The following is a 230,686-nucleotide window of genomic DNA, read 5'->3' as shown; positions in this document are numbered from 1 at the left end:
TTTTAAGTCACTTTTGGTAATACATTATATTAGGGTCTATTTGAAAAAATCAAATAGACCCTAATGATTATATCTTACATGACGATGTGAATTAACGCTGTGACTGAACGTTACGGCTTACTTCGCTTCTTCACCCGCTAAGAAGAACCAAGTATCTAATACTGAGTCAGGGTTCAATGACACTGAGTCGATACCCTGTTCCATGAGCCAGTAAGCAAGATCTGGGTGATCTGATGGACCTTGACCACAAATACCAATGTATTTGCCAGCTTTATTACAAGCTTCAATCGCCATAGACAATAGTTTCTTAACCGCAGGATCACGCTCATCAAATAGATGTGAGACGATACCTGAGTCACGGTCTAGACCAAGTGTTAACTGCGTCAAATCGTTAGAGCCGATTGAGAAACCATCGAAGTGCTCTAGGAACTCATCTGCTAATAAGGCGTTGGTTGGTAGCTCACACATCATGATGACGCGCAGACCATTTTCACCACGTTTTAGACCATTTTTTTCAAGTAACTCGATGACTTCTTTGGCTTCGCCAACGGTACGGACGAATGGAATCATAATCTCAACGTGAGTCAGACCCATCTCATCACGGACGCGTTTCAATGCTTTACACTCAAGCTCGAAGCAGTCACGGAAGTTGTCAGAAACGTAGCGGCTCGCACCACGGAAACCAAGCATTGGGTTTTCTTCTGATGGCTCGTATAATTTACCGCCAAGCAAGTTAGCATATTCGTTTGATTTAAAATCAGACATACGCACGATAACTGGCTGATCCATAAAGGCTACGGCTAGGGTTGAGATACCTTCGACCAATTTATCAATATAGAAATCAACTGGTGACGCATAACCGGCGATACGCTCATTGATAGCTTGGGCGATTTCACGTGGCAAGCTGTTCATGTTTAGCAGCGCTTTTGGATGCACGCCAATCATACGGTTGATGATGAACTCTAAACGCGCAAGACCAATACCTTCGTTCGGCATTTGGGTAAATGAGAAGGCGCGATCTGGGTTACCAACGTTCATCATTACCTTGAATGCAAGCTCTGGCATAGATTCAACAGAGTTGGTCTGTACTTCAAAGTCAATCTGACCTTCATAAATAAAGCCAGTATCACCTTCAGCACAAGAAACGGTGACGTCTTGACCATCAACCAATAATTCAGTGGCATTACCACAACCAACGATTGCTGGTACGCCAAGCTCACGCGCGATAATAGCAGCGTGACAAGTACGACCACCACGGTTGGTGACGATAGCAGAAGCACGCTTCATAACTGGTTCCCAATCCGGATCCGTCATGTCTGATACTAATACGTCGCCGTCTTGTACTTTATCCATCTCGTTTAAGTTGCTAACGATACGTACTTTACCAGCGCCGATACGTTGACCGATTGAACGACCTTCGCATAGGATTTTAGCATCGCCAGTATTGATGATATAACGTTCCATGACATTGCTGTCTTGGCGGCTCTTAACGGTTTCTGGACGTGCCTGAACGATAAAGATTTCACCGCTGTCGCCGTCTTTTGCCCACTCGATATCCATCGCTTGACCGTAATGCTTTTCGATGGTCATCGCTTGTTTGGCAAGTGAATTCAGCTCTTCAGTCGATAAAGAGAACTGCATGCGGTCTTGTTTTTCAACATCGACGGTTTTTACTGATTTAGTGGTGCTGCCTTCATCACCATAAATCATTTTCTTATGCTTGCTACCTAGGTTGCGACGGATAATCGCAGGTTTACCGTTAGCAAGTAATTTTTTTGATACGTAGAATTCATCTGGGTTAACCGCGCCTTGCACGACCATTTCACCTAGACCGTAGCTTGAGGTGATAAAGACCACTTGATCAAAACCACTTTCGGTATCTAGGGTGAACATAACGCCTGCAGCGCCAGTTTCTGAACGAACCATGCGCTGTACAGCAGCAGATAGGGCAACGCCTTCGTGCTCAAAACCTTTATGCACACGATAAGAGATAGCGCGGTCGTTATATAAAGAGGCAAATACTTCTTTAATCGCAATGAGGACGTTATCAATGCCGCGAATGTTCAAGAAAGTTTCTTGTTGACCGGCAAATGACGCATCTGGCAAATCTTCAGCAGTAGCAGAAGAACGTACCGCAACAGCGATGTCTTCGCCGCCACTCATGGTTTCAAACGATTGACGCACTTCTTGCTCAAGGTCGCTTGGCAGCTCTTGCTCAATAATCCACGTACGGATTTTTTTACCCGTTTCAGCAAGCTTGTTGACATCATTAACGTCAAGTGTTTTAAGCTCGCTGTTGATTTTGTCGAGTAAGCCTGTTTCTGTCAAAAAACGATTGAACGCATTTGAAGTGGTCGCAAAGCCACCTGGAACGCTGACACCCAAATCAGATAGATGGCTGATCATCTCGCCAAGCGAGGCATTCTTGCCGCCAACCATATCAATGTCATCTTTTCCTAGCTGATCAAGATTGATTACAAGTGCTGTAGATTGCGCTGCCATGATAACTCCAGAAAATAAGGTTATTTAGTAAAGATTATAACGGTCGATTATACCCCTATATTTGGATAATTTCGATACCTAGAACCAAAAAATTCGTCAAAAAGATACAAATTGTGGGGATTGCTACATATTTGCGCGGCAAGAAAGTAATATTTGGCTGCTAGAATATAGTGAAAATGGGAATGTGAGAGGTTTCATGAATGTATTCACAATAGCTAATGTTGGATAAAACTTCCAAAATTTGCTTAAAGCACTTTTAAAATTTGCTTCTATATATAGGTGACTAATAGGTGACTATTGAATTATTGATAACTGGTTTGATTATTGATTTAAAAGTAAGGTTTGTTTTTATGCTAACTTTTATACAAATGCTTCTAAGTGTACGCCTGTAACATTGATTTCTATTAGATGGCTATTATGCGTATAATATAGCGCATAGATATGTTCTGGACGCGACTATGCTCTTTAGCAGCGAATTCACAGCCAATGATTATTAAAGAGCATGGCAAATAAAGAGCATGGCAAATTTGCTATAAGAAGTTTTTATTATAAGTTGTTATAAACGGCTATTAAGAGTCGATTGAAGTTTTTTCAGCGCTATGCAAAAGCGATTATTGAGGTTTTAACGTTTTAACAAAGGTGTTCACGTTATGTTTGTAAACAATCCGCCCGAACCAGCCAATCCGACTATTCAAAACAAACAAGCATTAGAAGTAGATAACGCCCAAAATATAAGAACCGCCTTTTTTATCTCTGATGGTACGGCGATTACCGCCGAAACCCTTGGACGCGCTATTTTAAGTCAGTTTGCCTCAGTGCCTTTTGAAACCCGAGTACTGCCTTATGTCGATAGCTTAGAGCGTGCCGAAGATGCCGTCGAACAAATCAATACTGCTTATCAACGCGATGGTTTATTGCCATTGGTATTTGATACGATTGTCAGTCCTGATATTCGCGAGAAAATCAATTCAGCGCATAGCTGTAATTTGGATATGTACGAAGGTCTCATCGGTCGGGTAGCAGAAGAGACGGGTGTTGAACCAGATGGACATTCAGGCCATGCCCATGATGATGTCGACTCTGAGACGTATAAAGAACGTATCGATGCCGTGCATTTTGCTTTAGACAATGATGATGGCGCGCGCACTCGCCATTATCATGCGGCAGATATTATCCTTATTGGTGTTTCGCGTTCTGGAAAAACGCCGACTTCATTGTATTTGGCGCTACAATTTGGTATTCGAGCGGCAAATTATCCCTTAACCGAAGAAGATTTAAACGACAATAAGCTGCCTAAAGCCCTACGTGAGCATAAGCATAAGCTGTTTGGCTTATTAATCGACACCGATCGCTTAGTGAAAATTCGCCAAGAACGCCGCGCTGGCAGTCGTTATGCTAGTTACCAGCAATGCCAGCAAGAGCAGCGCGCTATACAGGGAATTTATATCTCGCAAGGTATTCCAAGCCTTGATGTATCAGAGATGTCTGTTGAAGAGATTGCCACGCGTATCTTACAGATGACCGGTCTTAAGCGCCGGATTGGTTAAAGAAATTAATCAACAGCGTATAACGAATAACGACTATGGCGATAACGTAACTGTCGCCAATATTGCAAAATATCCTATCACAACGTATGGTAGGCCAACTTTAGCGCCATGACCCTGACGGCATTTAAACCGGCTGACACTCATGGACTGAAAAAATAGATTCATAAATTAATAAAGAGGATACGATGGGAAGCAAACCTATAAGCGACGCGACCAACGATACTGGTAAAGACACTCAAACCGAAGTGTCTAATAAAGAGAGCGGCCGCGCGCCAAACCCTGAGCATACTGAGGGTAAAAACAAAAAAGCAAGAATTGAGCAAACCCATGAGCAAGTCACTGAAGATATCATGCATCATCCTGACTTGGTCAATCCGCTAGATGACACCCGTATTGATATTAAAACCCCTTTTACCAAAGACTCGCAGCGTATCAAAGGCGATAAGCATAAGTATGAGTATGACGTTGTCGTCCTAGGTGCCGGTCCTGCTGGTGAAGCAGCTGCCATGAAGCTGACGAAGTCGGGTAAAAAAGTAGCGGTTATTGACCCACGCGAACAGGTCGGCGGCAACTCTACCCATGTCGGTACCATTCCAAGTAAAGCATTGCGTCAATCAGTCTTTAACTTGATTAACTTTCGCCGTGATCCTATGTTCACCAAAGCGATGGAATACCAGCAAGTACCGCTCAATAAAGTGCTAACCAATGCTCGTAAAGTTATCCGTAATCAGGTAAGTACCCATACGCGCTTTTATGAGCGTAATCGTATTGAGGTGATTCACGGTTGGGCAAGTTTTATTGATGCGCATACTTTAAGCGTCGAAAAAGACGATGGTATCTTTGAAACCGTCACCTTTAATAAAGCCATTATTACCGTTGGTAGTCGCCCTTATCGTCCTGATATTTTAGATTTTAACCATCCACGTGTGTTTGACTCTGATAAAATCTTGCAAATGGATTATGTGGTCAAAAAAATTATCATTTATGGTGCAGGGGTGATTGGTTGTGAGTACGCTTCTATTTTCACCGGTCTTGGCTATAAAGTTGACCTAATCAATAACCAAGATCAGCTGCTTAATTATTTAGACAGTGAGATTAGTGATGCCATTGCCCATGACTTTAGACAGTTTGGCGTATTGATTCGTAGCAATGAAGAGATTGACCATTTAGAGACGCATGATGATTATGTGGTCTTACATCTAAAAAGCGGCAAGCGCATTAAATCGGATGCCATTCTTTGGTCAAATGGGCGCTCAGGTAACACTGAAGGCTTGAACTTAGAAGCCATCGGGCTTGAAGCCAATAGCCGTGGTCAGCTAAAAGTTGATGATACCTATTGTACTGGTGTCGAAAATATCTATGCTGCCGGTGACGTTATCGGTTGGCCATCATTGGCGTCTGCTGCCTATGACCAAGGACGCTGTGCGGCGGCCTTTATGGTTGGCGATAGTGATGCAGAGCCAGTATCAAGCGTACCAACAGGTATCTATACCATCCCTGAAATCTCTTGTATTGGTAAGACAGAGCAAGAGCTGACCGATGAAAAAGTCCCTTATGAAGTCGGGCAGGCGTTCTTTAAACATTTGGCACGCGCGCAAATCATTGGTGAACGCTCAGGTGTGTTAAAGATTTTGTTCCATCGTGATACGCTTGAGATTTTAGGCATTCATTGTTACGGCAATCACGCGTCAGAGATTATTCATATTGGTCAAGCAGTGATGAAGTGTAACGCCACTTTAGAGTATTTTGTAAATACCACCTTTAACTATCCAACGATGGCAGAAGCCTATCGTGTGGCAGCCCTTAACGGTTTGAATCGTGTTTTCTAACGCTTATTTTTTAATGCGTAAACCGTAAAGTAAGAGATATAAAAAAGCGCCTGCTTAATGAGTAGGCGCTTTTTTTATGGCATTTTTTCTAGCAGAACAAAGGCTACTAAAATTTTTTTACATTAATAGCCAGTTTTACTTTGTGGGGTACGCCAACGAAAGAGCAGCAGTAATATAATGTAAAATGCCCACAATCCTGCCAACGCATAAAATCCCGTTGCGACTTGCGCCACGCTGGCACCCATCTGATTGAGTTGGACAGAGGTGTTAATCGCAGGCGTCGTCGGTATTAACCAGCGGATGATTTGTAAAAACTCTGGTAATTGATGGGCAGGCCATGGATAACCACTGACAAAAAACATAGGTAGCGAGCTGAAAATTAGAATTTGCATACTGCGCTCACGCTGGCGGAACCACAGTCCAAACACGCAGCCAAGCGTGGCCACAGTCGGACAAAACAGCAGTAAAAATAACAAGCTGCCGAGCATGTTTTGTCCGCGTGGATAATGATGCAGCTCAAAGGTCCAACCATAATAGAAGCAGCCGATGATAAAGCTGAACATACTGAGCGCTGCAATACGGCCGAGCCAGCCGCGAATACTGGTGGCATGACGACGTTGTTCATACCAAGTACCAATCAACATCGCTGTAGACATCAACAGGGTTTGCTGCAAAATAAGAATCGCTACTGCTGGCACCACGTAAGCACCGTAACCTTCGGTTTGGTTATATAAAGGAATAATTTTTAGGGGCACTGCTTGGGTGCTTGCCGCTGCGGTTGCAGAATATGCCCCTTGCGCCACGCTTTTTTTAATCTCAACCCCTGCCGATACGGTACTAACGGCCTGCAAAAATCCCATTTGGACATTTTTATTTAGTAAGAAATAGCCACCATTGCCCAGTACGCTGACACTTGTCGCTTTTCCAGACAATACTTGCTGCTCAAGACCGCTTGGAATAATCATATAACCGGCGATGTCATCCGACCAGATGGCCTCGATGGCATCTTGCTCATTTAAAAAACGCTTGGTATCTAGCTGCGGGCTGGCGCTGGCATAACGGACGATGGTTTTGGATAGGTTGCTATTATCTTTATCGATAATACCAACCGGCACATGGTTGACCACCTCTGTCGAATACGGCCAAGGATAAAAGAAGCCATAAATAATCGGCGCAATCAGTAATAGTAACAGGACACCCTTATCAGAAAAAACGTCTTTAATCGTTTGCACAAAACTGTGCAAAAAACTTTGTGATGAATAGTCTTTTGAATCTGATGGCGTATTAGATAGCTTGTCTTTTGGTAAGGTAGAGTCCTTTGCTGATACAGGCTCTTTTTTTAACATAGACATTAGCGTGCTCCCCAGCGTTCAGGATGGGCGAGCGCGCGTTTGCTCAATAATGCGGCTAAGAACATAGCAATAACGGTTGCTAGTGTCAGTCCATAAACTATCGGTAATGAGATGGCAACGGGTGCTTGCATCTGTAATTGGGCAATATGCAGCTTAAGATAATGGGTAAGTGGTAGCGCATCCGACCAATGCTTGGCGCTGTCACTGATGGCGATATAAGGAAAGGTAACCCCTGCAAACGCATAAGAAGGTGCTGAAATAAAACCGGTCGACGATAAGCCCATACGTAATGAAAATGAGGTTAGGGTAAATATGGCGCCAAGCCAGAATGACAACATCATCAGCAAGACAAGACCGACATAAGTAGCCATGATAGAGCTAATAGCAACCGCTTGCTGCGGAGTAGCAAGCCATAACGCTAGAATTGACCATAGGCTATAAGCCAGCGTTGGCCAAAAATACTTACCCAGTAAACCAGAGAGCAAGACTGAAATACTGGCTTTTCTAGGCTTATTATCTATAACAGAAGTTTTATTGTCTGCAGCAGAGGTTGAAGCAGCTATGGTTTTGTCGTTTTTAATGTCGTTTTTAGTATTGGCTTCAATGCTGGTTAAGTCAGGATGACCGCTTTCAATAAAGTCATACCAACGACCGATTTGCTTATCGCGTAGCTCGCGTCCAATGGTCGTAGCACCGATGACCATAGCTAAGATATGCAGCAGCGCTGGGATAACGGTTGATGCTAAAAACTGCTGATAATCCGTTGCGGCATTAAATAAGCTAATACGTTGAATACCAATGGGCGAGTAAGCAATCGCCGCTTGTGATGGGGCCATACCTTGTTTCACCAAACGCTGTATCTCAACGCCTGCCGATAGCGTACCAATCACTGATTGGACACTGGTTTGGATAATGCCAGAGTGAGTACCGTATTGAGCGTTTACTTGCAGCACGATGGGAGCAGGTTTACTCGATGAGATATTGCGCGAGAAATCCTCGGGAATAATGACCACCGCATAAATATCACGTTGCAGGAGCGCTGCTTCTACCGCTGCCGGTGAATGATACAGCTGTCTGACCGTCAGGTTCGGATTGGCTTCCAAATAACGCACGGCAGTATTGGCAATAGGACCGCGGTCTTTATCCATCACCCCAATAGGTAAATCGGTGATTTGTATTTGTGAGAAAATCCACCAAATTAACAGCACGGTTGCAAGCGGTATCCAAAGCACCATGCTCAAATCCCATGGATTTTTGGCTAAAAAACGTCGCTCGTAGGCCGCACTGCGTATAAAAGCGCCAATTAGCCCCTTTTGTCCACTTAGCCCCTTTTGTCCACTTAGCCTCTTTTGCTTAGTCAAGCGCATGGCTTACTCTTGAGTCTGATTAGCAAGGGCTGGATTGATACTGACAATCACGCTCATACCCGAGCGAATACGTCGATCAGGTGCCGATGGTCGCGCTTTAACCTCAAAAGTACGCACATCAAAACCATCGTTATTGTTGGTCGGACGCCAAGTGGCAAAATCAGATAATGTTGAGGTGGCATAAACGGTAAACTGTTTGGTATAAGGCTTTTCGGGCGATGATAAAGCAGGAATCGTACCCATAAAACGCTGACCAATCGCAAATTGATTTAAATAGGTTTCAGTGACGTTGAGTACCACCCATTGATCGTCGGTATTGACCAAGGTAAGGATCGGCACACCTTGACCAATGACTTCGCCAGCATTGACGATGACATTATCCACGATACCGGCAATCGGGCTTCTTAGATTGGCTTCTTCTTTTGCGACTAGTGCTTCTTCTAATTGCGCATCGACTTGGGCAACTTGTGCCGTTGCGGCAGATTTATCTTCACTGCGTGCGCCTTCCATTGCTAAGTCATACTGCAAGCGCGCCGCTTCTGTTTGATCTTGGGTAGCCAAATATTGGGCGTAGGCTTCATCACGTTTTTGCCGCGCCATCAGCCCTTCTTCATAAAGGCGATTGACGCGCTGATAGGTATTTTCTGCCAAATCAGACGCCGCTTTATTGGCTTGCCAAGCGGCTTTTGCTTGCGCAATCTCTTGTGGACGGGCGCCATTTTCTGCTTTATCAAGCTGACTTTGGGCCATTTGTTTGCCAGCACGAGCTTGATTAATCTTAGCGTTAATCTCAGGTGAGTCCATCTCAATCAATTGCTGACCGACCGTCACGGCATCGCCTTCTGTGACCATGATTTGTGCAATACGTCCTGGTACTTTTGCGGCGATGGACGTTTGCTGCATTTGCATCTGCCCTTGTAAGGTGATGACTTCAGGCTCATTGTGTTGATTGCTTTTATACAAACCATAAGCAATTGCCCCTAAAACAAGCAGCACAAGGAGTACCAAAATCGCCTTTTTAATCACGGCAGATTTATCCGCTTTTGCAGGCTCGCGTTTATAAGGCGGCACCGCTTGCTCTTGGTCCATATCAGCGCTATCGACGCTATCGACGCTATCGACGCTATCGATGCTATCAGCGCTATCGACGAAAGCTTCAGTCGGTTTAGTGCCATTAATAGCATCGACGGGCGTTTGCTCATGATGACTGCTGTTTGATTCAGCGGTTTGGTCTGAAGCATTTAATTTGCGTGAGTCGCCTGATTCGTTATTAGATTCAGTCATGACAGTGAGATTCCTAAAGCGATAAAGTCGGTAATAAGCAGAATAGGTCTGGCGTTATTTAGTCTTGGCATTTAATCTTATTATTTAATATGTCTTACTGGGTAGGCTATTTGTCATATAAGGTTGGTAGTCGAATATCAGCAGCGTTTAAGTAAGCATTGAAAGCGAGAGGCGTACCGCAGCTTTGCATTAGAGCGGCAAGAGACTGTACATAAGTATTCGCCGCTTGCGCCTGTTCCGTACGCGCTTTGAGGTATTGTGTCTGTGCTTGTACTACATCGATAGGCGTATTTAAGCCTTCTTGCAGCCCAAGGCGACGCAAGCGTAATACCTCTGCTGCCAAATCTACATTACTTTGTAGTGCCTGATAGCGAGATTGGGCATTATTGACATCGTGCCAGTTTTTTTCGACCAACAATAATAGATTGTCACTAACCTCAATCTCAGACAAATCCGCTTGGCGTATTTTGGCATTGCTAGAGGCTAGAGAAGCGGTTTTATCGAGCCCACCCCAAAGCTTCCAACTTGCTGAAATACCAGCGACCCAACTTGGGTCTTTTTCGAGTTGTCCATAGCCATAAAGCATAACCGTAGGTTTGTAGCCGGTATCTGACAGCGCGTGTAGCTGCTGAGCTTGGGCTCGTTTAGCGGCGACTTTTTGCAGACCTGGATGATTGCTCAGTGCCAAATCTTGAAAATAATTGACATCAGGTAAAGGACGACTAGAAACAAATAGGGGCGTGGTCGGCTTGATACGATAATCGGTACGCAAGAGACGCTGTAGCGCCATCATCGCTAGACGCGCATCATTGTTGGCATTGACCGATTCGCTTTTTGCATCGGCAAGCGCCGATTGGGCTTCTAAGCGATCGACACGTGAGATAAAGCCTTCTTCAAAAAGGCGCTGTGCCATATGATCAACTTGCTGCACCGTATCATAAGCATCTTCGCGTAAATAGGCAGCAATAATCGCCAATTGTGCCTTAAAATAACGCTCAATTAAGGTGTTATAAAGCTCGTTGGTATCCAGTATGCTATCTGCGACAGCTTCTTGAGTACGAGCAGTAGAAGCGCCTGTTAATGCTGCTGTGCGTCCAGCGGTATAAATGGGCCATACCACACCCAAACCTGCTCCCGTCGTTGAACCTGAACGTTTTAAATCGTAATTATCTGGGATACGGTCACCGACCAATTCACCAAAATCCGGCAGATTTTCTATATCTATGGGCGGGTCGATGCTATCAACGCTACTATTTACATCGTTGATAATGCCGGTTTTAATCGACGATAAGTCCACATCGGCATCCAAGTTATAAGCATTGGCTGAGACGCGCGCAAATACTAACGGATGGTCGATGGTTTTTAGCGCATCCGTTTCGTATTCACTGGCAGCAATCGCGGCTTGATTGGCAGCAATTTTTGGTGAAACTTGCAATAAAATATTTTGCGCTTGCTCAAGACTTAGCAGGCTAGACACTTCTAAGGGATAGCTATTATCAATGCTTTTATGGGTGATGGGGTCGATAAGGGTGCTTAAGCCAGTATTGGGCTCAGCTTTAGCTGTCTGTTTTTCTGTCGTCGCTGCCTTGTTTTGTAGACTGCTTTCTTGAGTGACACTTTGATTATCTGCATCAATAATTTGCGTCACTACCACTGGCGCTACTTCATTTTGTGACGTGATAATATCATCGTTAGCGTTTGCGGAGTGAGACGCGGCTAAGCTCATGAGCATAACCGTCATCACAGCAGTAGACAGAGTCGATAAAGCAAATTTCATAAGTCACGTAAGCCATTAATTAGAATGCAAAGTGTTTAGAACGTAAAGTCTTTAGAAGGTAGCCAAACTGGGCAATATTATAGACTATTAATAGAAAGCAAAAATTGGTTATTCATAACAAAGCGTACACTGTAGTGCCACAATGGTGACGGGTCAATGCTCACTATTCGCTTATTTTACATTGAATATGCGCTGTTTTTATGTTAAGTGTCTCATTGTAAGGTAAATAATAGCATTATTTATGGGTTAGTGATAAAAAGTCATTGAGGATAAAAGCTCGTTGAAATAACAATCTAAACCATGCACTAACTTTTAGTAGTACATGCAATAGCTTTAATTAATAAAGGCATGGCTATAAAGCTAGATAAAAATCAGCAGATAAAAAACAACACTATCTAAAATAGGATGTGAGTAATGGCAGGATATATTTTAGCGCTAGATCAAGGTACAACATCGAGCCGCGCGATTTTGTACGATGACCATGCCCGTCCGATTAAAATGGTACAGCAGCCGACAACTTTAAAGACGCCGCAAGCAGGTTTTGTCGAGCAAGATGCCCAGCAGATTTGGCAGACACAGATTAGCTGTGCCCATGATGTGATTAATCAGGCCGGGCTGCTTGCGACCGATGTTACCAGTATTGCGATTACCAATCAGCGTGAGTCTATCGTGATGTGGGATAAGCAAACGGGCAAACCTTTAGCGCCTGCCATTATTTGGCAAGATCGCCGCACCGCAAGCTATTGTAAAACGCTTGCTGCAGAAAGCGCGAGCGGTAAGACTGATGATAAGCATGTTGATATGGCAAGCGAGATACAACGTATCACAGGCTTACGCTTAGACCCATATTTTAGCGCCAGTAAAATCGCGTGGTTGTTAGAAAACGACCCTAAATTAAGAGTACGCGCCAATAAAGGGGAGATTGCTGTCGGTACCATAGACAGCTGGCTTATCTATAAATTAACCGGCGGCGAACACGTCATCGATGTGACCAATGCCTGTCGTACTTTATTATATGATATCCATAAACTGGCATGGTCAGAGGAGCTATGTACCTGTTTTGCCATACCCATGAATATATTGCCCAAGGTGCTGGCATCTGATGGAGATTTTGGTAAAACAAAAAAAGGGTTGTTTGCCAAACAAATTCCTATTCAGGCGGTATTGGGCGACCAACAGGCGGCGCTATTTGGGCAAGGCTGCCTTGATGCAGGCATGGCAAAAAATACCTATGGCACGGGCTGTTTTATGCTGATGAATATCGGTCAGACGCCAAAACTGAGTGAGCATAAGTTACTGACGACCATCGCTTGGCAACGTAAATCAACGCCAATGCGTCCAGACAATTTATCATTTGATCAAATCGTTCAGTCTGGCAGGCGTATGCTACAACCGCCCAAAAAGGAAGTCACTTATGCCTTGGAGGGCAGTGTTTTTATGGCCGGTGCTATCGTGCAATGGTTGCGTGATAATCTCGGTATGATTCAACAAAGCAGTGAGGTTGAGAGTTTAGCGCGGCGAGTAGATAGCAGTGAAGAGGTGGTCTTATTGCCCGCATTTACAGGTCTTGGCGCTCCTTACTGGCGCTCCGATATCAGTGCCAGTATCACTGGTATGAGCCGCGGTACGACCAAAGCCCATATCGCGCGCGCGGCATTGGAAGCGGTGGCATATCAGACTTATGATGTACTCATCGCTATGCAAAAAGACAGTCCTCATCCATTGACTGAGCTCAGAGTCGATGGCGGCGCGGCTAATAATGACTTACTTATGCAGTTTCAAGCTGACTTATTAGGGGTGCCGGTACTGCGGCCCAAAGACACAGAAATCACAGCCAAAGGTGCGGCTTTATTAGCGGGATTGAAAACGGGTCTATACGATGAAGCAACGATGCAAGCATCATGGCAAGTCGACCGGATTTTTGAGCCTGAAATGTCCGCCGATATTCGGCAGCAGCATCTTAATAAATGGCAACAAGCCGTCGATAGAGCGTTAAAAGTCATGTAATTGTCTAATATTGAGATATTTAAGCGCTGTAACCACTCAGTTAAAGATTACTTAAAGCGCTCCGCTGACATACAAATCCATGCAAATTGGCGATAAAGATACAGGCTGTAACGCAAGGCAATCGTAATTTGGACACAAATTACATAACCTGTCTATTTGTTGGTATCCATAAATTCCTATACTTTAGATGAATTAAATCATAGCGCTAGTCACTCTTATTTAATTTCTATTAATCTATAACTATTAATTCATAACTATGTCATTAATAGGCGTTAAATTAATAGCTTAGATTTACAGCTGAAAAATGAGCGATTAGTACATTAGCAATGAATAACTCTAATATATAACAAATAATTTAAGGATAATATTATGAATAACGATGGACGCATTACAGACCCTAATAACCGTGTAATCGCTGATGACTATCTTGAAGTCGGTGATAGAGAGCGCATCGTTGATGACAATGCACGTCGATTAAATGACAATGATGTTGATATCAATGGTAATAGAGTTGTTAGACATGAAAATGACAATATCATTGATGATCACGACGCCATTGATCGTAATGCCGTGAAGCACATGTCAAAAGAGAGCAGAGAAGATCTGAATGCTGATCCAATCACAGGTGAGCCAGGCTCACACCCACTAGGCACAGGTATTGGTGGTATTGGCGGCGCAGCAGCAGGTGCGGCTATTGGAACAATGGCAGGTCCATTAGGAACCTTAATCGGCGGCGCTATTGGTGCTATCGTTGGTGGCGGTGCTGGTCATGCAGCCGCAGAAGCCATTGACCCAACTCGTGAAGAAGCCTACTGGCGTGCTCAACATGCCAATGCGGATTATTACCGCGAAGGTCATGAGTTTGATCGTGATTTACATCCAGCGTATGCTGTTGGTTACGCCAATCGCGCCCGCTATCCAGCCGATGCCCGTTTTGAAGATCATGAATCAGACTTAGAGCGTTCATGGCATGAAGTGAAGGGTGAATCGCGTCTAGAGTGGGAAGAGGCTCGTCGTGCAACACGTGATGCATGGAACCGTGTGTCTTAATAGCCGTTATATTTTTAAGCTATGATGATTAAAGTAATGATCGATAAGATTCCTTTGTTAAGCTTCATCATTAAGATAAACTAATCGTTTATTTGATATAAGTAAATAAACAATACAAAAGCTTACTCTCTCATTACTAGAATTAGTCTGATTGTAGACTTTACTCTGCTATCAGACAAAATAAGCGAGTTTTATGCTACTTTAAAGCCTCCAAAGATTTCTTTGGAGGCTTTTTTAGTGTATATTATTAAGTGTGAATATACTTAATATTGTTATGTATAAATATATTTAATGATAAGAGATAATTATCAAAAATAATAATAATAGGTAATTTATGATTCATAATGCAGAAGGTAATGATCCAAAGCAGTTTTATATAGCAACTGCCAATTTACTGAATTTTGCCAATCCTAATCGAATTTATTACGAAAATGCGCCCGCTTATACCAATAAAGAATACGAACATAAGCTGCGCGGCATTACCGACTTATTAGCAAAAGCCCATGCTGATATTATCGCTGTACAAGAAGTATGGGATAGTCAGGCGCTTGAAGCGTTGGCGGTATCGTTGGGTTTTAAGCCTGAGCATGTGGTGATTCCACTAGCAAGTAATGACAGCGCAAGCCCTTATACTCAAGGCAAAGGTGCGCAGAATACACCCGCAGTTGGTATTATCACGCGCTTTGAGCAGTTAGAGAGCACGTTGCTACAAGCCGTAGAGCCAAAAGCGGTCATCGATATTCCTGATATAGGACCTTATGAGCGTTTTAATCGTCCGCCACTTATATTACGAGTGAATGCTTATGGGCAGCCGATAACGATTATTACCGCCCACCTTAAAAGCAAACGTGCTTTTTTCTTACGTGATGAAAATGGCAATCTGTTAGAGGATATGAACGATCCGAATATTCGTGTTCGTGCCAAACTGCGTAGTTTATGTATGCGCGCAGCAGAAGCCGCCTCTATTCGTATGTCTATCATTGAGCGCTTACATCATACGCGCGAGCCGCTGATTTTATTGGGTGATATGAATGATGTCACCGGTAGCGTGACCACCCAATTGATGACCGAAACCGGCGAAGTCAACTATGATAAAAGTATGCGTGATGTAGCATTGTTTGATGCCGCTCGTATCCAAGCCCGTTATGGTTGGATGAAAGATGTTGCTTATACCCATATTTATCAGGGTATGCCAGAAGTTATTGATCAGTTATTTGTTTCTGAAGAGTTTTTACCTGATAGTAAGTTTTCGCTTGCTCAGGTTGAACGAGTTGACTATTTTAATGACCACTTAAAGTGGGATTATGCCGATAGAGTCATCGATCATGGTATTATACGAGCGAAAATAAAACTTCATAATTAACCCCGTTTTTTGGTTAATTGGTGAATTATTTTTTAACCTATTCATGTCCCTTGCTTGACTGTGTACAAGCGTTTATCATGCCTCTTCGTTGAGTATAGTAGCGGTGCTATTGGTCCAAATGAACGGTTAATAGAATGTCCTTCGATTTAGGACAGATGCTATCCGATGAAGACTATATTTATAAAGATGGGGCGTAACATTAAGAGATTTATAATGAGTGAAAACAAAGACGACAAAATTGAAGATGTACTGGTAGATTCGGAGCTGGCAAAAAAGCTGGTGCCTAATAAATTTAAATTCACCAGTCAGCAAGGCCGCGCACGCCGTCAAAAGCTATTGATGGGCGCGAAAAAATTAAGTGAAACTCAAGCGATTAATGATATTACCTTGGCTGCTGTCTGCGAAGAAGCGGGTATTCCAAGAGCTTCTGCATATCATTTCTTTCCAAATATCGAAGCGATATTCTTAGCATTGCGTTTTTTAAATGCCATCGACATCTTAGAAGTGCTGACCACTGTCGAAACGGTTGATTATGATAGATGGCAAGCGTATTTGACCGCGCTGATTGAGCGCTGTGTAAAAATATTTGATGAAGACCAAACCAAAGCCAAATTGATTTATGACACCAATACTCCTGATTTTGAAGGGGATAGTTTTGGTGAGCATATGGACAATCAAGTGGTACAATTGGTATATAAACGCCTATCAGAGCGTTATGAAGTACCAAAATTTGAAGATATTCAAGATGTGTTATTGATTACCTTTAGTATTATTAACGCCATCTTTACTGTCTCTTATCGCCGTCATCAGAGCATTACTGATAAGTATTTACAAGAAGCCAATACCGCTTCTATCGCTTATCTGCGCTGCTATTTGCCAGAAAAATTACCGCGTAAAAATCGTTAATTTTTATTGCGCTAGAGTTTGAGCCAAATCCAAACGTAAAAAAGCCGACATCATGTCGGCTTTTTTTTGCGCGTTTTAATAAACGTTTATCAAACATTGATTGAAATTTTATTGTGTGGTCAAAGGTTATTTAATACAAGCATAAGTCACTACAAGCATAAAATACCTACTTTTTATCAATCGCTGTTAGCACTTGACCATTACAACTGTCATCGCTTGAATCTAAAGGCGCATATTCTTCATAATAACGCACGATAAGCGCTTCTAAAGCAACGTTGGTTTTTGAGTCATGGGCGTTAACGAAAGCTTCGCGTGCTTGCTCAAGCCAGCGATCTGCCATCCGAAAATGACTGTTTGATGATTTTTCGCCACGTTTACAGTGGTCGGTAGCTGCCCATATTAATGCCACTTCACTAAAGGCCATTTCGCGCGGCGCATTCACGATACCGCCACTATCTTTAAGGGCATTTAAAGTTGCCCATAAATCAGGTCGCATCAGCGTAGAGGTCGATGGGATATCTTCGATAAGTTCAAGCGCTTCAACTTTATTATTTTTTAACGCCTGCAAGATGGTTTCTGCAGCTTGGGCGGCTTGCACCGCAGCATCTGAACGACTATTCATACTGTCTTTATGAGTGGCGTAGTTCAGCCAAGCTTGGGCTTTGTAAGCAAAGTATTGTTGACGGGCGCTCATGTCTTTTTGCTGATAAGTTTGTAATTCGTTCAGCATGCATTTCATGGCGCGCTGTTGTACGCTTTGGGCTTTATCATCAGCTGTCTGGGCTTGAGATTCAGTATTATTGCTGCTAAGGCAATAGTCGGCGGTCTTTAGCGTAGCGTCTTTTGGCGTAAGACTTGTAGTCGATACACAGGATACGGTAGACAGAAGCAATACAGCGGATAGCGTAGCATATAGTGGTTTTTTATAGGGAGCTGCTTGAAGGGCAGAATGAGGCATAAGATAAACCTGAAAGTAAGGTAGTAAGTATGAAAAGTTTGTATGTAAATAGGCAGGTTAATTTATCATTCAATAAAAAACCATCGCCCAGTCAATACAAAAATGCCGTAAGCGTGGCTTACGACAACTAGGATAAATGATAACAAAGCTAAATTATAGCGTAGAACGGGCGGTGAGCGGCTTATTTTTGCGTGAATCTTCGCGTTTGAATAAGTCTTCATCGAATTTGAAGCGTAATCTAAAGTAAGCACCTTCTATCGTCGTATCGTCATAGGCAATATCTTCATCTTCAAAGCCTATAAAGTTATAGCCAAGTGACAACCAAAGGTTGGTCATCGGGCTATAGCCAACTTCAGCGCCAACCAAGTAAGATAAATCGTCTGCTTGCTTATTCCAATACGTACCTGCTTGTAAACCAATATCCCAGCGCTCGCTGATATCATACAATCCACGCGCATAAACAGCATGTGCGGTATTGTCGCTGGCAATTCCTTGGGCGTCATATTCTGTGTATTTACCAGCATAATGCCCTGATAGCGTCAATGGGCGTGTTGGATGATAGTTACCGCTCCATGACCATACAATGGCATCTTTTTGATACGGATCGTTGCCTGTTGCATTGTCGTCTAAGCGATACTCAAGCTTGGCAAGCATATCGAGCTGATTGCTATCGTAATCACGGTAAGCGGCGCCTAGCTGAAAGCGATTGATAGTACGATGACCATCATCGTAATCTACTTGTGAATAGATGTCTTTGGCTAATAAGGTAATCTTATCACTATAACGATAAGCAACGCCTGCGCTAGCGAGCAACGTATCACTGGTATCGCCCCAGCGTTTTTCTAAGCGCCCTGAGGCTTTATAGTTTTCGTTGGCAAGATATTCAACGCCAACACCAGCAGCAGTCGCGGTACTGTCTTTTTCACCTTCTAGAGATTCGACACGCTCAAACAAAGTGTTAAGTGTTAAGCCTTGTTGCACATACCATTTATTCTTTAGACCAATAGCCGCTTCAGCTTCGCGGGCGCTAATCGCATCACGCATGCGGTATTCGCTATAGACTTTGCCGTCTTTCATATAAGTGGCATCAAAGCCGATAACAGTACGTTGGCGCTCTTCAGAATCGTCTAAACCGTAGCTACCTGACAAGCTATTGATTAAATCATGACGGGCGTATAAACGACCTAGGCTACCAAGCGCCGTTTCGCCACCGATAGAAGTGGCATTGCGCGAGCTGTGCTCGATATCTTGCTCGTATTCGGCAAAGACCAATGAATTATTGAGCTTTGGCAAACGCGAGGTGAGACGGGCGCGGGCAGTGGTGCCTTCGATGTCTTTTTCAGCACTACTTACGCCATTAAGCGCTGATTGGTTAATGATGTCGTCATTAAAGATAGTGTCGTTAGTAATATCTAAGACATCGGTTGCCGCTTGAGTATTGCGTGAGGCGGCAGTGGCCTCTTGCTTATAGTAACGTACGCCAATCTCGCCAACGATATTTTCACTTAAACGCTGTTCAATACTGGCTTGTAGGCCTTGGCGACTGGCCTCAGTGGTATGGTCTTCTGTACGCACACCTTCCAATTTAAGCGCGGTTTTTTTCTCATTTAAAGTATGAGTGACTTCGATGCCAGATTCAGTGCGGCCAGCGGTTTGCGGCGAAGCACCGGTAACGAAGCCTTCATCGGTATCATTATAATAGGCTTTGGCACGCGTGTTTTTCTTATCGTCATAGTCAAGCTCGATGCGCAGTGCATCGCCTTCAGTATCTTTACCGTCTAGCTCTTTGGCATTAATCTGATCGCTTGGCTGCGAGTTTGGATTTTCTGCTTTATTTTTGGCATATTCTGCGACCAGCTTTAGCTTATCGTTAAATTTGACGACCGTATTGACGCTGGCAAGCTCTTCTTTATTCAGCGGGTCATCACTATTAATATAGCTACCACCGATGGCGATTTTATCGGTCACTTGCTGCTTGGCAGCGATACCGCCAACCCAATATTTCTCGCCGCCTTCATCGACCTCGACCGTCACGCGCAAGTAGATAGGATTGCCATCGATATCTTGGCTGGCAATCGGTGACTTTAGATATAAGCTGCGACTAATAGGATCGATTTCATAATCAGCAAAACGCGTCAAGGTCTCACGGCGCACGATACGCCCTGGGTTATTGGCGTCACGGGTGATGACTTCGATGGTTTCTGAATTTTCTAATATCGCGTCGAAATCATTGGCAAGTAGGTAGGGACCTGAAATTCCAAGACCACGAGTTTCGTTAACGCGCTGTGAAGTACTGGTTTCAGCGGCAAACGCGGTGATGCGAGTGTTACTATCTTCAAACTGCGCTTTTAAACCCGTTAAAGTACGGTTGTATTGACCAAGTTTGATACCTTCGTCATTATCGATTTGGGTTTTTAAATCGCCATACATTGCAAATGAGCGACCTTTATCGACGCGTACATAAAGCTTGCTCGTCGATTGGGCGTCGAAACCTTTAGCAGAAGAATCGCCATAGACAGGATAGTATTCACCCGGCTCGATATCACGGAACAGGCGTTCGCCTTTTTTATCGCTGTCATAAGCTAGTGTCAGTAGATAATCGCCGCGTACCTTACCTTTTAAGAACATCGCCGCGCGACCCGTTGCTGAATAGTCATCATTGCCAGCGATTTCACGCAGCTCTTGCTCAAAGGTACCTTGGGCATCAGTAATATTACTGCCATCGAAGTTTTTAAGCGAGATAGCACCTTCGACGATGCCGACAGCGATAAGAGGGCGCAACTGAGCAGTGAACTGTAGCGGAATCACTTGTTTGCTGCTGCCAGTGTTAATGACTAGCTCACCTTTACCCGGTACATTTGGGGCGGTGATAGGTATCAGTAGCTCGCCGCCAGAGACGGTGACTTGCGTACCAGCTTGATCTTTACTGCTATCGCTAAGATTGATACGACCGATATTGGTGTCAATTGTAATCGGCGTTGAGGCGATATAAGGGCGACCGTCACTATCTTTTAGGCTAATCACTACTTGATATTCGCTGATGCCGTCTGCAGCGACCAATTGTTTTTGCGTTCGATAGTCAATGGCTTGCAAGCTATCTGGCGTCAAAACCTTAATAGTTTGCTCAGAGATGACTTTACCATTAATATCAGTCGCGACACCACGTAAAGTGTTAGTGCCACGTTGTAAATCGACAGCATAATAATCAAACGCCGTCACCTTTTGCTTTTCTTGCTCAGCGGTTTTACCGATTTGCTCGGCTGATACCGCTTTGCCATTGGCATATAGGGTGAAGTTAGAACCTAGCGGCGCTTGTACTTGTACCATTTGCTTGTAGGTGCTGAGCTGCTGACCTTCGCTAAGATTAATAAAGGCAACATCATTACTAGAAACCTCTTTTAAGTACTCTTCAAGCTCTTTTTCTAGCGGAGGAGCAATAGTCGTCACTGTCATATCGACACGATTGGCAGCTGGCTTGACCATTTCGTTAACGATGGCGGAGTCGCACTGGATGCCGGCATCTAGGACATCGTTAGATTTACAGCCGCTTGCATCGACGTTGTCTTTATTGTCGCGGTTATAATCAGGCTCTAACACCAGCTCGGTTTTTACCGCTTGTTCTAAACTATCATTTTTAGCGCTGACAGATTTGCTGCGCGCGACCAGCTCTGCGTTTAGGCGCTCAGTGCTATCGCCCATCCCGCCAACGATAGCAAAGTCAGCACGATGCAGCTCGCCATATTTTAAATCAACGAAACGGCTGCTTGCATCTCCCGCATTGCGGTTGCTTTGAGTAACCATTTCGGTGGCGTTAGGAATGGTGGTGCGGTCAACTTTTAGAACATGAGTTTTTGCACTGACGCCATAGAAGTTATACTTGCCTTCAGGATCGGTGACGACGAAGTTGCCATTTTCCATATAGATGCGCACGCCTGCAACGCCAAGCTCGCCATCTTCTTTTTGTTGAATGCCGTCACGGTTGATATCATGGTAAACCTTACCGATGATGATGCCGTCAGTGTTCATGACACCGCGCTCAACCTCAATCTTCCATTGGGCTTCTCGTGATACTAGGCTTTGACCTTGCTCAGTAGTAGCAACGGCGGTCGCACGGTTGATGCCGTCACCGCCTAATGCCGATGAGCCAATAAGGACGCGATAAGTAATTTTCTTGGCTTTATCTTTACCAACTTCAACGTTACCTAAACTCAAAACTTGGTATTTACCGTCTGTTTTAAACTCATTGGTTTGTGATTGATTGATATCGACAGTAGTAGTCGAAGTGATACGGACACTACCTTTAACATAGTCAAACCCACGCGGGAATGCGTCTTTTAACTGCACATCATAAGCAGTTGACTTACCATTGTTTTCTACTTTAATAGTGTAATCGACATAATCACCAAATTCAGCAGTCTTGACATTACCTTCTTTGGTGACGACTAAACTTGCGCTGTCATCAATGATAGCAATTTGCGTGGCCAAATTATCGATACGAACAGTAAGATCAGCATCGCTTGGCAGATGCTCAGCACCAGTGCCGACAGAAGGCGCTATACAAGCGTCGAGGCTGGCGGTCAAAGTATCATTTTTTAAAGTTTGAACGATTTTGTCATTGAGAGCATTGGCATTATTTTGCGTCGGTGCTGAAAGCTGATATTTGCCAGTGCTATTACCGGTTTCAATCCCTTTTAATGAGTACTTATCACCAGTCAATAAAGAGGTAATCGTGACCCAAACTTGATCAGGTTTATCTAACTGAACATTACATTGCGCGTAGCTGGCGTTGATGTAAATGCTGTCATCGATTTGCGAAGTGGTTTTATTATCATCAAACTTAGGAGTGGTAAAGTTAATCTCAGGCTCAACGATAATCAGTTTATCAGTGGCATTAACCATTGCTACTGATGGGTCTTCTAAGACCACTGCACCGATTTTGATATCAGCAGTATCGCCACTCTTACCATTGGAATCTGACAATGCTTGTACGATAAGTTGGATGCTTTCGCTATGTCCAAGTTTAATTTGGGCACGTAAATTATGAAAGATAATCTCGCTGTCAGCTGCATCAATAATGCCGTTTTTATTGAGATCTTGATAGACTTTGATGTTAGAGAGGGTTGGCGCGACATTAAGTGTCAGCTCAACCGTTTGATTGCTATAGCTGGTATTACTTAGGACGTTAACCCAGTTTACCAAGGCGTTTGGCATGACAGTAAGTAAAGGCTGCTGGCTTAAGCTGATGCCGTATTCAGGTAGGGCTGAGGCTTTGACTTGGACTTGGTTTGAGGTGCTAGAGATAGCGACGTCAGACTGGCTACTGACGTTATAGGTCGCGTTTGCAATGTTATTGATAATTTGTAGATTCGGGTTTGCTGCTGAATTTGAATCAGTCGCTGCAAACGCCATATTCGATTGCATAAGCAACATCGCTAATGACAGCGCAGAGATCTTTGCTGTACATAATGCGGTACGATTAGACGGTGTCATTGTAGATAGAGTCATGTGTCGCTTATCCAATAAAACATCAAGGAGGAAGGAATAAAACACTCTAGCTTGGCTAATTAAAATGGGTTAGTTCAAGCTAGAGGGTTTATCTACAAACAGCAATAGCTGCTTGTAAATATTAAAATAATAAATAATTCAATGATTTATATTAAGGCTGAGATTGTGCTAGCTGTTTAGGATCGTTTTTGATCTTGACTCTAAATTGAAGGGTTGCAGTACTTTGAGGTGATAAAGTAGTGATTGTTGTATTGATATTAGTACCATCATCGTTTGCTTGTGTAGTGATGTTGGTTGCTGCAACTCCAGGTGTAGTAGCAGATCCTGGTGCATAGTCTGCTGCAGCGTTAAACTGAGACTTAGCATCAGAAATAGTCAAACCTGTGATATCAAAGCCTAATGCGGTAGTAGATGTGTTGGTAGCATCAATCTTATAGATAACGCATTGGTTTGGCTCAGCATCGATACTGGTCTTCACAAATGTACCGTCAGCAGTACCATCACATTTAGCATCAAGTGCTTGCATCTTAACTAGCGTTAAGCCTTTGATGGTTGTTGTATTAGTAGCAGTGGTTGGATCTGAAGGATCGTTACCGGCAGGAGTTATAGTTACTACGTTTTTGTCTTCCGTATCAAGCAACGCTTTTTTGGTTGAATTATCAGATTTGACGTCATAGATAATATCTATAGTGCTACCTGAGGGAATAATCACTGAATTAGGAAGACGGTATTCGTCTGCTGTTGCAGTAGGTTCTAAATATCCTGTTGTATTACCTTGTTTATAGCTAGGGCGATTGTTAGCAGTTGCATCAGTTATTATACCAAGTGGAATTTTGCCATTAGGGTCAGTAATTTTAATGGTAATAGGACGTTTGTCGCCGCCCTCAGCTGCATCACCTGTATTTGTGATGGTGTTAGTAAATGTAACCGTACCGTCTACAGCAATCTCTTTAGAAGTGCCATTACCATTGACGCCATTAGATATCGTTAAACCACGTTTATTGACTTCTAGAGCCGCAGCTGAGTCGCCACCTGCCGTACCAGGTTTAGGATTATTGATGTACTCTATATCGTCATTAGTAGGATAGTAAGTACTCGTGTTTTCCTCTGTATCATCTTTATTAGTACTATCAATGATAGTGATACCACTATCTAAAGTATTTTCAACACGAGTATGATTGATCACACCATTAACAGGCGCTTTGTTACGGTCTTGTTTGACATCAAAGGTGATCGTTACACTAGCCCCAACAGCTAGATTAATACCTGAGTATACAAAACCTTGATTAATACCTGTCGTTGTTTCTACAACAGAAGCACCACTAGTGGCATCCGTTGATTTTACAGAACCTGCTACTAATATTAGACCAGCAGGTAAGGTGTCACGCACAATAATGTTAGTTGCATCAGCAGCGTAGTCTGCACCACTATCATTAGTGACTTTGATACTATAAGTGGCTGTATCATTTAAGTCATTAAGGTTAAGCGTATCAGTTATCGACTTTACGATACTAAAAACAGGCAGAACTGTACTTGAGGTATCTGTATTGGTTAATGTCTTATTAACGCCTGTTGGTGTATTCGTTGATAGAGCCGTACTCGTAGCGGTCAAATTGAGTTTTTGAGTATCTCCCCCTTTGTTACCTTTCGTCTTAGCATTGATAGTGAATACAACATACTGACCAGCTGTCAGTGGAAAAGTAATGTTATTGAAATCCGATACAGAAACTTTAGTTCCAGATGTTCCTGAACCAGTAGCCGCAGTCCCACCAGCTTCAAATAACTGGTATGAAGCTGTAGAAGCATCAAGGTCGTAATCAGCCTGATCACCAGAGCCATTAGTGATATTGCTTAGATTAACCGTGTATTGATCAGTACGGTTACCAGTATTTTCTAATCTATGTGCAAACGCTACCACCCCTTCAGGAGTTACGTTGCCACCAGGATTTACATCATTAGCATTACCAGTATTTTGCGCCAAAAGTGAGAATGAAACTTGCTCTGAGATATTAACAACAACAGGATTTGATTTGACAGGAGTTTGAGGCACACTATTAACAGAATAAGTAGCTTCAGCTACGTTAGTAATAGTAGGAGAGGTTGTTGCAGTACCACTTTTAGCAGCATTAGCGCTAGTTGAGACGCCCATTACCGCGGCGACGCCGACAGCAAGTAAGCTATAGTTAAAAGTGTTTGATTTCATGTATTGCTCCAAAAGTGATGATAAAAACTATGTGTAAGGTTGAAAAGAAAGCAAGGTTAAAATAGCTTGATTAATTAACAGTGGTATTTAGAGCAACAGCTGCTGACTTCTGTGCTGGTAACAGCTTGATATTCCAGCGCAGGGTACGATATTCAGAAAAAGGGATTTTTACCATTTTGCCATCGACTTTACGCATTAGTGGCATATCAGCGTAGTTTTTACCATCGATACTGGCTTGCGCGGTTGAAGGAATGGCTTCACCAGTGAAGGTCATGTTCGCAGGGATAGGCAGTACAACCGCCAAGTCTTGAATGTCTTTATTAATCGTATTGCTATAGGTGGCTTTATACTGAATAACCGTACCAGCTGGCGCATTGCGGACTGGCAGATAAGTAGTTTTACCTTCAGCGTTCTTGATGACTTTGTTGGCAGTTAAATCCATCTTTAAGGCGTCATCGGCATTGGCCGTACCTAATAAGAATACCGATGCTAAGCTAGCTAATAAGGTGTTGCGTAAAAAATTAGAACCTTTCATATGAAATCCTTTATTAAATCATCACTATCAGAGATGTTTTTACTTGTTATGACTACAAACTGGATAGTTCTTGGGCTTTCGATAAGCTGAAAAATATCGACTGTGCGCTTAGAATGGATTTTTACAAATTACTTACATACTGTCACTATAAAAGCGACAAAAGGTCGTTTGAAGTAGCTGAACGGCAAAAGCCCTATCTGGAAAGATAGGGCTTTTGTTGGTAATAATTAAGTTTTGAATATTATAGATAATGCAAGAGGTAATCGATATTAAGGATCTATAGTTGTTCCGTATTTGGTATTGAAATAGAAAACCTTATTATCTCTAGCAGGTAATACAAGTGGTTTAGTAATGACGAGACCGTTTTCACCTATAGGCACACTATTTGAGGCATAATCGGAAATGTTAGTAGCAGAAACTGGACTAGCTAATAATGAGGTAACTAAAGCTTCACTACCTTTTACCTGCAATTTGTCTTGCATAATAAAATCGCTAATGCTGAGATTGGAGCGATTGGTAGCAGTAATTTTATAAGCAATGCATTGTCCAGGATTAATATTACTGATGTTTTCAGTACTAAAACCTAATTTAGGATCCTTATTGCCTAAAATATTAAGATCAGGAGCTGTATAGTTGATAGTGGTCGGGCAACTATTAATATATTGATATTTCTTTAATACTAACGCTGCATTAGCATCGATGACTCTTCCGAAGTTGTTATTAGGGTAATCAAAATTGGTTGGCACAAAGCCTACATTTTTAATTTCACTAGAGGTCCGGATAGGATAGGTATCGCCTGTGCGACTCTCTAGTAAACAAAGATTGGTATTGTTTCCTAATGTTGTTTTAGGAATACTAATCTGATATTCACCGGGAGGAGCGTTATCTCTAATGACCGATTGAGTAGTGTAAGTAGTAGAATTATTCGCGCAATTAACTAGCTTGACAGTGCTACCATTAATACCAGTTTCTGCATTAGGTGCAGAAGGATTAAAGATACCATTAAAGTAGTTGGAGTTGTTTGCATAAGGACTGGTACTGGTAGTGATATCAGCATTTGTGGCGTTGGCTCGAGTACCAGTTATACCGCCATTATCATCAAATACAGTACCTGAAAATATGTATTGAGGAACATAGCAGTAATTGTCTACTCGAAAATCAATCTCTTGGTTAGTTGATGTACGAAGATACCCTGTATTGGAGTAACGAATTTTAACAGAACTAACTGGCTGAGAAAATTGTACAGATCCCTGACACTGGGTACCAAGATCTTTAGCTGGACAATTAGGGTCGCTGACTGTTCTAGTTAACAAGCCTTGTAAAGAGTCGCTGAATGTAATATTTGAGCCAGTTACAGGTTGAAAGGTGCCAGCTATAGTAGTCCCAGCCTGGTTTACCCCTGTAATTTGTACGAAGTCATCAAAAGTATTACCGCTACTATTTGAATAATCAATGTCAAAGGCACTTAAAGCAACGTTAGTTAAATATATTGGTTGCGCTGTTATGCTATTGCGAAAGTCAAGATTGACGTCTGTAAAAGCTGTCGTATTAGGGAAGGTTCTTCTAATATTAATGGCTCTAACCCCTCCAGATTCAATGACACCAAAATTACTCAATGTAGTACTAGAGCTTGACTCTGTCGTGCTCATCTTTATTTGCAATGGAATGCTTCCTGATGCGTTTCCACCAATAGTCACATAGTTGTCTGTATTAACTGCTGATACTAAACTATTATAATCGGTATTAAGGAGACTACCTTGTGACGCTCCCGTGATACCTCGGCAAGTAGCTCCAGGATTAGCCGTAAGAGCCAGCGCTCTATTGCTAACAAACAGCAAAGCCATAATGATTAATAAAGCTAGCATCCGCCATGCATACTCACTCAATGATTGTGAGCCTATTGAATTTGAGACGCGTTGAATACGATGCATATTGCTATTCCTATAAGCTGAAGCTAGCTTTAACCTATTACTTAAAAATTGATTGTATTACTAGTTAAAAAAATGTAGGTATTACGTAACTTAATATATTAGGGAAAAATTTTGTAAAAATCCCAAAAAACGGACGAATGGCAGTTTTAGTATGACCAAACACATTAAAATGCTAAATTTAAATAATGGCTCCGTAAAATGAAACTACTAAACAATGTTCTAAAATATCGTAAAAAGAATAATCACTATTTATTTCAGAAATACTTGTCATATTGGCATTTCTCCATAGCTATAAACAAACCCTTAATAAGTACCTATAATAGAGTGTCATTATCATTTGATAGTGAGAATCGCGTAGCGGATATCGTTTAATTTTACAACGATGTTTATTTGCTCCTATGCTAATCTACAGTGATACGATTTATTTAGAATTCTCTGTCATCACCACAAAATACAATGCAATGCTTAGATGCAGCAAGGACGTTATAAGGAAAGCATCAAGTAAAGTGATTGCTCATTAAAATACGTAACACACTCTGATTTAATAACACCCTGTCATTGCGCAGGGCTGACTGATAAAAAGGATTAAGAAAGATGAATTATTATAAGGATGCTGATAGCACCGAAACCCAAGAATGGCTGGAAGCCTTTGAGTCCGTTATCAAACATGCCGATAAGGATCGGGCGCAGTTTTTATTAAAAGCGTTATATAACATGGCGGTACAAGAAGGACTGCCATTTAACCGTCTCGATACAGCTTATATCAATACCATCGCGGTTGAAGATGAGCCAATGTATCCAGGCGACTTGACGATTGAGCGTAAAATTCGGGCTTTGATTCGCTACAATGCGTTGGCAATGGTTATGCGCGCTAATAAGAACGATGATGATTTAGGCGGTCACTTAGCGACTTTTGCCTCAAGTGCAACGCTTTATGAAACCGGCTTTAATCATTTCTTCCGTGCGGCGAGCGACCATTTCGGCGGTGACATGATTTATTATCAAGGTCACTCAGCGCCCGGTATTTATGCGCGCTCTTATTTAGAGGGTCGTCTGACCGAAGAACAGCTAGAAAACTTCCGCCGTGAAGTGGGCGGCAAGGGTCTTTCAAGCTATCCGCATCCGTACTTAATGCCAGATTATTGGCAGTTCCCAACCGTGTCGATGGGCTTGGGTCCGATTATGTCCATTTATCATGCGCACGTGCATCGCTATATGGAAAACCGCGGTTTATTAGAAAAAGAAGATCGCAAGATTTGGACGTTCTTGGGTGATGGTGAAACCGATGAGCCAGAAAGCTTGGGGGCGATTTCGCTTGCTGGTCGTGAAAAACTGGACAATTTAATTTGGGTCGTTAACTGCAACTTACAGCGGCTTGATGGCCCAGTGCGTGGTAACGGCAAGATTATTCAAGAGCTTGAATCCGTGTTTCGCGGGGCTGGCTGGCGCGTGATTAAGGTGATTTGGGGCGGTAACTGGGATACCTTGCTTGATAAAGATGTAACAGGCGTGCTCAAACATCGTATGGAAGAAGCGGTTGATGGTGAGTACCAGCTATATGAAGCCCGTACCCCTGAGTTTACGCGTAAAGAGTTCTTTGGCAAATATCCTGAGCTAGAGGAGATGGCAAACGAGCTGTCTGACCATGATATCTCGCGCCTAAACCGCGGCGGTCATGATCCGATGAAGGTTTATGCTGCCTTTAGTGAAGCCATGAAAACCAAAGGTCAACCAACCGTTGTCCTGGTAAAAACTGTTAAAGGCTATGGCTTGTCGACCCAAGCACAAGCGGTAAATAAATCGCATCAAATCAAAAAACTCGACCATGAAGCTTTGATGTATTTCCGTGACCGCTTTGATTTGCCATTTACCGATGACGAATTACAGACGCTACCGTTTTATCGTCCAAAAGAAGATTCACTTGAGATGAAGTACCTAAAAGGTCGCCGTGAAGCCTTAGGTGGTCATCTGCCCAATCGCCGTAGTGGTCATATTCCATTAAATATTCCAGATTTGTCTATTTTTGATCGCGTGCTTAAAGGCAGTAATGGTAAAGAGCAGTCGACTACCATGGTGTTTGTACGCCTGCTATCAGCCATGCTAAAAAATAAAGACATTCAAGACCGCGTTGTGCCTATCGTTCCTGATGAAGCACGCACCTTTGGTCTAGAAGGTATGTTCCGTCAATTGGGTATTTACTCGGCTTCTGGGCAAAAATATACGCCAGAAGATAGTGAAGCATTAATGGGTTATAAAGAAGCCATCGATGGTCACATGTTAGAGGAAGGGATTAACGAAGCGGGCGCGATGAGTACTTGGATTGCATTGGCAACCAGTTATTCTGTCAACGCGTTACCGATGATTCCGATGTATATTTACTACTCGATGTTTGGTTTCCAACGTATTGGTGACCTTGCATGGGCGGCAGGTGACTGTCAGGCGCAAGGCTTCTTACTTGGCGCAACAGCGGGTCGTACTACGCTCAATGGCGAAGGCTTGCAGCATCAAGACGGTCATTCACAAATTCTATTTAACGTCGTACCTAACTGTGTGACTTATGATCCTTGCTTTGGTTATGAGCTGGCAGTGATTATGCATGATGGTCTGCGCCGCATGTATGGAGAGGGCGAGCGCGTTTATTATTACTTAACTTTGATGAATGAAAACTACGAACAACCTGCCATGCCAGAAGGCGTGGAAGAAGGCATTAAGCGTGGTATGTACTTATTAGAAGACAATGGTTCAAGCCAAGTTCAGCTGCTCGGTTCTGGTGTTATTTTACGCGAAGTTCAAAAAGCGGCGAAAATATTACAAGACGAGTTTAACATCAGCTCCAATGTCTGGAGCGTGACCAGCTTTAACGAGCTGACTCGTGATGGTATGGCTTGTGATGATTATAACCGCCTGCATCCGATGGAAGAAGAAATAGTACCTTGGGTTACTGAACAGTTGGCTCCGCACGAAGGTATCGTAGTTGCTGCTACAGATTATATGCGTAATTACTCAGAACAAATCCGCGCATGGTTACCGGATAATCGCCCTTATACGACTTTAGGCACCGACGGTTATGGTCGCTCGGATACCCGTGAGAATCTACGTAGCTTCTTCCATGTTGATGCCGCGCACATCGTGGTCGCCACGCTTAAACGCTTAGCTGATGAAGGTGAAGTTGAGATGCGTTTGGTAAAAGATGCGATTTCAAGCTTTGGTATCGAAGCGGATCAACCGCCTGCATGGCAACAACAGCCACATTATGATCATTTCCCAGACGCGCCAGCCCCTGACAATGTAAATCCGAGCCCTGTACCAGAGTTTGTCGATGAAGATGATGATGAAATAAGTAGCGAAGGTCGCGCAGAAGACCCAGCTGACGCCGCCTTACTCAATGATGATGACGTCAAAGAATAGCCAAAAGACAAGGCAATCATAATACAAGGAGAATTACGGATGGACATTAAAGCCCCCGATTTGGGTGTCGATAGCGCCGAAGTCAGTGAGATTATGGTCGAAGTTGGCGACGTTATTGCAAAAGACGACAATATTATTTTATTAGAATCTGATAAAGCGTCAGTAGAAGTACCAAGCTCGGCTGCTGGTAAAGTAACTAAAATAAGCGTGGCAGTCGGCGACCAAGTGAGCGAAGGTATGGTGCTTATTGAGCTTGAAAGCGAAGCCGATGCTAAAGACGATAAGCAAAGCATTGATACAGAAAACAAAACAGAATCTGTCGCTGACAAAAAAAATGAGCCGCAGGATAATCAGCAAGAAGAGAAGCAAAGTGATACTAACGCAGCTGAGTCAAACGCTTCTAAACCTGCCAAACAAGCAAGCGAGCAAGCAGGCGAACAAGTAGGAAAAGCAACCACTCATGCCTTGCCAGACTTAGGAGTCGATGCAGCGCAAGTGTCTGAGATTATGGTCAGTGTCGGTGATATCGTTACTGCTGATCAATCTATTTTGCTGATTGAATCTGATAAAGCGTCGGTTGAAGTGCCGGCGCCAGAAGCGGGTAAGGTCGAAAAAATATTGGTGCAAGCGGGCGATATGGTCGCCAATGGTCAAGACTTTATTGTCATTATTGGTGAGGGTTCAGATAGCGCCAGTCATAATGTTAGTGAGTCTAAGGCTGATACTTCTGAGTCGCAAGCATCAAAATCTGCTGAATCAACTAACAAAACGGAATCAGCTGAGCAGTCTGACAAGTCGAAACCAACAGACGAGCCTAAACAAGCCGCTAAGTCTACGACTAATACTAACGCTAAAAATGCTACAAATGCCAAGCTGACTGAAGCACAAGTCAACGAAAAAATGGTCGATATCTATGCCGGTCCTGCCGTGCGTAAGCTTGCGCGTCAGCTAGGGGTTGATATCTCTCAAGTGGCGGGTTCAGCGCTCAATGAGCGTATCTTAAAAGAAGATTTATTCGCCCATGTAAAAGACAGCTTGAGCAAGCAAAAAACTGCGCCTTCTAGTGGTAATGGGGTCAGCTCAAGCCTGCCAAGCTTACCTGATATGAGTAATACTGAGATATGGGGTGAGACCGAAGTACAGGATTTAAGCCGCCTACAAAAAGTGTCAATACCGCAGCTTAATTATAATACCTTGTTGCCGCAAGTGACGCAGTTTGACTTGTCTGACATCACAGAAACTGAAAAGTTACGTGGTGAGCTTAAAGGCGCTATGAAAGCGGAAGGTATCGGTTTCACTATTTTAGCCTTTGTTGTCAAAGCGACCGCTTATGCGCTAACCCAGCATCCGCGTTTTAATAGTCATTTGAGTGATGACAATACTCAAGTTATTTTACGTAAAAGCGTCAATATGGGTATTGCGGTAGCGACTGATGACGGCCTCATTGTACCTGTTATCAAAAATGTGCAAGATAAAGGGCTTAAGCAGATTGCTATTGAAATTGGTGAGCTTGCGGTTAAAGCGCGTGATAAGAAGCTTACGACTAAAGACCTGCAAGGCGCAAGCTTTACGATATCTAGTCAAGGTAACTTAGGTGGTACCGCATTTACGCCACTGGTAAATTGGCCACAAGTCGGTATCTTAGGGGTATCAGAAGCCAGTATGCAGCCTCGTTGGAATGCTAGTAAACAAACTTTTGAGCCGCGTCTAATGCTGCCGTTATCGCTATCTTACGATCATCGCGTGATTAATGGCGCTGATGCCGCGGTATTTACCCGTTATATTGCAAGCTTATTGGCGGATCCACGCCGTATTTTGCTATAAACTTATTTCTCAATGAAACACAAAGAAGCCAGCTATTTAAGCTGGCTTCTTTTATTTATGGTGTTCAGTTTATAGCAATGGGCTATATTAGAACTGTTTTACAAAAGCTACGCCATATACCCAAGGGCTGATATCAATTTCACCAATATCAGTACCGTTTAACGTAGCATCAGTTTTGATGTCCATATAACGGGCATCGATACGGAAAGACTCAGTAGGCGCGAATGGAATATCAAGACCGATATGACCAGCAACACCAACGCTATCGTCAAGTTTTAGCTCAGTACCTGCAACATTCGCTTTCTCTTTAAAGAAAGTAGTGTAGTTCACACCAACACCAACAAAAGGTTTCACGTTCATAGGCAGGTTGTAGCCGTCGAAGTGGTATTGTAGAGAAAGAGTAGGTGGTAAATGTTGAGTTCTACCTGTGATTTCATTACCATTCACGTCGGTTAGGGTAAAGTCATGATGAAAAGGAATGGCAGCCAGTAGCTCAACACCAACGTTATTGGCGATAAAGTACTCACCACTGATAGTTGGACGTACATCGCCATCAACATCTACAGCGTAATTTGTATTGCCTATAGTGACGTTACCGTTGTCACTTTTTGGATCAACATAGTGAGCACCAGCAGCCACAGACCAAGTACCAGCAGGTACAGCGAAAGCAGTGGTCATAGTAAGTGCAGTTGCAGCAGCTAAAACTAGGGATTGTAGTTTCATCGTTTGATTCCTCAACATAATAGATGATTATTGGTCAGTCTCTAATGAGGGATGACAGTAGTGACTGATTACACAATGTTATGGTTAACTTGTAACATTATCTCTCTATTATAATACAAAAACCCTAATAAGAGTAAGGTTTTAAATAGAAAGTGGTAATGTTCATATCTTAAGTTACCCATCTACTTGAATAAATAGACTAAATTAGGAATAAATTTATAATTACGCTTGTTATTTTAATTCGAAATTTTCAGCGGTTTTTGCTGCTATTTATCAAAGGGGACGGTCAGACATTATGCTCGGTTATTGTAGTAATTCTCCGCTTCGTTGTGAAAACGCCCGTTCCATCAAGCTCTTAAACCAAATAGATTCTTGTTGTCCTAAATGTGGTTTGTTCTTATTACCGGCGCAAAACTTAAGCAACCAATTACGGGCTGATGAGCAGTTTTTGCGCTTCGTTTTCTTGGCGATTGCCGTGATATTGTTGGCAGTGACCTACATTTATTACCTAAATTTTGTATAATCATCATTACTGATGCATAAACTAAATATGCCCATCAAATTTGTTGGTCTGAATTTAGGTATAAGCGCTTTTTAAAAGACTGTTTATTAATATAAGACCGGTGTTACATCGCACCGTATATAGGGACGCCATGCTACTCCAATCTATACGGCGCTTGCGTCTTTTCGTCTATAACATTCTACAAAACGATGAGCATGATACGCTCTTTAGTCGCTGTGTTGACTACTTTCTCATTTTTTTAATCATGGCGAATGTCACGGCGGTCATCGCTGAGTCTGTAGATAACTGGTACTATCCGTATCAAGAGTCTTTTACTTGGTTTGAAAATTTATCGATTATCATATTTTCTATCGAGTATTTGCTCAGATTATGGAGTGTCGCTGAAGCGAAGCCTGACAATACCACTTGGCGTCAGCGCTGGGAGTGGCTAAAAAGTCCGTCGGCATTGATTGATATTATTGCGATTGCGCCCGCATTCTTGAATTTCTTTGTCAGTATCGATTTGCGTTTCTTACGTATTTTGCGTTTATTTCGCATTCTTAAGCTCACTCGTTATTTTGCCTCATTACGTATTTTATTGGTGGTTATCAGTAAGGAGAAGGGCTCATTTCAAGCGGTTATTTTTATCTTAATCATTATGATTGTCACGGCATCAAGTGGGATTTATTTGGTCGAAAACCACGCGCAGCCAGAGGAGTTTGAATCGATACCCAAAGCCATGTGGTGGGCTGTTGTTACTCTGACGACGGTTGGCTACGGTGATGTAACGCCTATCACCAATGTTGGTAAAATATTGGGGGCGATTATCACCATATTGGGCGTCGGTCTAGCTGCATTACCGGCCGGTATTTTGGCGACGGGCTTGGCAAATGAGCTCAGTCAGCGCCGTGAAGAGCTTGAGCAAGATTTCCGCGGGCAATTGGTCGATAGCGATTTTGATTTGGTACAGAATCAGATGATGATTGAGAAAATCCGCCGCGAGCTTGGATTGGATAAGGAGCAGGCACAAGAGATTGTGCTGCAAGTATTGCGTGAGCAAGAGCTAGAACGCCGTGAAAAGGAAGTGCGGCAAAAGAATTTTTGCCCGCATTGCGGAGAGCCGTTAGAGTAAAGCTGGCATTTAAGCATTTTTCTTAAAGATGATTCTTAAAGGTTGTTCTTAAGAGCAGTTCTTAAAGGCAGTTCTTAAAGGAAGCTCTTAAATCAAAAGTTTTTAGTGTAAAAAAGGGTGAGACGTTATTAAATAGCGTCTCACCCTTTTTATTTATAGATAAGGTAAAAACCAATCTTAGCTTTCTATATTAACGTTAAATACCTTGCGGAACGGGCAGGGCACGCGCCAATTCATGCGCCACTTCTTGTGCCGCTGTCGATAAATCTGTCGCTGGCAGTGGTAGAGTTTGTAAAGTCAGATGCCAATCGTCCACCTCTCGGCGCAAGTGTGTCACCCAAAGCGTAATGCAGTCACGCGGCAGCTGCTTTAAATTAACTTCAAAAGAGCGATTACCTTCATCATCGCTTAAATGAATCTCCCCTTTTTTGACTCTGCTAAAAGGCTGCCCATGATAAGAGTTAGCAATCAAAGCAATATGCGTGATGTGAGCGGGAATTTTATCCAAATAAAGCCGGATTTGCTCTTGGTCAAGGGGCGCAAGATACATGGCTTGCTCACCACGGTCTTTGCCATTGAGGCTATCGCCTTGATGTTTGACCGATTCGGCTTTATCACGTAACTGCTTAAACCAAACAATATCGCTGATGGTACAGTTATCGTCATACAGCACGCAGGCCAAATCGATATCAATCGCGCCTTCATTTTTTTTGAAGCGCTTCTTTAAATTTTTAAATAAGCCTTTTTGCTCAATCTTAGTAAATTCATAATTCAGCGCAAAAAATAACGTCCCCGTATCTAAACCCAGCCCTCTTAAACTGTCTGAAAGTAGTGGTGATGGGATAGTGGTCGACATAATATTCCTTTTGGGTTTTTAAATTTAAAATGGTTATTTTTAATAGTATAAGCGTCAGTGCATTTGAGTATGACTATTAGATTTTTATCATCATTAATAATGAGCTGTTTTTCTTTATTGTCGCTATTCATTATTTATTGGCTTGTCTAATACGGCTTGATACAGTAGCGCGGGTTTGGCGTCTAATAAACCGCTACCAAAACCACGTAACCACCAAACCAGCTGCGAGGTTAGGTTAACGGTCGCTTGTATGGTAAGGGTTTCATCACTATTGATGGTCACATTTTGGTCGTCACTAAGCTTACTTTCCGTTAAGCTTTTGCCCGCTTGTTTGGTAAATTGTAGCTCAACCGCAGTATGTTTGCCATGATCAGGTAACTGGCTAAATAGAGGATGGCTAAAGCCCATGCCGCCTGCATCTAAATAGGTATCCAGTTGGAAATTGTCTGGGGTTTTAGCCGCGCTTTCTAGTATCTCAACGCTGGTAAAGCGATGCAAAGCAAAGGTACGAATAATCACTTCTGGATCATCAGTGCGCGTTGCCAATAGGTAAATAATTACCCCACGCTGGACGATAGCAATAGGGTTTAAGGTATATTCGCTAGCTTGTGATTTATCACTGCGGGTATAGCTGGCTTGTATTTGTAATTGATAAAATAACGCATGATAAATGTTGTCTTTACTGTCCAAATCAATGTGCGGCGCAATTAAGGGCTGAGTCGCAGGCTCGATACGCACTCTGTCAATCCATGAATGCGTGACTTTACTGTTTTTGAGTTGCCTGCGTGCCAAGTCAAACCAAGGAAATAGCTCATCTAAAATAACCGGCGGTAGTAGCTGACTTAGATTGGCTTCGACCATATTAAAGGCAACCGCTTGTGATAAGTTCATATGCGGTAAGCTTTGCAGCGGCGCATCATCTTTCCAGCGCCAACCTTGTGGATTGGCATTGTTTTTTTCGATAGGAAAGCGTTTGGCAAGGGCGTTTAAATCGCGTTGCACCGTACGCAAACTGATATCAAAGCCTGCCAATATAAGCTGCTCGTAAACATGGGTTGTCCCTACCCAGCGATTGCGCTGTAACTGCGATAACACTTGCCATTGTCGCGCTGTCGTCGCTGCCCCATGACGATTATCTGCTGCTTCCTCAGACGCTTTATTATCTGCAGTAACTTCTTCATTTTGCTCAGCAACTTCTTTAGTCACTAGTGCAGTTGCTGATTTATCAACAACTGCTTGAGCTTGAATACTATCGGCGTCAGTAGAATGTGCAGTCATTAAAGATAACCTTTATTCAGTCACGGGTTTGGTTGCTAGCTGTTTATTAGCATTTTATTAATTAACATAGAGCATCATAAAAAGCCAATCATCGCAGAAAAGCATGACAACGTCTAGCGATGCACTTCTGTATTTGCCTCTATATTTGCATCTGGGTTTACGTCTGGGCTTGTATCTATGTCACCTTTCTCTTTCTTGGCTTTTTTTTGCTTATCTTGTTTTTTCTGACGTTTGGCTTGGCGCTTTTTCTTGGCTTTCTTTTTCGACTTTTTATCATCGACTTCGTCATCAGTATTCTGATTCTCATCCCAAAGCATCAAACGGCTTAATACTTTGCCAAATAAGGTCTCTTTACGGTAGCGACCTTTTTTATTCATGGTATCGACAGGTAAGCCGGTCATTAAAGTCAAAGCTTCACTTAATGTATGTACGCCATAAATATGAAATTGCCCTGCTTGAACGGCGGCAATGATGTCGTCACGTAGCATTAATTGTTTGACGTTGGCCATTGGGATAACCACGCCTTGTTGTCCCGTCAGCTCTTGCTCGCGGCAAGCGTCAAAGAAACCAGCGATTTTAGAATTGATACCGCCAACTGCTTGGACTTCGCCTAACTGATTCATCGAGCCGGTAATCGCAAAAGATTGATTGATAGGAACGTTTGCTAGGGCGGAGAGTAGCGCACAGCCTTCACTGACCGTCGCACTATCACCATCGATATGGGCGTAACTTTGCTCAAAAGCGAGTGAGGCGCTAAAGTTGAGCGCATGATGCTGACTAAATAAGGCACGTAAATAGCTGGTCATAATCAGCATGCCTTTGGCGTGTAAGCTGCCGCCCAAATCCACATCGCGCTCGATATCGAGGATTTCGCCCGCGCCAATATTTGGCTGAATGACTGCGGTCAGACGAGCGGGCATACCAAACTCGCTATCGGCGTAACTGACGACAGTGAGCGCATTTACTTGTCCGACAGCATCGCCTTGGGTCTGAATAAGCTGCTGGCCATTTTTTAGCTCATCCCAATAAAGGTCGCGCAAGTATCCTGAGCGCTCGTCCATATCGTCAATAGCGTGGGTGACGTGAATGGCGCTAACGATGTTTTTACCGCTCAAACGTGCATGGCGGTTAGATTCATGTAAGAGCTTAATTAATAAATCACTATGCAAACTTAAGCGGTCTTGGTCTTCTGCTTGTAAGCTTAAATGCTCGAGTAAAGCGGCTTGGGCGCTACTATCAAAAGGATAAAGGTTGGCATAATCAATGATGTCTGCCATTTTTGCTACCAATGCCAATTCGTGCTCAGGGCTGCGAGTTACATCGTCGTGAAAATCGGCACGTACTTTAAATACTGCATCAAACTCAGGCTCCAGCTCTAGTAGTTCGTAATATAAATCTGCTTCGCCAAGCAAGATGACTTTGATATCAAGGTCAATGGGTGCGGGCGCGAGCGATAAGCTGCCTGTTAAGGTCAGCATCTGCTCAAGGCTTGAGAGTTTGATTTTTCGAGATTGCAAGGCGCGCTTAAGACCTTGCCACGCGTAAGGATGCTCAAGCAAGTGACTGGCTTCTAACAATAGATAGCCGCCATTGGCACGGTGCAAGGCGCCTGCTCGAATCATACTGACATCGGTGGTCACTGTGCCCAATTGGGTGATTTGCTCGACATGACCCAATAGGTTTAAATGCGTCGGTAAGTCTTCAAAGATGACCGGTGCGCCACTATCGGGCGCGTGACTGACAATGACGTTGACTGCATAGCGGCTTGGCGTTGTGGCAAGCACTGCCGTCACAAACTCCTCGTCATCGCCATTGACGATACGCTCGACATGCGTAACCATATCGGCAAATACGGTTTTTAGATACTCGACAACCAATGGATGATCAGCAAACTGCTCATAAATAGGCGCAAATAAAGGCTGCAGCGCTCGGCGTGCAATATTGCGATGCAGCGCTTCAATGGCATCATTGGCTTCGTCTTCTAATTGCTCTAAAGCGATGGTCAGCTGACTTAAGCGTTTTTGCATATGGTTTTTTTGTGCAAAATTATTCAGCTCAGCTTCGTACTCGCTCTTGCCGTAGTCGTGGTTAGCATCTTTGCTCACGCTATCATCAGCACTAGAAATACTGGAACTAGAAATATTGTCATTAGAAATATTGTCATTAGAAATATTGTCATTAGAAATATTGTCATTAGGAATATTGTCATTAGGAATATTGTCATTAGGAATACTGGCTCTTTGACCTTCCTCTTTTATTGACTTATTTTTCTGGCTATTAGAGATTTTGTCATCTTTAACTTCACTATTGCTCTCTTCTTTTGGTAGCTGGCTAGGATGTACAAATACCGCTTTATTGTCAAATGCGCGAAACGTTAGTGCTAAATCGTATTGTTTGCCTTCGGTATTTAGGTCGTCGTAAGCCTGACTTTCTTTTTGATGGGTATCATTTTTGATGGCTTCGATTTTGCTTTGATATTGGTCGCTACGAAAGCGTTGGCTAAGTCTTTTTTTGGCTTGCTGCCATAATTGATTGACCTGCTGTTGTAGTATTGTCGCCTGCCCAGAAGGTAGACGTAGTGCTTGCGGTGTACGTGGATCGGCAAAATTATACACATAAACCCAATCGTCGGGCGTTGGTGCGTCAGCGGCAATTCGTTGCAATAAACGACTTATAACGGTGCGTTTACCTAAACCATTTTCGCCCGCGGCAAATACGTGATAGCCGCTGGCATGAATATCCAGTGCTGTATGCAACGCTTTAAGGGCGCGCTGTTGTCCAAAGCCGACATCTAAATCGGGGGCAGTGCGGGTATCGCTCGGTAGCTCATTCGTATCAGTATAACGCTTAAGCTGCTCGGCACCGATAAGGCAGCGCTCATTAACATCGATAAATACCGGATGAGGCGTGTTAGGCACATCTACTGTGCTATCTGGCTGAGCTTTTTCTGACGGCTTTTTGCGTGCCAGCTCTTTGTTGGGTAGCTTTGTTTTAGATGGCCTTTTTTTAGGCAGATTCGTTGCTAATGGTTTTGTCTCTGCTGTTTTATTGACAGGGCTTACCATAGGATGGGTATCTTTTGGGTCTTGATTCATAGGTGTGTTTTGCGGTTCGGTCATAGTTATATAGTAAGTCGTTTTAAGAGGGCGGAATGGTTATTGAGCTTTTGTTGTTTGAGCGCTAAGTGTAAGAATGCGCTTCTAACAATCAATCATTTTTAATAATGAATCTTTTTAATAATGTATCAGGACATCTTACAAGATATAGGCGCGTTTTAGATAAGACATTAGGCGCAGTTTTGTATCATAGATAGATGGGTATTTTTACTACTTAGGTTGAGGCAATATTCATTTTGCTACGTTAAATTGCTGACGGTCCAAGAAGATAAGCCTTCAATATAGGCGTAGATAGTATAAGATGGCGTACATTGGCGCAATCTGCAACTATTCAATGGGCAGCCTGCATGATAAAATAGACGGTTCACATGTCAAAACTGGATAACCCGTATGTCAGATTCTACTAAAACCTCTTCATCATCTGCTAGCACGGGTAAAATTCATATTGACCCGACAGGTTTTGTAAAGCTTAGCGCGCAATTGCCAACACTTGCAAATATCTTAGCGCAATCAATAGATGAGCTGGGTCTTGCATTAAGCGCGACGCAGCAGCGCACGTTATTATTGTATTTAGACCAGCTTTTATTATGGAATAAAGCGTATAATCTGACCGCTATTACCGATCCAATCGAAGCACTTATTAAACATATCATCGATTGTTTGGCTATTATAACGCATTTACCGTCAGGGTCGCTGCTAGATATTGGTACGGGAGCGGGCTTGCCAGCGGTGATTATCGCTATCTGTCAGCCTGAGCGCCAATGTACCGCCCTTGATAGCAATCAGAAAAAAATTCGTTTTATTAAGCAAATCAGTAGCGAGCTTGGTTTGAGTAACATGCACCCAATCGCCTCGCGTATTGAAGCGCATGAAGCCAGCTATGAGGTGGTAACGTCGAGAGCTTTTGCCAGTCTGATTGATTTTGTCGAAGTGGCTCAGCCACGCTTGGCCGATAATGGTTATTTATGCGCGATGAAGGGTAAAGCCCCGAGCGATGAAGAGCTACAAGCGCTAAATGACGCTTGGCAGATAAAGACAATTCCGTTAAATGTGCCGCGTTTACAAGATAGTCGTCATTTAATTGAATTATCTTATAAAAATGTCTAAGCTATGAGCACGCAACGCACCATAAGGCAACAATTGTTCTATAGTAATGAGTAAGTGGCCTGCTCATTTATACGCAGGTGTTTAAACACCCTTATAGGTAAGCGTCAGGTATTTGAGTAATATAATAAGTAAAAGCAGCAAAAATGCTTCAGTAAAAATCAGTAACAGATCCTAATTAAATTGAGTGAGTGTATGGAAATCATAGCAATTGCGAATCAAAAAGGCGGCGTGGGTAAAACCACGACGGCAGTGAATTTGACCGCCAGCTTAGCGGCCAAGCGCAAGCACGTACTGCTGATTGACTTAGACCCACAGGGTAATGCCACCAGTGGCACGGGCGTGGATAAGAACCAATTAGAGCTGACCATCGCTGACGTACTGCTCGATGGTGTATCGCTGTCTGAGGCGATTGTGAATAGTCCAGCTGGCTTTGATGTCATCGGTGCCAATCGTGATTTGGCGGGTATGGACATCACCTTAATGAGCAAGACCAACAGCCATGAGTTGTTTAAAACGGCGATGGCGCAGTTGGTCAACGATCAAATCGCGGCCGAAAAACCTGCTTATGATTATGTGATTATCGATTGTGCACCGAGCTTAAACTTGCTGACGATTAATGCCTTGGTTGCCACCGACAGCGTTATTATTCCGATGCAGTGTGAATATTATGCGCTAGAAGGCTTGGCGGACTTGTCACAGACAATTGAGCGTCTCACTGAACTTAACCCTAAGCTCTATATTCGCGGCGTGGTCAGAACCTTGTTTGATGCGCGTAATACTTTAGCGCGTGATGTGTCTGCTGAATTAGAGGCGCACTTTGGCGAGATTATGTATAAAACTCATATTCCAAGAAATATTCGTCTAGCAGAAGCGCCGGCACACGGTTTACCAGTTATCGCGTACGAGAGATGGTCAAAAGGTGCGCGCGCGTATCAAAAGCTGGCCGCTGAAGTGATGAAGCAAAGTGAATAATCATAAGTTACTAGTCATAAGCTGCTAGTCATCAATTAGCTTGTTTAGTGTAAACATTAAAAACAGCAAATTATATTTATCAGTAAGCCGGCAGTAGTAAGCATTGGGCTTTTTATTTTAGCGTTAGAGGATAGGTAATCATGGCAAAGAAAAGAGGGTTGGCTGCCAATAGAGGCTTAGATGCCTTATTAGGGTCAATCAAAAAAGAAAAACAAATTGCCGCCTCTGCCTTACAAGATGATACGGTGGTGCGCGAGCCTACTGTGTCAGCTGCAATGCTAGAAACTGACATATCAGAAGCTAAAAAACAAGAGCAGGATGCCCGCGTGGCAGGCAAAGCTGCTGATACGAAAGTGACTAAAAAGCCTTCTGCCTCACCAGTGACAGAGCAATCTACTGACAGTCAAAATCGTAAAGCGCGGATGATTAAGAAAAGCCCTGCTAATAAAACCCGTACCAATGCGATAGACAATAGCGCCTCTGAAGACCAGATAAGCTTGGTGCAAATCGATGTCACGCGTCTGCAAGCAGGTAAGTATCAACCGCGCCGTGATATGAGTGAAACGGCGCTGGCAGAATTGGCTTCTTCTATTGAACAACATGGCGTCATGCAACCGATTGTTATTCGTCCATTATTGGCGAATGAAGACAAGAGCGAGGCCTTGGTTACGCATGAAATTATCGCCGGTGAGCGCCGCTGGCGTGCGGCAAAAATGGCGGGTAAATCGGTTATACCAGCGATTGAGCGCGCGTTATCCGATGAGCTGGCAATTGCGCTGGCCTTGATTGAAAATATCCAGCGTGAAGACTTATCGGTGATTGAGCAGGCGGCTGCCCTGCAGCGTTTCCATACAGAGTTTGGTATGAGTCATGCCATGATTGCCGAAGTCGTTGGGAAGGCACGTACCACGGTTTCAAACTTGCTACGTCTCAATCAGCTCCATGATACGGTCAAAGACCATTTGGCAAACAGTGCTTTAGATATGGGGCATGCCCGTACATTGTTAGCATTATCATCAGAACAGCAGCCTATCATTGCGCAAAAAATTATCGATGCTGGTATGACGGTGCGCGAAGCTGAAAAGTTAGTCAAATCCATTTTACAACCAGCGCCAAAAGCCAGTCGTCCTGAGCAAGTACAGTCTCGCGATGTTGAGCGCTTAACCCAGCGTTTAACCGATATGTTAGGCGCGGAAGTAAAGCTCAAACACAAAAAAGACGGGCAGGGTAGTGTTGAGATATTCTTCCATAGCCAAGATCAGTTAGCGGCCTTAATTAAGCATATAGAAGCGCAAGCTTAAGGTTTTTAATAAGCTTGAGCTAATTATACAAATATATAATCATCTTTTAATAATTAATAAAAACATAGAAGAGAGTCCGTATGTGGGAGCTGGTAAAAGCAGGTGGTTGGCTGATGACACCTATCGTGGTGTGCTCAATATTGGCATTGGTTATTATTATCGAGCGTAGTCATACTTTACAATTTAATAAGATTGCGCCCAATAGATTGCGCGAACAGCTGATAACCCGCCTACGTGAAAACGGTGATATTGGTCGTACGCAGTTGATGAATGTCAAAGAAAAAACCCCTTTGGGTGATATTCTAGCGACCGGTCTGCTTTACCGCCAGTACGGCTTAGACTCGATGACGATGCATATGGAAAACCGCGCAAGTGTGCAGGTGCATCAGCTAGAGAAAAATATCAATATGCTTGGCACCATTGGGGCGATTGCGCCATTGCTTGGTTTGTTGGGTACGGTATTAGGTATTATCTCATCGTTTTTGGCGATTACGGATGGCGCGATGCAAGACCCAACGATGTTGGCGGCTGGCGTGTCACAGGCTTTGATTACCACTGCTGCTGGTATGATTGTGGCTATTCCAGCTTTGGTTGCTTATCGTTATTTTCAGCGCCGTATTATCGATATCAATGCGCAGTTTGAAACGCAAGCGGGACTGATGATTCAAGAGTTATATGACTATCAATTGTTAGATAATATCAACAGTTCCGCTATGTCTCAGTTGACGACTCATGCAGCAGTAGATGATAAATCGAGTCATGTAAGTAATGAGCTTTCGATTGACACCTCAGATTTAAATCATACGGCGGCAGCGACTTAATTCTATTGTTTATATTATGGTAATTAATGATAAAAATAATAGTATGAAGCACTGCTTATTAAATATATACCTTTAAGCACATTAAAGAGACTGACATGCGCTTTAGAAAACCGACCGTTGAGCCGCTTGAAATCAATCTCACGCCAATGATTGATTGCTTATTATTTTTAATTGTATTTTTACTTTTGGCGACCTCGTTTAATCATTTCAGTCGTTTAAATATCATTCTTCCCGAAGCTGAAGGTGTGGCGCTGACAGAAGAGAAAAACAGTATTGAAGTTGCCGTGCAAGAAGATGGCAGTTATCTAGTTAACGGAATTACCCTTGCCAGTAGCAACGAGGCTGAATTGACCAGCATGCTACAGCAAGAGGCGGGAAGTAATCGTGATATGCTATTTGTGATTGCTGCCGATGCGAATGCCACGCATCAATCTGTAGTACGAGTCATGGATATCGCTGGTAAATTGGGTTTTTTAAATTTAAATATCAGTACGGTTGTACCACTTGGTCAGCCTTTACCGCAATCATCTCCACAATAATTTTTATGATATTTGATAAGGTGGTAAAGCGTGTTAAGCATTACCACTATTATTCTAAAAGCATTTAATGCTTTATCTTATAACCAAGCGCTACTGCTGCATCCGTGTCATTTATTCCTTCTTTATACCTAAATCGAGGCTTTTATGAGCCAAGCTAATCAACCTGACTCTAAAAAAAATTCTGCTAAAAAGCTATCAGCCGCGCCTTCAAATACGCCTAAGCATAAGACTTTATTGCGTCTACTAAGCTACCTTAAACCGTATTGGTGGGCGCTAATATTAGTCATAATAGGCTTTGCAATTAATGCGGCAACAGAGATTTGGATTGCCAAATTGCTGCAATATATCACTGATGCCATCAATCAAAACGATCGAAGTAAGCAAGCTTGGTTTCCAGCCCTGATTATTATGTTGTTCTTTGTCCGTGGTGTGGGAAGCTTCTTGGGTAATTATTACTCAGCATTAGTATCGCGTAATCTTGTGTATGAGATACGAGTAGAGGTGTTTAATAAGCTACTGCGTTTGCCAAGCTCATTTTATTTGGCTAATTCTTCTGGTACTATTTCTTCCAAACTCATTTTTGACGTAGAGCAGGTGACCGCAGCCAGTACAGATTCTATGAAGACCTTGGTGCGTGATGGTTTGACAGTTGTAGCCTTGATAGGTTTTTTACTTTATACCAACTGGCGCTTAACCCTAATCCTATTTTTGGTGCTACCACCAATCTTATGGTTGGTTAATTTTGCCTCTAAACGCTATATGAAACTCTCCAAAGGTATTCAAGAAACCATGGGCGGTGTCAGTCATATAACAAATGAGGTCGTTGGTGGCTATCACGTGGTTAAAAACTATGGTGGTCAAGCTTATGAGTCACAACGGTTTGATGAGGTATCAAAAAAGAATCTGCGTCAAGGTATGAAAATAGTTGTTACTAATAGTATCAATACCCCTGCCGTACAGCTATTAATGGCAATGGCAATGGCTGTCGTTGTATGGCTCGCGCTACGACCATCGGTGATAGATAGCATCACGGCAGGTGAGTTTATCTCATACATTGCAGCGGCAGGTTTGTTAAGTAAGCCCGTGCGCTCACTCACTGACGTTAATCAAAAGCTACAACGCGGTCTTGCCGCGGGTGAGTCTATATTCGAATTGCTGGATGAGCCTGAAGAAAACGATACGGGTATCCTTGAACCTTTATTAACAGGCAGTATTCAGCTAAGTGAAGTTAGCTTGGTATACCCGGATTCAACTGTAGCACTACGTGACTTTAATTTGGACGTGCATGCAGGTGAAACAGTGGCATTGGTGGGACGTAGTGGCGCTGGTAAATCTTCTTTAGTCAACTTGCTTACCCGTACCTTAAATACTTCTTCTGGGCAAATTACCCTTGATGGTATGCCGATTGAAGATATAAAGCTTGAGAGCTTACGAGCACAGATTGCCATGGTCAATCAACAAGTGGTGCTGTTTAATACCACAGTGTTTAATAATATTGCCTATGGCAGTCTGGCGGATAAAACCCAAGCTGAGGTTGAGCAAGCAGCAAAAGAAGCTTTCGCCCACGACTTTATTATGAAAATGCCAAATGGTTATCAAAGTGAAGTTGGTGCTGAAGGTTTGCAGCTGTCTGGTGGTCAACGCCAGCGTATCTCTATTGCTCGAGCATTACTAAAAGATGCGCCGATTTTGATTTTAGATGAAGCCACCAGTGCTTTAGATAATGAGTCAGAATACTACATTCAAAAAGCGCTAGATAATATTATGAAAGACCGCACGACGCTAGTGATCGCGCATCGTTTAACGACGATTGAGTCCGCTGACCGTATTGCTGTACTAGATCGTGGTCAGATTGTTGAGCTAGGTACGCATGCTGAGCTGATGCAATTGCAGGGTCATTATGCGCAAATGTATGCGCGTGACTTTGAGTAAATGTACTGAATAAATTTGCTGTATAAATAGGATAAGTAACAAATCATCATGAGTATTGAAACCACAATGACGCGTGCATGGCAACGTCAGGCCGCTTGGCTCTGGCTACTGTTGCCTGTTAGCGGGTTGTATGGATTCATTACGATGCTACGTCGGCAGGCTTATAAAACAGGTCTGCTTTCAAGTTATCGTGCGCCTATTCCAGTAATGGTTATCGGTAATATTACGGTAGGTGGCAGCGGTAAGACACCGTTAATTATTGAATTAGTCACTCATCTACAAAAGCAAGGCCTAAAGGTAGGCGTTATCAGCCGTGGTTATGGCGGTGATAGTAGCCAGATGCCAGCTTTGGTACATGCTGATAGTTTGCCAAGCATCGTAGGTGATGAGCCCTCTTTAATTGTTAATACGACAGGCGCTGCTATGGCAGTATGCCCCAATCGTAAACAAGCGATTACGACCTTGTTAAACGCTTATCCCGATTTACAATTGATTATTGCCGATGACGGCTTGCAGCACTATGCGCTGCAACGCGATATCGAATGGATAGTGGTTGATGCGTCACGCGGCTTTGGTAATCAGCAGCTGCTACCAACCGGTTTTTTACGTGAGCCTATGTCGCGCTTACAAGGCGCAAATGTGATATATCATGAAAAAGCAGAAATGATAGGGATTGATAATAATAAAGCTCAAGCTAAGCGTTTAACGATGCATCTACAAGCTGATAAATTACAGCTTTTATGGTCTTCTGCTGCTGAGATAGATGGCTCAAATGTCACAGAAGAAAAAATACCTATGCTACCTATGCCACCCACGTCAAACAGTCGGGTACATGCGGTAAGCGGTATCGGCTATCCACAGCGTTTTTTTGATACTTTACTATCGCTCGGTTTCGATGTCATTGGCCATGCTTATCCGGATCATTATGATTTTAGCTTAGATGAGCTTTTACAGTATAGCGAGCAGCCTATTATTGTCACCAGTAAAGACGCGGTTAAAATCAGGGCGCTGCTATTGGATGCGATTAGTCGCCAACCACTTAGCAAAGAGTATCAAGAGCTTGTGAGTCGCCTATGGGTATTGCCAGTGACTGCGGTGTTATCGGACAGTTGTTATGAGAGCTTACAGCAGCAATTAAAAGCTTTAAATATTGATATCAATAATGGCTAAAAGTCTAAAAGCTTAGATAATTTTTATAGGAATAAATCATGTCGTCAGCAACTAAAACAATGCCAGCCAAAACGCATATTGTTATTCCTGCGCGCTTTAAAAGCACCCGCTTACCTGGCAAGCCATTATTAACTATCCATGGCAAGCCAATGATACTGTGGGTAGCTGAAAAGGCACAGTTGGCTGATTTTGCTGATGATATGTGTATTGCCACGGATGACGAAGCAATTGCCAAAGTTTGTAGAAAAGCAGGCTTTGATGTGGTGATGACGAGTAGCGCGCACGCGTCAGGAACTGACCGCTTGGCTGAGGTCGCTTTTATTAAAGGCTGGGCTGAGCATGATATCGTGGTCAATATGCAAGGTGATGAGCCTTTAGTACCGCCGTTATTATTAGAGCAAGTTAAAGCACTGTTGGTACAAGATGCCGAGAGTGTGATGGCGACTTTATGCGAACCTATCGAAGACTACGAGACGTTTATGCGTCCATCGGTCGTTAAAGTCGTCAGTCAGGCGTCTAACGGTTTACAGCGAGCATTATATTTTAGCCGTGCGCCGATTCCGTGTGACCGTGATGCAGTATTGGCAAAGGACAGCGCTACACAGCACCAAGCGCCAAAAAATGCTTATCGCCACTTAGGGTTATACGCCTACCGCGTCAGCTTGTTACAGCAGTTTGTACACTGGCCGCAAACGCCACTCGAAACACTGGAAAGCTTAGAGCAGTTACGCGTATTAGAAAATGGTGGCCATATTGCTATTGCCCCAGCCGCCTGTCATCTGCCAGCAGGCGTCGATACCCAAGAAGATTTGGACCGTCTAAATGCCATGAGTTTAGTGGATTTTCAAAACTGCTAATGTAGATAATTAATAATAGCCTAGGGCGTGTCCTTATTTTAAAAATGGTGATAAAAATGAGATAAATTGTAGCCAAACAAGGAAAATAGTGCAGTTAATATCGGGATATTACCCAGCTATTTGACGAAGTTTGGCAAAATTTAGCCATTTTTAGACCATTTAGATGTCCATCGATTGAATTGAGGACACGCCCTAAGTAGTAAACCAATATTTTTGATTAAAAATAATTGGTTTATTCGGTCTTTAAAGGTTTTAAGTGTATTAGCAGATTGATCATATTAAAGGTGTTCAGCGTGTTAAAGGTAGTGAACGCATTAAAAGCATTGAGCGATGACCATAAGTGAGATAACTGAAATGACCAGCACAGTGCCTTTGAGCGATAGTATGTATTTTGCACCGTTACTACCGTGGCAAAATGAGTTATGGTCGCAGCTGACAAAGCGGGTGTTAATGCCGCAGCAATCCTTACCGCATGCACTTTTAGCGGCTGGGATGCAAGGGATGGGTAAGCGTGCTTTTGTCTGGCGCTTGGTGGCATGGTTATTATGCCGCGAGCGCAATAGCCATCCGCTCGGCGCTTGCGGCGTCTGCGAGAGCTGTCAATGGCTTAGATCAGGGACGCATCCAAGCTTACAAGTCTTGCCAATGATTAGTATGCCAGTCAGTGCCGATAATGCTCATGCTAAAGAAGCAGCAACTAGCACTGCAAAAGACAAAAAATCTGCCAAAGCTGCTAGTAATGCCGCGTTAAAAATAAAGGTCGATGATATTCGTGCTCTACAGCCGTTTATTTATCAAGGCGGGCAGGGCATGCGGATTTGTGTGCTAGATTATGCAGAGCAAATGACCATTGCTGCGGCTAATGCGCTGCTTAAAACCTTGGAAGAGCCACAAGCGCAAGTGCATTTATTCTTAATCAGTGATACTCCTGCGCAGTTACTGCCAACCATAAAAAGCCGCGTTCAGCAGCTGGCATTGCAAACGATTGATCCTGCTGTTTCAGTCGATTATGTCACTCATGCTTTAGGCAGTACGGTCAACCGTGAGGCGGTCGGCACGGCAGCCATTGAGCAGCTGATACAATTGGCAAATGGTGCGCCTTTAGCAGCGGTTGCCCTTGCACAAGCGCCTTGGTATAGCAAGCGCGCGTTATGGCTGACAACGTGGCAAGCGTTACGTAGCGGTAAACGCAGTAGCATTGCGGCAAGCGATTATTGGCAAACCCAGCTGAGTATAAGCGAGTTTATTCAACTGTCGGAGCTAATGCTGGTCGATATGCGCCGCGTATGTTTAGGTCTCGATGCGCTGCAAAAGGACATCGATTTATCCGCCTCTTTAAGCAATTATAAACCTGCTGAAAGTAGCTTTGAGGCGTTTATAAACAGTCTACAACAAACAAAAATCGCCCTGCAACAAAATGTGCAAGAAAAATTCGCTTATGATAAGCTGATGCAAGAATTGGCGTATTTATAAATTAAATTAAAATAAAGTAAACCTCACTCATAAAGGAAGCTAACTATGGCAATGCCAGGACGTGGCGGGATTTTAACCTGTCATATTGAAGATATGGAAACGTTATACGCAAGCTATTTATCCTTTGTGACCAATGGCGCGTTGTTTGTGCCGTCTGATAGAATACAAAAACTGGGCGATGAGGTGTTTATTGCCGTGACTTTGCCCAATTCTAGCGAACGCTTGCCTATGAACGGCAAAGTGGTTTGGATTAATTCTAAAAGCCAAAGTGGCCGTCCAGCAGGCTTTGCGGTGCAGATAGGTACAGATATCGCTGGGCTAAGAATTAAAAATGAGGTTGAGCGTTTATTGGCCGGTAAGATTGATAGTTTACAGTCGACTTATACCATGTAGTGTTTCTACAGATCAGCAATCGTATTCGCTATGATTATTATAAATACTAGCGAAATAATATAAAAAAAGCAGCCTTATAAATGTATAAGGCTGCTTTTTCATGCGTCATATTTTATTAAATAATACGTGCATAAATTTGTTTATTTAATAACGCGGTGGCACATACATATCATCAGGAATCGGTTCGCGGTAGTATTCGTCATCGCGCTTGCGTTCAGGCAGCTCGACCTCATCACGCGGTACTTCTTGATAAGGGATTTGCTCTAGTAAATGGGCAATACAGTTTAGCCGTGCGCGTTTTTTATTATTGCCTTCGACCACCCACCACGGCGCTTCAGGAATATGCGTGCGCTCAAACATGGTCTCCTTGGCCTTGGTATAATCCTCCCAGCGGCGACGTGATTGTAAATCCATCGCCGACAGTTTCCACTGTTTAAGAGGGTCATGAATCCGGCTCATAAAACGTGAATGTTGCTCGTCATCGGTAATCGAAAACCAATACTTGACCAAGCGAATACCTGAACGTACCAGCATGCGCTCAAATTCAGGTACCGATTGGAAAAACTCTTCGTACTGGGCATCGGTACAAAATCCCATGACGCGCTCGACGCCCACACGGTTATACCAGCTACGATCAAATAAGACAATTTCGCCAGCAGCAGGCAGATGCGCCACATAGCGCTGGAAATACCACTGCGATTGCTCACGTTCTGTTGGAGCCGGTAGGGCAGCCACTCGGCAAACACGTGGGTTTAAGCGCTGAGTAATACGCTTAATAGCGCCGCCTTTACCAGCAGAATCACGCCCTTCAAATATCACGACGATACGCTCACCATATTCAACCACCCAATCTTGCAGCTTAATAAGCTCTCGTTGCAGCCGCAATAACTCTTGAAAATAGGTACGGCGATCAAGCTTTTCTTGCTCACTCATCTCGCGCCCATCAAAACGAAAGTCGCGCACGTAATCGTCTATCTCATTTTCAAGCTCTTCATCATAGCTATCTATTAAGTCTTGATGCATTTTTCGGCGCAGCTCATCGCCAAACACCTCTTTATCCATTCGGGTAATGAAGCTGCCTTGTTCAAGCGCTGATAGCTCGCGCCGCTTGGCCGTGGTTAAGGTTTGCTGATCAATCGACGAGGGATCCTTGCTCATAGTAAGCTCCTAATACCTATTTTTATGACTGCCTTTTATGATGACAGCTATTTATATGACAACCTTTTATATGAATGCCTTTTATATAACTACTTTAACATATCTAGCGCAGCAGCTATGAGTGAGCAGTGTTTGCTTGTTGCATTCGCTTTATAACACTTTCATTTAGACAAAAAAACACCCTCTAATCATTGGATTAAAGGGTGTTTTAAAAGCTTAATGTTATTGACTGTCTAAGGATATCTTAGAGTAATTATTTCTCTAAGATGCAAGTTACACCTTGGCCACCAGCGGCGCAGATAGAGATAAGCGCGCGACCTGAACCTTTTTGATCCAGTAATTTAGCAGCAGTAGCTAGGATACGACCACCGGTTGCAGCAAATGGGTGACCGGCGGCAAGTGATGAACCATTGACGTTTAGCTTACTACGATCGATAGAACCTAATGGCGCATCAAGACCTAGACGCTCTGCACAGAACTTCTCATCTTCCCAAGCAGCAAGGGTTGATAGCACTTGTGAGGCAAACGCTTCATGAATCTCATAAAAGTCAAAATCTTGCAAGGTCAGACCAGCACGCTCAAGCATACGCGGTACTGCATAAGCTGGCGCCATCAGTAAGCCTTCTTTATCGCCAGACTTACCGATGAAGTCAACAGCAGCGGTTTCTTGATAAACGATATAAGCCAATGGCTTAAGACCATTTGCTGCCGCCCACTCATCAGTACCTAATAGTACACAAGAAGCACCATCCGTTAGCGGTGTAGAGTTAGCCGCTGTCATGGTTGGGTTGGCATTCTTTTTGCCAAATACAGGCTTTAATTTAGCTAGCTTCTCTAAGGTAGTATCTGGACGCAAGTTGTTGTCGCGCGTCAGACCTTTATACGGGGTAATTAGGTCATCAAAGAAACCTTCATCATAAGCGCGCGCTAAGTTTTGATGGCTAGTAAAGGCAAGCTCATCTTGTGCTTCACGGCTGATGTTCCACTCAAGTGTGGTAATCGCTTGATGGTCGCCCATTGATAAACCAGTACGTGGCTCGCCATTTTGCGGGGTATCAAGTAAGTCTTTTGGATTTAGACCCATTAGCGCTTTTAGACGTTGTTTGTTGTCTTTAGCAGCGCCCAATTTAATTAACACTTTACGTAAGCCATCGCCAACTGCGATAGGCGCGTCAGAAGTCGTATCAACACCGCCAGTAATGGCCGAATCGATAATACCAAGGGCGATTTTATTGGCAGAAGCAAACGTTGCTTGTAAGCCAGTACCACAAGCTTGTGAGATATCATAGGTTGGGGTATGTGGGTTCAATGCCGTGCTTAGTGTCGCTTCACGCGTTAAGTTGATATCGCGGCTCAGTTTCATGACTGCACCAGCAACCACTTCACCGACTTTTTTGTCTTGTAAATTAAAACGCTCAACCAAACCATCTAACGCTGCTGTTAGCATGTCAGTGTTGCTGACATCTGCATAAGTACCGTTTGAGCGAGCAAAAGGAATACGGTTGCCGCCTAAGATAGCCACGCGATGTTGACCTGAGCTAAGCTTGGTTGGGCTGGCTTTTTTAGCAGCAGTAGTGGTTTTGTTAGCGCTAGTCGTATCCGCTTCTTTGGCTTTGTTGTCATCTTTAGCAGCGCTGTCTTTTTTAGAGCTGGCTGTTTTTGTATCAGTAGCTTTAGTGTCGTTGCCTTTAGTATCCGCTTTCTTCGACTCAGTCGCTTTTGAATTAGCAGCTGACTCTTTCGCAGCTGATTCGGTATTTTTTGTATCGCTGGCTTTTACAACGGTGCTTTCAACAACAGGGCTATCAGGGTGATTATTTTTATTACTCATAATATTATCCTTAAAAAGTATGGGTAGAAGAAAAAAGGGAAGAACGTATTAATGAAAAAAAGCAGTAAAGAAGTGCTTAATAAAAAGTCTTAAAACGTTAAAAAAATCGTATACAGATACTATTACTGAATGATTGCTATCTAATGACAGCGATTATATTACATAACAATGGTTAAAATGCAGTGGCTTATCATAAGGCGTTTTTTACGGCCTTACTGTATGCCTTTGGCAAATGATGTGACACTATGTTTAAGCTATCGCAAGGGTTAATAACGCTTCACGTCAGTTAACAACAGCCATTTCGACTGGCTAGTGTTGATTATTTGCATTGCATAACAGAGCTTTTGATAATATATTGTTATCTATAAATGCGTTTGCCATAACTTATACGTTAGATTTTAGCATAAGTTTGGTGTTTTTGACCCGAGAAAAAGTGGCCATCTTGTATACTGGCTTGTCTACAGATTGTTATAGACATTAGTGGCTTTTGGACTTGTTTCGCATGGAAGTGTATAGTTGAGGCAGTTTTAAGCCCATTTACTAAATGCTAATAATTTTTATCAATGATAGTGCTGGTGAGTCTTTATAATAGGCGCATTGCATTTTTGTTTACTATTATTTACCCGTTAATTTTTATCTTACTCGTTAATTATAGGATTATATTATGTCAGATCGTTATGGTGATTTTGTTCAGTCTTCTATTGGTAAAAAAGTAGCAAAAAACTTAGGCTTGCCTATGCCAGTAGAGCTTGATCGTTTTGATAGTGGCCAGCCTGCGGTACGTGGTAGCGTATTGGTTGGTCGTGCTAATGGTGATAATACCGCCATCAGTGAGTCAGTAGCCCGTATTTTGTCAGAGCTGCATGCTGACGTGTTTGTAAATAGTAGTGATAATGTGAAAGACGCGCTGTCTGATGCCGGCGTTAAAGCCAAGGCCAATACGGGCAGCGATGATAAATTTAAAGTCCTATTATTTGATGCCAGTAATATCAGTAATGCTGATGAGCTAAAGCAAGTATATGAATTCTTTCATGCTGTTGCGCGCCGCGTCGAAAAGTCAGGTCGCGTTATTATTATTGGTCGTCCACCAGAAGACCTCACCGATATCGAAGCGGCATTGGCACAGCGCGCGCTTGAAGGTTTTGTGAAGTCGGTCGGTAAAGAGTTTAAGCGTGGTATCACAGCCCAGCTTATTTATGTTGCCGAAGGCGCTGAGCAAAACTTAGATTCAACATTACGCTTTTTCACCTCAGCACGTTCAGCCTATGTTTCAGGACAAGTGGTACGTGTCAGAAACGGCGCTAACGTTGACGTTGACTGGGCACAGCCTTTGGGCGGCAAAACCATGCTGGTTACGGGCGCAAGTCGCGGTATTGGTGAAGCCATTGCTCGTGTTTTAGCGCGCGAAGGCGCTCACGTTATTTGTCTTGATGTACCACAGCAACAAGCTGACTTACAAAAGGTCGCGAGCGAAATCAGTGGTTCAGTCCTAACAGTCGACATCACCAGTGAAGATGCGGGCAAAGAAATCGCTGAAGCCGCGCAAAAACGTGGCGGTCTAGATTCAGTGATTCATAATGCTGGTATCACGCGTGATAAAACGCTTGCCAACATGGATGAGCAAAAATGGGATATGGTCATCAATATCAACTTGGGCAGTATTGCCAAGCTAAACCGCTATTTGCTTGATAATGATGTGCTAAAAGAAAATGCGCGTATTGTTTGCGTCTCATCAATCTCAGGTATCGCCGGTAACTTAGGTCAAAGTAACTATGCGACTTCTAAAGCAGGCGTTATTGGTTTGGTCAATGCCACTGCTAAACAGTTAGAAGACAATGCGAAAGGTATGACGATTAACGCTGTTGCCCCAGGATTTATCGAGACGCAAATGACAGAAGCGATTCCATTTGCCATTCGTGAAGCGGGTCGCCGTATGAACTCAATGAGCCAAGGCGGCTTGCCAGTAGACGTAGCTGAGACCATTGCATGGTTTGCTTCACCAGCTTCTGGCGGTCTAAATGGCAACATCGTACGTGTGTGTGGTCAAAGCTTATTAGGTGCTTAGTAAATATAATGCAGGCAAAATTTTGCTTAATAACATAGATGATTAATCTCAATTAAGCTTGCACTAAGTATATGATATCCAGTAAGGTTTTAGATTTACCTCACATATGCTTACGAAAAAATTGCTGATAAATTGTAATAAAGCTGCCCTAGGGTGGCTTTTTTATGATAAAAACACAGTAATAATAACTTGCCCGGTTTGTTAGATGGTTTTTTACGTTGGCGGCGGGTTATTACTATAATGATAAATAGCTGGATTGGGTAAAGGGAGTGACCCTCTTTGTTGGGCGAAATTACCTTTTAATCAAAACCTATATTAATCAAAATAAGTGTCAATATTACTTAAAGCAAGTATTAATCAAAGTAAATATTAATCAAAGTAAGTATCAGTCAAAGCACTTACTAATAAACGAATGCATCGCATTTTACATCTAGCCAGAAAATTTGCTCAAGCCCCACTTAGGATTTATTATGTCAGACAAACATTATGATGCGTTGCCAAAAGCGCATACCACTTATGCTAATATCGTCAAAAGTTTATTGCCTATCGGTAATAGCGGTAAAATCAGTCGCGACCAATTGCCACAAGCGACCTATTATGTAGATGACTTGCACATCGATCAAAGCAATCTTGATGACTATCGTAAGATTTGTGGTTTCGCTGATAATGGCAAAGTGCCTGTGACGTATTTTTCGGTTTTATCACAGACGTTGCAGATGAATATGATGGTCAAAGAGCCGTTTCCATTTGCCATGCTAGGTTTGGTACACGTGGATAATAGCGTCACTCAGTATCGTCCTATCGGTGAGCGTGAAACGGTTGCCATGGCGGTAAAATTTGATAACTTGCGCGACCATGCCCAAGGTCAGCAGTTTGATTTTGTCACCACGGTGAAATCAAACGATGAAGTCATTTGGGAAGGGACCTCTACTTATTTATCACGCGGCAAAAAATCAAGCAGCAAAGATAAAAAAAGCACGCCGCGTCCAGTAACCGTGAAGCCAGCAGTCAATGAAGACGGTGTGCACAGCATCTTTGAAGTACCAGAAGATATCGGTCGTCGTTATGCGTTTGTTTCAGGTGACTTTAACCTTATCCATCTGCACCCGCTATCAGCACGCGCGTTTGGTTTCCCAAAAGCCATTGCTCATGGTATGTGGTCAAAGGCCAAATGTTTGGCTTTAATGGATGAGCTGCCAGATGCTTGTACGGTTGAAGTGTCATTTAAACTGCCTATCTTTTTGCCAGCTGAAGTAGAGCTGATTGCGGAACCAGTCGCACAGCTTAAAAATGCAGAAGATAGCTGTGAGTTTGGCTTATATAGCGCTAAGAATGACAAGCCGCATCTTGCAGGTGTGATTAAATTGCAAGCTGACAACCAGTAAAATAGGCCATATTTCTAACATTCATATTTCACGAACACCTCACTAATTATGACTTTACATGAAAATGCAATAAGCGCAGCTGAGCCTGATAGTTCAGCTGTGATAGACCAAAGCGCTGCTAATGAGCAAAGCGCTGCCAACGTGCAAAGCGATACTAACGAACAAAATGCTGCAAGCGTTATAGATAACGGTATCAATTTAGCAAGTATCTTTGAGCCTTATTTTCGTCCAGAGGCAAATACCATTGTCTGCGGTGCGCTCGATGAAGCAAAAGTAGCCGCTTTGGCGGCCGCTGGCGTTGAGTTGGTGATTAACTTGCAACCTGATGATGAGCTAAGTTTTGATGAACGAGCGGCGGTCGAGGGTGCTGGTATGGCTTATGAGCAGCTACCTATAAGCGGTGCGAATGATTTAAAACAGCTAAAGATATTGGCGTTTGATAACATCCTACGTCAGCATCATGGCAAAAAAACCGTTATGCATTGTGGCTCTGGCAATCGTGCTGGCGCAGCAATTGCGCTGCGTGCTGGCTGGCTACGTGGGCGTAAAATGGATACGGCGATGGAACGTGGGCGTAGTCATGGTTTGACGAAGCTTGCAGAAGAGGTTCATAATCGTTTATTAGTGCCGCGCTAAGCTATCGTCAATTCCATTTATACTGATTAGCAGGGCTCAATAAAAAGGCGACCAATAGGTTGCCTTTTTATTGAGTAGATTTTATCAGCAGGTAGTTTTTAAGTGTAAGAACGGTTTTTTATAACTCAGATTAAAAATAAAGCGAGTAAATAATGATAAAAAATAATGCGCAAGCAAATAATAATAACGTCCATGAACCAAGCGCCCCGAATGAAGCGATTAAATCAACTGTCGCCATTAACCTTGATCTTCAGCAACGATTACAACAACTGCTAACGGACTTACAGCTTGATGATGCGCCAGCCGGTGGGGCATTAGTCGTTTATCAGGCGGGACAATGCATCGCTCAAGCAAGTGTGGGCATGGCACGCGCGGATTTGTCATGGAGTCCTGATACGTTATCGCTTAATTTTTCGACGGGTAAGGGTATTTTGGCGACATTAGTTCACGTATTGGTATCACAGCAATTACTTGATTATGACCGACCGATTGCCGATTATTGGCCAGCTTTTGCGGCGCAGGGCAAAGAGCAGATTACGCTGCGTCGCGTGATGTCGCATCAGGGCAATTTATTTTCCATTCAAAGTATCGATGTCGATAATGAAACCGTGCTTGATTGGAATATGATGCTAGAGAAAGTTGCCGCCATGCCGATAACTGCTCCCGAACAGAGTGAGTTATATGATAGCGCTTATAGCGCGCTGGTTTATGGCTGGGTGTTAGGCGGCGTGATAGAAGCCGTTACTGATATGCCATTAGCTGACGCATTGCGCCATTATTTAACCGAACCTCTTGGGATTGCAGATAGCTGTTATTTTGGCGTACCAGAAAATAAGGTGAACGACGTTGCGCATCTAGTTAAGTATTTTGAGACAGTAGAGCAGGTAGCAGAGCAAAAAGACGATTTAGGAACAAACCAAGAAAGCAGTCAACAAAGCGGGCAAGCGCGTCCTCGCCGTAGCAAGCCAGTGTTAAGGGCGGACTCTGCCAATACTTTGCATACTTACACCAGTCTACCAAGCTATGCTTGTTGGCAAAAAAGAGCGCTAACCAATCAAGCAAGCGCAAGTGATGGTAAAAATGGAAGTATAAACGAAAGTACAACGGTAGATGAGCTACCCAGTCTAGATACGGCAAAAATTAATCGTTTATACTTTAATAATAGCCAGCTTAATTTAAAAAATTATAAATCCGCTCTTATGTTAGCCAATAAGCAACCTATTGATTATTATGATAAACGCACATTACAGGCTGTTATCCCTGCTGCCAATGGCGTGGCCTCAGCGCAAGCATTAGCGACTATTTATGCCATGCTAGCCAATGGCGGTACATGGCAGGGGCAGACACTCATTGATGAGCAAACCTTTCAGCAGCTATCAACCCCGCAAGTTACCGGCATGGATGCAGTGATGCCTGCAAAAATGAACTGGCGTTTGGGCTATCATCGCCGTTTTAGTCTTTGTGACAGCGAAGCGAGTAATGATAGAGCGCAAGGCTTTGGTCATATGGGTTATAACGGCTCGGTTGCTTGGTGTGACCCTACGCGCCAACTGTCATTGGCCTTTATCCATAATTTTGATGTAACGATGCTTAATGATGTCCGTCAGTTTGCGCTAACGGAAGCAGTATTGGCTTGGGTGGATGCTGACAGATAAGGTTAATTAGCATCATGGGCAATTGATACTAGTGTGACTTATTGGGCGTCATTTTAAGCAGCCTTGTCGCACTTAAACCATGGATAAAGATAGAAGTTAAAATCACAATGGAGCACACTATCCAAAGTTTAAGGGCATCTTCATTATTAAAGAATCCTTGATTGAGGGCATAAGATAAATAATATAAAGTTCCAATACCGCGAATACCGAGGGCAGAAATAGCGTATTTTTCGGTACGCGGAAGGTTTAATCCTGATAAAGCGATAAAGCCGCCAATAGGACGAATCAGCAATAAAAAGGTAAAGCTGACAATATAGACGCGCCACGTCAGCTCAACCCCCGCTTGTAAGCCTTGACCTAAGAACATGCCAAAGATAACAAGCACTAAAGACATCAGCAAACCTTCTGATTGCTCAGCAAAATCGTGCAATTTGTGATGATAGCTGTGTTCACGCTCTGAGCGCCGAAAGGCAAAGGCTGCAACAAATACGGCAATAAACCCATAGCTATGCACGTATTCTGCCAGTCCATAGGCAAGCAATGTGATGGCAATCACCACATACCCTTGTGAAATAGTGGTGTTGTGGCTGTATTTTGAAAACACCAGCTTTGCCAAAACTTTACCAACCACAATGCCAACTATCAGGCCTGCGCCAATTTTCCACAGCACATCATGGGTGAACCAAGACCACAGCATCTCACCCGTGAACTGCTGCCCTCCGCTATAAGCTTCCGCTATCTTAATCGCGAGATAGACAAAAGGAAATGCGAGACCATCATTTAACCCCGCTTCTGAGGTTAGAGTAAAGCGCGGTGCGTCTTCGCCGCCGGTGTTAGGCGGGCCAACTTGAATGCTAGAGGCTAGTACGGGGTCGGTCGGGGCCAGTACAGCGCCGAGCAAGATGGCAGCGCCCAGCGTCAAACCAAAAGCATAATAGCCTAAGACGGCCATTGCAAAAATACCAATCGGCATGGTGATAAGCAGTAAGCGCACAGTCGGTCGCCATAAGTGCCACGATAGCTCAGTATCAATCTTAATACCCGCACCGACCAGCGAGACCAATACCACAATCTCGGTCAGTTTTTCGATAATAAGACCATTATCAATCGGGTTTAAAAAAGATAAACTCGTCCACCAATAACCCATCAGTAAACCAAAGCTCACCTGTAACATGGGTAATGAGATGGGCGTGCGTTTAAAAATAATAGGAAACAGCGCCCCAAATAAAAAGGCAATGCCGCAGACCAATAAGAATAAATTATAATTTTCAATCATAAGTTTGCTGCACGCTGTTTTATAGGATTTGGAGATGCGATATTAGATGGTGTTTATTAGATGATGCTTATTAGCTCTTAATAATGAGGCTAAACGCTTTTTAATACCGCAAAAAAACGTTATCAGAATGGTGGCTACGTTGTTTTTTGGTGAAAAAAAAGCCTGCATAGCGCAGGCTTTGGATAATTCTATAAGAGTATTGCTTTAAGAGTATTTCTTTAAGACTGTAGTTTTAAAAACTTATAAGCAAAGTTTTTTGCTTAACGCTCAACTTGGCTCACATCACGGACGGCACCGGTATCGGCACTGGTCGTCATAGCCGCATAAGCACGTAGGGCAGGAGAGACGTGACGCTCGCGACTCACAGGCTTCCATGCATCGCGCCCGCGTGCTTCCATGGCTTCGCGGCGAGCTGCCAACTCTTCATCACTGACCTGCATATTGATAGTACGGTTTGGGATGTCGATATGAATGGTATCGCCTTCTTCTACCAGGCCAATCGCGCCACCTTCAGCAGCTTCAGGGCTGGCATGACCAATTGATAAACCTGAAGTACCACCAGAGAAACGACCGTCAGTTAACAGCGCACACTCTTTACCTAGACCTTTAGACTTAAGATAAGTCGTTGGATACAGCATCTCTTGCATACCAGGGCCACCTTTTGGACCCTCATAGCGGATGATGACCACATCGCCGGCTACGATTTGATCAGCAAGCACGGCTGCTACGGCATCGTCTTGCGATTCAAAAATGCGTGCGCGTCCGGTAAAGACTAAGATACTTTCATCAACGCCAGCGGTTTTGACCACGCAGCCACGTTCAGCGATGTTGCCGTATAGTACTGCTAAGCCGCCATCGGTTGAATAGGCATGCTGAGCACTACGAATACAGCCTGACTCGCGGTTGACGTCGAGGTTCGGCCATTCTTTTGACTGTGAGAAGGCCTCAGTGGTACGGATGCCACCAGGAGCAGCGATGTAACGTGCACGCGCCTCAAGATTGTCAGGGTTCATGATGTCCCATTTATCGATGGCTTCTTTCATCGTGGTGCTATGAATGGTTGGCAAGTCAGTATGGAGCAAGCCCGCACGGTCAAGCTCGGCCAACAGCGCAAATACACCACCAGCACGGTGCACATCTTCCATATGGTATTTTTGCGATGCAGGAGCAACTTTTGCTAGGCAAGGCACACCGCGACTTAAACGATCGATATCATGCATTTTAAAATCGACTTCCGCTTCATTGGCGGCAGCTAGCAGATGCAAAATAGTATTGGTTGAGCCGCCCATGGCGATATCTAGAGTCATCGCGTTTTCAAAGGCGGCTTTGGTGGCGATAGAGCGTGGCAATACAGAATCATCATCTTGCTCATAGCGGCGCTTGGCCAATGACACAATCGTGCGCCCAGCTTCTAAAAATAACTCGCGGCGCAGCGAATGAGTGGCTAATAGAGAGCCATTACCTGGTAATGCCAAACCTAAAGCTTCGGTCAAGCAGTTCATAGAGTTGGCAGTAAACATGCCAGAGCACGAACCACAAGTCGGACACGCTGAGCTTTCAATGGCTAAGACGTCTTCATCACTGATGCTATCATCAGCGGCATCCATCATTGCATCGACTAAATCAAGCTTACGAATCGCATTGCCTTTACTGTCAGTGGTATGGACGTCGCTACCGCCATCGTTGTTATGGCTGTGAGCTACGGTGCTGGCAATCACTTTACCCGCTTCCATCGGGCCGCCTGAAATAAACACCACTGGAATATTAAGGCGCATAGCCGCCATTAGCATACCAGGGGTGATTTTGTCACAGTTAGAAATACAAACTAGGGCATCGGCGCAATGCGCATTGACCATATATTCAACCGAATCGGCAATCAAGTCACGACTTGGTAGTGAATACAGCATACCGCTATGACCCATGGCAATACCATCATCGACTGCAATAGTATTAAACTCTTTTGCCACGCCGCCCGCTTTTTCAATCTCACGCGCAACCATTTGCCCCAAGTCTTTTAGATGCACATGACCGGGTACAAACTGCGTAAAGGAGTTGGCAATTGCAATAATAGGTTTGCCAAAGTCGCCATCAGTCATGCCGGTTGCGCGCCATAGGGCACGAGCACCTGCCATATTACGACCGCCAGTAGAAGTTTTTGAGCGATAATCCATGTGATATTCCTTACAAATGAGCGAGATTTATTAACGTGTGCAGCATCCGCTGTCATACTGATAGTGTGCTTTTTATGCAGTGTGAGTACTAGTGAATAATACTAAGTCATTACCATACCATTAGATATGAGTAACTGAAAACAATTAACCCCGAATCATAAAGACTTAAGGGTCAATATTTAGGCAAGACGCTCTAAAATAGCGCTCTCAAACCAAGGCAGCTCGACTTTATCAGCTTCTAGTTTGGCGATGACCACCAAGGCGTGAGTCGCTGGCAAGAATTGATAGTCGGAGCTGGCATCAATAGTCAGTATCTGTTTATCGCCTTCAGCTTGTTCATCGATACTGATTAACGTCTGTTTGGTATTTTTATATAGGACATCAATACGACCAAAAAACTGCCACTCTTTAAAGGCAGCAGTAAGCGCATCCGCTTCATCTTTGGTATAAATTTGCTGGGTGTCTTTACCGGTATTGGTCCAATGCAAACGTACCGCCAATTGCAGGGCTTCACTAAACACCACCAATGAGCCAATTATTTTGACATGCCAAGGGCTGGTTATCAGCGCTTTATCAATACCGATAAGTTTCGCAGCCTCATTCGCCGTCATCGGAGTATTAAATTGTGCAAGCAATGACGGTGTTAGCGGATAGGTTTGTTTAATACTGTCATCTAAACTGTCGTAATGATATAAAAAGGGCAGCGGCATATCCTGTGTAATGGTTTTTTTGCTGATTTTGCAATTATGGATACGCCAGCTGATAGCTTTATCGGTCAATGCTTCAGCTAAGATAATGGCATTTGGCTCAAGGATTTGCGTACGAGTTTGCGCCTCAACCTCATTCTCAATGTCAACTTGTTCTGTCGCATCTGCTATAGAGCTAGACGGCAGCGTTGTATCATAGGTTTCTGAATAATAGGGTTGTGAATAAGTGGCGTCATTATCCGACGGCTCATCTGATGGCTTATCTAATGATTGGGTTGGCAAGGCAGTCAAATCCATAAACGTAGGGTGATTAAAATAGAGGATTAATATAACATTTAAAGCGCATCACTCGTCAACAAATTAATCGTGATACCTGCAAATCCTCAAGCCCTTGTACTCAGCCCATATTTCGTCCACTATATTTGCTGAGATATTTACCCTTTAATACTGATCAACAAGTACTGATAACCAATTACTAATAACCAATTACTAATAACCAACTAAGGAATAAAATAATGAGTCAAGACAACCAAACCAAATACGACGATAACAACATCTTTGCCAAAATGCTTAACGGTGATATTCCTTATCATAAGGTTTTCGAGGACGATAAAACCCTCGCCTTTATGGATATTATGCCGCAAGCAAAAGGTCATGTATTGGTGATTCCTAAGCAAAAAGCCGTTGATTTAGTCGACCTTGAGCCAGAATATGCCGCAGCAGTACTAATGACCGCCAAAAAAGTCATGCAAGCGCAGCGCCAAGTATTCGAGCGTGAAGGTATTATTCAAATGCAGCTCAATGGCGCACAAGCAGGGCAAACTGTTTTTCATTATCACGTGCACCTGATTCCATCGAGCATTCATGAGCTAGGTCGCCATGCTGTAACGCAAGCAGATCATGGCGAACTTGCTGAAATGGCAAAACAATTAGCAGAGGTTATTAATGCTTAAGCTGTAGAGCTGAGATTTATTACTTAGACATTGCGTTAGAAAAATTTTTTTATAAGTGTTAATAGAAAAGTATGGATAAAAAGGCAGCTAACAAGTTGCCTTTTTTATTTTTAGGTAATAGTGGTGTAACAAATGTTAAATTGATGTTACATATTTGGCATGATTCTGGGGTTTGGGTGTTCAATGTGGTAAAAATTGGTTCATATTTTACGTAGGTATTTTTACATTTTGAATGCTTTGAAAACTTTTTGATATTTTTCTCACCGTTACGAGACTCCATTTATGAAGCCTAAATCATCCAGTTCCACCATTTTGCTGCCGGTATTTGTGCCAGCGGCCGTCATTATGTTGCTGTTAGTTATAGGCACATCCCTTAATCCTGAAGCCGCTGGCGAGTTGTTTGGTACAGTATTAAATTATATTACCGAAACCTTTGGCTGGTTTTATATGTTGGCGGTGGCGATTTTTTTGATGTTTATCATCGTATTGGCATTTTCGCCTTACGGTAGTATCAAGCTAGGCCCTGATCATGCCGAGGCTGAGTATGGTTTTCTTGAGTGGTTCGCCATGCTATTTTCGGCGGGCTACGGTATTGCATTACTCTTCTTTGGCGTGGCAGAGCCGGTCTTGCATTTTGCCAGTCCGCCATTATCAGAACCGCAGACCATTGCCGCCGCAAAGGAAGCCATGCAGATTGCCTACTTTCACTGGGGCTTTCATATTTGGTCTATTTATGGGGTCGTTGGTTTGTCGCTCGCGTACTTCTCTTTTAGGCATGGTTTACCCTTATCGATGCGCTCAACCTTATATCCATTAATCGGTGACAAGATTTATGGTCCTATCGGGCATACGGTTGATGTGTTTGCCATTTTGGGTACGATGTTTGGTATTGCCACCAGTTTGGGTCTGTCGGTCTCGCAGATTAATGCCGGTTTAAATTATTTATTGCCGGATTTGATTCCTGTCAATATTACCGTTCAAGTGATTACGATTGCGCTGGTTACCGCGGCGGCATTGGTTTCGGTGCTGGCGGGTATGGATAAAGGGGTTAAACGCTTATCTATCTTAAATATGGTATTGGCAACGGCGTTAATGCTGTTTGTCTTTGTCGTTGGTCCGACTGTCTTTATTCTCAATGCCTTTATGGAAAATACCGGTAGCTATTTGGGCAATATCGTTGAGCGCACCTTTAGTTTACAAGCGTATCAGCTGAGTGATTGGATTAGTAACTGGACATTGTTTATCTTTGCATGGACGATTGCATGGGCACCCTTTGTAGGCTTATTTATCGCGAAGATTAGCCGTGGTCGTACCATTCGTGAGTTTGTCTTTGGCGTGATGTTAGTACCAACATTTTTCACTTTCTTTTGGTTTGCGGTGTTCGGTGACACGGCACTACATATGATTATGTTCGACGGTTATACCTCATTAATCAGCGAAGTACAAAACGACCAAGCCATTGCCTTGTTTAAACTATTAGAAAATCTACCTTTTACTGAATTTGTCTCTTCATTGACCGTTTTATTGATTATTACCTTTTTTGTGACATCATCGGATTCTGGGTCGTTGGTGATTGATTCGCTCGCAGCGGGTGGCCGTAGCGATACGCCATGGTGGCAGCGCTCCTTTTGGGTGGTCACTGAGGGCGCGGTCGCTGCAGTACTGCTGATTGCAGGGGGCTTAACGGCCTTACAAACCGCCGCCATCGTCAGTGCATTGCCTTTTGCAGTGATTATCTTAATTGCCATATTTGGCATGTGGCGTGCGCTACGTATCGAAGGTCATCGTAATCAAAGCTTGGCCAATGACAATCATTTGCCGCCGCATCTGCTCAAACTAGACGCATGGCGCGACCGTATTGATTATATGACGCAGCAGCCAACGCGTGAAAAAGTACTGAATTATATTAAAGGTACAGTTGTCTCGTCGATGAATGAAGTCTCAGAAAAATTTGCTGAAACAGGCTGGTTGCCTGATGTAAATTATGATGAGGTTAATGATCGCGTGGTGCTTGAGTTACGAGGCGGCGATAACGTTGAATTTTGGTACGAAGTGCGTCTATCGGAGCATGAAGCGCCTGATTATTATACGGAAGCGATGGCGAATAAATTACCGCAAGAGCATCATTATCGTGCGGAGGTCTACTTGCGCCGTGGTGGTCAAACCTACGATTTGTATGGCTATCAACCAGAGTCAGTGATTAATGACATTATTGATCAGTTCGAGAAATACTTGCACTTTATCAATGAATCGCCAGATATTTTACCGTGGCGTATGCAAGAGCACGATGATGATATTACCTTAGAGCAGGGCAGTGTCTTTGATAAATAGGCATTTTGTCCCTTGACGTGCGCTGAGCAAATGATTGTCTGAATGACTTGCAATATGCGTACGAACCCTTAGAATAACGGCTTGTTTTCACCATGAATCAAGCCGTTTTTTATGCCTATAAATAATCCAGTGTCTAGTCACTCATCAGCACAAACTGCTAATGACCATCCTTTATTGCAGCCATTGGTCATTGGCGGCTTGACGATTGAAAATCGCCTGATGGTCGCACCGATGGCTGGCGTGACCGACAATCCCTTTCGACGCTTGTGTAAATCCTTTGGGGCAGGGCATGCGGTCAGTGAGATGATTATCGCTGATACCGCACTTTATGCACGCAAAAAATCGCTCTATCGTGCCAATTTTGATAACGAAATAGCGCCTATTTCTGCGCAAATAGCCGGCGCAGAACCGGATAAATTGGCAGAAGCGGCACGTTATCAGATTGATAATGGCGCACAGATTATTGATATCAATATGGGCTGTCCTGCCAAAAAAGTGTGCCGTAGGTTGGCGGGTTCTGCACTTTTGCAAGATGAAGATTTGGTCGCGCGCTTGCTAGATGCGGCGGTAAATAGCGTCAATGCGCCCGTCACGTTAAAGACCCGCTTGGGCTATGAGAATGGGCGTGAGAATATTTTGCGTGTGGCGAAGCGCGCAGAGCAAGCAGGTATTGCGGCGATTGCCATTCATGGGCGCACTCGCGAGGATATGTACACTGGCGAGGCGCGTTATGAGCTGATCCGTGAGGTTAAAGAAAGCATCAGTATTCCCGTGATTGCCAATGGTGATATCGATAGCGCGCAAAAAGCGCAGCGTGTCTATGAGCTGACCGGTTGTGATGCGGTGATGATAGGGCGTGCCGCGCAAGGGCAGCCTTGGATATTTCGTGATATCGAGCATTTTTTGCGCTCAGGAGAGGTGCTTGCGGCACCTAGTGTGAGCGAGATAAAGGAGATTGTCCTAGCGCATTTGCAAGAACTATATGGGTTTTATGGCGAATATTCAGGCTGCCGTATTGCCCGCAAGCACATCGCTTGGTATACCACCGGCATTCCCAATTCCAATGCTTTTCGCCAAGCGATGTATGGCGAGGAGAGTACCGCTGGGCAGTTTCGCGTGGTCGAAGCCTTTTTGCATGCTCACGAATAGCAAGAAAAAACGGTCAGTTTAAGCAATCCACTTGATAATAAATACCCAGCTGCTAATATTCATGATATTAAATACATTTTACGGCTTCTTTATTAACTTTAATCCAATTATATTTGTTATGCTTTAGGCGAACATTAACGGAAATATCATTTACGAAAAGGATCTTTTATGGCCAATCCCTCAAAAAAAGCAATCAGCAAAGCAGTCAAAGATAAGCATATTATTATCACAGGAGCATCAAGTGGCATTGGTGAGCGTACAGCCTATCTGCTCAGTGAGTGCGGTGCTCATGTTATTTTGTTGGCACGTACTGAAGACAAACTGAAAGCCGTTAAAGAGAGTATCGAGGAGCTTGGTGGCAAGGCCAGTTATTACCCTTGTGATTTGACCAATATGGATGATATTGAAAAAGTTAGCGAGCAAATTTTGGCAGATTTCGGTCATGTAGATGTCTTGGTCAATAACGCTGGTCGCTCAATTCGCCGCTCGGTGCACGAGTCTATAGATCGCTTCCATGATTTTGAGCGTACCATGGATATCAATTACTTTGGCGCCGTTAAAATAGTTCTTGGGTTTTTGCCGACCATGATTGAGCGCCAGACCGGTCAAATTGTTAATATCTCATCGATTGGTGTGCTGGCGAATAGTCCGCGTTTTGCCGCTTATGTCGCCTCAAAATCGGCATTAGATGCCTTTAGCCGCTGCTTGGCTGCTGAAGTGAAGGGCGATAATGTCACCATTACCAATATCTTTATGCCATTGGTACGTACGCCGATGATTGAGCCAACTAAGTTATACCGCTACATGCCTGCGCTTATGCCTGATGAAGCGGCGATGATGGTTGCCAAAGCGATTGTCCATAAACCAAACAGTATCGCCAGTAACATGGGTAAATTTGCCTCAGCGACTTATTCATTAGCACCAGCAATTAACGTTGGTATTCAATCGATGGGTTATCGTATTTTCCCAAGCACCCGCGCTGGATTGACGACTGATAAAAAACCAAACCTTGCTCAGCGTGCCTTTGCTAGAATTCTACCGGGTGAGCATCACTAAGATAATATGTCTGATGAATTTAAAAAAAGAGATGCCACGGTATCTCTTTTTTAATGCCTTAAAATTATTTTTAATTATATAAATGGGTAAGGCTGTGGATTTTTTATTTGACATAATCACCGTTATGGGAATATGTTCGGTGCGCTATACAGGTAGCGAAGCATTGGCTATATAATTAGCATTCTTTTGTCTATCATCCTAAATTGTACGAAATTAATTGACCACAGACTTTGATCATAGGAAAGAAAATGTCGTTCTTTTATCCTAAAGATGTAGATTTTATGGAGATGTTTGGATGCGAGAGTCATATAGATAAGGATGGTTTGCTAGAATCCACATTCATTGATACACAAAATAAAAAAATGGTTTTTTCTATCAGTGATATGCAGAACTCAATATCTGCTTATGTATATCAAGATGAAGCAGTAATATTTAAGATATATGAAGAAGGAGCGATGAGGGTCATGATATATGAAAATCAGATCATTATAGAATATCTGAATTATCAGGATTTATACGCTAAAAGACTTACTATTATTGATGTGTATCCAATATTTAAAATTGACCACTGTACTCTGATAGACAAGGATATGAGCCAACTAAACTAAATGCCTTACAGGTATTTTTATATTAAGATATACCTACACCGAACCAATCAGCCCTTCACTGGTTCGGTACCCTAGTGAAGACTTGAATCTTCGGCTGTGGGGTAATGGTATCAACGTTTTAACTCGCTGAAATAGTCACAGTGTACTTCATGGTGTACCTACCATACATATTCTATTCGTGATCGGTGCGCTATACAGGCTTCGAACTATCTGATTAAAACATCCTATGTTAGTTTTTTCAGCATGGTTCAGTAAATTGCTAATAGAGGTAACCTATGCATTATCCTGATTTAAAAAGCTATCACATGTATGATGATATTTACCCAAATATGCTTAATATTGGTTGGTTAGATAAGTCATATGATTTTCCAAAAGGAAAAGTTAGTCGGATTTTAGTGGAAAAACTTAGGTATTTAACGTTGCTCGCAAAAGAACAAGATATGTTTAGATACACACATCCAAGCGGCATTGTTATTCATAGTGGATTAGTTAGAGGGCCGATATTTAAATGTCCGTATTGTGAAGAAAAAATTGGTCTATTTGAAGATAGTGACCAATCTGATAATCCAAAGGGCGTTCAGTTAGGAATAAATACTATGGAAATACCAGATGTTAATGGAGATATTATATATATATTTCCTACTTTGCTTTATCACTATATTACTGAGCATTATTATCAGCCACCTCAACAGTTTTTAGAGGCGCTAGTATCGTTTGATTTAACTAAGCCCTTTAACTGTAATGACCTAGAAGAAAAAATATACGAAAGTATCAAAAAATAATTTGATAAAATAGGTATACCCCAACGGAACCACCTATTTCACCCTTCAAACCTATTAACAGACTACTTAAAACAGACTGGTATAATGGAACTACTTATAACAGACTAGCCAAAAATTCGCCACATTATCCAAAATAACCCTGCCATCACCGCAGCAATGACCAATAGCCGCTTTGCCCAATAAGGAATAAGCGGTTTTTTATAGCCCAAGTCATTGAGCTGGCTGTCAACGCCGTCTTGTAGACTTTGGAAGCCTTGCTCTGTGGGCGTGGTTTTAACGCGAGTCTTTGTCAGACGCTCTGTCTCTTCTTCAACTTGTTCTCTATCAAAGCTAAAGGCTTGGCTTGGGATGCCTTGTTTGTTGGCGATAGTCGTGAGGGTTTGCTGCTGCTTGTTCTTTAGCGCAAGCTCATAAGTATCTATCCGAGATTTGGCGGCATCCATACTGATATTTTCATCAGCGGCCAAGGTTTTAATCGCCTGCACCAAATTGCCTTTTTCGACCATCATCATAACGGCTTTTGGCAGTTTTTTATTGGCGGGCGTTGAGCCTGAATCAGAGTCAAACATGAAAGTCCTTATTTGGGTGTGATACTAGGTAGGTGAGGGTATTATAACCATTTTATCGGCGCAAAATTCAAGCAAAAAAATACCGCAACCATTATCATGTCTGCGGTATTTTCATGGCGCTTATTGTATTTCAATAAAAATTGCAATAAACGCTTCTTTTAAATTATCTAGGACAATTTATAGGTCTTTCCAACGTTGGATAGATTCTTTGATGACTTCTTTAGCTTCTGCGACGTCACCCCAAGATTCGACCACCGTTGTACCGGCTTTTTTAAGGTCTTTATAGTGGCTAAAATGAAACTGTAATTGGTTGATCAGCTGCTTTGGTAAGTCTTCTAGGCTGTTGTAAGCATTGCCTGTATCACGGTCATCAGCCGGTACGACGACGATTTTGTCATCAACTTCGCCATCATCAACGAATTTCATCACGCCGATTACTTTCGCTTTTAAGAAAATACCAGTAGGCAAAGGCTGTTCTGTGATGATAAGCGCATCTAACTCATCGCCATCTTCATCAAGGGTTTGCGGAATAAAACCATAGTTACAAGGTTTAGCAAAAATCTGTGGATCAACACGGTCAAGCTCAAATACCGCCAATTCGCGATTCCACTCAATTTTATGGCTGCTACCAGTTGGGATTTCTACGACCACATTAATGATGCCGCCATCGACGTCGCCTGCGTCCAAAATTTTATTAAAATCTGCCATAAATTGCTCCAAGGTGCTTTTGTTATGAATGCTTCAATGATAAAGGGTTAAATGTTGGCGCGCTAAGGTTATTGCTGCGCCCAATTTGTGCGCCTGCGATTATAACAAGTTTGACTCAAATTTTCTCACAATGCTTAAGTCTAAGCGTGCACGATATTATGCAAAAAAGGATTATGCAAAAAACAGTATTTAATTTAAAAAAACTGTGTAAGCAAGACTGTATAAAAAAGACTTGGAAAATTACTTTGGGGCGAGGGCACGTAATTGGATATGTCCAGCATGACGTTTGGCAATATTATCGATAAGCTTTTGAGTCACTTGCTCATAGCTTAAACAGTTTGCAATTGCTTGCATAGATTGTTCAGCGGTCTGCACTGCCGTTTGCTCATCCATTGCAACGAAGTCAGCCAGTCGTAACATTTGCATGCCCGCATAGCCGCATGGATTAATCGCATTAAAAGCCGATAAATCACAATCTAAATTAATCGCGACCCCATGATAGCTAAAACCATGCTTGATTTTAAAGCCAAGTGAGGCGATTTTACCGAGCATAATGGCGTCATCGGCGGGTGCGTTAGACAGAGATTGAGCGTTCTCGTTGGTGGCAGTATTTAGATGGCTATATAAATAAACACCGGGTGCATCACGGCGCGCATGGGCGCTGATATTGACACTGGTATTGCCACTGGTATTGAGACTATTAGACGCGTGGCTTTTTAGGCAGTCATTGACCACATCTTCAATCGCTTGCTCGGCGTGCGATACCATGTTGCGCACACTCCAGCCTAAACTTTCCAAATCAAACAACCAATAGATAACCAACTGTCCATGCCCGTGCCATGTCACCTGACCGCCGCGGTCGGTCTTGATGATCGGCGTATTGGTACGTTGTAATATATGCTCTTCTTTACCGGCTTGTCCAAGCGTATAGACATCATTGTGATCGACAATCCATAGCTCGTCAGGGGTGCGTAGACCTTGCTCTTTTTTGAGCGCAATACGCGCCAACGTACGCGATAGCATGGCATCAAGGGTAGGAACATAATCAGCAGCTGAGAGCGATTTGCTAACTAGCATTTCATTGAGGGATTGCACGGTATTTTGCATAAGAATGACTGTCTTATATCTTGATGTTTTAGAAGGATGTTTTTAGAGTCTAGTTGCCTAGAGTGATAGTCAATACTAAATATAAGCAATAGATTTATACACAGATGCTGCTTGGATTAATCTTCCTTGCTGTGCCGATGCAGACAGAGGCTGCGAAAGATTAATCCCAACAGCATGATCGCATTTGTAGATTGGATAAACTCTATTACTAAGGTTCAGTGTAGCAGTTTTAGCAATTGTGCCCAACTCTATATTTGCGTCAGCTGCGCTATTCGCTTACTCCATTTAGCGGCAGTAAAAATACTGATAAATAGCAGCAATATAGACCTTAAATGACACGTACTTCATACAGACCCACTAGTCAATCAAAGGTGCTGTTCATTCACTGGTCGATGCGCTACATTAAACGGCGTTGACTAAAATAGTGTCGAATAGCATTGAAAGGAATCTCATCTGCCTTCATTATTGAAAACGGTTCATCAACAGCCATCAGTTGAAGGTGAGTATATAAGTGCCATATAAGATATAGGCGGCGTATATTGCGCCTGATCATGTATTCAGAGTCTTAAAATATATTATAGCGTGCCGACTCTAACGCCTATGACAAGGAAGATAAATGACCGATAATAATCAGAACACGCTTTTCCAAAGCGAGCCGACGCCAACCAACCAAGCTCAAGCTTCAAACCATGCCAATGATGCAAACGAATCCCTAAGCATCATTAAGACCGTCGCTGATATGCAGGCGCAATTTTTACGCCTACAAAATTTGAGCCGCACGCAGCCCATCAATGATTGGGCCACGCGTGAAAATCAACTCGACAATCTAGAGGTGATGCTAAGCGACAATCAAGAGCTACTTGCCAAAGCGATTAGCGCTGATTTTGGCTATCGTAGTGAGTCAGAAACCCAGTTCGCTGAGCTGTTTCCGAGCTTTACCGGTATCAGCCATGCCAGAAAACATGGTAAAAAATGGATGAAACCGCAGCGTGTATCGATTTCAGCGCTTTATATGCCGGCTCATAATGAGATTCAGCCGCAGCCGCTTGGCGTGGTTGGTATCATGGTGCCTTGGAATTACCCGCTGTTTTTGGCAGTCGGACCTATGATTGATGCACTGGCGGCGGGTAATCGCATTATGATTAAAATGAGCGAGGCCGCACCGCAATTTGCCCAAACGTTCGCTGAAACTATTTCACGTTATTTTTCACCGGATATGGTTTCTGTGGTCATCGGCGAAGTTGAGATTGCTCAAGCCTTTAGCCAACTGCCCTTTGATCATTTATTATATACCGGCTCAACCGCGGTCGGCAAAAAAATCATGGCTGCTGCTGCACCAAATTTAACGCCGGTCACCCTTGAGCTTGGTGGTAAGTCGCCTGTCGTCGTTTTGGAAGGTGCTAACTTAGAAAACGCCGTCAATCGCGTGATGATGGGCAAAACGCTTAATGCCGGTCAGACCTGTATTGCGCCTGATTATGTGCTCATTCCGCGTCGATATCATGAAGAGTTTATCCGTCTGGCAAAAGAGTGGATGGAAAAACACTATCCCAATATTGCAGACAATCCTGACTATTCGCACATCATTAATGGTGCGCAGTTTAAACGTGTACAAGGCTATCTAGATGGCTTGGCGGGCGATGAGATTCATCCGCTGACTGATACGGATGCTGATATTGACAGCCGCCTAATGCCGCCCGTGATTGTCAGTGAGCCTGCGCCTGATAGTGATGTCATGCAAAACGAGATTTTTGCCCCGATTTTACCCTTGATGCACTATGACAGCCTTGATGATGCCATTCGTTTTATCAATGAGCGCCCACGCCCGTTGGCACTATACGTCTTTGGTGATAACAATAGCGAGATAGATCAGGTGCGTAATAATACGGTATCGGGTGGCCTGTGTATTAATGAAGTCATTATGCATGTGGCGCAACATGATTTGCCGTTTGGCGGTGTTGGACACTCAGGTACGGGCGCTTATCACGGTAAAGCCGGCTTTGAGCGTCTTAGTCATATGAAGCCTGTGTTTGTACAATCGAAGTTGAATGGTCTTAATATTTTACTACCGCCATACGGTGGCTTGTTTAAAAAAGCCATGGCGCTGTTTTTGAAATAGCCAATAATAAAATAGCCAATGATAAAACAGTTTTTGGTTAAGCAAGCAACACGATAAAAAATAGCATCTATTCAGGTAGGTGCTATTTTTTTGCCTAAAATTTAGTCATTAATAACCAATAGTTAAAAACCAACAATTAAAATTAATGAGCATTTGTCATCCTATCTATAAGTCGCTACACTTTGTAGTAAGCCTAAACGATTATAGTATCAATTTTAGATTAACAAGCAATAGCTAATTTAAGCATTAATAAATAAGCTAGTCAAAGGCAACATACTCTTGGTTCAAGATGTCAGTACTACTAACTTTAGCGTTAATACTGATAATAAAAACAATAAATAGGATATCCCATGCGCCAATGGATTGCGTTAAGTTTACTGTGTATGAGTGCCTTGTTGCTGCCGGTATCGGCGTCAGCAGCTTGTGATGCACCTATCAAATTTGGCGCACTGACATGGGAGAGCGGTCAGTTTATCTCTGGGGTGCTTAAGTACATCGCTGAAGATGGCTATGATTGTACAATTGAAGAAGTGCCGGGCGCCGGTCCTGCGCTTGAAACCGCATTATCACAAAATGACATCCAAGTGATTGGGGAGCAGTGGGTTGGGCGCTCGCCAATCATGGAGCAAGCCATCGCACAAAATAAAGTCGCGGTCATTGGCGATACGCTGAAGGGCGGTGCTACCCAAGGTTGGTATGTACCCAAATATGTCCTAGACGAAAACCCAGGTCTACGCAGCTACCAAGATTTGCCTAAGTACGCTGAGCTATTTAAAGACCCTGAAGACCCAAGAAAATCGCGTTTTATGAATTGTCCGTCTGGTTGGACGTGTGAGATATTTAATAGCCGTTTGCTTAAAAATACCGGTTTAGACAGTATTTTTAACAACGCCCATCCCGGAACCGGTGCTGCGCTTGATGCCGAGATTGCCTCTGCTTTTGAACAGCATAAACCGCTATTATTCTACTACTGGCAGCCTACTGGCTTGATGGCAAAATACGACTTTGCGCCATTAGCATTTCCTGCCCATGACGACGCTTGCTGGCAAGACTTGCTACTTGCTGATGGCACAGCGGACTGTGTTTCTGGATTTCCAGTATCGCCTTTAGGTATCGCGGTATCGACACCGTTTATCGAGTCCAATCCTGAGCTGGCTGCTGTCTTCGAAAAGGTTCAGTTTAGCTCCGATGAGCTTAACGGTGCTATCTTAGAGATGAGTGAAAGTAAACGTAGTGGCGATGAGCAAGCCTTAACGTTTTTGCGTGAGAATCCACACATTTGGCAACATTGGCTATCTGATAAAGCCGCCACAAGACTTGCTGCAAAGTTAGGTATTAGCCTAACAGGCGCGGCTGTTGTGAATACTGGTGACAGTGATAACGAGGCATCCAGTGCTAACAAATTTGGCCTATCATCAAACTTCCCTTCGTGGTCACTTGAGACCCCGCTTAATAATACCTTAGCAAACGTTGTCCAAAACTACGGTGACGTCTTTCGTACTATCAGTACGGTGGCGCTAACCTATCTCTTGCTACCCATTGAGCGGCTACTAACGGTTATTCCGCCTTGGCTAATTATTGCACTTGTGACGGTATTGGCGTGGTTTGGCGTGCGCAAAATTTGGTTTGCGCTAGCGTGCGGGGCAGGATTGTTTCTCATTGGTGCCTTTGGACTATGGGGCGCCTTGATTGATACCTTTGCGCTGCTTATCGTATCGGTGTTGGTTACGGTAGTAATTGGTATTCCTATTGGCATTGCCATGTCAGGCAGTAAAATCCTGCGTAAGATTGTGACCCCGATACTAGATGTCATGCAGACCATGCCAAGCTTTGTTTATCTTATTCCAGTGCTCATGCTGTTTGGTATTGGTAAAGTACCAGCGCTATTTGCCACCATTATTTATGCCTTGCCGCCACTGATTCGTTTGACGACTTTGGGCATTACCCAAGTCAATCATGAGATGGTCGAAGCAGGGCGCTCGTTCGGTAGTACGCATCTGCAGCTACTTATTTGGATTAAATTACCCCAAGCGCTCCCCAGTATCATGGCGGGTATTAATCAGGCGGTAATGATGTCACTTTCTATGGTGGTATTGGCTTCTATGATTGGTGCCCCCGGTCTTGGCGAAGATGTTTTGCAATCTATCCAAACGCTTAATATCGGTCAGGGCTTGCAAGCTGGTACAGCGATTGTCATCGTTGCGATTATCATTGACCGTATTACGCAAGCATTCGGTCAAGGTAAGCGCGCACGGCAAAAAACCATCGACGCTGGCAGACGTCCGATTGGTTAGCACTGTGCTCCATATTAGAAGTGAATATCACAAGCATTAAAAGTGACCATCACAAAACAACGCAAATAAAAAATACAAATAGTGAGAGCAACGATGAACCATATCCAGCTAGAGAACATCAGTAAGATTTATAATGCCAATAGCTCGCAAGCACAGTCTGCATTGGCATTATTGGCTGAAGGTATGGATAGCATTGCGGTCAAGGAGCAAACGGGCTACTCGGTCGGGCTATATGATATTAATTTGGATATTAAGGCGGGCGAGCTGCATTGTATTATGGGGCTATCAGGCTCAGGAAAATCAACCTTGATACGCCATATCAATCGCTTGATTGATCCAACAAGTGGCAAAATATGGGTTGATACCAGTATCAATGCAAAAAATAAGGGCAACGCGCAAAGCCCGATAGCAGAGGAAGGTTCGTCCCAAACCACTGCCAATACCAACTCGGCTATTAATATTTTAGAGCTTAATGATAAGGAGCTACAACATTATCGGCAGCAAACGGTCAGCATGGTATTTCAGCACTTTGGCTTAGTGCCACATATGACGGTGATGCAAAACGTCGCTTACGGTCTGCGTGTGCGTAAAATGAGTGTGAGCGAGCGTCATGAAGTTGCTCGGCATTGGCTTCATGAAGTCGGGCTGCCCAACCTAGAGCACAGCTATCCTGATGAATTGTCTGGTGGTATGCAGCAGCGTGTCGGGCTGGCACGCGCGCTGGCAACGGATAATCCAATTTTGCTGATGGACGAAGCATTTTCCGCACTTGACCCCCTTATTCGTGCGCAATTGCAAGACCAATTACTTGAGCTACAAGCACGGCTCAATAAGACCATTGTATTCATCACCCATGATATCGATGAAGCTGTCAAAGTCGGTCAGCGTATTAGTATTTTAAATGGTGGGCGCTTAGTGCAAACGGGTACACCAAATGATTTGCGCCAAAATCCAGCCGATGATTATGTCGCACAGTTTATGAGGGCTAAAAGTTAATTCAGTCAAATGCTATATTTGTTTAATAATTAATTTTTTAAATTAACTGCTGCAAAAAGATGACTTTAATAGCAGATTTTTAAGTGTTGAATAATCAGATAAGATATTGATTTATTTGTAGATATTGATTTTTCTTTCATTTAGCCTCATATAGAAGTGACTAAGCAAACGTAACTAAGCAAAAGTCACTAAGCAAAAGTCACTAAGCAAAAGTAACTAAACAAAAAGTGACTAGGCCTCATTATTGCTGCCACTACTCCCATATCTCTAATTTCTATATCAACAACCTTACTACGTTGTTAAAAAAGTGTAGTGAGCTGTCATTAACTCTTAAAGGAAACTCCATTATAGGTTTATACTATTAAGATAATCTAATGTAGATAAGTGTCTTATGCTTATCTTAAATTTTAGCCATCTTTACCTAACCGCCTTTATCTCATAACCTTTATATTTATTCTGTCTTGCTTTTATAACGCTATTAACGCATTTCGTCTAAGCATATCTACCTCAATAGACAGCATAACAAGACTATAAAAAACCATTCAATCTAAGCATCTGCTCGCAAGACTTCGTAAAAAGGATCCACCATGCTACCTGATAAACAAGATAATAAGTCGCAGAAAAAAATCCGTTATCATGAGCGCAGCAATGCTAGTGATTTAGCGACCTCTTCACCGCGTGTAGCAGCGCGTTGGCTAAAAAATGTCAGCGCTTTTGGGGTGATGACCGTATTAAGTGCAGGGATATTGGTGGCTTGTGGGCAAATGAGTAACGCAGAAAACAATGCTAAGAGCAATGCCAGTAGTAGCGCCAATACAGGTAGCCAAAACAGTGGCGTGAAAAGCTCACGTGATATGTTACCGTCTGACATGCTTGGGCAAATGCAGGCGTTGCCGCAATTGACAAAGGGTTTAGGCGATACAGGCGCGGCCGTTATTGATCCTAATAAACCTACCTTAATTAAATTTTGGGCAAGTTGGTGCCCGTTATGTTTAGGGACGCTTGCAGAAACCGAGGAATGGCGTACCGATCCTAAATTTGCTGATTTAAATGTCGTCACCGTTGCCAGTCCTGGTCATCTCAATGAAAAAGCCGATGGCGAGTTTAGTACTTGGTATGCGGGCGTGCAAGCCGACTATCCGAAGCTGCCAGTATTGTCTGACGCTTCAGGTGAGCTGATTAATAAGCTTGGCGTACAAGTGTATCCTAGCTGGGCGATACTCGATAAAAGCGGCAATTTGGTGCACTTGGTAAAAGGTAATATATCAGCAGAGCAAGCCTATGCCCTCGCTGAAAACGCTGATAATGATTTTGCCGAACTAAAAGCCGGTAATGCCAAACCGGCAAACGCCCAAGCATTAGATAACAATAGTAAAATTGAAACCATTAAGCAAAAAGATGGCGTCTACTATAACGATAAAGGTAAGGCGATTAATACGCGCTCAATTTATCTAGCAGGTGGCTGTTTCTGGGGCGTGGAAGCTTATATGGAGCGCGTCGAAGGTGTCGTCGATGCGGTATCAGGCTACGCCAATGGCGAGACGGCTAATCCAAGCTATGAGCAAGTGATTCGTGGCTCAGGTCATGCCGAAGCTGTAAAAGTAACCTATGATGCGGATAAAACCGATCTCGATACTATCTTAAAATACTACTTACGCGTGATAGATCCAACCAGTCTTAATAAGCAAGGTAATGATCGCGGCGTTCAGTACCGTTCTGGCGTTTATTACACCGATAAAGCAGATAAAGCGGTGATTGATGCTGCTCTCAAACGTGTGCAAAGCCAGTATAAACAAAAAGTTGTAGTAGAAAACGCACCGCTGGATAATTTTTACTTGGCTGAGATGTATCATCAAGATTATTTGGCAAAAAATCCTAATGGTTATTGTCATGTCGATTTAAGCCTCGCCGATGATAAACCAGAAGGCACTGCGCGTACCAAGCTTGCGCCTGCAAATACGGTCGCTGAAACCTTAGATCCTAAACGCTATGCGGGCTTTGATAAAGGTGCGCTGAAGAATACCCTAACCAAAGCACAATACAATATCACGCAAGATGCCGGTACTGAGCGCGCCTTTAGTCATGAATACGACAATTTATTTGCGCCGGGTATTTATGTCGATGTCGTAAGCGGTGAGCCGCTATTTTTATCAACCGACAAGTACCAGTCTGGCTGCGGTTGGCCAAGCTTCACCAAACCAATTGATAAGCAAGTCATTACCCAACACGACGATACCGCCTTTAATATGGTGCGTACCGAGATTCGCTCACGGGTAGCAGACTCGCATTTGGGTCATGTATTCCCTGATGGACCAAAAGACCGTGGCGGCCTGCGTTATTGTATCAATGGCGGGGCGCTACAGTTTGTCCCCGTCGATGTGATGCCGCAGTCAGGCTATGCGCCCTTGGTTAAATTGGTAAAGCCTGCAAAACCTTAATGATTAACCTTGATAATTAAACTCATGAAGAGACGTTAAGTATAAGCTTAACGTCTTTTTTATGGCTGATGTTTCAAATTTATAGGCTATAGCCACATGATGAATACGTTTATTATCGTTGTATTTTTGCTGTTATAACCGTTGAATTATGAAAAATGAGACAAACTTCGTTATACTCAAAATCTTAACGTTTTCTATTATTAGCACCTTGATAGTTATTGATACCTATTTCGTCGCTCGCTTTGTTTGGCGGCTTTTCATTTTTGTATTTAAGGCTGTAACATGACCGTTACTCATACTTCTAAAACTTTTGAACCCATTATTACTTCTTTACTCGATAACGACTTATATAAATTTACCATGCTGCAAGCCATGCTGCATCAGTTTCCGCAGACCCATGGTGTTTATCGTTTCCGCTGCCGCAATAATCAAGACACGGTTTATCCTTTAGCTGATATCAAAGAAGATTTAGAGCAACAGCTAGACAGCTTATGTGAATTGCGATTTTTAGAAGATGAGCTGGAATATTTACGTAAGTTGCGCTTTATGCGCTCAGACTTCGTGGATTATTTGGAATTATTTAAGCTAAAACGGCGTTTTATCACGGTCAGTATCGATGACAAAAATCGTTTATGTATCGATATTGAAGGGCCGATGATTCAGGCGATGTTCTTTGAGGTGTTTGTCTTAGCGATAGTCAATGAGCTGTATTTTAGGGCGTTATCAAATGCCAGCGTCATTGAAGAAGGGCAGCGTCGGCTTGATGAAAAAGTGGCTTTGTTGCATCGTTATGCAGAAGAACAAGCAAATTACAGCCGTGATAAACCGACACCGCCGTTTATCGTCGCTGATTTTGGGACTCGTAGACGTTTTAGTAAAGTATGGCAAGCGCATGTGGTTGAGACTTTACATAAAGCAGAGCCAAAAATTGTCAGCGGAACTTCCAATGTTTATTTGGCAAAAAAACTTGGAATGACGCCGATAGGAACGATGGCACATGAGTTTATGCAGGCATTTCAGGCATTGGATGTGCGTTTGCGTGATTCACAAAAAGCCGCGCTTGAAGCATGGGTACATGAATATCGTGGTGATTTGGGTATTGCGCTGACCGATGTCGTTGGTATGGATGCGTTTTTACGCGACTTTGATTTGTATTTTGCCAAGCTTTTCGATGGTTTGCGTCATGATAGTGGCGACCCGTATATCTGGGGTGACAAGGCGATTGCTCATTATAAGAAATTAAAGATAGATCCAAGAACCAAAATTTTAACCTTTAGTGATGGCTTGGATTTAAATAAAGCTTGGGATTTACATCAGTACTTTAAAGGTCAAATAAGAACCAGCTTTGGCATTGGCACCAATTTGACCAATGATATGGGCATCACTCCAATAAACATCGTCCTGAAATTGGTTGAATGCAATGGACAGCCAGTTGCTAAGCTGTCGGACAGCCCAGGCAAGACCATGATCAATAACGATACGTATCTTGCCTATTTGCGCCAAGTATTTGAAGTCGATGAGCCAGAGTAGAATTGGCTTAACTTAAATGTCGCTATTCTCTGTGGTATCTTCTTCAGCGAAGGCGGCATCTAATGCTTGCTGTACCGCATTGATACGGGTTTCGCAAACGCGATAAGCGGCAATTGACTCTTCAACCGTCGTCATTAGATTATCGATATCTGGCTCATCTTGTTGCTGTAATTCAGCGGCATTGGTTTTTAAAATATCGTAAGCCGCCTTAAAAGTTTTTGGGGCGGCTTTTTTGCGTTTGCGAGTAGGGGTTGTCATAAGGTTTCCTAATATTCACATTAGTTTAAGAAAAAAATATAGAAAGAAAAGTAGATAAAAAGTTGTTAAATATTTTAGTTGCAGGAGCCTACTGCTGGTATAAATTTTCCTTGCTTGCTGTGTGACTTCGTCACTGTTCGAGGCTACGCAAAATTTATCCCAGCAGCTCTGTATTTTTATGGCAAATAGACTATAACTAATTGGTCTCTACATCAATAATTTGTGCTTTTGCCTTACCATCTTTTAAGACGATATGTACCGTTTGCTCAGCATAAAGCTGCGTACTGCTGGTTAGTATTTTTTTATCTTTTGCATCAGTCAGCATGGTATAGCCTTGTTTAAGCACGCGAGAAGGACGATGCAAGAGTACAATATCCCGCAGATGCTCGCTATCACGTCGTGCTTGTAGCAACTGCTGCTGCGCACTGTGCATAATCGTTTTTTTATTGATTTGACTGTGCGTAGCGGCGCTTGCTAACTGCTGATAAGCGGAGACTTGAGTTTGTGCGTGCAAATCGCTGGTTAGTCTAGCAGCTTGCTTCACCTGCCGCTGAGCGCTTTGCTGAATACTACGCCAAGCATAATCACTGTCTTTTTGCAGGGCGGTCAATTGACCAATCGTTTGCGATTGTATTTGGCTCAACTGGCGTGTCGTCTGTTGCTCAGCGCTATTTAATTGCTGCTTGGCAGCTTGTTTGATTTGCGCTTGGTATTGCAGCGTTTGCGTGACGAGCTGGGCTAAATGCGCCATGATAGCGGCAATCACTTTTGATGGCGTATCGAAGCTGGTATGCGCCACTTCATCCAAGATAACTTTGTCACGCTCGTGACCGATACCGACCCAGACAGGGATAGGCTGCTCGGCAACAAGCGCGGCCAGCTCATAATCGTTGAGATAGGCTAAATCACCAACGGCACCGCCACCACGGATAATGACTAACAAATCGGGTAGGCGCTGATAAGTATCATAAAATTGCTGCTGGGCGCTGACGATAGCTTGACGGATTTCACTTGGTGCATGATTGCCCTGAAAGGTAGCGTGATGATAATGGAAATGACAGGCACCTGTGCGAGCTAAGCGGTCAGCGTCCGCTTGAAAGTCGCCCAATCCGGCGGCTTTTTCAGGGGCAATGACCAGCACATGCTCAATATCAAATGGAATAGGTAATTGCTGATTGAGGTTTAATAAGCCTTCGCCAGTCAAGCGGTCGACCATCTCGGCATATTGCCGTGCCAAGTCGCCTAACGTATAGCTTGGGTCGATATCTTCAATGGTGAGTGAAAAGCCATATTGCGCATGGAAGCCTGCCGATACTTTGAGTAATACGGTCAAATCACGGTCAAGCGGCATGCCTGTGGCGCGCTCAAACTTTGCTAAGACGCGTGCGGCTTTAAAGCGCCAAAGGTTACCACGGCAGCTGGCAATGACTTTACCGTCGTCATCTTTTTCTGCCAGCTCAAAGTAATAATGCCCACCTTTACTTGATAAATTACGAATTTCAGCTTTGACCCATACGCGGTGATTAAAGGTTTGTTTGATAACCATATCGACCGCCGATAGATAGTCGCTCAGCCGTAAGACCGTATCTTCTAAACTGACTTCGAGACTGTTTTCTTGCTCAGCCAGTTCGGCCTCCAAGGTCGCTAAATCTTTGGCAGGCGCTAAAACCTTAGCTTGTTTCGTATGTGACAGGTTGGGTTTGCGCATAATGATAGACCAAAGGTAAGAAGGTTTAAAAACGGGCTGCTTATATAGTAGAGTCTCTTTTATAGTAGAGTCACTTTAAAATCAATAATATAGTGCGACTGGGATGAATTTTTCGCAGCCTCTGTGATAGCAGTAAGCAAGGAAAATTTATACCAGTCGCAAGTAGCCACTAGTTATAGACTGATTTGAGTGTATGGGACATTAGTTAGGGTAGTTTACCCCAAAAGTGCCGCTACAAAAAGTAAAGCCAATAAGCCGCGATGAATATACTATCTATCTCGCAAACTTATTGGCTAAAAGCTAATAGCTTTGTTAAATAATAGCTGTCTTATTGGCAACGAAAGTTAATCATATACTCATAATCATCTTTACGTGACAAGTCTGGTGAACCCGTACCAAATATCGAACCGATGACCGCACCCGCTTGCCCAATCATACGGCCCGTTTGCTCATTTAAAATACCATTATATTTTACTTTGTCATCAACGATAATTACCTGCTTGTTTCGGCAGGTTTTTTGCGCGCTGTCTATCGCATTTTGCTGGGCTTTTACTTTGGTATCGGCAATGCCAGTGGTTTCATAAATAGAGTTGGCGCGTTGGATAACCGGCGAAGAAGGCGTACTTTGGCAAGCGCTTAACGCTAACGCCGCTGCTAATGTTGCCGTTAAAGTCAAGGTTTTATTAAAAGTATTCATAACTGTTTCCTAAAAGGCTGTTAGTTAAACATAAAAAATAAACAGTATGAATCTAACCTATCGTACTCTTGAGTGTCTAGGCTGTTATTGTGTTTGATATTGCAGGTATATGTCATATTGGCAATGAGACAGTAGAGATTTTTCTGAAATCAGCAGTTATTCAAGGTGATTGTTCCTTACCGTCACTCCAAAATGAGACAAACAGCACCAGTACACAGCAAATCACTTGAAATATAAACCATATCTAGGATAATTGGACTATTCATTCTTAATTAGTAAGTAATTCTATGCAACTGATTCCTGCTCCTGCTGGCGTGCTCGAAGTTGACGCACTTTGGCAACAAGACAATCCTAACGATCCCAATACCGATACGGTGGCGCTGCTTTGCCATCCTAATCCGTTATTCGATGGTACGATGAATAATAAGGTAGTCACGACCATGTATCGATTTGCTCGTGATAATGGCATGCATGTGGTACGTTTTAACTTTCGCGGTGTCGGGCAGTCAACTGGCGAGCACGATTATGCGGAAGGGGAAGTAGTAGACGCAATGACCGTGCTACAATGGATTGCAGAGCAAACCAACGCACGTAAATTGTGGTTGGGTGGTTTTTCCTTTGGCGGTTACGTGACGGCACGTGTTGCTGAGCAAGTCATGGTGTCGCCGCATATTTGGGGACTGAGTGATTTTGAGATAGAAAAAGTTGCCCTTATCGCGCCATCCGTTGAAAAAAATGACAACAGTGACATTACCTTACCCGTTGATAAAACTTTTGAGATATACGGGAATGAAGATAATGTTATTGCGCCGGCTAGTATGCAAGAGTTTGCTGAACGCTTAGGGCTAGCGGTTAGTGTCATTGATGGCGCTGGGCACTTTTTCCACGGGCGTTTATCTGAGCTTAAAGGCTTGTTAGAAGAACATAGCTTTGGTAGTAAATAGCTGATTGTTTAGATATTACCATCCGATGTTGTGTAGCTAATTAGCGATAGAATCTCCGCTTTAATATGGTTAAGCAAATAACATCCACCATTTTTATATTTATTTTGTCTAATGATGAGTCGTATTATGAGTTTATCTCCCTTGCAACGTTATGAGCAGGCCATTAGCACTGATGAGTTTACTCGAGATGAGCAGCAATATCAGGCGATGAGCTATTTAGATGAGCTTTATCATCAGCTCAATAGTAGCGTCGAACAAAAAAAAGGCTTTTTTAGCTTTTTAAAAGCAAAGCCCGTCGCGCCCAAAGGTTTGTATATGTGGGGCGGGGTAGGACGTGGTAAAACATGGATGATGGATATGTTTTACGACTCTTTAACCATTGAGCGTAAGATGCGCCAGCATTTTCATCACTTTATGCAGCGCGTCCATCAAGAGCTAAATAATCTGCAAGGTCAGAGCGATCCGTTGGAAAAAGTCGCGGATATCATTTATGCAGAAGCAGTGATTATCTGCTTTGATGAGTTCTTTGTCTCCAACGTCTCCGACGCCATGATTTTGGGTGATTTGTTCACCATGTTATTTAATCGTGGCGTAACTTTGGTCGCCACATCAAACATTGAGCCGTCTGGTCTCTATAAAGATGGTCTGCACCGTGACCGCTTTATGCCGGCTATCGCCGAAGTTGAGCGCCATACGACGGTAATGAATATTGACTCTGGCATTGATTATCGCCTGCGTGTCTTGCAGCAGGCGGAGCTATATGAGTCGCCTTTGACTAAAGCCAATCACCATTGGCTTGCTAACCGTTTCGCCAGCTTATCTAATAATCAAAAAATCAGCAATGAGCCTATTACTATCAATGGTCGTGAAATTAGAATTAATGCGCGCACCGAAGATATTTTATTCTGTGACTTCCGTCATTTATGTATGGAGCCACGTTCAGCGTCTGATTTTATTGAAATTGCCAAAGAGTTTAGCACCGTCTTAATCAATGCCGTACCCGCTTTAGATGATAATTTGCGTGATCCGACCCGCCGTTTTATTTATCTGGTTGATGAATTTTATGATCGCCGCGTAAAATTACTGGTTCGGGCAGAGCAGTCTATTCTTGAGCTGTATCAAGGAGAGAAGTTAGCGTTTGAGATTGAGCGTACACGTTCACGCCTGCTTGAGATGCAGTCAGAAGATTACTTAAGAATGGAGCATCGAGTCGAAGATACGGATGCAGCATAATAAAGAATAAGGATACATTATGAGTAATTCAGCAGACAGCTTAGAAGAGAATAACGATAATAGCGGCGAGCAATCAAGTAAAAGCGCGCCGCAAAATAATACCGAAAGCCCTATAGTGACAAATGCACAAGTGACCGATGAGCAGCTGATTAATTGGATTAAGTCGAGACGCAGCATCGGCAACCTGAGTATTCCGGCACCGACAGAAAGTCAGATTAAAGCGGCTATCGATTGTGCGGTTACCGCGCCTGATCACAAAAAACTGCAACCATGGCGCTTTATTGTTACCCAAGGTAATGCGCGTCATGACTTGGGTCGTGCCTTTTTAGCAGCCGCTGAAGCACAAGCGGCACAAGAGGGTGAGGCGCTGTCTGAGAAATCTCGCCAAAAAACCTATAATATGCCGCTACGTGCGCCGGTGATTATTACGGTCGTCACCCAGATGCAAGTGCATAAAAAAGTACCACCTTTTGAGCAAATGCTAAGCACTGGCGCCGCAGTGCAAAACCTTATTTTGGCGCTAAAAGCCCAAGGGTTTAGTACGGTTTGGCGCACAGGCTTGTTATGTAATGAGCCTGCCGTTAAAGAATATTTTGGCGTTGGCGCAGATGATTATGTCACGGCTTTTGTTTATACTGGCAGCAGTCCTTGTGATGTGCCCACGCGCAAGCCCATTGATATTGAGCCCTTGCTACGCTTTGAGTCATAAAGGCAATAGCGTAGTAGGATTACAGAGATATCATGGCAGGGCAGATGCGGCGCTAAAGTCACTCATTAAAGAGAATAATGAGTAAATTAATCAGGTTGTTCGATTAAAATAGCGATTTTATATCAATAATTGTTGAAACATGCCGTTAGTCTCCCTGTATACTCAGCATCAAATCTACTCATAATTCAGTCAGTCAACACGGATAAAAGAATATGACCAGCGCTAATGATAAAAATAAAGACAAAAGTATAGATAGCAGTCAGGCAGAGAATAAAGCCGCTGAAAAACAAAACAGTTTGCTGTCAGGTATCATTGAGCGTGCTACCAAATCAGGGCTTGGACGTAAGAAGCTCAATCCTAGCGCGGTTGAATCTGCCGTGGCAAAAAACATGGCAGAAATCCATAACAATCCAACCAAGTTGCGTTTGGCATTTTTAGGTGGTGGTAGTTTTGGTACGGCAATGGCAAACTTGGCCGCCCGTAATGGCTGTGATACCACGCTTTGGGTACGCAATAAGCGTACGGTTAAAGCAATGGCAAAGACGCAGACCAATAAAAAATATCTGCCCGGTTATAAGCTTGATGATCGCCTCAAATACAGCCACGATTTACAAGCGGCGGTCAAAGATACCGATATTATTTTTATAGCTGTTCCAGGCCTTGCATTTCGAGAAACCCTTAAAAGTATCGCTCCCTTTATTAGCGGGCAATCTATCGTTTCTTTGACCAAAGGTATGGAGAAAGATACCTTCGCTTTAATGAGTGATATTATTAAAGATGAGCTACCAGAAGTAAACTTTGGCGTAATGTCAGGGCCAAACCTTGCCATCGAAATCATGAAAAACATGCCGTCTGCTACGGTGATTGCCAGTGACTCTGAGCCATTGCGTCATGCGGTACAAGCAGCGCTACACAGTGCGTTTTTTAGAGTGTTTGCCAGTGATGATGTTCGCGGTGTCGAACTTGGTGGCGCGCTCAAAAACATTTATGCCATTGCAATGGGAATGGCGGCAGCTTATGAAGTCGGTGAAAACACCAAAGCCATGATACTGACCCGTGGCTTAGCAGAAATGAGCCGTTTTGGCGTGCATGCTGGTGCCAATCCGCTGACCTTTTTAGGTCTGTCCGGCGTCGGCGACTTATATGCTACTTGCAGCTCAGAGCTGAGTCGCAACTACCGTATTGGTAATATGCTCGGTCGCGGTATGACCATCGATGCGGCGGTCAAAAAACTGGGTCAAACCGCTGAAGGCGTCAATACTATTCAGCAGGTACATGAGAAAGCCACCAAAGAAGGCATTTATATGCCGATTACCCATGCCTTGCATGCAGTCATTTATGAAGATAAAGCCGCACTTGGCGTTGCTTTACATCTTATGGAAGCGGGCTTCCGTAGCGATGTTGAGTTTGTCATGGAGCATGACCATAGCAATGCTTCATTAACGGCGCAAATGCAAACGGCAAGCAGCAATGCTAAAAATGCTAAAAATGCTAAAAATAAAAAAGTAGATGGCGATAATAAATAAAACGCTTAGCAAAATGTCGCTTCAGCATAATAATTAAATAGCATTAGTATCAAAATAGTCAGGTAAAAGTAACAAACAAGGTGGTTAAGATTATGAAAATTATCTTAGTACGTCATGGTCAAGCAGAAGATGAAACGCGCCCAGATAGTGCGCGTCAGTTGACTGATTTTGGTCAGCAGCAAGCTGCGCAAACGGCAGAGTATATTACCACTCATTATCAGCCTGACTGTTTTGTCGTGAGTCCTTATAAGAGAGCGCAGCAGACGTTGGCGGCATTACAGTTACGCGCCCCTAACGTGCCCTCACAAATACAAGAAAATATCACGCCGTCTGACGATGCCCGTCAGGCGCTCATCGATATTGGTAATATTGAAGCAGAGTGTCTGGTGGTCGTCTGTCATATGTCTATCGTTGCTCATATCGCAGGGCTGCTAACGGGTGATTATCCTGAGTCGTTCTCTTTAGCAGAAGCACGCGTGTTTGAGATGGATTTTGTGATGACAGGTATGGCAACCGAGATTGATCGCTTTGTTCCCGAACAACCTTATTAATATCAATAATATAGTCAGCTCCATATAAAGAAGACACAGTGAGACTGGAATGAATTTTTTGTAGCCTCTGTTGGCGTAGGCACAGCAAGCTAGAAAAATTTGTACCAGTTTCACCTTGTCAGATAACGTATCCATGTTATTTAGTATCGACTATACAAACGCTCGTAAAACTATCTAGATTTTTGCTAGACCGCAGCTTTAACGAATAACCATTTTAATAAACAGTAGCTTTAAATGGCAGCTTCAATAAGCAATGGCTTTAAACAACAGCTTTGATAATTAAGGACACATTTGGTGTTACATGTTTGGTTACGAGCGCAGCACAGTCCACTAGCGGTCTGGCATGAAGACATAAAGCAATGGCAATTGATTGACGGTTGGCAACAGCTGCATGATATTTATGGTAGCTATAAAACCAATAGCCAAAAATCTGTTTGTCTGTATTTTCCATCAAGCCATGTCTTACAAGTGGATTCGGAGCTAAATACTGCTCAGCTCAAACAATTAGGTATGAGCGGTAAGCAGTATTTATTTGAAGAAACTTCTCTAACGCCGGTTGAGCAGTTAGCCATTCGGCAAATGACTGAAAATACCAGCCATCATCTCTATGCTTTGGCTCAAAGCGATATCGAATCATGGCAGCAAAGCGCCAAGCTCGCTGGCATGAACATCGTAGCGTTACTGCCTGACTTTTTATTACTGCCAACGCCAGAAGAGGGCGCAGGGCAGCAAATCATATTATACCAAGACCAACAAACCATGCTGCTGCGCCAATCCTTACATCAAGGCATGGCAGTAAGTTACTTGCCTTTAATCTTTGAGCGTTTTCCGTATTTAAGCGAAGTGCTGCTATTGCCAGCCATCGATGACATCTTTGATGACTCTAGTGCCGTTTTTCATCAAGCTTCTAATAACGGTCTTGCTGAAAATCTTGCTAATGAGCCAGCGTTTGACGATGGTATTAATTTAACGAAATCTGCATCCACAGCCAGCGCCTCTACTCAGACAGCGGCAATGATTGCCGAGCATCAATTACTATTAACCACGCTTCCCGTTACTCCTAAACCGCTTGAAAATCCTGAACGTCATGCGCTGAACTTTTTTATTAAATCAACCGATTCGCAATTATCACCGTATCTACGGGTGGCGATGATGGTCGCGCTAACGGCATTGGTATTGCAGATGGCGACCGATGGGGTGCAGTGGTATCAATATAAGGCGGCGACAGCGGCGACCAAAACCGAGATTGCGAGCCAGTATCAGTCTTGGTTTCCAAATGAGCCACTTAGTACGCGCACAAAGCTACAAGTGCAATTGCAACCAAAACTGCGTAGTGACAGCCAAGCGCCTAACGCTCACATAGCGGTATTATCACGTATATCGCCGTTGATTAAACAGTCGTCATTACGCGCGCAGGCGTTAGTCATGCAGCCAACTGCGCTTAGCTTTACGCTGATTGCGCCCGACCGCGGCAGTCTTGATCAATTTACCAATACGCTTGTCGCCCAAGGCTTAAACGCCAAATTAGAACAAGTGAATGGTAATGAGCAAGGGCAGTTTAGTGGTCAAGTGACCGTTGATGTGGTAGCAAACAATAGCAGCGTCAGCAATAAAGGGTAACCATGAAAAGATTACAGCGCCTCGCCAAACGCAGCACTACTGCTACTAACCCTCGCCCTCGAAGTGGTGCTTTATCAGTGCGCATGAGTAGTTACCAAAGCATTCTAGCGACACGTTGGCAGGCATTGTCTGCGCGCGACCAATTAGCTCTGTTGTTATTGTCAGCGTTTTTGCTATTATTTGTCGGTGGCTATGGCGGCTATAGTGTTCATCAAGCTGCAAACGCTAGCAAAAATGATTATCAAGAGCAGGTCGCCGATTATTTTTGGTTACGTGCCCAAGCTGGTAACATTGACAGCAATGCGTTAAATGCGGCTAGTAGTGCAGATGGCGTAGATACCATGCCGCCGGCTAGCAGTATCAATGCGCTGCTAAAAAATTCAGGTATTGCCGATGCGCAGGTCATTGCTGCTGGCGATGCGGTGCAATTAAGCTTTAATCATCCAAGCCAAGCGGTGGTGAGCGGCGCACTGGGTAAGCTTGAGCAGCAAGGTTGGCAATTTACCCAACTGTCGATGCAGCAAGATTTGGTCACTAAAGCGATTCAGGTACAGGCGACCGTAACTTCTTAAGAGGTATGCCTAACAACTTTTACACCTAACAAGTTGATGTTTAAGCACCTTTATATTTTAAAATATGCTGCATTGAAACCTTGCTCAATTGCCACAATAATATAGCTATTAGCCACAGAAGATAACGAGTGACCGTATGATAAATAATCCCAATAATACGATGAGTGATAATAAGCGCCGTTCTTTGATTACCTATAATCACATCACGTATTTGCTCTATGTGCTCAGCTATTTTACCGCCGGACTGCTGTGGATTGTGCCTATCTTTATGAATTATGCCAAACGCCGTGACGCTGATAATACCTGGCTTGCCACGCATTTTGATTGGCAGATTAAGACGTTTTGGTATAGCATCGTCTTTTTTGTCATTGGTGTGCTTATTATCACATTTGCCCTAGGTGGTTTTGGCGTAAGTATGTTTGCTGACAGTAATAATATTGCCATCGGCTCGATATTATTGGCCAGTTTAGGCTTTATTATTATGGGCTTTACTTTTATTTGGCATTTATACCGTATTGTACGCGGTTGGATTGCGCTTACTGATGGCCGCCCAGTTCCGTAAGCTAAAAGCATGCATATCAATAAGCAGCAAATACGAATAAACAATGCATTCAAAAAAATGCTTTTTGATATCCACTCATTACTAAACTAAGTGAGTCCGTTTGCAATATCAACGATTGTTTATTCGCATGATTTAGCGCAATTTGTCCTATGAAACTTTGGTCTTATTTCAGTTAAGCTGATATAATCGCAGCGCTTGACCTCATTCGTTTTTCTTATTTATCATTTCTTTTCAAGCAGGGTCTGTCATTACTATGTCTTACGCCTTACTTCGCCCTTTTTTGTTTAATATGGACCCCGAGCACGCGCATGAGATGACCTTATCTTTATTAGATAAAGCTCATAAAGCGCGTGTATTGGGCTTAGTATATGGTCAGTCAATGCAGCCAACCGACTGTATGGGTTTGCAGTTTGCCAATCCCGTTGGGCTTGCTGCCGGATTGGACAAAAACGGCGACTATATCGATGCGCTAGCAGAGTTGGGTTTTGGTTTTATCGAAGTGGGTACTGTCACGCCAAAGCCGCAAGTCGGCAATGACAAACCAAGACTATTTAGAATCAAGCAAGCCGATGCCATCATTAATCGTATGGGCTTTAATAATCAAGGCGTTGATTACCTGATTGAAAACGTCAAACGCTGCAAATACAAAGGCAATATCGGTATTAATATCGGAAAAAATGCGGCAACACCGGTTGAAAATGCGGCTGATGATTATGTCTATTGCTTAGAGCGTGTTTATCCGCATGCTTCTTATATCACCGTGAATATCTCCTCTCCGAATACCAAAAATTTGCGCGACCTACAAAGCGGTGAAGCGTTAACCCAATTATTAGACACCATTAAAAACCGTCACAATCAGCTGGCAACCGAATATGGTTTTTATGTGCCCTTGGTGTTAAAGGTCGCTCCTGATTTAGAGCCGTTACAAGTCGATTATATCTCCCAGCAGCTGCTGGATTTTGAGATTGATGGTTTGATTGCTACCAATACCACTTTAAGCCGCGTAGGCGTCGAAGATTTGCCCGATGGCGACCAAGCAGGCGGCTTATCCGGTCGTCCGGTCAGCCACATTAGTACGCAAATTTTACAACAATTCTCCGATCAGCTGGATGGTAAGGTAGCGTTGATTGGCGTTGGCGGTATCGATAGCGGCGCCAAAGCCGTCAAGAAAATCGAGGCGGGTGCAGATTTGGTGCAGCTTTATTCAGGGCTTATTTATAAAGGGCCTGGGCTGGTACAGTCTTGCATTCAATCTATCGGTGGCTATTACGATGCCATGGAAGCTTAATCCTTTTAAAGATTGTTAAAACTGCAAGCTTTTCAACTTTACTGAAATACCCGATATAAGATGCAAATGAGGCGATAAACATGAGTGGTTTAGACATTGTGATTGCTGTGGTTGTTCTGATTGGCTTATGGCGTGGTTTTCAGGTAGGTCTGATTAAGACAGCTGTCGGTTTGGTCGGTTGGTTTATTGCACTTATTGCTGCCACTCGATTGGCGGGTTCCGTCGCGCCGCAATTATCAGGTATGGTAGAAAATCCTGTTTTGCAAATGGCGATGGCTTTTTTAGTGATTGTGATTGCCATCTTAGCCATCATGCACCTAGTTGCATTCGTATTCTCCGGAGTACTCAAAACCTTACGTCTTGGTATCCTTGATAAAGTGGCGGGCGGGGTACTTGGGGCGGCAAAAAACGTCCTTATGGTCTTAGTGGTTCTTAGCGTCAGCGCGCCATTATTGGTGCAAATGCCGCAATGGGAAACCTCGGTGCTCGCGCCTGAATTACTGCCTTATGCCCCCATGGGTAAAGAGCTGGTCTCAGATATGTTTGGCTTGGCGTGGGATCAGGTCAATCAGTCCTAAGCATCATCAGTGCTCATAAAAAGCTATTCAATCAGCTTTAATATTCGTAAAATACACCTCTATCAATCATCAACAACTTGTCTAATGGATAATAGGCCTTATTGATTATCTATAAGATTTTTAGTCAGAAAAATCGTCAGCTTGGCGGTAAATGGCAGGCAATGTGTTCCATAACTTTGTCAGCAGTTATGCCGTTATTGTGTTATCAATGTGTGGTACAAAATAGGATACAACTATGTGTGGAGTCGTTGGGGTCGCAGCTCATGAGCCAGTCAATCAAATTCTTTATGATGCCTTAACCATGTTGCAGCATCGCGGGCAAGATGCGGCAGGTATTGTGACTTTACAGGACGGGCGTCTTTATTTACGTAAAGAAAATGGCATGGTACGTGACGTATTTATGAATCGTCATATGCTAAAGCTGGTGGGTAAGTTTGGTATCGGTCACGTCCGTTACCCGACCGCTGGCACCTCAAGTAGTGCCGAAGCACAGCCTTTTTATGTCAACTCGCCTTATGGGATCACGCTTGCGCACAATGGTAACTTGACCAATGCTGAAAGTCTGGCTAAGTCTCTATATCAAGAAGATCGTCGCCATTTAAATACCGACTCAGATTCTGAAGTGTTGCTAAATGTCCTTGCGCATGAGATGCAAAATTTGGATAAAACCAATCCGACGCCTGCTGATATCTTTGAAGCAGTCACCGCGGTTTATGGACGCATTGAAGGCGCTTATGGCGTGGTCGCCCTGATTACTGGCCATGGTTTGCTAGCATTCCGTGATCCAAACGGTATTCGTCCGCTGATTTACGGTAAGCGTATGGCAGCCAATGGCGGCACAGAATATATGGTCGCCTCAGAGTCAGTAGCGTTGACGGGTTCGGGCTTTAGTATTGTTCGTGATGTTAAGCCTGGCGAAGCTATCTTTATCGATTTAGATCATCAAATACATACTTATCAGTGCGTTGAGCAAAAAGAATACACGCCTTGTATCTTTGAATATGTGTATTTTGCCCGTCCAGATTCTATTATGGACAATATCTCTGTTTATAAATCACGCCTACGTATGGGTGAAAAACTGGCCGATAAAATCCTTGCTGAATGGGGCGAAGATCATGATATCGATGTGGTCATTCCTATCCCTGATACCTCGCGTACCTCAGCGATGGAGCTGGCGCTAAAGATGAATGTGAAATACCGTGAAGGGTTTATGAAAAATCGCTATATCGGTCGCACCTTTATCATGCCAGGTCAGCAGCAACGTAAAAAATCAGTGCGTCAAAAGCTAAGTGCGGTACCGCTTGAGTTTAAAGGTAAAAATGTCCTTTTGGTTGATGATTCAATCGTACGCGGTACGACCTGTCACGAAATTATCCAAATGGCACGTGATGCCGGTGCCCGTAAAGTATTCTTTGCCAGTGCTGCGCCGCCGGTTAAATATCCAAACGTCTATGGTATCGATATGCCAGTGCGTAGCGAGCTGATTGCCTCAGGTCATAGCGTTGAAGAAGTACGCGAGATTATCGGTGCTGACCGCTTGATTTTCCAAGATTTGGACGATTTGATTGAAGCCGTTAAAGATACCAAGCATAGCAAGGTCGAAGGCTTTGATTGTGCGGTGTTCAACGGTTGCTACATTACCGGACAAATTAACGAAGCTTATCTTGAACATCTACAAGAGCAGCGTAATGACACGGCTAAGACTGGCAAAAAAGGTATACAAATCGTTGCTGATACCCCAGTCGATATGATGGGCGTAGAAGAGCTATAAAAGACTAAATATCTTAAAATAATGGCAAAATAAAAAGGCTGCAATCATTGAGATTGCAGCCTTTTTTACGGGCAAAAATAAATGTAGTCAGTGTGAAATAAAATTGATGAATTAACAGCCACATGCGACTGGTATAAATTTTCCTCGCTTGCTGTTATCACAGAGGCTACGAAAAATTATCCCAGTCGCGCTGTATCTTTTTTAAAATTAATCTACTATATACAATAAACCTTTAATCAGCCTAAAAAATGCGTAAATAGCCATAAAAAGCCATTAATTGCAGCGATACCGACGATCATACTGATCAGTAACTGACGGCTAAGATGATAAACGACTAATACTGATAATAACGCACCAATTTGTGCCATTAATAAATGTACTTCAGCGCTATTTAAACTCGCATTGCCTGACAAACCTTGATAAGAAAGACTGGTTAAGATTAGCAATACCATCACAGACAGCGGCAAGCTTTCATTTAAGCGATGTAGCCACGGCGTATCCAGTAGCTTTTTGGGTATTAAGGCGGGCAGGGCGCGAGTAATAAACGTCACTGCGGCCATCGCGAACGTTGCAAAAATTAGGTAACTACTGCTCATTGCTGCCTCCTTGCACACTGCGCTGCACCCAAACTCCACGGGCTAAAATCATAAGCATACAAATTGTAATCGCTACTAGTAATAACCAGTTGCTAGTAAAAAACGAGGCAATCACTAAGGCAATGACGGCAATACCAATGGGGAAATAGCGTTTGATACTTTGGAATTGCTCATAAGCTAAAATCGCAAATAAACAGACCAAGGCAAAATCCAAATGCGGTATTAAATCGCTTAGGGCGCTGCCAATCATCACGCCAATCGCACCAGCTAATACCCACCAGCTTTGATTAAACAGACTAATAGGCAGTATCAATGATTGGCGCGACTCATTTGGCAAACTGGTCATCACTGAAAACGTTTCGTCTGTTAAGGCAAATAAACAATAAGTCTTGGCTATTTTGTTTTTTGGTAGATACTGTAATAACGGCATACCATAAAAAACATGGCGCAAGTTAATAGCAGCAATATTGGTTGCGATATTGCCAATCGGTAATCCAGCACTCAGCATCGGCAGACAAGCATATTGCGCCGCGCCTGCATATAAGACCACACTTAGCATGATAGTAGCCCACACCGGCACACCAGCCACTTGTGCGAGCACACCAAAGGCAATCCCTGCTGGCAGATAACCCATGGCGACTGGCAAGCTTTTTTTAAAGCCTTCCGCCCAATCGTAATGGTAGGCTTGATTTTGATTTATCTCATTTGATTGAGTATTCACGTGACATCCTAATTTTTTCTTACTTTAATTTGTCGTTTATGGTCTTTTTTCTTGTTTTTTAAATTCATCATACAAGCATCATTTTAGCTAAATGCTCTTAATGATCAGGCTTCAGGCTGCAATTTTTCATAACTACCTGTCTGATGGGCACGATATAAAAACCCACCGAGTATAATCAATCTTAATAATAATAAGCACCAAACGCTCAGCCAGATGCCGGTCATATCCCATTGTTGATACAGTAGCCAACTTAATGGGAAAAAGATAACCGCCAATATCAGTGCGGCATTACGAATGACACTACCTGCCGTTAAACCAAAAAATATCCCATCTAACCAATAAGCGCCAACGCCTACAAGGGGGAGAAGTACGGCATAAAGGTGATAGTCATAAGCAAGCGCAAACACCGGCTCGATATTGGTCATCAATTGTAAATAAGTCGGCATGGCAAGCCACCATATCGCACTTAGCATAATGGCAAGCCCATAGCTAACCACGCCTGTGCGCTTAACGATAATACGAAACCGTGGCCAGTCACGTCGTCCCGCAGCTTGTCCGCTTAAGGTTTCTGCAGATACCGCCACGCCATCAAGGGCAAAGGCTGAGATACTCAATACCTGCAATAAGATGGCGTTGGCAGCCAGTATGACATCGCCGCTTTGGGCAGACAGGCGGGTAATCCAAGCAAAGCTTACTGTTAAAATTAACGTACGGATGAAAATGTCTTTATTTAATGAAAATAGCCTAAGCATTTTATCTTTGGTAAAGTGTTCTTTATTGGCGGTCAATAACGCTCGCCAAGAGATTTGTAGATGTCGACGGCTGAGCCATAATGCCAAAACTACGCCAAGCCAAAAGGCAATTGTCGTACCTAACGCCACCCCAACCAAGCCCATTTGCATCACATAAACAAAAAACAAGGTCAGTATGATATTAAGGATAGCGATAAAGCCTTGCTGATAAAGCATGTAGCGGGTCTTACCTTGACCAGCAAACCAGCCGATAAAGGCAAAGTTCATCAGCTCAGCGATGACACCCCAAAAACGTACATCTAAATAAGTCTTTGCCGCGCTGCCGCTGTCAGGATTGGCGGAAAGCGCCTGCAGTCCAAAATCAATTAACCAAGGTTTTGCGATAAGTAAAACCGCGCCAATCATAAAGGCCAATAATAAAGCCCGTTGCAAAATCGACAACAGCGGTGATGGTGTTCGGTTAGATGGGTTTAATGGCGCATTGTTATTGCTAGAGGCATCTTTATTAGCCAGTTGACCCAATGCTTGTGCCGACAGTCCAGATGACGCATATTGCAAAAAGTTAAAGCTGACCAGTATTAAAGACAGCAGCTGTATGGCTAAGCCCATCCCAGCGAGCTTCGCAGTGTCATTCATATTACCGACAATCGCTGTATCAATGACGCTTTGTAGCGGCATCGCAAGGTTGGCCAATAATACTGGCAAGGCGATGGCGATAATGCGCCCATAGCGAGTATCGATAGGCGGCATAGTACTTGGCGGTAAGGTAGATGACATAACACAGTCGCTTAGATAGGCAGATTAAGAATACTCGTAGGTAGTAATAAGGATAAAAATTTATAGCAGCATTAAACGCTTTACGATTGATTTTATTTTGACCATCATACATAGACAAAAGCACCTAGGGTGTAGGTGCTTTTGTCAGGATAACGCTTATCAGCTTAATAACTTAGCAGCTTAATAATTAAAGGGTCTAATTATTGCCTTTGAGGTAAGCATTAATCTTGCTCATACATTTTTGGATCATTAAAGGTCACGATTTCTTCTTCAAACTCAGGTTTTACTTTTACAATAAAGTCTTCACGTGATAGACCCATTCTTAAAGGAATAGAGCTTGCAATATAAGTAGATGAATACGTTCCTGCCAGTAAACCGATAAATAGGGCGACTGAGAACCAGTATAAACCCTCTCCGCCTAAGAATAGCATTGCAAGGACTACTAACAGAACCGTTGAGATGGTCATAATGGTACGGCGTAGGGTCTCTGTCAATGACAAATCAACCGTTTGACGCGGCGTGATACCACGGACACGGCGAAAGTTCTCACGGATACGGTCATAAACGACGATCGTATCGTTTATTGAATAACCAATCAAGGCCAAAATAGCCGCCAAGACCGTTAAGTCAAACGGGAAGCCAAATAATGCAAAAATCCCGATGGTCACGATAGCATCGTGGAATAGCGACAGTACCGCACCAAGCGCCAGCTTAAACTGGAAACGTAAGGCAACATAGCCCAGCATACAGGCCAGTGCCAACACCAATGCCATGACTGAGCTTAGATAGATGTCGTTACCTACTTGGCTACCGATAATATTAACATTACTGATTTCAACATTATTATTAGGCAGTGCCAACGCTTTACTCAGACTGGCATTAAGTCCGTCGACGTTGTCAGACTGTGGTGGTAGACGTACTAAAAGCTCCTGACGCGTCCCTAAATACTGCACGACGGCATCATCAAAACCATTATCAGCCAAGGCTTTAACCACTTCGACTTGTTCGGCAGGCTGCTCATAACGTACATCTGCTGAAACCCCGCCGGTGAAATCAAGACCTAGATTTAGACCATTGACGGCAATGGCGATAATACTGCCAATCACCATTAGCAGCGATAGAAGTGCCATCGGCTTTTCTAACTTCATAAATGGGATGATACGTTGATCGCCAATGGCTTTGATGCCACCTTCAGCTTCTGCTGCTGCATTATCTTCAGCATCACCTATGTCTAAATTATTTAGATTAGGATCCATTGCTTGCGTGGCCAATGCATGGCTGTCTTGACTCGCATCTTTACCACCGCGACGGGTTTTATTTTTACTCAAGCTCGTCTTAGAAGTCTTATTGCTTTGGGTATTACTGCCTTTACCATCACGGCGCGGTTTCTTACGGCGGCGCGTACTAGCTTCGCTATTTGAGCCATTCGGTTCGGGGTTATTCTGTTGTTCTAAAGGGTTGTTATTATCGATGGCCATAGTTTTCTCCTAACCGATGCTCAGACGTTTGATAGATTTACGCTTACCGTAAGCAAGTTGTACCAGCGCACGGGTTACCAAAATCGCGGTAAATAGTGAGCTGACAATACCAATCGCGAGGGTAACCGCAAAGCCTTTAATCGGACCCGTACCAATCGCAAATAAGATAAACGCGACCAATAACGTGGTGATGTTGGCATCGAAAATACTACTAAAGGCACGATCAAAACCTGCCACGATAGCGGATTTTGGTCTGACCCCGTTTGCCAGCTCTTCACGTATACGCTCAAAAATCAGCACGTTGGCATCGACCGCCATACCGATGGTTAAGACGATACCAGCAATACCGGGTAGGGTCAGTGATGAGCCTAAAATTGACATAATGGCAATAATGATAATGACGTTAATCGCTAGGGCAATATTAGCAATCACCCCAAATAAGCGATAGAAAATAATCATAAAGGCGAAGACCAGTAGATAACCCACTTGGGTAGAGAATAGGCCTTTATCGATATTTTCTTGGCCTAATGATGGACCAATGGTGCGTTCTTCAACGAAATACATCGGGGCTGCCAATGCGCCTGAACGTAACAATAGCGCAAGCTCTGCGGCTTCAGCACTGCTATCAAGCCCAGTAATACGGAAAGAAGAACCCAGTACCGCTTGGATATTTGCACGGTTGATAACTTTAGTCTCAGCATACGGCGTACGTACTTCGACGGTTTCACCAGTTGCTGGATTTTCTTCATAAGTAATGCGTTGTTTATTTTCAATAAACAGCACCGCCATTTGTTTGCCGACAGCCGTACGCGTGGCGTTTTGCATCAGCTTACCACCAGCACTATCTAGGGTAATGCTTACTTCAGGCGAGCCGCTTTCATCAATACCTGTCTGCGCGTTCGTAACCTTGTCACCGGTGACAATCGCTTGACGCTCTAGCAATACTGGTGGACCATCAAGCGTTTCAAATGGAAATGCTTCGGTACCAGCAGGCGGAATACCGCCCATATAATTTTCAGCGCCTTCAGCGACCATACGGAACTCAAGGTTTGCCGTACGACCAAGGACACGTTTTGCTTCTGCAGTATCTTGTACACCCGGTAGCTCAACCACGATACGGCTAGCGCCTTGTGATTGTACCAAGGCCTCAGTAACCCCAAGCTCAGCAATACGATTGCGTAGGGTGGTCAAGTTTTGATTGACCGCGTAGCTATTGATTTCGTCTAAGGTTGCATCGTTATAAGCTAAAATCAGGGCAGGGCCTTGCTCATCAATAGAAGACTGTAAGGAGAATGTGTTACCCATTGAGCCTTGCAGGATATTTTGCGCACGGTTACGGGTATCAGTATCAGAAAAATGCAGCACCACGCCACGCTTTTCTGTTTTGATACCTTTAACTGCAATACGTTCAGCACGTAGGTCACGGCGCATATCACGACTGGCGCTGGTTAAGCGTTGTTCGAGCGCCTTGTCCATATCCACTTCTAGCACGAAACGCACACCACCGCGCAAATCAAGCCCGAGTTTCATGGGTCTTGCGCCGATATCACGTAGCCACTCAGGAGTAGTCTGTGCCAAGTTCAGCGCGACCACATAGTCCTCGCCTAGATTTTGACGCAGCACTTCCTGAGCTTTTAGCTGATCGACTGGATTGTCGAGACGCACCAGCGCACTATTGCCTTCAAAGGTACCATCATGATTGTTCAAGCCTGCTTCTTCGAGCAAGCTTTGAGACTGAGTCAAGATACCTTCAGACAGCTGCGTACCTGCTGCTGCACTGGTAATCTGTACGGCAGGTTCATCAGGATATAGGTTAGGAGCCGCATATAGACCGGCAATGATGAGCACGACGGTGATGAGTAAGTATTTCCAAGCGGGATATTGCATAATCACTTCTTTAAGTTGATAAACTACTGGCGACGCAGGCCACAAGTTAGCAGATGGGAAGTTAGCGATAACAAGGGTGAGTGACTAAAGGGAGAGCTACTATATTGTTTTAGTAGTCGTACTGAATCATGCACCACTGTGATCATCCGCGATGATAGTAAAGCAAAAAACGGTAAAGCGTAAAGCAGTAAAGCGAAAAATGACCGTAAATAATGTACGGTCATTTTAAAGTCATTACAACTATTAATTGATAATAGCCATCAATTAGTCACAACCAATGTTCAATAATTCATGTTTAACAATCATCAAATACATCGATAATGCTTAAACGCTTTCGATAGTACCAGCGGGCAATACTGAAATAACAGAAGCACGTTGTACTTTAACGTCAGTGTTGTTGTTTAAGCTCACAACCGCATAATCGCCTTCTAGTGCTTTGATACGACCCATAAGGCCGCCAGCAAAGATGATTTCGCTACCAACAGTCAATGAATTGACCATAGCGCGGTGCTCTTTGGTGCGTTTAGACTGTGGACGAATCACCAAAAAGTAAAAAATGGCAAAAAATGCCACTGGCAATAAGATTTGACCAAATAGTGACGCAGCTCCGGCAGTTTCTGGCGCAGCATGGGCAGCTTGAATAAAAAAGCTCATAATTTCTCTCAGTAAGTCATAGATAACAATAAATTTACAGGCATAGTAACAAAAAATCCCAGACTTGGTAACTGTTAATCATAGGCTAGGCGTGTTTTTGTTACCCATTTAACATACTAACCGCCAATATTTAGCCTAACAATCATTTTGCTATTCTAAATGATAGAATGATTGGAGTTAAAGGGTAGAGTGCTCTGACGCTCAGCAAGCAGTAAAAGCCGACTATTAAGTAGATATATCAATTGGCATAGTGTCACAATAGTCAAAAAATAGCTTTATTCAATACATTATATCTTTGATATAAATAGTTATTGACTATGGAATGCCATTATTGCCGCTACGATTAAACGAGGGTTTATATCGCTATAAATGGGGGTATAATAGGCTGTCTTGAGCATGACTTTGGTCGTTAAATAGATAAAAATTAGACGCTATCGGCTATTATTTTCTATCTGCTGCCGTCAGCTCATGATATATTGTGACTTCCTTTTACTTCTTTGTTTAGGTTACCTAACTTGTTCACCTCTTTTATATCTGTACCTCGTTTATACCGTCCGCGCGCCTGTCGTAAAGACGCATCCGCTGAACCTCCCCCGACGATGGGTGGCTATACTCGCTTTAGTAAAAATTACTTCGGTATGATGCGCCTTAATATGTGGCGTTTTGTTATAAAACGGCTTGCTACGTTATCTGCATTGATAACGCTATTCCTCACTCTATTACTGCCGCAATCGGTGCTGGCTGCTGATGCCTTAGCAGACCCAAGCCCGACCAGCGTTCTACTGCTTATCTTATTTGTGGTAGTAGCGATTGGTATCTCATTTATTTGTTCGTTGGCAGAGTCTGCATTACTTAGTATGACGCCGTCATATATCGCCGATGTTCAAGAGACTAACCCCAAAAAAGCCAACATGCTAAGACGCTTAAAGATTGATAATATCGATCAGTCATTAGCGGCTATCTTAACCTTAAACACGGTTGCACATACCTTAGGTTCTATTGGCGCTGGTGCACAGGCGACGATTGTTTTTGGTAGCGCTTGGTTTGGACTGTTTTCTGCCATTATGACCTTGGCAATTTTATTTTTATCTGAGATTATTCCAAAAACGTTAGGCACAGTCTATTGGCGTCAATTAAGTGGCATGGTGGCTTATTTTGTACGCGGTATTATTTTACTGCTATACCCATTAATCTGGATATCAGAAAAACTGACCAAACTATTGGTACGAGGCAAAGAGCCTGTAACCTTTAGTCGCCGAGAGTTTGCGGCGCTCGCCAGTATCGGCGAAGAGTCAGGACAAATCGACCCATTAGAGTCGCGTATCATTCGTAACTTATTGGCATTTGGTGCCATTAAAGTTGAAGATATTATGACCCCGCGTTCGGTGATGCTGGCGTTTGAAGAAAATAAAACCGTTGCTGAATTATTGGTTGACCGTCCAAAACTCACTTTTTCGCGCCTGCCGATTTATGATGGTGATTTAGACAATATCACCGGTTTTGTCTTAAAAACCGACATGTTATTGGCCAAGGTTAATCATGCGGTACATAAACCCTTGACGCAGTTCAAACGTGATATTACCTTTGTATTTTCAAAGATGAAATTGTTTGATTTATTAGAGCTGATGCTAAAAAACCGTATTCATATCGCCATTACCGTTGGTGAGTATGGCGAGGTCAAAGGCTTAGTGACATTAGAAGATGTGTTTGAGACCTTGTTGGGTCTTGAGATTGTCGATGAAATAGACCGCGTCGAAGACATGCAAGCGTTGGCTCGGCAGATGATGGACAGACGTGTTGAGCGCTTGGGTATGAAGCTGAGTGATGATGAGCAGTATGAAGACATTCATACCGAGAATAAGCATTAGAACTATAGCTATTAGAAACACCGCTATTAGAAATGTAGCTATTAAAAACAGACATTAAAAACAGGTTAGATAAAGCTGCCTAAGTTATGAATCATTTAGGCAGTTCTTATAATAGATAGTTTCTATAAAGAGTAATATATTTGATAATGCATGATATCTAGTAATGCTACTTAGTCATAGCATTTAAGTTAAGCGGTCATTTTTTACTCTAGGCTGTCAATTTTGATGATATTCGCAATAATTACACAGGGTGTCACATGGCTGTGAGAATTTAGTGATAGGCTGAAATTATCATAACAGAAGGCTGCTAAAAGTCTTAGATTAAACCAGATGTAAAATACTTAACTGATAAAAGCACGACTTGTTTCAATTTATATGATAACTGTTTATCTACGAGAGCAGCACTTTATAATTAAATGATACATCACCGTTAAGCGTCATTTTATGATGGCATGATGAAAATCATACCTGACCATGACGATATAGACGATAATAGTATCACTAAGGAATATCATGAAAAGATTATGGGGAAAAGGGCTGTTGGCTCTATTGATGAAAAGCGCTAGCGTGACTGCGATAGTGGCGGCTGCCAGTACCATGACTATCAGCGCGCAAGCGGCAACCATGACCGAAGCTTTGGTACAAAATTATGCGACGGCCATGAAGTCAGCAGCCAATAGCCAAAGTCTTAATCAGGTCGCGCGCCTCGTATCTGACGATGCGCTGATTTCTATGTCAAGAAAAGGTAAGTCTACCAGTCTTGACAAAGATGCTTATCTAAAATTACTGCAAAACAGTTGGAGTAATACCTCAAATTATCGCTACGATATCAATGTGGATAATATTGTCATTACCGGTGAGCAAGCAAAAGCCAATGTCACTACCAATGAAAGTTGGGTAAAAGATGGGCAAAAGGTCTCATTTGTTACGACATCGAGAGTAACGCTTACTTTATCGACTGGTAATGCGGTGCTTTTACGCGCTGTGTCACAAGTGGCGATTAATTAATCATTACTACTTTATTAGTAAGTAATGTCATTAGTCATCAATGAGCCATCGCTAGCAGAGTTAGTTAGTAAATCGTATAAATAATATCGCTATTCAGCCATTGAAAGATAGAGTGGATTAAATTCTACTCATTATCTTTCATAATAGGCTGGTCTTTGTTTGATATTGCGTACTATACTGTCGATTAACTTTATTTTATCACTTATTGTTGTTAGGAAACTTCCACTATCATGTCTACTGTGTCATCAAAATCTCGCTCATTTATCGCTTTACCACTGACGCTTGCGGTGTCGACTTTACTTATCAGCGCTTGTAGTAATACGTCGGCGGTGAAAAAGACGGGTGCGACCGGCAGCTCAGCTGTGGTTACTAAGCGTCCTGTCGCTCAAGTTACTAAGCCAAGTACGGGCGCTGATTATTCAACGGCGTTCTTGGATGCTGAAAGCCTAGATGAGCTGGCTGATTTATTAGAAGCCACCGACATGACTATGGTTGAAGGTAATAAACTTGCCATTCAACAATATGGTGATTTATGGAATCGCTTGCGGGCAGGCTACCGTATGAATGGTGGTCAACCTGTTTATAATCAGCGTATTGAAGCGCAAAAAGGTTGGTTTACCAGTCGTCAAGACTATCTCAACCGTTTGACCGCGCGTGCCAGTCGCTACCTTTACCATACCGTTCGAGAAGCCGAGCGTCGTAATATTCCAACCGAACTTGCGTTATTGCCTGTCATTGAGAGCTCCTACGATCCAAGTGGTACCAGTAGTGCGGCGGCAGCAGGTTTATGGCAGTTTATCCCGAGTACAGGGCGTATCTATGGTCTAAATCAAAGTAGCACTTATGATGGTCGCCGTGATGTGATTGAATCAACACGTGCCGCTTATGACTTTTTGACCGCACTGCATAACCAGTTCGGTAGTTGGGAGCTGGCACTAGCCGCTTATAACGCCGGTCCTGGTCGTGTGCAAAAAGCCATCGATGCCAATGCTGCTCGTGGCTTGCCGACCGATTACTGGTCACTAAGACTGCCAACAGAGACCATGAACTATGTACCGCGCTTTTTAGCAGTTGCTGAAATCGTCGCCAAGCCTGAGCAATATGGTGTTTATCTGCCTGCTATTGCTAACCGTCAGCATTTCCGTAGTGTGCCAGTAAATTATGGCGTCAGCTTAGCTGAAGTCGCACAGGTGACCGGTGTCAGTTATGACGAGCTAGAAAGACTGAATACCGCGCTGACTTCAGCTCGTATTGATTCATCTGGTCCACAGCGTATCATTATTCCTAATGATGTCAGCTTGACGACAGATGCGAAGCTGAGCGCCTTGAGAGGGAATGGCAGTAGTAATGTGATTGCTTCTAGTAACACTAGCAGCAGTAGCACGCCAAGCTATTCAGGCTCTACTTCTACCACGCCGAGCTATAACAATAAACCTTATACTAGCGGTGGATCATTACCTTCTACCGGTAGCGCCCTTGCTGATTATGCGGCAAGCGCTAGTGTGCCGCAGCAAACCACCAGCTATATTCCGCCGACGGTTTCACCGACGAGCAGCTCTGTTTATAGCAGCAATACCTCATTCCGTACTGAGCCACCGCTGACTTCTGCAGAAACCAAAAAGATTAACGCTGAGCTAAAAAGCAGTAATAGCTTACCGACCACATCGGCACAAATCACGCAAAACAATACTATCATTCAAGAGCCACCACTAAGCAAAGAAGAGCGCGATTTCATTGCCAGTCAGATTCGCATCAGTACGCCTGAAACCAAAGTCATTAATGCCGATGGTAATATCAATTTATCAGCCGTACAGACGCAGCAGTCAGTGTTAGAGGCCAGTGGTCAAGAAAAGAAATTAAGTTTCCCAAAAACCTCGGTTAGTAAGCCAAAACCACAAGGCACGCGTAGCACTTATACGGTAAAACGTGGCGATACCTTGGCAAATATCGCCAGTCGTGCGGGCGTCAGCTGGCGTGATATCGCTGAATGGAACCAAATAGATGCTAGCGCCAATCTGCTAGCGGGCAGCACGTTATACTTATATAACGCCAAATCTATCGAGCCATTGAGCAATGCCAGTACTACAGCGGCAAGCCAGCCTGAAAGCTATGTGGTACAAGGTGGTGATACGCTTATCGGTACGGCCAATCGCTTTGGTTTATCGGTGACTCAGCTGGCTACTTATAATAATTTGAGCAGTAGAGCGGACTTGCTACGCGGTCAAAAACTATGGCTGGTTCCTGGTAAAGTGACCGCGCCTGCAACCACGCCTGCTGCACCATCGACCAAACCTAGTAAATCGAGCACGGCAACCAAGAATTATAAAGTCAAACCCGGTGATGGTCTGATTGCTTTATCACGCCAGTTTAATGTGCCGACCACCACCTTGGCGACGTTAAATAATATGGGCACGACCGATTCACTATACGTTGGTCAAACCTTAAAAGTACCAGCCAATGTAGACTTTACGCCTGCGGCTGCTACGTCTAACAACACGTCGAATAGCACAAGCAGCAATACGACTGCCAGCACGTCAAGCTCAGTGGCAACGACCAATTATAAAGTCAAATCAGGTGATACTTTAATTGGTATTGCAAATAGCGTTGGCATTAGTCCTGAAGAATTGGCAGCTGTGAATAGCAACTTTGATGCTAAAGCTCGCTTGCAACGTGGTCAAACGATTAAAGTACCGGTCACTAAAGATTTGGTAGATCGTCAGCTCAATGACAAAGCAGTCAGTTATAAAGTCAAATCGGGCGATACCTTGACGGGCGTCGCGCAGCGTTACAATATCGGCTTGGGTGATTTGGCAGCCGCCAATAATTTGAAAACCAATTCTAATTTAATCCTTGGTCGTACGATTACCATTCCTGCCAATGGCACAGTAAGCGCTCCTAGTACAGCTAATAGTAATACTAGTAGCACTAGTAACAAGAGCACCAGCAGCGCCGGTGCAGAAACCACAAGCAGTAGCGGTAAAAAACTTGGTAATACTGAGAGCTACAAAGTTAAATCGGGCGATGGTCTTATTGCCTTAGCGCGTCAGTTTGGCATCTCAGTAGAAGACCTAGCAGCGACAAACGATTTGGCGACCAATGCCCAGTTACAACGTGGTCAAACGATTAAAGTACCAAAAGCGACGGTAAGCTATACCGTTGGCTCAGGCGATAGCTTGATTGGATTGGCACGTAAATATGGTGTCTCAACCAAAGAGCTTGCGGATATGAATAATATCGCTGTAGATACCATGCTACAACGCGGTCAACGTTTAACCGTACCGAATCGCTAATGTAGAATGTAGCCGTATTTAATAAATTTTAAGCATTAAAAAAAGCTGCTCTTTTATAAGAGCAGCTTTTTTATTGACAAAGTTTTTTATTAACAAGACTCTATACGTATTATATTTAAAAGCTTTTACTAACAGTCTTTTCAAAAGAAAAGTTATTAAACCGTTTGAGTTTTAATGGTCTCAAGATAACTTCTAATATTACTCACATAATGCATCGCTTGACCATAACGGCTATTTGAGGCTCTATTCTCAGATAAGTAGGCATATATATTTGCCCAGCTTTTATCATCGATTCCTTGCGCCCTTAATTTACGCTGGATACTTTTTACCGCATTAGGACCCATGTTGTAACCTGCTAGGGCAAACCAGATGCGGTCGGTCTTTGGTACATCGGCGAAGTCCTCTTTGACTTGTTCCAAATAACGCGCGCCGCCACCGATACTTTGATAAGGGTCAACGCGGTCAGAGACGCCCATCGCTTTGGCCGTATTATTGGTCAGCATCATAATACCGCGTACGCCTGTTGGAGACACAGCATTGGCATTTAGATGCGACTCTTGATAACCCATAGCGACGAGCAGCTCCCAATCATGGTTGTAATTGCGCGCTTGCTCTTGAAACGAAGACTGATAGTCGGGCAGTTTCTCGGTCAAGGTTTTCTTAAAATGGTCTTGGCTATAAGCGTCTTTTAATAAATTCTGATTATAAAACGCGGCCAGTTTCTGAGTATGCTCAAGCTTCATGCTATCACATAAAAAATAGCTGGCTTTTTGTGATAACGGGTCATTGGCTGAATTAAACGTCCAACTGACTTTAGGATGTAGACCATTTTTGGTCAAGCTGGCGTCATAGCCGCAGCTGACATTGACTGAAGATAAGCTCAATTGGCTTTTTAGTTGGGTGCTGGCAGTGGTCAATGCCATATCGGCATCGCCTGATTTTAACGCTCTTAATGCCGCTTCTTCACTGGCATAAGCTTTTAAATCGATCTTTACCCCAAGCTCGTCAGCATAACTACGCACCAAGTCGTAGCCGAAACCGTGCTGAAAGCCATCAGTCGCAAAGTAGGTGCTATCACCTGGCACGGCAGCAATGGTCAGAGTGTTCTCCAGCATGACATGGTCATAAGCTGGTATGGGTGCGCCCATCGTCATCAGACTCTCAGCAGGTAGAGAGAGCATGGCGATGCTAGATACTTGTGCCAACTTCTTAGTTTTAGAGAAATTAGTTTTGGCAAAACGAGCGACTTTAATAGGTGCAACGACTGGAACGATGTTACTTTTGGTGTGCAGTAGGCGCTTAGATGGACGCAGTAAGTATGAGATACGGCGTTTGGCCCCTTGCGCAGATACTTTCACACGATAAGTAATACGCTGCATGGATGTCTCCTAGTTTTAGCCATCCTGCATACCATAAAAACGCCTCGTCAATTCATGCTGCTTATATATGCTTATCAAAAGCGTATTGCTATATAAGCGGCATAAACTGGCGTTGCATTTTAGATAATATCGCTCTTATCAATAAAATAAGGAACAATGTCATCTTGTTTACATATAGTGGGGCTAACATGCATTATATAAGCGTTAGCACTCAAGTCTCTTAATCAGCTAGCCAATACCCAATGCCGTCTTTGTTTAAACTTTTTTAAAATAGAAATCATCTTAAACACTATTCTAAAAAAAGACGCTCTAAAAAAAAGACGCTCTAAAAAAAAGACGCACAACACCGCGAAGGGTATAAATCGGATGATTCCTTCATCGATGTTAGGGTTGCTACTGAATAAAAGACCCGTTATTCAACTATCGTAAACATAGGTAAGGTCATGAATAAGTTATTGAGACAAAAACGTCGGATAAGTGCGGTACAGCTGCACTTAATCGTTGCAACGCTCATATTACTAACCAGCTACTCTTTAAATAGTTTGTAGTAGGGTAAATGGTGAATAATATGGACTGTCCAGCGATAAAAACAAGCAAACATTCTATCTAACTACTCATTAACAATAAGTAGCAGATAAACTTTGCTTAAGCAGTATCGCGACGCTAAAAACAGGGCAGAGTATTTGATTAGAAAGCTATTTAATTAGAAAGCCAATTAATTAGAAAACTAATTAATCAAAGAAACTAATTAAAAACTAACCATACAAAAATAATATTTGATTGCTCACTGCCAAAAACCTAATGAGTTAAAAATAGGCTTTTAGACGATAAACACTGTTTTAGCACCATAACCGGAAGCTATAAAAATGGGAAGTCTCATGACAAGACGTTCTTTCTTCAGGTACTAATATGCGGATATTCATCATATTATTCAAGTAGGGTTAATAAATTAGCGATAAAACTTAACAATAGCGCTATAAACGGTAAAAAAAGACCTCGTTTTTACTAATCTGCTGACAATAAACGTCATAAAAAGCGATTGCGATAGGGAATAAAGCGCCTGCATGGCGCTTAAAATGTGAAAAATGAGCATTTAAACAGCGCTGAAACAGCGTTAGAACCACGAAAATTATCATAAATACGATAAATTGGCTGAATGATTAGGCTGGATTATCGATATCTATGAAAGTCACCGGTAAGCCAAATTGCTCAGCAACCAGTTCACCCAATGCTTGAATGCCGCCACGCTCTGTTGCATGATGGCCACAAGCAAAATAATCAATACCAAGCTCACGGGCAATATGTGTGGTGCGCTCTGATATCTCACCTGAGATAAACGCATCGCAGCCCATCAGGGTCGCTTGTTCAATCATATCTTGCGCGCCGCCGGTGCAGATACCCACCCGTTCGATAAGCCTGTCATTTTGCCCATCAGATTGATTGGTATCTGAAGTTTGATAATGAGCAGAGATATGTAAGGGCAGGCGTCCTAGCGCGTCGGTAATCTGGGTGATTAGACTTTGAGCACTTTGCGGTGTGCAAGTGGCGATATTACCAACCGGATGTGATTCGGTAGGATAAAGCGCGCCAATGATGCTCATATCAAGTAGCTCAGCCAGTTTGGCATTGTTACCAATGCGAGGATGGGCGTCAAGCGGCAGATGATAGCCAATCAAAGAGATGCCATGTTGCATCAGTTTGCGGATACGCTGACCTTTCATACCTGTGATGGGCGCAGGCTCGCCTTTCCAAAAATAACCATGATGCACCAAAATGGCATCGGCATTATCAGCAATCGCGGCGTCAATCAACGCCTCACAAGCAGTGACACCCGTAACGATGCGCTGGATAGGTCGACCGCCATCTACCTGTAAACCATTGGGAGCATAGTCTTTAAAGGCTGGCGCCGATAGGTATTCGTCACAAAATTCTGTTAAAGCTTGCACGCTAATCACCGTATCTGATATCTGGGTTGAAGATTCGCTTGCGGATGGGTTCAAGGTATTGTGCGCGGTCATGGAGTTTCCTTATAATTGTCGCAGTTCTGCACTATATTGGTTTTATCATTGGTTTTATAACGGCTTTGATTTTTACTGCTTAAATGGTTTAAGTGTTTATAGTAAATAATCAAAATACCAATTTATAAATTATGTATGTTATAAATAATCTGGGTTTCTATCATCGCCATTTTAGCATGGCACTGTAAAAGAGTAGACAAGGCGAATAACTGAAACGGTACACGATGCGTTACTATTTGCGCGTGTTGCCAGTTATAATTTGCATACCTGAGCCTATATGATTCATAGCGCGTATCCTATCTGGTTTTGCGCCCAATCACAGCGGACTGCTCAGAAATATTTTGGCTTATTCATCATTTACTGTTTTGTAAAAGCTATTTTTACAAAGCTATTGTTACTTTTACAAAAACATCGTTACAAATACTGTTTCTAAAATAATATAGAGGTTTTTATATGTCGTCATCTCGGAACGCCAATGACAAGGCTGGTCTGGTAAAATGGTTACCTTGGATTTTGTTACTTGTAGTCACTGTAGCATTTATCTGGTTGTTTGCGAGTATGAAGGCGGCATCAGAGCAGGCTTGGGAGCCACCTAGAACCACGCCTGCTGAGCAGCAAGCCTCAGCGCCTGTGGCAGATACGCCAGCGCCGATTTCCTCTTATCATAATGCGGTTGCCCGTGCCTCGCAGTCTGTGGTGAACATTTATACCACCCAAACGATGGCTGAGCATCCTTATATGAATGATCCAGTGTTGCGCCGCTTCTTTGAGTTTCATGGTGGCCCATCACAAGAGCAGGGCAATACCAACTTAGGCTCTGGCGTAATTGTGTCAGAAGATGGCTATATCGTCACCAACGCCCATGTCATCGAAAAAGCCGATGAGATTACCGTCGCCTTTAATGACGGGCGTAAGAGCCGCGCGCAAATCATTGGTACTGATCCTGACAGTGACTTGGCGGTGATTAAAGTTGATATGACGGGTCTGACGCCACTTGGTTTCCGTGAAGATCCTATTCGCGTGGGCGATTTAGCGCTAGCGATTGGCAATCCGTTTGGCGTTGGTCAAACGGTCACCCAAGGGATTATCTCAGCAACAGGTCGTACGGGGCTTGGGGTTAATAAGTTTGAAGACTTTATCCAAACCGATGCCGCTATCAACCCGGGTAACTCAGGTGGCGCGCTGGTGGATGCGCACGGTGAATTGGTCGGCATCAATACGGTGATTTTCTCGCGTTCTGGTGGCTCGATGGGTATCGGCTTTGCCATTCCTACGGCTATCGTTGAGCAAGTGATGAATGCACTGATTAAAGATGGTAAGGTCAGCCGTGGTTGGTTAGGGATTGAGATACAGTCACAATTACGCGACCCAACCCAGCTAGAAACCTCGACTGGGGTAGAAGTGCTAAACGTCGTTCCTAAGAGCCCTGCTGCTAAAAGTGGTCTACGCGTTGGTGATATCGTCCTGACGATTGACGGCGTTGAGATGACGGATGCCAATACTTTGATTCAGTATGTTGCTCGTAAAGCACCGAATACCACGCTCAACGCGCAAATCTTACGCCGCGGTAAAAATGCCCAAGTGAAGATATTACTAGAGGAACGTCCGGCGCAAGAGCCCATGGCGAGCCCTGTCGTGATTCATGATGAAACGCTTGGCGGTATGGAAGATCCAAGTCTACAAGGTGATAGAGCAGAAGTACCTATGATGTCAGAAGCTGAACGTGACCGTATGCGTGAAGAGTTGCTACAGTTATTTGAAAGAGATGGCGCACCTTTATAGTGCTATGCTTTATAACGTCATGCTCTATACGTAAAGTTTAATCAAAACAGTTTTAGAGTGTTATAAATAATAAAAAAGCGCGTTATCTTAAAGATAACGCGCTTTTTTTATCGGGCTTTTTAAATAACAGCTTTCTTTAAATAATGGCTTTTATTGATGACAGCTTCTATTAATAGCAGCTTATATTAACAACGGCTGCTATTTTGCAAAAGACTCATCATTGATATAAATCACCCCTTGTACCCGACAGCAGCAGGGCAGGATTTCATCTTTTTCAATCATGGCAAGTGGCTCAAACGGATAATCAATAACGTGTGAGCTGGCGATGCGCTTGATGCGGCAACTGCCACAATAACCTTCCTTACATTGATAATTGATATCATGTCCGGTGCGTAGCAATCCATCGAGCAGACTTTCGTCATCATGCAAGTAGAATTGCTTCTTACTCGTCATTACCCAAGTCATAATTCAACCTTCTCTTAATTTTCCCATCGTATTGACAGTCAATGTGATGGTTCTTTTAAATGATAAAATCTTGCTAAAATAACATTGGCCTAACCTTAAAATAGTAAGGTTAAGCCATTACAATCACGCGATTAACTTTTAACTCTATTTAAGCTAAAAGCTTTTAAAGTTCAAAATCATCAAAATCGCTGTCTGATAAATCTGAGTCAATTTGACCGACCAAGTACGAGCTGATTTCAGTTTCTTGCGGCGCCACTTGGACATTATCAGAAGACAACCACGTATTAATCCACGGAATCGGATTTGATTTAGAGTTCGGGAATGCCACTGGCAAGCCAACCGCTTCCATACGTAAGTTGGTGATAAATTCGATATATTGGCAAAGAATGTCTTTATTGAGCCCAATCATTGAGCCGTCTTTAAACAGATAACCTGCCCATTCTTTTTCTTGCTCAGCCGCTTTGGTAAAGATATCGATGCTTTCTTGATAGCACTCATAGGCAATATCGACCATCTCTGGGTCATCTCTGCCATTACGCATCAAGTTTAGGATATGCTGTGTACCGGTTAAATGTAGCGCCTCATCACGGGCGATTAATTTAATAATCTTGGCATTGCCTTCCATCAGCTTACGCTCAGCAAAGGCGAACGAGCAGGCAAACGACACATAAAAGCGAATGGCTTCTAAGACGTTAACCGCCATCAAGCATAAATACAGCTGTTTTTTCAGCGATTTTAAGCTAACGGTCACTTCTTTGCCATTGACGGTATGCGTGCCTGCGCCATACATATTGTAGAGCTGTGAGTTATAGTACAAGTCATCGTAGTACTTGGCGATGTCAGCCGCGCGCCCTAAAATATGCTCGTTTTGCATGATGTCATCAAAGACAATACCCGGATCATTGACGATATTACGAATGATATGAGTATAGCTGCGCGAGTGAATGGTCTCAGAAAACGTCCACGTCTCAATCCACGTTTCAAGCTCAGGAATAGACACCAGTGGCAATAGCACCACGTTTGGGCTACGACCTTGGATAGAGTCGAGTAGGGTCTGATACTTTAGGTTACTGATAAAGATATGCTGCTCATGTGACGACAGATTGCCATAGTCGATACGGTCGCGTGACACATCGACTTCTTCTGGACGCCAAAAGAACGACAGCTGCTTTTCAATCAACTGCTCAAAGATAGGATGCTTTTGTTGGTCATAACGCGCCACGTTGACCGGCTGACCAAAGAACATCGGCTCTTTTAGCGCATTGTTTGGCGTTTGAGAAAAAATCGAGTAAGTCATAGTTCCACCTTTATAAGTGATACAGTTGTGAATCAAAAGTTTTAAAATGCCGCCTGAAAAATACTTTCAAAAGGGCGTTATAAGTTCTCTAAAGATATTTGCGTTGGTTCTTGTCCATCATTCATATACGCTTTAAAAATCTCGCTAAGCTCACTATCATCCAATCCTTCCAGCTCATCGATAGCGCTCTTACGCAGTGTACTTAAATCTACCTCTGCGGCTTTCTGTGCTTCTTTTTTTAGCGGCTTTTTTACTGGTTTTTTTGCTTGTTTTGGCGCGTCCATCTTTGGCATTGCGCTGCTATTTAATTGCTGACGAACTTCCTCGATATCGACTTCTACTTGCACGATATGCGAGCCACCATCATTTAGTTCGGAAAATACATTAGGGATAAATAAACCACCGTCTTTGATGATTGCGGTATATTGCACGTCTATGACCTCCGTCATTTCTATTCTTTGTATGTTTCGATTATAGCGGTAAAGCCAAAGTATTTTACTTAATAAGCCAGCCATTATTATTCGCAATATTTTCGATTAAATCGAAATCCTGATCATGAAAATCCTGACCGATATCTATCTTGATTTCATTAATCAATCCTTTAACCTGTTGCCAATTCAAATAGCCGATAAAGTCTTCATGCTTACTATTGTTTATGTCGAATGACTCTTTAAATAGCATCGGCGGATGGTAACGTTTGCAATCATTTGGCGAGTCATGAATGACTTTCATAAATATACAATAACTTCTGTCGTCATCTGCGGTGAATCTTAATTCAAGCGAGCCACCATCACGGTAAATTATTGCACTAGCGGAGCTTTTATAGCTAACTGATAAAGGTAGCTGCATTTATATTCAACCTATTTAAACTCTTGAATCTCATTGGTGCGCTGGGCGCACCCTACAACTAGGTTTTTAACCCAGCCTACAACAACCGATACTTTCTAAAAGTAGGTTGGCGTCGAGGAACTACACTCAACAAATTATTAAATAGAAGTAGTTGGGTGTCGAAGGCTCCACCCAATCTACGCCTACTGCAAAAGCTTTATTTCTTATTTCTATTACCATCTACACTATCGAAAACAGAAACATGAATATCGATATTACGCTTATAATCTTCCATACAAGGTGTCAACGTCTGCGTTATATATTCACTTGAAGTATCATTAGACTGACTGGTTGCAGAGGTTTGAATATATTCATGAGCTATATCCATACCTGGTGGAGTTGTAGATTGTTCTGACATAATGTTAACCTATTATTTTTAATATGATTAGGATTAGCAAGGAAGTAAACAATAGGCTGATAAAACACCTTATTTTATTGGAAACTTTCCTGATGTGATTTTGTTTGTTAATAACAGTCTGATTCATGGAGTTTATTGATGCTTGGTATACAGTAATCAATACTCCCTTATACTTGTTTGCATCTAATTCAACAGTATTTCTTAATAGTTCTTCAATATTGTTAATTTTTTTAGATTCTACTAATTCAAAGCAGTCTAGGAGATATTTAAAGATTAATATCCCAAGAATCAAACTAAGTAGAGAAGTTGCTACGAATAACAATGTCAAAAGAAAACCAATAATCGAATTTAAGTGATCAAATACTAAGCTATCAGCAGCAGAGCTAGAAAGAACTACAAACAATCCTGTAGCTACTATCGAAATAACTAAAATGTATTTATTAGCTTTCTCATCGACGTTCCTTATCCTTTGAATACATTGAAGATACTCTTCTTTTAAAATAGAAATGCTTATATCGTATTTAGCTTCCCATTCACAATCATCGGTATTGCTATTCATTTTTTTACGATTGACTAAACGGTTCAAACTATTTTGGATCATTTTAAGTACCTGTCAGGCTTGACTTACTATGTAAACAGTAACGGAGTTATTAATAGAACCAAATGACTTTTCATGCCCTAAAATCTATATCTCATGAATTTCTCTCGCGAAACTAAATCTTACATGCACCGCCAGCACAATCATCTTCCATATCCGCTTGGGCATCGTTCGCACCATCACGGGTGTTATGGTAATACAAAGTTTTCACGCCAAGCTTATACGCCGTCAACAAGTCTTTTAGCAATACCTTCATCGGTACACGCTGACCATCAAAGCGCGTTGGGTCATAGTTGGTATTGGCAGAGATACTTTGATCGACGAACTTCTGCATGATAGCGACCAGCTTTAGGTAACCGTCATTGTTCGGCATTTGCCATAGTAGCTCGTACTGATCTTTTAGCTTGTCAATTTCAGGCACGACTTGCTTTAAGATGCCATCTTTTGACGCTTTGATAGAGACCAGACCGCGTGGTGGCTCGATACCGTTGGTGGCGTTGGCAATCTGACTAGAGGTCTCAGACGGCATCAAGGCGGTTAGGGTAGAGTTGCGCAGACCATGAGTGGTAATCTCAGTGCGTAGCGTTTCCCAATCGAGATGTAGCGGCTCTTGGCAGATTTGATCCAAGTCTTTTTTATAGGTATCAACCGGCAAGATACCTTGCGAGTAAGTCGTCTCGTTAAAGGCAGGGCATGCACCTTGCTCTTTTGCCAATTTGTTCGACGCTTTCAAGAGATAGTACTGTAGCGCTTCAAAGGTTTGATGCGTTAGACCAAGCGCGCTGCCGTCTGAATAGCGTACGCCATTTTTCGCCAGATAATACGCATAGTTAATCACGCCAACACCTAAGGTACGGCGACGCATACTGCCATTTTCAGCCGCTTTGACTGGATAGTCTTGATAGTCGAGCAGGGCATCAAGCGCACGGACGATTAATTCTGCTGGCTCTTCGATATCGCTAACGTTTTCAACTTTACCTAAGTTGACCGCTGATAGCGTACAAAGGGCAATCTCACCGGTTTCATCGTTGATGTTATCAAGTGGCTTGGTCGGTAGGGCGATTTCCATACACAGGTTTGACTGGCGAATCGGCGCAACTGTCGCATCAAATGGGCTATGCGTGTTGCAATGGTCAACGTTTTGGATATAGATACGACCGGTGCTGGCGCGCTCTTGCATCATCAGACTAAACAGCTCAGTGGCTGGAATTTGACGGCTACGAATGCTAGGGTCGTTCTCGTATTTGGTATATAGCTCTTCAAACTTGTCTTGGTCTTCAAAGAACGCATCATATAAGCCCGGGGTGTCGCTTGGTGAAAATAGCGAGATATCTTGACCTTTAATCAAACGGGTATACATGGTTTTGTTTAGCTGCACGCCGTAGTCCATGTGACGGACACGGTTGTCTTCAACGCCGCGGTTGTTTTTCAGTACCAATAGCGACTCAACTTCTAAATGCCATAATGGGTAAAATAACGTCGCTGCACCGCCACGCACGCCGCCTTGTGAGCAGCATTTAACCGCAGTTTGGAATAATTTATAAAAAGGAATACAGCCAGTATGCTGCGCTTCGCCGCCACGGATAGGGCTACCAAGGGCGCGGATACGACCAGCGTTGATGCCGATACCGGCACGCTGCGACACATAGCGTACGATGGCGCTGGTGGTGGCGTTGATAGAATCTAGGCTATCACCACATTCGATCAATACACACGAGCTAAACTGGCGCGATGGCGTACGTACGCCAGACATGATAGGTGTCGGTAGAGAGATTTTGAATTGTGAGGTTGCATCATAAAAGCGTTTAACGTAGTCGAGACGCTCTGACTTTTCATAGCTGGCAAACAAACACATACCAACCAGCATATATAAGAACTGTGGGCTCTCATAAACCGTTTTGCTGACGCGATCTTGCACGAGGTATTTACCCGCCATTTGCTCAACAGCAGCATAAGCAAGATTCATATCGCGCCAGTGGTCAAGATATTCTTCTAATTCATCAAATTCCGCACGGCTATAGTCAGCTAGGATATGCTGATCGTATTTACCGGCATCAGTCAGCTTTTTAACATGGTCATAAAGATGCGGCGGGGTAAATTTATTATAAGCAATCTTACGCAGATGGAAGATGGCCAAACGCGCGGCTAAATACTGATAGTCAGGCGTGGTTTCAGAGATAAGGTCAGCGGCAGACTTGATGATGGTCTCATGAATATCACGAGTTTTGATGCCTTCATAAAACTGAATGTGCGACTTTAGCTCAACTTGTGATACCGACACATTATCTAAATCATGAGCAGCCCACTCGATAACCTTGTGAATCTTATCTAAATCAATAGGCTCTAAACGTCCATCACGTTTGGTTACTTGGATTTTATCGATATGTGTCATGCTGACCTCGTAAGTTGATTGCTTGGCAATTAATTTATAATGATGCTTATAGTGTTACTTATAGTAATGCGGCGCGGTTAATACCGGCGGGTATTCTTTATCACGCTATCTTTATTACGCTATAACATCCTGTCACGGCAGAGTGTTTTTTTAGGCAAAACGATGCCGTTGCTCATAGTGAGGGTTTAAATCACTGAGCACTACATATAGCGTATTTGTTAGTAGGTGGACACAATATAGCGGGAAAATTTTGAAAATGCTATATTGATTTTAGCGGCAAACTATGTTGATGAGAGGGTAAAGCGTGTCCGAATTTTGGCAAAGGACGATGGGATAAGGGTTAGACGCCAATAAGAAAAATAATAAAAGTTTTGTAAAAAATGGCGCGAATTTACTTTTTATTGTCGGCTAAATTAACACGCGCAAATCTGCTGAATGGCGCGCATATTTCGGCTGGTGATTGTACCCCAGCCAATAGAAAATCGCCACCCATATGAGTGACGATTCGGACGAAAAACGGACTGGTTTTTCTTAAATTGATAAAACTATGATTAGACGACCATGCGTACCGTTTTTGCATTATCGAGTGATGCATAAAGCGTGTTTACTTGCTCAACGGTGGTCAAGTATAAATTGGCACGCACCGAATGGAAGCGTCCTGTTTTTGACGGTTTAACTTCCATAGACGCCAAATCAAACTCTGGAAACTGGCTACCAAGGATAAGCTTCACTTCATTGAGTAAGCTATCATGCTCGCCTTCATGACCGATGATGCTCAGTGGGTAGTTCATTGGGAACTGCCACAGCTCAGGATTTTGTACGTCGGTTTTTTTGCCTTTTAAGATACCGTCATTGGCGACCAGCTCAGTGACTTTGACCTCTCTTTTAGGCGTTTGATTTGGGTTAGTGGTGTCTTTTGGATCATCAGTCATGATGTTGTCCTTATCTTTGTGAAAATATGAGCTTATGGGTTATGCCGATAAGCGCTTTATGCACCATTTATAAGGACGCTCATCATATTATTCAAGTGTCACCAAACGTTAAGCGGTATTAAAATCGTTATTTTTTATAACCACATACCGCCACATAATCGCCGCGATCATAGCCTTCGATGACCTCTTGTACCTTGTCATTGGCATACATAGGATGGGTCAATAAAGTTTGCGCATATTCAAAGTCGACAAAACCATTGGCTTGCATTAACTCGATTTTCTCATCAGAGGTACGCCAGTTTGCTGACTTCACCAGCTCAATAGGATAAGGGTCAGCAGGGGAGATGTGTTCGAGTAGTGGATGCTCCCACGTATCTACCGCGCTGGCTAAATTGTATAAGCTGGCAAAACCGCTTTCTTTTGGCACATCAATCAGGATAAGCTTGCCGCCAGACTTTAGGGCATCAAAGGCCTTTTTAATACAGACATCCAAATCGCTGATATAGCTGACGCTGCCATTAAACATGATGATATCAAATTTATTAGGCGCAATCTCGCAGGTTTCGGCAGGGCTGATATCTACTTGCAAGCCGCGCTTTTCAGCGACTTCAGCCATATCTTTCGAAGGCTCGATACCATGCGTGATATGAATGCCGTAATCTTTGGCCAATAGTGATTCGAAAAGACCGCTACCACAGCCGATAGACAATATCTCGCTATCTTTATCTAAGAAATGAGCGACCAGTTTTAGCTCACTGGTCAGTAAGTTTTGGTTGTCAAAAAACCAGCTGTCGTACGCGCTTGCGTGTTCATCGAATGCTGCCATGGTGTTTCTCCTTGTTGATCGTTATTATTGGTCATTGTTTTTGATTTTAGAGGGCTTTTTTAGAATCAAGCTAGATTGAGTATAAGTTAAGACAAATCTAACGCCTGCTGCCAAAAATTAACTTCCATACGTGCGGCGGTGTTAAATAACCGCTGAAACTTGTCTGCTTGAGCAGGGCTGGCATCGACTAGCAGCGTATTAATTTGCGCTTCGTTCTGCGCGGTAATCGATAGAAACTCATCACTGGAAAACACATCAATCCATGGTTGATAAGGGTTGTTATCGATAAAACCCTCATCTTTGATACATCTGCCAATTTCTCCATAGCCCATTAAGCAAGGCGCAATAGCGGCATACAGTTCGGCCAGCGAGCCTGACATTGCAGCGTCTAATATATAGCGACTATAGGCGATGGTGACGGCAGATTCAGGGGCGTTTTCTACTTGTTCAAGTGGTATATTCCACTGACGGCAGAAATCCAAATACATAGCGATTTCCATATCGAGCATGGCATTGATACCTGCTTGACCGACGCGCATTTGTGCCAGCGTGTCACTCTTATATACGCTCAGCGCCATCACGCGGGTATAGTGAATTAAGTATAAATAGTCTTGCACAAGGTAGTGGCGAAAGCTGTCAGGGGCAAGCGTGCCAGCGGTCAGCTGCTTGACGAAATCATGCTGAATGTAATCATCCCATGTGGGACAATTGTGACGTAGCGTTTGGTAATCCATAGTTTTCACTTACTTTTATAAAACGCAAGCAAGCAAATGGCAGGAAACGAGAAGTGATAAGGCACAAAAAATTTGCCAGTCTAGGTTTAATAGATTGGCAAAATATGAAGTAAATGTGACTTATATATCGACACGCTTGTTTCCTACGTCAGTGCTAACTGCATCAGGTTCGCGGGTAACTCTCAGCCATGATTTTGATTGTAGTTAAAGCGTCAAAATCAAAGCACCCCGACAAGGTTTATTTTTTAATAATAAATATAAAATTTAAATGGTTTTGAGCTGCTGTTATTTAAGAAGTTGAGCCCTATGATAGGCGAACTCAGCCATCATTAGCAAGTGATGTCCAAACAACCATCAATAAAGGTAACTTAGATTTAAAAAGTTATTTTTTATCGAGCTGTTCAATAGCAGTGTGATAAAGCATCAGCATGGCTTTAAAACGGCGCTCATATAAGCCTTCTGCATATAGCAGCTCTACACTTAAGCTATCGATTACGCCTAGATAAGCATCGGTATACAGCTCTAGCTGCTCAGAGTCGAGCTGATAAGGCTGTAGAGCCAGCTGTATGTGCTCAGTCAACACCTTTATATAGACATTAAAAGTCGCCGCGCTGGTATCGGTCAAATGCACAGGTGCGGCATAGGCCATGCGAATTAAAAACCGTAAGGTAATCGCGCTTTCATAACGCGCTTCAAAAGCATGGCAATACGCTTCACCGGGAGTAGGAAATTCACTAGTCGTCGCAAAGCATGACTTAATAAACGCACATTCTGACTCGAGAGCATCTTGCAGTAATTCTAAAAATATCGCTTCTTTACTGGCAAAGTGCGTATAGAGAGAGGCTTTGCGGATGCCCACAGCCTTGGCAATATCACTGAGTGATGCGCCCTCATAGCCGTGCATAAAGAAAGGCTCAAACGCGGCATCAATGATACGTTGCTTAGCACTTGAACGTGGTTTATGGCTTTGCATAGGCCTCCTCTAATGATGGTGTGGCGACAGTGCTATAAGGTTTTAAGCTTCTAGAACCGAGATAGACCAATGCCAAAATAATCGGTCCCATGGCACCTAGCAAGATTAACCAGTATAAGGTGTTTATTTCGACCAATTGTCCCGCGATGGGCGTGGCAGTAGATGAGAGTAACATAGGAATGGCGCCCAATAAAGCCGCGCTTGAACCCAAAGCGCTGCGCTGCGAGTCCATTGCAATTGCCATCAACGTCGCTTCTAATACGCCAAGACCAAATAATCCCAAGGCAATGCCAGTGACAATACCGACCAAACCCATCGATAGCAGATAAGCGATGATGCAAACGGCACTACCCAGCATCATGACACCGGCACCGATTAAGGCCAAATGTGACGCCGATATTTTTTTGACCAAATAAGCGGTGGAAGATGCACCTAAAATTAGACTGATACTGGTCAAGCCAAAGACAAAACCAAATTGCTCTAGGCTAAGACCATAGTCTGTTTGATAGACATAAGCAGAACCACCGATGTAGGCAAACAAAAAGAAATACACCGCAGATAGCGCAAATAGATTAAAGACAAAGGTTTTGTTCTTTAATATGCCGACATAAATGCCTGTAATATTTTTTATATTTAATTGAATGCGCTTGTCTTTTGGCAAGGTTTCTTTGATATTCAACAGCGTATTAATCAGCACGATGATACCTAACGCCGCCAAAATAAACATGACGCCGCGCCAACCATAATGCGCACCGACGATACCGCCGATTGCTGGCGCGACGATTGGACCTAATGCCACAATGGTATTTAATAAAGCATAAATTTGTGCCGCTTTTGGTCCATCGACGAGATCGCGTACCATGCTCATCACCACCACGATAGCCATAGAGGCGCCAAGACCTTGCAAGATACGAGCAAAGATTAGGCTTTCAATACTTTGTGCCCACATCGCCCACACGGAAGCGCCAATATATGCCAGCAAGCCTGCAAATAATGGTGCTATTCGTCCTATGGCATCAGATACGGGACCAAATACCAGCTGTCCTAAACCCATAAAGATAAGAAAGACGGTCAACGTGATTTGCGTGGTGGCGTAGGAGGTATTGAGGTCTGTTGCCATATTCGGCATTGAGGCCAAATACATATCAATCGCTGCAGGGCCAAGCGCCACAATGATGGCAAGAGAGATGACGGTTTTGATACTGATGTGGTTTACATGGGTTTGTTTATTCATAAGAGTGCACTATTAACTATTTATCTATTTAATTTTTTAACTACCGAACGGTAGGTAGTTATACTCGATATTTTAAATAAAGGCAATATTTTTATGAATTAATTGCTTATCTCATGCTATAGCGGCTCTATATTTAATAAGTAAAAGCTAATAGCCATTAAATAACAGCCATTAAATAACAGGCACAAAAAAGCTGAGATATACTCAGCTTTTTTGGTTTGCCATTAGGCGTAATAAGATGTGCTTAGCACATACTCTTTAAATTAGTCATTTTCAAGGAATGAGCGTAAGTGCTCAGAACGTGAAGGATGACGCAATTTACGTAATGCTTTTGCCTCAATCTGACGGATACGCTCACGTGTTACATCAAACTGCTTACCAACTTCTTCTAAGGTATGGTCAGTTGGCATATCGATACCGAAACGCATTTTTAGGACACGTGCTTCACGCTCAGTCAGATTACCTAAGACGTCACGCGTCGCTTCACGCAGGCCAGCTGCGGTCGCATCATCGACAGGGCTTGAAATCGTACCATCTTCGATAAAGTCGCCTAGGTGCGAGTCTTCATCATCACCGATTGGCGTCTCCATAGAGATAGGCTCTTTGGCAATTTTTAGCACTTTACGGACTTTAACTTCGTCCATCTCTAAGCGTTCGCCTAATTCCTCAGGTGTCGGCTCGCGGCCCATTTCTTGTAGCAATTGACGTGAGACACGGTTTATCTTGTTAATGGTCTCAATCATATGCACAGGAATACGAATCGTGCGCGCTTGGTCAGCGATAGAGCGGGTGATTGCCTGACGAATCCACCATGTAGCATAGGTTGAGAATTTATAACCACGGCGGTATTCAAATTTATCAACTGCTTTCATCAGACCGATATTACCTTCTTGGATTAAGTCCAAGAACTGTAGACCACGGTTGGTATATTTTTTAGCGATAGAAATTACCAGACGCAAGTTAGCTTCGACCATCTCTTTTTTGGCACGGCGCGCTTTTGCTTCGCCAACGGCCATACGACGGGCGACGTCTTTCATGTCGTGGATTTTCATATCGAGCTGCTGCTCGTAATCACGAATTTTACGTTGTAGTAAAATCACATCGTCAGCGACTTTTTCTAGCGTACCCGCAAAAGCAGGCTTGCCTTTGATGCGCTCAATGAGCCAATCAACGTTGGTTTCATTGCTAGGGAAAGTTTTACGGAATTCATCACGCGGCATACGACCACGGCGAATCACCAAACGCATGATTTGACGCTCTTGCTTACGCACATCATCATAGACGTCATGCATGATAGCCATCACTTGGTCTGACAAGCGATTGTTAAGCTTTAACATCATAAAGCGTTCGGCAAGTAGGGCATAAGCAGCATCTGCTTCTACGCTACCACGGCCATAATCAAGCAAGGCTTGTTTGGCTTTAATAAATAAGTGTTCGATCTCTTCTAGACGTAAGCGTACTTCTTCTGGATCGATACCGCCGGTTTCTTCTTCGGCTTCTTCTTCAACTTCGACTTCATCGTCCTCATCATCATCGTCAAGCGCAGCTTTGGCATTGGCCTTTGGTTTGATAACTGGCGGATTCTCTTTTTCTTCTTTAATACGCTCACGCTCTTCTTTCGCCGCTTCTTTTGCTTCTTGGGCCGCGATTTTGTCTTCTTCGGTTTCAGGGTCTAAAAAACCTGTGATGACGTCAGACAATTTTTTCTCGCCATCTTGGACTTTTTGGTACTCGTCAAGGACGAACTGTACCGTACCCGGCCAATAAGACATCGCATGCTGCACGTCACGAATACCTTCTTCGATACGCTTAGCAATGGCAATCTCGCCTTCACGGGTTAAAAGGTCAACCGTACCCATTTCACGCATATACATACGTACAGGGTCAGTGGTACGACCAGGCTCAGTCTCGACCGAAGCCAAAACCGCCGCTGCCTCATCGGCTGCCATGTCATCATCGCTTGAATCATCGTTCATCAAGATGTCATCGGCGTCGGGCGCAGATTCAAAAATTTTAATGCCAACGTCCGTTAGCATTTGCACGATATCTTCAATCTGATCACTTTCAGTAATAGAGTCGGGCAGTTGGTCATTCACCTCAGCATAGGTCAAATACCCTTGCTCTTTACCCATTTGGATTAAGGTGGCCAGTTGAGATGTGGACTTAGAAACTGACTTATCGTTCATAAATACTCGCTTGCTTGTATCGGACATTTTTATATTGTGACTCGCTATCGCTTACGGGGTGCGTTGATATAATCAATCGATTCATCAAAATATGGCGTAAAGGTTGTCAATAATAACAAAAATGAGTGGATATGAATAAAGGCTCAAAATACTACAATTACAATACTAAAAAACCGCTAAAAATTGGTCATGCGCAAAATACTTCAAAATCATATTACCTAAAAATACAGTTGCCTAAAAATACGGTTATCTGAAAAATACTATTAATTAAAAAACAACGCTAAAAAATACTATGAGCTAAAAAATGGTCATTCAAAAATACAGCGATTTAAAATTTATGTTTTAAAAAGCGCTTTGAAAACGCATACCCAGAGCTGTGCTTTTAGCTAAAATTGTGCTCAATGATGCGGGTTTATCGTCATCTATTAAGTCGGGCTATAAATAGTTAGCGACACAGTTTAACACAGACCAGCGTAATCAAGCACGAGCTAGTGATGCTCGCTGCTATTTATCTAGCATTTATCTGGTATTTATTAATGATATTCCCCATTATTTTTCACCCATTGGTTTTTTATCAGTAGCCTGATTGAGGGCGGTATATGCAACTGGGCATAATCATTAATAGTGGGGGCAACCGCGATGCTTTTAAAGGGTCGCTGTCCATAAATAAAATCTAGGACGTATCCCAGCCTAGACGTTAAGATTTCACCGTTGCCATTTGTGCCGATTGCTCTGCTTGCTGCGCGCGTAACCAGTCGTTTAATAATTGTGACTGCTTACGGACAATCGCCAGTTTTATATTGTCGGGGTTCTTAACCAAATCTTGGATTTTTTTCTTCATATGACGTTCAATCAACTGGCTGACCAACTCTTCAACCAAACCATCAAGGCTTAAGATATTGCGCGTGGTAAGCGCTTTATAAAATCCGCCCCAATCGCGGCTAAGCGTCTCTTGGGTGCTGGGTTTGACATTGGATAAGATAAAGTGCGCCGCTGCATTGGCGTCTTTAGGTAAATAATTAAGACAGCGCTTAATGGTGCTGACGATATCGAGCAGGGCGTTATCTTGCAGGTCTTCCCATGCCAGTGGACGCAATATATCGGCAGAGGCTTTTTGTTTAATATGCGCCGGCAGCTGCAAATCATTAATACCTGCCTGCTGCCAAATGGCTTCGATAGGGTCATCACTTAAGGCGCGCGGCTGGAATAAAAAACACAGCTGCAATTGCTGACTGATGGTCATATCGCCATCAAAATCTAGCAGCGCGTCTTTGGCCTCTTTGTTTTGACTACGTTTACCGCCCAGCTTTTGATAAATGTCATTATTCAGCAAATAACGAAAGCTACTGCCTTTAGGTAGGGCGGTGGTCAACGCGCGCACTTGCGACATAAGCTTGGCTTTACCTTCTGCCAAGGTTAAGTCATAGCGCTCACTTAAGTAAGCAAAAATATATTGCGATAGCGGCATGGCCGTGGCGATTTGCTCGCGCATCGCATCTGCGCCCTGACTTTTTATAAAAGTATCAGGGTCATGATTGTTAGGTAAGGTTAAAAACCGCAGCTCTTTATCATCGCCAAGCACAGGCAGCGCGACTTCAAGCGTGCGCCAAGCGGCCTTTTGTCCCGCGCTATCACCATCGAAGCTCAATGTCAGGGTAGGGTTTAATGTCAACAGCCGTGATATTTGGCTCTCATTAATCGCCGTACCCATAGAAGCTACCGCACCATAAATACCAGCTTGATAAAGGGCAATGACATCCATATAGCCTTCGACTACCAGCCAGTTATCAGCACGTTGTTGGCGAGATTCATAGTAGCCGTATAGTACGTGCTGCTTATGAAAGACAGGCGAGTCGGACGAGTTGATATATTTGGGCTTTACCTCGTCATCAAGCGCGCGACCGCCAAAACCAATGGTCCGACCTTGATTATCGCGAATCGGGAAAATAACCCGATCACGAAGTAGGTCATAGTCGCGCCCTGATTCTGATTTGCGCACTAAGCCCAAGGCTTTAAGCCCTTCAATGTCCTGCGGGAATTGATGTTCAAGATGCTGCCAACCAAAGGGCGCATAGCCGAGACCAAAAGTTTCAAAGATGTCTTCGGTGATGCCACGCGATAAAAAGTAATGCTTGGCATGCGGATGGATAGTGAGATTATGCTGATAAAACTGCTGGATTTGCTCTAATAATTCATAAAGGTTGCCGTCTTTATCAGAGACGCTATTATCATCGTAGAGAGCAGTAGTATCAGCATCACCGGTTAACCATGCAGGTGGATAACTACTATTGTCTTGATAGTTGGTGTCACCTTGATAGCTAGCATCATAGCCATCGGTTGCATAAGGGACAGAGTCATAAGCAGCTAATGGTGGGTAATCATCATAGCTATTACTATTGTTGTCATGAATACTCTGATCGCGATAGCTATTTTGGCTTTGTTCCTGACTATTAGAAACAGAAAGTATAGAAGGTGCATTAATGATTTGTGTTGGGCTTTTAGCGCTGACAGTTGAACTAGCTATTGGCGGTGGTGTAATAGATTTAGGAGAAATTCGCTGATAGCTGACGTTTTGTTGTTCTTCTTTTGGTACTTCGATGCCCGTTTGTTTGGACAGCTCATTAACCGCTTCGATAAAGGTAAGGTTTTCATAATCACGCAAAAAACTGATGGCGTTACCACCGACACTACAGCCGAAGCAGTGATAGATGTTCTTTTGCGGATTGACATAAAAAGACGGCGACTTTTCGCCATGAAACGGACAGCAGCCCTTGTACTCACTACCGGCACGTTTAAGCGTGGTATGACGCCCAATGATACTGATTAAGTCAGCTTGGCTATTTAATTGCTCAAGAATATGGTTAGGAATGCTCATACAAAAAACAGTTTACCATAGGTCAATTATATTAAGCATCGACAATCAGCTAGAAATAAAGACTGAAAGTAGATAAAAAGTATAAGAAGTAAAAACAGAAAAATAAGGCCAACAGAATGTTGACCTTATTTGTGATGATAGGCGCTAAGCGTCTAAAATAGACGAGGGTAGTATCAGTTTACTCCGCAGGTATCGTCGTACGGCGTACAGGATTGGTGTTTTGCGGATCGACATTGGCTTCTCTGGCGGCATCGCCGGTGCTCGATTGGCTCGTCACGCGTTCAGCTGACGCTTCAGGTAGACCTAGACCCATATTAATGCCAGTAGTACGTTTTGGAGACATATTTAACGGTGCGTTAGCATTAGTGCTCGCGTTGGCAGCTGCCGCATTGTTGCTCGGCAATCTTAATTGGCTGGCATTACGGATAACTTGAGTTTTGGTGGCACCATTGTAATCGCCTGTCGCAACTGAGGTGTCTTTGTTAAAGCGATTCAATTGCCCAAAGGTCAATTTATTCAACAAAGTGCGCTCGCGTTTGGTATTCAATTTAACGCGTCCATCAGCGCTTAGCATGTTTGGATAGTTAATCTGCAACAGGGTTTTATATTCTTTAGCCAAGTCATTAAGACCGAGTTTTTCATGGCTATAAGCCAGTACCGCAATAGCGTCAGGTACTGATTCGCTTAATGGATAGTATTGGAACACCCACTTGGCACGGTTTACAGCCGCGACATAGGCTTCGCGCTCGATATACCAATTCGCCGCGCTCATCTCGCTTTCGGCAAACTGATTATAGATAAAAGTCATACGCTGAGCGGCATCTGGCGCATAAGGGCTGTTAGGATATTTATTGATAAGCTCTTGGAAATTGGCAAAGGCAATACGAAAATACGCGGTATCACGCTCAGCTTGATTAAGCTTAAACAGTTTTAAACCCTCTGACGAGCCTTGCATATTGGCCACGCCGCGTACGTAGTAAGCATAGCTGACTTGCGGATTAGACGGGTACAAATTAATAAATTGCTCAGCGCTGGCAGCAGCGGTCTCAAACTTGCCACTTTCATATTGAGCGTACATCATATCGAGCAATGCTTGTTCGGCGTATTGTCCGGTTGGGTAAAAGGTGCGCAGATTGGTCAAATCTTCAACAGCTTGCGTATAGCGACCTTTATCAATCTGGGCGATGGCGTCATTATAGTAACGCTGCTCTGACTTCTCAGCAGTTTCAACCGCATCCACGTCTTTACCGCCGGTTAGGTTTTTAAACGTTTGACAACCCACCAAGTTGATACTTAGGGCAAGTAGGGTGATTGAGGACAGTTTGATAAACGTATTGCCAACAGCTTGCATACTTCTTCTCCGACACAAGACGCGTAATAGCAGCGACGCTATTAGGCTAAATAATAAAAGGATAATAATGAAAAAACGATGCTTGCGGCATCCGTTAACTGTCTATTAATGAGTAGGCGCTATAAATAAGCGCACTCATTAGCAACAGAGTTTTTATCGAATGCAGTTTTGCTCGTATGAATAAAATATATTTATTTTAAAAATTCAGTGCCATAGCATACAGCAAAACATGGCTTACTTTATAGAATAACCTTTGCTTCGTCTATTTTTTCGTTATCTATTTTGTAGTTAAACGGCGAATGCTTTATGTCTGGTTACGCTAATGCTTTATGTATGGTGGCCATGGTGACATTGTCCCGTAGTGTAGCATGAGCCGCTGTCACGAGCGATAATGAATATGGCTGACAGGGACAAATATACAGTAAATTACAGCCATGTTATATTTTAGAGAGTTAATCTAGCGAGTAACGCCCAATATATGACGGCTGAGAACCTGTCGCATGGTCATGATAAAATCATAGATAACGCGCAGCTTCTGTAGGGCTTAGGCGTTCAGCATGTTACACTATGACGATGTGACTTTTGCTTTTTTTGCCCGCACTTATTTTTGCCGGTCAGCAAGCGTTAGTCTGCTCTCTTATGAGGTCAGCTTACAAAACAATGTAAGCGACTTTACCATGTATGAATCCGCTATGAATAATGATGCTATGACGACCAATTTACCTAAGAATCAACCGCTAGATGCTAATATATCAACATCAACATCAGAAACGCTATCTGCGCAAGAGTTATCCGCGCAACAGTTAGCCATGAAAACTTCACCAACGAAAGGTTCACCCGTGCAAAAATCGACGATGCCAAATGAGTTATTAGAGGATAATGAGCTGCTTGCTGACCATGAAAGTGCGCCTGATGAGCAGATGCAAGAGCTGTCCGATGATGATGAGCTAGATGAATTGGTGGATGGCGAGCTACTTGATGAAGACGATGAGGACGGCGATGATGCAGCGTCAGTCGCTGGCCAAGCCGTCCCTGTCATCGTTGATGTCACACATACGGTAGTAGAAGAGGAGGCGGGTTTACGTATTGATAAATTGGCGTCAAAAGTATTTACCGATTTTTCGCGTGCCCAGCTACAAGGCTGGATCACTGACGGCAGCTTACTTTATAACGGTAGTGTGCAAAAACCAAAAATCCGTGTCAAAGCCGGTGATATCTTACATTTATCGACGACCCTGCAGCAGCATAGCGAAGATCAACCAGAAAATATCGACATCGAGGTGGTTTATGAAGACGACGATGTTTTAGTAATTAATAAACCTGTTGGTATGGTTGTCCATCCTGGCGCTGGCAATCAAACCGGCACCTTGGTCAATGCGCTACTGTATCACTACCCGCAGCAGCACCATTTGCCGCGTGCCGGATTGGTACACCGTATTGATAAAGATACCTCAGGGCTATTGCTTATTGGTAAAACCAAGCCTGCACAAATGGCATTGATGGAGCAGCTCAAAGACAAGTCCGTCTATCGTCATTATCAATGTGTGGTAGCAGGAGATGCAGCAAGTTTACTGCGTCATCGTCGTATTGACGCGCCCATTGGTCGCCATCGCAATCAGCGTACCAAAATGACCGTGATGACGGCAGGACGCGAAGCCGTTACCCATTTATTAACCGTGACGCCGCTTAACGATAACTACTGTCTGCTAGACGTCAGTCTGGAAACAGGACGTACGCACCAAATTCGCGTGCATCTTAGCCATATTACGTATCCGATAGTCGGTGACCGTGTCTACGGTGGTCGTCGTCAATTGCGTGCTGGTTTAACAGAAGCGCAGCGTCAAGCGATTAATAATTTCCCGCGCCAAGCATTGCACGCTTATACCTTGGGTTTCGTTCACCCAACGACTGGCGAAGATATCGAAGTCACCACACCCATCCCTGAAGATATGCAGCAATTGATGGCAGTCTTAAGCGATGGCTATGACGAAGAATAATCATTCATGACTTCATGATGTTTATTTAAAAAGTATAAATTAGCGCTAATGCCTTCATAACGATAACGATAACGATAATGAGAAGTGTGGTAAATCGACCATGACTAGCACAATAAACAAGCTTCCTATTACCTTGCTCGCTCAGCTTGATGAAGTAGCTGTTTTCCAAACGGCTGCTTTTATCAGTGACGATAATGCTGACGCTATTGCTGCGAATTTAAAAAGCCAGGCAAGTTATGGGGCGCTAAATTTAGGCTTGCATGTTAATGACAATGCAAAGACGGTCTTAAACAATCGCATGCATTTGCTGAGCGCTATCAATGAGCAATTGGCAGCAACACAGCGCCAACCTATTGATAGCTTACACTGGCTCAATCAGGTTCATGGTAAGCAGATTTATGATATCGATGCGACTGCGCCGGCTATGCGTCCGCTCGACGCCGATGCCATGGTCAGCTGCCAAGCGAACTTAGGGCTTGCGGTGATGACCGCCGATTGTGTGCCGATAGTCTTATACCAACCGGCAACGGGGCAGATAGCCGCCATACATGCAGGCTGGCAAGGGCTGGCATGCGGTGTTATTAAAACGACGGTTGAACGCTTTAGCAGCTCTGAACCAATCATGGCGTGGATTGGGGTTTGTATCAGTCAAGAAAATTATGAAGTCGGCAGGCAAGTACGAGATAAGCTGTTAACAGGTTGTATCGAAAATCAAACCTTAGCAGCGCAGCATCTAGAGAGCTTTGAAGAACGTTACGTCTTAGCTTCTGAAGCGGATAAAATTAAGCTGAACTTACCACAATTGGCGGCTGACCAATTAAATGCAGCAGGTATTAAAGTTAGCAATGAGTCCGCTATACCTTGTAGTTATGCTGACCCGCATTATTATTCTTATCGGCGTCAAACGCATCTTCAGCAGCCTGCGACAGGACGTATGGCATTGGTCATTGTTCGCAGCCTTGCTGTTTCTTGATGCAAACAATTGGCCATAGTTTTTAAGTAATGAAGCGTATTATATTGATGGTGCAATAAAAAATAGCAGGCTTATCATTAGCCTGCTATTTTTTTGTTTTATTAAGACGACATTTGATGAATTAGCATACAGAATCATTCGATTTTGGCACAGATAATCCGAATAAAGGACGCAGATATAAGGCTAAAAAAGTCCCTGCCATCGCCATGATGCCCCATATATAACCATGAGCACTAAAAGAGGCGATACCGCCGAAGTAAGCACCGATGTTACAGCCGAATGCCAAACGTGCACCATAGCCCATCATTAATCCGCCAATCACCGAAGCGGCGAAATTCCCCAAAGTAATCTGAGTGAATTTGAATAAACCACCCGCTGCTGAGGCAATAAAAGCGCCAATGATAATGCCGATATTCATGACCGTGGTTGAATCAGCGAAAATAGACGCATTTAATGCAGCGGCATTCGCCCCTTGCCAATAGCCCCAGTTGGCAACATCAACACCAAAACTGCTGGCGATTTTAGAGCCCCACAATGAAAATGCAGAAGTAATGCCCCATGGTTGACCACGCGTGAGCAAGGTTAAAGCATTTAATATCGCTAAGACAATGGCGGCTGCGAATAACGGCCAAGAACCTCGAAAAATACGTCTCCAACCTGATTCAGTTGGAACGGGAGCCATCTTTGGAGCCTTGGTCTTTTTCTCAACAACGAGCGTAACCCACGCAATCAAAGCAAACAGTACCAAAGACAACACCCAAGCACCGCTATAACCAAGACCAGTAGAGGTGGCTAAAGAAAAAGGAGCAAAGGACGGCATCTCTTCTGTCCAAAACGGCAGATGATAAGCACCTATGGTCGCGCCAATGACGAAGAAAATAAAGGTGATAAACATCACCGAACGTCCGCCACCTACTGCGTAAAGCGTACCAGAAGCACAGCCGCCGCCAAGCTGCATGCCAATACCGAATACAAAAGCGCCGACCAGTAAACTGACACCGACTGGCGACACATAACCTGCGACCGAGCCGCCAAAAATCGTCGTTCCATAAGCAAGAATGGGCGCAAACAACGTAACCGCAACGGCCAACATCAACATATGAGAGCGCATGGCTTGCCCATTACCAACCGACATCAGACGTCTAAAGGCAGAAGTAAAACCAAAGCGGGCATGAAATAGGGTATAGCCGAGCAATAAGCCGATAGCAAAAAGCAGCGGCTGGGCGGTAGTCTGGGTAATAGACAGATAGACCAACAGAATAAAACCAACAATAACGCCAGCTATTATCAATGGTTTTTGTGGCTTATTTAAAGCCAGCGTCTCTTTAGCAATAGGCTCTCGTGTATCGTTCACGGGCTGAACGCTCGTCGTTATAGTCGTCAAGGGAATCACATCCTTCTCTGATATAATATTTCAGAGTTCATTGTTCATGGTTTGTATCATTGGTTATGATAAGGTATTTGGAATATCCAACAGATTTTTCTAGGTATGATTGAATAAGGGCTATATGATAGACCCGTTTTAAAGAATCACTACAAGAAGAGCGGGAATTAACATATTCATATATGGAATAAGTAGATGGAGATCAACGGATAGCAGTGCTTAAATATATTTTAGCCGATATCTTTTTTTTCCTGTATTTTGCTATGCTTCTTTCTATATAGTCATTTCAATAACTATATCATCCATTTAATTTCGCCTTTAAGCTCAGCGTCTAAAAATAGCGCGGCATAGTGAAGGTTGAATTTATCAAAGCTTGCCTCATATCAATGAATTAATGCGTCCGCTGTCCTATATAATAGCTAGCTGCTACATAACAGTAGCCACCTAAAGTATTTATAATAAAAATTATTTAACATTTGCAGCATCACTACTATTCACCCAATCCATTATTAGAGTTCGTATGACTACATCTATCACGCCTTCCTCAGCTTCCACGGACAATCCGCCTAACGTATCGATGGCTGTCATCTACCATAGTAACTACGGACATACTAGGCGTGTTGCCGAAGCCATAGTGATGGGCGCGCGCCAGCAATTGCCAGAAGCACAAGCCAAAGCGGTCGATGTTCATGATGTCGATTGGGAGTTTTTGGATCAGGCGGATTTACTGGTTTTTGGTAGTGCCGTATATATGGGCAGCGTGACGGCAGGCTTTAAGACCTTTATGGATGAGACATCCAAGCGTTGGTATCATCGTAAATGGGAAGGTAAGTGGGCCGCAGGCTTTGCCAATTCAGGCGGTCTGAGCGGCGATAAGCTTGCCGTCTTGCAGCAGATTTGTCTTTATACCATGCAGCACGGGATGAATTGGATAGGTCTGCCGCTTATGCCAACCGGTCATGAAGCGCATGATTTAAATCGTCTTTCAAGTTTTTTGGGTTTGATGACTCAGTCGCTAGATGGTCCACCTGAAGAAACCCCAGGGAAGGGCGATATTGATACAGCTATCTGGTTTGGTGACCATTTGGCGAAGACCATTATCAAGCATCAGCCTAAACAGCAGATGGAAGCCGCTAAAAACTAGCCTAAGCAGTCACTCAGGCGCTATCAGTATTTTGAATACTTTATGAAGCGCAAAATAAAAAAGCAGATATCAAATCGATATCTGCTTTTTTTATTGAGCGTTATTTTGTGTTGCTACCTTTTTAACCACAATGGTTCTAGTAACATCATTATCAGTGATAAAGGGATTATCAACAGTATTCTTAGCAGGAATAATCATAACTGATGCGGTGGTAGGGGTAGAGATTTTTTTATTCGGCACAGTGGTCAATGGCCGGTCTTTAACAGCGAAAGTTTTCGCAGGGAGATTTTTGACAGGAATTGGGCTTTCGACAAATTGGAAAGATTGGCAACCTGTCAGAGGTATCGTCGCTACAAGCAGACATATAAAGGCAAATGATTTCATAAGGACATCTCGGGCGCTAGTTGGCGATTTTAAAATGGTTAACGACGTTAAAATAATGCGCGACTTTAGCATGGCGCTTATCATAAACAAAACAATGGGGAATACAATGGAGAATACAAAAGGCTATTTATTATTAAGGTTGAGATAATGTGTAAGCTAGAGAGAACCGTAGATATCAGGACAGAGAAAGGCGATTGACTCTAAGCGCTATGTATCTATTATGTACACTTATAATTGATAATGATAAGCAATAAAGCCGAAATTTAGTAGATAAATTGTTTCATATATTCGTTTTTACGGATAAAATTAAGATTTATTAGGCTTTAGTGATTGTTTTCTAAAGGATTTATCTAATTATTGATAATTATAATATAAAAATACATATTAATTTATATGAAGGTAGCAGCGCTAAAGCGTTTCTTTAAGTTTTGTAAAAAAATGCAGCCAATCCGTTACTATTCAAGTAATAGTCGTGAAATAGTCTTACATTAGTGAGGTGAGTAGACATTCTTTAGCAACTATCTTTATTAAGTTGCTTTTATCACCCTCTTTTATGAAGCATTTACTGGACGATTTGCTACCTCATTTAATGGATTATGCATTGGGCATTATAAGTCATCAGTTATAAAAACTTGCCCAATATCGAATGTCTTATTCCAACAATAATTACAACACCCTAGGTGCCAGCTATATGAGGATATTATGAAGCCACTTTCTGTGATGTTATCGATGCTTGTCATTGGTATTACCTCCAGCGCCGCAATGGCTGAAGGTGCTAACCTTCCTAATGCCAACTTACCCAATGCCAGCTTGCCTAATGTAAGCCCTGCCAATAGCGAGCTTGTCAACCGCGGTGCATATATTGCCCGTGCTGCTGACTGTATGGCATGCCATGGTGAGGATTACACTGGCGGCACAGCGATTGAAACTCCGATGGGAGAGATTTATTCAACCAATATTACGCCCTCTAAACGTTACGGTATCGGCGATTATACCGAAGCGGATTTAAAGAACGCTTTGCAAAAAGGCCGTGCACCAAACCACATGCTGTATCCTGCCATGCCATATCCTTCTTATAGCGGCATGAAGGAAGAAGATATCAGCGCATTGTTTGCTTATTTGCAAACCGTACCGGCCGTCGATGAAGCCCCGAAGCACAAAACCAATTTACCGTTTCCTTTTAACATTCGCAGCTTAATGCTTGGCTGGAATTTCCTCAACGTACCGTCTACCGAAAAGCGCGACGGACTGAACGAGACCCAAAAACGCGGTGAATATCTGGTCAACAATCTAGAGCATTGCGGTACTTGTCATACCCCGCGTAATAGCACCATGGGTTTCGATAAAAAAATGTATCTATCAGGTGCTCAGCTTGGGCATTGGCATGCGCCAAATATCACGCCCGATGAATCGAGCGGTATCGGTAGTTGGAGTGAGCAAGATATTATCACCTATCTACGTACCGGTGAGCTAGACCAACGCGCTTATGCGGGTGGCCCTATGGGTGAAGCAGTCGCGCATAGTACCCGTTATCTAAAAAATGAAGATTTGAGTGCTATTGCCTCTTATCTAAAAGCGATACCAGCCATTCAAACAGAAGATAAGGTCTCTGCTGTTGATGTGTCACGCTTGCCAACGCCCGTCAATGAATCTATCACTCATGATCTACTTGCGCAAAAAGATTATTTAGCCCAAGCAAAAACAGAGGTGAGTAATGGTAGCAATTCGCCAGAATCGCTATATCTAGCAGCATGTGGTAGCTGTCATGGTGTCGATGGTTACGGTCAGCCTGATGCGCGTTATGCGCCTATCGTGGGACTCAGCAGTATTCGCCGCGAAAAGCCTGATGCCCTCGTTAATATGATATTGCATGGGGTAGAGGGAGCAACTGATACGTCGCCTATCATGCCTGGGTTCTCAGAAGAGCTGAATAGTGAACAGATTGCTGGCATTGCCAACTATGTACGTGTCAATTTTGGTGGGCTTGCTAACAGTGAGGTCGGTGCTGCTGATGTCGATCGCATCGCTAACACAGGGGTGGATAAACCTTTCTTAATCAAGTACGCAGGTTTATTGGCAATCCTCGGTATTCTCGTTGCTATTGCGGTCATTATATTTATTATACGAGCCATTTTAGGTTCTAAGCGCCGCCGTTAATTCGAATTTCGCTATTTGTAATGACTTTAAAGGCCATGGTTTTGATTTAACTACGTTCAATTGACGTCATGAAAATAGCAAAGAACTCAATCAAACAGCGGACTAGTAAGCTTATAAATGCGTTTTAGGTAGTTATTATAAGACAGCTATTATCAAACAGTTATTATAAGACAGGGATTAACGGCAATACGGTAGCGCAGGGCAGCTTGGCAAATAAACGCAGAATTAAGCCAAGCTGATAAATAGCATAAATACTGATAAATAAAGATAGGTGTTTATCAATAAAACCAGTGTCTAAGAATCAGTGTCTAAGCACCCGTGTTTACCGTCATGCACGAACGTCTACTTTAAGGATATTATTATGAAAGACATGCTTCAATCACCAACGCGGCGCCAACTGCTCTCGATGATTGGTAAAACAGCGGGCGCAACCGCGATGTATCAGGCAATGACGACGTTAGGATTTGCCTCAGAATCGAGCTTTAAGGAAACCATGGACCTTAAGGGTGCACCGCCGGGCGCTAGTATCGTCATTCTTGGCGCCGGTCTAGGCGGCCTGACCGCGGCTTACGAGCTACGTAAAGCGGGCTATGATGTCAAGGTGCTCGAGTTCCAAAACCGTGGTGGCGGTCGTAGTTGGACGCTCAATAGCGGTGATAAATATACCGAGCTTGGCGGCGAAGAAGTCACCTGCGATTTTGAAGAAGGTAACTATTTTAATGGTGGACCATGGCGTCTGCCAAGCCATCACTATGCCGTTTTTCATTATTGCAAACAGTTCGGCGTTGAGATGCAGCCTTTTATTCAGACCAATGACCGCGCTTATCTGCATCGTAGTACCCATTTTAATGGTGTGCCGCAGCGTTTGGGTGATGTAAAAAACGACATCCAAGGGCATGTATCAGAACTATTATCAAAAGCGGTCAATGTTGGCGGTCTTGATCGTTCGGTTAATAAAGAAGATAAAGAAAAGCTCCTAGAAGGCTTAAAAGGTTGGGGGGTACTCGATAAAGACTATCGCTACCGTGCCAGCAATGCGAACAGTAAGCATCGCGGTTATAGTGTTTTTCCGGGTGGCGGCCTGATGCCCGATGAAACCCCATCAAAGCCTTTGCCTATCAGTGAGATATTAGATTCAGGCATGTGGGCAGATATTTATGGCAACCATATGACCTATGCGCATCAGCCAACCATGTTTCAGCCTGTTGGCGGTATGGGTAAAATCGGTGATGCGTTCACCCGCGAATGCCGCGATATGATTGAGTTTAATGCCAAAGTGACCAAGATTCATCAAGATGAAAGTGGCGTTACCGTTGATTATGTCGACAGTAATAGTCCAAATGGCGCGACCAAAACCATTCGTGCTGATTGGTGTGTGTGTAATATTCCATTAACGGTACTGACCCAAATTGATATCAACGTCTCAAAACCGATGAAAGAGGCGATGGCAGCTGTGCCTTACGAGACTTCTTATAAAGTGGGCTTAGAGTTTAATCGCCGCTTTTGGGAAGAGGATGAGTGGATCTATGGCGGCTTGACCTATACCGATATGCCGATAGCGCAGATTGCTTATCCTTCAGAAAATATGTTCAAAGACGGTACTGGGGTATTGCTAGGCGCTTATGGTTATGGCCCAACTTCTTATAAATTTAATACCTTAACCCCGCAAGAGCGTATCAATGTCGCGCTGGCTTACGGTAAGTATATCCATCCTCAGTATCCAAAAGAGTTCCGCGCCGGTACATCAGTAGTATGGCACCGTATCCCGTGGACACTTGGTTGTTATGGTATTTGGAATGAGTCGACTCGTCGTCAGCATTATGACACCTTGTGTAGTATTGATAATCGTATTGTACTCACGGGCGAGCATTGCTCACACATTCCGGCATGGCAAGAAGGCGCTATTTTATCTGGTATGGATGCCGCCAAGCGCCTACATAAAAAAGCAAAAATGCTGGGTTAATATGAATAACTATAAAAATTCAGAGGCTATCATGGACAATGCAATCGTGAATAAGGCAGTCGTGAAGAAAAAAGTCATGAAAAACATGACCCCCAAACTGCTGACTGTGATGCTGCTAAGTGTGATGAGCAGTGCAGCGCTTTTAGGCTGTAGTCAACAGTCAGATGATGAAGTGACCATTTCTACGGTACAAGATCAAGACTCCTTGACAACCAATGACTATCAAGCAAGTCGTAATACGGGGGCGTGGGGCGGCGTATATATGAGCCGTGAGGAGCTTGCTGCCCCTGCCATCAACATCGTCGATAACAGCTCACTTCCTACTATGGATAGCGATCCAAGTATTGCCGAATGGGAAGCCAAGTTTGAAGGCACGAATGCTTTTGTGACGACAGATGGTAAAAAGCTATATCACGACTCTTGTGCCGCTTGTCATATGCATAAAGGCGAGGGTGCTTATGGCGCAGGTTATTATCCGCCACTGGCTGATAACAGTAAGATGCAATCGAAGTATTACATCATTGATATCTTGATTAATGGCTTTCGTGGCATGCCATCCTTCCATAAGATGATGAATGATGAGCAGATGGCGGCGGTCACTCAGTATGTGGTCAGTGATTTAAATGGTTATACTGATACAGTTACCGCTGAAGATGTGGCGCAGCTAAGACACGCAGTTCCACCAGCTAGCGATCCTAGTGATGAGTAATGCAATGAGTTAATGTTTTAGTGCTTATTTTTAGTATAGTCAGTTCAAAATAAAAGCGTGACGTTATAGCTGTGTGCGACTGGTATAAATTTTCCTTGCTTGCTGTTATCACAGAGGCTACGAAAAATTCATCCCAGTCGCACTGTATCGATTTTAAAGTAATTTTACTGTATCACTGATTATTACTATAAAAATCGCTCTATTATTCCAAGCCAAAAAAAGCGCCTAATAAATTATTAGGCGCTTTTTTATATTTAAAGATTTGATTTCTAGGATTTTCTTAACTGGTAAAATGACAAGTTAATAAATTCATAAGCTATTTAGGGCTCGCTGACCAAACTGGCGAGCGGATAGTACCTTGACCAGATTTACCAAATGATTCGCCACCATTCAATGATTTGATGGTCAGTACGCCTTTACCACCTTGCTTTGAGGCGTAAACCACGCGTTTACCATTGGGCGAAAAGCTTGGAGCTTCGTCGATACCAGTATTGCCCAAGTTGGCAGTGACCGCGCCGCCACTGTTCATGATGGCAGCTGAGCGACCACTTAAAAAGGCAATTTGTGAACCATCACTACTAAACTGCGGGCTGGTCGCATAACCACTGCTTGATACTTGAGTCGTACGTCCTGAACCAAATTCATAACGATAGATGCGCGGTTTGTTAAACCCTGCACGGTCACTGACGAAGACAAAAGATTTGCCATCAGGGGCATAGTTCGGCTGCACTTCACTACTTGGCCAATTGGTGATACGTCGAGGCGTACCGCCGCTAGCGCTCATCTCATAAATATCAGCACTGCCTTCAAAGCTGCTAGAAAACAGTATTTTGCTGCCATCTGGTGAGAATGAAGGGCTAAGATTGCTACCAGGGAAGGGCGTTAATGGTGTCGCACCGCCGCCGCTCACGCTTTGTACATAGATAATAGGATAAGACTTATCGCGCTGCACTGAATAAGCGATGCGATTGCCATCGGGTGACCATGTAGGCGAGAAGATAGAGCCTGCCACCTCGGTAATGGTTTTGGCATTTTCGCCATCAGCATCCATTACTTTTAGGCGCGATATTTTCTCTTTGCCAGTGCCAATCTCTTCGATATAGGCAATGCGCCCTGAGAAGTCGCCGGGAATACCAGTGATAAGCTCATATACTTTATCAGCGATAACATGACCTGCGTAACGCATGCTTTCTTTATTATTATCAGCGGTGAGGCTTTGCTTACCTTCTATCACGCGCCCAGATTTTATATCGATGACTTCATAATCGGTGACGACTTTACCGCGATTACTGCGCGTGCTACCAACGACAAGATAAGGGATACCCATGCTTTGCCATACAGGTAGTGTGCCTGCTAATTCGCTACTACTGCGCGGCTGCTGCGGTAGGTTTTGACTGGTGACTTTTAGCTCTGTTTTGCTCAAATCATTTAAGACAATAGACGATAAGGTCGTGTCACCAGCAAAGGGCACAAAAGCCACTTGGTTTTGCTGCACCGGAATCTCATAATCCAACTCTAGAACGACGGGTGCTGCAAAGACGCTAGGAGCAAGCAATAAGCTTGAGGTGCTGGCAAGTAAAGAGAGGCATAGTTTTTTATGGATGCGCATGACCAAATCGAACTCCTAGGTTGGGATAATGTTTTTTAAAGGCGGTAAACTGACGATAACGATAATATCGCCGTATATATAGGTTGCGTTAGCTAAAGTTAGCAATAATATCGTCTTAGGGCAACTGATTAATTGCTGCCCTTAAACTGTATGGTAAAGGTAGGGTATTTAGGATCATCGGCGTCAATTGGTAAGCTGCCGGTATTCAACACCGCCTGCTTAGCGGCTTCATTGACCGCGCTATCAGGTCCTGAGGGAGAGACGTTAACCACATTACCACTGGCATTGACAGTGATGGTTAAGGTTGCACGCTGAGTCGAGCCTTTTGCTGCCGTCGGTGGATTATAGTTGCGTTTGATGAGGTTGATAATTTCACTGTTACTGGCACCGCGGCTGCCACTGGATGCCGAGCGGCTACTGCCTTTTGCGGTACTTGAAGTCGTGGCGTCACCAGATAGCATCGACTGTCCATCATCTCCTAAGCTAAGCGTTTGACCTGCGCTACCAGAACCACCGGTATTGATTTCTATATTTCTATCATTGGCCGTAGGGCGTTTAATCTTAGGCGGATTATTTTGCTTATTGCGAAAATCTCCGAGCCTTTTTTGCTCTTCAATAAGCTGTTGTTTCTTATCTTGTTCAATTTGCTCATGCTCTTCTAACACAGATTCATCTAACTGCGCTGCCCACTCCGCCATATTACGCTCATACTCTTGCGTTTGCTCAAGTAGGCGTTGATGCTGCTCTTCACTCATTAGCATAGGGCGACTAGCAGAATCATCAGAACGGGTAAAAACAGGCACGCGCTGCGAATTGGGCTGCGTTGGGCTGTCGTAGCTGACGCTGCCATCAGTACTGTTTTCTGGCGTATTACTGGATGAGCCGCTTGCACCGCTGTCGGCTTGCATGGCGTTGGCCGCTGCAGCGCGATTGGCAAGTATCTGTCCTTGCATCTCAGCCAATTGTTCAGGGGATATCATGACGGTTTCAATAGTGCCCGCGGTCTCGACTTCCATATTCTGGTAGCTATAAATTAGGATGCCAATCACAAGGCCATGTGTCAGTAAACTGAGCAACGTAGGCAAGGTTAGCCCGTTACCTTCAGGTTCGGTCGGCACATAAACGGTTGGCGCATTACGCATGGCACTGATACTCAAGGATATGGTACTCAAAAACAGGGTACTTAAACATAGGGTACTTAAACATAGGGCACTCAAAAACAGAGCATTCAAGAACGTGAGACTGAAAAAAGAGCTTCATTAAATTATCTACTTTATTATAACCAACTGAGCTAAAAGTGGGCGGTCTTATAATGAGGGCGCGGGCAAAGGCGCGCCTGTCAATAGCCCTACCTTTTGGATGCCTGCTTGTTGTAAGGTTGCCATCAGGGTCATGATAGCGCCATACTGATTGTTTTGATCGGCATTGATCATCACTTGTAAAGGCTGTGCACCCACTTCGCTACTTTGATTTTGCAGATTGGATAATGTATCAATCAGCTCCGGCTCGCTAATCGGCAAGTCGATATTGTTCTCATAACTGATAAAAATCTCGCCACTGCCCGTTAACGACACAATCACGGGTAGCTGACTTTGGCTCATGGTATTGGTTTGCTCTTTTGGCAAATCAACGTCGACGCCCGTAATCAGCATCGGTGCTGTGACCATAAAGATAACAAGTAGCACTAGCATGACGTCGATATAAGGAACAACGTTCATCTCCGCATTGAGCGCTTTTTTCTCACGGCGATAGGGACTTTGTTTCATAGACCGGTTACCTGACTGCTTTTTACCTGACTGCTTTGATTAACTTGACTGACTTGCGTACTAGGCTGCGGATTTTCGATACTGGTTTCGCGTTGTAGCATCCCCGTCATCTCATCACAGAATAAAGCACGTGAGTCATATAGGCGGCTTGATTTGGCGGTAAAATGGTTATAAGCCAATACCGCAGGAATAGCGGCAAACAAACCCATGGCAGTGGCAATCAAGGCTTCAGCGATACCGGGCGCAACAGTGGCTAGGGTCGCTTGTTCGCTTTGCGACAGTCCCAAAAAGGCATTCATGATGCCCCAAACGGTGCCAAATAAACCGACATAAGGTGCTACCGAACCAATACTTGCCAGCGTCGTCAATCCTGATTCTAATAATTGCTGCTGGCGACCCAAGCCAACGCGAAGCTTACGTTCAACGCCATCGATGATGTCATCTTTAGGCTGGCGCTTTTTATGCATTCTTAAATATTCAGAAAACCCAACATAAAAAATCTGCTCAAGTCCTTGGCGCTCAGGCGAACCTTGCACGCCTTGATAAAGCTTCGCCAAATCTTCTCCTGACCAAAACCAAGTTTCAAACTGCTGGTCGAAATTTTTGGCCGTACCCAAACGGGCACTCATACGAAAAATAATCACCCAACTAAGCAACGAGGCTAATAATAACAATGCCATCACAATCTGTACCAATAGACTGGCTTGGGTGATGAGGTCGACAATATTTAATGATTCAGGCATGGGTTAGGCTCATGGGTAATTAATAATAACGGCTTTGATTTTAATGGCTAAATGCTTATAGCGGCTAGGGGCGGGTAGCATTTTCACAATATGTTAATTCTGCCTCCTCGCTATAACCCCGTAGTGTACTGTGAAATGATAAAAAGGTCATTTATTAAAGTGTTAAATGTAAATTTAATCGTTGGTGCAAAAATTATAATAGTAAATGGTTTTTATAAGGCTGTCGATATAGTCAGCTAATTGTGCTCATTCATTTAAAAAGCGTGACATTAATTGAAATTGTAAGACAATTTCACTAGAATGTAATTGTTTGTTGCTATCGCTTTTCATGGTGGCTCTGCATTTGCCAAAGTTATATGTGGCTAAAGGATTAAAAACATCATCTCGAATCTTAGTTTGTAAGCGTCATTTATAGTCGCAATTTGGAAGCGTCATTTATCGTCGCAATTTGGATGTATTTTTATATGTTTGATTTAAAAGCAGCATTGATGGTCGCTATTGCAAAACGGCGCTTATCAACGCAGGTGGATAATGATAATTTACTTACTGCTATTTGGAAGCGACTCTTATGAACGCAATCGAACGCTATTTTGGGATCAACGGTGAAAATACCACGATCAAAACAGAGATTTTAGCTGGTGTAACCACGTTTTTAACCATGGCTTACATCATTTTTGTCAACCCTAACGTACTTGCTGACGCTGGAATGGATAAAGGCGCGGTATTCGTTGCCACCTGTCTTGCCGCCGCTATTGGTTGTTTTATCATGGGGTTTTATGCCCGCCTGCCAGTCGCGCAAGCCCCAGGTATGGGACTCAACGCCTTCTTTACTTATGGCGTGGTTTTGGGCATGGGCTACAGCTGGCAAACGGCGCTTGGCGCGGTATTTTTGTCAGGTTGTATCTTTGTCCTACTAAGCTTATTTAAAATCCGTGAAATCATCATTAATTCTATTCCGGACAGTATCAAACAAGGCGTTGTCGCTGGTATTGGTGCATTTTTGGCGTTTATCTCCATGCAAACTGCTGGTGTCATCGTTAATAACGATGCGACATTGGTAGGTCTTGGTGATATGACAGCATTTGCGCCGGCAATGGCAGCACTTGGTTTTATTATTATTGTTGGTTTGTCTCACAAAAAAATACCAGGTGCGGTCACTATTGGTATTTTGCTGGTAGCACTTATTAGCCTTATCACCGGTAATACCCAGTTTTCAGGTATTATCTCAGCGCCGCCGTCTATTGCCCCAACGTTTATGCAGCTTGATATCGCTGGTGCGTTTGATGTAGCAATGATTAGTGTTATTTTTGCCTTCTTATTTGTGGATTTATTTGATACGGCAGGTACGCTGATTGCAACCACCAGTCAAGCAGGTTTGATTGGTAAAGATGGTAAAATCCCTAATATGGGTAAAGCGCTGCTAGCAGATTCGACGGCGACTGTAGCAGGTACTCTACTGGGTACCTCATCAACGACCAGTTATATCGAAAGTGTCTCAGGTATCGCCTCCGGAGGTCGTACTGGATTAATGGCTGTGACCGTTGGCGTGCTATTTTTACTCAGCGTGTTCTTCTCACCGCTTGCCGCCATGATTCCTGGTTATGCGACAGCCGGGGCTATCTTTTACGTAGCAGTACTGATGATGGGCACATTAAAAGACGTTAAATGGCATGACTTAACAGAAGCGGCGCCAGTCGTGGTGGTCTTGTTATTTACGCCTTTGACCTATTCTGTTGCTGACGGTATTGCGCTTGGCTTTATCACCTATACCGCTATCAAGGTAGTCGCTGGTAAATTCTCTGATGTGAGTATTCCTGTTTGGCTTTTAACAGCTGTATTATTGATTAAGATTGTCTTCTTATAAAATATTAGCTAGTGTGTTCACCATAAAAACCCTCTTTATCTACTAAGCTGATAAAGAGGGTTTTTTTATAGGAAAATCATAAGTAAAACGTGAATAAGTGGGATAGGAAAACCCTAACTATGGCTTCAAAAAACCAGTTAAATGAGCGTCAGTAATCTAGATATATAACCAAATCGTGATATTTACTGTGATGTTAATAACCAATTGTTTTTAAACCATATTCTGCTTGGTTAAAATAAGTAACAGCGTGCGTTTGACGCTTTTTTTATGCTACCATGACTAAGCTAAGCGCATCACCTCAATCAACGCCGTAGAGGTTTTTCTTACAGTGAATTTGCGTCATATAAGATGACAGATACGGTTTTATTAAAACGATACCGCATCTGAGCATCACTCTCCATTCACTACTAACAAGAAGAAGGCACTAATGCCGCTTAGCTGTTCGTTGTTGCCTTTATATTGTTAACGTAGCCCGTTTAACACTAAAACGACCTACTTGACTGCGTCCAGCCTATGCTGGATTTTCTCGTTTTGTGATGGTGTGGTTTGGCCTTTTGATTATTGCTGTAAATATTCATCGACGACTATTATTTAATTTAATCATGTATTCAATTTAATGATGGTTATAAGTATTTTTCAAAATAATCAGAACTCTTACCACGCTATTTATTATGGTTTTTAAACGATAGTTATGGAGTTGTTATGAACCCAGTAGACCAGTTTACCCCGCAAGAGCCGATTTTATTTAAGCCGGTAGATTTGCTAGCGCCAGACTATATTGCTCAGTCATCAGAAACGCTGCACGCCCGTATTTCACCTTTATATAGCGTGGATGAAGAACGTTGGTTGTCAGAATTGTTGCCCCTTGCCAAGCCGACTGATAGCGAACGTGAAGCCGCTGCGACGCAGACGCGCCAACTGGTCGAGCACGTACGTAATGATGGCAAAGCTGTGAAAATGGTTGACTCATTATTACTTGAATATAGCCTCGATACCCAAGAAGGTATTCTGCTGATGAGCTTGGCGGAGGCATTGATTCGGGTGCCGGATAACTATACTGCCGATGCGCTGATTCATGACAAAATGAGTGTGGCTGATTGGAAAAAGCACATAAAAAATGACAATGGCTTCATGGTCAATGCCTCGACATGGGGCATGATGATGACCGGCCGTGTGGTCAGTATTGATAGCAATACTACGGCATCAGGGTTTTTGGACCGCATGACCAAAAAGATGGGTGAGCCGGTCATTCGTAGTGCGATGCAAAAAGCCATGCGTATTATGGGTCATCAGTTTGTATTGGGCGAAACCATTGAAGGGGCGAATAAAAACAGCCAACCTTATCGTAATAAAGGCTATACCTATTCATTTGATATGCTAGGTGAAGCAGCCATTACCCATAAAGATGCTGAAAAATACTTCAACGATTATCTGCATGCGATTAAAGCCACTGCCAGTATCAAAGTTAAAGAGGGTATGCCAAAGCCGTCGGTATCTATTAAGCTGTCAGCCTTGCATCCGCGCTATGAAGCGACCCAAGAAGAGCAAGTCATGGGTCTATTGCGTCAACGCTGCCTACTATTGATTGAAGCGGCGCGTGAAGTTAATGTCGATATCAGTATCGATGCCGAAGAAGCCGACCGCCTTGAGATTTCTCTGAAACTATTTGAGTCTCTATATCGCGATAACTTAACCGCTGATTGGGATGGCCTAGGTATCGTAGTCCAAGGATACTCTAAACGCGCGATTGCGATTTTAGTGTGGTTAGCGCGCTTGGCAACTGAAGTTGGCGATCGTATTCCGGTCCGTTTGGTCAAAGGTGCGTATTGGGATACTGAGATTAAATTGGCGCAGCAAAAAGGTCTATCCGGCTATCCTGTGTGGACACGTAAAGAGGGTACCGATACTGCTTATCTTGCTTGCGCGCGCTTCTTATTGTCTGAGCATCTGCGTGGGCTCATCTGGCCACAGTTTGCGACGCATAACGCGCACACGCTAGCGTCGATTATGACCATGAGTGCGCATAGAGACTTTGAGTTTCAGCGTCTACATGGTATGGGCGATGCGCTGTATGACCATATCTTGCAAGCTTATCAAATTCCGGTACGTATCTATGCACCGGTTGGCGCCCATAAAGATTTATTACCATATTTGGTACGTCGATTGCTTGAAAACGGTGCCAATAGCTCGTTCGTCCATCAATTATTAGACAAATCTTATCCCATTGATAAGCTAACCGTGCATCCATACGACAAATTATTGACCAATGATACTTTACATAACCCTGATATTCCGCTGCCGTTAGATATCTATGGCGAGCGTCGTGCCAGTTTCGGTCCCAATATTTTTGTAGAATCGCAATGGCTACCGTTTAAAGCTGCTATTGATAGTCATCTACATAAAACGTGGTCAGCAACTTCTATTATCAATGGTAAAGCGGTTGATGAATACGAAGCGGATGGTAAGACTCATAAGCTTGAATCTCAGAAAGTGCGTGCGCCTTGGAATCATGAGGTTATCGCTGGTGAGGTAAAATATGCCAATGCGGAATTGGCGGTGCAAGCTATCGATGCGGCAGTGGCAGGGCAAAGTGCGTGGCAAGCAGTACCAGCCGCGAATCGTGCTGCTATATTGCGCAAAGTGGCAGACTTATATGAAGAAAACTATGCTGAACTGATGGCGCTCTGCCAGATTGAAGCCGGTAAAACCATGCAAGACGGTATCGATGAAATCAAAGAAGCCGTTGATTTTTGCCGCTTTTATGCCGACGAAGCAGAGCGTTTAGACGACGTAGTTCATGAGTTTACTGATTTAACAGGTAAACCCTCGCGTCAGGTTTATAAAGCGCGCGGTACTTTCGTATGTATCAGCCCTTGGAACTTCCCATTGGCTATTTATACCGGTCAAATCGTGGCAGCACTAGCAGCAGGCAATACAGTAGTAGCTAAACCTGCCGAGCAGACCAGCTTAATCGCTCATTTTGGTGCGCAGTTAATGTATCAAGCTGGGGTTCCAGCCGAAGCATTACAGTTAGTGACGGGTGCGGGCGATGTTGGTGGTGCATTGACAGCTGCTGATAATATCGCAGGCGTTATTTTTACCGGTTCAACCCAAACGGCGCAGCGTATTAACCAAAGCTTAAACAATCATGTGCAAGCCAGTGGCGAGCTACCGGTCTTTATTGCTGAGACGGGTGGTCAAAATGCCATGATTGTTGACTCAACAGCACTACCTGAACAGGTGGTTAAAGATGCGGTATTGTCAGCCTTTGGCTCGGCCGGTCAGCGTTGTTCAGCCTGTCGTATCTTATGCGTCCAAGAAGAAGTCGCGGATAATTTAATCGAATTGCTACAAGGGACTATGGCAGAATTGGTCGTCGGTAATCCCCTACACGTCACCACAGACGTAGGTCCGGTGATTGATGCGGATGCCAAGCGCAGTCTGGAGGCACATATCGAACGTATGAGCGCTGAGCCAACCGCAACTATTTTGGCGCAGACGCCTATGAGTGCAAGCTCGGTTGTCAGCGAAGAGCATTCTACCTTTGTCTTGCCAACGGCGATTGAGGTCAAAAGTATCGATGTTATCGGTGGCGAGCATTTCGGTCCGATATTGCATGTATTGCGTTATAAAGCGCCTGACCTTAACAAGCTTATCGATGGCATTAACGGGACTGGTTTTGGTCTGACCTTGGGTATCCATAGCCGTATTGAAAATATTGCTGAGCATATAGAGCGCCGTGCGTTTGTTGGTAATACCTACATCAACCGTAACCAAATCGGTGCCGTTGTAAACGTTCAGCCATTTGGTGGCTGTGGTCTATCGGGTACGGGTCCAAAAGCGGGTGGTCCACATTATGTGGCGCGTCTCATGCAGCTGCAATCTGAGTCAACAACGACTGAATCACTTACTCAAACACAAATCGCATAAGGAGTAGCAAGATGGCGACTGAATTTAAAAAGAATCATGCCCAAGTCTGTGAATCTTGGCGATTACTTGGCGCGGTCAATCGCGCAACGTATCTACAAGCAGCCATTCCAAAATTGGCCTTGCTAACTGGCGATGTTAATAAAGCAAAGCGTTTATTCAATCATTTATTGAGTGCTGCGCCCAGCTTAGATGAAGTGCAGCGTATGACGGGCGCGACGGGTGAATCCAACGATTTATACGTGACCGCTCGTGGCAAAACCATGGTCATCGGCGGTGAGTCTGCGCGCGCAATGGCAGTACTTGGGCAGCTTATAGCCGCATTATTGACTGGTAACGAGGTGATACTACATTGCCCAAGCCAAGATGAGATGTGCAATGAGGCGGCAAAAATACTGTACGAGACGGGCATTAGTGATGATGTATTGAGTGTGGCGAACGATTCGCAAACCGTGACGCTACTATATATTGATCGTCTGGCGCAAGTGGCTGTCGCTGGTAATCAAAGCGAAGTCCAAACGATTAGCCAAGAGCTTGCTAATACCGACGGCATCTTGACGCAAGTCATTGCTGTCACTGACATGGAAGGACTGTCAGAGATGCTGACGCCTGATTATCTCTATCGCTTTGTCACCGAACGGGTAAGAACCATTAATACCACAGCGATTGGTGGTAATGCGAGCTTACTGGAGCTTGGAACAGAGTAAAGTTTTTATAGGTAAAAGTTAGATTATTGCTAATAGATAAAAAATAGAAGCGCAGACATAACGGTCAGTAATTGTTTTCCAAGCGTTTTGGGAAATGATTACTGACCGTTTTTTTATAGTTTTTTTTAAGATATTTATTATTTTGCTTAGACGTTAAAAACCTTTTAAATCCATGGTTTTTTAGCTTGTAGGGAAACAATAGTGGTGATACTATAAATAAAACCTGACCAAATAGTCATCTTTTTAATTGATATTGTGACCAATAATAAGGTGGGGAATTTAACTAGAGCAGCCTACAACTATTAACAAGGATTGTTAATAGATTTAAGGTCATATTAATCAAGGATGATTAAAATGTCTCAATCTTTAGAGCCTCAAAAAAACGCTGAGTTGATGTATCAGCTCAATGACAAGCCTAGCTTTTGGCCGGCAAGTTTTGCCGCTTTACAACATCTGCTGGCTAGTATCGTCGCTATTGTCACTCCTACCTTGATTGTCGCCGGAACCTTGGGTTTGGGTGATTACGTTCCTTATCTAATCAGCTGCGCGCTCATCTCCTCTGGAATTGGCACTTATATTCAATGTAAAAAAATAGGTCCTATAGGCGCGGGCATGCTCAGTTTGCAAGGCACTAGCTTTGCTTTTTTAACCGCTATTATCGCTGCTGGACTGATTGTAAAAGGGCGGGGTGGTTCACCAGAAGATATTTTGGCTACTATTTTTGGGGTTAGTTTTTGTGCCGCCTTTGTCGAGATTATTCTTAGTCGCTTTATTCATAAATTAAAAAGAATATTTACCCCTGTGGTCACTGGCACCATTATTATTCTCATCGGTGTTCCGCTGATTGAAGTTGCCATGACTGATATTGCAGGCGGTTTTGGCGCCGAAGATTTTGGCAGTTTGCAAAATCTGTTTTTAGGTATGGTTGTGCTGGTATCGGTGATTGTATTTAACCGCTCAAAAAACCCACTATTAAGACTTTCTTCTATTGTCATTGCCTTAATCTTAGGAATGTTAGCTGCCTTTTTCATGGGCAGATTAGACTTTTCTTCATTAAACAATGTCGGTTTTATTACCATTCCTATCCCATTCAAATTTGGTTTTCAGTTTGATATCACCGCTTTTATTCCATTAGCTATCCTGTACTGTGTCAGCGCCCTCGAAACGACGGGCGATCTCACAGCCAACGCTGTAGTATCAAAAGAGCCTGTCAAAGGCCCTGTCTATCTTAATAGAATTCAAGGCGGGGTATTGGCAGATGGGGTCAACTCTATGATTGCTGCCACCTTAAACAGCATGCCGTCGACCACCTTTAGCCAAAATAACGGCGTCATTGCGCTTACGGGCGTCGCCAGCCGTCATGTCGGTATTTATATTGCGGCTCTTATGATTATCATAGGATTGTTTCCTATCTTTGGCGCCATATTACAAACCATGCCGCAGCCCGTACTTGGTGGCGCAACATTGGTAATGTTCGGGACAGTAGCGGTAGCTGGCATAAAAGTATTGGCTAGCGCTAAGCTTGACCGCCGTGATATGTTGATTATTGCTACTTCTGTAGGCATCGGTATCGGCGTATCTATGGTGCCTGAGGTGTTATCACAACTGCCTGAGTTTATACGTAACGTGCTGATATCGCCTGTCGCCATAGGCGCGATTACTGCCATTGCTTTGAGTTTATTTTTACCAGAAGATACCCAAGACGCTGATATATAAAAGTAAATATTTAATAGAAGTGTGATTGGTAAATATTATTGTGTGATAGCTATTACATATTAATTGATTGGTTTACGCCATTTAGCAAGTGTTTATATTAACAATCTATGTAAGCTGTTTAATTTCACCAAGCCCAATTTTTTAGCCGAGTATTGCTATGATTAGTTTCTATCTGAACGGAAAGTACCATGAGATAAGCCACCTCAATCCGAATACGACGGTACTTGAGTATCTACGCTTGCACGAACATCAAACTGATACTAAAGAAGGCTGCGGTAGTGGCGATTGCGGTGCCTGTACGATTATGGCGCAACGCTTGCCTAATCATGCGATGAGCGATTCTAGTAATAGCACGCCTTTTTATACCTTTAACTCCTGTATTGCTCTATTGTCGCTGATGGATGGTCATCATTTAATGACCGCTTCTTATCTGGCGGACAATCCAGCACATCACCCAGAGCGGGCGCTATTGCATCCTGCACAGCAGGCGATGGTCGACTGTCATGGCTCGCAATGTGGATTTTGTACCCCTGGTTTTGTGATGTCTCTGGCGAATCTGTATGAAAATAATCGTATACAACAACAGAAAAATGCCAAGCAGGGCAGTGCAAACGGTCAGCCAGCTAATGAAGCACTAAGTAATGACGACCTAAGCTATGATGATATTGTCGCCGCAATTTCAGGGAATCTATGCCGCTGTACCGGTTATCGACCCATCATTGAAGCAGGTCTAACGATGGGTAAAATTGGTCAGCAAAGAGTGGCTGATAAAACAGTCGCAAAAGATTTAACCATAAGCTTAGCGACGGATGCGATGGCAAGTAATAGTAGGTCGCTGCTTAAAACTGCATCATTGGATACCTCGAATAAAGCGTCAACTATTGAGCCTGCTCTTGCTGAAGGGTCGCGGCAGCTATTCATCCCAAAGACAGTGGATGAACTTAATCAGTTATTGGCCGTATATCCAAGTGCAACAATTTGGGCGGGTGGTACGGACTTGGGATTAAGCATTACGCAGCACTTGGTTGATCATGAAGTGATTATTCAGCTATCTGCTATTGATGAGCTAAAAACTTGGTCGCTTTCTGCTTCCAAGTCTAGCTCAACGACTGCTTCCAAGTTGTTATCCAAGTTAGATAATCCTACTGATAATGAAACAGCAGTACAGGAATTGACGTTTGGGGCTGGCATGACCTATCAGCAAATGCTACCGATACTTGAGCAAAACTATCCTGAATTTGCAGCACTATTCGCAAGAACCGCTTCACCGCAAATACGTAATATGGGTACGCTTGGCGGTAATATTGCCAATGCCTCGCCAATTGGAGATTTACCTCCAATTTTACTGGCGTTAGAAGCGCTCATTCATTTACGTCATTGTAATCCCAATAATAGAGATATTGGTGGTGAAGAGGCAAACGCTAAAGATAAAAACAATGAACATAATCAAAAGCCTTATGTAGACGAGATAATACCCTTATCAGAATTTTTTATAGATTATAAAAAGACCAAGCTACTGGCAGGCAGTTATATTGTCGCTATTCATATGCCACTGATGCAGGCTAATCAGCATTTGTTTATTCATAAAATTAGCAAGCGTTATGAAGATGATATTTCTGCTTGTTTGGTTGCCGTAAGAATCGATCTGTCAGCAGATGGTATGACTATCGACCATGCAAAAATCGGTCTCGGCGGTATGGCGGCTATACCATTATTAGCAAAAAATTGCCAGCAAGCACTCGTAGGTCAGCCCTTTGAGCTTGCAAGTTTTAAGAAAGCTGCAAAAGCACTACCGATGGATGTCTCGCCATTAACAGATGTCAGAGCAAGCCGTGAGTATCGCTTGCATGTGGTGCAACGTTTACTAATTAAGTGTGGCAAGCAGCTGATAAAAGAGACGCAAACTGAGAGAGAATCATCATGAGCCATCAATCATCCTTATTTGACAGTTACAGTATTCGCCGCGTACGTCCGCCTAAAAACAAAATCGGCACTTCTGCCAAACATGACAGTGCGATCAGTCACGTCATGGGAACGGCAACCTATGTGGATGATATCCTAAAGCCGCAAGGCACTTTGCATTTGGCAGTTGGTAAAAGCAGTCACGCTCATGCTCGGGTAACCAGTATGGATCTCAGTGCTGTTAGAGCAGCTGACGGGGTGATTGATGTTTTAAGTTTTAAAGACTTACCTGCTCAAACGGACATCGGCGCAGTGTTTGACGGTGAGCCATTGATGGTGGATGAGATCACAGAGTACGTAGGTCAGACGTTATTTTTGGTCGTGGCAACCACTCACCGTGCCGCAAAAAAGGCGGTGCTTAAAGCGGTTGTAGAATATGAGCCATTAGCGGCTATATTAAGTATTGATGAGGCTTTAGAGCAGGAGCAATTTGTACGTCCTAGCCACTTTATGCAGCGCGGTGATACCGAAGCAGCGCTTGCAAATGCGCCTATGCGTATTGCAGGCCATATTCATATGCTAGGTCAAGAGCATTTTTATCTTGAAGGCCAAGTGTCCTATGTCGTGCCTTGTGATGATGGCGGACTTGAAGTCTATACCTCATCGCAGCATCCGAGTGAAGTGCAACAGCTGGTCGCTGAAGTAACGGATTTACCCTTTCATGCGGTCAACACGGTCGTACGCAGAATGGGCGGCGGTTTTGGCGGCAAAGAAACCCAAGCAGCTGCATGGGCATGCTTTTGCGGTATCGTTGCCAAGCGTCACAATGTACCTGTCAGTATGCGCTTGGATCGTCAAGATGACATGGTAGTGACTGGTAAACGCCACGAATTTGCTAACCGTTATGAGGTCGGTGTCGACGAGTCAGGGCAAATCCTTGGCGTCGATATGCAGCTTGCTGGCTTGTGTGGTTATGCACCAGACTTGTCCGATGCTATCGTCGATAGAGCGATGTTCCACTGTGACAACGCTTATTATTATCCAGCCGCGCACGTAGCAGGACATCGCTGCAAAACGCACACGGTATCGAATACTGCCTATCGAGGTTTTGGTGGGCCTCAAGGTCTGATGACTGCCGAATATATGATGGATCATATTGCCTATACTTTAGGTAAAGACCCTCTGCAAGTGCGTTTGGCTAACCTCTACCAAAATGGCCAAAGTACTCATTATGGTCAGCCAATCGAGCATTTTGATTTGGCAACGATTATGGAGACACTGGCAAAAGATTGTGATTACGTTCAGCGTCGCCAGCAGATTATAAAAGCCAATGAGCAAGCCGAAGCTGAAGGTAGCGACAAACGTCTTGGTATTGCCTTAACGCCTGTGAAGTTTGGCATCTCATTCACCGTGCAGACGCTCAATCAAGCAGGCGCTTTGGTACACATTTATACCGATGGCAGTATCCATCTCAATCACGGCGGGACAGAAATGGGGCAAGGGTTATTTGTCAAAATTGCACAAATTGTCGCCAATGAGTTTGATGTGGATTTGGATACCGTAAAAGTATCGGCAACGCGTACCGACAAAGTGCCCAATACCTCACCAACTGCGGCTTCATCAGGCACCGATATCAATGGTAAAGCCGCGCAAAACGCTTGTTTAACTATCAAGGCACGTATCGTCGAGTTTGCCGCTGAGTATTTTGAAGTGGCGCAAGAAGACATACGCTTTGAGCGCAATCATGTCTATATTGGTGATAAGGAAGATTTTACTTTTGCTGAAATGGTGCAGTTAGCTTATCAGCACCGCGTTAGCCTATCTTCTACGGGCTACTACAAAACGCCAAAGATATTTTACGACCGCTCTAAAGCGTGGGGTCGACCTTTCTTCTACTTTGCCTTAGGCGCTGCCTGTTCTGAAGTTGAAATAGATACGTTAACGGGTGAGTATCAAGTGCTGCGCTGCGATATCTTACATGATGCAGGACAGTCGATTAACCCAGCTATCGATATTGGTCAGATTGAAGGCGGCTTTGTGCAAGGCATGGGTTGGCTCACGACTGAGGAGCTTACTTGGGATAAAAATGGCACACTAGCATCTAATAGCCCAGCCAATTATAAGATTCCAACGTCACATGATTTGCCAAAACAATTTAAAGTTAAACTGTACGACCGTAAAAATGAAGAGCAAACCATTTATAACTCTAAAGCAGTTGGTGAGCCACCTTTTATGCTGGCAGCTAGCGTTTGGTGTGCTATCAATAATGCAGTCGCAAGCTTAAGTAATTATAAAAAAAACCCTGATCTTACGATGCCTGCAACCCCAGAGGCAGTATTAAAAGCGGTGATGCGCATGCAAGGCGAAGAGTGGGAGATTGACACGAATGTAAACTTTGATGCGATTGATAGCTTGACTAGAGAGGAGGAGGACAACTGCGGTATTGACGATGATAAAGTTAAGCCACAACTTGTGCCACATGCCGAAGATATCAAGCCGCCAGAGGTCGAGGGTCAGACAGTCGACGAGCAGCCAGAAGCGATAGAGCATCCTAACGTATCAACGGCTAGAGGCCCTGCACATAGTGAACCGACGCACAGTGAATAATTCATCATTGCCACCTATGCCAATACCAGTACGTTGGTATGATGGCCTAGCCCAGTATCAGCAGCAAGGGACTGCGCATGTGTTGGCGACTGTCGTTGCGGTCAATGGTTCTGCGCCGCGAGCTCTACAGGCGAAAATGGTGGTCACCCATGATAACTGTTGCGATACGCTCGGCGGCGGTGGTCTTGAGCATGATGTTGTTGCGACAGCACGGCAATTGCTAAATGGTGAGATAGATACAACCGTAGCAAAAGCTTCTAAAAGAGACAAAAGTGTCAATAAAAATACCGACAATGACAATAACAATAACAATAATAACGACAGTGATTCGACGCCATCTAAAGTAGTAAGACGCGATACGGTTTATACCAAGCATTATCCGCTAGGTGCAAAGCTAGCGCAGTGCTGCGGTGGTAGTGTCACTGTTATGTTTGAATGTTTTAATGTGACACCACCGATGTCGATATTGGTATTTGGAGCCGGGCACGTGGCAGCGGCATTGATGACGATACTGGCAGAGCTGCCTTGCCAAGTGGATTGGGTCGATAGTCGCCCTGAGATGTTTGAGCGTTATTTATTAAATAATTCTAATTTGCCAAACAAATCTATTCAAACAGAAGATTTGTCTCAAGGATTAGAAACTCAGCCTAGTTTGACTCAGCCTAAGCTCTATAATCTTCCTGCCCATATCCGTGCGCATATTGATGATGATCCTGTTGATTTCATTCGCCCATTTATTGAATCATTTAAACAAAGCGATCAGCGTTTTATTCTGGTTATGACCCATGATCATAGTCTTGATTTTGAATTGGTACGTGCCGCGTTAGATGCTGCTTCAGAGGCAAACGGTTTAGCAACTAGTCTCGATAATGATGATTTAGATAACGATTTAGATAATGGTCGCTCAAAAGTCTCGATGCCTTATATTGGTTGTATTGCCTCGGCAACTAAAGCAGAACGTTTTAAAAGTCGTCTGCTGCAACGTGGTTATGATAAGCAGATAGTCGAGCAACTAACCATGCCAATTGGATTACCAATCGGCGGTAAAGAACCTATGGCCGTTGCCGTATCTATTGCCGCGCAAATTTTGCAACATTATCATCAAAAATAAGCCATAAGTGCTAGACCATCAATACTGATTTCTACCTTTACCATTAATTTAGATTCTAACTAAAACGTTCGGTATGACCAAGTGACGGGAGATTTACCCATGGCTCTACATATTTATCAAGCGCAGCTCCTGCACTATCTTACTGAAAATGATCTGAATCAAAGGACTGAGCGCGCGCATGCTGGAAAACCCAGCTCAGCGACTGATAACCACCCAAATACAGCAACCATTGATAAAAACATCACGTTACTCCCCGTCATTGCAGGCGTGAACGTCTATCCTGAGTATATTGCTAATGGTGCGCTGGTTGTCGATGATGTAACAGGCTGCATTATAGACTATGGTAGTAGCGAAGCAATGTTAGCGAATTATGCTGAAACTAATGATCAAGCACCGGTAAAGACTCATGATTATCGAGATAAGTTGATTATGCCGGGTTTCATCGATACCCATGTGCACTATCCGCAAATAGATATGATTGCGGCTTACGGTGAGCAGCTGCTTGATTGGCTCAATAATTATACTTTTGTTACTGAAGCCAATTTTGGTGATCCAAAGGTTGCCCATGATACGGCGCAATTCTTCTTAAATCAGTTACTCGCCAATGGCACAACCAGCGCCATGGTGTTTTCTACTAGCCACCCTCAGTCCGCAGAAGCCTTTTTTACTGAAAGTCACAAGCTCAATACTCGTATGATTACTGGGAATGTGTTGATGGATCAAAACGCGCCTGCCCATCTGTGTGTTTCGGCTGAACAAAGTATAAAAGATTCGCAAGATATCATTGATAATTGGCATGGTCGTGGACGCCAACATGTGGCGATTACCCCAAGGTTTGCGATTACCTCAACGCCAAAACAGTTGCAATTAGCAGGCGAGCTATATGCTAGCTACGATACTGTTTATCTGCAAACACATCTGGCAGAAAACCGTGATGAAGTGGCTTTTGTACGTGAGCTGTATCCCAAGCATAAAGGTTATCTAGATGTCTACGAGGATATGGGGCTGCTGGGTCGATACACCACTTTAGCGCATGGCATCTATATTGAAACCCCAGAATACGAAAGGCTACGCGCAACTGGTACGCAAATCGCGCACTGTCCAACGTCTAATTTGTTTTTAGGCAGTGGATTATTTGATTTACCTAAAACGTTAAGCTATACCGGCGTCAGTATCGCTACTGATGTAGGGGCGGGAACCAGTTTATCGATGTTAGTAACCTTGTCGGAGGCTTATAAAGTTCAGCAGCTACAAAACAACCAATTGTCCGCTCATCAAGGGCTATATCAGATTACTTTAGGCAATGCACAGTCGTTAATGCTAGATGATAAAATCGGTAACTTTATGCCCAATAAAGAAGCGGATTTCGTGGTAATAGACATGGCAGCAACGCCTTTATTAGAAAGACGTATGGCGCAGACCAAAACTTTTGAAGAACAACTATTTGTATTGATGATGCTCGGTGACGATAGGGTGATTGAGGAGACAGTCATCGCTGGGGTGAGTCGTTATAAAAAAGCGGCTACAGCATAAGATTAAATCATATAGGAACAGTTCATGTGCGGGAGGGTAGAGACATTAAATTGCAAAATTTCTACGAACTGGGACACATCTTTAAATGACGATCAGCCTTTTTCTACTACAGCTTTTAGTTTGCGTAAATAAACACTGATCGTTTTTAATTATTAACGATGTTTAAACCTCAATCGCTAAAAATATGGCTACTGTATCATTCGAGATATTGTAGCCACACCCAGCCATTTTCTAACCATTCACTTAAGTCATCTGAATCGATATCCGTGACATCTTGATGTTGCAAGTGCTCGCCATTAGCCAAACGCACTAGTATGGCTGTTGCCGCAGCATCAAGACCATCAATACGCTGACCATTGGCATATAGCGTCACGCCATCATCAGTTTGGCTATAGAGTAGGCGATTACTATAGTCTGCTTGCAGGGTTGCGCCATCGAGCAGGGCTTGCATCAGCTCATCAGTGTCTACCGTTTCTTCGGGTACTAGCGCATCGTATTGACGTTTGCTCACGACTTCCGACACTGCTTGACGAATGATATCGTCGCCGCGCTCAGATTGCAGCATTTGTAATAGCTGGTCTTTAATCGCATTGATACTATCTGCTTGCAATTCACCTGACGCTTGCAGCGATTGTGGCAATAGCATCGGGATAAATAAGTCACTATCGTTGGTGGCGATATCAGCTAGGCTATCGATAATTTGCATTAAGTTTGGACGACGACAGCCAAAAGAGAATGTCAGGCAGTCATCTTGCGCGACGCCAAAGTGTGAAAGTTTCGGCGGTACATAAAGTACGTCACCAGCTTCTAGTATCTCATCAAAGATTAGCTCGCCCATATCATCAAACAATCGAATCGGCTCATCGGCAACGAACTCAGTATCTTTATCACAAAATTTGCCAAGCTGCCAACGTCTAGACCCAAACCCTTGCGCTAAAAATACATCATAGTCGTCATAGTGCTTGCCCACTGAGCCGCCTGTAGGCGCATATGAGACCATAATGTCATCACGCTGCCATTGCGGAATAAAGTCAAACGCTTGCCATAATTGACCCAGCTCAGGTGACCACTGTTCCATATTCTGCACCAGCACGGTCCATTGTTCTGGTAAGTTATCAAAATCTGCTTCGGTTAGCGGACTCTTTTTGAGTTGCCATTGTGGCGCACCTTCTTGCTTGCTCGCGGCTTGGGTTAGCAGTCGCGCCGAAGCGTCTTCTTCAAGGGCAAGGCCAAGCATGTCTTCTGGCTCAAACATACCAATCAATTGCGGTAGACCTTGTTTAATGAGTAATGGTTTTTTTTGCCAATACTCGTTTAAGAATTGCTCAGGCGTAATAGAATCTGGTAAACAAAGGGGAATTGAGGTCATTGATAAATCCATATCTAAAAATGGGTATAAGATTAATAGTGAGGAGTACTTTATAGGACAGTTTTAATAGTTTATGATTATTGCCTATCTGATAGTGAGTATTACAGTGTCAATATCAATAGCTACTGTCAGAACACTCCATCAATCGTAGGAAGTTTATGAAAAAATTGCATTTTATCGTCATTATCGCTAGCGTGTTTTTATTACAAGCTTGTGTCCATAAGATTGTGACCGTACCCGCTAAAATCGCTTATAAAACCACCAAAGGCGTGGTAAAAGGCACCGTCGCTGTTGGTAAAGCTATCATACCGGGCGATAGTGATGACGAAGATAACAAGGATAAAAAATAAAACCTTACTCAAAAGCTATGTACCATTAAAGACGCATCTTTAAGGATAAATCATAGCATTCAAAGTAAGGTCAATTATTTAGCAAGATATCAATGCATAGTCATTGATATCTTTTTTTAAGGTAACTGCAGCGTTTATTAAATCTTAGCAATCCACTCTTTAATGGTACGTGCTTGCTCAGCTGCATTACCGGTATAGGTGGCAGGCGTCATTTCACGTAAGCGCGCTTTATCCGCATCGCTCACAGCATTCAACTCATCACTTTCAACAAAGGTTAGCATGGCCTCACGAGTCATGGCATTGCCACGGGTTAAAGCTTTTAGCTTCTCGTATGGGTTTTCGACACGGTAGCGACGCATGACCGTTTGAATCGGCTCTGCCAACACTTCTTGGGCATTGTCCAAATCATCATTTAAGCGCTGCGCATTTAACTCAAGTTTGCTCACACCTTTTAGGCAAGCATCAAACGCAATCATACTTTGAGCTAAGCCAACACCGATATTACGCAGTACGGTAGAGTCTGATAAATCGCGCTGCATACGTGAAATCGGTAGTTTTTCACCTAAGTGAGCAAGCATCGCATTCGCCACGCCCAAGTTACCTTCTGAGTTTTCAAAATCAATCGGATTGACTTTATGCGGCATAGTAGAAGAACCCACTTCACCATCTTTTAGGCGCTGCTTGAAATAGCCTAAGCTAATATATTGCCAAATATCACGGTTAAAATCGATTAGAATCGTATTGAAGCGTCTTACCACATCAAACAATTCAGCGATATAATCATGCGGCTCAATTTGCGTGGTATAAGGATTAAAGGTCAATTCTAAACGCTCATTGATAAATTGCTCAGCATGAGTTTGCCAATCAACATCAGGATAGGCTGAGAAGTGCGCATTATAGTTACCAACAGCGCCATTGATTTTACCCAATAGCTCTACTTGATTCACTTGCTTAATTTGGCGAGCTAGACGGTAAGCGACGTTTGCCATCTCTTTACCAAGCGTCGTTGGGCTGGCAGTTTGACCATGCGTACGTGACAACATTGGCTGGTCAGCATGAGTAATAGCCAAGTCAACGATGCTATCGGTCACTTGCTGCATTTTAGCAACGACAATTTCGCGGCTGTCTTTTAGCATTAACGCATAGGACAAGTTATTGATGTCTTCACTGGTACAAGCAAAGTGGATAAATTCTAGGCTATCTTCTAACTGCTGATTGCCGCGGAATTTATCTTTGATAAAGTATTCAACCGCTTTGACATCGTGGTTGGTCGTCGCTTCGATATCTTTAATGGCTTGCGCATCCGCTTCACTAAAGTCGTCAACGATGCTGTTTAAAAAGGCATTGGTATCGGCATCAAACGCTGCTAACTCACCAATCGCGCTATTATCCGCCAATGACTGTAACCAGCGAATCTCGACGGTAACGCGGGCTTTAATCAGACCAAATTCAGATAAATAAGGACGCAAGCTGTCGGCTTTAGAAGCGTAGCGACCATCGATTGGGGAGAGTGCGGTAAGTGGAGTCATAGTGATGCCTCGATAGTTATAAAAATGAAAGGATTAAAAGTAAGCAAAAAATAAACAAAGGTTAAAAGTTATTTGAAATTAAAACCCACAAGGCGCATCAATAACAGCAATCACACCGCCACCAAGACAAACCTCATCGATATAAAATACTGCTGATTGACCAGGAGTAACGGCACGTTGCGGCTCATCAAATAGCACACGAACCTCAGAGCCGTCATCATTTAGCGTATAAACACGGCAGGCTTGATCAGGCTGGCGATAGCGAGATTTTGCCATGCAGCGTAAGCCTTCCGTGCTAAAAATATCGGCAGGCGGCAAGCCATCGACCCAGTCAAGCTTATAAGCTTGCAGCTGATTGCTCATTAGCATCGGATGCTCATGACCTTGACCGACGATTAAACGGTTTTTGTCCAAATCTTTTGCCAGTACAAACCAAGGTTCTTCAGGGCGGTCTTTGACGCCGCCGATACCGATGCCGCCGCGCTGACCTAAAGTATAATACATCAAGCCATCATGCTGACCTATCACATGACCGTCGTCGGTGACGATATCGCCTTTTTGCGCCGGCAAGTACTGTTGTAAAAAGTCTTTAAAACGGCGCTCACCAATAAAGCAAATACCAGTAGAATCTTTCTTTTTAGCTGTCGCCAAGTCATGCTCTTCAGCAATTTGACGCACGACTGGTTTTTCAAGCTCACCAACGGGGAATAGCGTCTTAGCGATTTTATCGCCGCCGACCGCATGTAAGAAGTAGCTTTGGTCTTTATTATTATCCAGTCCACACAATAGCTGGGCGACGGTTTCGCCGTTGTTATTTTCATAATTCAGGCTGCGGCGCGTATAGTGACCGGTGGCAATATAATCGGCGCCAAGGGTCAAAGCATAGTCTAAAAATGCTTTAAATTTGATTTCTTTATTGCATAAAATATCTGGATTTGGGGTGCGTCCAGCTTTATATTCTGCTAAAAAATGCTCAAACACGCGATCCCAATATTCCATCGCAAAGTTGGCGGTATGCAGCTTGATACCGATTTTGTCACACACCGCTTGCGCGTCTGCTAGGTCATCCATCGCCGTACAGTATTCGGTGCCGTCATCTTCTTCCCAGTTCTTCATAAACAGACCTTCCACTTTAAAGCCTGCTTGCTGGAGCAAAACAGCCGATACGGAAGAGTCGACGCCGCCTGACATGCCAACAATGACGTGCTTGCTGCTAGGATTGTCGATATCGGCAAGCGTCAAAGGACGATGGACGCTAAAAGAATCTGAAACGGGTAGGTTTGCGGTGTTTGGCGTGGCTGACATAAAATTGCTCAACAATTTATACGTTATCCAAAGTGTGACATGACGCTATTCATCAATAAAACGACTAAGAGTGATAGACTTAGTCAGCTGATAAGGTCATCTCGTTTTTTGGACGGGGTATTTTGGTCTGGGTATTGTGATAAAATAAGCGTCATATTATAACAGTTAATTGTAAGCGGTGGCGACCTATGCGCGCTTACTGTGCGTAAAACCGCTTTAGAAATTTAGATAGTGGTTCTAAATTATTTCAATCACCCTTCATTCACTTAGTAATTCACTTGGAATAATAATGATAAAAATTGGTCAAGGTATCGATGTCCATGCGTTTCATAATACGGGCGAGCAGCAGCAATATGTGATACTGGCAGGCGTGCCGATAGAGCATACCCATAGTTTACTTGCGCACTCTGATGGCGATGTGGTGTTGCACGCGCTTGCTGACGCGTTGCTTGGCGCATTGGCGCTCGGTGATATTGGGCAGCATTTTCCAGATACCGATGCGGCGCACGCAGGTTTGGATTCGCGCGTCCTACTCCGTTATGTGTATGGTAAAGTCCAAGCCGCCGGTTATACTTTAGGCAATGCTGATATTACCGTCATGTGCGAGCGTCCAAAATTGGCACCCTATAATCAAGCGATGCGCGAAAATATTGCCAGTGACTTGCAAACGGCTGTGAGTAATGTCAGCATTAAAGCCACAACGACTGAAAAACTGGGCTTTACCGGTCGCCAAGAGGGTATCATGGCCAATGCCGTGGTATTATTGGTGCCGAATATGACGATGTCTGACGACAATACGGCTAGCAATACTATTTCTGATGTTAACGTTTCAGATGCTAATATGCCTGATGTTTAATCCCTAGTGGCTTAGTAGTCAGTGATGAGGGTTGCAATAAACGGCAATCGCCCCATGTAGCAGCCACAGGCCAAATTTAGTGTGACATATCTTTTTTTGATAATAGTTTTAATAAATAGGAGCTTTTATGAGTGAGCAAACCCCAAATACTGCTGCAAACGATGTTGAACAGCTGATTCGTGATCAAATCAAAAACAATAAAGTCATCCTTTATATGAAAGGCACCCCACAGTTTCCACAGTGTGGTTTTTCTGCCAAGTCGATTGAGGTTTTGACGCAAATCGGTCGTCCATTCGCCTTTGTTAATATTTTAGAAAATCCAGAAATCCGTGCAACATTGCCAAAGATTGCTAACTGGCCAACGTTCCCACAGTTATGGATCGACGGTGAATTGATGGGCGGTTCAGACATCATTTTACAAATGTATCAATCAGGTGAGCTTAAACCTTTGGTTGAAGCCAATAGTCCTGCTGCTTAATATTTAAGCGTGTTTATTGGGCATTTATATGTCTCAATAAATAGTTTGAAGCATTTTGAAGCATTGAAGCAAAGTAAACCTGAATAGCCATTCTACTTTATGAAGAAAGGCTATTCGGGTTTTTTATTGTCTATGCAATTTATTGTTTTTATCGCTTTTAGCCCCATATAGTGTCCAAGATAAATATATTTTGCCTAAAAGCGAGAGTTATATGAGTAATCACTTAGCAAACACGGAATTGCCAAACACGGAATTAACGGAGCAACAAGAGGCGGCTGAACAAGCGGTTATCGAAAAACGCCGCGAGTATCTAAAAAACGAATCAACCCGTTTAATCGATATGGCGGGCAATGAGCCAAATTCTGCCCTTAAATGTATCCATCAGCTTAGCGTAGCAGGCGGTGCAACCGAGGCGACTTATATTGCCATTGAGCAGCGTATCGTCGAGGATCAAGATGCAGCTGGTGCTTATCATTTGGCATTATTGGCACAAAACACCCCTGATTTACCCATCGATGCGCGGCAACTTATTGAGATGGTTGTGCTAAAGGGTGATAACGCTCAGCGTTTGGCTTTGCTAAAAAACTTGCCATTGCCGCCTGTTGAGATGATTAAAGAGCAAATCTTGGAGACCAATGACGGCGACGCTATTGGGCAGATGAATGCCTATTTGCAGATTAATCCAGAAGGTTATGGCAGCCACCATATGCTGGCAAGTGGGCAGTCCGACCGTATTGTACCGCTCAGCCCTGGTAAATAAATCCCACCTAGGTTTATCAAGCTTCTATTGATGGGCCTTGATCGTTAATGGCAATAATAGTTAATTTGAATAGTTTTTCGTATAACGTTTTTTCAGCGGCAAAAAATTGTTATAATTACCGGCTATCTAACCTATCTTTAATGGCTCATCTGAGTCGTTATCTCTTTTTAAATTCGACTGACGTTTATTTACCGGCAGCCATGCTATTTAACCATAGCCTCTGGCTCACGGTTGCGTTGAGAGTCAAGTGAGGCATACATGCAATACCCAAAAAATTACGACGTGGTAGTGATCGGCGGCGGTCATGCTGGCACAGAAGCTGCTTTGGCGGCCGCACGTATGGGGGCGCAAACTTTACTTTTAACGCATAATATCGAGACGCTGGGGCAGATGAGCTGTAACCCTGCGATTGGTGGTATCGGTAAGTCGCATTTGGTGCGTGAGATTGATGCGCTTGGCGGAGCGATGGCATTGGCGACTGACAAATCTGGTATCCAGTTTCGCGTGTTAAATAGCCGTAAAGGTGCCGCAGTTCGTGCCACGCGTGCGCAAGCGGATCGTATTCTTTATAAAGCCGCCATTCGTCATACGTTAGAGAATCAGCCAAATTTGGATATATTCCAACAAGCGGCTGATGATATTCTAGTTGAAAACGGTCGTGCCACAGCGGTTGTGACGGCAACCGGTATTATTTTTAACACTCAAACTGTGGTGCTGACCTCAGGTACGTTTTTAGGCGGTGTCATTCATATCGGGCTTGAGAATTCAAAAGGGGGGCGCGCAGGCGACCAGCCTTCTATCAAGCTTGCAGATCGTTTACGTGAATTGAAATTACCGGTGGGTCGCCTAAAGACCGGTACACCAGCACGTATTGATGCGCGTAGCGTTGACTTTAGCGTGATGACAGTGCAGCCAGGCGATACACCGCTGCCGGTGATGAGCTATATGGGCGATGTGTCCATGCATCCTGAACAGGTCAATTGCTATATCACCCATACCAATGCGCGCACCCATGACATTATCCGTGAAAACCTAGACCGCTCACCGATGTTCTCAGGCAAAATCGAAGGCGTTGGGCCGCGTTATTGTCCATCAATTGAAGATAAGATTCACCGCTTTGCCGATAAAGACAGTCATCAAATCTTCATCGAGCCAGAAGGCTTGACCACGCATGAGCTATATCCAAACGGTATCTCAACCAGCTTGCCATTTGATGTGCAATTAGACTTTATCCATAGTATGAAGGGTCTAGAGAATGCGCATATCACGCGTCCCGGCTATGCGATTGAATATGATTATTTTGATCCGCAAAACTTGAAGCCAACTTTAGAGACCAAATCGATTGATCGTTTGTACTTTGCTGGTCAAATCAATGGTACGACAGGCTACGAAGAAGCAGGCGTGCAAGGTCTATTAGCTGGTACTAATGCGGCACTGGTCACCTGTGAAAACAGTGAATTTGACGTTTGGACGCCGCGCCGCGATGAAGCATATCTTGGCGTACTGGTCGATGACTTGATTACGCATGGCACCACTGAGCCATATCGTATGTTTACCAGCCGCGCCGAATATCGCTTGCTGTTGCGTGAAGACAATGCCGATCAACGCTTAACCGAAACCGGTCGTAAGCTTGGTTTGGTAGATGACGTGCGCTGGCAAGCCTATCAAGAAAAAATGGAAGCCATTGCCACCGAAACCTCGCGTCTCAAAGACATCTGGGCAACCCCTGCTAATGCTCTAGGTCAGCAAGTCACCGAGCAGACAGGAGAGGTGCTGTCTAAAGAATCGACTGCTTACGATTTATTAAAACGCCCACAAATACATTTTAATGATATCGCTGCTATAACTGGCTCAGAGGTCGATAGCCAAGTCGGTGAGCAGATTGAGATTTCTGTTAAATACGCAGGTTACATTGACCGTCAGCAAGAAGACATCGACCAGATGAAGCGTTTGGAAAATACCGCATTGCCAATGGATTTTGATTATAGTGTGGTGTCAGGGTTATCTAATGAGATTGTACAAAAGCTGGCGCAAATTCGCCCTGCCACGCTTGCCCAAGCGGGACGCATTAGTGGTGTTACGCCTGCCGCTATTCAACTGCTTGCCATGACCGTTAAGAAGCAGAAAAAAGCACAGGCGGCGTTAAACTCATAATCATTGCTTAGCAAAGTGTTATGATTCAAAGCATGATTATTAAAAAAGCTCGTAACGAGTAATCGTTATGGGCTTTTTTTATGGCGAATAACTTAACAATTTCAGAACAGCTTGATGAGTTAAAGCTTGATACTTTAAAAAAGAAAGGTTCAAAAGTAGGATAAAAATACCGACAAGGAGAGTCTTTATGCCTTACGATAAATTGTCAGAATTACCAGATGCCGTAAAAGACAACTTGCCTAAGCATGCGCAAGAGATTTTTCGCGCAGCATTTAATAGCGCCAGTAAACAATATGAAGATGAATCACGCTGGTTTGCTACCGCATGGGCCGCTGTCGAAAATACTTATGAGAAAAATGCGGACGATAAATGGGTAAAAAAAGCAGAGTCCTAATTCAAATCATCAATAACGACGTTAGATACTCTATAATAAAACAGCCTTTTATTATTCAAACTTACTGATTCAAACTTACTGATTTTAACCAACTGCTAGTCATTGTTCTTTATTTTTTAACAATACAGCTTTGGATACCCTGCTAACCTGAGCTTATTTATGACCGCTGCTATTATTTTTGCCATCACCATTGTATTGCCTAACCTTTTTTTGATGGGGTTGGGTTTTTTTATGCAGCGGCGCGGTGAGGCGAGTCAAGCTTTTATCGATCAAGCATCCAGCTTTGTCTTTAATTATTGTTTGCCTTGCTTGTTGTTTTTTAGCGTCGTCGATAGTGAGGTTGATTATGCTAAGCAAATGATTTTAATCATGGCTGGTATTTTGGTGACCTTTATCCTATTTATCGGCGCCGAGATTTATGCCAGTTATTTTATCCGTAAGCCTGCCGACCAAGGCGTGTTTGTACAAGGTATCTTTCGCAGTAATATGGCGATTATCGGGCTGGCAACTGTCGCCAATGCTTACGGAGAGCAGGGCTTAAGTATTGGCGCCGTCTATATGGGGGTGGTGACGATATTATTTAATATCTTAGCCGTCATTACCCTGAGTCGTGTGTCCAAAAGCGCAGACGATACGTGGCTCAGTCGCAGCATAATGATTGTCAAAAAACTGTTTACCAACCCCTTAATCATTGCGTTGGTTGCGGCATTTGCTTATAAAGCGTTACCGCTGCCACCGATTACCGGTGTGATTCATAAGACGGGCGATTTACTGGCGGCGGTGGCATTACCGTTAGCACTGATTTGCGCTGGGGCGAGTATTGATTTAAAGTCGATGTTGCATCCGTCGGGGCTGTCGATGCAGGCTAGTATTGGCCGTATCGTTATTGCGCCTTTTGTGGCCATCGCCGTTGGGTTAAGCTTTGGCTTATCAGGCATGCATATGGGTGTGCTGTTTTTAATGGCGGCGTCACCGACGGCGGCTGCCAGTTATGTGATGGCAAAGGCCATGGGCGGGAATGATATATTGGCTGCCAACATTTTAGCATTTACAACGGTAGTAGGAATGTTTGGTATGGCGATTGGCGCGGCGATACTACGTGTTTTAGGATGGATGTAGCAGGGTGGATATAGCGCCAATCATTGTGTTAAATCATTGTGTTAAATGATGGATATAAAGTAAATAATAAACTGATAAAAAGGAGCACTCAACGTGCAATTATTAAATCAAGCGGTCGTGACCGAACATCTTAATATGCAAGCGGCTATTGACGCTATCGAAGCAATGTTACATCAACAAGCGGCGCACCCTGAATGGGTTAAAGCCCCTGAGCGTTTGGTCATTGAGACGTTTAGTGAAGATGATAAACACAGCTCAGGCTCGCATTTATCGATGCCAGCGACGATTTATGATGGGGAAAAAGAATATACTGCCGTGAAGTTGGTGACCATTTGCCCTGACAATCCCAGCCGCGATATGCCAACCACCACCGCCCTTATTACCGTATCCGATAATGATACGGGCGCCATATTAGCGATTATGGATGGCATTTATATTACCCAAGTGCGTACTGCAGCGTTGTCAGGTATCGCAACCAAATATATGGCAAAGCCTGATTGTCAAAGCGTGGCAGTGGTTGGCTGCGGCGGCATGGCTTATGAGCAATTGCATACGGTATTGACAGTACGTCCTGAAATTAAAACGGTCTATTTATGGAATAGAAGCAGTGAAGGCGCTGAGCAATTTAAAACGCGTTTTGAGCGTGATTACAGCCAATGGAAGGTTGATATAAGCATTTGCAAAGATATCAATGACGCTATTTGTGATGCCGATATTATCAACGTGGCGACACGGGCGACGGAAGGCTTATTTGATAGTGAACATATCAAATCTGAGGTTCATATCAATGCGGTTGGAGCATATCAGCCGTCGATGAAAGAGATAAGCAATGAGGTTATCGCCAACAGTGATATGGTGGTGGTTGATGACTTGGTAGGTAGTCGCCATGAAGCCGGTGACTTAATTCAAGCGCACGATAGCGAGGATTGTACATGGACGTGGAGTGACCTTAGTGGTGATTTGCAAGCGCTCGTCACCAAAGAGATCGTAAAATCAGAGCCGGGCATTACCTTGTTTAAATCAGTCGGCGCGGCAAGCTTTGATGCGGCCGTGGCTTTATATGTGGCAAAACAAGCCAAGCAAAAAGCTTTTGGCGCGGCAGTTGATTGGTAAGACGACTGATAGCTTATAAGCCTAATAGCGTATAAAGCCAACAACTAAGCTTTGCTATCTTAATCATTACTATCATTAAAAAAGCCCCCTTTTCTACTCTGAAAAGGGGGCTTTTAACATTGAGAATAGTTATTTGATATTGTCTTTACGGCGTTTGCTTGCAAGACGCTGTTTGCGCTTGGGGCTAATATGATAGGTTAAATAGCCGCCAATAACCATCACCGCAATAAATGCCACGATATATAAAAATATTGATGAACCGATAAAAGTAGAGGGTTCCATGACCGTAATCTCATTAGGGCTTATCAATAATTATGCGAGCGGGGCGGTCTATTGTAAAGTAAACAAGTTTAGCTCAGGTGTAAGTTCCAGTGAACGTAAACGCGCTGCTTGATCATAAACGTTGGCAGTGACAATCAATTCATCTGGCTGATACTGCGCAAGGAATTTCGCAAGTTTCGGTTTGACCGTTTCTACAGAACCGATAAATGACACGGATAAAGCATTGTCTACCATCATTCTCTCAGCAGGACTCCAGATGCTATCCATATCATAAGTTGGCATTGGCATTTGTCCGCGCTCGCCTCGACGTAGACGCACAAAGCTTTGCTGCGCTGAGGTAAAGTGATATTGTGCGGTTTCATCATCATCGGCAAGTAATAAGTTTGCCGCTAGCATCACATAAGGCTTATCCAAATACGCTGATGGTTTGAACTGTTCGCGGTAAGCAGTGATGGCTTGACCGAGCATCTGCGGAGCAAAATGTGAGGCAAAGACGTATGGTAGCCCCAAATGTGCCGCTAAGGTCGCACCAAAAAGTGATGAACCCAATATCCAAATAGGAATGTTTGATTTCGCCCCTGGGAATGATTGTACAGGGCTATCGTCTGTGCTATCGCCTAAGAAATATAGCAGTTCTTGTACATCTTGTGGAAAACGATCGGCGTCTTGCATTTGACGACGCAGTGCCTGAAAGGTAGCGCCATCTGTACCCGGTGCGCGCCCTAGACCTAAATCTACGCGGTCACCATATAGCGCCTGTAAGGTACCAAACTGCTCGGCAATGACCAGCGGTGCATGATTGGGCAGCATGACGCCACCTGCACCGATGCGTATGCGCTTGGTTTGACTGCCGATGTGCGATAACAGCACGGAAGTCGCTGCACTAGCGATACCAGGCATGTTGTGATGCTCGGCCATCCAATAACGGTTAAAGCCGGATTTCTCTGCTTGCTGAGCGATAGCAACTGTCTGTGCAATGCCTTCAGCGATGGTTTTTCCTTCAGGAACGGGTGCTAAGTCTAAAAAAGATAATGGAATTGTATTGCTCATGATTCACCTATTGTTATGATGGCGCTTTTCAACGACATTTTTATAGTTGGTTTTTTTAAACATCAGTAATAAAAAGCATTCTGATTATTCAATAGCTCATATGATGGGGCAGTTATAGAGAATATAAAGGTCAACGCCCAAGGTAATAACAAATCGTAATAATTCGAGGCGCGTATAAGAGTGCTGCGCAGATTTCTTACCGAAATAAATAGTCTTATAAAAGAAAAATACAAACGGCACCGCTATCTATTGATAACGGTGCCGTTTGTATTTTTTAGCAAGACGATTGTTAAGCCATGCTGCTTGAAGTCGCTGCTAGTGACTTAAGCGCCGCTGCTTAAAAAGCTACTAACTAAGTTAAAAGTCACTGACTAAATTGCTTTTGGCATAACTCCATAAAGGCGCGTCCGTATTGACGAATCTCTGCATCATCACGTACCGCCATCCAGCTGGTAAAACGTCCGAAATGGTCAACAGGAATGGCAGTCAAATTCTGATAATGACTTGGCTCAAATGCCATTTCGGCAATAATGCCAATGCCCAATCCTAATCCCACATAAGTGCTAATCACATCGGCATCAAGCGCTGCTAGTACAATATCAGGCTCAAGTCCTGCGTCGCTAAAGGTCTTATCAATAGCGCCGCGCCCTGTAAAGCCGCCGTGATAAGTCACAATCGGATAGCTGGCAAGCGTTGGTAAATCAATCGATTCTAAACCCGCCAGCTCATGGTCGCTTGGTACAATGACCCGATGCGTCCAGTCGTAATAGCGGTAGCAACGCAAATAGTTATTGTGTAATAACGATTCAGTGGCAATACCAATATCTGCCTGCCCGCGAATGACCATCTGGGCGATGGTTTCAGGATCTGCCTGTTGCAGGATTAAATTAACCTTGGGGAAGCGCTCTTTAAACTCTTTGACCACTTCTGGTAACACATAACGTGCCTGTGTATGCGTGGTGGCAATCGTTAACGTGCCAATATTGGGATTATTAAAATCCAGACTGAGGTTTTCAATGGTACGAATTTCAGCAAAGATAGATTCGATGTGCGGCATGAGTGCTGTGCCCATGGTCGTCAGACCCGTCAGGCGTTTGCCTTGGCGCACGAACACTTCGGTTTTAAGCTGGTTTTCAAGTGCTGCAATATGTTTTGATAGACTCGATTGGCTGGTATGCAGCACAGTTGCTGCTTGACTTAAATTATAGCCATTAATTACCGTATGCCACACTGTTTCCAACTGCTTCAGTTGGATTTGTAGATGCCGCTGATTGACCACTACGTCGATTGCCATCACTTAACCCTATTGTATAAATATACAAACCCTGTCTGTATATAAAAATAAAAACGTACAAATACTCAGTAAGTCACCAGTGTAAATCAAAGCTATTATTCTTGTATATAATAAATAGCTATGAATTTATGTTAATTAGGAATATAGAGTGGTTTATTGAACTTAAATGGACAAGTTGATTTGAAAACAAGACACGGTTAGAGAAAGTCATTTTTAATATTTAAGTGAGTTTTTGATACACGACGTTACCGTAATGAAATAAACGGCGTGGCTAAATGCTGTGGTTATTAAGTTAATGCAAAAACATCTAGTCAAGGTTAGCGTTCTCAAGTACCATAATTCAATTTTGTGCTAATGATGGTTTTTGTGCAACGCTGAGCAATTTTTATCGATCCTTTTTATCTATAATCAATAAGAAATGATTGATAAAAATTGTGCGCAGTTGTGTTCTTTTGTCTCAAGTTTTGGTGAGTTATTATGTCTGCTGTCCAACCTGTAACGCCTGATCAACCGATTGCCAAAAAATCATGGGGAGAAGCCGCCAAAGCTTATCTAGACCCACGTGTCATTATCATGCTGTTTTTAGGGTTTTCAGCCGGTATTCCCATTTTGCTTATTTTTTCCAGTCTGTCATTATGGCTAAGAGAAGCAGGCATTGACCGTGGTGTTGTCACCATGTTCAGCTGGGCAGCATTGGGGTATTCATTTAAGTTTATTTGGGCGCCATTAATCGACGCGCTACCGGTGCCTTTTTTGACCAAATGGTTGGGTCGTCGCCGTAGTTGGATGGTGGTATCACAGCTGCTCATTGTATTGGCTATCTTTTTGATGGCGACGATCAACCCTGTCAGCGAAGACGTATTGGTTTATATGGCGGGCGCAGCAGTGTTGCTGGGCTTTTCTTCTGCCACCCAAGATATTGTCATTGATGCTTACCGCATTGAGCTGGCACCGCCATCGATGCAATCTATTTTGTCCTCTATCTATGTGTCAGGTTATCGCGTTGGTATGATTGTCGCTGGGGCAGGCGCACTATATTTAGCAGATTATTTCGGCTCGACAGAAAGCTTTTATAGTTATGAAGCGTGGCGCAATACCTATTATATTATGGCTGGGGTCATGACTTTGGGTATATTGACCACCTTTGCCAGTTATGAGCCAACCGCTGAGATTTTGCAAAGTCATAAGCAAAAAAGCAACCTGAAAGTTTTCCTAATTTACTCAGCGTTACTATTAATACCAGCTTTATTGTTCGGCGTTATATACCTTATCAATATCCTTATTAACAAGGTCTTTGATAGTACCATCGCGCTGATACCGTTAATGGCCATGCCAAGTATTAAGTTTTACTTTTTAGCGCTGGTGGTGTGTGCGCCTCTGCTGCTACTGTACTTTATGATCAATCAACCCAAAATTATCAATAAAGCGCCATTGGTGGCTGAAACCCGCGAAGACTATGTCAGATTGGTTTTATTGTTTGTGTTTGCCGTCGTCGCATTTATCGCGGCCTATGTATTAATAGGGCAGATACTGCCAGAGTTTGAAGGCGTGTTTGTCAGCTTTATTAGTGAGACATTGCATTTACTGATAAGCTTAGCCACAGCAATGGCAGCAGGTTATGCATTAGTAAAAGTAGGTTTAGTCAAAAAAGAAATTGCGATGGCGACGTGGATTGAGCCTATTTTAGATTTCTTTAGACGTTATGGTAAAAAGGCATTATTGTTATTAGCGCTGATTGGTTTGTACCGCATCTCAGATATTGTGGCAGGGGTGATATCAAACGTCTTTTATCAAGATATGGGCTTTAGTAAAACCGATATTGCCAATGCGGTAAAATTGGTTGGCGTGATTATGGCCATTGCTGGTGGTTTCTTAGGTGGGCTGTTGGCGCAGCGTTTTCGTATCATGCATGCGATGATGATTGGCGCTATTCTCGCTTGTGCGACCAATTTATTATTTGTGGTGCTGACCTATAATCCGGGCAGTTTGCCCATCATGTATATGGCGGTGATTTTTGATAATTTAGCCGCAGGTCTTGCCAGTGCGGTATTTATTGCCTTCTTATCGGCGTTGACTTCAATACGTTTTACCGCGGTACAGTACGCTATTTTTTCTTCATTAATGACGCTTATTCCTAAGGTCATGGGTGGTTATTCAGGCTCTATTGTAGATAGTATGGGCTATCCGTTCTTCTTTATTTTTACCTTTGCGATTGGTATTCCAATTTTAGCGCTGATTTACTTTGTCGATAAACATATCGTCATTGGTGATAACGATGATATTTATGGCGACAATGACAATAATGGCGATGGTGAAGGCGGCAAAGGTATTGGTGATAAGTTAACCAAAGCCAATCCAAATCTAACGGATACCAAAGAGCCACCACGGGCATCAGAGTAGCTAAGACAATAAAATATAACCAGTTCGACAGGCTTATTCAGTAAACAGTAATTTTACGAGTTATTTATGACAGCAGCTACCATTGGTCAAATAAAACAGCAGATTCAGCAATTGGCGAATGCAGCTGCAAGCAGTCATTTGCCCTCGTTTTGGCTCACTGATTGGTTGTTGTTTGTCATTGATAAACCAAGCTCATTTTTAATCACTGATGAAAACTATCAACTGACCGATAGCGAGCTTGAGCAATTTCATGCGGGTGTGACTAAGATGCAGCAGGGTACGCCCTTGGCATATTTAACGGGACAGCAAGAGTTTTGGTCGCTGAACTTTAAAGTGAATGAGCATACGTTAATACCGAGACCCGATACTGAGATATTGATTGAACAAGTATTAACGTGGATAAACTCTCAACCGAAAAGTGTCGATGACGATAATAAACCAAAGCGCCTATTAGATTTAGGCACTGGCTCAGGTTGTATTGCTATTAGCTTGGCGCATGAGTTAAAACAAAGCTGTCAAAATAGTTCAACAGAGAGCTGGCAAGTGGTTGCCGTTGATTTATCGCTAGAGGCGTTAAAAGTCGCTAAGCACAATGCAATGGTAAATGAGGTTGCTGATATCGAGTTTATTCAAAGTAGTTGGTATGACGCGCTGTCTACTCAGGATGAGCCATTATTTGATGTGATTGTGTCCAACCCTCCTTATATTGATGAAGAGGATGAGCATTTAGCAAGATTAGTTGCCGAGCCGATTAGCGCCTTAAGTGCTCCCAATCATGGACTTGCCGATATAGAACATATTGTCCAGCAGGCGCCGCAACATTTGAATGTAGGTGGGCTTTTAGCAATTGAGCATGGCTTTGATCAAGGTTTAGCGGTTCGTCAGCTATTTTTAGACAATAGCTTTGATTCTGTCCATACGGTTCAGGACTTTGGTGGTAATGATAGGGTGACTTTGGGTCAGCTGTCATAATGGGTTATTGTAGTGAATGGGTTTTAGACCCCCATTATTTTAATAATAGTGTTTTTAATAGCAGGTATTTTTAGTAATACGTTTTTTGATTATAAATCGTGGTGAAAAATTGTGGTAGAAAGTATGACGCAGTCAAAAGAAACAGGGCAGCTAGTAGATGACGAGCTGTTACGTTATGCACGGCAGATATTGCTTGCTGGTTGGGATATCGATGCTCAATTACGCTTAAAAGCATCGCGCGCCGTTATGATTGGTGCAGGCGGTCTTGGTTGCCCTGCTTCTGAGACGCTCGTGCGGGCAGGATTGGGGCAAGTGCATCTAATAGATGATGACATGATTGAAGCCAGTAATTTGCAACGGCAAACGCTGTTTTTACCTGAAGATATCGGCAAACCTAAAGCGCTTACAGCCGCGCAGATGCTCAGCAAAATTAATCCTCTGATTAGTGCCGGTGGGACAGTGGCAAGATTGAGTGAAGACAATGCTTATGAGCTGCTTGATATGGCATCTGGCACGCCTGACCTGCTTTTAGACTGTACTGATAATTTTGCCACCCGGGATATCATCAATCGCATTAGTGTTCGCTATCAAATTCCGTTGTTATCTGCTTCAGCGATTGCGATGCAAGGGCAGTTGGCATTATATGAGCCGCACTTGAATACAGGCTGCTACCATTGCGTCTTTGGTTCAATAGCAGTCGATGCAGAGGCGGATGAACGTACTTGTGCCAATTCAGGGGTACTTGCCAGCACGACAGCTATCATGGGTAACTTACAAGCCAATGCTGCGCTGCAATATCTAGGATTAACCAAAAATCCACTGACAAATAAGCTGTTAATATGGGATGGTAACCAGATGCAGCAACGGCTGATGGGCTATCGCAAAGATGCGCATTGTCCGATTTGTACTAAAGATTAGCAAATACTTAACCATTTTCAGTCTCTGTATCCTCATAATCTCCTTTTTATTACCATAGTTGTTTCTTATGAAAATTCATCGCCCGCATTTATTAAAGCATACCTTTAATGTCGTCAATCGTGTTCGCCAAACTGCAAGCGTTGCTGGTTTGTCAGCGCTTAGAATTGCAAAAGGTGAAAAACCTGATGCCATGCTGCTAAAGGAAACCTTTGAACAATTAGGTACGACTTACATTAAAATTGGGCAGTTTATCGCCAGTACGCCGTCATTATTCCCGCGTGAATATGTTCAAGCATTCCAAAGCTGTTTGGATCAAACGACGCCATTATCCTATGCTTATATTGAACAGGTATTAAAAGAAGAGCTGGCCGTTGATGGCCTGACGCTTGAAGAGATTTTTGCCTATATCGACGAAAAACCACTCGCTTCAGCGTCTATTGCCCAAGTGCATGCCGCGCGATTACATAATGGTGATGAAGTGGTATTAAAGGTACAAAAACCTGGCGTTGAAACCATTATGCAAACGGATTTGGGCGTCTTACATGGCGTGACTAAATTGGTTGAGCTCCTAATGCCTTCAATGCGCTTTGCCAGTATTGCGCCAATCATCGATGAGATTCGTCTGCGGATGCTGGCCGAAACCGATTTTATCGCTGAGGCGCAAAATATCCGCGATTTTCAGCAATTTTTAGCGATATCAGGAAATACACGCGTCGTTGCGCCAACTGTCTATGAGGAGCTGACCACCAAGCGCGTGCTGACTATGAGCCGCTTATACGGCGTTTCTATGGTAGATGAAGCCGCCATGCGTCAGTATTGTAATGATCCGGCGCAAGTGATGGCAGATACCCTTAATACTTGGTTTGCCAGTCTCATGCTCTGTAATAGTTTCCATGCGGATTTGCACGCGGGCAATTTGATGCTATTAACCGATGGGCGTATTGGTTTCTTAGACTTCGGTATCGTTGGTAAGTTAAAAGCGGAAAGCTGGCGCGCCTGCATGGGTATGATGCAAGCAATGCAAGACAGTGATTATCAAGCCATGGCGCGCCATATGATTGATATGGAGATGACCCATGGCGGCAATCAAGTTGAGGTCGCGGCATTGGGCAATGATTTGCAGCGTATGATGAAAACCATTATGGCAGAAGACAAAGCCTTTACCAGCGGTGTGCCTTTTAATAGTAAAGAGCAAGCCGATGAATTAAATAAAATGATGCTAGAGATTGTTGAGGTCGGCAAGCGTCATGGCATTCATTTCCCACGTGACTTTGCATTATTGACCAAGCAGATGCTCTATTTTGATCGCTTTATGCGCACGCTTGCCCCTGATATGGATATGTTTAGCGATCAGCGCGTGCAAATGCTGGGACAAACAGCAGCAGATGAACAAGCAAGCAATCCAATTCGCAATATTTCTTAATAGTAAGCGCGTTATAGCAGTAAGTGTTGTATTGAGACGTTTTTTCTATTTTTAATTGGTTAGGTATGGCTTTTTTTAACACAAAGGATTGTGTGCGTTTTGCCACAAAATGGCTCTGTCATGATGACTGCTCTTAAAAGCCGTGTTGCTACTACCATTACCCATCAAACGGCGATTGCTTGGATAGGGTTGTATTGTCTGGCAGTAGTGATGGGGTTCGGGCGCTTTTTATTTACCGCCACCTTACCTGATATCATGACGCAATTATCGTTAACGACGGTCATTGCAGGTTGGCTGGCCTCGGTCAATTATAGTGGTTATTTTATTGGGGCGCTGATTGCGATGTTTGTGCCTCAGCGTTTGACATGGCAAATGCTTATAACATGGACAGCCGTCAGCATCGTGACTACCATGCTATTGGTCGTGCCAAATCTGTCATTGAATAGCTGGTATATCATCAGGCTGCTATCAGGTATCGCCAGCGGGGTGGCCATGATTTTAAGCTCATCGCTCGTGATCCAAAGCTTTAGTGATGAGCGCCGCTCGGTACTTTCAGCCTTACATTATGCGGGGATTGGCGTCGGTATCAGTGCCTCTGCCGTCTTGACATGGTGGTTATTAACGCTCGGTTATCATTTTGATATTATTTGGCTGGTAGCAGGAATTATCAGTCTACCGTTATTATGGCTACTTTATGCTATCAGACCACAAAGCTTGATTTCGTCCGCTTCACACTCCTCTCAATCCACGTCTTCTAATTTACAATCCTTTCAGCAAAAGGCTCTCAAATCACAACCTGCCGAATTAAACCATAACAATCAACGCCTATCTGTACCGCAAGCTTATCGTAATTTTAAACGTTCGTTATATGAAGCGGCCGCTGGTCATAGCAAGGCGATTGCATTACTGTCGGCAAGTTATGTGCTGGCGGGGTTTGGTTATATTACGTCGGCGACTTTTTTGCCAGTCATGGCAACGCAGCGCCTGACGGCACAAAGCTATGCAGGGCTACTGATTTGGCTAGTGGTTGGTATCTTTGCCATGTTGTCAAACCCTATTTGGGGCGCGCTTGCCAAGCGTATTGGCGAAAGTAAAACCTTGATGGGGTTGACGTTGTTGCAAGCATTTGGCATGTGTTTGCCGCTATGGTTTGATGGCGCTGTTGGCTTGTACGGTAATGCGGTGATTTTAGGTTTGACCTTTGTCGGTATGGTGTCAATGACGCTTAATTTGATTAAAAACATCAATCCCGCCTACTCAAATTTGTTGATTGGACTGGCAACTTTGGCCTATGCCATAGGGCAGTTCATAGGGCCGCTGGTCACGGTAGCGCTGGCAGGGAAACAGGATAATTTTAACGCGGGTTTGTTGGTCGCGGCTAGCGGTTTATTATTAGGGTTGGTTTTAGTCTTCTTTTTTCAGCGTCAAACACAGCGGCAGTCTCAGTCCTCATTTAATTGATAATTAGAGTTAATGAAAGGAAACAGCCACATTAACCGTCAAACTAAACCACGCTACGGCTAAAGACTTCTCGTAGCTCAAAACTGGTATGCACTTGAGCGACGCCTTCGATACGATTGAGCCTATGCAATAAAAATTCTTCATAATGTGCCATATCACGCACCCGTACTTTGATTAAGTAGTCTTCAGTGCGACCGGTGACGATACTACAGCTCACCACTTCCTCGAAACTTTGGATTTTCTCTTCAAAAAGCTCAAAGCGATCTGCAGTATGGCGATCCATACTAATCGCAATAAAAACGGCTAAAGGATAGCCAAGCTTTTGCGCATCGGTCTGGGTATGGTAGCCGGAGATAATACCTGCTTCTTCCAAGCGTTTGATACGGCGCGCGCAAGGGGTCGCCGATAAGTTAACCCTTTCGGCAAGCTCGGTAATACTCATACGTGCTTGGGTTTGTAATAAGCGTAATATCTGTTTGTCAGTATCGTCAATATCTATGGCTAAAGAGTTTTCCGTATGGTTATTTAACATCGAATATCGCCTTATTGGTGAAATAAAGCAATTATAATCATAATTTTGAATTTTTTCACTAAATTACTATAAATTTTGGTGAAATAAAGCTGATTTCTAACGCAGAAACTTTGTTATTATAATGGCATAAACTTTTATTATCTCGTATGATAAAGAATGATTTGGTCATTAGTTGCCCAGCTAAAATCTACACTTCAACTCAGCTCTTTATGTTATCTAAGGATTGATTATGCCTAATCAAGCAACACGCCATGCAGACAACACCTCTGCAAAAGTTACCCCAAAAAATGCCGCTTTCGATTTCCGTAAATATCGTCCATTTGCGTTTGCACCTCTGCTGACAGATCGCACTTGGCCGAGCAAAACGATTGAGAAATCACCAATTTGGGCAAGCGTGGACCTGCGTGATGGTAATCAGGCGCTGATTGATCCGATGACGATTGAACAAAAAATGCGCTTTTTTAAAACATTGGTCGATGTGGGTTTTAAAGAAATTGAAATTGGTTTCCCGTCAGCGGCGCAAGTTGAGTTTGATTTTGCACGTAAACTCATTGAAGAAAACCATGTGCCTGCTGATGTCACCTTGCAAGTATTGGTGCAGGCGCGTGAGCATTTGATTGCCCGTACTTTTGAATCATTAAAAGGGGCGAAGCGTGCTATCGTCCATGTTTATAACTCAACGTGCCGTATCCAACGCGAAAAAGTTTACGGTAAAAATAAAGCTGAAATTAAAGAGATTGCCATTACCGGTGCTAATTTATTGGTCGAATATGCGGCCAAATATCCGGAAACAGAATGGGTGTTCCAGTATTCACCTGAAAGCTTTAGTCAAACTGAAACAGAATATGCAGTCGAAGTCTGTGACGCGGTTTGTGATGTCTGGAAGCCTGAAAACGGTCAAGAAGTGATTTTAAACTTACCCGCGACGGTTGAAGCGTCAACGCCAAACGTATTTGCCGACCAAGTTGAGTATTTCTGCCGCCATCTTGCCAAACGTGAGCATGTCACCATCAGTTTGCATACCCATAATGACCGTGGCTGTGCCGTAGCTGCTGCTGAGCTTGGCGTGCTTGCTGGCGCAGATCGTATTGAGGGTACCTTGCTTGGTAATGGTGAGCGTACCGGTAATATGGATATCATGGTCATGGCAATGAACTTGTTTAGCCAAGGCGTTGATCCAGAGCTTGATTTTAGTAATATGAGTGAGATTGTACAGGTGGTGAGCGAGTGCAATAATTTGCCACTACATCCACGTCATCCGTACGTTGGCGAGTTGGTCTTTACCGCCTTTAGTGGCTCGCATCAAGATGCCATCAAAAAATGCCTCGATTATAATGAAAAGCATGCCGAGCAGACCGAAAATGTTTGGGACGTGGCGTACTTACCAATTGATCCGGCGCATATCGGTCGCAGCTATCAGGACGTGGTACGTATCAATAGCCAGTCTGGTAAAGGCGGCGTTGCTTATATCTTGCAGCGTAACTATGGCTTTAACTTGCCACGCTGGATGCAGATTGACTTTAGCGGTGTGGTACAAAAACAAGCGGAAAGCGCTGCTCGTGAATTACAGAATGATGAAATATTACAAACCTTTGAAGACACTTATTTGCAGCAAGGCAGCTTTGAGCTTCTAGATTATAGCGTCAATAATAAAGGCGGTGAGGTGTACTTTAACGGTCAAGTACAGATGAATGGCGACGCTATTACTATTGATGGTACGGGTAACGGTCCTTTATCATCGTTTATTGACGGACTCGCCCAGCATACGGGTAAATCTATCCATGTCATCAACTACGCTGAGCACGCGATTAATCCGCAGCACAATAGCGGTAATGGCATCGATGATGATACCAATAATGATAACAAAACCAACGCCAACGCTGCCGCTTACATTCAGCTAAATGTCGACGGTGAGGTTTATTCAGGTATTGGTACTTGTAGTAGTACCGTATCGGCGATGCTTAAAGGCGCGTTATCCGCCTTTGCTCAAGCAGTAAATACTGCCGCCGCTTAATAAGATTCATACTATTAAAATAGTATTAGTATTAAGACAGTTTATTTAAGACAGCAATCTATAACGTCATGGCTTTTGCAACCAGAAAATCAGCCATGGCGTTATTTTTTATGTAAGAATTTAACTTAGCAGAACGCTATTTTAAAAGTACCTTTTTTATATTGAAATCATGATAACTGAGAGCGTGCTTAGCGACGTCTTTACGAGTGATAGCATAATGTTACTTGTGTTTTTGGTGTCTAAGACTTACGCTAATGTATATATCATTTATTATTATAATAGTAGAAAAACAAGGTTAATTATGGAACCTATATCATTTGCTTCATTTACATTGGCATCTATTTTAGCTTCACTGCCAGCGAATGCTGAAGTCGTCAGTAAGCCCACGATTACCACGCATATCAGTCCCGCCATTGCCGGACAGTGGGAAATAGATTTAGACAGTAGTATCACAATGACTAAAGAAGCGGAGGCCAGACAAGCAGCATCCAAGCAGCAAAAAGAAAAAAGTGCTGAGCCAAAAGTAAACGCTGATACAAAAGATGGACTACTGAGCCAAAATGAAAAACGTATCGTTAATATAAAGCCGAGTACCGGTCAAAAACTGATGGCTTCAGCAGCGAAATCCAATCAATGCCGTGAGTTATATAACTTTGCTGCGGATAATGAGATGTGGGCGGTCAGCGGTAAAGAATGGACCTATGGTCGCTACCTAGTCACTCACCGCGAAGAGGGTTTGCCGATTATTGCTCTCAAAACGGTCTATGACAACAATGAGGTAGATTGCTCAGGCAATCAGATAGATCAGACTGATGAGGCGCTGATTGCGTTTTTAAACCATGACGGTAATCAAATGCAGTGGTGTGCCGACCCTGATGGTACCGAATGCTTTATGAATTTCACTAGAGTATTACCATAATATTTTATTATCATTTATAAACTGTCGTCTATAAACTGTTATCTATAAAATTTAAAAATGTCATTTATAAAATCCAGACACATTAAAAAACCGCTATCTATTTGAATAGCGGTTTTTTTATTAATTTTCTTGTAAAACAATAGCATTTAGACAGACTATGAATCAGCCTTGTCTTTATTGGCCGTTAATAACTCTCTTTCAAGATAATGAATATTTTGTGCTTCATGGACAAATTTATCATCAGCCAAAATTACATCACGATGCATCGGTATATTAGTCTTAATACCTTCAATAACCAATTCATCAAGTGCGTGCAAGGTTTTAGAGATTGCTTGCTGCCGCGTTTGACCATGGCAGATAAGCTTGCCAATGAGTGAGTCGTAGTAGCTTGGAATCTCATAGCCGGGATAGAGATGTGAATCAAAGCGAACGCCAGCGCCACTAGGTGAGTACAGCTGAGTGACAGTACCGGGTGATGGCATAAAGGTCACTGGATCTTCAGCATTGATACGACATTCAATCGCATGCCCTTGAACTTCAATTTCGCTTTGACGATAAGATAAACCGTAGCCCGCTGCGATTTTAAGCTGCTCAACGACCACATCGATACCTGTAATCATCTCGGTGATGGTATGCTCAACCTGTACACGGGTATTCATCTCGATAAAAAAGAATTCATTGTTTTCAAATAAAAACTCAAATGTCCCAGCACCGCGATACTTGACCAGCTTACAGGCTTTGACACAGGCATCGAGGATAGGCTGACGTACATCATCAGGGATATCAGGGGCAGGGGCCTCTTCTAATACTTTTTGATGGCGGCGCTGTAAAGAGCAATCACGGTCATAAAGATGAATCGCATTACCATTGCCGTCGCCAAGTACCTGTACTTCTACGTGGCGCGGATTTTGTAGATAACGCTCCATATAGACCGTATCGTCGCCAAACCACAATTCAGCTTCTTGCTTTGCCGCTTGCACTTGACCAATAATTTCCTCAAAGCGCTCAACGACGCGCATACCACGACCACCACCGCCTGCAGCTGCTTTAATAATAAGAGGAAAGCCAATGTTGCGTGCTTGCTCTTCCGCATTGTGCATGGTCACCGCACCCACTGAACCGGGTACCGTTGGCACACCTGCTTTTTTCATAGCATTGATGGCAGAAACTTTATTACCCATTAAGCGGATATGATCGGCGTTAGGGCCAACGAAGGTCAATCCGGCTTCTTCGATACGCTCAGCAAACTCGGCATTTTCAGCTAAAAAGCCGTAACCAGGGTGAATAGCATCAGCACCAGTAATTTCAGCGGCGGTCAAAATCGTATTGATATCAAGATAGCTTTGGTTGGCATTGGGTTTGCCAATACAGATTGCTTCATCAACAAAGCGTAAGTGCATCAAATTTGCATCAGCGGTAGAATAGACGCCGACAGTCTCTATGCCAAGCGCCTTACAAGCTCGAACGATACGTAGGGCAATCTCACCTCTATTGGCGATGAGCAGTTTTTTTATCATGGGGTCATCCTTGTTGAAGCGGCAGTCATTGATAAAGTCGCTATTTTAGACATCATAAAAATAAATGACGATACAACTCATTTAGGTAAATTGAGCGCTGATGCCGTATCAATAATAACGAGGTCTCAATCATTACAAAGTAAAGGTTGGAAACAGCGTTACGCTTTGTAGCGTATGACCGGCTGACCAAACTGCACAACTTCAGAGTTATTTACTAAGATTTCATCCACAATACCGCTTTGAGTCGCTTCAAGAGGATTCATGATTTTCATGGCTTCAATAATACCAAGCGTGTCACCCGCTTGTACTTTTTGTCCAACCTTTACAAACGGTGGATCGTTAGGGCTTGGGGCTGAATAGAAAACACCAACCATCGGCGATGTCTCAACGCTACCAGCTTTGATAGCAGCTGTGGCTTCAGCAGCGATTGGCGCAGCGCCAACACTAGGAGCGGCCATCATCGTTGGTGCAGGCGCATCATAGTGACGAGTTAAGCTAATATGTTCGTCGTCTGAGCTGATTTCTAAATTAACCAGTTCACTTTCTTCCATGAGTGCGATCAGGGTGCGTATTTTTTCAATATCCATAATTTTAATTTTGCCTTGTACTAAATTCGAGAAAATAGTGTAACTAAATATTGTGTTGGTAATTGCTAATGATACCTATATTCACGCCAATGAGCAATCGATGTACAGTTGTTAACTGAGTTTTTTTACATATTATGACGTAAGCTATCTTATAGAGTAAGAAATACTTAATGATTTATCATAGTCTATGTGACAAGGTAGCGCTAGTAATGGTTACTAGACGCTACGATTGGGTAAAGGTAATGACAGCATTAAGCCCACATCATCGTCAAGCGTTTTTGCTGATAGCGCAAACGTACGGTAAGCAAGATGGAAGATAGGAATAAGCCGGTGATAAGTGCCATCCAGAAACCTTGCGCGCCAACGTCGGTAAAGCGCACGAGATAAATACCAAGTGGTAGGGCCACGAGCCAATAACAAAATAGCGTGACCCACATCGGTATGGTGGTGTCTTGCATACCGCGTAATATACCGGCGACATTGACCTGCCAACCATCAAATAACTGATAGGCTAAGGCAAAGATAAGTAGGTGCATGGCTTGGGCTGTGACGTCGGGATTGTCGGTAAAGGCCGCGGCCAATTGCGGTCTAAATAACCAAATGCCAAGCATACAAGTAAGGGCAATGATTACCGTCCATATCAAACCTGTGGCTTGTACCTGACGTAATGCCATCAGGTTTTTTTCACCAAAGCGGTTGGACACCATAATCGTCAGCGCCATCGCGACTGATATAGGAATCATAAACAGCTGCGAGGTCACCGATAGTGCCACCTGATGCGAGGCGGTTGCAAGCTCGCCTAAGGGACTGATTACCAAGGCTCCCAAGCTAAATAAACTGGCTTCAAAAAAGATAGAAATGCCAATCGGGATACCAAGCTTTAATAGTTTTTTGATTTGCGTGCGATTGGGACGGGCAAAAGCATAAAAGAAGCGCGTACTGGCAAACTGTTGACGTTTCGTAAAACTGGTATAAGTCGCTAATAGTATGACATTAATCCAAAGGACGATTGCGGTTGCAACCCCGCAACCTGCGCCGCCCATCTCAGGCATACCAAATAAACCATGGATAAAAATGTAGTTAAGCGGAATATCGGCAAGCAGCCCGATGATACTGATAACTGTCACAGGCTCCGGTCGACCAAGCGCCTCACAATAACTACGCAGTACCGCATACACAGCAATCGCAGGGAAACCGAATGATACCCCTCGTAGATATTGAGAAGCGATAGGTTGGATGTTTTCAGGTACACCCATCACCCCAAGTATATTAGGTGCCAGATTGACAATAACAAAACCGAGAATACCAATGACACCTGCCGTCCATAAAGACTGTTGGGTGATGTGTGGTACTTGGCTGTGTTTGTTTTGACCGATTGCTTCGCCAATGAGCGGCGTCGTGGCAATCAAAATACCGGTCGCCAATAAGAATAATGGCAGCCAAATACCGGAACCAACAGCGACGGCGGCTAGGTCAAGGGCAGAGACTTGACCGGCCATAATGGCATCGACAACACCCAGCGCGGCTTGGCAAAACTGGGTAATCAAAATAGGCAGTGCAAGTACGCCTAGGCGTAAGCTATAACTTTTAAAATCTCTGAAAGATAATGGGAAAACCATAATAAGCAACTTTTTATTCTTTGCGGTAATGATTGTAGATGAGCAAATGCTGCCATCAACAAGTTAATAGCAAGACAGTAAAATAGGATTGGTGCGACGATAATACTCCGATAAATAATATGAGCAAGTGCAATCTGAGTAACAATAGGCCGGCTAGGTATAAAAGTAAAAATGGATGCCCTAAAATAAAAATAACCCGTCAATTCGCAAGCAGAATCGACAGGTTATTATTAAAAATAATGGTAAACAAGCTTAAGTCTGATGTCAACGTTCTAGACGCGTTTGTTAATACTAAAGCATCGCTTTTTCTTGAATTTTAAGGCGTTGTAAGCCATACAGTAAACGTCAAATAGAGTTAGTCTCATTCGGTATGAGATTAAGCTCTTCTGCCATATCCATAATCGTGTTCCAATGCTTGGGTTCAAGCGGAATAATAGTCAGCTGCTCACAGCCTTTTCTCAGCAACAAGGAATCCTCAAGCGCCGGCAAAAACTTAAGTTGGGCTAAGGGCAATATATCCGTAAAAGCTTGCTCAAAAGTCACATGTACCATGTACCAGCGCGGCTCATCTTCAGTTGCTTTAGGGTCATAATGGCGATGCTCAGGATGAAACTGGGTGCTGTCAGGGTAGCCGGCCTTGCTAATGGTCACGATGCCAGCGACGCCAGAAGGTTTAGCGCTCGAATGGTAAAAAAATGCTTTGTCACCGACTTTCATATCGTCACGCATAAAGTTGCGGGCGCGGTAGTTACGCACGCCATCCCACATCTCCGTGCCCGCACGTTGTAAGTCTTCTATATTAAAACAGCGGGGATTAGATTTGATAAGCCAATAGGCCATGGTCTTTATCCTTGTAAAATTATTAGTGTAATAATAACGGTTTAATAGTGATGAGTTTAAAAGCTGCTCATCATAGATTCTCATCTTATATGGTCATTGAGCTTTTTTTGTATTCTAGCTATCAGCTATCAGCTATCAGCTATCAGCTATCAGCTATCAGCTATCAGCTATCAGCCTAAACGCCATTTTTTGTCACTGCTTTTATGTCTAATTTATGCTGATTAGGCTTTTCTTTAGCTCGCCCAGCCGTTATCCTAGCGCTACTTTCTGCTTATGATAGCAGCTACCCCTTTATAGATAAGTGCGCTTATGTCAAATATCAAATCGTCTCATTTTTCCAACAACCTTGGCGCTGTTAATCGTGATAATTCAAGTCATGACAATACAAGTCCTGACAGTATAAGTGCGCTCGATGTCAGAGATATTCCATTAGCGCTTTATATTCATATTCCGTGGTGTGTGAAAAAATGCCCTTATTGCGATTTTAACTCGCATGAGCTGCCGATTGACAGTCAGCTGTCTATGTATGATGAGTATGTTGATGCGCTAATACTTGATGCAGCGTCGCAGCAGTCGTTAACCCAAGGGCGAGAAATCAGCTCAGTATTTATCGGTGGCGGTACTCCCTCGCTGCTGCCCATTGCCCAGTATCAACGCTTATTTAACAGTTTGCGCGAGATTTTTAGGTTTGCCGGTGACATTGAAGTAACGATGGAGGCCAATCCAGGCACCCTTGAGCATGCACCATTTGCGGAGTATTTAAAGGTAGGCATCAATCGTTTGTCGATTGGCGTACAAAGCTTTGCTGCTGAGCAGCTCACCACACTGGGGCGTATTCATAATCCAGCCCAAGCGCTCTCTGCCATTAAAGCGGCTCGTTGCGCTGGATTTGAGCGCGTCAATGTGGATTTGATGCATGGGTTACCAAAGCAAACGATGAGTGAAGCATTGAACGATATCCAAATGGCGCATGACGCAGGTGCTACGCATATTTCATGGTATCAGCTGACCATTGAGCCAAATACCGTGTTTTATCGCAGTCAGCCGATTTTACCCGATGAAGATAGCTTGGCGGATATCGAACAAGCGGGTCAGGCATTGCTTGAAAGTTTGGGCTATTACAATTATGAAGTGTCGGCATGGGCAGGCGCGTCCGATAAGCCTTGCCGTCACAACGTCAACTATTGGCAGTTTGGTGACTATCTGGCGATTGGTGCAGGTGCTCACGGTAAAGTCACCATTTATAAAGATGTCAGTCAAGAATTGATCGCTGAAAAAATGTCTGATGAGATATTAAAAAACGAGGCGGGTATATATCGCTTTAGCAAATCACGTCTGCCCAAAGACTATATGGGCTACCAAGATGAGACTAAGCAAAATAAAATAAACCAAAACAACCAAATGGTAACCATACCAAAGACGCCAATGCCGCCAAAAATGGTAGGTTGGCAAGCCATTGCAAGTGATGAGCTGGTCAGTGAGTTTATGCTCAATGCGTTACGTTTACATGATGGCGTGGCGTGGTCGTTGTTTGAGGCTCGTACTGGACTGAGCTATGACAGTATTGCTCTAGAGGTGAATAAGCTCATTAAACAAGGACTGTTGATAGATGATAATGAGCATTTACAGCCGACCGCATTGGGTAAAAGGTATCTGAATCAAATCTTAAGAGAATTTTTGTAAAATCAGAAGATAAAAAAAGAGGCTTACCAAATGATAAGCCTCTTTAAAATAAGTCTAACAATATTCAGACTTAGATTTTGTTTTGTACTTCTTGTGCAGTACCAGTTACAGCGCCACCAGCACTTGAAACGTCTTGACCTAGACCTTTAAAAGTGTTGCAACCAGTTAGTACAAACATAGCAGTCAAAGATGCGATAACCAATTTTTTCATAATTTTTTCCTCAAAAAAGACAGGGTTGTTTTATAAGTAATAACAGTAGAACTTAGCGTTTTGCTTAAGTTTTACTGAGGGGTTGCAGGATACGATAACATTGTAGGATGGGATAACAATGTTTTTAAGGTTTTTAAGCCATCTCGTTGTCCGTTACAGCCATCATAATCAAAGTTAAAATCAGAGCACAGTATCAAAATGTAATTATTGGCAGTAAACTGTAACTTTTGATTACACCTGCTATATAAGCCAAATATAAAGTCCAAACCATTGACGGAGTTCGTATGACCATTCATATCGTGTTGGTAGCGCCAAAGATGCCTAGCAATACTGGTAATATTATTCGCTTATGTGCCAACAGTGGGGCGCAGCTACACTTGGTTAGACCGTTAGGGTTTGAGCTCGACGATAAGAAGCTACGCCGCGCAGGTTTGGATTATCATGAATATGCCCATCTGCAAGTACATGACGATTGGGCAATGACCAAACAAGCGCTGCAAGCTGCTGGTTGCGATATTATTACCGCGCTTACAACCAAGCTTAGCAAACCGTTTTATGACTATGATTTTAGCGGACAAACGACTGACCAATCAGACAATCAGTCGACTACTAGCCCATCATCAAATCATGTTGCGCTGGTTTTCGGTTCTGAAACGGCAGGGCTACCAGATGATATCCGCGCAGATATTGGTGCTAATAATTGGCTACGATTGCCAATGCTGGCGGATTCGCGCAGTTTAAATTTGTCTAATAGCGTGGCAATATGCTTGTATGAAGTCTGGCGACAGCAAGGGTTTGACGGTGATGAAGGTCGCAGTATCGGTTATGAGACCTTGACGGTTTATGATCCGAAATAGAGAAGGTAGTTACGTTAAAAAGAGGTTAAAGAGAATTAAACTAATGATTTTCTTTAACCTCTTTTTTACTGCTTTTTTTATAAACCACGTTTTTTATAAACAATTAGGCGGTTTTGGTAAACCTGCAAGACGATTGACGTGACGGGCGACCAAACCAGTGTTAAATAGCTGCTGGAGCTTTTGATTACTGATGTCATGCTCAGGTAGGGTTTGCTGTAGCCATTTAATCAGCGGGCGGGTAGCAGGGGCGTGGTTAAATTTGACAAAAAATGCGCGCACCTGTTGCAAGATGGCTAAATGTTCAGCATTTAGAGTCACATCTAGAGTGTTAGCGAGTTGCTGCGCAATCGCAAGCGTCCAAATCGTATGGTCGCATAAATGTCCGTCTTGATCTAATTCAACGTTGAGCGCTGCTGTGATAGGAATGATTGTATTGTCATTATTCATAGAGCAATCGTCACCACTTTATCAAACTTAGCACCATTAGCATGAGTATTTTGAGTTAAGGCGACCCATTCATCATCGCTTAAAATAGCGGTTAATTTCGTAGTAAGGTTTAGCTTAGCGGTTGTATCAACACTAAGCTGCGCCACATCCTCGGCGAGGGCATAAATAGCAGCGATATCTTCTATCTCGATGCTCTCAAGGTCACCTAAGTAGGCATTAAACCAGTCAATAAAAGCGACCGTTGAGCCTAATAATATAATGCTATCACCCGCACGCCACGTCGATGCCATTTGTTCTGTGCTGCGCCTGAGCGTGTCCATGCTGCAATGTAATTGGTATAAAGTTGCCATAATCGTGTCCGCTTGCTTACTGTATTTATTGTTATATCAAACTAAATATTAAGAGTGAAGAGTCGTACTAGTACTAAAAGCTGCTACTAAAAAACCAGAATCTGGTCAAAATCTTGCGAATTTACTACCTCTGGAATCAAGGTTAATTGCGTCGCCAAATCAGCCGGTAACATGCCCGCAATCCAACCGCTAAACACATCGTCAGGTAACCAAGCGGCTGGCATATCATAGAGTTCAAGTGACTGAATCATGCCATGTAGACGTGAGTTAGGCTGCATTAAAAAACCAAATACAGGCGCATCCAAATACAGCTGCACCTCATGACCAAAAGTCGCTAAAGTTAAAGCCAGCGCGCAGCTTTCATAGCTTGCCATCTCGGTAGCTGTGTGCAAGCGAATGAGTAATTTCATGATGTATTCCTAATCTGAGGTATCGCTAGTCGTTATTGCTAAGCTGGTTTTTTATGGGCTAACTATTTATAGGCTGGTCATTTTCAGAGCGAACTATAATTCCAATGCTAATTAAAACTGTAGCAAACGACAGTCACCTTGCATCATCATCGCAAGCTCACTCAGTCCAACCAGCTTAAAACCAGCGGCCAGGTTTTCGCTATCTAATTGATGGCGAGTGCTATTTTCGCTATCTGAAATACCACGGCTAAGCGCCGTACTGACGCAAACGGGCAGCGCCAATTGATATTGCTCAGCAAGCTTTTGCCACGCTTGAGTGATATTCATCTGGTCTGCTGACTGCCAGCGTAATCGATTGGCTGTATTGGCGGCATCGGCATAGAAAAAAACATTCAATGGCGCGGGCGGGTTTTCAAGGTCGTCGCTGTTATTGGTTTTATCATTATTATTTATGTCAGTGCTTGCTAGATAAGTACGAGCATAGCGTAGCGCAAGATGTGCCAGCGGATGGCTAGGATCAGCAGTAATTAATAATAGCGGGGTTGTGGTCGTCATAATCGCGGTGTCACTTATGATGAATGAGTATGAAGAAAAAAGCGCAACGCCTTAATTTTTTTAAGACTCAAGGTTTTTAAGAATCAAGCACTTAAGAATCAAGCACTTAAGAATCAAGTTTTTTAAGCCTTCTAAGCATTGGCTATTGTAGCATTATTCACGAATTTTTCGTGTGTTCGTCAGTTGTTAGTTAGTATAGGGCTGTCAGTAGCATGGTTGAGGATTTATGCTACTATAAAACGCACAAATTAGAAGATGTACAATCGCTTTAATATTCTAAAAATAATTTTTCCAATTCATGTGGTTTTTATAGCTTTATGCTGCAAGGAGTTGTCGTCGTTATGCTATCTACCGTACCTAGTGGTACAGGCTTTCAGCCCACACCAGAGCAGCTACAAGTGCTACAGACTGCCAGCGAGTTTGCTTATCAGGTTTGGCAAAGTCGAACGGGCGCTTGCCAGACGTTTTTGCGCAGTTATCCATTACAGAGCACTTTAACGCGCCAGCAAATTGATGATTTGATTCAAGATTATACGTTGGATGAGAACTACCAGCTTGCCAATGAAGACAAAGTCATGATCGGCTTGCGGCATTTGCGTATGCTACTGATGATGCGCTGGATTTGGCAAGATGCCTTGGCCGTCATTGAGCTTGAGCAATTGACCGATGAGCTGTCTGAGTTTGCGGATGGCTGCATTTTATTTGCCAAAGACTATACGTACCAGCAGCTGATGGCGCAATATGGGCAACCGACCTTTATTAATGCTAAAGGTAATGTGCAAGTGGATGCCATGGCGATTATGGCGATGGGTAAGCTTGGCGCGCATGAGCTGAATTTATCCAGTGATATCGACCTTATTTTCGTCCATCAGGCGCGCGGTGAAACGGATGGTGACAAAGCAAAAGGCACACGCAGTATTGATAATAAGCGTTTTATGACGCGGCTTGGACAAGGCATTATTAGGCTGCTCGATAACAATACTGCTGATGGTTTTGTGTTTCGGGTCGATATGCGTTTGCGTCCGTGGGGCGATGGCAGCGATTTGGCGATTCATTTATCAGCATTACAGAAGTATTTTGCTCAGCATGGGCGGGCATGGGAGCGTTTTGCTTGGCTCAAAGCACGCGTGGTTGGGCATATAGAGCAGCCGTTTTATGATGACATACAAGCGCTGATTAAGCCTTTTGTGTTTCGTTATTATGTTGACTATAGTGCCTTTTCAGCCCTCAGAGAGATGAAGTCTCTTATTCAGAATCAAGTCGCTCAGCGTGAAGATTTAGATAATATCAAGCTTGGCGCGGGTGGTATTCGAGATATTGAGTTTATCGTCCAAGCCTTTCAGTTAATCTATGGTGGTCGGCATCCGCAGCTACAGGTCAAGTCTTGTTTGGCGGCGATGCAGGCGCTGTGTCAGCTTGAGTATCTAGAGCAGAGCACTTATCAAGAACTACAAGCGGCTTATCGTTTTTTACGTCGCCTTGAGCACGGTATTCAAGCAATTAATGATCAGCAAACGCAGCGCCTACCGCATGACACACAGTGGCAGCATAATCTAGCAGTCACCCTTGGCTTTGATGATTGGGCAGGATTATTAGCGACACTTAATCAGCATCGCTATCATGTCAATGTACCGTTTGAGCGTATGGTCACCGAACGGCAGATACCCGATCAAGAGGATGACGAGCTTGAGCCTGAACAGTTAAATGAGCAGATAGCGCGCTTAAATGAGGTATTAACTGAAGAAAATCGTGCGTTATTACAAGGTTTTTGGCAGTCAAAAATGGTCGCCAATTTGAGCGATGAAGCGCGTGAGCGTTTGGATGATGCTTATCCTGTGATTGTACACGCGCTACTTATCCATGAAGAACAGCAGCAACTTGCTAATACCGCCTTGCCACGTTTAATTACTTTGCTAGAAGCCATTTGCCGCCGCTCTATTTACTTGGTGATGATTGCAGAAAACCCCAATGCCACCGTTGAGCTGATTCCGATGTTATCAGCGAGCCCGTGGATTGCTAAAGAATTGGCGCAGTATCCGGTGTTATTAGATACCTTCTTACAGCAGCGTTATCGGCATTTGCCAGACAAGCGTGAGCTGCGGGACATTTTGCGTCAACAGTTATTGCGCGTAGAGCCTAACGATGAAGAGGAGCTACTCAGCGTACTGCGTTTATTTAAAAAGAACCAAGTGTTGGCAGTGGCTGCCAGTGATGTGTTGGCAGAACGCCCAATCATGAAAGTGTCAGACTCACTGACTTATATTGCCGCTGTGGTACTCGAGGCCGCGCTTGAACGTGCCTTTGCCGAAATCGTCAAACGCTATGGCTATCCGATTGGTCAAGATGGCGATCCGGTCACGGAAGCAGATTGCGGCTTTGCCATCATTGGCTATGGCAAGCTTGGCGGGTTGGAGCTGTCGTATTCATCAGATTTAGACTTAGTATTTTTGCATAAAATAAAAGAGCAAGGCATGACCACGGGCGAAAAATCAGTCAGCGGTATGAAGTTTGCGGCTCGCTTGGCGCAAAAGCTCATGACTTATCTTAATACCCAAACCCGTGATGGCCGCGCTTATGAAGTCGATATGCGGCTGCGACCGTCGGGTAACGCTGGCATGATGGTGGTTTCTTGTCATGCGTTTGAGACTTATCAGCTTGAGAAAGCGTGGTCTTGGGAGCATCAAGCGTTGGTACGGGCGCGGGCAATCTGCGGTGACAAACGCGTGACCGCCCGTTTTTGTGATATTCGTCGTACTGTTTTGGCATTACCGCGTACGATTGAGCAAGTTCGTATTGAAGTCACCAGCATGCGTATTAAAATGCAAAAGCATTTGGGTACCAGTCAGCACCAGCAGCAAGCGGGCAAGTTCCATCTTAAGCAGGATGCTGGCGGTATTGTAGATATTGAGTTTCTCGCGCAGTTTGCGGTATTAGCTTATTCACATGAGCATCCAAGCTTGACCAAATGGAGTGACAACGTCCGTATTTTTGAAGAGATGGCGACTTTGGGTATTTGGGAGGCACAGGTTTGTCAGGATTTGACCGACGCTTACTTACGCATCCGCGCAGCGACGCACCAACTGGCATTATCCGAACAGTCGTTATTGGTTGATGAGTCATTATGGACAGAAACGCGAGCACTGGTACAAGCGCAGTGGCAGCATCTGATGGGCGTAGAATCCGCAGAGTAAAGTTGCTGCATATAATGATGCGGCCAGATGATATGACGATAAGCATAGCGCTTTGATAGCCCTTGTGCTCAAGGGTATATGAATAAAAGCCATGCAGTGATAAACTAAAATATTGTATTTGCCTCTCGTGCCGGTGCTATAATCACTGGCACCTTAAATTTGTACCTAGAAAAATTGCATCTGAAATTGCATCTAAAAATAGGCACTCAGTGTCAGCAGGCAATTTTAATTAAAACATTTATTTAACCATTAACACTCAACAAAAAAAGTTAGACGTCAGCGCTAGCATAAGGACTATTAAATGAATATGGCAACACAAGAAGGTAAGCTTTGGATGAATGGCACGATGATTGAACAGCCAGATGCCAAGGTTCATGTGCTTACGCATAGCCTGCATTATGGCATGGCGGTATTTGAAGGCGTACGTGCTTACCAAACTGCTGACAATCGTACGGCGATTTTTCGCTTAAAAGACCATACCGATCGCCTATTGGGTTCTGCAAAAATCTTTCAAATGAATGTACCATTTGATGCAGCGGCACTTGAGCAAGCGCAAAAAGATGTGGTCAAGCAAAACAACTTGGCAGAAGCCTATATTCGTCCGCTTATTTGGGTTGGCGCTGAAAAACTCGGTTTGTCATCACGTGACAATAGCATCAATGCAATGGTCGCTGCTTGGCACTGGGGCGCATATCTTGGTGAAGACGGTATCAAAAACGGCATCCGTGTAAAAACCTCGTCATTTACGCATCACATGACCAATGTGACCATGTGTAAAGCCAAAGCATCTAGCAACTATCCAGTATCTATCATGGCCAACCAAGAAGTTACACGTAATGGCTATGATGAAGCCATCTTGATGGATCCACAAGGCTATGTTTGCCAAGGCGCCGGCGAGAACTTATTTTTAGTCAAAGACGGTGTGCTGCATACACCAGACTTGGGTGGTGGTGCGCTTGATGGTATCACGCGTCGTACTATCATTCAGTTTGCTGAAGATTTGGGCATCAAAGTCGTTGAGCGCCGTATCACTCGTGATGAGTTCTACTTGGCGGATGAAATATTTATGACAGGTACCGCAGCTGAAGTCACGCCTATTCGTGAATATGATGATCGTGTTATCGGTAATGGTGGCCGTGGTGAGCTGACTGAGAAATTGCAAACCTTATATTTCGATGTGGTACATGGCCGCAATGAGCAGTATATGGATTGGTTAAGCTTTATTGATTAATTTTAAAAACTACATTGTATGAAGTAAAAAGCTAAGACTGTTTTAAGTCTTAGCTTTTTTTATCTCTGTTATTTGGTATTTAACTGTTCTTATTATAGGTTAGACAATCATCGAAAGCTCAATAAGCCGAGGTCATATCTGACCATCGTAGTAATCTCACATTATACTTATGCAATAAATATCCAAACTCATCACTTATTAACCACTTATACTCAATCTCTCGAGCAGCTTTGATTTCATCTTCCCAGCCATTGTGACCATTTTCAGGTACAGCAGGATGACACATAATCAAAGTGGGTGATACGTTAACAGGTGTTATTGGTAGTTTGGCTTTTGGCGTGAGTGGCCCTGAAGATAATTCTGCATTGCGCGGTGCACTTTGTAGCCATTGCTCCCATAAGCTAGCTAATTGCTGACTGTCAACATCGAAACCATACACCCCACCGAATTTATTATTCGTTTTAATGTGATTGTGTTCACAAGAATGACGCCACGCATAGCCGCCCAATGCATAGATTATCCAGGATTTTACATCGTTAATAAGTGGCGTTGTCACCCGTGCACTCAGTGCACCTTTTGATATCTCATTACTATAACGGTTGGTCAACTCTTTAATTAGACAGTGACGAATAATCGGAAACTGATGGATATGTTGATGCCCATCAATAAACACGGGTGCCTGTCCAAAGCGATCTTCAAACCCATTCAATTGTTGTTTAATAATATCGGTTACTTGCATATGATTAAAGCGACGTAAGTAGCTTGCAACGATGATAGATTTTAATGAACCACGTAGGAGAGAGGGAAATATGCCCGTCAAATCTAAATGCAAGCCAATATCAACTTTGAAGTTTTTTAAGTGACTTATATCGTTATCTGTAATCGTACCGCCGACCATATAACTACTAGCGCCAATGCGACCAAGCTCGGCAAGGTGAAGGACTGAGTCATTTACTGCAGTAGACAACCCTAAATCATCAACATTGATAATAATAGGGCGTGCATCATCGGTTGGCGACGATGCTTGTTTTTGATAATTAGGATGGCTCATGGTTTAAACGCCCAAAACTTGCCCAAAGCAAAGGTCATCACCGTAATAACGCCAGTGATTAGTAACCATATCAGCATATAATACTGCTCGCCAAACCAACGTAAACCCAGTACAAATAAGCTCTGATTGGCAATAAAGCCGGCTGCTGAACTACTAAACCATTTGATTAGTGCAGATAGATACTTACTTTTATTTTTAATACTGTTGTTTTTGAAAGTAGAGCTATTATAGCTACTGTTATTTGAGGTATGTGATGGCTTAAAGGTAAGATAAAAGTGTCCAAAAAAGCTCACGACAAAAGCGATTAAAAAAGCTCCCACGTTTGCCCACGCTGGCGTTATGGTGGTGAAGTTGACAATACTCACCAGTACCAAAAAATGCACCAAAGCTGCGCTGGCACCGACTGCCAAAAACCAAAGTGCTTGCATAGAGCTTGGCTTTGTCTCTGCTGCATTATTCATCAGCTTGTTTATCCATTATGTTTATCTATCGTAGTATCGATAGTAGCTTGTGAGTCATCATTAGCGTATTGAGGATGCATACTAGAAGGTTTACTCTCAATGACTTCATCGATTAAATATAGTGGGCGCTGTTTGACTTCTTCATATAGCCTACCGACATACTCACCAATCACGCCAATACAAACCAGTTGAATGCCAGTGGAGAACATAATCCCTGCGGCGACAGTTGCCCAACCTGCGACATCACTACCAAATATCAACGTATCTATTACGATATATAAGCCGTATAAAAAAGCCAATGCAGAGACGACAAAACCCATACGTGATATTAATCTTAATGGTCGTTGGGAAAATGAGGTAATGCCCACGAGTGCCAATTCAAAAAGGCTGCCGTAGTTAAATTTACTTTCGCCAGTGTCACGGTTGGCAGCGGTAAAAGGCAAGTAAACAGTATTAAAACCAACCCAAGCGTACAAACCTTTCATAAAGCGCTGACGCTCTGGTAGTGAGCGTAAAGCATTTAGTACCTTGCGGTTCATCACTCGAAAATCGCCAGCATTAGGTCGTATCTCGTAGCGCTGGCTGTCTTGGATAAAATGATAGAAGCTGCTCTTTAACATTTTTGCCAGTCGGCTTTCATGCGGACGATTGGCCTGAATACCTGCGACCATGTCGATGTCGGATTGTTCAATCATCGCTAGCATTTGCGCCAGTACAGGTAAAGGGTGCTGTCCATCAGCATCGATCATAGCGACCATACTCCCTCTTGCCGCTGCTAGCCCAGCACTGAGTGCAGGCTCCTTACCAAAATTACGTGATAAACGTATGATTGTTAACTCTGTATTTGAGGGACGATTGATCATCAAACGTGTAACCACATCAATGGAGTGATCGCGACTGCCATCATCGACAATAATAATCTCACAAGTTGCTATTATCATTTCACTGTTTTGTTCTGTCGATGAGGTATCTACTACAGGAGCACGTAGTGTTTGCGTAAATGCAAAAACCTCTGGTAAAAAGGCCTGTAAAGCATCAGCATCATTATACGTAGGTATGATAATAGATAGATAAGGGCAAGGTGGCGATGGATGATGTGACATAAGAAACTCAATTATTTTATTCGATAACAACGATCGTTAAATAACCATTTATAGATCATGAATTATTTGGAGTGCTGGAAACAATGGTTTGGAACATAAGCTATCCAGTTTATTAACAACGGCTTCTCTATCTTGTCGTCACGCCACTCAATCTGCCATTGCCCTTGTTGTTTGACCAATGTATTTTTATTGGCGTGATTGCTAGTTAGTTCAGTGGCTGTAATGACACTGACATCATCAAGCAAAGGCAGTACAATATCTTCTTCACCCTCTTGCCACATCACTAAAGTACCATGCTCTTGAAGGCGCTCAATACTCATCCAAGGTGAATGGCTTGAAGGTCCTGAGATCATTTGTGATGGAAAGCCGCTATTCATTGCCACCAATGACCCAAGCCAACGATCGCCTGAAACGCTATCAAGATTACAACTACTCACGGTTTGCCAAGTATCTTGTGCTTGAGTGGTTAAAGCCTGTTCTGGCCATTGCATACGAGAAGGTTTATGACGAATCTTATCGCCAAAACCCACATATACTATCATTAGTATAGTCACAAGAGATAACCAAATAATAAGTGCTTTACGTAGCTTAGTTGCGGTCAATACTTGAGTAGTAGGGGCTATTAAAGAGGCAGCGAGTAACCCCGACAATGCCCACATTGGCATACCCCACATATCACGTAAACCCACGCCAAATACTAAGCTTAAAGTGACCAGTACAGCGATTGGCGATAGCCACATATACCACAGTAGGGCTGCATGATTTGGCAAACTGTGCTTATAGCTGTGGATACTGGTTAAATGTTTGCGATTGAAAACAAACATGATGAATAGTGGAATGTGAGCGACAAGTTGCGCAGTTATAAATCCTATCCAACTAAAGTGTCGTTTGATGTTGTATGTGCCTGCATCAACTGCTTGTGAGCGTTCACTTGCGTAACTCAGCGGCAACCAATCATGGGTTATTAGCCAATACAAATGTGGTGCAAAAATTGCCAGCATGACAAAAGCTGCTATCCACGGTTTTGGTTGTTTTAATAATGGCCATTGTCTCGGCAACACTAAATATAATGCCATCGGTATCAGTAAAAATATCACGGTGTACTTGGTTAGCATACCCAGTCCACCGAGTACACCCAGTAATATCCAATCTCTGAGACGATTTTGAGTCATGGATTGATAAAACGCTAAATACAGTCCTGCCCAGATAGGGAATTGAGCAACGTTATGATTGAACTCAAGACTAGGATAGGTGTAATAAAGAATCGCTAAGGTTAATGCGCTGCCTATCAAAGCAGTGGTCGGTGACCAGATTTTTTTACCCAACTGATAAATTATGACTAAGGTAAGTAAGACATATATTTGGCTGAGTAAATAGGGGCCTACATGTCCAAATAGCTGGTAAAAGCTGTATAATACCCATGACGATAGTGGGGGGTGCTTATAATAGCCCCATTGCCATTCGCTGCCCCAGCTGATACCTTCACTCACATCTAAAGGTACGCTGCTAGAAATAAATGCAGGCAATACACTCCAAGATATAAAATACAAGCATAGAAATACAAAAAATGGTTGCCATTTTTTTAAAAGATTTTGTGGTTCAGTAGAAGCGGGCATGGATAAGCTCTTAAATGTAGTATGAATACTTCTTAAGACGTGTAATTGTATTTAATTTAATATTATCGGCAAGCTTAGTAAACTTACCTTCCACAATTGTTTGTCAATTTGAGTGTTGCTAGATATAGATTTAAAAAGTTACTCATTTTCATTACCAGTTTATTAACTATTAAGTTAATAAACTGGTAATGAAAAGAATGATTTAGAAAATGAAAGACATAGATGCTGCTTCTAGTTAAAAATTATCGGCACTTTCTATAGTTTGTTTGAAGGTAGCTCCTTCACGATCTTTCTCAGTTAATTTGAGCTCCAAACCTTCAACTGGCCAGTTAATTTCTAAATCCTTATCATTCCATAGAATAGTTCTTTCACTCTCTTTATTATAATAACTGGTGGTTTTATATAGAAACTGAGTATTGTCTTCGAGTGCTACAAACCCATGCGCGAATCCTGCAGGTATCCAAAACTGACGATGATTAGATCCGGTCAATTCTACACCTACCCATTGTCCAAAAGTAGGTGAGCGCTGACGAATATCTACTGCTACATCCCAAGCTCTTCCTTGTACCACCCGCACCAGCTTAGCTTGAGCAAAAGGGTTTAGCTGATAATGTAGGCCGCGCAGTGCTCCCTTTTGAGAGCTGGAATGATTATCTTGGACAAAGTTTGGTGCTTCGAACCCACGTTCCTTTAAAAGAGTGGTAAAATTTTTTTGATTAAAGCTTTCCATAAACCAGCCGCGGTCATCTTCAAAAACGCGAGGCTCAAGGATTAATAGCTCTGGTATCTTGGTATCAATTATGTTCATAATGAATATACTAATGTGGTTATGAATTTAGTGTTGATGCTCTTCGTGTAATTTTAATAAATACTGCCCGTAACCTGTTTTTTTAAAAAAATTGGCACGTTCTAACAATTGTGCATCGTTAAGCCAACCGTTGTGATAAGAGATTTCTTCAAGACAGGCTACTTTAAGGCCTTGACGATGCTCAATAGTTTGTACAAATTGACCAGCCTCTAGTAATGAATCGTGAGTTCCCGTGTCCAACCATGCAAAGCCACGTCCTAGTAGTTCGACATTAAGTTGCTGTCGTTCTAAATAAGCATTGTTAATGTCAGTAATCTCTAACTCACCGCGATGAGATGGTTGCACATTTTTAGCAATGTCGACAACTTGGTTGTCATAAAAATATAAACCAGTCACTGCGTAACTCGACTTAGGATGATTTGGTTTTTCTTCAATACTGAGTGCTTTGCCATCTTGATCGAACTCTACTACACCAAAGCGCTCAGGATCACTCACATAATAACCAAATACTGTGGCTCCTACTTCTTGTTCGGTCGCTCGACTTAATTGTTGGCTAAAGCTTTGCCCGTAGAAAATGTTATCTCCTAATACTAAACAAACATTATCATCGCCAATAAACTCTTCACCTAAGATGAATGCTTGAGCTAGGCCGTCAGGTGATGGCTGGACTTTATAGGATAGTTCAATCCCTAAATCATCACCATTACCAAGTAGTTTTTTAAAATTTGGTAAGTCTTCAGGAGTGGATATGATTAAAATCTCTCGAATACCTGCAAGCATCAAAACTGACAAGGGATAGTAAATCATTGGTTTATCATAGATCGGAAGAAGCTGTTTGGATGTGCCCAGCGTGATAGGATGCAAGCGTGAACCAGAGCCCCCAGCAAGAATAATACCTTTACGGTTAGTTTGAATCATAACAATAACTCTCCTAATACTTGAGCAACACCTTGTTGCCAATGCGGCAAATGCAATTGAAATTGGGTTTGTAGTTTTTTAGTATTTAAACGCGAGTTGAGCGGACGTTTTGCAGGGGTAGGATATTCTGATGTTGGAATAGGGTTCAGCTGTTTTATGAGTAATTTTGTACCGATTTCTTTTTGCACGGTCGCGAAGATAAATTCAGCATAATCAAACCACGAACACTCACCTTTTGCTGCTAAGTTATAGTGTCCATGAAGACTATCAGGATATTCATGTATTAAGTAATAACGTAATGCTTGTGCAGTAATATCAGCAATCAAAGCTGCCCCGGTTGGTGCACCGATTTGATCAGCAATAATATTAAGCTCTTCTTTACTTTGAGCAAGTTTTAGCATGGTTTTGATAAAGTTATTACCATAGGTACCATATACCCAACTGGTGCGAAAGTTAATAAATCTTGCACCACTTTGTTCTAAAGCAATTTCTCCATCATACTTAGTCTTGCCATAGCTATTTATGGGCATTCTACTATCTGTTTCTGACCACGGCGCATCTAGCGTACCATCAAACACATAATCACTAGAGTAATTAATGAGTAGGCTATTATAGTGCTTAGATGTATTAGCTAAATGCATAACTGCTAAGTGATTGATTAAATCAGCCTCTTCATAGTTACTTTCAGCTTTATCTACCGCAGTATAAGCGGCTGCGTTGATGACTACATCAGGTTTTATCGCAGCATAGAGCTGTTCTATAGCCGTAAAGTTAGTTATATCACCACATAATCCATTAGTATTTATGTGACGATCTAAAGAAATAATGTTTCCTAATGGCTGCAAGGCACGTTGTAACTCCCAGCCCACTTGGCCATTCTTACCAAGTAAAATAATATTCATAATTGATTTTTCAGTCTTTTTGTTGGTTTTATTATTGGCTTTATCTATTATTGGTACTGATGATTTACCCAGTGTTGATATTCGCCACTTTGTACATGTTCAACCCATTCTGAATTATTCAGATACCAGAGTACGGTTTTGCGTAAACCTGAGCTGAATGTTTCTTGTGGTGTCCATCCCAATGATTGCTGAATTTTGCTAGCGTCAATGGCATAACGCAAGTCATGTCCAGGGCGATCTTTGACATACGTAATGAGATCAGCATAACGTATAATACCATGAGGTTTATTTGGTGCTAGTTCTTCTAATAACTCACATATCGTTTGCACGACCTCAATATTAGTATGCTCGTTATGCCCACCAATATTATAAGTTTCACCTGTTTCACCTTCAGTAGCGACTAAGTATAAGGCGCGGGCATGATCTTCAACGTACAACCAATCTCGAATCTGTTGCCCATTGCCATATATAGGTAAAGATTTACCGGCTAATGCGTTTAGAATTACTAACGGTATTAGTTTTTCTGGGAAATGATAAGGACCGTAGTTGTTAGAGCAGTTGGTAATTACAACTGGCAGGCCATAAGTCCGATTCCAAGCACGTACGAGATGGTCTGAGCTGGCTTTACTGGCTGAGTAGGGAGAGCTTGGCGCATAAGATGTAGTCTCAGTAAACAAACCGTCATCGTTTTCTAAATCACCATAGACTTCATCAGTAGAGATATGATGAAAACGGAAGTTGCTTTTTTTATCGCCACTTAGAGTTTCGTAATAATGTCTAGCCACTTCTAATAGGGTATGCGTGCCAATAATATTGGTTTGCATAAAGGCAGCTGAACCAGTGATAGAACGGTCAACGTGCGATTCTGCTGCTAAATGCATCACGATATCTGGCTGAAAATCAGCAAAGTGCGTTTGAATAGCGTGTTGATCGCAAATATCGGTTTGAGAAAACTGATAGCGCGTGTTGTTTGATACGTTAGACAACGACTCAAGATTACCAGCATAAGTAAGCTTATCTATATTTAAAACGTTATCGGTGGTATTGGCTATAATATGGCGGATAACAGCTGAGCCGATAAACCCTGCTCCGCCTGTGATTAATATGTTCATATTGAAACCCGTTTCTTTGATAATTATATAAACTTGTTGTAACAAGTGGATATAATCAAATGTTTAATTTGCATCTTTATTTTTTTCGTCAAGTGGTAATTTATTATTGATATTTATCAATACCTAATATCAAACTATACCAATTTTTGAAAGAGTATTTGTTTGCTATATCAGATGGAAGGATATGATATGGTTTTTCTAAAAAGCTCTTCAAAGACTCAAAATCAATATTTTTTCCATCCCATATAAAGATATTATCTTCATGATATATATCATAATTGGTTATTTCAGCATTATTGGTAATTAGCTTCTTTTGATAAAAAATAGACTCAAATATTCTGAATGATAAACCAGAATGAATGTTGTTAACAAAATCAATCAATACGTCAGATTTTTTTACATTATTTAGGTTTTCTTGGTATTTAATTCCATTGCTAATAAAGCTTATACACTCGCTATCATAAAGGTTTTTATTTTGTATGTTTTTTTTATCTAATCCAATTATAAAATTAATTCGAAGATTTAAATTATTAGCTAATTTAATAAATTGATTTATTACCGCGACCCTTTGAGGTAGATGTGAGCCTATGAAATACATTGTTTTCTGGTCTCGATTGTTCAGTAAAACCGGATTTTCATCCATGTCAAAATAAAAATTAGTCGCAAGTTTCAAATTGTATTCTGGATAGTTAAAAATATCTTTGGAATCAAAAACATAGAATTCAGTGAAATTTTCTATCCTGTCAAAAACTTCTGGAAACCTACTTAATCCATCCCATTGATAACCAATAGTCTTATTAGCATAACTTTTAATTTTTTTAATAAAATCAATAGGGAATATGTCAGGTCTAATAAATAAAGCATAATCTATTTTTGTCGTTCGTTCTAAAATCTCGCGCTGCAAGTTCTCTAAAGCTTCTTTATCTTGCTGTTTCTTTTTATAGCTTTTATCACTAAGAAAGTTTTTTCTAAAGAAGTTAGTCAGTCTTTCACCGAAGCTTTTATATTGGTATGGTTGACTACGATAGGAGATTACATCGAAACCATGATATTCAAAATTTTTGACTATTAACTCACTAAGACCAACATCTTCAGGCAAGGCTAAAATTATAGATTTTTTAGTATTCATTGGTATGTTTTCTATATAATTTATAATGTGTTAGATCTGTATAGTCATATGCGAATTAGAAGCAATGCGTTAATATCGATGTACGACAGGGATAGATTTTTTGTAGCTGCTGTGATAATAGTAAGCAATGAACATCTATATCAGTCGCACTGTATCGACTTTAAAATGAATTTACTATATATTTCTTTAATACATAATACTATGGAATACTTCTATTATAACGAAAAACTTTCTAGAATTATATCTTTTTGAACATATAAGAATTTTTAGCTAAGTTAATAGTCTCGGGAAAGTATTGAGATCGATCTATGTAATAGTTTCTATATCTTTTTTAATATGAATTGGAATTATGTTATATAATTTTTTTAGGAGCGAATTAGATAGACGATTAACTACCTTATTACTACTAATTCTAACATCTGGTCGTAACCTATTTTGAACTATACTAAACCCTTGGTTTATAATATTAACATTATTAGGATTGGTTTCCCATTCATCGAAATAAGGTCTATGACTGGAAAAATAAAACTTGCTTTCTAATGGCTTTAACTTATGACATCCTAAGAATGGATAAGTGTAAATGTATGGTTTCGATGAATAATTTGGATTCATTAAAAGAAAGGTGCAAATCAATCTTTCGAAAATAAATGGATAGTAACTTGCTTCGGTATTATACCGAGCAGTAGAGAAGTATCTATCTCTTTCATGTTTAGGCATTGTATTTATAGTAGCGTCAATATTTTTTATTAAACTAATAAAGTCGTCTAAAAAAGGCTTAGACGCTACCCAGTAATTACAATAAACAGTATTTAAGATGTTATTCCTATGCGGAGCGTAAATATCGAAATCAATACCTGTAGTATCAAGTAAGTGTTGAGTTAGTTGCTTAAGTCCTGGATGTCTTGATTCACCGTTTTCCCACACATTTATATCTACATAAGTATGAGTAGGAAAAGGGTTAAATAAGTATATGTCATGATTAGGATTGCTTGACACAAAATCCTTTATTTCGCTAACTGTTAATCCGGTTTTTTCACCAAAGCGTGGAGATAGTAATGCAAAGTAGCTATCATCATCTGAATTAGATACTATTTCGTCATAAAACCTAATAAGGTGAGCGATCTCACGCTTAAGAAATTCAGGATTATTCCTACAGTCAAACGCTTCCATACCAGAGTTTTGAGCTGGTTTTGAGCTTTCATCGTACCAGATTTGGTAAAGATGTAGATGCATATCGTAATCTCAAGATGTTGCTGTAAAAGATTTAATAGAAATTATGTGTTTATTATACTTTGTTGTGGTAAATATTAAGTATAATTACAATCTTTCATTATAAGCTATTCTAAGTTTTTATAAAAACCTAAAGTCATTATTTATGGATTTCATATGAAATTTTCTTTATTAATTGTGAATTATAATACAGAAAACTATATCAAAGCTCTTTTAGATAGTCTGCTAGATCAAACAATGTCTAAATCTGATTTTGAAATAATTATCAGTAACAACGTGCAAAATGATAAACTTGAAGAAATGATAGAAAGTAATAACTTTCGTGACGTCTTCAATATAAAAATGGTGCAAATACATGATAATATTGGGTTTGGGCGTGCTACGAATGCTGCAGCTGAGATTTCTATAGCAAAGCATCTATTAATCATTAATCCAGATATCTTGATGACCGATAAAAAATATCTAGATTCGATGTATAGCTTTATTCTGAGTAATCTTAATTATGGAGCAATTAGTAGTAAAATATTAAATGACAATCATCATGATGGCTGTGAATACTATAGTTACGAATTTTCAGAAGATTTTGGCTATAATAATGAGATTTGTTGGTTTGAAGGGTCATTAATTTTTATAACAAAAGAGTTGTTTGAAAAGCTAGAAGGTTTTGATAATGATTTTTTTATGTACTGTGAGGATGTAGATCTTTGTTATCGAATAAGAAAACAGGGTTTTCCTTTAATAAAGAATAGTGACTTAAGCGTATATCATAAAGGTGGATCAAGCGAGCCTAATAAGGACTATGCTTTTTATCATCGTTGGTATAAGTCAAAAATATTATTTATGCATAAGCACTATAATGCCAATCAGTTTGATAGTTTCATTAAAAGTCTGGAAAGGAGTTTAAAGATTAAAAAAATACGCTATATAGCTCTAGGTATTTTTTCTAAAAAATATAAACATAAAGTCCTAAAAAATCAGGTAATGTTAGATATAATTAGAGAAACTATTGATAGCTCAGCTAACTGTCTATATTAACAAGTATTTTTATTATCATTGCTTTTTTTACTCTACTCTCATACCAGAAGTACCATAACAGATATATTCTATTGATCATAAAAAAAGACTTTGTATATTAGAAATCTATTAGACTTTTTATTTTCTTCTCAACTTTTCTAACATTATGAGTGTTGATTCTTTTACTCATAGATCTAAAAGGTATAATGAGTTTTTCACCAATACCATCAACCAATACGAATTCTGGACGTCCCTGACGATGTTCAGTATACATAATACCGCCAATATTCACTTCCCCAAAAACTACATGGTATCTACAGCACTCATTAAAGAAAGTATTAAGTGCCTCTTTTTGCTTTGTACTGAAATCGCCATTAATGAGAAGGTGTTCTAAGGTTAGTGAATTTCCATTTGGGCTCGTTATCTTTTCAGTAACCAATCCTAAGCCTTTATTGGTAGCAATAAAGCCATGCACCGTTTCGATAGGGAAAGTAAAATTATTGTCTTTATAGTCGTTTTTACATAGCTGTAAATACTGAAGTAATTCCCGACGGAAATGTCTATAAATACCTTGAGAGCGATGCGAGCGTAAATGATGTTGATTGGCTCTACCACCATCAATTGTAGCGTTCTCAGGTTTCATTATTTTGATGACTTTTTGAGGGTCGTCGGGATGCTCATAGACGAGTTTTTGAGTCCCTTGACCTAAAAACTTAAGCTTCTCAACTAAAACCATGCTATTTAGCCTTTATAATTGAAATCAGTTTATATTTAACTTGGCTTTTCTATGTTTATTTGAAGAATACTTCTTTAGCAAATAGAGCTGCCTTTGTTTGTAAGATGAGTCGATTCGCCTCTCTCTTTACTTTAGATAAGCCTCTCTTCTTATCTAGCTTCATGCGATCCCTACGTTCACATTCTAGTGAACTAGGTAAAGAAAATACATTCTGGCGTTCTTTAAGAATCATTTCTTGTACACACAGTGCAGGTATCATCTGATATACCGGTTCAATTTTTTTATTAACAAAGATATCAAATATAATCTCATCAATTGGTTGAATCTTATGAGTCACAATATAATCTAAAAATGATTTTGCGCCTTTCAAAGAAATAGTATAACCAGCTGCACCTAAGTTTTTTCCTCTGAGTTCTACGATTTGACGTTTATTTGATAAAACGTTGTATCTAGTAGTAGAGAGAAAAACTTTTTTTGAAAAAGCTTCTATCTTTATGATGTTCCAATCAGGCTTTATCCATTCAGAGCTATTTAATAAGCTTTCGGCATCTTCACCTAAATAGATATCATCTTCAAAAATAGTGATGTAATGAATATTTTCATCAATGGCCTTCTTCCATATTGCGACATGGCTCATCATACAAGCTAGCTCTCTTGGTGTTAGGCTAGCATCGTCTATACTTAAACCCAAGCTCTTAGCATAGTCTTTAGCACTGTCTGGCGTTAAAGCGTCAAAAAATTCGAAATTGACATTATGCTCATCAAACTCATTATTGATATGCTCTCTGCGCTCTTTAGCCGACTGTAAGCTGATGACAAAGTTTTTCATAATTTAGATAACCAAGGTCTATTTAATGGTAAGTAAGTTTTTGATGGCAGATACTTTATCTTGCAACATTCTTTTTTGCTTTTTAATAAAGTAAGTAGAATCTCTATTTTCTTTATCTTTACGCTTTATATTTTGGGAGGCTACGGTACCCAAAATGTCGCTATCCAAACCCATAGGCGTGACCAAAGGCGGCCAAACTCCTAAACCTCTACCACTATCGCTCAACCATCGCTGAAAAAAAACATCCACTGGCATTGTAATAGTCTTGCCTTTTTCAATGAACGCTTCTGCTCCTTTTCTTGACCATATCAAACCTAATCCTAGCACTGGGAAGTAATAAGCATGCCATAAGGTATGACCATTTATCTCCGTAATATCTTTAGCAAGTTTCTTCTTATTTGCTGCAATATTTATCAGATACCACTCTGGGCGTGTGTTAGAGAATAAGTAATCTAATAGTGGAGATATAACTTGTTTAAAATCAGCAGATAACTGCATATCATCTTCTAAAACGATTAAGTAATCTGCATCACTCTCTAAAAATTTCAGGGCACAATTATAGTGACTTAAGTAGCAGCCAATCTCAGAGTTTAATAAACTACGTCCTAAGAGCTTTTTCGCTTGCTGATCGTCATAGTTCTCAAAACTAGATAGTGCTTTTCCTCGTCCATCAAATGCCGAAAATTTTTCAAAATCCCAACCTATGCTATTAAGCTGTTGCTTGGCACTTTTTAGGCGTTCATCACTACCATCAAGATTAATTAGGTAAGTCTGTACTTTCATGCTTTTTTATCTCTAGTATTGATAAGGTTTCTATCTGCAGTTTTTTAGCCTGAAATGTTATGTAAAAATTCGAAAATGTCAATGCCAATGCTCCTTCAACCAAGGGCTTGGTTTTACATGACGATACCACTTACCGCCGCCGCCTTTAATGGCATCTGGTGGATTAATCTCGCCATGGAAAATAACAATTTTTGCGCCCTCAGGCAACGTCGGTGCGCGCACTAAGTTAAATGGGATAGGGGCAATACACTGATATTTAAAACTGACACACCAGTCCTTATCCCAGTATTCTAAGTGATGATGCTCACGCAGATAATTAGAGAGATAAGCTTGCTCGTGGCGGACTTGCTGACGAATGCTGTCGAAGTTGCGCTCAAAATTTGCGAGCAAATCAGGATACGTACCCATACCAACGTTAAAGCGATAAACCGAGCTATTACCAATCATGCGCCATGGCTTTTTCCAGTCACGAATGATGACGACACTGTCTTCATGCTCAGCTTTATACGTGAAAAAACCATCGATATTATCGACGATCACGATATCGATGTCTAAGAATAAGGCGACGCCTTTTAGGTCATATAATTCTGGCTTAAAAGTGGTGAGTTTTTTCCAACCACGTTCAGGGCCCGCTGGTAAATCCAGCTCGGGAATCGGATAACATTGAACGGCAGGATCGATGCCGGTGCTATCATCGGTGAGACAGACCATCTGGAAATCTAAGGTCAGGTGCCGACTAACCATATTAAAAAGACGGTTGACATATTCTGCACCGTATTTATCGCCCCATTTCATACAAATAATATAACGTTGCGCATAGTCTTTGCCGTCTGCTTGGGCTGAGTCTATTGATAAGTTTTGCTTTACGTCAGTTGCCATCATGCACTCATATTGATATAAATGAAGAACGAATGTTAAAAAAATTAGGGCTTAAAAAGGATGTAAATAATACGAACGTTGACTGATATTAACACACCTATTATTCACATTATTTCTTAAGTGTTAGGTATTAGATGTTAGTATTGTTCTACTTATTATCAGCTATTGATTATTCATAGCTTAAGATTTTGTATGCTTAGAGTTTTGATTACGAATAAACGCTGCTAATGCTTCTTTATCAGCGATATAAGGGTTGTCTAAAACGGGTATGTGCTTAAAACGGCGATAACCCCACATATAATGACTGCATTTATCTTCAATCATCTGTTGCATGGCCAGATTAAGCGCATAAGCAGCGGTTTCAGAATTGCGATCATATAGGGCGGGATCGTCTAATTTATAACAATAAATATCAAAACCACGTCCGTCATCACGGCGAATGCACGATAAGCCGACCAACGCACATTTGGTTTTGCTAGCGAGTTTGGATGCCAATGTACTGGTCAGTGTCTCAACACCAAAGAAAGGCACGACCACACCGCCTGATGGGTCAGGAACGTGATCAGGCAACACAATACTAAAACCGCCTTGTTTTAAGGTTTTAAAGACCGCTTTGACGCCGCTACCATCGGTCGGTACTAGGGTCGCATTCAGCCGCGAGCGACCTTGTAGGACAAAGTCATTGGTAATATCGCCTTTAACAGGCTTATACATAATCGTTGGCGAACCAAACTGATTGAGCCAAGCGTTCATCATCTCCCACGTACCAAGATGCGGGACAATCGCCAGCATGCCGTTAAGATTGGCAAGCCCCTCTAATAAAATATCTTTATTATAAACGTCGCGAATTTGAGCGATGCTCCATTCAGGTGGCATCGCCCAACTCTTGATAGACTCAATACTGGTTAAACATTGATGATAAATAATGTCTTTGGTTAAGGCTTGTTTTTGTCGCTCAGATAACGACGGCGCAATCAGTGCCATATTGATACTGACAGTACGCATAATGCTAGCATTTGGTAGGCGCAATATTACCCAAGCAACAAAACGTGCCAGCATCTGCAAGACAGACAGTGGCACGAATTTGAAAATATGATACGGATTCATGACCGTTCACACGGTGATGAATCACGTAACCAGTCAGATAATAAGTAACTAAGCATTATCTGACTATTTATTGCGCAGGTTTGTTGGTGTCAGCCTGTGCTTTTTCGCGCACACGGATACCAAGGTCACGTAGCTGCTTGCTATCAACTTCAGCAGGTGCTTGGGTTAGTGGGCACTCAGCAGTTTTAGTTTTTGGGAAGGCGATGACATCACGAATAGAGTCTGCGCCTACCATGAGCATAATTAAGCGATCTAAACCAAAGGCCAAGCCACCATGCGGAGGCGCACCGAATTTTAAGGCGTCAAGTAAGAAGCCAAACTTATCTTGAGCCTCTTGCTCTCCGATACCAAGCGCTTCGAGTACGGCTTGCTGCATATCATAGGTATTGATACGTAAGCTACCACCGCCAACTTCTGTGCCATTTAGTACCATATCATAAGCGATAGAAAGTGCCGCTTCAGGATTGGTTTTTAATTCTTCAACAGAACCTTTTGGCTTCGTGAACGGATGGTGCATTGACGTCCATTTCCCATCGTCAGTTTCTTCAAACATTGGGAAGTCAGTGACCCAAAGTGGCGCCCATTCACAAGTGGTCATTTCTAAATCTAGACCAATCTTTTGGCGTAGTGCGCCGATTGCGTCATTGACGATACTGGCTTTATCCGCACCAAAGAAGATAATGTCGTTGCTTTGGGCACCAGTACGTTCAATCAAGCTGACCAATACGTCATCAGTCATGTTCTTGATGATAGGAGACTGTAAGCCAGATTCTTTGTCGACGCCGTTATTAATGTTGCTGGCGTCATTGACTTTGATATAAGCCAAACCACGTGCACCATAAATGCTGACAAACTTGGTATAAGCATCGATTTGTTTACGGCTTAATGAAGCGCCGCCAGGGATGCGTAGGGCAGCAACGCGACCTTTAGGGTCGTTTGCAGGACCGGCAAACACTTTAAAATCAACGTCTTTCATTAAATCGGCTACGTCGACCAATTTTAATGGGATACGTAAGTCAGGCTTGTCTGAGGCATAGTCACGCATTGCTTCAGCATAAGTCATACGTGGGAATTGCTCAAATTCAACATCCATCATAGTCTTAAATAGATGCTTGATAAGACCTTCGTTGATATTCATGATTTCTTCTTCATTTAAGAAAGAAGTTTCAATATCGACTTGGGTAAATTCAGGCTGACGGTCAGCACGTAAGTCTTCGTCACGGAAGCATTTAGCGATTTGATAATAACGATCAAATCCTGACACCATTAATAACTGTTTAAACAGCTGCGGTGACTGCGGTAAAGCAAAGAAGTTACCCGGACGTGTACGTGAAGGCACGAGATAATCACGCGCGCCTTCTGGCGTCGCACGAGTCAAGATAGGAGTTTCAACGTCTAAGAAACCATGGTCATCTAAATAGCGACGAATCGTTGAAGTGGCTTTAGCACGGAAAACCATACGCTCTTGCATCTGCGGACGACGCATATCAAGGTAGCGATATTTTAAACGCAAGTCTTCTGATACCGTGGTTTTCTCATCATTCAATGGGAAAGGCGGTGTTTCAGATTTCGCCAATACTTCAATCTCTTTGCCCAATAGCTCAATTTGACCACTGGTCATATTGGCGTTTTCAGTGCCTTCATAACGGCGGCGTACGCGACCGGTAATTTTTAGCACGTATTCAGGACGTACCGCATCAGCAAGAGCGAACGCTTCTGGCGTATCAGGGTCAACGACGACCTGCAAGATACCTGCGCGGTCACGCATGTCTAAGAAAATCACGCCACCGTGATCGCGACGACGATGTACCCAGCCTACGATACTAATGGTTTGCTCAAGTAAGCTTTCGGTTACAGCGCCGCAATATTCGTCTCGGTATTCGCTATGCGTCATAGTGCTTTGCGTCATAATATAATTATCCAGTTGTCAGCCCAATTCGAAATACAATAATACAGCCGCTAGCGTGTGATACAAGCGCCGTGCAATTCAAGCCTTTAGCTAAAAAAGCACAAATAACGCGATATAAGACAAATGGTCATCACGTTGGCTGCAGAAAATTTGGTGTAAACACATATTATGCCTAATCTGCCTTTGTTATACAACCAGCGGTTGCGATACAAAGCGCTGAGAGTAAGCAATGCTCAGCAAATATGGCATCTTACTGATTCGTGGTGTGTGCATGTGGTGTTTATAAGGTGTTCATCATTATTTATGGTATTCATGCCATAACATTGAGCGTCAGTTAAATATTGTCATTTTGCTTGAAAATACTAGCCACTGTGCACATATCAGGCTAACTTATAAAACCTTATTAAAACAATTTCGATTATCTATTTTAACTAACAAGGAATTCCGCTCATGCTTTTTCATCCTTCTAAAAACCCTGTTGAGCTAAGAGTTATCCACCTGAATAAAAGCCAAGAGCAACGTCGTGAAGACCTGATGGAGGCGACGCAAGGTAAAGCGGCGCTTAAACAACTGAAAAAAACCATGGCTAAAAAGGCCAAACAAGCATTAAAAGTAAAAAGTAAAAGCAAAAATAAAAAAAATAATAGCGATGATAAGCAACAAGTTTTTGTGCTTGATTTTGATGGCGATATCAAAGCCACGGCGGTGAAGCATTTACGCGAAGAAATCAGCACGCTCATCAGTACTGCTAATAAAGGCGATGAAGTAGTGGTGCGCCTAGAGTCAGGTGGCGGCTTGGTGCATGGCTATGGATTGGCCGCTGCACAATTAGCCCGTTTAAAAGACGCGGGTCTAAAACTCACCGTCTGTGTCGATAAAGTCGCGGCAAGCGGCGGCTATATGATGGCTTGCGTCGCCGACAATATCGTCGCTGCACCCTTTGCTGTGATTGGCTCTATCGGTGTGGTATCGCAATTACCAAACTTCCATAAATGGCTGAAAAACCATGATGTCGATTATGAGATGTTTACCGCTGGCGACTATAAGCGTACTGTGACCGTATTTGGTGAAAATGACGCTGAAGACCGCGCCAAATACCAAGAAGAGCTTGAGCAAACACACGAGTTATTTAAGCACTTCGTTAATACTTATCGCCCAACATTGGATGTTGCAAAAGTCGCAACTGGCGAGCATTGGTATGGTGAAGATGCGCTGAAACTTAATTTAATTGATAGCCTGCAAACCTCAGACAGCTATATTTTAGAGCGTATGGAAAATAATGAAGTGTATGCGCTGCATTCACGCCAAAAACCAACCCTTGCAGAAAAGTTAGGGCTGTCACAAGCAGCAGAGGCGACACTCAGCATAGCGATTGATAAATTGCCAGATGCCTTGGCACGTTTCGATTTAAACAGTCGCTTGAATATTCTAAAATAATCTTGAATATCATCATGATATCTAGTCGATGATGTTTTAGCGTTGCATTTTTTAATCGTGCATTGTTTGTATTTTGTAAAAGGCGTGTCCTAGTGGGTCGCGCCTTTTTGCTGTTTATTGATAAACGCTGTGTTATAAATGTGGCATACAGAACAGAGTATACGCACGTACACTATAAGAATTTCATTGCGTTTTTTATAAAAGCTTTATATGAGCGTGATGAAAATAATTAACCAGCAGCAAAGAAAAGGATGTCAGCTATGTCTACCGATACATTAATGTTTACCGCCACCGAACATGGTCAAGCCATGCATGCCAAAGTTCAAGCCTTTATCGAAACCTATATCGAGCCAATCGAAGCGCAGTTTTGGGCTGATTGTCATGGGCAAAATCCTGACGGCGATTGGACCAAATGGCACTGGCCAGAAAAATACGAGAGCTTGCGCAAGCAAGCACGTGAAGCGGGTCTTTGGAATTTATTCTTGCCTGATGACACGCTAGGCGCTGGGCTATCAGTTACCGATTATGCACCGATTGCTGAGCTGACTGGCCGCAGCTTACTTGCCCCTTACGTATTCAACTGTAATGCGCCTGATAGCGGCAATATGGAATTGCTATGGCGTTATGGCACACAGGAGCAGCAAGACAAGTGGCTCACGCCGATATTAGAAGGTAAAACGCGTTCAGTATTTTGTATGACTGAGCCTGATGTTGCCTCAAGTGATGCGACCAATATGCAAGCGACTGCTGTCGTCGATGGTGACGAGATTATCATTAATGGTAGCAAGTGGTGGTCATCAGGTCTGGGTGACCCTGCGGTTGATGTCTTGATTGTCATGGCCTATACCCCTGATGACACTAAAGACCGTCATCATCAGCACTCGATGGTTTTAGTGCCAGCAAAAACGGCAGGCGTCAATATTGAGCGTATGCTAAAAGTATTTGGCGATTATGATGCGCCGCACGGCCATGGCGAAGTCAGCTTCAATGATGTACGTGTGCCTGTCAGCCACTTTATCGGTGGACCAGGTATGGGCTTTGAGATTGCGCAAGGTCGCTTAGGGCCAGGTCGTATTCATCACTGTATGCGTTGTATCGGCGCCGCTGAAAAGTCATTAGAGCTGGCCGTCAAACGCGGCATGGAGCGTACAGCTTTTGGTAAGCCACTGCTACAATTGGGCGGTAACTTTGAGCGTATCGCTGAGGCGCGTATTAAGATTGATCAAGCACGCTTATTGACACTATACGCGGCGCAGAAAATGGACGCCCAAGGTACCAAAGCAGCACTCACAGAAATCTCTGCGATTAAAGTCGTTGCACCGACTGTATTACAAGAAGTGGTCGATATGGCGATTCAAATCCATGGTGGTATGGGCGTTTGCCAAGATACCATGTTGCCGTCCTTTTATGCTCAAGCTCGAGCGCTACGTCTAGCCGATGGTCCTGATGAAGTACATAAAACCATGATTGCGAAACTAGAGCTTAAGCGTCAAGGTTTTAGTCGTTCGTCGAAACCTGCTAAATCGTAATATAGCGTTAAAATACCATCTCTAAAAATTCACTATTAATCAGTTAATAGTGAATTTTTCATCACTGTAATTATTGATAAAAATAACTGACCACACGATAAGGAACATCTTATGGCAACTGACAATCATGCCAACAACACTGACAATGACGATCAAACACTTAATAAAGTCTTGGATAAAGGCGGCGAAGTGCGCGAAGGCGAGGAGCTTGATGCACAAGCAGTCAGCAATTGGCTACGCGAGCAAGGGGTTGATATAGAAGGCGAGCCAACGGTTACTCAATTCTCTGGCGGTGCTTCAAACTGGACTTACCGGCTGCAATATGAAGGCGAGGGCACAGACCAAGATTTAATTTTACGCCGTCCGCCAAAAGGCACTAAGGCCAAATCAGCGCACGATATGGTACGTGAATATACCGTGCAAAAAGCCTTAAAAGATGCCTATCCTTATGTGCCAAAAATGGTCGCGCTATGTACTGATGAGTCCGTCATCGGTGCGGACTTTTATGTCATGGAGCGCATGGAAGGCATCATTCCTCGTGCCAATTTGCCAAAAGGCATCGTTTTAGATGTAGAGCAGACGCGTGCTTTATGTACCAATGTCATTGATGCGTTGGTTGACTTACATCAAGTCGATTATAAAGAGCATCCTGACTTGGTCAACCTTGGACGCGGTGAAGGTTACTGCGAGCGCCAAGGAACTGGTTGGGATAAGCGTTATGTCAAGGCCAAAACGCCAAACGTGCCAAGCTTTGGCTTAGTTCGTCAATGGCTAAGTAAGCACACGCCTGCTGACAGTAAGACTTGCCTCATTCATAATGACTGGCGCTTTGATAATGTGATTTTGGATGCTGCTGATCCGACCAAGGTCATTGGTGTACTCGATTGGGAAATGGCGACTTTGGGCGATCCTTTGATGGATTTGGGTAGTGCATTGGCTTATTGGGTCGAAGAAGATGACAATATCATCATGCAGCAGTCACGCCGTCAGCCAACGCACTTAGAAGGTATGATGACCCGTGATGAAGTGGTTGACTACTACCTGAAGCAATCGGGTCTTAAGATAGACAATTGGACGTTTTATGAAGTGTTCGGTCTGTTCCGTCTAGCGGGTATCGTGCAGCAAATTTATTATCGTTATTATCATAAACAAACCACCAATCCAGCGTTTAAGAACTTTTGGCTCATCGTCCATGTGCTACATGCCAAATGTCTCAAGCTGATTGCGCAGTACGAAGGTGAGGCGTTATTCAATACTTATGTGCAACCACAATTAAAAGAGATTGGTATCGACGCTGCTACGATTGAGCAATTGCCAGCTCCAGTACAAAAAGTGGTCAAAGGCATTTTACCAAAAGGCTATTTTACTAAAGCGCCGCAATCATCAGATGAATAACAGTTTATTCTTTATAAATAAACTGTAGAGAATCTGTAGAAAACGGCAGGTTAAAACGGCATGTAAAAATTATGATAAAAGGTAGTGTTTTATGACAACCATCCTTCTGGCCCGTCATGGTCAGGCGTCCTTTGGACAAGAAAATTACGATCAGCTCTCAAAGCTTGGCGGTATGCAAGCGCAAATGCTCGGTCAACACTATGCAAGTACGCAGCGCCGCATCGATGCGATTTTTACTGGTAGCTTGGTTAGGCAACAAGACTCAGCACGGCATTTTTGGGAGCGTTATCAGTCATCTGTGGCTGATACTGAAAAGCCTTACACGCCTGCAATCGATATCAATCAGCCTGATAGCTATGTACTGCCACAATTTGATGAATTTAATCATAAAGATGTGTTAATAAAATCCAATCCGGCTTTTGGCAATCGCGCGGCAATCGCGGCTGAGATTGCGCAAGCAGAAGTGCCCTCTACGCGATTAGCTGAGCTGTTTGATGCGGCGATGCAGCGCTGGCATGCAGGTGATAACGATAGTGACTATATCGAGAGTTGGGTGCAGTTTAGTGAGCGGGCAAAGCAAGCGCTTGAGCAAGTGCGTCTGCAAGTTGCTAACTTACAGTTGGGTCGTGATGATACAGTGCTGGTCTTTACCTCGGGCGGTATCATTGCTGCTATCACCGCGCAGTTATTGCAACAAGGCAGTTCAACCGCTTATCAAATCAATAAAAGCTTGGTCAATACTGGCGTGACGTCTCTTACAATAAAAAATGAGCGTACGCGCTTATTGTCTGTCAATGAATATAGTCATCTGTTTTCTGAAGGCAAGCGCTTTGTGACGTGGCGATAAAAAAGAAATGGGTAAAATATTAAAGCCATCATTAAAAAGCCAATTAAAAACATCATAAAGCGGTTACTTTAAATAGGTAGTCGCTTTTTATGGATTTAAAATCATTAAGTAGCATCGTTAAAATGCTTTAGTTTTATGGCGCTGTAAATTGATTGCGTGTTTGGTTTACGCTATAAGTGCTAAACTTATTATATAAATTTACGCTATGATAGACAATTGACGTCATTTTGTATTGATACCAACAGGATAGGATAGTCCATGAAAAATACCTTGATAAATTTGGTCACCAACAGCGCCAAACAAAGTAAAAATCAGCTATTTAGTGCGATTCAACCAGCTCGTTACTTAAAAGGCTTGAACGAGCAGCAAGTTGGACGTGGTAAAACGATTTTAATCACCGGTGCCAGCTCAGGATTGGGCGAGGGCATGGCAAGATTGTTTGCTAAACTCGGTTATAACCTTGCGATTTGTGCCCGCCGTACCGAGCGTTTAGAAAATTTAAAAGCAGAATTATTGGCTCAATATCCTGATATTCGTGTCGAATATCGAATCTTAGATGTCAGCGATTACGATGCGATTTTTACAGTGTTTGATGCCTTTGCAGCGGATTTTGGTCATATCGATCGCGTGGTGGTGAATGCCGGTATCGGTGATAGTCGCCGTATTGGTAAAGGGCGCTTTGATACCAACCGCCGTACCGTTGAGATTAACTTTGTCTCTGCGCTCGCTCAATGTGAAGCAGCGATGAATATCTTCCGTGCACAAAATAGCGGTCATTTAGTGGCGATATCAAGTATGTCAGCGATGCGCGGCTTGCCTAAGCATTTGACCGCTTATGGCGCAAGTAAGGCGGGCTTGGCGCATTTAGCAGAGGGTATCCGGGCTGATATGCTCTTAACCAAGCTGCCGATTCAAGTGTCCACCATTTATCCAGGCTATGTGCGCACCGAAATCAATGAAAATGCCAAACCTTTACCGTTTGAAGTCGATGCAGAGACAGGCACGACATCAATCGTTGCCGCGATTGAGGCAAGAGTAAACGAAGCTTGTGTACCAAGTTTACCGTGGTCGATTGTCGGTCAAGCCATGAAGCATTTGCCGTTACAAGTGGTTAATAAGGTCAGCTGATATCAGTTGTTTTGCTAGTTATGCCAGAAACAGTTCAGACAGAATTAAAATAACAAAAAGCCCGCTACATTTTATATAGTGGGCTTTTATTACTGTTGAAACTTTTAAGTCTTCAATACTACAAGGTTTGCGGATTGTCTAGCATATGTTTTTCACGCAGTTTTTGGCGTAGTATTTTGCCAACATTGCTCTTTGGTAGCTCGCTGACAAATTCGATATGGCGTGGGCATTTGTAGCCCGTTAAATTGTCAATAGCGAACTCTTTGATGTCACTTTTGGTGACATTGTTATCAGCAGGGACGATATAGATTTTGACAGCCTCACCTTGATGGTCATCAGGAATGCCGATGACAGCACATTCAACAATTCCTTTACAATCAAGCATAACTGACTCGATTTCATTAGGGAAAACGTTAAAGCCTGAGACCAAAATCATGTCTTTTTTGCGATCAAGTAGGGTGATATAACCCTTTTCATCCATACTGATAATATCGCCCGTACGGAAGTAACCATCTTTAGTAAAGTCGTTGGTGTTGTCTTTATTAAAGTAGCCTGAAGTAATATTTGGCCCTTTGATGCACATCTCACCCGCCTGATTGTAGCCAACGGTTTCGCCGTTATCATCGACCACGATAATATCGACACTTGGGACAGGAATACCAATAGTACCGTTAAATTTCCGATCTGTGATGACGTTGGCTGTACCGGCAGCAACGCCTTCGGTCATACCCCAACCTTCAACCATTGGACAGCCAGTCACCTCTAACCAGCGTGCCGCTGTTTGTTCGGTCGCTGCCATGCCGCCTGCCTGCGAGATACGTAGCGAGCTAAAATCTAAGTCTTTAAAGTTCGGCTGATCAAGCAACCCTTTAAACAAGGTATTAACCGCAGGGAAAATATGGAACGGTTGTTTTGATAAGGTCTTGATAAATCCAGGCATATCACGTGGATTGGGTATCAATATAAAAGTATAACCTGAACGCATACCGAGCAGGCTCAGCATAAAGGCAAAAATATGATATAGCGGTAACGCCATCACCATATTGATATAAGCCTCGTTAATATCTGAGGTAATCGGGCGATACCAAGCTTCCGACTGCATTGCAGCGGCAACGACGTTGCGCTGAGTGAGTACAGCACCTTTAGACAAGCCTGTCGTACCGCCGGTATATTGCAAAATAGCTTTGTGTTGCAAAGCCGTTTTTGGCGCTTGGAAAGGTAAGTTTTTGCCTTTTTTTAGCACATCAGGGAATTTGGTGACGTTGTATTTAGGATCGTTAAGATTGTACTTCGGCACCAAGCGTTTGACCTGACGGATAACGGTATTCACCAAAATACCTTTTAAACCCATCATATCGCCCATTTTTGATAGGACAATACGCTTGATAGCTGTCTCTTCAATGACTTGCTCAAGCGCTTGCGCAAAGTTATCAACCACAAAGATAACCTGAGCGCCAGAATCATTTAATTGATGGCGCAGCTCACGACCGGTATAGAGAGGGTTAATAGGCGTACAAACGTAGCCTGCACGCAAAATACCAATCATCGTCGGCAGATATTGCGGTACGTTTGGCATCATAAGTGCCACGACACTGCCTTTAGGAATACCTTGCGCTTGTAACCATGAGGCAACGGCAAGCGAGGCGTGATCAACATCGCCATACGTGTGGGTCACACCCATACAGATCGTCATAGGGTGCATACGAAAGCGATTAAAGCACTCTTCATAAAGCTCTATAAGACTTTCGTATTGATCAGGATTGATGGTATTTGGTACGTTTTCTGGATATTGAGCAAGCCAAGGCTTATCAGTGGTCATACTTAGCGTCCTTAAATGTGCGATAAGTTAAGGTTCTATAAAAAAGTAGTCACGTCCCTGTCAACAATACCATCATCGCCCTAGCATCGATGGATTGCCGAGTGTTATCCTATTTATTCACAGACTGCTAAAATACGGTGGCCTTTATACAAATATCATGGATTACAAGATTATTTAATTAAAAAATATTTAACTACCAAGCATTAGCTCTTAAGTAGATTAAATGGCTAGTGAGTGCTGTTGATACTAAAGGTAGTACTGAAAAAAGTAGTACTGAAAAAAGTAGTACTGAAAAAGGTAGTACTGAAAAAGGTAGTACTGAAAAAATATCACATCCAGACAAGGTTGGTCGATTAACCTCAATTGAAGAGACTATCAATATCTAATATCATTCAATAAATAATAGCGTAACATATTTTCGCAATACATTAACATAACTGCAATTGAGTCTGTTATTCCTATACAAGAACTTGTTAGTTTATAATTCAGTTTGATAAAATAAAAAAACTGTGTTGCAAGCTAAAATAGACAAGTGGTTGTTAATATAAGATGAAAGGGCAGCCAAATCATATAATACATAGCACTACAAATATAAGTCATTAATTTTACTAAAAACGTCCTAAAAACATTCTTAATGTCATCTTAGTTTAGCTAACTGAACAGTTACAAAGCGTAAAGTTTTAGTAGTAAAGAAGAATAATTAAAGCATAAAAAAAGCGCTCTATAGTGAAGATAGGGCGCTTTTTTTATGACTTTTTTATGACTAAGATATTGAACTTTTACCTTAATTAGTGCTGTGGATTATCAGCGATATGTTTCTCACGCAGCTTTTGACGCAGTACTTTACCCACATTACTTTTTGGCAATTCAGTCACAAATTCGATATGACGCGGGCATTTATAACCGGTCAAATTATCTAAAGCAAACTCTTTGATCGAGTTTTTAGTGACATTGTTATCAGCAGGAATGACATAGATTTTGACTGCCTCGCCTTGACGCTCATCAGGAATACCAATCACAGCGCAATCAATAATCCCTTCACAGTCCAGCATGACGGATTCAATCTCGTTAGGGAAAACATTAAATCCTGAGACCAAAATCATGTCTTTTTTACGGTCTAATAGTCTAAAGTAGCCTTTTTCATCCATGCTGACGATATCGCCGGTACGGAAATAGCCATCTTTCGTAAAGTCATCATTACTATCTCTATTCAGATAGCCTGAGGTGACATTAGGACCTTTAACGCACATCTCACCAGCTTGATTGACGCCAACACGATTGCCTTCATCATCGATAATGATAACATCAACACTCGGGACAGGAACGCCAATCGTGCCATTAAACTTACGGTCAGTAACGACGTTTGCAGTACCAACGGCCACGCCTTCAGTCATACCCCAACCTTCAATCATGGGGCAGCCAGTCACCTCTAACCAGCGTGATGCTGTTTGTTCGGTCGCCGCCATACCACCTGCTTGCGAGATACGCAGTGAGCTAAAATCAAGGTCTTTAAAATTTGGATGATCCAGTAATCCTTTAAACAAGGTATTAACCGCAGGGAAGATATGGAACGGCTGTTTTGATAAGGTTTTGATAAATCCGGGGATATCACGTGGATTGGGTACTAGGATAAAGGTATAACCTGCACGCATACCGAGCGAGCTCAGCATAAAGGCAAAAATATGATAGAGCGGTAGTGCCATCACCATATTAATATAAACCTCATTAATCTCTGAGGTAATAGGACGCGTCCAAGCTTCTGACTGCATGGCCCCTGCGACGATATTACGCTGAGATAAAATGGCACCCTTAGATAAGCCCGTCGTACCACCGGTATATTGCAAAAAGGCTTTTTGATCCAATGACATCTTTGGCTTTTGGAAGGGCAGGTTTCGGCCTTTCTTTAGCACATCAGGAAACTTGGTCACTGCATGCTTAGGGTCATTGAGCTTGTATTTGGGCACCAAGCGTTTGACCTGACGGATAATGGTATTTACTAAAATACCTTTTAGACCCATCATATCGCCCATTTTCGATAAGACAATATGTTTGATATTGGTCTCATCAATGACTTGCTCGAGTGCTTGCGCAAAATTATCGACGACAAAGATAGCTTTCGCACCGGAATCATTTAGCTGATGACGGAGCTCGCGCCCGGTATAGAGAGGGTTGACTGGCGTACAGACATAACCTGCGCGCAAAATACCAATCATCGTTGGCAGATATTGCGGCACGTTTGGCATCATCAGTGCAACCACACTCCCTTGAGGAAGTCCTTGCGCCTGTAGCCAAGCGGCAACCGCAAGCGATGCTTTATCAATGTCATCATAAGTATGGGTCACACCCATACAGATACTCATTGGATGCAGACGAAAGCGGTCAAAGCACTCTTCATAGAGCTCCATGATGCTGCCATATCTATCTGGATCGATAGTTTTAGGCACACTCTTAGGATATTGGGCAAGCCAAGGTTTATTCAACGTCATAGTCAGCGTCCTGGAAGTTCAATTAGGTTTCTATCGTTAAGCAGTCATATCCGTGTCAATAAAAAAATCAGCGCTGACTTAAAACAATTGCCGCTGAGTTCGATAATATCCTTATCTATTGACGGACTACCAATTTCTGTTACTGTTGTTCAGTTTTGATGAATGATAAAAGCATTGGTCTTAAATAAATATGATCATCTTAAAAAGTGACACTCAATTTTAAAGCGTTTTTACCAATTATTCGCAACTAAAAAATAATGTATCGTCCATATAATGATACATTTAAGCAATACATTAGCATGAATCTAAGTAAAGGTAATATTAGCATGAGCGTACTGGCCAGTACATATAAAATGCGGATAAATAAATTTATTAATTATGCAATCAAAAGATGACCAACGGTCGTTATGGTAGGATGAACTGCTGTTTTTTATTAAAAAATCGCCGATAAATAAGTAAAGCGCTTATCGTACAGCCAAGGGTGCTACTGACGCAGATTAAAAACATAGTTACAATCTGATAACGTACAGCTTGGGTGGGGTCGGCACCGGCAAGTATTTGCCCAGTCATCATACCCGGTAAGCTGACAATACCGACAACCAGCATCGAGTTTAGGGTGGGCGTCATGCCATTGATGATAGCCGCTCGTATCTGTTCGTGTACCGCTTCAAATGGTTTGGCAGAAAGGCTTAACATCATCTCGATACGCCCTTGTTGCCCATGGAGATTTTCGATAAGCTGATTGCTGGTCAGGGAGATAGCGGTTAAAGAATTGCCGAGTATTAAGCCCAGTATAGGAATGATAAATTGCGGCGTATACCAAGGTTGCACTTGCAAAATCAGACTAATAGCGATGACCGTAACCAATACTGCTGATGTACTGACAGCGATTAACGTATCAACTAACAAGCCCTTATACGTGCGTTTGACTCGATTTTTGGCAGCGCTACCGGCAATCAAAGTCATGATGGTCAGAATAATAAGGACTTCGTACCATTGTTCCCGAGCGAAAATCCATGCCAATATCAGGCCGATAAAGCTAAGCTGTATCACCGTACGGACAGCAGCAATGACAAGTGTTTTGGTCAATCTTAGACGTAAAAACCATGACACGACCAGCACGATAATAATCAAGCTGCTGGCAAGCGCAATATCAGCATAAGTCAGTACGATTTGCATGTTATCTGTACTCATCACGAGAGCTCGTTATAAAGGCAAGGTTAATCTACTTTGGTTAAAACGCCGGCATCCATATGCCAATGTTTATCTGCTAATGGCATAATATCCTGCGTGTCATGAGTTACCCACAATAATGTGCGCGTCGGCTCACGACGTAACCAGTTGATAAGCAAATGCACGAGTTTCGCTGACGTATCGACGTCTAAGGCTGCAGTAGGTTCATCCAATAACAATACTTGCGGGTTTAATTGCAATAAACGCAGTGTATTGACCAGTTGCCGCTCGCCACCCGACAGAGTGTTGGCGTCTTGTTGTAAGAAGTCAGAGGTACGCTCTAAATGCTCAAGCTGCTCGATGTGCCAGTCGATATTAAAGTGCTTTTGTTGATGGTTTGCCAAGCGGTAGGGCAATTGCAAGTTATCAATAACGCTGCCTTCTAGCAATTGTGGCTGCTGCGCGAGAAGGGCAACCTGCGAGCGCCAATGCATGGGTGCTATTTCATGAATGCTATCA

At 43.1% G+C, this 230,686-nt stretch carries 178 protein-coding genes and 1 pseudogene (1 of these 179 cut by a window edge); 89 read left to right on the top strand and 90 right to left on the bottom strand.

Translation table 11 applies throughout. From position 1 onward, the window contains the following. Window positions 1-117: 117 nt before the first annotated feature. Window positions 118-2,502 (bottom strand): phosphoenolpyruvate synthase, encoded by a 2,385-nt coding sequence (gene ppsA / locus ACP7AA_RS06225; protein WP_426222953.1) that lies wholly within the window; start codon window positions 2,500-2,502, stop codon window positions 118-120. Between the two features lie 650 nt (window positions 2,503-3,152). Between ppsA and ppsR the strand changes: the two genes are divergently transcribed. Then, entirely contained in the window at window positions 3,153-4,049 is an 897-nt protein-coding gene (ppsR, locus tag ACP7AA_RS06220) for a posphoenolpyruvate synthetase regulatory kinase/phosphorylase PpsR (protein WP_227670454.1), read from the top strand. A gap of 185 nt (window positions 4,050-4,234) precedes the next feature. Beyond that, window positions 4,235-5,878: a Si-specific NAD(P)(+) transhydrogenase gene (sthA, locus tag ACP7AA_RS06215; protein ID WP_426222952.1), complete on the top strand. Its 1,644-nt coding sequence runs from the start codon at window positions 4,235-4,237 to the stop codon at window positions 5,876-5,878. A gap of 122 nt (window positions 5,879-6,000) precedes the next feature. On the opposite strand, the gene ACP7AA_RS06210 is transcribed toward sthA, so the two are convergent. The 4 genes from ACP7AA_RS06210 to ACP7AA_RS06195 all read right to left on the bottom strand — a co-directional run bounded on the left by ACP7AA_RS06210 (window position 6,001) and on the right by ACP7AA_RS06195 (window position 11,607). After that, entirely contained in the window at window positions 6,001-7,230 is a 1,230-nt protein-coding gene (locus ACP7AA_RS06210) for an ABC transporter permease (RefSeq protein ID WP_426222951.1), read from the bottom strand. Next, the gene (locus ACP7AA_RS06205; RefSeq protein WP_426222950.1) at window positions 7,230-8,597 is read right to left on the bottom strand and encodes an ABC transporter permease; all 1,368 of its coding nucleotides are present in this window, start codon (window positions 8,595-8,597) and stop codon (window positions 7,230-7,232) included. Before ACP7AA_RS06205 ends, ACP7AA_RS06210 begins: the two co-directional genes overlap by 1 nt. A gap of 3 nt (window positions 8,598-8,600) precedes the next feature. Further along, the gene (locus ACP7AA_RS06200; RefSeq protein ID WP_426222949.1) at window positions 8,601-9,881 is read right to left on the bottom strand and encodes an HlyD family secretion protein; all 1,281 of its coding nucleotides are present in this window, start codon (window positions 9,879-9,881) and stop codon (window positions 8,601-8,603) included. 106 nt (window positions 9,882-9,987) lie between these two features. Then, complete coding sequence (locus ACP7AA_RS06195) at window positions 9,988-11,607, bottom strand: TolC family protein (protein ID WP_426222948.1); 1,620 nt, start codon at window positions 11,605-11,607, stop codon at window positions 9,988-9,990. Between the two features lie 465 nt (window positions 11,608-12,072). Between ACP7AA_RS06195 and glpK the strand changes: the two genes are divergently transcribed. The 4 genes from glpK to ACP7AA_RS06175 all read left to right on the top strand — a co-directional run bounded on the left by glpK (window position 12,073) and on the right by ACP7AA_RS06175 (window position 16,984). Continuing rightward, window positions 12,073-13,665 (top strand): glycerol kinase GlpK, encoded by a 1,593-nt coding sequence (glpK, locus tag ACP7AA_RS06190; RefSeq protein ID WP_426222947.1) that lies wholly within the window; start codon window positions 12,073-12,075, stop codon window positions 13,663-13,665. Window positions 13,666-14,244: 579 nt separating this feature from the next. Continuing rightward, window positions 14,245-14,715, top strand: coding sequence for a hypothetical protein (locus tag ACP7AA_RS06185; RefSeq protein WP_201564951.1), 471 nt, complete (start codon window positions 14,245-14,247; stop codon window positions 14,713-14,715). 334 nt (window positions 14,716-15,049) lie between these two features. After that, complete coding sequence (locus ACP7AA_RS06180) at window positions 15,050-16,078, top strand: endonuclease/exonuclease/phosphatase family protein (RefSeq protein WP_426222946.1); 1,029 nt, start codon at window positions 15,050-15,052, stop codon at window positions 16,076-16,078. A gap of 213 nt (window positions 16,079-16,291) precedes the next feature. Next, window positions 16,292-16,984 carry a TetR/AcrR family transcriptional regulator gene (locus ACP7AA_RS06175; RefSeq protein ID WP_201619525.1) on the top strand — a complete coding sequence of 231 codons (693 nt, stop codon included), beginning with the start codon at window positions 16,292-16,294 and terminating at the stop codon, window positions 16,982-16,984. A gap of 166 nt (window positions 16,985-17,150) precedes the next feature. Here ACP7AA_RS06175 and ACP7AA_RS06170 read toward each other — a convergent pair whose 3' ends face one another. The 5 genes from ACP7AA_RS06170 to ACP7AA_RS06150 form a co-directional block, all read right to left on the bottom strand. Beyond that, window positions 17,151-17,942, bottom strand: a complete 792-nt coding sequence (locus ACP7AA_RS06170; RefSeq protein ID WP_426222945.1) for a hypothetical protein — start codon at window positions 17,940-17,942, stop codon at window positions 17,151-17,153. 153 nt (window positions 17,943-18,095) lie between these two features. Next, window positions 18,096-23,447: an SdrD B-like domain-containing protein gene (locus tag ACP7AA_RS06165; RefSeq protein WP_426222944.1), complete on the bottom strand. Its 5,352-nt coding sequence runs from the start codon at window positions 23,445-23,447 to the stop codon at window positions 18,096-18,098. Between the two features lie 151 nt (window positions 23,448-23,598). Beyond that, entirely contained in the window at window positions 23,599-25,650 is a 2,052-nt protein-coding gene (locus tag ACP7AA_RS06160; RefSeq protein ID WP_426222943.1) for a hypothetical protein, read from the bottom strand. A gap of 70 nt (window positions 25,651-25,720) precedes the next feature. Beyond that, entirely contained in the window at window positions 25,721-26,185 is a 465-nt protein-coding gene (locus tag ACP7AA_RS06155) for a hypothetical protein (RefSeq protein WP_296172652.1), read from the bottom strand. Between the two features lie 269 nt (window positions 26,186-26,454). After that, window positions 26,455-28,116, bottom strand: a complete 1,662-nt coding sequence (locus tag ACP7AA_RS06150; RefSeq protein WP_426222942.1) for a hypothetical protein — start codon at window positions 28,114-28,116, stop codon at window positions 26,455-26,457. 594 nt (window positions 28,117-28,710) lie between these two features. On the opposite strand from ACP7AA_RS06150, the gene aceE reads away from it, so the two are divergent. Together aceE and ACP7AA_RS06140 are read left to right on the top strand one after the other, a co-directional pair. Then, a complete protein-coding gene (gene aceE / locus ACP7AA_RS06145; protein WP_426222941.1) occupies window positions 28,711-31,524 on the top strand; it encodes a pyruvate dehydrogenase (acetyl-transferring), homodimeric type in 2,814 nt (937 codons plus the stop codon). 39 nt (window positions 31,525-31,563) lie between these two features. Further along, window positions 31,564-33,348, top strand: a complete 1,785-nt coding sequence (locus tag ACP7AA_RS06140; protein ID WP_426222940.1) for a 2-oxo acid dehydrogenase subunit E2 — start codon at window positions 31,564-31,566, stop codon at window positions 33,346-33,348. An 87-nt stretch (window positions 33,349-33,435) separates the two neighbouring features. On the opposite strand, the gene ACP7AA_RS06135 is transcribed toward ACP7AA_RS06140, so the two are convergent. After that, a complete protein-coding gene (locus tag ACP7AA_RS06135; protein ID WP_426222939.1) occupies window positions 33,436-34,071 on the bottom strand; it encodes an OmpW/AlkL family protein in 636 nt (211 codons plus the stop codon). 653 nt (window positions 34,072-34,724) lie between these two features. On the opposite strand from ACP7AA_RS06135, the gene ACP7AA_RS06130 reads away from it, so the two are divergent. Further along, the gene (locus ACP7AA_RS06130; protein ID WP_426222938.1) at window positions 34,725-35,705 is read left to right on the top strand and encodes an ion transporter; all 981 of its coding nucleotides are present in this window, start codon (window positions 34,725-34,727) and stop codon (window positions 35,703-35,705) included. A gap of 196 nt (window positions 35,706-35,901) precedes the next feature. Here ACP7AA_RS06130 and ACP7AA_RS06125 read toward each other — a convergent pair whose 3' ends face one another. The 3 genes from ACP7AA_RS06125 to ACP7AA_RS06115 all read right to left on the bottom strand — a co-directional run bounded on the left by ACP7AA_RS06125 (window position 35,902) and on the right by ACP7AA_RS06115 (window position 40,958). After that, window positions 35,902-36,561 carry a TerD family protein gene (locus ACP7AA_RS06125; protein WP_426222937.1) on the bottom strand — a complete coding sequence of 220 codons (660 nt, stop codon included), beginning with the start codon at window positions 36,559-36,561 and terminating at the stop codon, window positions 35,902-35,904. A 123-nt stretch (window positions 36,562-36,684) separates the two neighbouring features. Next, window positions 36,685-37,839, bottom strand: coding sequence for a helix-turn-helix transcriptional regulator (locus ACP7AA_RS06120; protein WP_426222936.1), 1,155 nt, complete (start codon window positions 37,837-37,839; stop codon window positions 36,685-36,687). 113 nt (window positions 37,840-37,952) lie between these two features. Beyond that, complete coding sequence (locus ACP7AA_RS06115) at window positions 37,953-40,958, bottom strand: AAA family ATPase (RefSeq protein WP_426222935.1); 3,006 nt, start codon at window positions 40,956-40,958, stop codon at window positions 37,953-37,955. A gap of 387 nt (window positions 40,959-41,345) precedes the next feature. Here ACP7AA_RS06115 and rsmG point away from each other — a divergent pair, with 387 nt between their 5' ends. The 10 genes from rsmG to ACP7AA_RS06065 all read left to right on the top strand — a co-directional run bounded on the left by rsmG (window position 41,346) and on the right by ACP7AA_RS06065 (window position 51,520). Beyond that, window positions 41,346-42,062, top strand: coding sequence for a 16S rRNA (guanine(527)-N(7))-methyltransferase RsmG (gene rsmG, locus ACP7AA_RS06110; RefSeq protein WP_426222934.1), 717 nt, complete (start codon window positions 41,346-41,348; stop codon window positions 42,060-42,062). A gap of 192 nt (window positions 42,063-42,254) precedes the next feature. After that, the gene (locus tag ACP7AA_RS06105) at window positions 42,255-43,034 is read left to right on the top strand and encodes a ParA family protein (protein WP_271133075.1); all 780 of its coding nucleotides are present in this window, start codon (window positions 42,255-42,257) and stop codon (window positions 43,032-43,034) included. Window positions 43,035-43,174: 140 nt separating this feature from the next. Then, window positions 43,175-44,335, top strand: coding sequence for a ParB/RepB/Spo0J family partition protein (locus ACP7AA_RS06100; RefSeq protein WP_296172625.1), 1,161 nt, complete (start codon window positions 43,175-43,177; stop codon window positions 44,333-44,335). A gap of 80 nt (window positions 44,336-44,415) precedes the next feature. Continuing rightward, on the top strand, window positions 44,416-45,156 hold the full coding sequence (locus ACP7AA_RS06095; RefSeq protein ID WP_271133077.1) for a MotA/TolQ/ExbB proton channel family protein: 741 nt from the start codon (window positions 44,416-44,418) through the stop codon (window positions 45,154-45,156). A 95-nt stretch (window positions 45,157-45,251) separates the two neighbouring features. Continuing rightward, window positions 45,252-45,695, top strand: coding sequence for an ExbD/TolR family protein (locus ACP7AA_RS06090; protein ID WP_183617733.1), 444 nt, complete (start codon window positions 45,252-45,254; stop codon window positions 45,693-45,695). Window positions 45,696-45,839: 144 nt separating this feature from the next. Then, the gene (msbA, locus tag ACP7AA_RS06085; RefSeq protein WP_426222933.1) at window positions 45,840-47,627 is read left to right on the top strand and encodes a lipid A export permease/ATP-binding protein MsbA; all 1,788 of its coding nucleotides are present in this window, start codon (window positions 45,840-45,842) and stop codon (window positions 47,625-47,627) included. A gap of 48 nt (window positions 47,628-47,675) precedes the next feature. Continuing rightward, a complete protein-coding gene (lpxK, locus tag ACP7AA_RS06080) occupies window positions 47,676-48,797 on the top strand; it encodes a tetraacyldisaccharide 4'-kinase (RefSeq protein ID WP_426222932.1) in 1,122 nt (373 codons plus the stop codon). A 38-nt stretch (window positions 48,798-48,835) separates the two neighbouring features. Beyond that, a complete protein-coding gene (gene kdsB, locus ACP7AA_RS06075; protein ID WP_426222931.1) occupies window positions 48,836-49,654 on the top strand; it encodes a 3-deoxy-manno-octulosonate cytidylyltransferase in 819 nt (272 codons plus the stop codon). 354 nt (window positions 49,655-50,008) lie between these two features. Then, window positions 50,009-51,127 (top strand): DNA polymerase III subunit delta', encoded by a 1,119-nt coding sequence (locus ACP7AA_RS06070; protein ID WP_426222930.1) that lies wholly within the window; start codon window positions 50,009-50,011, stop codon window positions 51,125-51,127. Between the two features lie 45 nt (window positions 51,128-51,172). Beyond that, entirely contained in the window at window positions 51,173-51,520 is a 348-nt protein-coding gene (locus ACP7AA_RS06065) for a PilZ domain-containing protein (protein WP_183617741.1), read from the top strand. Between the two features lie 144 nt (window positions 51,521-51,664). Here ACP7AA_RS06065 and ppk2 read toward each other — a convergent pair whose 3' ends face one another. Continuing rightward, window positions 51,665-52,678 (bottom strand): polyphosphate kinase 2, encoded by a 1,014-nt coding sequence (gene ppk2 / locus ACP7AA_RS06060; protein ID WP_426222929.1) that lies wholly within the window; start codon window positions 52,676-52,678, stop codon window positions 51,665-51,667. 253 nt (window positions 52,679-52,931) lie between these two features. After that, window positions 52,932-54,509 carry an acetyl-CoA C-acetyltransferase gene (locus ACP7AA_RS06055; protein WP_426222928.1) on the bottom strand — a complete coding sequence of 526 codons (1,578 nt, stop codon included), beginning with the start codon at window positions 54,507-54,509 and terminating at the stop codon, window positions 52,932-52,934. Window positions 54,510-55,173: 664 nt separating this feature from the next. Here ACP7AA_RS06055 and ACP7AA_RS06050 point away from each other — a divergent pair. The 4 genes from ACP7AA_RS06050 to ACP7AA_RS06035 all read left to right on the top strand — a co-directional run bounded on the left by ACP7AA_RS06050 (window position 55,174) and on the right by ACP7AA_RS06035 (window position 60,250). Continuing rightward, window positions 55,174-56,574: a 3-oxoacyl-ACP reductase gene (locus ACP7AA_RS06050; protein WP_426222927.1), complete on the top strand. Its 1,401-nt coding sequence runs from the start codon at window positions 55,174-55,176 to the stop codon at window positions 56,572-56,574. 470 nt (window positions 56,575-57,044) lie between these two features. Next, window positions 57,045-57,959 carry a MaoC family dehydratase gene (locus tag ACP7AA_RS06045; RefSeq protein WP_201619912.1) on the top strand — a complete coding sequence of 305 codons (915 nt, stop codon included), beginning with the start codon at window positions 57,045-57,047 and terminating at the stop codon, window positions 57,957-57,959. Window positions 57,960-58,007: 48 nt separating this feature from the next. After that, a complete protein-coding gene (locus ACP7AA_RS06040; protein WP_271133084.1) occupies window positions 58,008-58,595 on the top strand; it encodes a beta-lactamase hydrolase domain-containing protein in 588 nt (195 codons plus the stop codon). Window positions 58,596-58,747: 152 nt separating this feature from the next. Further along, a complete protein-coding gene (locus ACP7AA_RS06035) occupies window positions 58,748-60,250 on the top strand; it encodes a serine hydrolase domain-containing protein (RefSeq protein ID WP_426222926.1) in 1,503 nt (500 codons plus the stop codon). Window positions 60,251-60,278: 28 nt separating this feature from the next. On the opposite strand, the gene ACP7AA_RS06030 is transcribed toward ACP7AA_RS06035, so the two are convergent. The 3 genes from ACP7AA_RS06030 to ACP7AA_RS06020 all read right to left on the bottom strand — a co-directional run bounded on the left by ACP7AA_RS06030 (window position 60,279) and on the right by ACP7AA_RS06020 (window position 64,701). Next, window positions 60,279-61,526 (bottom strand): cation:proton antiporter, encoded by a 1,248-nt coding sequence (locus ACP7AA_RS06030; protein WP_201624262.1) that lies wholly within the window; start codon window positions 61,524-61,526, stop codon window positions 60,279-60,281. Window positions 61,527-61,786: 260 nt separating this feature from the next. Continuing rightward, on the bottom strand, window positions 61,787-63,697 hold the full coding sequence (gene ilvD / locus ACP7AA_RS06025) for a dihydroxy-acid dehydratase (RefSeq protein WP_201624264.1): 1,911 nt from the start codon (window positions 63,695-63,697) through the stop codon (window positions 61,787-61,789). A 179-nt stretch (window positions 63,698-63,876) separates the two neighbouring features. Then, window positions 63,877-64,701, bottom strand: a complete 825-nt coding sequence (locus ACP7AA_RS06020) for a hypothetical protein (RefSeq protein WP_426222925.1) — start codon at window positions 64,699-64,701, stop codon at window positions 63,877-63,879. A 218-nt stretch (window positions 64,702-64,919) separates the two neighbouring features. Here ACP7AA_RS06020 and ACP7AA_RS06015 point away from each other — a divergent pair, with 218 nt between their 5' ends. The 6 genes from ACP7AA_RS06015 (at window position 64,920) to ACP7AA_RS05990 (ending at window position 71,283) form a co-directional block, all read left to right on the top strand. Then, window positions 64,920-65,357, top strand: a complete 438-nt coding sequence (locus ACP7AA_RS06015) for an HIT family protein (RefSeq protein WP_201624268.1) — start codon at window positions 64,920-64,922, stop codon at window positions 65,355-65,357. Between the two features lie 282 nt (window positions 65,358-65,639). Continuing rightward, on the top strand, window positions 65,640-67,688 hold the full coding sequence (locus ACP7AA_RS06010; RefSeq protein ID WP_201628610.1) for a BCCT family transporter: 2,049 nt from the start codon (window positions 65,640-65,642) through the stop codon (window positions 67,686-67,688). A gap of 111 nt (window positions 67,689-67,799) precedes the next feature. Further along, the gene (dusB, locus tag ACP7AA_RS06005) at window positions 67,800-68,837 is read left to right on the top strand and encodes a tRNA dihydrouridine synthase DusB (protein ID WP_201565378.1); all 1,038 of its coding nucleotides are present in this window, start codon (window positions 67,800-67,802) and stop codon (window positions 68,835-68,837) included. Between the two features lie 168 nt (window positions 68,838-69,005). After that, a complete protein-coding gene (locus ACP7AA_RS06000) occupies window positions 69,006-69,893 on the top strand; it encodes an SDR family NAD(P)-dependent oxidoreductase (protein WP_201624274.1) in 888 nt (295 codons plus the stop codon). A 248-nt stretch (window positions 69,894-70,141) separates the two neighbouring features. Next, window positions 70,142-70,501, top strand: a complete 360-nt coding sequence (locus ACP7AA_RS05995) for a hypothetical protein (RefSeq protein ID WP_201591285.1) — start codon at window positions 70,142-70,144, stop codon at window positions 70,499-70,501. 275 nt (window positions 70,502-70,776) lie between these two features. Beyond that, window positions 70,777-71,283, top strand: coding sequence for a hypothetical protein (locus ACP7AA_RS05990; protein WP_424510115.1), 507 nt, complete (start codon window positions 70,777-70,779; stop codon window positions 71,281-71,283). A 104-nt stretch (window positions 71,284-71,387) separates the two neighbouring features. Here ACP7AA_RS05990 and ACP7AA_RS05985 read toward each other — a convergent pair whose 3' ends face one another. From ACP7AA_RS05985 to ACP7AA_RS05975, 3 genes are all read right to left on the bottom strand, one after another. After that, window positions 71,388-71,852 (bottom strand): hypothetical protein, encoded by a 465-nt coding sequence (locus ACP7AA_RS05985; protein ID WP_288726284.1) that lies wholly within the window; start codon window positions 71,850-71,852, stop codon window positions 71,388-71,390. A 177-nt stretch (window positions 71,853-72,029) separates the two neighbouring features. Beyond that, window positions 72,030-72,560, bottom strand: a complete 531-nt coding sequence (locus ACP7AA_RS05980) for an inorganic diphosphatase (RefSeq protein ID WP_025651820.1) — start codon at window positions 72,558-72,560, stop codon at window positions 72,030-72,032. Between the two features lie 240 nt (window positions 72,561-72,800). Further along, on the bottom strand, window positions 72,801-73,667 hold the full coding sequence (locus ACP7AA_RS05975) for a lipoyl protein ligase domain-containing protein (protein ID WP_426222924.1): 867 nt from the start codon (window positions 73,665-73,667) through the stop codon (window positions 72,801-72,803). A 616-nt stretch (window positions 73,668-74,283) separates the two neighbouring features. Between ACP7AA_RS05975 and ACP7AA_RS05970 the strand changes: the two genes are divergently transcribed. From ACP7AA_RS05970 to pncB, 5 genes are all read left to right on the top strand, one after another. Further along, window positions 74,284-75,786: a coniferyl aldehyde dehydrogenase gene (locus ACP7AA_RS05970; RefSeq protein WP_201619899.1), complete on the top strand. Its 1,503-nt coding sequence runs from the start codon at window positions 74,284-74,286 to the stop codon at window positions 75,784-75,786. Window positions 75,787-76,136: 350 nt separating this feature from the next. After that, the gene (locus tag ACP7AA_RS05965; RefSeq protein ID WP_426222923.1) at window positions 76,137-78,080 is read left to right on the top strand and encodes a glycine betaine ABC transporter substrate-binding protein; all 1,944 of its coding nucleotides are present in this window, start codon (window positions 76,137-76,139) and stop codon (window positions 78,078-78,080) included. Window positions 78,081-78,173: 93 nt separating this feature from the next. Continuing rightward, the gene (locus ACP7AA_RS05960; protein ID WP_426222922.1) at window positions 78,174-79,076 is read left to right on the top strand and encodes an ATP-binding cassette domain-containing protein; all 903 of its coding nucleotides are present in this window, start codon (window positions 78,174-78,176) and stop codon (window positions 79,074-79,076) included. A 587-nt stretch (window positions 79,077-79,663) separates the two neighbouring features. Continuing rightward, window positions 79,664-81,514, top strand: coding sequence for a bifunctional peptide-methionine (S)-S-oxide reductase MsrA/peptide-methionine (R)-S-oxide reductase MsrB (gene msrAB, locus ACP7AA_RS05955; protein WP_426222921.1), 1,851 nt, complete (start codon window positions 79,664-79,666; stop codon window positions 81,512-81,514). A gap of 282 nt (window positions 81,515-81,796) precedes the next feature. Further along, on the top strand, window positions 81,797-83,044 hold the full coding sequence (pncB, locus tag ACP7AA_RS05950) for a nicotinate phosphoribosyltransferase (protein ID WP_201565369.1): 1,248 nt from the start codon (window positions 81,797-81,799) through the stop codon (window positions 83,042-83,044). A gap of 12 nt (window positions 83,045-83,056) precedes the next feature. Here the strand turns inward: pncB and xseB are convergent, their stop codons facing one another. The 3 genes from xseB to ACP7AA_RS05935 form a co-directional block, all read right to left on the bottom strand. Beyond that, window positions 83,057-83,302: an exodeoxyribonuclease VII small subunit gene (gene xseB, locus ACP7AA_RS05945; RefSeq protein ID WP_183617778.1), complete on the bottom strand. Its 246-nt coding sequence runs from the start codon at window positions 83,300-83,302 to the stop codon at window positions 83,057-83,059. Window positions 83,303-83,498: 196 nt separating this feature from the next. Continuing rightward, window positions 83,499-85,010, bottom strand: coding sequence for an exodeoxyribonuclease VII large subunit (xseA, locus tag ACP7AA_RS05940; RefSeq protein ID WP_426222920.1), 1,512 nt, complete (start codon window positions 85,008-85,010; stop codon window positions 83,499-83,501). Between the two features lie 328 nt (window positions 85,011-85,338). Next, window positions 85,339-85,707 (bottom strand): hypothetical protein, encoded by a 369-nt coding sequence (locus tag ACP7AA_RS05935; protein WP_201565367.1) that lies wholly within the window; start codon window positions 85,705-85,707, stop codon window positions 85,339-85,341. A 287-nt stretch (window positions 85,708-85,994) separates the two neighbouring features. On the opposite strand from ACP7AA_RS05935, the gene ACP7AA_RS05930 reads away from it, so the two are divergent. From ACP7AA_RS05930 to purF, 11 genes are all read left to right on the top strand, one after another. Further along, complete coding sequence (locus tag ACP7AA_RS05930) at window positions 85,995-86,651, top strand: alpha/beta hydrolase (RefSeq protein ID WP_271133101.1); 657 nt, start codon at window positions 85,995-85,997, stop codon at window positions 86,649-86,651. A gap of 126 nt (window positions 86,652-86,777) precedes the next feature. Further along, complete coding sequence (gene zapE / locus ACP7AA_RS05925; protein ID WP_201628595.1) at window positions 86,778-87,884, top strand: cell division protein ZapE; 1,107 nt, start codon at window positions 86,778-86,780, stop codon at window positions 87,882-87,884. Between the two features lie 19 nt (window positions 87,885-87,903). Further along, the gene (locus tag ACP7AA_RS05920; RefSeq protein ID WP_426222919.1) at window positions 87,904-88,593 is read left to right on the top strand and encodes a nitroreductase family protein; all 690 of its coding nucleotides are present in this window, start codon (window positions 87,904-87,906) and stop codon (window positions 88,591-88,593) included. A gap of 212 nt (window positions 88,594-88,805) precedes the next feature. Next, a complete protein-coding gene (locus tag ACP7AA_RS05915; RefSeq protein ID WP_201624300.1) occupies window positions 88,806-90,119 on the top strand; it encodes an NAD(P)H-dependent glycerol-3-phosphate dehydrogenase in 1,314 nt (437 codons plus the stop codon). 92 nt (window positions 90,120-90,211) lie between these two features. After that, entirely contained in the window at window positions 90,212-90,670 is a 459-nt protein-coding gene (locus tag ACP7AA_RS05910) for a SixA phosphatase family protein (protein ID WP_426222918.1), read from the top strand. A gap of 294 nt (window positions 90,671-90,964) precedes the next feature. After that, window positions 90,965-92,290, top strand: coding sequence for a type II secretion system protein GspL (gene gspL / locus ACP7AA_RS05905; RefSeq protein WP_296172532.1), 1,326 nt, complete (start codon window positions 90,965-90,967; stop codon window positions 92,288-92,290). Window positions 92,291-92,292: 2 nt separating this feature from the next. After that, window positions 92,293-92,862, top strand: a complete 570-nt coding sequence (gene gspM / locus ACP7AA_RS05900) for a type II secretion system protein GspM (RefSeq protein ID WP_426222917.1) — start codon at window positions 92,293-92,295, stop codon at window positions 92,860-92,862. A gap of 136 nt (window positions 92,863-92,998) precedes the next feature. Continuing rightward, window positions 92,999-93,424, top strand: coding sequence for a DUF4870 family protein (locus tag ACP7AA_RS05895; RefSeq protein ID WP_426222916.1), 426 nt, complete (start codon window positions 92,999-93,001; stop codon window positions 93,422-93,424). 253 nt (window positions 93,425-93,677) lie between these two features. Further along, the gene (locus ACP7AA_RS05890; protein ID WP_413500510.1) at window positions 93,678-94,712 is read left to right on the top strand and encodes a quinone-dependent dihydroorotate dehydrogenase; all 1,035 of its coding nucleotides are present in this window, start codon (window positions 93,678-93,680) and stop codon (window positions 94,710-94,712) included. Window positions 94,713-94,792: 80 nt separating this feature from the next. Beyond that, window positions 94,793-95,290, top strand: a complete 498-nt coding sequence (locus tag ACP7AA_RS05885) for a CvpA family protein (protein ID WP_271133108.1) — start codon at window positions 94,793-94,795, stop codon at window positions 95,288-95,290. Window positions 95,291-95,525: 235 nt separating this feature from the next. Further along, window positions 95,526-97,061, top strand: a complete 1,536-nt coding sequence (purF, locus tag ACP7AA_RS05880; protein WP_426222915.1) for an amidophosphoribosyltransferase — start codon at window positions 95,526-95,528, stop codon at window positions 97,059-97,061. A gap of 236 nt (window positions 97,062-97,297) precedes the next feature. On the opposite strand, the gene ACP7AA_RS05875 is transcribed toward purF, so the two are convergent. From ACP7AA_RS05875 to yajC, 6 genes are all read right to left on the bottom strand, one after another. After that, window positions 97,298-97,657 carry an AzlD domain-containing protein gene (locus ACP7AA_RS05875; protein ID WP_426222914.1) on the bottom strand — a complete coding sequence of 120 codons (360 nt, stop codon included), beginning with the start codon at window positions 97,655-97,657 and terminating at the stop codon, window positions 97,298-97,300. Beyond that, window positions 97,647-98,378, bottom strand: a complete 732-nt coding sequence (locus tag ACP7AA_RS05870; protein ID WP_201628588.1) for an AzlC family ABC transporter permease — start codon at window positions 98,376-98,378, stop codon at window positions 97,647-97,649. The genes ACP7AA_RS05875 and ACP7AA_RS05870 overlap by 11 nt, the downstream gene beginning before the upstream one ends. Before the next feature lie 104 nt (window positions 98,379-98,482). Further along, window positions 98,483-99,907: an MATE family efflux transporter gene (locus ACP7AA_RS05865; RefSeq protein WP_426222913.1), complete on the bottom strand. Its 1,425-nt coding sequence runs from the start codon at window positions 99,905-99,907 to the stop codon at window positions 98,483-98,485. A 221-nt stretch (window positions 99,908-100,128) separates the two neighbouring features. Beyond that, complete coding sequence (gene secF, locus ACP7AA_RS05860; RefSeq protein WP_426222912.1) at window positions 100,129-101,385, bottom strand: protein translocase subunit SecF; 1,257 nt, start codon at window positions 101,383-101,385, stop codon at window positions 100,129-100,131. Between the two features lie 9 nt (window positions 101,386-101,394). Next, complete coding sequence (gene secD / locus ACP7AA_RS05855) at window positions 101,395-103,272, bottom strand: protein translocase subunit SecD (RefSeq protein ID WP_271133112.1); 1,878 nt, start codon at window positions 103,270-103,272, stop codon at window positions 101,395-101,397. Between the two features lie 324 nt (window positions 103,273-103,596). Continuing rightward, window positions 103,597-103,926, bottom strand: coding sequence for a preprotein translocase subunit YajC (yajC, locus tag ACP7AA_RS05850; RefSeq protein ID WP_201543085.1), 330 nt, complete (start codon window positions 103,924-103,926; stop codon window positions 103,597-103,599). 530 nt (window positions 103,927-104,456) lie between these two features. On the opposite strand from yajC, the gene ACP7AA_RS05845 reads away from it, so the two are divergent. From ACP7AA_RS05845 to ACP7AA_RS05835, 3 genes are all read left to right on the top strand, one after another. After that, window positions 104,457-105,794 (top strand): CNNM domain-containing protein, encoded by a 1,338-nt coding sequence (locus ACP7AA_RS05845; RefSeq protein WP_201565383.1) that lies wholly within the window; start codon window positions 104,457-104,459, stop codon window positions 105,792-105,794. A 513-nt stretch (window positions 105,795-106,307) separates the two neighbouring features. After that, window positions 106,308-106,802, top strand: a complete 495-nt coding sequence (locus ACP7AA_RS05840) for a nuclear transport factor 2 family protein (protein ID WP_201565352.1) — start codon at window positions 106,308-106,310, stop codon at window positions 106,800-106,802. Window positions 106,803-107,032: 230 nt separating this feature from the next. Continuing rightward, window positions 107,033-110,092 (top strand): LysM peptidoglycan-binding domain-containing protein, encoded by a 3,060-nt coding sequence (locus ACP7AA_RS05835; protein WP_426222911.1) that lies wholly within the window; start codon window positions 107,033-107,035, stop codon window positions 110,090-110,092. Window positions 110,093-110,247: 155 nt separating this feature from the next. Here ACP7AA_RS05835 and ACP7AA_RS05830 read toward each other — a convergent pair whose 3' ends face one another. Continuing rightward, a complete protein-coding gene (locus ACP7AA_RS05830; RefSeq protein ID WP_201565350.1) occupies window positions 110,248-111,471 on the bottom strand; it encodes a transglycosylase SLT domain-containing protein in 1,224 nt (407 codons plus the stop codon). A 1,160-nt stretch (window positions 111,472-112,631) separates the two neighbouring features. Further along, complete coding sequence (locus ACP7AA_RS05825) at window positions 112,632-113,489, bottom strand: Nif3-like dinuclear metal center hexameric protein (protein ID WP_426222910.1); 858 nt, start codon at window positions 113,487-113,489, stop codon at window positions 112,632-112,634. A gap of 453 nt (window positions 113,490-113,942) precedes the next feature. Between ACP7AA_RS05825 and ACP7AA_RS05820 the strand changes: the two genes are divergently transcribed. Then, window positions 113,943-115,271 (top strand): S1C family serine protease, encoded by a 1,329-nt coding sequence (locus tag ACP7AA_RS05820; protein ID WP_201624331.1) that lies wholly within the window; start codon window positions 113,943-113,945, stop codon window positions 115,269-115,271. Between the two features lie 198 nt (window positions 115,272-115,469). On the opposite strand, the gene yfaE is transcribed toward ACP7AA_RS05820, so the two are convergent. The 15 genes from yfaE to ACP7AA_RS05745 form a co-directional block, all read right to left on the bottom strand. Next, on the bottom strand, window positions 115,470-115,736 hold the full coding sequence (gene yfaE / locus ACP7AA_RS05815; RefSeq protein WP_183617826.1) for a class I ribonucleotide reductase maintenance protein YfaE: 267 nt from the start codon (window positions 115,734-115,736) through the stop codon (window positions 115,470-115,472). Between the two features lie 163 nt (window positions 115,737-115,899). Further along, window positions 115,900-117,033, bottom strand: a complete 1,134-nt coding sequence (nrdB, locus tag ACP7AA_RS05810) for a class Ia ribonucleoside-diphosphate reductase subunit beta (RefSeq protein ID WP_201565347.1) — start codon at window positions 117,031-117,033, stop codon at window positions 115,900-115,902. A 77-nt stretch (window positions 117,034-117,110) separates the two neighbouring features. Beyond that, window positions 117,111-117,482: a hypothetical protein gene (locus tag ACP7AA_RS05805; protein ID WP_426222909.1), complete on the bottom strand. Its 372-nt coding sequence runs from the start codon at window positions 117,480-117,482 to the stop codon at window positions 117,111-117,113. A gap of 46 nt (window positions 117,483-117,528) precedes the next feature. Beyond that, the gene (locus tag ACP7AA_RS05800; RefSeq protein ID WP_426222908.1) at window positions 117,529-117,765 is read right to left on the bottom strand and encodes a hypothetical protein; all 237 of its coding nucleotides are present in this window, start codon (window positions 117,763-117,765) and stop codon (window positions 117,529-117,531) included. 313 nt (window positions 117,766-118,078) lie between these two features. Further along, window positions 118,079-118,279 (bottom strand): hypothetical protein, encoded by a 201-nt coding sequence (locus ACP7AA_RS05795; protein WP_426222907.1) that lies wholly within the window; start codon window positions 118,277-118,279, stop codon window positions 118,079-118,081. Window positions 118,280-118,283: 4 nt separating this feature from the next. After that, complete coding sequence (locus tag ACP7AA_RS05790; RefSeq protein WP_426222906.1) at window positions 118,284-118,880, bottom strand: hypothetical protein; 597 nt, start codon at window positions 118,878-118,880, stop codon at window positions 118,284-118,286. A 112-nt stretch (window positions 118,881-118,992) separates the two neighbouring features. Further along, window positions 118,993-121,269, bottom strand: coding sequence for a class 1a ribonucleoside-diphosphate reductase subunit alpha (gene nrdA / locus ACP7AA_RS05785; RefSeq protein WP_426222905.1), 2,277 nt, complete (start codon window positions 121,267-121,269; stop codon window positions 118,993-118,995). Window positions 121,270-121,820: 551 nt separating this feature from the next. After that, window positions 121,821-122,201 (bottom strand): YbeD family protein, encoded by a 381-nt coding sequence (locus tag ACP7AA_RS05780; protein WP_192524586.1) that lies wholly within the window; start codon window positions 122,199-122,201, stop codon window positions 121,821-121,823. 127 nt (window positions 122,202-122,328) lie between these two features. Next, window positions 122,329-123,027 carry a class I SAM-dependent DNA methyltransferase gene (locus ACP7AA_RS05775; RefSeq protein ID WP_426222904.1) on the bottom strand — a complete coding sequence of 233 codons (699 nt, stop codon included), beginning with the start codon at window positions 123,025-123,027 and terminating at the stop codon, window positions 122,329-122,331. A gap of 86 nt (window positions 123,028-123,113) precedes the next feature. Further along, complete coding sequence (gene tenA / locus ACP7AA_RS05770; protein ID WP_426222903.1) at window positions 123,114-123,761, bottom strand: thiaminase II; 648 nt, start codon at window positions 123,759-123,761, stop codon at window positions 123,114-123,116. Between the two features lie 382 nt (window positions 123,762-124,143). Next, on the bottom strand, window positions 124,144-124,734 hold the full coding sequence (locus ACP7AA_RS05765; RefSeq protein WP_426222902.1) for a TetR/AcrR family transcriptional regulator: 591 nt from the start codon (window positions 124,732-124,734) through the stop codon (window positions 124,144-124,146). Next, complete coding sequence (locus tag ACP7AA_RS05760; RefSeq protein ID WP_426222901.1) at window positions 124,721-125,968, bottom strand: multidrug effflux MFS transporter; 1,248 nt, start codon at window positions 125,966-125,968, stop codon at window positions 124,721-124,723. Before ACP7AA_RS05760 ends, ACP7AA_RS05765 begins: the two co-directional genes overlap by 14 nt. Before the next feature lie 263 nt (window positions 125,969-126,231). After that, window positions 126,232-128,154 (bottom strand): RNA polymerase sigma factor RpoD, encoded by a 1,923-nt coding sequence (rpoD, locus tag ACP7AA_RS05755; RefSeq protein ID WP_201563538.1) that lies wholly within the window; start codon window positions 128,152-128,154, stop codon window positions 126,232-126,234. A gap of 697 nt (window positions 128,155-128,851) precedes the next feature. Further along, window positions 128,852-131,029 carry a DNA primase gene (locus tag ACP7AA_RS05750; protein WP_426222900.1) on the bottom strand — a complete coding sequence of 726 codons (2,178 nt, stop codon included), beginning with the start codon at window positions 131,027-131,029 and terminating at the stop codon, window positions 128,852-128,854. Window positions 131,030-131,207: 178 nt separating this feature from the next. Beyond that, on the bottom strand, window positions 131,208-132,380 hold the full coding sequence (locus ACP7AA_RS05745) for an outer membrane protein assembly factor BamD (protein WP_426222899.1): 1,173 nt from the start codon (window positions 132,378-132,380) through the stop codon (window positions 131,208-131,210). A gap of 929 nt (window positions 132,381-133,309) precedes the next feature. Between ACP7AA_RS05745 and ACP7AA_RS05740 the strand changes: the two genes are divergently transcribed. Together ACP7AA_RS05740 and pgeF are read left to right on the top strand one after the other, a co-directional pair. Beyond that, window positions 133,310-134,377: an RluA family pseudouridine synthase gene (locus tag ACP7AA_RS05740; protein WP_426222984.1), complete on the top strand. Its 1,068-nt coding sequence runs from the start codon at window positions 133,310-133,312 to the stop codon at window positions 134,375-134,377. Between the two features lie 100 nt (window positions 134,378-134,477). Further along, a complete protein-coding gene (gene pgeF, locus ACP7AA_RS05735) occupies window positions 134,478-135,350 on the top strand; it encodes a peptidoglycan editing factor PgeF (RefSeq protein ID WP_426222898.1) in 873 nt (290 codons plus the stop codon). A gap of 121 nt (window positions 135,351-135,471) precedes the next feature. Here pgeF and ACP7AA_RS05730 read toward each other — a convergent pair whose 3' ends face one another. Next, entirely contained in the window at window positions 135,472-136,734 is a 1,263-nt protein-coding gene (locus ACP7AA_RS05730) for a YeeE/YedE family protein (RefSeq protein WP_426222897.1), read from the bottom strand. 520 nt (window positions 136,735-137,254) lie between these two features. On the opposite strand from ACP7AA_RS05730, the gene ACP7AA_RS05725 reads away from it, so the two are divergent. Continuing rightward, window positions 137,255-137,878, top strand: a complete 624-nt coding sequence (locus tag ACP7AA_RS05725; RefSeq protein ID WP_271133126.1) for a flavodoxin family protein — start codon at window positions 137,255-137,257, stop codon at window positions 137,876-137,878. Between the two features lie 90 nt (window positions 137,879-137,968). Here the strand turns inward: ACP7AA_RS05725 and ACP7AA_RS05720 are convergent, their stop codons facing one another. Beyond that, a complete protein-coding gene (locus ACP7AA_RS05720) occupies window positions 137,969-138,262 on the bottom strand; it encodes a hypothetical protein (RefSeq protein WP_426222896.1) in 294 nt (97 codons plus the stop codon). Between the two features lie 702 nt (window positions 138,263-138,964). On the opposite strand from ACP7AA_RS05720, the gene ACP7AA_RS05715 reads away from it, so the two are divergent. The 3 genes from ACP7AA_RS05715 (at window position 138,965) to ACP7AA_RS05705 (ending at window position 143,091) form a co-directional block, all read left to right on the top strand. Continuing rightward, entirely contained in the window at window positions 138,965-140,419 is a 1,455-nt protein-coding gene (locus ACP7AA_RS05715) for a cytochrome c (RefSeq protein WP_426222895.1), read from the top strand. A gap of 361 nt (window positions 140,420-140,780) precedes the next feature. Next, window positions 140,781-142,382, top strand: coding sequence for a flavin monoamine oxidase family protein (locus ACP7AA_RS05710; protein ID WP_426222894.1), 1,602 nt, complete (start codon window positions 140,781-140,783; stop codon window positions 142,380-142,382). Between the two features lie 76 nt (window positions 142,383-142,458). Continuing rightward, window positions 142,459-143,091, top strand: a complete 633-nt coding sequence (locus tag ACP7AA_RS05705; RefSeq protein ID WP_201563584.1) for a c-type cytochrome — start codon at window positions 142,459-142,461, stop codon at window positions 143,089-143,091. A gap of 316 nt (window positions 143,092-143,407) precedes the next feature. On the opposite strand, the gene ACP7AA_RS05700 is transcribed toward ACP7AA_RS05705, so the two are convergent. The 4 genes from ACP7AA_RS05700 to tolQ all read right to left on the bottom strand — a co-directional run bounded on the left by ACP7AA_RS05700 (window position 143,408) and on the right by tolQ (window position 147,209). Then, the gene (locus ACP7AA_RS05700) at window positions 143,408-144,700 is read right to left on the bottom strand and encodes a translocation protein TolB (RefSeq protein WP_426222893.1); all 1,293 of its coding nucleotides are present in this window, start codon (window positions 144,698-144,700) and stop codon (window positions 143,408-143,410) included. Between the two features lie 128 nt (window positions 144,701-144,828). After that, window positions 144,829-145,872, bottom strand: a complete 1,044-nt coding sequence (locus ACP7AA_RS05695; protein WP_426222892.1) for a TonB C-terminal domain-containing protein — start codon at window positions 145,870-145,872, stop codon at window positions 144,829-144,831. Window positions 145,873-146,007: 135 nt separating this feature from the next. Next, the gene (gene tolR, locus ACP7AA_RS05690; RefSeq protein ID WP_201563520.1) at window positions 146,008-146,466 is read right to left on the bottom strand and encodes a protein TolR; all 459 of its coding nucleotides are present in this window, start codon (window positions 146,464-146,466) and stop codon (window positions 146,008-146,010) included. After that, entirely contained in the window at window positions 146,463-147,209 is a 747-nt protein-coding gene (gene tolQ / locus ACP7AA_RS05685; protein ID WP_201618645.1) for a protein TolQ, read from the bottom strand. The genes tolR and tolQ overlap by 4 nt, the downstream gene beginning before the upstream one ends. A 568-nt stretch (window positions 147,210-147,777) precedes the next feature. Here tolQ and ACP7AA_RS05680 point away from each other — a divergent pair. The 8 genes from ACP7AA_RS05680 (at window position 147,778) to guaD (ending at window position 162,576) form a co-directional block, all read left to right on the top strand. Further along, window positions 147,778-149,073 carry an NCS2 family permease gene (locus tag ACP7AA_RS05680; protein WP_201563518.1) on the top strand — a complete coding sequence of 432 codons (1,296 nt, stop codon included), beginning with the start codon at window positions 147,778-147,780 and terminating at the stop codon, window positions 149,071-149,073. 702 nt (window positions 149,074-149,775) lie between these two features. Continuing rightward, the gene (gene putA, locus ACP7AA_RS05675; protein ID WP_426222891.1) at window positions 149,776-153,003 is read left to right on the top strand and encodes a bifunctional proline dehydrogenase/L-glutamate gamma-semialdehyde dehydrogenase PutA; all 3,228 of its coding nucleotides are present in this window, start codon (window positions 149,776-149,778) and stop codon (window positions 153,001-153,003) included. 11 nt (window positions 153,004-153,014) lie between these two features. Continuing rightward, entirely contained in the window at window positions 153,015-153,707 is a 693-nt protein-coding gene (locus tag ACP7AA_RS05670; protein ID WP_372829910.1) for a 1-pyrroline-5-carboxylate dehydrogenase, read from the top strand. A 354-nt stretch (window positions 153,708-154,061) separates the two neighbouring features. Continuing rightward, entirely contained in the window at window positions 154,062-155,423 is a 1,362-nt protein-coding gene (locus tag ACP7AA_RS05665; protein WP_426222890.1) for a uracil-xanthine permease family protein, read from the top strand. A gap of 157 nt (window positions 155,424-155,580) precedes the next feature. Next, on the top strand, window positions 155,581-157,347 hold the full coding sequence (locus ACP7AA_RS05660; RefSeq protein WP_426222889.1) for a xanthine dehydrogenase small subunit: 1,767 nt from the start codon (window positions 155,581-155,583) through the stop codon (window positions 157,345-157,347). After that, complete coding sequence (gene xdhB, locus ACP7AA_RS05655) at window positions 157,344-159,932, top strand: xanthine dehydrogenase molybdopterin binding subunit (protein WP_426222888.1); 2,589 nt, start codon at window positions 157,344-157,346, stop codon at window positions 159,930-159,932. Before ACP7AA_RS05660 ends, xdhB begins: the two co-directional genes overlap by 4 nt. Beyond that, window positions 159,925-161,043: an XdhC family protein gene (locus ACP7AA_RS05650; protein ID WP_426222887.1), complete on the top strand. Its 1,119-nt coding sequence runs from the start codon at window positions 159,925-159,927 to the stop codon at window positions 161,041-161,043. The genes xdhB and ACP7AA_RS05650 overlap by 8 nt, the downstream gene beginning before the upstream one ends. A 99-nt stretch (window positions 161,044-161,142) precedes the next feature. Continuing rightward, complete coding sequence (gene guaD, locus ACP7AA_RS05645; protein WP_426222886.1) at window positions 161,143-162,576, top strand: guanine deaminase; 1,434 nt, start codon at window positions 161,143-161,145, stop codon at window positions 162,574-162,576. Window positions 162,577-162,772: 196 nt separating this feature from the next. On the opposite strand, the gene ACP7AA_RS05640 is transcribed toward guaD, so the two are convergent. Next, on the bottom strand, window positions 162,773-163,945 hold the full coding sequence (locus ACP7AA_RS05640) for a JmjC domain-containing protein (protein ID WP_426222885.1): 1,173 nt from the start codon (window positions 163,943-163,945) through the stop codon (window positions 162,773-162,775). Window positions 163,946-164,103: 158 nt separating this feature from the next. Between ACP7AA_RS05640 and ACP7AA_RS05635 the strand changes: the two genes are divergently transcribed. Next, window positions 164,104-164,295 carry an NF038104 family lipoprotein gene (locus tag ACP7AA_RS05635; RefSeq protein ID WP_201618636.1) on the top strand — a complete coding sequence of 64 codons (192 nt, stop codon included), beginning with the start codon at window positions 164,104-164,106 and terminating at the stop codon, window positions 164,293-164,295. Between the two features lie 137 nt (window positions 164,296-164,432). Here ACP7AA_RS05635 and purB read toward each other — a convergent pair whose 3' ends face one another. Then, the gene (gene purB / locus ACP7AA_RS05630; RefSeq protein ID WP_426222884.1) at window positions 164,433-165,824 is read right to left on the bottom strand and encodes an adenylosuccinate lyase; all 1,392 of its coding nucleotides are present in this window, start codon (window positions 165,822-165,824) and stop codon (window positions 164,433-164,435) included. Window positions 165,825-165,902: 78 nt separating this feature from the next. Then, the gene (gene mnmA, locus ACP7AA_RS05625; RefSeq protein ID WP_426222883.1) at window positions 165,903-167,129 is read right to left on the bottom strand and encodes a tRNA 2-thiouridine(34) synthase MnmA; all 1,227 of its coding nucleotides are present in this window, start codon (window positions 167,127-167,129) and stop codon (window positions 165,903-165,905) included. Window positions 167,130-167,418: 289 nt separating this feature from the next. Between mnmA and ispF the strand changes: the two are divergent. From ispF to ACP7AA_RS05590, 7 genes and pseudogenes are all read left to right on the top strand, one after another. After that, window positions 167,419-167,895: pseudogene (ispF, locus tag ACP7AA_RS05620) on the top strand (2-C-methyl-D-erythritol 2,4-cyclodiphosphate synthase); the annotation flags it as partial. Window positions 167,896-168,112: 217 nt separating this feature from the next. Next, window positions 168,113-168,463 carry a Grx4 family monothiol glutaredoxin gene (grxD, locus tag ACP7AA_RS05615; RefSeq protein ID WP_426222882.1) on the top strand — a complete coding sequence of 117 codons (351 nt, stop codon included), beginning with the start codon at window positions 168,113-168,115 and terminating at the stop codon, window positions 168,461-168,463. Between the two features lie 211 nt (window positions 168,464-168,674). After that, window positions 168,675-169,223 (top strand): hypothetical protein, encoded by a 549-nt coding sequence (locus ACP7AA_RS05610; RefSeq protein ID WP_426222881.1) that lies wholly within the window; start codon window positions 168,675-168,677, stop codon window positions 169,221-169,223. Between the two features lie 258 nt (window positions 169,224-169,481). Further along, the gene (gene mnmG / locus ACP7AA_RS05605) at window positions 169,482-171,377 is read left to right on the top strand and encodes a tRNA uridine-5-carboxymethylaminomethyl(34) synthesis enzyme MnmG (protein WP_201618632.1); all 1,896 of its coding nucleotides are present in this window, start codon (window positions 169,482-169,484) and stop codon (window positions 171,375-171,377) included. A 187-nt stretch (window positions 171,378-171,564) separates the two neighbouring features. After that, window positions 171,565-171,771 (top strand): ChaB family protein, encoded by a 207-nt coding sequence (locus ACP7AA_RS05600; protein ID WP_426222880.1) that lies wholly within the window; start codon window positions 171,565-171,567, stop codon window positions 171,769-171,771. Window positions 171,772-171,930: 159 nt separating this feature from the next. Continuing rightward, entirely contained in the window at window positions 171,931-172,890 is a 960-nt protein-coding gene (locus tag ACP7AA_RS05595) for an AEC family transporter (RefSeq protein WP_201618630.1), read from the top strand. Between the two features lie 93 nt (window positions 172,891-172,983). After that, window positions 172,984-174,003, top strand: a complete 1,020-nt coding sequence (locus tag ACP7AA_RS05590) for an ornithine cyclodeaminase family protein (RefSeq protein WP_426222879.1) — start codon at window positions 172,984-172,986, stop codon at window positions 174,001-174,003. Between the two features lie 129 nt (window positions 174,004-174,132). On the opposite strand, the gene ACP7AA_RS05585 is transcribed toward ACP7AA_RS05590, so the two are convergent. The 3 genes from ACP7AA_RS05585 to ACP7AA_RS05575 all read right to left on the bottom strand — a co-directional run bounded on the left by ACP7AA_RS05585 (window position 174,133) and on the right by ACP7AA_RS05575 (window position 176,629). Next, a complete protein-coding gene (locus ACP7AA_RS05585) occupies window positions 174,133-174,285 on the bottom strand; it encodes a hypothetical protein (RefSeq protein WP_201618628.1) in 153 nt (50 codons plus the stop codon). Window positions 174,286-174,333: 48 nt separating this feature from the next. Then, window positions 174,334-175,335: an LLM class flavin-dependent oxidoreductase gene (locus ACP7AA_RS05580; protein ID WP_372830411.1), complete on the bottom strand. Its 1,002-nt coding sequence runs from the start codon at window positions 175,333-175,335 to the stop codon at window positions 174,334-174,336. A 364-nt stretch (window positions 175,336-175,699) separates the two neighbouring features. Continuing rightward, the gene (locus tag ACP7AA_RS05575; protein ID WP_183617908.1) at window positions 175,700-176,629 is read right to left on the bottom strand and encodes a LysR substrate-binding domain-containing protein; all 930 of its coding nucleotides are present in this window, start codon (window positions 176,627-176,629) and stop codon (window positions 175,700-175,702) included. 477 nt (window positions 176,630-177,106) lie between these two features. Here ACP7AA_RS05575 and ACP7AA_RS05570 point away from each other — a divergent pair, with 477 nt between their 5' ends. The 5 genes from ACP7AA_RS05570 (at window position 177,107) to ACP7AA_RS05550 (ending at window position 183,803) form a co-directional block, all read left to right on the top strand. Then, window positions 177,107-179,029, top strand: a complete 1,923-nt coding sequence (locus tag ACP7AA_RS05570) for an AmpG family muropeptide MFS transporter (RefSeq protein WP_426222878.1) — start codon at window positions 177,107-177,109, stop codon at window positions 179,027-179,029. A gap of 66 nt (window positions 179,030-179,095) precedes the next feature. Then, window positions 179,096-180,001 (top strand): peptide chain release factor N(5)-glutamine methyltransferase, encoded by a 906-nt coding sequence (gene prmC / locus ACP7AA_RS05565; protein WP_426222877.1) that lies wholly within the window; start codon window positions 179,096-179,098, stop codon window positions 179,999-180,001. Between the two features lie 123 nt (window positions 180,002-180,124). After that, the gene (locus ACP7AA_RS05560) at window positions 180,125-180,919 is read left to right on the top strand and encodes a HesA/MoeB/ThiF family protein (protein ID WP_426222876.1); all 795 of its coding nucleotides are present in this window, start codon (window positions 180,125-180,127) and stop codon (window positions 180,917-180,919) included. A gap of 67 nt (window positions 180,920-180,986) precedes the next feature. After that, window positions 180,987-182,342: an ABC1 kinase family protein gene (locus tag ACP7AA_RS05555; RefSeq protein ID WP_426222875.1), complete on the top strand. Its 1,356-nt coding sequence runs from the start codon at window positions 180,987-180,989 to the stop codon at window positions 182,340-182,342. Window positions 182,343-182,462: 120 nt separating this feature from the next. After that, a complete protein-coding gene (locus ACP7AA_RS05550) occupies window positions 182,463-183,803 on the top strand; it encodes a YbfB/YjiJ family MFS transporter (protein ID WP_426222874.1) in 1,341 nt (446 codons plus the stop codon). A gap of 43 nt (window positions 183,804-183,846) precedes the next feature. On the opposite strand, the gene ACP7AA_RS05545 is transcribed toward ACP7AA_RS05550, so the two are convergent. Further along, window positions 183,847-184,335: an Lrp/AsnC family transcriptional regulator gene (locus ACP7AA_RS05545; protein ID WP_426222873.1), complete on the bottom strand. Its 489-nt coding sequence runs from the start codon at window positions 184,333-184,335 to the stop codon at window positions 183,847-183,849. Between the two features lie 229 nt (window positions 184,336-184,564). Here ACP7AA_RS05545 and leuA point away from each other — a divergent pair, with 229 nt between their 5' ends. Further along, window positions 184,565-186,349 (top strand): 2-isopropylmalate synthase, encoded by a 1,785-nt coding sequence (leuA, locus tag ACP7AA_RS05540; RefSeq protein WP_426222872.1) that lies wholly within the window; start codon window positions 184,565-184,567, stop codon window positions 186,347-186,349. 301 nt (window positions 186,350-186,650) lie between these two features. Next, window positions 186,651-187,268 (top strand): hypothetical protein, encoded by a 618-nt coding sequence (locus ACP7AA_RS05535; protein ID WP_426222871.1) that lies wholly within the window; start codon window positions 186,651-186,653, stop codon window positions 187,266-187,268. A gap of 155 nt (window positions 187,269-187,423) precedes the next feature. Here ACP7AA_RS05535 and accC read toward each other — a convergent pair whose 3' ends face one another. The 4 genes from accC to ACP7AA_RS05515 all read right to left on the bottom strand — a co-directional run bounded on the left by accC (window position 187,424) and on the right by ACP7AA_RS05515 (window position 191,831). Further along, complete coding sequence (accC, locus tag ACP7AA_RS05530) at window positions 187,424-188,785, bottom strand: acetyl-CoA carboxylase biotin carboxylase subunit (RefSeq protein WP_183617923.1); 1,362 nt, start codon at window positions 188,783-188,785, stop codon at window positions 187,424-187,426. Window positions 188,786-188,943: 158 nt separating this feature from the next. After that, the gene (accB, locus tag ACP7AA_RS05525) at window positions 188,944-189,372 is read right to left on the bottom strand and encodes an acetyl-CoA carboxylase biotin carboxyl carrier protein (RefSeq protein WP_201624799.1); all 429 of its coding nucleotides are present in this window, start codon (window positions 189,370-189,372) and stop codon (window positions 188,944-188,946) included. 251 nt (window positions 189,373-189,623) lie between these two features. Then, a complete protein-coding gene (locus ACP7AA_RS05520; protein ID WP_201624798.1) occupies window positions 189,624-190,991 on the bottom strand; it encodes an MATE family efflux transporter in 1,368 nt (455 codons plus the stop codon). A gap of 345 nt (window positions 190,992-191,336) precedes the next feature. Further along, a complete protein-coding gene (locus ACP7AA_RS05515) occupies window positions 191,337-191,831 on the bottom strand; it encodes an EVE domain-containing protein (protein ID WP_426222870.1) in 495 nt (164 codons plus the stop codon). A gap of 309 nt (window positions 191,832-192,140) precedes the next feature. On the opposite strand from ACP7AA_RS05515, the gene hemW reads away from it, so the two are divergent. Next, the gene (hemW, locus tag ACP7AA_RS05510; RefSeq protein WP_426222869.1) at window positions 192,141-193,514 is read left to right on the top strand and encodes a radical SAM family heme chaperone HemW; all 1,374 of its coding nucleotides are present in this window, start codon (window positions 192,141-192,143) and stop codon (window positions 193,512-193,514) included. A 70-nt stretch (window positions 193,515-193,584) separates the two neighbouring features. On the opposite strand, the gene ACP7AA_RS05505 is transcribed toward hemW, so the two are convergent. Further along, window positions 193,585-193,725: an entericidin A/B family lipoprotein gene (locus tag ACP7AA_RS05505; protein WP_144296920.1), complete on the bottom strand. Its 141-nt coding sequence runs from the start codon at window positions 193,723-193,725 to the stop codon at window positions 193,585-193,587. Window positions 193,726-194,009: 284 nt separating this feature from the next. Between ACP7AA_RS05505 and ACP7AA_RS05500 the strand changes: the two genes are divergently transcribed. After that, window positions 194,010-194,582 carry a tRNA (cytidine(34)-2'-O)-methyltransferase gene (locus tag ACP7AA_RS05500; protein ID WP_201628540.1) on the top strand — a complete coding sequence of 191 codons (573 nt, stop codon included), beginning with the start codon at window positions 194,010-194,012 and terminating at the stop codon, window positions 194,580-194,582. A gap of 93 nt (window positions 194,583-194,675) precedes the next feature. Here ACP7AA_RS05500 and ACP7AA_RS05495 read toward each other — a convergent pair whose 3' ends face one another. The 4 genes from ACP7AA_RS05495 to tusD all read right to left on the bottom strand — a co-directional run bounded on the left by ACP7AA_RS05495 (window position 194,676) and on the right by tusD (window position 196,344). After that, a complete protein-coding gene (locus ACP7AA_RS05495) occupies window positions 194,676-195,029 on the bottom strand; it encodes a TusE/DsrC/DsvC family sulfur relay protein (RefSeq protein WP_426222868.1) in 354 nt (117 codons plus the stop codon). After that, the gene (locus tag ACP7AA_RS05490) at window positions 195,026-195,379 is read right to left on the bottom strand and encodes a hypothetical protein (RefSeq protein ID WP_271133159.1); all 354 of its coding nucleotides are present in this window, start codon (window positions 195,377-195,379) and stop codon (window positions 195,026-195,028) included. Before ACP7AA_RS05490 ends, ACP7AA_RS05495 begins: the two co-directional genes overlap by 4 nt. A gap of 86 nt (window positions 195,380-195,465) precedes the next feature. Beyond that, the gene (locus ACP7AA_RS05485) at window positions 195,466-195,789 is read right to left on the bottom strand and encodes a hypothetical protein (protein ID WP_426222867.1); all 324 of its coding nucleotides are present in this window, start codon (window positions 195,787-195,789) and stop codon (window positions 195,466-195,468) included. Window positions 195,790-195,900: 111 nt separating this feature from the next. Next, window positions 195,901-196,344: a sulfurtransferase complex subunit TusD gene (tusD, locus tag ACP7AA_RS05480; protein ID WP_201628537.1), complete on the bottom strand. Its 444-nt coding sequence runs from the start codon at window positions 196,342-196,344 to the stop codon at window positions 195,901-195,903. A 341-nt stretch (window positions 196,345-196,685) separates the two neighbouring features. On the opposite strand from tusD, the gene glnE reads away from it, so the two are divergent. Both glnE and ACP7AA_RS05470 read left to right on the top strand, forming a co-directional pair. Then, the gene (glnE, locus tag ACP7AA_RS05475) at window positions 196,686-199,535 is read left to right on the top strand and encodes a bifunctional [glutamate--ammonia ligase]-adenylyl-L-tyrosine phosphorylase/[glutamate--ammonia-ligase] adenylyltransferase (RefSeq protein WP_426222866.1); all 2,850 of its coding nucleotides are present in this window, start codon (window positions 196,686-196,688) and stop codon (window positions 199,533-199,535) included. A gap of 301 nt (window positions 199,536-199,836) precedes the next feature. Continuing rightward, the gene (locus ACP7AA_RS05470) at window positions 199,837-200,766 is read left to right on the top strand and encodes a branched-chain amino acid transaminase (RefSeq protein WP_201563450.1); all 930 of its coding nucleotides are present in this window, start codon (window positions 199,837-199,839) and stop codon (window positions 200,764-200,766) included. Window positions 200,767-200,884: 118 nt separating this feature from the next. Here ACP7AA_RS05470 and ACP7AA_RS05465 read toward each other — a convergent pair whose 3' ends face one another. The 10 genes from ACP7AA_RS05465 to ACP7AA_RS05420 form a co-directional block, all read right to left on the bottom strand. Next, entirely contained in the window at window positions 200,885-201,817 is a 933-nt protein-coding gene (locus ACP7AA_RS05465) for a ChbG/HpnK family deacetylase (RefSeq protein WP_426222865.1), read from the bottom strand. Further along, complete coding sequence (locus ACP7AA_RS05460; protein WP_426222864.1) at window positions 201,814-202,278, bottom strand: GtrA family protein; 465 nt, start codon at window positions 202,276-202,278, stop codon at window positions 201,814-201,816. The genes ACP7AA_RS05465 and ACP7AA_RS05460 overlap by 4 nt, the downstream gene beginning before the upstream one ends. Before the next feature lie 8 nt (window positions 202,279-202,286). Continuing rightward, the gene (locus ACP7AA_RS05455) at window positions 202,287-203,381 is read right to left on the bottom strand and encodes a glycosyltransferase family 2 protein (RefSeq protein ID WP_426222863.1); all 1,095 of its coding nucleotides are present in this window, start codon (window positions 203,379-203,381) and stop codon (window positions 202,287-202,289) included. Window positions 203,382-203,443: 62 nt separating this feature from the next. After that, window positions 203,444-204,997 (bottom strand): glycosyltransferase family 39 protein, encoded by a 1,554-nt coding sequence (locus tag ACP7AA_RS05450; RefSeq protein ID WP_426222862.1) that lies wholly within the window; start codon window positions 204,995-204,997, stop codon window positions 203,444-203,446. 235 nt (window positions 204,998-205,232) lie between these two features. After that, complete coding sequence (gene rfbC / locus ACP7AA_RS05445) at window positions 205,233-205,805, bottom strand: dTDP-4-dehydrorhamnose 3,5-epimerase (protein WP_426222861.1); 573 nt, start codon at window positions 205,803-205,805, stop codon at window positions 205,233-205,235. Between the two features lie 27 nt (window positions 205,806-205,832). Beyond that, the gene (gene rfbA / locus ACP7AA_RS05440) at window positions 205,833-206,723 is read right to left on the bottom strand and encodes a glucose-1-phosphate thymidylyltransferase RfbA (RefSeq protein WP_426222860.1); all 891 of its coding nucleotides are present in this window, start codon (window positions 206,721-206,723) and stop codon (window positions 205,833-205,835) included. Beyond that, the gene (gene rfbD / locus ACP7AA_RS05435) at window positions 206,720-207,628 is read right to left on the bottom strand and encodes a dTDP-4-dehydrorhamnose reductase (RefSeq protein ID WP_426222983.1); all 909 of its coding nucleotides are present in this window, start codon (window positions 207,626-207,628) and stop codon (window positions 206,720-206,722) included. The genes rfbA and rfbD overlap by 4 nt, the downstream gene beginning before the upstream one ends. 44 nt (window positions 207,629-207,672) lie before the next feature. Continuing rightward, entirely contained in the window at window positions 207,673-208,737 is a 1,065-nt protein-coding gene (gene rfbB, locus ACP7AA_RS05430; RefSeq protein ID WP_426222859.1) for a dTDP-glucose 4,6-dehydratase, read from the bottom strand. Between the two features lie 103 nt (window positions 208,738-208,840). Continuing rightward, window positions 208,841-209,866 carry a hypothetical protein gene (locus ACP7AA_RS05425; protein ID WP_426222858.1) on the bottom strand — a complete coding sequence of 342 codons (1,026 nt, stop codon included), beginning with the start codon at window positions 209,864-209,866 and terminating at the stop codon, window positions 208,841-208,843. 306 nt (window positions 209,867-210,172) lie between these two features. Continuing rightward, a complete protein-coding gene (locus ACP7AA_RS05420) occupies window positions 210,173-211,099 on the bottom strand; it encodes a hypothetical protein (RefSeq protein ID WP_426222857.1) in 927 nt (308 codons plus the stop codon). A 153-nt stretch (window positions 211,100-211,252) separates the two neighbouring features. Here ACP7AA_RS05420 and ACP7AA_RS05415 point away from each other — a divergent pair, with 153 nt between their 5' ends. Next, the gene (locus tag ACP7AA_RS05415; protein WP_426222856.1) at window positions 211,253-212,131 is read left to right on the top strand and encodes a glycosyltransferase family 2 protein; all 879 of its coding nucleotides are present in this window, start codon (window positions 211,253-211,255) and stop codon (window positions 212,129-212,131) included. A gap of 97 nt (window positions 212,132-212,228) precedes the next feature. On the opposite strand, the gene ACP7AA_RS05410 is transcribed toward ACP7AA_RS05415, so the two are convergent. From ACP7AA_RS05410 to aspS, 6 genes are all read right to left on the bottom strand, one after another. Continuing rightward, window positions 212,229-212,846 (bottom strand): YrbL family protein, encoded by a 618-nt coding sequence (locus tag ACP7AA_RS05410; RefSeq protein WP_426222855.1) that lies wholly within the window; start codon window positions 212,844-212,846, stop codon window positions 212,229-212,231. Between the two features lie 55 nt (window positions 212,847-212,901). Then, window positions 212,902-213,675, bottom strand: a complete 774-nt coding sequence (locus tag ACP7AA_RS05405; protein ID WP_426222854.1) for a glycosyltransferase family 25 protein — start codon at window positions 213,673-213,675, stop codon at window positions 212,902-212,904. An 18-nt stretch (window positions 213,676-213,693) separates the two neighbouring features. Further along, a complete protein-coding gene (locus ACP7AA_RS05400; protein WP_426222853.1) occupies window positions 213,694-214,458 on the bottom strand; it encodes a glycosyltransferase family 25 protein in 765 nt (254 codons plus the stop codon). 78 nt (window positions 214,459-214,536) lie between these two features. Continuing rightward, a complete protein-coding gene (locus ACP7AA_RS05395; RefSeq protein WP_426222982.1) occupies window positions 214,537-215,253 on the bottom strand; it encodes a glycosyltransferase in 717 nt (238 codons plus the stop codon). 264 nt (window positions 215,254-215,517) lie between these two features. After that, complete coding sequence (locus tag ACP7AA_RS05390; protein WP_426222852.1) at window positions 215,518-216,444, bottom strand: lysophospholipid acyltransferase family protein; 927 nt, start codon at window positions 216,442-216,444, stop codon at window positions 215,518-215,520. A gap of 67 nt (window positions 216,445-216,511) precedes the next feature. Beyond that, window positions 216,512-218,338 (bottom strand): aspartate--tRNA ligase, encoded by a 1,827-nt coding sequence (aspS, locus tag ACP7AA_RS05385; RefSeq protein ID WP_298907367.1) that lies wholly within the window; start codon window positions 218,336-218,338, stop codon window positions 216,512-216,514. 465 nt (window positions 218,339-218,803) lie between these two features. On the opposite strand from aspS, the gene sohB reads away from it, so the two are divergent. From sohB to ACP7AA_RS05360, 5 genes are all read left to right on the top strand, one after another. After that, window positions 218,804-219,790, top strand: coding sequence for a protease SohB (gene sohB / locus ACP7AA_RS05380; protein ID WP_201563438.1), 987 nt, complete (start codon window positions 218,804-218,806; stop codon window positions 219,788-219,790). 278 nt (window positions 219,791-220,068) lie between these two features. Continuing rightward, entirely contained in the window at window positions 220,069-221,319 is a 1,251-nt protein-coding gene (locus ACP7AA_RS05375; RefSeq protein WP_426222981.1) for an acyl-CoA dehydrogenase family protein, read from the top strand. A gap of 111 nt (window positions 221,320-221,430) precedes the next feature. Next, window positions 221,431-222,714 carry a phosphotransferase family protein gene (locus ACP7AA_RS05370; protein WP_426222851.1) on the top strand — a complete coding sequence of 428 codons (1,284 nt, stop codon included), beginning with the start codon at window positions 221,431-221,433 and terminating at the stop codon, window positions 222,712-222,714. 91 nt (window positions 222,715-222,805) lie between these two features. Further along, on the top strand, window positions 222,806-223,561 hold the full coding sequence (locus ACP7AA_RS05365) for a histidine phosphatase family protein (protein WP_426222850.1): 756 nt from the start codon (window positions 222,806-222,808) through the stop codon (window positions 223,559-223,561). Between the two features lie 258 nt (window positions 223,562-223,819). Next, window positions 223,820-224,689 carry an SDR family oxidoreductase gene (locus tag ACP7AA_RS05360; RefSeq protein ID WP_426222849.1) on the top strand — a complete coding sequence of 290 codons (870 nt, stop codon included), beginning with the start codon at window positions 223,820-223,822 and terminating at the stop codon, window positions 224,687-224,689. Window positions 224,690-224,807: 118 nt separating this feature from the next. Here ACP7AA_RS05360 and ACP7AA_RS05355 read toward each other — a convergent pair whose 3' ends face one another. After that, complete coding sequence (locus ACP7AA_RS05355; RefSeq protein ID WP_426222848.1) at window positions 224,808-226,508, bottom strand: AMP-binding protein; 1,701 nt, start codon at window positions 226,506-226,508, stop codon at window positions 224,808-224,810. 230 nt (window positions 226,509-226,738) lie between these two features. Between ACP7AA_RS05355 and ACP7AA_RS05350 the strand changes: the two genes are divergently transcribed. Beyond that, a complete protein-coding gene (locus ACP7AA_RS05350; RefSeq protein WP_426222847.1) occupies window positions 226,739-226,894 on the top strand; it encodes a hypothetical protein in 156 nt (51 codons plus the stop codon). A 402-nt stretch (window positions 226,895-227,296) separates the two neighbouring features. On the opposite strand, the gene ACP7AA_RS05345 is transcribed toward ACP7AA_RS05350, so the two are convergent. The 3 genes from ACP7AA_RS05345 to ACP7AA_RS05335 all read right to left on the bottom strand — a co-directional run. Continuing rightward, entirely contained in the window at window positions 227,297-228,994 is a 1,698-nt protein-coding gene (locus tag ACP7AA_RS05345; protein WP_426222846.1) for an AMP-binding protein, read from the bottom strand. Window positions 228,995-229,399: 405 nt separating this feature from the next. After that, window positions 229,400-230,188, bottom strand: a complete 789-nt coding sequence (locus ACP7AA_RS05340) for an ABC transporter permease (protein WP_281491359.1) — start codon at window positions 230,186-230,188, stop codon at window positions 229,400-229,402. Between the two features lie 26 nt (window positions 230,189-230,214). After that, window positions 230,215-230,686, bottom strand: partial view of an ABC transporter ATP-binding protein gene (locus ACP7AA_RS05335; RefSeq protein ID WP_426222845.1) — the 3' portion only. It continues 326 nt past the right edge of the window; only the last 472 of its 798 coding nucleotides appear in the window; its start codon lies beyond the right edge, outside the window; the stop codon is at window positions 230,215-230,217.

The organism is Psychrobacter sp. DWR1-2-3, assembly GCF_049896465.1.
Lineage (GTDB): Bacteria > Pseudomonadota > Gammaproteobacteria > Pseudomonadales > Moraxellaceae > Psychrobacter > Psychrobacter maritimus.
The sequence above is the reverse complement of the archived record's forward strand: the minus strand, read 5'-3'. Positions and strand labels throughout refer to the sequence as shown.

What these genes read in the sequence shown, in the direction of transcription:
- ACP7AA_RS05700 (WP_426222893.1), bottom strand. Translation starts at nt 144,700, where the DNA reads ATGCGCATCCATAAAAAACTATGCCTCTCTTTACTTGCCAGCACCTCA.
- ACP7AA_RS05660 (WP_426222889.1), top strand. Translation starts at nt 155,581, where the DNA reads ATGATTAGTTTCTATCTGAACGGAAAGTACCATGAGATAAGCCACCTC.
- tusD (WP_201628537.1), bottom strand. Translation starts at nt 196,344, where the DNA reads ATGACGACCACAACCCCGCTATTATTAATTACTGCTGATCCTAGCCAT.
- secD (WP_271133112.1), bottom strand. Translation starts at nt 103,272, where the DNA reads ATGCAATATCCCGCTTGGAAATACTTACTCATCACCGTCGTGCTCATC.
- ACP7AA_RS06195 (WP_426222948.1), bottom strand. Translation starts at nt 11,607, where the DNA reads ATGAGCTTAGCCGCGTCTCACTCCGCAAACGCTAACGATGATATTATC.
- ACP7AA_RS06045 (WP_201619912.1), top strand. Translation starts at nt 57,045, where the DNA reads ATGTCAGACAAACATTATGATGCGTTGCCAAAAGCGCATACCACTTAT.
- ACP7AA_RS05920 (WP_426222919.1), top strand. Translation starts at nt 87,904, where the DNA reads ATGAGTAATTCAGCAGACAGCTTAGAAGAGAATAACGATAATAGCGGC.
- ACP7AA_RS05420 (WP_426222857.1), bottom strand. Translation starts at nt 211,099, where the DNA reads ATGCATCTACATCTTTACCAAATCTGGTACGATGAAAGCTCAAAACCA.
- rpoD (WP_201563538.1), bottom strand. Translation starts at nt 128,154, where the DNA reads ATGAACGATAAGTCAGTTTCTAAGTCCACATCTCAACTGGCCACCTTA.
- rfbA (WP_426222860.1), bottom strand. Translation starts at nt 206,723, where the DNA reads ATGATTCAAACTAACCGTAAAGGTATTATTCTTGCTGGGGGCTCTGGT.
- yajC (WP_201543085.1), bottom strand. Translation starts at nt 103,926, where the DNA reads ATGAGCTTTTTTATTCAAGCTGCCCATGCTGCGCCAGAAACTGCCGGA.
- xseA (WP_426222920.1), bottom strand. Translation starts at nt 85,010, where the DNA reads ATGCGCAAACCCAACCTGTCACATACGAAACAAGCTAAGGTTTTAGCG.
- ACP7AA_RS06210 (WP_426222951.1), bottom strand. Translation starts at nt 7,230, where the DNA reads ATGTCTATGTTAAAAAAAGAGCCTGTATCAGCAAAGGACTCTACCTTA.
- ACP7AA_RS06020 (WP_426222925.1), bottom strand. Translation starts at nt 64,701, where the DNA reads ATGGATTTGACTGCCTTGCCAACCCAATCATTAGATAAGCCATCAGAT.
- ACP7AA_RS05780 (WP_192524586.1), bottom strand. Translation starts at nt 122,201, where the DNA reads ATGACTGATGATCCAAAAGACACCACTAACCCAAATCAAACGCCTAAA.
- ACP7AA_RS05375 (WP_426222981.1), top strand. Translation starts at nt 220,069, where the DNA reads ATGTTTACCGCCACCGAACATGGTCAAGCCATGCATGCCAAAGTTCAA.
- ACP7AA_RS05570 (WP_426222878.1), top strand. Translation starts at nt 177,107, where the DNA reads ATGTCTGCTGTCCAACCTGTAACGCCTGATCAACCGATTGCCAAAAAA.
- zapE (WP_201628595.1), top strand. Translation starts at nt 86,778, where the DNA reads ATGAGTTTATCTCCCTTGCAACGTTATGAGCAGGCCATTAGCACTGAT.
- ACP7AA_RS05935 (WP_201565367.1), bottom strand. Translation starts at nt 85,707, where the DNA reads ATGAATACTTTTAATAAAACCTTGACTTTAACGGCAACATTAGCAGCG.
- ACP7AA_RS05555 (WP_426222875.1), top strand. Translation starts at nt 180,987, where the DNA reads ATGAAAATTCATCGCCCGCATTTATTAAAGCATACCTTTAATGTCGTC.
- prmC (WP_426222877.1), top strand. Translation starts at nt 179,096, where the DNA reads ATGACAGCAGCTACCATTGGTCAAATAAAACAGCAGATTCAGCAATTG.
- ACP7AA_RS06065 (WP_183617741.1), top strand. Translation starts at nt 51,173, where the DNA reads ATGGCAATGCCAGGACGTGGCGGGATTTTAACCTGTCATATTGAAGAT.
- purB (WP_426222884.1), bottom strand. Translation starts at nt 165,824, where the DNA reads ATGACTCCACTTACCGCACTCTCCCCAATCGATGGTCGCTACGCTTCT.
- ACP7AA_RS06180 (WP_426222946.1), top strand. Translation starts at nt 15,050, where the DNA reads ATGATTCATAATGCAGAAGGTAATGATCCAAAGCAGTTTTATATAGCA.
- pgeF (WP_426222898.1), top strand. Translation starts at nt 134,478, where the DNA reads ATGACTAGCACAATAAACAAGCTTCCTATTACCTTGCTCGCTCAGCTT.
- aceE (WP_426222941.1), top strand. Translation starts at nt 28,711, where the DNA reads ATGAATTATTATAAGGATGCTGATAGCACCGAAACCCAAGAATGGCTG.
- mnmG (WP_201618632.1), top strand. Translation starts at nt 169,482, where the DNA reads ATGCAATACCCAAAAAATTACGACGTGGTAGTGATCGGCGGCGGTCAT.
- ACP7AA_RS05400 (WP_426222853.1), bottom strand. Translation starts at nt 214,458, where the DNA reads ATGAAAGTACAGACTTACCTAATTAATCTTGATGGTAGTGATGAACGC.
- ACP7AA_RS05355 (WP_426222848.1), bottom strand. Translation starts at nt 226,508, where the DNA reads ATGACCACTGATAAGCCTTGGCTTGCTCAATATCCAGAAAACGTACCA.
- ACP7AA_RS05585 (WP_201618628.1), bottom strand. Translation starts at nt 174,285, where the DNA reads ATGGAACCCTCTACTTTTATCGGTTCATCAATATTTTTATATATCGTG.
- sthA (WP_426222952.1), top strand. Translation starts at nt 4,235, where the DNA reads ATGGGAAGCAAACCTATAAGCGACGCGACCAACGATACTGGTAAAGAC.
- ACP7AA_RS05410 (WP_426222855.1), bottom strand. Translation starts at nt 212,846, where the DNA reads ATGGTTTTAGTTGAGAAGCTTAAGTTTTTAGGTCAAGGGACTCAAAAA.
- tolR (WP_201563520.1), bottom strand. Translation starts at nt 146,466, where the DNA reads ATGAAACAAAGTCCCTATCGCCGTGAGAAAAAAGCGCTCAATGCGGAG.
- ilvD (WP_201624264.1), bottom strand. Translation starts at nt 63,697, where the DNA reads ATGGATTATCGCTCAAAAACTTCTACTGGCGGTCGTAATATGGCAGGT.
- ACP7AA_RS05865 (WP_426222913.1), bottom strand. Translation starts at nt 99,907, where the DNA reads ATGTCATCTACCTTACCGCCAAGTACTATGCCGCCTATCGATACTCGC.
- ACP7AA_RS06150 (WP_426222942.1), bottom strand. Translation starts at nt 28,116, where the DNA reads ATGCATCGTATTCAACGCGTCTCAAATTCAATAGGCTCACAATCATTG.
- ACP7AA_RS06140 (WP_426222940.1), top strand. Translation starts at nt 31,564, where the DNA reads ATGGACATTAAAGCCCCCGATTTGGGTGTCGATAGCGCCGAAGTCAGT.
- ACP7AA_RS05465 (WP_426222865.1), bottom strand. Translation starts at nt 201,817, where the DNA reads ATGAGCCATCCTAATTATCAAAAACAAGCATCGTCGCCAACCGATGAT.
- secF (WP_426222912.1), bottom strand. Translation starts at nt 101,385, where the DNA reads ATGGCCATCGATAATAACAACCCTTTAGAACAACAGAATAACCCCGAA.
- ACP7AA_RS05875 (WP_426222914.1), bottom strand. Translation starts at nt 97,657, where the DNA reads ATGAGCAGTAGTTACCTAATTTTTGCAACGTTCGCGATGGCCGCAGTG.
- tenA (WP_426222903.1), bottom strand. Translation starts at nt 123,761, where the DNA reads ATGGATTACCAAACGCTACGTCACAATTGTCCCACATGGGATGATTAC.
- ACP7AA_RS06155 (WP_296172652.1), bottom strand. Translation starts at nt 26,185, where the DNA reads ATGAAAGGTTCTAATTTTTTACGCAACACCTTATTAGCTAGCTTAGCA.
- ACP7AA_RS05980 (WP_025651820.1), bottom strand. Translation starts at nt 72,560, where the DNA reads ATGGCAGATTTTAATAAAATTTTGGACGCAGGCGACGTCGATGGCGGC.
- rsmG (WP_426222934.1), top strand. Translation starts at nt 41,346, where the DNA reads ATGTCAGATTCTACTAAAACCTCTTCATCATCTGCTAGCACGGGTAAA.
- hemW (WP_426222869.1), top strand. Translation starts at nt 192,141, where the DNA reads ATGTCAAATATCAAATCGTCTCATTTTTCCAACAACCTTGGCGCTGTT.
- ACP7AA_RS06115 (WP_426222935.1), bottom strand. Translation starts at nt 40,958, where the DNA reads ATGACCGAACCGCAAAACACACCTATGAATCAAGACCCAAAAGATACC.
- ppk2 (WP_426222929.1), bottom strand. Translation starts at nt 52,678, where the DNA reads ATGAGCAAGGATCCCTCGTCGATTGATCAGCAAACCTTAACCACGGCC.
- ACP7AA_RS05360 (WP_426222849.1), top strand. Translation starts at nt 223,820, where the DNA reads ATGAAAAATACCTTGATAAATTTGGTCACCAACAGCGCCAAACAAAGT.
- ACP7AA_RS05820 (WP_201624331.1), top strand. Translation starts at nt 113,943, where the DNA reads ATGTCGTCATCTCGGAACGCCAATGACAAGGCTGGTCTGGTAAAATGG.
- yfaE (WP_183617826.1), bottom strand. Translation starts at nt 115,736, where the DNA reads ATGACTTGGGTAATGACGAGTAAGAAGCAATTCTACTTGCATGATGAC.
- ACP7AA_RS05370 (WP_426222851.1), top strand. Translation starts at nt 221,431, where the DNA reads ATGGCAACTGACAATCATGCCAACAACACTGACAATGACGATCAAACA.
- ACP7AA_RS05915 (WP_201624300.1), top strand. Translation starts at nt 88,806, where the DNA reads ATGACCAGCGCTAATGATAAAAATAAAGACAAAAGTATAGATAGCAGT.
- ACP7AA_RS05560 (WP_426222876.1), top strand. Translation starts at nt 180,125, where the DNA reads ATGACGCAGTCAAAAGAAACAGGGCAGCTAGTAGATGACGAGCTGTTA.
- ACP7AA_RS06035 (WP_426222926.1), top strand. Translation starts at nt 58,748, where the DNA reads ATGATAAAAAATAATGCGCAAGCAAATAATAATAACGTCCATGAACCA.
- msrAB (WP_426222921.1), top strand. Translation starts at nt 79,664, where the DNA reads ATGCTACCTGATAAACAAGATAATAAGTCGCAGAAAAAAATCCGTTAT.
- ACP7AA_RS05800 (WP_426222908.1), bottom strand. Translation starts at nt 117,765, where the DNA reads ATGAAAGTCATTCATGACTCGCCAAATGATTGCAAACGTTACCATCCG.
- ACP7AA_RS06040 (WP_271133084.1), top strand. Translation starts at nt 58,008, where the DNA reads ATGACTTTACATGAAAATGCAATAAGCGCAGCTGAGCCTGATAGTTCA.
- ACP7AA_RS06010 (WP_201628610.1), top strand. Translation starts at nt 65,640, where the DNA reads ATGAAGCCTAAATCATCCAGTTCCACCATTTTGCTGCCGGTATTTGTG.
- ACP7AA_RS05995 (WP_201591285.1), top strand. Translation starts at nt 70,142, where the DNA reads ATGTCGTTCTTTTATCCTAAAGATGTAGATTTTATGGAGATGTTTGGA.
- ACP7AA_RS05610 (WP_426222881.1), top strand. Translation starts at nt 168,675, where the DNA reads ATGAGTAATCACTTAGCAAACACGGAATTGCCAAACACGGAATTAACG.
- ACP7AA_RS06205 (WP_426222950.1), bottom strand. Translation starts at nt 8,597, where the DNA reads ATGCGCTTGACTAAGCAAAAGAGGCTAAGTGGACAAAAGGGGCTAAGT.
- ACP7AA_RS05450 (WP_426222862.1), bottom strand. Translation starts at nt 204,997, where the DNA reads ATGCCCGCTTCTACTGAACCACAAAATCTTTTAAAAAAATGGCAACCA.
- ACP7AA_RS05705 (WP_201563584.1), top strand. Translation starts at nt 142,459, where the DNA reads ATGAAAAACATGACCCCCAAACTGCTGACTGTGATGCTGCTAAGTGTG.
- ACP7AA_RS05545 (WP_426222873.1), bottom strand. Translation starts at nt 184,335, where the DNA reads ATGTTAAATAACCATACGGAAAACTCTTTAGCCATAGATATTGACGAT.
- ACP7AA_RS05405 (WP_426222854.1), bottom strand. Translation starts at nt 213,675, where the DNA reads ATGAAAAACTTTGTCATCAGCTTACAGTCGGCTAAAGAGCGCAGAGAG.
- accB (WP_201624799.1), bottom strand. Translation starts at nt 189,372, where the DNA reads ATGGATATTGAAAAAATACGCACCCTGATCGCACTCATGGAAGAAAGT.
- sohB (WP_201563438.1), top strand. Translation starts at nt 218,804, where the DNA reads ATGCTTTTTCATCCTTCTAAAAACCCTGTTGAGCTAAGAGTTATCCAC.
- ACP7AA_RS06170 (WP_426222945.1), bottom strand. Translation starts at nt 17,942, where the DNA reads ATGCCTCATTCTGCCCTTCAAGCAGCTCCCTATAAAAAACCACTATAT.
- ACP7AA_RS05910 (WP_426222918.1), top strand. Translation starts at nt 90,212, where the DNA reads ATGAAAATTATCTTAGTACGTCATGGTCAAGCAGAAGATGAAACGCGC.
- purF (WP_426222915.1), top strand. Translation starts at nt 95,526, where the DNA reads ATGTGTGGAGTCGTTGGGGTCGCAGCTCATGAGCCAGTCAATCAAATT.
- ACP7AA_RS05495 (WP_426222868.1), bottom strand. Translation starts at nt 195,029, where the DNA reads ATGAATAATGACAATACAATCATTCCTATCACAGCAGCGCTCAACGTT.
- ACP7AA_RS05960 (WP_426222922.1), top strand. Translation starts at nt 78,174, where the DNA reads ATGAACCATATCCAGCTAGAGAACATCAGTAAGATTTATAATGCCAAT.
- ACP7AA_RS05760 (WP_426222901.1), bottom strand. Translation starts at nt 125,968, where the DNA reads ATGAATAAACAAACCCATGTAAACCACATCAGTATCAAAACCGTCATC.
- gspM (WP_426222917.1), top strand. Translation starts at nt 92,293, where the DNA reads ATGAAAAGATTACAGCGCCTCGCCAAACGCAGCACTACTGCTACTAAC.
- ACP7AA_RS06185 (WP_201564951.1), top strand. Translation starts at nt 14,245, where the DNA reads ATGTCAAAAGAGAGCAGAGAAGATCTGAATGCTGATCCAATCACAGGT.
- ACP7AA_RS05970 (WP_201619899.1), top strand. Translation starts at nt 74,284, where the DNA reads ATGACCGATAATAATCAGAACACGCTTTTCCAAAGCGAGCCGACGCCA.
- rfbC (WP_426222861.1), bottom strand. Translation starts at nt 205,805, where the DNA reads ATGAACATAATTGATACCAAGATACCAGAGCTATTAATCCTTGAGCCT.
- ACP7AA_RS05640 (WP_426222885.1), bottom strand. Translation starts at nt 163,945, where the DNA reads ATGACCTCAATTCCCCTTTGTTTACCAGATTCTATTACGCCTGAGCAA.
- ACP7AA_RS05470 (WP_201563450.1), top strand. Translation starts at nt 199,837, where the DNA reads ATGAATATGGCAACACAAGAAGGTAAGCTTTGGATGAATGGCACGATG.
- ACP7AA_RS06030 (WP_201624262.1), bottom strand. Translation starts at nt 61,526, where the DNA reads ATGATTGAAAATTATAATTTATTCTTATTGGTCTGCGGCATTGCCTTT.
- ACP7AA_RS05670 (WP_372829910.1), top strand. Translation starts at nt 153,015, where the DNA reads ATGGCGACTGAATTTAAAAAGAATCATGCCCAAGTCTGTGAATCTTGG.
- ACP7AA_RS05490 (WP_271133159.1), bottom strand. Translation starts at nt 195,379, where the DNA reads ATGGCAACTTTATACCAATTACATTGCAGCATGGACACGCTCAGGCGC.
- ACP7AA_RS05765 (WP_426222902.1), bottom strand. Translation starts at nt 124,734, where the DNA reads ATGCAAAGCCATAAACCACGTTCAAGTGCTAAGCAACGTATCATTGAT.
- ACP7AA_RS05455 (WP_426222863.1), bottom strand. Translation starts at nt 203,381, where the DNA reads ATGTCACATCATCCATCGCCACCTTGCCCTTATCTATCTATTATCATA.
- ACP7AA_RS05805 (WP_426222909.1), bottom strand. Translation starts at nt 117,482, where the DNA reads ATGACGGAGGTCATAGACGTGCAATATACCGCAATCATCAAAGACGGT.
- ACP7AA_RS05340 (WP_281491359.1), bottom strand. Translation starts at nt 230,188, where the DNA reads ATGAGTACAGATAACATGCAAATCGTACTGACTTATGCTGATATTGCG.
- ACP7AA_RS05600 (WP_426222880.1), top strand. Translation starts at nt 171,565, where the DNA reads ATGCCTTACGATAAATTGTCAGAATTACCAGATGCCGTAAAAGACAAC.
- ACP7AA_RS06165 (WP_426222944.1), bottom strand. Translation starts at nt 23,447, where the DNA reads ATGACTCTATCTACAATGACACCGTCTAATCGTACCGCATTATGTACA.
- ACP7AA_RS06120 (WP_426222936.1), bottom strand. Translation starts at nt 37,839, where the DNA reads ATGACTGCACATTCTACTGACGCCGATAGTATTCAAGCTCAAGCAGTT.
- ACP7AA_RS05840 (WP_201565352.1), top strand. Translation starts at nt 106,308, where the DNA reads ATGAAAAGATTATGGGGAAAAGGGCTGTTGGCTCTATTGATGAAAAGC.
- msbA (WP_426222933.1), top strand. Translation starts at nt 45,840, where the DNA reads ATGAGCCAAGCTAATCAACCTGACTCTAAAAAAAATTCTGCTAAAAAG.
- xseB (WP_183617778.1), bottom strand. Translation starts at nt 83,302, where the DNA reads ATGACAACCCCTACTCGCAAACGCAAAAAAGCCGCCCCAAAAACTTTT.
- ACP7AA_RS05885 (WP_271133108.1), top strand. Translation starts at nt 94,793, where the DNA reads ATGAGTGGTTTAGACATTGTGATTGCTGTGGTTGTTCTGATTGGCTTA.
- ACP7AA_RS06090 (WP_183617733.1), top strand. Translation starts at nt 45,252, where the DNA reads ATGCGCTTTAGAAAACCGACCGTTGAGCCGCTTGAAATCAATCTCACG.
- ACP7AA_RS05635 (WP_201618636.1), top strand. Translation starts at nt 164,104, where the DNA reads ATGAAAAAATTGCATTTTATCGTCATTATCGCTAGCGTGTTTTTATTA.
- ACP7AA_RS05520 (WP_201624798.1), bottom strand. Translation starts at nt 190,991, where the DNA reads ATGGTTTTCCCATTATCTTTCAGAGATTTTAAAAGTTATAGCTTACGC.
- ACP7AA_RS05535 (WP_426222871.1), top strand. Translation starts at nt 186,651, where the DNA reads ATGGAACCTATATCATTTGCTTCATTTACATTGGCATCTATTTTAGCT.
- ACP7AA_RS06050 (WP_426222927.1), top strand. Translation starts at nt 55,174, where the DNA reads ATGTCAGATCGTTATGGTGATTTTGTTCAGTCTTCTATTGGTAAAAAA.
- ACP7AA_RS05895 (WP_426222916.1), top strand. Translation starts at nt 92,999, where the DNA reads ATGATAAATAATCCCAATAATACGATGAGTGATAATAAGCGCCGTTCT.
- guaD (WP_426222886.1), top strand. Translation starts at nt 161,143, where the DNA reads ATGGCTCTACATATTTATCAAGCGCAGCTCCTGCACTATCTTACTGAA.
- ACP7AA_RS06055 (WP_426222928.1), bottom strand. Translation starts at nt 54,509, where the DNA reads ATGAGTAATAAAAATAATCACCCTGATAGCCCTGTTGTTGAAAGCACC.
- ppsR (WP_227670454.1), top strand. Translation starts at nt 3,153, where the DNA reads ATGTTTGTAAACAATCCGCCCGAACCAGCCAATCCGACTATTCAAAAC.
- ACP7AA_RS05365 (WP_426222850.1), top strand. Translation starts at nt 222,806, where the DNA reads ATGACAACCATCCTTCTGGCCCGTCATGGTCAGGCGTCCTTTGGACAA.
- ACP7AA_RS05890 (WP_413500510.1), top strand. Translation starts at nt 93,678, where the DNA reads ATGTCTTACGCCTTACTTCGCCCTTTTTTGTTTAATATGGACCCCGAG.
- nrdB (WP_201565347.1), bottom strand. Translation starts at nt 117,033, where the DNA reads ATGACTTACTCGATTTTTTCTCAAACGCCAAACAATGCGCTAAAAGAG.
- ACP7AA_RS06070 (WP_426222930.1), top strand. Translation starts at nt 50,009, where the DNA reads ATGACCAGCACAGTGCCTTTGAGCGATAGTATGTATTTTGCACCGTTA.
- ACP7AA_RS05750 (WP_426222900.1), bottom strand. Translation starts at nt 131,029, where the DNA reads ATGAGCATTCCTAACCATATTCTTGAGCAATTAAATAGCCAAGCTGAC.
- ACP7AA_RS05665 (WP_426222890.1), top strand. Translation starts at nt 154,062, where the DNA reads ATGTCTCAATCTTTAGAGCCTCAAAAAAACGCTGAGTTGATGTATCAG.
- putA (WP_426222891.1), top strand. Translation starts at nt 149,776, where the DNA reads ATGAACCCAGTAGACCAGTTTACCCCGCAAGAGCCGATTTTATTTAAG.
- ACP7AA_RS05680 (WP_201563518.1), top strand. Translation starts at nt 147,778, where the DNA reads ATGAACGCAATCGAACGCTATTTTGGGATCAACGGTGAAAATACCACG.
- ACP7AA_RS05975 (WP_426222924.1), bottom strand. Translation starts at nt 73,667, where the DNA reads ATGCAAAATACCGTGCAATCCCTCAATGAAATGCTAGTTAGCAAATCG.
- ACP7AA_RS05580 (WP_372830411.1), bottom strand. Translation starts at nt 175,335, where the DNA reads ATGAGCAATACAATTCCATTATCTTTTTTAGACTTAGCACCCGTTCCT.
- ACP7AA_RS05595 (WP_201618630.1), top strand. Translation starts at nt 171,931, where the DNA reads ATGACCGCTGCTATTATTTTTGCCATCACCATTGTATTGCCTAACCTT.
- ACP7AA_RS05425 (WP_426222858.1), bottom strand. Translation starts at nt 209,866, where the DNA reads ATGAATACTAAAAAATCTATAATTTTAGCCTTGCCTGAAGATGTTGGT.
- ACP7AA_RS05505 (WP_144296920.1), bottom strand. Translation starts at nt 193,725, where the DNA reads ATGAAAAAATTGGTTATCGCATCTTTGACTGCTATGTTTGTACTAACT.
- ACP7AA_RS06125 (WP_426222937.1), bottom strand. Translation starts at nt 36,561, where the DNA reads ATGTCGACCACTATCCCATCACCACTACTTTCAGACAGTTTAAGAGGG.
- ACP7AA_RS05795 (WP_426222907.1), bottom strand. Translation starts at nt 118,279, where the DNA reads ATGTCAGAACAATCTACAACTCCACCAGGTATGGATATAGCTCATGAA.
- ACP7AA_RS05415 (WP_426222856.1), top strand. Translation starts at nt 211,253, where the DNA reads ATGAAATTTTCTTTATTAATTGTGAATTATAATACAGAAAACTATATC.
- ACP7AA_RS06015 (WP_201624268.1), top strand. Translation starts at nt 64,920, where the DNA reads ATGAGTCAAGACAACCAAACCAAATACGACGATAACAACATCTTTGCC.
- ppsA (WP_426222953.1), bottom strand. Translation starts at nt 2,502, where the DNA reads ATGGCAGCGCAATCTACAGCACTTGTAATCAATCTTGATCAGCTAGGA.
- ACP7AA_RS05500 (WP_201628540.1), top strand. Translation starts at nt 194,010, where the DNA reads ATGACCATTCATATCGTGTTGGTAGCGCCAAAGATGCCTAGCAATACT.
- rfbB (WP_426222859.1), bottom strand. Translation starts at nt 208,737, where the DNA reads ATGAACATATTAATCACAGGCGGAGCAGGGTTTATCGGCTCAGCTGTT.
- ACP7AA_RS05460 (WP_426222864.1), bottom strand. Translation starts at nt 202,278, where the DNA reads ATGAATAATGCAGCAGAGACAAAGCCAAGCTCTATGCAAGCACTTTGG.
- kdsB (WP_426222931.1), top strand. Translation starts at nt 48,836, where the DNA reads ATGTCGTCAGCAACTAAAACAATGCCAGCCAAAACGCATATTGTTATT.
- ACP7AA_RS05835 (WP_426222911.1), top strand. Translation starts at nt 107,033, where the DNA reads ATGTCTACTGTGTCATCAAAATCTCGCTCATTTATCGCTTTACCACTG.
- ACP7AA_RS05550 (WP_426222874.1), top strand. Translation starts at nt 182,463, where the DNA reads ATGATGACTGCTCTTAAAAGCCGTGTTGCTACTACCATTACCCATCAA.
- ACP7AA_RS06000 (WP_201624274.1), top strand. Translation starts at nt 69,006, where the DNA reads ATGGCCAATCCCTCAAAAAAAGCAATCAGCAAAGCAGTCAAAGATAAG.
- xdhB (WP_426222888.1), top strand. Translation starts at nt 157,344, where the DNA reads ATGAGCCATCAATCATCCTTATTTGACAGTTACAGTATTCGCCGCGTA.
- ACP7AA_RS06095 (WP_271133077.1), top strand. Translation starts at nt 44,416, where the DNA reads ATGTGGGAGCTGGTAAAAGCAGGTGGTTGGCTGATGACACCTATCGTG.
- ACP7AA_RS05485 (WP_426222867.1), bottom strand. Translation starts at nt 195,789, where the DNA reads ATGAAATTACTCATTCGCTTGCACACAGCTACCGAGATGGCAAGCTAT.
- glnE (WP_426222866.1), top strand. Translation starts at nt 196,686, where the DNA reads ATGCTATCTACCGTACCTAGTGGTACAGGCTTTCAGCCCACACCAGAG.
- ACP7AA_RS05790 (WP_426222906.1), bottom strand. Translation starts at nt 118,880, where the DNA reads ATGATCCAAAATAGTTTGAACCGTTTAGTCAATCGTAAAAAAATGAAT.
- ACP7AA_RS05825 (WP_426222910.1), bottom strand. Translation starts at nt 113,489, where the DNA reads ATGACCGCGCACAATACCTTGAACCCATCCGCAAGCGAATCTTCAACC.
- ACP7AA_RS06130 (WP_426222938.1), top strand. Translation starts at nt 34,725, where the DNA reads ATGCTACTCCAATCTATACGGCGCTTGCGTCTTTTCGTCTATAACATT.
- ACP7AA_RS06135 (WP_426222939.1), bottom strand. Translation starts at nt 34,071, where the DNA reads ATGAAACTACAATCCCTAGTTTTAGCTGCTGCAACTGCACTTACTATG.
- ACP7AA_RS05345 (WP_426222846.1), bottom strand. Translation starts at nt 228,994, where the DNA reads ATGACGTTGAATAAACCTTGGCTTGCCCAATATCCTAAGAGTGTGCCT.
- ACP7AA_RS05725 (WP_271133126.1), top strand. Translation starts at nt 137,255, where the DNA reads ATGACTACATCTATCACGCCTTCCTCAGCTTCCACGGACAATCCGCCT.
- ACP7AA_RS05745 (WP_426222899.1), bottom strand. Translation starts at nt 132,380, where the DNA reads ATGCAAGCTGTTGGCAATACGTTTATCAAACTGTCCTCAATCACCCTA.
- ACP7AA_RS05395 (WP_426222982.1), bottom strand. Translation starts at nt 215,253, where the DNA reads ATGAAATGGGGCGATAAATACGGTGCAGAATATGTCAACCGTCTTTTT.
- accC (WP_183617923.1), bottom strand. Translation starts at nt 188,785, where the DNA reads ATGATAAAAAAACTGCTCATCGCCAATAGAGGTGAGATTGCCCTACGT.
- ACP7AA_RS05965 (WP_426222923.1), top strand. Translation starts at nt 76,137, where the DNA reads ATGCGCCAATGGATTGCGTTAAGTTTACTGTGTATGAGTGCCTTGTTG.
- lpxK (WP_426222932.1), top strand. Translation starts at nt 47,676, where the DNA reads ATGAGTATTGAAACCACAATGACGCGTGCATGGCAACGTCAGGCCGCT.
- dusB (WP_201565378.1), top strand. Translation starts at nt 67,800, where the DNA reads ATGCCTATAAATAATCCAGTGTCTAGTCACTCATCAGCACAAACTGCT.
- ACP7AA_RS05930 (WP_271133101.1), top strand. Translation starts at nt 85,995, where the DNA reads ATGCAACTGATTCCTGCTCCTGCTGGCGTGCTCGAAGTTGACGCACTT.
- ACP7AA_RS05515 (WP_426222870.1), bottom strand. Translation starts at nt 191,831, where the DNA reads ATGGCCTATTGGCTTATCAAATCTAATCCCCGCTGTTTTAATATAGAA.
- ACP7AA_RS06200 (WP_426222949.1), bottom strand. Translation starts at nt 9,881, where the DNA reads ATGACTGAATCTAATAACGAATCAGGCGACTCACGCAAATTAAATGCT.
- ACP7AA_RS05390 (WP_426222852.1), bottom strand. Translation starts at nt 216,444, where the DNA reads ATGAATCCGTATCATATTTTCAAATTCGTGCCACTGTCTGTCTTGCAG.
- ACP7AA_RS05985 (WP_288726284.1), bottom strand. Translation starts at nt 71,852, where the DNA reads ATGTTTGACTCTGATTCAGGCTCAACGCCCGCCAATAAAAAACTGCCA.
- ACP7AA_RS05575 (WP_183617908.1), bottom strand. Translation starts at nt 176,629, where the DNA reads ATGGCAATCGACGTAGTGGTCAATCAGCGGCATCTACAAATCCAACTG.
- nrdA (WP_426222905.1), bottom strand. Translation starts at nt 121,269, where the DNA reads ATGACACATATCGATAAAATCCAAGTAACCAAACGTGATGGACGTTTA.
- ACP7AA_RS06160 (WP_426222943.1), bottom strand. Translation starts at nt 25,650, where the DNA reads ATGAAATCAAACACTTTTAACTATAGCTTACTTGCTGTCGGCGTCGCC.
- aspS (WP_298907367.1), bottom strand. Translation starts at nt 218,338, where the DNA reads ATGACGCATAGCGAATACCGAGACGAATATTGCGGCGCTGTAACCGAA.
- ACP7AA_RS05715 (WP_426222895.1), top strand. Translation starts at nt 138,965, where the DNA reads ATGAAGCCACTTTCTGTGATGTTATCGATGCTTGTCATTGGTATTACC.
- ACP7AA_RS05720 (WP_426222896.1), bottom strand. Translation starts at nt 138,262, where the DNA reads ATGAAATCATTTGCCTTTATATGTCTGCTTGTAGCGACGATACCTCTG.
- ACP7AA_RS05830 (WP_201565350.1), bottom strand. Translation starts at nt 111,471, where the DNA reads ATGCAGCGTATTACTTATCGTGTGAAAGTATCTGCGCAAGGGGCCAAA.
- glpK (WP_426222947.1), top strand. Translation starts at nt 12,073, where the DNA reads ATGGCAGGATATATTTTAGCGCTAGATCAAGGTACAACATCGAGCCGC.
- ACP7AA_RS05990 (WP_424510115.1), top strand. Translation starts at nt 70,777, where the DNA reads ATGCATTATCCTGATTTAAAAAGCTATCACATGTATGATGATATTTAC.
- grxD (WP_426222882.1), top strand. Translation starts at nt 168,113, where the DNA reads ATGAGTGAGCAAACCCCAAATACTGCTGCAAACGATGTTGAACAGCTG.
- ACP7AA_RS06175 (WP_201619525.1), top strand. Translation starts at nt 16,292, where the DNA reads ATGAGTGAAAACAAAGACGACAAAATTGAAGATGTACTGGTAGATTCG.
- ACP7AA_RS05775 (WP_426222904.1), bottom strand. Translation starts at nt 123,027, where the DNA reads ATGGCAGCATTCGATGAACACGCAAGCGCGTACGACAGCTGGTTTTTT.
- ACP7AA_RS06105 (WP_271133075.1), top strand. Translation starts at nt 42,255, where the DNA reads ATGGAAATCATAGCAATTGCGAATCAAAAAGGCGGCGTGGGTAAAACC.
- pncB (WP_201565369.1), top strand. Translation starts at nt 81,797, where the DNA reads ATGACCGTTACTCATACTTCTAAAACTTTTGAACCCATTATTACTTCT.
- ACP7AA_RS05710 (WP_426222894.1), top strand. Translation starts at nt 140,781, where the DNA reads ATGAAAGACATGCTTCAATCACCAACGCGGCGCCAACTGCTCTCGATG.
- leuA (WP_426222872.1), top strand. Translation starts at nt 184,565, where the DNA reads ATGCCTAATCAAGCAACACGCCATGCAGACAACACCTCTGCAAAAGTT.
- mnmA (WP_426222883.1), bottom strand. Translation starts at nt 167,129, where the DNA reads ATGTCAGCCACGCCAAACACCGCAAACCTACCCGTTTCAGATTCTTTT.
- ACP7AA_RS06100 (WP_296172625.1), top strand. Translation starts at nt 43,175, where the DNA reads ATGGCAAAGAAAAGAGGGTTGGCTGCCAATAGAGGCTTAGATGCCTTA.
- tolQ (WP_201618645.1), bottom strand. Translation starts at nt 147,209, where the DNA reads ATGCCTGAATCATTAAATATTGTCGACCTCATCACCCAAGCCAGTCTA.